This window comes from Mucilaginibacter sp. Mucisp73 (assembly GCF_059491465.1).
This window is the reverse complement of the sequence record NZ_CP168507.1, coordinates 230,686-461,371: the sequence shown is the minus strand read 5'-3', so window position 1 is coordinate 461,371 and position 230,686 is coordinate 230,686. Positions and strand designations below refer to the sequence as shown.

218 protein-coding genes, 1 tRNA gene and 2 pseudogenes (2 of these 221 running past the window's edge) are annotated in these 230,686 nt (G+C 43.2%); 93 read left to right on the top strand and 128 right to left on the bottom strand.

The window, feature by feature from the left end; genetic code table 11:
* The 4 genes from ACEN82_RS02020 to hemH all read left to right on the top strand — a co-directional run.
* A protein-coding gene (locus ACEN82_RS02020) for a carotenoid biosynthesis protein (protein WP_413322770.1) crosses the window boundary here: on the top strand, positions 1-214 show its 3' portion. The gene continues 464 nt to the left of window position 1, outside the view; the window shows 214 of its 678 coding nt (coding positions 465-678); its start codon lies off the left edge, out of view; its stop codon occupies positions 212-214.
* A 93-nt stretch (positions 215-307) separates the two neighbouring features.
* Positions 308-1,159, top strand: coding sequence for a 4-hydroxy-3-methylbut-2-enyl diphosphate reductase (locus ACEN82_RS02015; RefSeq protein ID WP_413322771.1), 852 nt, complete (start codon positions 308-310; stop codon positions 1,157-1,159).
* A gap of 28 nt (positions 1,160-1,187) precedes the next feature.
* Entirely contained in the window at positions 1,188-1,874 is a 687-nt protein-coding gene (locus tag ACEN82_RS02010) for a fatty acid desaturase (RefSeq protein WP_413322772.1), read from the top strand.
* 259 nt (positions 1,875-2,133) lie between these two features.
* Positions 2,134-3,153, top strand: coding sequence for a ferrochelatase (gene hemH, locus ACEN82_RS02005; RefSeq protein ID WP_413322773.1), 1,020 nt, complete (start codon positions 2,134-2,136; stop codon positions 3,151-3,153).
* A gap of 125 nt (positions 3,154-3,278) precedes the next feature.
* Here the strand turns inward: hemH and ACEN82_RS02000 are convergent, their stop codons facing one another.
* From ACEN82_RS02000 to ACEN82_RS01935, 14 genes are all read right to left on the bottom strand, one after another.
* Positions 3,279-3,470, bottom strand: coding sequence for a cold-shock protein (locus tag ACEN82_RS02000; protein ID WP_091220527.1), 192 nt, complete (start codon positions 3,468-3,470; stop codon positions 3,279-3,281).
* A 165-nt stretch (positions 3,471-3,635) separates the two neighbouring features.
* The gene (locus tag ACEN82_RS01995; protein WP_413322774.1) at positions 3,636-5,573 is read right to left on the bottom strand and encodes an alpha-amylase family glycosyl hydrolase; all 1,938 of its coding nucleotides are present in this window, start codon (positions 5,571-5,573) and stop codon (positions 3,636-3,638) included.
* A 210-nt stretch (positions 5,574-5,783) separates the two neighbouring features.
* Positions 5,784-6,761, bottom strand: coding sequence for a glycoside hydrolase family 43 protein (locus tag ACEN82_RS01990; protein ID WP_413322775.1), 978 nt, complete (start codon positions 6,759-6,761; stop codon positions 5,784-5,786).
* A gap of 236 nt (positions 6,762-6,997) precedes the next feature.
* Positions 6,998-8,002: an arabinan endo-1,5-alpha-L-arabinosidase gene (locus ACEN82_RS01985; protein ID WP_413322776.1), complete on the bottom strand. Its 1,005-nt coding sequence runs from the start codon at positions 8,000-8,002 to the stop codon at positions 6,998-7,000.
* A 3-nt stretch (positions 8,003-8,005) separates the two neighbouring features.
* Positions 8,006-9,973: an alpha-L-arabinofuranosidase family protein gene (locus ACEN82_RS01980; RefSeq protein WP_413322777.1), complete on the bottom strand. Its 1,968-nt coding sequence runs from the start codon at positions 9,971-9,973 to the stop codon at positions 8,006-8,008.
* A 7-nt stretch (positions 9,974-9,980) separates the two neighbouring features.
* Positions 9,981-11,153: an aldose epimerase family protein gene (locus tag ACEN82_RS01975; RefSeq protein ID WP_413322778.1), complete on the bottom strand. Its 1,173-nt coding sequence runs from the start codon at positions 11,151-11,153 to the stop codon at positions 9,981-9,983.
* Between the two features lie 211 nt (positions 11,154-11,364).
* Positions 11,365-12,024, bottom strand: a complete 660-nt coding sequence (gene fsa / locus ACEN82_RS01970; protein WP_090528887.1) for a fructose-6-phosphate aldolase — start codon at positions 12,022-12,024, stop codon at positions 11,365-11,367.
* A 17-nt stretch (positions 12,025-12,041) separates the two neighbouring features.
* Positions 12,042-13,742 (bottom strand): sodium:solute symporter family transporter, encoded by a 1,701-nt coding sequence (locus ACEN82_RS01965; protein WP_090528891.1) that lies wholly within the window; start codon positions 13,740-13,742, stop codon positions 12,042-12,044.
* 434 nt (positions 13,743-14,176) lie between these two features.
* The gene (gene araA, locus ACEN82_RS01960; protein WP_413321676.1) at positions 14,177-15,667 is read right to left on the bottom strand and encodes an L-arabinose isomerase; all 1,491 of its coding nucleotides are present in this window, start codon (positions 15,665-15,667) and stop codon (positions 14,177-14,179) included.
* Positions 15,668-15,713: 46 nt separating this feature from the next.
* Positions 15,714-17,222, bottom strand: coding sequence for a glycoside hydrolase family 27 protein (locus tag ACEN82_RS01955; RefSeq protein ID WP_413321677.1), 1,509 nt, complete (start codon positions 17,220-17,222; stop codon positions 15,714-15,716).
* A gap of 2 nt (positions 17,223-17,224) precedes the next feature.
* Positions 17,225-17,923 (bottom strand): L-ribulose-5-phosphate 4-epimerase, encoded by a 699-nt coding sequence (locus ACEN82_RS01950; protein WP_090528897.1) that lies wholly within the window; start codon positions 17,921-17,923, stop codon positions 17,225-17,227.
* Between the two features lie 7 nt (positions 17,924-17,930).
* On the bottom strand, positions 17,931-19,637 hold the full coding sequence (locus ACEN82_RS01945; RefSeq protein ID WP_413321678.1) for a ribulokinase: 1,707 nt from the start codon (positions 19,635-19,637) through the stop codon (positions 17,931-17,933).
* Between the two features lie 426 nt (positions 19,638-20,063).
* Positions 20,064-20,855: an alpha/beta hydrolase gene (locus tag ACEN82_RS01940; RefSeq protein WP_413321679.1), complete on the bottom strand. Its 792-nt coding sequence runs from the start codon at positions 20,853-20,855 to the stop codon at positions 20,064-20,066.
* Positions 20,856-21,027: 172 nt separating this feature from the next.
* The gene (locus tag ACEN82_RS01935; protein ID WP_413321680.1) at positions 21,028-21,702 is read right to left on the bottom strand and encodes an NAD-dependent epimerase/dehydratase family protein; all 675 of its coding nucleotides are present in this window, start codon (positions 21,700-21,702) and stop codon (positions 21,028-21,030) included.
* Between the two features lie 142 nt (positions 21,703-21,844).
* On the opposite strand from ACEN82_RS01935, the gene ACEN82_RS01930 reads away from it, so the two are divergent.
* The gene (locus tag ACEN82_RS01930; RefSeq protein ID WP_413321681.1) at positions 21,845-24,355 is read left to right on the top strand and encodes an AsmA family protein; all 2,511 of its coding nucleotides are present in this window, start codon (positions 21,845-21,847) and stop codon (positions 24,353-24,355) included.
* A 335-nt stretch (positions 24,356-24,690) separates the two neighbouring features.
* The gene (locus ACEN82_RS01925) at positions 24,691-25,551 is read left to right on the top strand and encodes a sigma-70 family RNA polymerase sigma factor (protein WP_090528912.1); all 861 of its coding nucleotides are present in this window, start codon (positions 24,691-24,693) and stop codon (positions 25,549-25,551) included.
* 209 nt (positions 25,552-25,760) lie between these two features.
* Here ACEN82_RS01925 and ACEN82_RS01920 read toward each other — a convergent pair whose 3' ends face one another.
* Together ACEN82_RS01920 and carA are read right to left on the bottom strand one after the other, a co-directional pair.
* Positions 25,761-26,258, bottom strand: a complete 498-nt coding sequence (locus ACEN82_RS01920; RefSeq protein WP_413321682.1) for a helix-hairpin-helix domain-containing protein — start codon at positions 26,256-26,258, stop codon at positions 25,761-25,763.
* Between the two features lie 123 nt (positions 26,259-26,381).
* Positions 26,382-27,482, bottom strand: a complete 1,101-nt coding sequence (gene carA / locus ACEN82_RS01915) for a glutamine-hydrolyzing carbamoyl-phosphate synthase small subunit (protein WP_413321683.1) — start codon at positions 27,480-27,482, stop codon at positions 26,382-26,384.
* Positions 27,483-27,830: 348 nt separating this feature from the next.
* Here carA and panB point away from each other — a divergent pair, with 348 nt between their 5' ends.
* Together panB and ACEN82_RS01905 are read left to right on the top strand one after the other, a co-directional pair.
* Positions 27,831-28,646, top strand: coding sequence for a 3-methyl-2-oxobutanoate hydroxymethyltransferase (gene panB / locus ACEN82_RS01910; protein ID WP_413321684.1), 816 nt, complete (start codon positions 27,831-27,833; stop codon positions 28,644-28,646).
* A 60-nt stretch (positions 28,647-28,706) separates the two neighbouring features.
* Positions 28,707-29,453: an RluA family pseudouridine synthase gene (locus tag ACEN82_RS01905; protein ID WP_413321685.1), complete on the top strand. Its 747-nt coding sequence runs from the start codon at positions 28,707-28,709 to the stop codon at positions 29,451-29,453.
* A gap of 25 nt (positions 29,454-29,478) precedes the next feature.
* On the opposite strand, the gene yiaK is transcribed toward ACEN82_RS01905, so the two are convergent.
* The gene (gene yiaK / locus ACEN82_RS01900; protein ID WP_413321686.1) at positions 29,479-30,462 is read right to left on the bottom strand and encodes a 3-dehydro-L-gulonate 2-dehydrogenase; all 984 of its coding nucleotides are present in this window, start codon (positions 30,460-30,462) and stop codon (positions 29,479-29,481) included.
* A gap of 89 nt (positions 30,463-30,551) precedes the next feature.
* Between yiaK and ACEN82_RS01895 the strand changes: the two genes are divergently transcribed.
* The 9 genes from ACEN82_RS01895 to rodA all read left to right on the top strand — a co-directional run bounded on the left by ACEN82_RS01895 (position 30,552) and on the right by rodA (position 39,946).
* Complete coding sequence (locus ACEN82_RS01895) at positions 30,552-31,058, top strand: lipocalin family protein (protein WP_413321687.1); 507 nt, start codon at positions 30,552-30,554, stop codon at positions 31,056-31,058.
* Between the two features lie 108 nt (positions 31,059-31,166).
* Positions 31,167-31,745, top strand: a complete 579-nt coding sequence (gene purN, locus ACEN82_RS01890) for a phosphoribosylglycinamide formyltransferase (protein ID WP_090528933.1) — start codon at positions 31,167-31,169, stop codon at positions 31,743-31,745.
* A 156-nt stretch (positions 31,746-31,901) separates the two neighbouring features.
* Positions 31,902-32,210: a four helix bundle protein gene (locus ACEN82_RS01885; RefSeq protein WP_413321718.1), complete on the top strand. Its 309-nt coding sequence runs from the start codon at positions 31,902-31,904 to the stop codon at positions 32,208-32,210.
* A gap of 150 nt (positions 32,211-32,360) precedes the next feature.
* Entirely contained in the window at positions 32,361-33,887 is a 1,527-nt protein-coding gene (purH, locus tag ACEN82_RS01880) for a bifunctional phosphoribosylaminoimidazolecarboxamide formyltransferase/IMP cyclohydrolase (RefSeq protein WP_413321688.1), read from the top strand.
* A 273-nt stretch (positions 33,888-34,160) separates the two neighbouring features.
* Positions 34,161-35,183: a rod shape-determining protein gene (locus ACEN82_RS01875; protein ID WP_090528947.1), complete on the top strand. Its 1,023-nt coding sequence runs from the start codon at positions 34,161-34,163 to the stop codon at positions 35,181-35,183.
* 126 nt (positions 35,184-35,309) lie between these two features.
* Positions 35,310-36,143 carry a rod shape-determining protein MreC gene (mreC, locus tag ACEN82_RS01870; RefSeq protein WP_413321689.1) on the top strand — a complete coding sequence of 278 codons (834 nt, stop codon included), beginning with the start codon at positions 35,310-35,312 and terminating at the stop codon, positions 36,141-36,143.
* The gene (locus tag ACEN82_RS01865) at positions 36,136-36,654 is read left to right on the top strand and encodes a rod shape-determining protein MreD (RefSeq protein WP_090528953.1); all 519 of its coding nucleotides are present in this window, start codon (positions 36,136-36,138) and stop codon (positions 36,652-36,654) included. The genes mreC and ACEN82_RS01865 overlap by 8 nt, the downstream gene beginning before the upstream one ends.
* Complete coding sequence (gene mrdA / locus ACEN82_RS01860; RefSeq protein WP_413321690.1) at positions 36,651-38,684, top strand: penicillin-binding protein 2; 2,034 nt, start codon at positions 36,651-36,653, stop codon at positions 38,682-38,684. The genes ACEN82_RS01865 and mrdA overlap by 4 nt, the downstream gene beginning before the upstream one ends.
* The gene (gene rodA, locus ACEN82_RS01855; protein WP_112652734.1) at positions 38,681-39,946 is read left to right on the top strand and encodes a rod shape-determining protein RodA; all 1,266 of its coding nucleotides are present in this window, start codon (positions 38,681-38,683) and stop codon (positions 39,944-39,946) included. Before mrdA ends, rodA begins: the two co-directional genes overlap by 4 nt.
* Before the next feature lie 87 nt (positions 39,947-40,033).
* On the opposite strand, the gene ACEN82_RS01850 is transcribed toward rodA, so the two are convergent.
* Positions 40,034-41,107 carry a DUF8457 domain-containing protein gene (locus ACEN82_RS01850; RefSeq protein WP_413321691.1) on the bottom strand — a complete coding sequence of 358 codons (1,074 nt, stop codon included), beginning with the start codon at positions 41,105-41,107 and terminating at the stop codon, positions 40,034-40,036.
* A 73-nt stretch (positions 41,108-41,180) separates the two neighbouring features.
* On the opposite strand from ACEN82_RS01850, the gene ACEN82_RS01845 reads away from it, so the two are divergent.
* Both ACEN82_RS01845 and ACEN82_RS01840 read left to right on the top strand, forming a co-directional pair.
* Complete coding sequence (locus ACEN82_RS01845) at positions 41,181-41,762, top strand: thymidine kinase (RefSeq protein WP_090528965.1); 582 nt, start codon at positions 41,181-41,183, stop codon at positions 41,760-41,762.
* Between the two features lie 132 nt (positions 41,763-41,894).
* The gene (locus ACEN82_RS01840; protein WP_090528968.1) at positions 41,895-42,263 is read left to right on the top strand and encodes a response regulator; all 369 of its coding nucleotides are present in this window, start codon (positions 41,895-41,897) and stop codon (positions 42,261-42,263) included.
* A gap of 158 nt (positions 42,264-42,421) precedes the next feature.
* Here the strand turns inward: ACEN82_RS01840 and ACEN82_RS01835 are convergent, their stop codons facing one another.
* Together ACEN82_RS01835 and ACEN82_RS01830 are read right to left on the bottom strand one after the other, a co-directional pair.
* Positions 42,422-44,605, bottom strand: coding sequence for a TonB-dependent receptor family protein (locus tag ACEN82_RS01835; RefSeq protein ID WP_413321692.1), 2,184 nt, complete (start codon positions 44,603-44,605; stop codon positions 42,422-42,424).
* A gap of 138 nt (positions 44,606-44,743) precedes the next feature.
* On the bottom strand, positions 44,744-45,298 hold the full coding sequence (locus ACEN82_RS01830) for a hypothetical protein (RefSeq protein WP_413321693.1): 555 nt from the start codon (positions 45,296-45,298) through the stop codon (positions 44,744-44,746).
* A gap of 316 nt (positions 45,299-45,614) precedes the next feature.
* On the opposite strand from ACEN82_RS01830, the gene ACEN82_RS01825 reads away from it, so the two are divergent.
* From ACEN82_RS01825 to ACEN82_RS01815, 3 genes are all read left to right on the top strand, one after another.
* Positions 45,615-45,941: a DUF6686 family protein gene (locus tag ACEN82_RS01825; protein WP_090528970.1), complete on the top strand. Its 327-nt coding sequence runs from the start codon at positions 45,615-45,617 to the stop codon at positions 45,939-45,941.
* 168 nt (positions 45,942-46,109) lie between these two features.
* Positions 46,110-46,958 carry a helix-turn-helix domain-containing protein gene (locus tag ACEN82_RS01820; protein WP_413321694.1) on the top strand — a complete coding sequence of 283 codons (849 nt, stop codon included), beginning with the start codon at positions 46,110-46,112 and terminating at the stop codon, positions 46,956-46,958.
* A gap of 76 nt (positions 46,959-47,034) precedes the next feature.
* A complete protein-coding gene (locus ACEN82_RS01815; protein WP_373612659.1) occupies positions 47,035-47,748 on the top strand; it encodes an SIP domain-containing protein in 714 nt (237 codons plus the stop codon).
* A 299-nt stretch (positions 47,749-48,047) separates the two neighbouring features.
* Here ACEN82_RS01815 and ACEN82_RS01810 read toward each other — a convergent pair whose 3' ends face one another.
* A complete protein-coding gene (locus tag ACEN82_RS01810) occupies positions 48,048-49,616 on the bottom strand; it encodes a hypothetical protein (RefSeq protein WP_413321695.1) in 1,569 nt (522 codons plus the stop codon).
* A gap of 478 nt (positions 49,617-50,094) precedes the next feature.
* Here ACEN82_RS01810 and ACEN82_RS01805 point away from each other — a divergent pair, with 478 nt between their 5' ends.
* From ACEN82_RS01805 to ACEN82_RS01770, 8 genes are all read left to right on the top strand, one after another.
* Complete coding sequence (locus ACEN82_RS01805) at positions 50,095-50,304, top strand: hypervirulence associated TUDOR domain-containing protein (RefSeq protein ID WP_413321696.1); 210 nt, start codon at positions 50,095-50,097, stop codon at positions 50,302-50,304.
* 569 nt (positions 50,305-50,873) lie between these two features.
* On the top strand, positions 50,874-51,638 hold the full coding sequence (locus ACEN82_RS01800) for an ABC transporter ATP-binding protein (RefSeq protein ID WP_091165640.1): 765 nt from the start codon (positions 50,874-50,876) through the stop codon (positions 51,636-51,638).
* Between the two features lie 141 nt (positions 51,639-51,779).
* On the top strand, positions 51,780-52,904 hold the full coding sequence (locus tag ACEN82_RS01795; RefSeq protein ID WP_413321697.1) for an ABC transporter permease: 1,125 nt from the start codon (positions 51,780-51,782) through the stop codon (positions 52,902-52,904).
* 234 nt (positions 52,905-53,138) lie between these two features.
* Positions 53,139-53,876 carry a DUF2490 domain-containing protein gene (locus ACEN82_RS01790; RefSeq protein ID WP_413321698.1) on the top strand — a complete coding sequence of 246 codons (738 nt, stop codon included), beginning with the start codon at positions 53,139-53,141 and terminating at the stop codon, positions 53,874-53,876.
* A gap of 406 nt (positions 53,877-54,282) precedes the next feature.
* The gene (eno, locus tag ACEN82_RS01785) at positions 54,283-55,578 is read left to right on the top strand and encodes a phosphopyruvate hydratase (protein WP_090528991.1); all 1,296 of its coding nucleotides are present in this window, start codon (positions 54,283-54,285) and stop codon (positions 55,576-55,578) included.
* Between the two features lie 830 nt (positions 55,579-56,408).
* The gene (lspA, locus tag ACEN82_RS01780) at positions 56,409-56,945 is read left to right on the top strand and encodes a signal peptidase II (RefSeq protein WP_413321699.1); all 537 of its coding nucleotides are present in this window, start codon (positions 56,409-56,411) and stop codon (positions 56,943-56,945) included.
* Positions 56,946-57,097: 152 nt separating this feature from the next.
* The gene (locus ACEN82_RS01775; RefSeq protein WP_413321700.1) at positions 57,098-58,468 is read left to right on the top strand and encodes a DEAD/DEAH box helicase; all 1,371 of its coding nucleotides are present in this window, start codon (positions 57,098-57,100) and stop codon (positions 58,466-58,468) included.
* Between the two features lie 209 nt (positions 58,469-58,677).
* Positions 58,678-59,001, top strand: a complete 324-nt coding sequence (locus ACEN82_RS01770; RefSeq protein WP_413321701.1) for an FtsB family cell division protein — start codon at positions 58,678-58,680, stop codon at positions 58,999-59,001.
* A gap of 65 nt (positions 59,002-59,066) precedes the next feature.
* Here the strand turns inward: ACEN82_RS01770 and ACEN82_RS01765 are convergent, their stop codons facing one another.
* The 10 genes from ACEN82_RS01765 to ACEN82_RS01720 form a co-directional block, all read right to left on the bottom strand.
* Positions 59,067-59,489, bottom strand: a complete 423-nt coding sequence (locus ACEN82_RS01765; RefSeq protein ID WP_413321702.1) for an endonuclease domain-containing protein — start codon at positions 59,487-59,489, stop codon at positions 59,067-59,069.
* Positions 59,490-59,705: 216 nt separating this feature from the next.
* Positions 59,706-61,787 carry a vWA domain-containing protein gene (locus tag ACEN82_RS01760; RefSeq protein WP_413321703.1) on the bottom strand — a complete coding sequence of 694 codons (2,082 nt, stop codon included), beginning with the start codon at positions 61,785-61,787 and terminating at the stop codon, positions 59,706-59,708.
* Positions 61,788-61,969: 182 nt separating this feature from the next.
* Positions 61,970-62,713, bottom strand: coding sequence for a 3-oxoacyl-[acyl-carrier-protein] reductase (gene fabG / locus ACEN82_RS01755; RefSeq protein WP_413321704.1), 744 nt, complete (start codon positions 62,711-62,713; stop codon positions 61,970-61,972).
* Positions 62,714-62,860: 147 nt separating this feature from the next.
* Positions 62,861-63,388 carry a hypothetical protein gene (locus ACEN82_RS01750; RefSeq protein ID WP_112657904.1) on the bottom strand — a complete coding sequence of 176 codons (528 nt, stop codon included), beginning with the start codon at positions 63,386-63,388 and terminating at the stop codon, positions 62,861-62,863.
* Between the two features lie 257 nt (positions 63,389-63,645).
* A complete protein-coding gene (locus ACEN82_RS01745) occupies positions 63,646-66,003 on the bottom strand; it encodes a TonB-dependent receptor (protein ID WP_413321705.1) in 2,358 nt (785 codons plus the stop codon).
* A gap of 349 nt (positions 66,004-66,352) precedes the next feature.
* A complete protein-coding gene (gene ahcY / locus ACEN82_RS01740; protein ID WP_413321706.1) occupies positions 66,353-67,669 on the bottom strand; it encodes an adenosylhomocysteinase in 1,317 nt (438 codons plus the stop codon).
* Between the two features lie 118 nt (positions 67,670-67,787).
* On the bottom strand, positions 67,788-68,246 hold the full coding sequence (locus ACEN82_RS01735; protein ID WP_176627972.1) for a PIN domain-containing protein: 459 nt from the start codon (positions 68,244-68,246) through the stop codon (positions 67,788-67,790).
* Positions 68,239-68,472 carry a UPF0175 family protein gene (locus ACEN82_RS01730; RefSeq protein WP_090529023.1) on the bottom strand — a complete coding sequence of 78 codons (234 nt, stop codon included), beginning with the start codon at positions 68,470-68,472 and terminating at the stop codon, positions 68,239-68,241. The genes ACEN82_RS01735 and ACEN82_RS01730 overlap by 8 nt, the downstream gene beginning before the upstream one ends.
* 44 nt (positions 68,473-68,516) lie before the next feature.
* Entirely contained in the window at positions 68,517-68,900 is a 384-nt protein-coding gene (locus ACEN82_RS01725) for a bactofilin family protein (protein ID WP_090529026.1), read from the bottom strand.
* Positions 68,901-69,015: 115 nt separating this feature from the next.
* On the bottom strand, positions 69,016-69,882 hold the full coding sequence (locus ACEN82_RS01720) for a peptidoglycan DD-metalloendopeptidase family protein (protein ID WP_413321707.1): 867 nt from the start codon (positions 69,880-69,882) through the stop codon (positions 69,016-69,018).
* Between the two features lie 200 nt (positions 69,883-70,082).
* Between ACEN82_RS01720 and ACEN82_RS01715 the strand changes: the two genes are divergently transcribed.
* Entirely contained in the window at positions 70,083-70,493 is a 411-nt protein-coding gene (locus tag ACEN82_RS01715) for a BrxA/BrxB family bacilliredoxin (RefSeq protein ID WP_090529680.1), read from the top strand.
* Between the two features lie 138 nt (positions 70,494-70,631).
* Here the strand turns inward: ACEN82_RS01715 and ACEN82_RS01710 are convergent, their stop codons facing one another.
* Positions 70,632-71,189, bottom strand: coding sequence for a hypothetical protein (locus ACEN82_RS01710; protein WP_413321708.1), 558 nt, complete (start codon positions 71,187-71,189; stop codon positions 70,632-70,634).
* 78 nt (positions 71,190-71,267) lie between these two features.
* Here ACEN82_RS01710 and purD point away from each other — a divergent pair.
* A pseudogene (gene purD, locus ACEN82_RS01705) lies at positions 71,268-72,542 on the top strand (phosphoribosylamine--glycine ligase).
* Between the two features lie 278 nt (positions 72,543-72,820).
* Here the strand turns inward: purD and ispG are convergent.
* Positions 72,821-74,890, bottom strand: coding sequence for a (E)-4-hydroxy-3-methylbut-2-enyl-diphosphate synthase (ispG, locus tag ACEN82_RS01700; RefSeq protein ID WP_413321710.1), 2,070 nt, complete (start codon positions 74,888-74,890; stop codon positions 72,821-72,823).
* 136 nt (positions 74,891-75,026) lie between these two features.
* On the opposite strand from ispG, the gene ACEN82_RS01695 reads away from it, so the two are divergent.
* The gene (locus tag ACEN82_RS01695) at positions 75,027-75,239 is read left to right on the top strand and encodes a hypothetical protein (RefSeq protein WP_413321711.1); all 213 of its coding nucleotides are present in this window, start codon (positions 75,027-75,029) and stop codon (positions 75,237-75,239) included.
* On the opposite strand, the gene ACEN82_RS01690 is transcribed toward ACEN82_RS01695, so the two are convergent.
* The 4 genes from ACEN82_RS01690 to ACEN82_RS01675 all read right to left on the bottom strand — a co-directional run bounded on the left by ACEN82_RS01690 (position 75,234) and on the right by ACEN82_RS01675 (position 78,187).
* Positions 75,234-75,431 carry a DUF2683 family protein gene (locus ACEN82_RS01690; protein WP_413321712.1) on the bottom strand — a complete coding sequence of 66 codons (198 nt, stop codon included), beginning with the start codon at positions 75,429-75,431 and terminating at the stop codon, positions 75,234-75,236. The two genes, ACEN82_RS01695 and ACEN82_RS01690, sit on opposite strands and share 6 nt — an antisense overlap.
* Positions 75,432-75,479: 48 nt before the next feature.
* Positions 75,480-76,091, bottom strand: a complete 612-nt coding sequence (locus ACEN82_RS01685) for an RDD family protein (RefSeq protein ID WP_413321713.1) — start codon at positions 76,089-76,091, stop codon at positions 75,480-75,482.
* A gap of 182 nt (positions 76,092-76,273) precedes the next feature.
* Positions 76,274-77,278 carry an MBL fold metallo-hydrolase gene (locus tag ACEN82_RS01680; RefSeq protein ID WP_413321714.1) on the bottom strand — a complete coding sequence of 335 codons (1,005 nt, stop codon included), beginning with the start codon at positions 77,276-77,278 and terminating at the stop codon, positions 76,274-76,276.
* Positions 77,279-77,356: 78 nt separating this feature from the next.
* On the bottom strand, positions 77,357-78,187 hold the full coding sequence (locus tag ACEN82_RS01675) for an alpha/beta hydrolase family protein (protein ID WP_413321715.1): 831 nt from the start codon (positions 78,185-78,187) through the stop codon (positions 77,357-77,359).
* A gap of 167 nt (positions 78,188-78,354) precedes the next feature.
* On the opposite strand from ACEN82_RS01675, the gene ACEN82_RS01670 reads away from it, so the two are divergent.
* The 4 genes from ACEN82_RS01670 to ACEN82_RS01655 all read left to right on the top strand — a co-directional run bounded on the left by ACEN82_RS01670 (position 78,355) and on the right by ACEN82_RS01655 (position 81,422).
* Positions 78,355-79,170, top strand: a complete 816-nt coding sequence (locus ACEN82_RS01670; protein WP_413321716.1) for a DUF6597 domain-containing transcriptional factor — start codon at positions 78,355-78,357, stop codon at positions 79,168-79,170.
* A 79-nt stretch (positions 79,171-79,249) separates the two neighbouring features.
* Positions 79,250-79,720 carry a YybH family protein gene (locus ACEN82_RS01665; RefSeq protein WP_413321717.1) on the top strand — a complete coding sequence of 157 codons (471 nt, stop codon included), beginning with the start codon at positions 79,250-79,252 and terminating at the stop codon, positions 79,718-79,720.
* Positions 79,721-80,068: 348 nt separating this feature from the next.
* Positions 80,069-80,620, top strand: coding sequence for an IS110 family transposase (locus ACEN82_RS01660; RefSeq protein ID WP_495644063.1), 552 nt, complete (start codon positions 80,069-80,071; stop codon positions 80,618-80,620).
* Positions 80,583-81,422 (top strand): transposase, encoded by an 840-nt coding sequence (locus ACEN82_RS01655; RefSeq protein WP_495644062.1) that lies wholly within the window; start codon positions 80,583-80,585, stop codon positions 81,420-81,422. The genes ACEN82_RS01660 and ACEN82_RS01655 overlap by 38 nt, the downstream gene beginning before the upstream one ends.
* 132 nt (positions 81,423-81,554) lie before the next feature.
* Here the strand turns inward: ACEN82_RS01655 and ACEN82_RS01650 are convergent, their stop codons facing one another.
* Together ACEN82_RS01650 and ACEN82_RS01645 are read right to left on the bottom strand one after the other, a co-directional pair.
* Positions 81,555-83,081 carry a carbon-nitrogen hydrolase family protein gene (locus ACEN82_RS01650; protein WP_091165564.1) on the bottom strand — a complete coding sequence of 509 codons (1,527 nt, stop codon included), beginning with the start codon at positions 83,079-83,081 and terminating at the stop codon, positions 81,555-81,557.
* 44 nt (positions 83,082-83,125) lie between these two features.
* The gene (locus ACEN82_RS01645; protein ID WP_413323175.1) at positions 83,126-83,512 is read right to left on the bottom strand and encodes a DoxX family protein; all 387 of its coding nucleotides are present in this window, start codon (positions 83,510-83,512) and stop codon (positions 83,126-83,128) included.
* Positions 83,513-83,680: 168 nt separating this feature from the next.
* Here ACEN82_RS01645 and hemA point away from each other — a divergent pair, with 168 nt between their 5' ends.
* Entirely contained in the window at positions 83,681-84,907 is a 1,227-nt protein-coding gene (gene hemA / locus ACEN82_RS01640) for a glutamyl-tRNA reductase (protein ID WP_413323176.1), read from the top strand.
* 414 nt (positions 84,908-85,321) lie between these two features.
* Here the strand turns inward: hemA and ACEN82_RS01635 are convergent, their stop codons facing one another.
* Together ACEN82_RS01635 and ACEN82_RS01630 are read right to left on the bottom strand one after the other, a co-directional pair.
* Positions 85,322-86,041 (bottom strand): LytR/AlgR family response regulator transcription factor, encoded by a 720-nt coding sequence (locus ACEN82_RS01635; RefSeq protein ID WP_413323177.1) that lies wholly within the window; start codon positions 86,039-86,041, stop codon positions 85,322-85,324.
* Positions 86,042-86,053: 12 nt separating this feature from the next.
* Complete coding sequence (locus ACEN82_RS01630) at positions 86,054-87,115, bottom strand: sensor histidine kinase (RefSeq protein WP_413322927.1); 1,062 nt, start codon at positions 87,113-87,115, stop codon at positions 86,054-86,056.
* Between the two features lie 214 nt (positions 87,116-87,329).
* Between ACEN82_RS01630 and ACEN82_RS01625 the strand changes: the two genes are divergently transcribed.
* Positions 87,330-87,776 (top strand): hypothetical protein, encoded by a 447-nt coding sequence (locus ACEN82_RS01625; protein ID WP_413322928.1) that lies wholly within the window; start codon positions 87,330-87,332, stop codon positions 87,774-87,776.
* A 141-nt stretch (positions 87,777-87,917) separates the two neighbouring features.
* Here ACEN82_RS01625 and ACEN82_RS01620 read toward each other — a convergent pair whose 3' ends face one another.
* A complete protein-coding gene (locus tag ACEN82_RS01620) occupies positions 87,918-91,574 on the bottom strand; it encodes an ABC transporter permease (protein ID WP_413322929.1) in 3,657 nt (1,218 codons plus the stop codon).
* Between the two features lie 743 nt (positions 91,575-92,317).
* On the opposite strand from ACEN82_RS01620, the gene hemC reads away from it, so the two are divergent.
* The 8 genes from hemC to hemJ all read left to right on the top strand — a co-directional run bounded on the left by hemC (position 92,318) and on the right by hemJ (position 100,715).
* A complete protein-coding gene (hemC, locus tag ACEN82_RS01615) occupies positions 92,318-93,892 on the top strand; it encodes a hydroxymethylbilane synthase (protein WP_413322930.1) in 1,575 nt (524 codons plus the stop codon).
* Between the two features lie 129 nt (positions 93,893-94,021).
* The gene (gene hemB / locus ACEN82_RS01610; protein WP_121233467.1) at positions 94,022-94,993 is read left to right on the top strand and encodes a porphobilinogen synthase; all 972 of its coding nucleotides are present in this window, start codon (positions 94,022-94,024) and stop codon (positions 94,991-94,993) included.
* Between the two features lie 254 nt (positions 94,994-95,247).
* A complete protein-coding gene (gene hemL, locus ACEN82_RS01605) occupies positions 95,248-96,615 on the top strand; it encodes a glutamate-1-semialdehyde 2,1-aminomutase (protein ID WP_413322931.1) in 1,368 nt (455 codons plus the stop codon).
* Positions 96,616-96,703: 88 nt separating this feature from the next.
* Positions 96,704-97,579, top strand: coding sequence for a sensor histidine kinase (locus tag ACEN82_RS01600; protein ID WP_090529091.1), 876 nt, complete (start codon positions 96,704-96,706; stop codon positions 97,577-97,579).
* A gap of 18 nt (positions 97,580-97,597) precedes the next feature.
* Positions 97,598-98,305, top strand: a complete 708-nt coding sequence (locus tag ACEN82_RS01595; RefSeq protein WP_090529686.1) for a response regulator transcription factor — start codon at positions 97,598-97,600, stop codon at positions 98,303-98,305.
* Entirely contained in the window at positions 98,305-98,835 is a 531-nt protein-coding gene (locus tag ACEN82_RS01590) for a hypothetical protein (RefSeq protein WP_413322932.1), read from the top strand. Before ACEN82_RS01595 ends, ACEN82_RS01590 begins: the two co-directional genes overlap by 1 nt.
* Positions 98,836-99,043: 208 nt before the next feature.
* Positions 99,044-100,069: a uroporphyrinogen decarboxylase gene (gene hemE, locus ACEN82_RS01585; protein WP_413322933.1), complete on the top strand. Its 1,026-nt coding sequence runs from the start codon at positions 99,044-99,046 to the stop codon at positions 100,067-100,069.
* A gap of 112 nt (positions 100,070-100,181) precedes the next feature.
* On the top strand, positions 100,182-100,715 hold the full coding sequence (gene hemJ / locus ACEN82_RS01580; protein ID WP_188833395.1) for a protoporphyrinogen oxidase HemJ: 534 nt from the start codon (positions 100,182-100,184) through the stop codon (positions 100,713-100,715).
* A 17-nt stretch (positions 100,716-100,732) separates the two neighbouring features.
* On the opposite strand, the gene ACEN82_RS01575 is transcribed toward hemJ, so the two are convergent.
* Positions 100,733-101,035, bottom strand: coding sequence for a hypothetical protein (locus tag ACEN82_RS01575; protein ID WP_413322934.1), 303 nt, complete (start codon positions 101,033-101,035; stop codon positions 100,733-100,735).
* A 141-nt stretch (positions 101,036-101,176) separates the two neighbouring features.
* Here ACEN82_RS01575 and ACEN82_RS01570 point away from each other — a divergent pair, with 141 nt between their 5' ends.
* The 4 genes from ACEN82_RS01570 (at position 101,177) to ACEN82_RS01555 (ending at position 104,623) form a co-directional block, all read left to right on the top strand.
* On the top strand, positions 101,177-101,746 hold the full coding sequence (locus ACEN82_RS01570) for an RNA polymerase sigma factor (protein WP_090529690.1): 570 nt from the start codon (positions 101,177-101,179) through the stop codon (positions 101,744-101,746).
* Positions 101,730-102,524, top strand: a complete 795-nt coding sequence (locus ACEN82_RS01565) for a hypothetical protein (protein WP_413322935.1) — start codon at positions 101,730-101,732, stop codon at positions 102,522-102,524. The genes ACEN82_RS01570 and ACEN82_RS01565 overlap by 17 nt, the downstream gene beginning before the upstream one ends.
* 35 nt (positions 102,525-102,559) lie before the next feature.
* Positions 102,560-103,390: an outer membrane beta-barrel protein gene (locus ACEN82_RS01560; RefSeq protein ID WP_413322936.1), complete on the top strand. Its 831-nt coding sequence runs from the start codon at positions 102,560-102,562 to the stop codon at positions 103,388-103,390.
* Between the two features lie 234 nt (positions 103,391-103,624).
* Complete coding sequence (locus tag ACEN82_RS01555) at positions 103,625-104,623, top strand: ABC transporter ATP-binding protein (protein WP_413322937.1); 999 nt, start codon at positions 103,625-103,627, stop codon at positions 104,621-104,623.
* Positions 104,624-105,040: 417 nt separating this feature from the next.
* On the opposite strand, the gene ACEN82_RS01550 is transcribed toward ACEN82_RS01555, so the two are convergent.
* Complete coding sequence (locus ACEN82_RS01550; protein ID WP_495644061.1) at positions 105,041-105,352, bottom strand: hypothetical protein; 312 nt, start codon at positions 105,350-105,352, stop codon at positions 105,041-105,043.
* Between the two features lie 236 nt (positions 105,353-105,588).
* Between ACEN82_RS01550 and ACEN82_RS01545 the strand changes: the two genes are divergently transcribed.
* Both ACEN82_RS01545 and ACEN82_RS01540 read left to right on the top strand, forming a co-directional pair.
* Positions 105,589-106,704 carry a sensor histidine kinase gene (locus tag ACEN82_RS01545; RefSeq protein WP_413321922.1) on the top strand — a complete coding sequence of 372 codons (1,116 nt, stop codon included), beginning with the start codon at positions 105,589-105,591 and terminating at the stop codon, positions 106,702-106,704.
* Positions 106,701-107,435 carry a LytR/AlgR family response regulator transcription factor gene (locus ACEN82_RS01540; RefSeq protein WP_413321923.1) on the top strand — a complete coding sequence of 245 codons (735 nt, stop codon included), beginning with the start codon at positions 106,701-106,703 and terminating at the stop codon, positions 107,433-107,435. The genes ACEN82_RS01545 and ACEN82_RS01540 overlap by 4 nt, the downstream gene beginning before the upstream one ends.
* A gap of 320 nt (positions 107,436-107,755) precedes the next feature.
* Here the strand turns inward: ACEN82_RS01540 and ACEN82_RS01535 are convergent, their stop codons facing one another.
* From ACEN82_RS01535 to ACEN82_RS01525, 3 genes are all read right to left on the bottom strand, one after another.
* A complete protein-coding gene (locus tag ACEN82_RS01535; protein ID WP_413321924.1) occupies positions 107,756-109,165 on the bottom strand; it encodes an ATP-dependent DNA helicase in 1,410 nt (469 codons plus the stop codon).
* Between the two features lie 12 nt (positions 109,166-109,177).
* Positions 109,178-109,495 (bottom strand): NIPSNAP family protein, encoded by a 318-nt coding sequence (locus tag ACEN82_RS01530; protein WP_373612634.1) that lies wholly within the window; start codon positions 109,493-109,495, stop codon positions 109,178-109,180.
* Positions 109,496-109,713: 218 nt separating this feature from the next.
* Positions 109,714-111,705, bottom strand: coding sequence for a M1 family metallopeptidase (locus ACEN82_RS01525; protein WP_413321925.1), 1,992 nt, complete (start codon positions 111,703-111,705; stop codon positions 109,714-109,716).
* Positions 111,706-111,895: 190 nt separating this feature from the next.
* On the opposite strand from ACEN82_RS01525, the gene ACEN82_RS01520 reads away from it, so the two are divergent.
* The gene (locus ACEN82_RS01520) at positions 111,896-112,123 is read left to right on the top strand and encodes a hypothetical protein (protein WP_413321926.1); all 228 of its coding nucleotides are present in this window, start codon (positions 111,896-111,898) and stop codon (positions 112,121-112,123) included.
* Complete coding sequence (locus ACEN82_RS01515; protein ID WP_413321927.1) at positions 112,110-112,382, top strand: hypothetical protein; 273 nt, start codon at positions 112,110-112,112, stop codon at positions 112,380-112,382. Before ACEN82_RS01520 ends, ACEN82_RS01515 begins: the two co-directional genes overlap by 14 nt.
* 42 nt (positions 112,383-112,424) lie before the next feature.
* On the opposite strand, the gene ACEN82_RS01510 is transcribed toward ACEN82_RS01515, so the two are convergent.
* The 7 genes from ACEN82_RS01510 to ACEN82_RS01480 form a co-directional block, all read right to left on the bottom strand.
* Positions 112,425-112,775 carry a Spx/MgsR family RNA polymerase-binding regulatory protein gene (locus ACEN82_RS01510; RefSeq protein ID WP_110585677.1) on the bottom strand — a complete coding sequence of 117 codons (351 nt, stop codon included), beginning with the start codon at positions 112,773-112,775 and terminating at the stop codon, positions 112,425-112,427.
* A 134-nt stretch (positions 112,776-112,909) separates the two neighbouring features.
* On the bottom strand, positions 112,910-115,381 hold the full coding sequence (locus ACEN82_RS01505) for a TonB-dependent receptor (protein WP_413321928.1): 2,472 nt from the start codon (positions 115,379-115,381) through the stop codon (positions 112,910-112,912).
* A gap of 115 nt (positions 115,382-115,496) precedes the next feature.
* Entirely contained in the window at positions 115,497-117,953 is a 2,457-nt protein-coding gene (locus tag ACEN82_RS01500; protein ID WP_413321929.1) for a TonB-dependent receptor, read from the bottom strand.
* Positions 117,954-118,057: 104 nt separating this feature from the next.
* Entirely contained in the window at positions 118,058-118,618 is a 561-nt protein-coding gene (gene pth / locus ACEN82_RS01495) for an aminoacyl-tRNA hydrolase (RefSeq protein WP_413321930.1), read from the bottom strand.
* A 150-nt stretch (positions 118,619-118,768) separates the two neighbouring features.
* Positions 118,769-119,353 carry a 50S ribosomal protein L25/general stress protein Ctc gene (locus tag ACEN82_RS01490; protein WP_090529154.1) on the bottom strand — a complete coding sequence of 195 codons (585 nt, stop codon included), beginning with the start codon at positions 119,351-119,353 and terminating at the stop codon, positions 118,769-118,771.
* 130 nt (positions 119,354-119,483) lie between these two features.
* On the bottom strand, positions 119,484-120,428 hold the full coding sequence (locus tag ACEN82_RS01485; protein WP_091166935.1) for a ribose-phosphate pyrophosphokinase: 945 nt from the start codon (positions 120,426-120,428) through the stop codon (positions 119,484-119,486).
* A 153-nt stretch (positions 120,429-120,581) separates the two neighbouring features.
* Positions 120,582-120,652 (bottom strand) — tRNA-Gln (locus tag ACEN82_RS01480).
* 213 nt (positions 120,653-120,865) lie between these two features.
* Between ACEN82_RS01480 and ACEN82_RS01475 the strand changes: the two genes are divergently transcribed.
* Entirely contained in the window at positions 120,866-124,003 is a 3,138-nt protein-coding gene (locus tag ACEN82_RS01475; protein WP_413321931.1) for a glycosyltransferase family 117 protein, read from the top strand.
* 100 nt (positions 124,004-124,103) lie between these two features.
* Here the strand turns inward: ACEN82_RS01475 and ACEN82_RS01470 are convergent, their stop codons facing one another.
* Positions 124,104-125,021: a hypothetical protein gene (locus ACEN82_RS01470; RefSeq protein ID WP_413321932.1), complete on the bottom strand. Its 918-nt coding sequence runs from the start codon at positions 125,019-125,021 to the stop codon at positions 124,104-124,106.
* A 311-nt stretch (positions 125,022-125,332) separates the two neighbouring features.
* Between ACEN82_RS01470 and ACEN82_RS01465 the strand changes: the two genes are divergently transcribed.
* The 3 genes from ACEN82_RS01465 (at position 125,333) to ACEN82_RS01455 (ending at position 127,953) form a co-directional block, all read left to right on the top strand.
* Positions 125,333-126,016 (top strand): response regulator transcription factor, encoded by a 684-nt coding sequence (locus ACEN82_RS01465; RefSeq protein ID WP_413321933.1) that lies wholly within the window; start codon positions 125,333-125,335, stop codon positions 126,014-126,016.
* Positions 126,013-127,380, top strand: coding sequence for a HAMP domain-containing sensor histidine kinase (locus tag ACEN82_RS01460; RefSeq protein WP_090529171.1), 1,368 nt, complete (start codon positions 126,013-126,015; stop codon positions 127,378-127,380). Before ACEN82_RS01465 ends, ACEN82_RS01460 begins: the two co-directional genes overlap by 4 nt.
* A 204-nt stretch (positions 127,381-127,584) precedes the next feature.
* Complete coding sequence (locus ACEN82_RS01455) at positions 127,585-127,953, top strand: hypothetical protein (protein ID WP_413321934.1); 369 nt, start codon at positions 127,585-127,587, stop codon at positions 127,951-127,953.
* Between the two features lie 16 nt (positions 127,954-127,969).
* On the opposite strand, the gene ACEN82_RS01450 is transcribed toward ACEN82_RS01455, so the two are convergent.
* Positions 127,970-129,070, bottom strand: coding sequence for an acyltransferase family protein (locus tag ACEN82_RS01450; RefSeq protein WP_413321935.1), 1,101 nt, complete (start codon positions 129,068-129,070; stop codon positions 127,970-127,972).
* Between the two features lie 134 nt (positions 129,071-129,204).
* Positions 129,205-131,289, bottom strand: a complete 2,085-nt coding sequence (locus ACEN82_RS01445) for a beta-galactosidase (protein WP_413321936.1) — start codon at positions 131,287-131,289, stop codon at positions 129,205-129,207.
* A gap of 186 nt (positions 131,290-131,475) precedes the next feature.
* Here ACEN82_RS01445 and ACEN82_RS01440 point away from each other — a divergent pair, with 186 nt between their 5' ends.
* The 4 genes from ACEN82_RS01440 to ACEN82_RS01425 all read left to right on the top strand — a co-directional run bounded on the left by ACEN82_RS01440 (position 131,476) and on the right by ACEN82_RS01425 (position 135,507).
* Positions 131,476-133,230 (top strand): family 43 glycosylhydrolase, encoded by a 1,755-nt coding sequence (locus ACEN82_RS01440; RefSeq protein ID WP_413321937.1) that lies wholly within the window; start codon positions 131,476-131,478, stop codon positions 133,228-133,230.
* A gap of 276 nt (positions 133,231-133,506) precedes the next feature.
* On the top strand, positions 133,507-134,010 hold the full coding sequence (locus tag ACEN82_RS01435; RefSeq protein WP_413321938.1) for a hypothetical protein: 504 nt from the start codon (positions 133,507-133,509) through the stop codon (positions 134,008-134,010).
* Between the two features lie 47 nt (positions 134,011-134,057).
* Positions 134,058-135,011 (top strand): acetyl-CoA carboxylase carboxyltransferase subunit alpha, encoded by a 954-nt coding sequence (locus ACEN82_RS01430; protein ID WP_090529188.1) that lies wholly within the window; start codon positions 134,058-134,060, stop codon positions 135,009-135,011.
* Between the two features lie 292 nt (positions 135,012-135,303).
* Positions 135,304-135,507 carry a DNA-directed RNA polymerase subunit alpha C-terminal domain-containing protein gene (locus tag ACEN82_RS01425; protein ID WP_188833408.1) on the top strand — a complete coding sequence of 68 codons (204 nt, stop codon included), beginning with the start codon at positions 135,304-135,306 and terminating at the stop codon, positions 135,505-135,507.
* Between the two features lie 42 nt (positions 135,508-135,549).
* Here the strand turns inward: ACEN82_RS01425 and ACEN82_RS01420 are convergent, their stop codons facing one another.
* The 4 genes from ACEN82_RS01420 to dnaK form a co-directional block, all read right to left on the bottom strand.
* The gene (locus tag ACEN82_RS01420) at positions 135,550-136,479 is read right to left on the bottom strand and encodes a bestrophin family protein (protein WP_090529196.1); all 930 of its coding nucleotides are present in this window, start codon (positions 136,477-136,479) and stop codon (positions 135,550-135,552) included.
* A gap of 31 nt (positions 136,480-136,510) precedes the next feature.
* Positions 136,511-137,002, bottom strand: a complete 492-nt coding sequence (locus ACEN82_RS01415; RefSeq protein ID WP_413321939.1) for a hypothetical protein — start codon at positions 137,000-137,002, stop codon at positions 136,511-136,513.
* Positions 137,003-137,340: 338 nt separating this feature from the next.
* Entirely contained in the window at positions 137,341-140,145 is a 2,805-nt protein-coding gene (leuS, locus tag ACEN82_RS01410; protein ID WP_413321940.1) for a leucine--tRNA ligase, read from the bottom strand.
* Between the two features lie 426 nt (positions 140,146-140,571).
* Entirely contained in the window at positions 140,572-142,473 is a 1,902-nt protein-coding gene (dnaK, locus tag ACEN82_RS01405) for a molecular chaperone DnaK (RefSeq protein WP_413321941.1), read from the bottom strand.
* Positions 142,474-142,720: 247 nt separating this feature from the next.
* On the opposite strand from dnaK, the gene ACEN82_RS01400 reads away from it, so the two are divergent.
* From ACEN82_RS01400 to ACEN82_RS01385, 4 genes and pseudogenes are all read left to right on the top strand, one after another.
* Positions 142,721-143,011 (top strand): hypothetical protein, encoded by a 291-nt coding sequence (locus tag ACEN82_RS01400; protein ID WP_413321942.1) that lies wholly within the window; start codon positions 142,721-142,723, stop codon positions 143,009-143,011.
* A gap of 96 nt (positions 143,012-143,107) precedes the next feature.
* Positions 143,108-143,314, top strand: coding sequence for a DUF2683 family protein (locus ACEN82_RS01395; RefSeq protein ID WP_413321943.1), 207 nt, complete (start codon positions 143,108-143,110; stop codon positions 143,312-143,314).
* Between the two features lie 34 nt (positions 143,315-143,348).
* Positions 143,349-143,558 (top strand): annotated as a pseudogene (locus tag ACEN82_RS01390) (Txe/YoeB family addiction module toxin); the annotation flags it as partial.
* A 375-nt stretch (positions 143,559-143,933) separates the two neighbouring features.
* Positions 143,934-144,428: a GNAT family N-acetyltransferase gene (locus ACEN82_RS01385; RefSeq protein WP_413321944.1), complete on the top strand. Its 495-nt coding sequence runs from the start codon at positions 143,934-143,936 to the stop codon at positions 144,426-144,428.
* Positions 144,429-144,539: 111 nt separating this feature from the next.
* Here the strand turns inward: ACEN82_RS01385 and rplQ are convergent, their stop codons facing one another.
* From rplQ to ACEN82_RS01220, 33 genes are all read right to left on the bottom strand, one after another.
* Positions 144,540-145,091 (bottom strand): 50S ribosomal protein L17, encoded by a 552-nt coding sequence (rplQ, locus tag ACEN82_RS01380; protein ID WP_274990024.1) that lies wholly within the window; start codon positions 145,089-145,091, stop codon positions 144,540-144,542.
* Between the two features lie 159 nt (positions 145,092-145,250).
* A complete protein-coding gene (locus ACEN82_RS01375; RefSeq protein ID WP_090529218.1) occupies positions 145,251-146,243 on the bottom strand; it encodes a DNA-directed RNA polymerase subunit alpha in 993 nt (330 codons plus the stop codon).
* A gap of 178 nt (positions 146,244-146,421) precedes the next feature.
* The gene (gene rpsD / locus ACEN82_RS01370; RefSeq protein WP_090529221.1) at positions 146,422-147,030 is read right to left on the bottom strand and encodes a 30S ribosomal protein S4; all 609 of its coding nucleotides are present in this window, start codon (positions 147,028-147,030) and stop codon (positions 146,422-146,424) included.
* A gap of 67 nt (positions 147,031-147,097) precedes the next feature.
* On the bottom strand, positions 147,098-147,487 hold the full coding sequence (gene rpsK / locus ACEN82_RS01365; RefSeq protein ID WP_090529224.1) for a 30S ribosomal protein S11: 390 nt from the start codon (positions 147,485-147,487) through the stop codon (positions 147,098-147,100).
* Positions 147,488-147,629: 142 nt separating this feature from the next.
* Complete coding sequence (gene rpsM / locus ACEN82_RS01360; RefSeq protein ID WP_090529226.1) at positions 147,630-148,007, bottom strand: 30S ribosomal protein S13; 378 nt, start codon at positions 148,005-148,007, stop codon at positions 147,630-147,632.
* Between the two features lie 90 nt (positions 148,008-148,097).
* Positions 148,098-148,214 (bottom strand): type B 50S ribosomal protein L36, encoded by a 117-nt coding sequence (gene ykgO / locus ACEN82_RS01355; protein ID WP_022833269.1) that lies wholly within the window; start codon positions 148,212-148,214, stop codon positions 148,098-148,100.
* Between the two features lie 4 nt (positions 148,215-148,218).
* Positions 148,219-148,437: a translation initiation factor IF-1 gene (infA, locus tag ACEN82_RS01350; RefSeq protein ID WP_022833270.1), complete on the bottom strand. Its 219-nt coding sequence runs from the start codon at positions 148,435-148,437 to the stop codon at positions 148,219-148,221.
* Positions 148,438-148,501: 64 nt separating this feature from the next.
* Positions 148,502-149,293, bottom strand: coding sequence for a type I methionyl aminopeptidase (gene map / locus ACEN82_RS01345; protein ID WP_091165403.1), 792 nt, complete (start codon positions 149,291-149,293; stop codon positions 148,502-148,504).
* Between the two features lie 6 nt (positions 149,294-149,299).
* Positions 149,300-150,643, bottom strand: a complete 1,344-nt coding sequence (secY, locus tag ACEN82_RS01340; protein ID WP_090529231.1) for a preprotein translocase subunit SecY — start codon at positions 150,641-150,643, stop codon at positions 149,300-149,302.
* A gap of 5 nt (positions 150,644-150,648) precedes the next feature.
* Entirely contained in the window at positions 150,649-151,095 is a 447-nt protein-coding gene (gene rplO, locus ACEN82_RS01335; RefSeq protein WP_090529235.1) for a 50S ribosomal protein L15, read from the bottom strand.
* Between the two features lie 4 nt (positions 151,096-151,099).
* Positions 151,100-151,279, bottom strand: a complete 180-nt coding sequence (rpmD, locus tag ACEN82_RS01330) for a 50S ribosomal protein L30 (RefSeq protein WP_022833274.1) — start codon at positions 151,277-151,279, stop codon at positions 151,100-151,102.
* A gap of 6 nt (positions 151,280-151,285) precedes the next feature.
* Positions 151,286-151,804 carry a 30S ribosomal protein S5 gene (gene rpsE, locus ACEN82_RS01325; RefSeq protein ID WP_090529238.1) on the bottom strand — a complete coding sequence of 173 codons (519 nt, stop codon included), beginning with the start codon at positions 151,802-151,804 and terminating at the stop codon, positions 151,286-151,288.
* Between the two features lie 12 nt (positions 151,805-151,816).
* Entirely contained in the window at positions 151,817-152,167 is a 351-nt protein-coding gene (rplR, locus tag ACEN82_RS01320; protein ID WP_090529241.1) for a 50S ribosomal protein L18, read from the bottom strand.
* A 5-nt stretch (positions 152,168-152,172) separates the two neighbouring features.
* Positions 152,173-152,730: a 50S ribosomal protein L6 gene (gene rplF, locus ACEN82_RS01315; protein ID WP_090529244.1), complete on the bottom strand. Its 558-nt coding sequence runs from the start codon at positions 152,728-152,730 to the stop codon at positions 152,173-152,175.
* A 17-nt stretch (positions 152,731-152,747) separates the two neighbouring features.
* Entirely contained in the window at positions 152,748-153,146 is a 399-nt protein-coding gene (gene rpsH, locus ACEN82_RS01310; RefSeq protein ID WP_090529247.1) for a 30S ribosomal protein S8, read from the bottom strand.
* Between the two features lie 148 nt (positions 153,147-153,294).
* Entirely contained in the window at positions 153,295-153,564 is a 270-nt protein-coding gene (rpsN, locus tag ACEN82_RS01305; RefSeq protein WP_090529250.1) for a 30S ribosomal protein S14, read from the bottom strand.
* Positions 153,557-154,120 (bottom strand): 50S ribosomal protein L5, encoded by a 564-nt coding sequence (rplE, locus tag ACEN82_RS01300; RefSeq protein ID WP_090529254.1) that lies wholly within the window; start codon positions 154,118-154,120, stop codon positions 153,557-153,559. Before rplE ends, rpsN begins: the two co-directional genes overlap by 8 nt.
* Entirely contained in the window at positions 154,120-154,449 is a 330-nt protein-coding gene (rplX, locus tag ACEN82_RS01295; protein WP_090529257.1) for a 50S ribosomal protein L24, read from the bottom strand. The genes rplE and rplX overlap by 1 nt, the downstream gene beginning before the upstream one ends.
* Before the next feature lies 1 nt (position 154,450).
* Entirely contained in the window at positions 154,451-154,819 is a 369-nt protein-coding gene (gene rplN, locus ACEN82_RS01290; RefSeq protein WP_090529260.1) for a 50S ribosomal protein L14, read from the bottom strand.
* Between the two features lies 1 nt (position 154,820).
* Entirely contained in the window at positions 154,821-155,075 is a 255-nt protein-coding gene (gene rpsQ, locus ACEN82_RS01285; protein WP_413321945.1) for a 30S ribosomal protein S17, read from the bottom strand.
* Positions 155,076-155,095: 20 nt separating this feature from the next.
* On the bottom strand, positions 155,096-155,305 hold the full coding sequence (rpmC, locus tag ACEN82_RS01280; RefSeq protein WP_413321946.1) for a 50S ribosomal protein L29: 210 nt from the start codon (positions 155,303-155,305) through the stop codon (positions 155,096-155,098).
* Positions 155,306-155,429: 124 nt separating this feature from the next.
* On the bottom strand, positions 155,430-155,852 hold the full coding sequence (gene rplP / locus ACEN82_RS01275; RefSeq protein ID WP_090529269.1) for a 50S ribosomal protein L16: 423 nt from the start codon (positions 155,850-155,852) through the stop codon (positions 155,430-155,432).
* A gap of 50 nt (positions 155,853-155,902) precedes the next feature.
* Positions 155,903-156,775, bottom strand: a complete 873-nt coding sequence (rpsC, locus tag ACEN82_RS01270) for a 30S ribosomal protein S3 (RefSeq protein ID WP_090529273.1) — start codon at positions 156,773-156,775, stop codon at positions 155,903-155,905.
* A gap of 6 nt (positions 156,776-156,781) precedes the next feature.
* The gene (rplV, locus tag ACEN82_RS01265; RefSeq protein ID WP_091165379.1) at positions 156,782-157,210 is read right to left on the bottom strand and encodes a 50S ribosomal protein L22; all 429 of its coding nucleotides are present in this window, start codon (positions 157,208-157,210) and stop codon (positions 156,782-156,784) included.
* Positions 157,211-157,216: 6 nt separating this feature from the next.
* The gene (gene rpsS / locus ACEN82_RS01260) at positions 157,217-157,483 is read right to left on the bottom strand and encodes a 30S ribosomal protein S19 (RefSeq protein WP_022832979.1); all 267 of its coding nucleotides are present in this window, start codon (positions 157,481-157,483) and stop codon (positions 157,217-157,219) included.
* Complete coding sequence (gene rplB, locus ACEN82_RS01255; protein WP_090529279.1) at positions 157,483-158,310, bottom strand: 50S ribosomal protein L2; 828 nt, start codon at positions 158,308-158,310, stop codon at positions 157,483-157,485. Before rplB ends, rpsS begins: the two co-directional genes overlap by 1 nt.
* A gap of 8 nt (positions 158,311-158,318) precedes the next feature.
* On the bottom strand, positions 158,319-158,609 hold the full coding sequence (rplW, locus tag ACEN82_RS01250) for a 50S ribosomal protein L23 (RefSeq protein ID WP_090529282.1): 291 nt from the start codon (positions 158,607-158,609) through the stop codon (positions 158,319-158,321).
* A 2-nt stretch (positions 158,610-158,611) separates the two neighbouring features.
* Positions 158,612-159,244, bottom strand: a complete 633-nt coding sequence (gene rplD / locus ACEN82_RS01245; RefSeq protein ID WP_090529285.1) for a 50S ribosomal protein L4 — start codon at positions 159,242-159,244, stop codon at positions 158,612-158,614.
* Position 159,245: 1 nt separating this feature from the next.
* Positions 159,246-159,863: a 50S ribosomal protein L3 gene (rplC, locus tag ACEN82_RS01240; protein WP_413321947.1), complete on the bottom strand. Its 618-nt coding sequence runs from the start codon at positions 159,861-159,863 to the stop codon at positions 159,246-159,248.
* A 368-nt stretch (positions 159,864-160,231) separates the two neighbouring features.
* Positions 160,232-160,555 carry a type II toxin-antitoxin system RelE/ParE family toxin gene (locus tag ACEN82_RS01235; protein ID WP_413321948.1) on the bottom strand — a complete coding sequence of 108 codons (324 nt, stop codon included), beginning with the start codon at positions 160,553-160,555 and terminating at the stop codon, positions 160,232-160,234.
* Positions 160,545-160,775, bottom strand: a complete 231-nt coding sequence (locus ACEN82_RS01230) for a hypothetical protein (RefSeq protein WP_091165371.1) — start codon at positions 160,773-160,775, stop codon at positions 160,545-160,547. Before ACEN82_RS01230 ends, ACEN82_RS01235 begins: the two co-directional genes overlap by 11 nt.
* Positions 160,776-160,936: 161 nt before the next feature.
* Positions 160,937-162,400: a hypothetical protein gene (locus tag ACEN82_RS01225; protein ID WP_413321949.1), complete on the bottom strand. Its 1,464-nt coding sequence runs from the start codon at positions 162,398-162,400 to the stop codon at positions 160,937-160,939.
* 116 nt (positions 162,401-162,516) lie between these two features.
* On the bottom strand, positions 162,517-164,229 hold the full coding sequence (locus ACEN82_RS01220; RefSeq protein ID WP_413321950.1) for a hypothetical protein: 1,713 nt from the start codon (positions 164,227-164,229) through the stop codon (positions 162,517-162,519).
* A gap of 538 nt (positions 164,230-164,767) precedes the next feature.
* On the opposite strand from ACEN82_RS01220, the gene ACEN82_RS01215 reads away from it, so the two are divergent.
* Positions 164,768-165,808 carry an IS110 family RNA-guided transposase gene (locus ACEN82_RS01215; RefSeq protein ID WP_413323217.1) on the top strand — a complete coding sequence of 347 codons (1,041 nt, stop codon included), beginning with the start codon at positions 164,768-164,770 and terminating at the stop codon, positions 165,806-165,808.
* 493 nt (positions 165,809-166,301) lie between these two features.
* Here ACEN82_RS01215 and ACEN82_RS01210 read toward each other — a convergent pair whose 3' ends face one another.
* The 3 genes from ACEN82_RS01210 to ACEN82_RS01200 form a co-directional block, all read right to left on the bottom strand.
* Positions 166,302-166,721: an OsmC family protein gene (locus ACEN82_RS01210; protein ID WP_413319411.1), complete on the bottom strand. Its 420-nt coding sequence runs from the start codon at positions 166,719-166,721 to the stop codon at positions 166,302-166,304.
* A gap of 203 nt (positions 166,722-166,924) precedes the next feature.
* Entirely contained in the window at positions 166,925-168,103 is a 1,179-nt protein-coding gene (locus ACEN82_RS01205; protein ID WP_413319413.1) for a hypothetical protein, read from the bottom strand.
* 364 nt (positions 168,104-168,467) lie between these two features.
* Entirely contained in the window at positions 168,468-168,923 is a 456-nt protein-coding gene (locus ACEN82_RS01200; RefSeq protein ID WP_413319415.1) for a winged helix-turn-helix transcriptional regulator, read from the bottom strand.
* A gap of 195 nt (positions 168,924-169,118) precedes the next feature.
* Here ACEN82_RS01200 and ACEN82_RS01195 point away from each other — a divergent pair, with 195 nt between their 5' ends.
* Together ACEN82_RS01195 and ACEN82_RS01190 are read left to right on the top strand one after the other, a co-directional pair.
* Entirely contained in the window at positions 169,119-169,841 is a 723-nt protein-coding gene (locus ACEN82_RS01195) for a hypothetical protein (RefSeq protein WP_495644060.1), read from the top strand.
* Between the two features lie 446 nt (positions 169,842-170,287).
* Complete coding sequence (locus ACEN82_RS01190) at positions 170,288-170,755, top strand: SRPBCC family protein (protein ID WP_112653523.1); 468 nt, start codon at positions 170,288-170,290, stop codon at positions 170,753-170,755.
* Between the two features lie 98 nt (positions 170,756-170,853).
* Here the strand turns inward: ACEN82_RS01190 and ACEN82_RS01185 are convergent, their stop codons facing one another.
* Both ACEN82_RS01185 and ACEN82_RS01180 read right to left on the bottom strand, forming a co-directional pair.
* Positions 170,854-171,648: an ATP-grasp domain-containing protein gene (locus ACEN82_RS01185; protein ID WP_413319419.1), complete on the bottom strand. Its 795-nt coding sequence runs from the start codon at positions 171,646-171,648 to the stop codon at positions 170,854-170,856.
* 90 nt (positions 171,649-171,738) lie between these two features.
* The gene (locus ACEN82_RS01180; RefSeq protein WP_413319421.1) at positions 171,739-173,013 is read right to left on the bottom strand and encodes an IPT/TIG domain-containing protein; all 1,275 of its coding nucleotides are present in this window, start codon (positions 173,011-173,013) and stop codon (positions 171,739-171,741) included.
* A 333-nt stretch (positions 173,014-173,346) separates the two neighbouring features.
* Here ACEN82_RS01180 and ACEN82_RS01175 point away from each other — a divergent pair, with 333 nt between their 5' ends.
* Together ACEN82_RS01175 and ACEN82_RS01170 are read left to right on the top strand one after the other, a co-directional pair.
* Positions 173,347-173,904: a hypothetical protein gene (locus tag ACEN82_RS01175; RefSeq protein ID WP_413319423.1), complete on the top strand. Its 558-nt coding sequence runs from the start codon at positions 173,347-173,349 to the stop codon at positions 173,902-173,904.
* A gap of 27 nt (positions 173,905-173,931) precedes the next feature.
* Positions 173,932-174,342: a hypothetical protein gene (locus ACEN82_RS01170; protein WP_413319425.1), complete on the top strand. Its 411-nt coding sequence runs from the start codon at positions 173,932-173,934 to the stop codon at positions 174,340-174,342.
* Positions 174,343-174,615: 273 nt separating this feature from the next.
* Here ACEN82_RS01170 and ACEN82_RS01165 read toward each other — a convergent pair whose 3' ends face one another.
* Positions 174,616-175,875, bottom strand: a complete 1,260-nt coding sequence (locus ACEN82_RS01165; RefSeq protein WP_091165348.1) for a prephenate dehydrogenase — start codon at positions 175,873-175,875, stop codon at positions 174,616-174,618.
* 130 nt (positions 175,876-176,005) lie between these two features.
* Here ACEN82_RS01165 and ACEN82_RS01160 point away from each other — a divergent pair, with 130 nt between their 5' ends.
* Entirely contained in the window at positions 176,006-176,752 is a 747-nt protein-coding gene (locus tag ACEN82_RS01160; protein WP_413319427.1) for a hypothetical protein, read from the top strand.
* Positions 176,753-176,923: 171 nt separating this feature from the next.
* Positions 176,924-177,547, top strand: a complete 624-nt coding sequence (locus ACEN82_RS01155; protein WP_413319429.1) for an NUDIX hydrolase — start codon at positions 176,924-176,926, stop codon at positions 177,545-177,547.
* 68 nt (positions 177,548-177,615) lie between these two features.
* Here ACEN82_RS01155 and ACEN82_RS01150 read toward each other — a convergent pair whose 3' ends face one another.
* The 4 genes from ACEN82_RS01150 to ACEN82_RS01135 all read right to left on the bottom strand — a co-directional run bounded on the left by ACEN82_RS01150 (position 177,616) and on the right by ACEN82_RS01135 (position 180,835).
* Positions 177,616-178,299, bottom strand: coding sequence for a carboxypeptidase-like regulatory domain-containing protein (locus ACEN82_RS01150; protein WP_413319431.1), 684 nt, complete (start codon positions 178,297-178,299; stop codon positions 177,616-177,618).
* Positions 178,300-178,509: 210 nt separating this feature from the next.
* A complete protein-coding gene (locus ACEN82_RS01145; protein WP_413319433.1) occupies positions 178,510-179,493 on the bottom strand; it encodes a toast rack family protein in 984 nt (327 codons plus the stop codon).
* 4 nt (positions 179,494-179,497) lie between these two features.
* Positions 179,498-180,097, bottom strand: coding sequence for a PspC domain-containing protein (locus tag ACEN82_RS01140; protein WP_413319435.1), 600 nt, complete (start codon positions 180,095-180,097; stop codon positions 179,498-179,500).
* A gap of 33 nt (positions 180,098-180,130) precedes the next feature.
* Entirely contained in the window at positions 180,131-180,835 is a 705-nt protein-coding gene (locus tag ACEN82_RS01135) for an SDR family oxidoreductase (protein WP_176627918.1), read from the bottom strand.
* A 167-nt stretch (positions 180,836-181,002) separates the two neighbouring features.
* On the opposite strand from ACEN82_RS01135, the gene ACEN82_RS01130 reads away from it, so the two are divergent.
* The 5 genes from ACEN82_RS01130 (at position 181,003) to ACEN82_RS01110 (ending at position 185,932) form a co-directional block, all read left to right on the top strand.
* Positions 181,003-181,734 carry an MlaE family ABC transporter permease gene (locus ACEN82_RS01130; RefSeq protein ID WP_090529338.1) on the top strand — a complete coding sequence of 244 codons (732 nt, stop codon included), beginning with the start codon at positions 181,003-181,005 and terminating at the stop codon, positions 181,732-181,734.
* Positions 181,731-182,483, top strand: a complete 753-nt coding sequence (locus ACEN82_RS01125; protein WP_373612606.1) for an ABC transporter ATP-binding protein — start codon at positions 181,731-181,733, stop codon at positions 182,481-182,483. Before ACEN82_RS01130 ends, ACEN82_RS01125 begins: the two co-directional genes overlap by 4 nt.
* Positions 182,484-182,615: 132 nt before the next feature.
* Positions 182,616-183,506: a class I SAM-dependent methyltransferase gene (locus ACEN82_RS01120; protein ID WP_413319438.1), complete on the top strand. Its 891-nt coding sequence runs from the start codon at positions 182,616-182,618 to the stop codon at positions 183,504-183,506.
* Between the two features lie 120 nt (positions 183,507-183,626).
* Entirely contained in the window at positions 183,627-184,700 is a 1,074-nt protein-coding gene (locus ACEN82_RS01115; RefSeq protein ID WP_413319440.1) for a DUF4148 domain-containing protein, read from the top strand.
* Positions 184,701-184,966: 266 nt separating this feature from the next.
* A complete protein-coding gene (locus ACEN82_RS01110; protein ID WP_495644059.1) occupies positions 184,967-185,932 on the top strand; it encodes a Gfo/Idh/MocA family protein in 966 nt (321 codons plus the stop codon).
* A 172-nt stretch (positions 185,933-186,104) separates the two neighbouring features.
* Here the strand turns inward: ACEN82_RS01110 and ACEN82_RS01105 are convergent, their stop codons facing one another.
* The 7 genes from ACEN82_RS01105 to ACEN82_RS01075 form a co-directional block, all read right to left on the bottom strand.
* Entirely contained in the window at positions 186,105-186,950 is an 846-nt protein-coding gene (locus ACEN82_RS01105) for a metallophosphoesterase family protein (RefSeq protein WP_413319444.1), read from the bottom strand.
* A gap of 287 nt (positions 186,951-187,237) precedes the next feature.
* Positions 187,238-187,612: a cupin domain-containing protein gene (locus ACEN82_RS01100; RefSeq protein WP_413319446.1), complete on the bottom strand. Its 375-nt coding sequence runs from the start codon at positions 187,610-187,612 to the stop codon at positions 187,238-187,240.
* Between the two features lie 372 nt (positions 187,613-187,984).
* On the bottom strand, positions 187,985-188,806 hold the full coding sequence (locus ACEN82_RS01095; RefSeq protein ID WP_413319448.1) for a glycerophosphodiester phosphodiesterase: 822 nt from the start codon (positions 188,804-188,806) through the stop codon (positions 187,985-187,987).
* Between the two features lie 6 nt (positions 188,807-188,812).
* The gene (locus tag ACEN82_RS01090) at positions 188,813-189,910 is read right to left on the bottom strand and encodes an alkaline phosphatase family protein (protein WP_413319450.1); all 1,098 of its coding nucleotides are present in this window, start codon (positions 189,908-189,910) and stop codon (positions 188,813-188,815) included.
* 65 nt (positions 189,911-189,975) lie between these two features.
* A complete protein-coding gene (locus ACEN82_RS01085; RefSeq protein ID WP_176627910.1) occupies positions 189,976-191,586 on the bottom strand; it encodes a SusD/RagB family nutrient-binding outer membrane lipoprotein in 1,611 nt (536 codons plus the stop codon).
* 17 nt (positions 191,587-191,603) lie between these two features.
* The gene (locus tag ACEN82_RS01080) at positions 191,604-194,900 is read right to left on the bottom strand and encodes a SusC/RagA family TonB-linked outer membrane protein (protein ID WP_413319453.1); all 3,297 of its coding nucleotides are present in this window, start codon (positions 194,898-194,900) and stop codon (positions 191,604-191,606) included.
* A 177-nt stretch (positions 194,901-195,077) separates the two neighbouring features.
* Positions 195,078-195,662: a phosphonate degradation HD-domain oxygenase gene (locus tag ACEN82_RS01075; RefSeq protein WP_413319455.1), complete on the bottom strand. Its 585-nt coding sequence runs from the start codon at positions 195,660-195,662 to the stop codon at positions 195,078-195,080.
* A gap of 298 nt (positions 195,663-195,960) precedes the next feature.
* Between ACEN82_RS01075 and ACEN82_RS01070 the strand changes: the two genes are divergently transcribed.
* Positions 195,961-196,539 carry a helix-turn-helix domain-containing protein gene (locus ACEN82_RS01070; RefSeq protein ID WP_413319457.1) on the top strand — a complete coding sequence of 193 codons (579 nt, stop codon included), beginning with the start codon at positions 195,961-195,963 and terminating at the stop codon, positions 196,537-196,539.
* An 85-nt stretch (positions 196,540-196,624) separates the two neighbouring features.
* Here the strand turns inward: ACEN82_RS01070 and ACEN82_RS01065 are convergent, their stop codons facing one another.
* Both ACEN82_RS01065 and ACEN82_RS01060 read right to left on the bottom strand, forming a co-directional pair.
* The gene (locus ACEN82_RS01065; RefSeq protein ID WP_413319459.1) at positions 196,625-197,380 is read right to left on the bottom strand and encodes a helix-turn-helix domain-containing protein; all 756 of its coding nucleotides are present in this window, start codon (positions 197,378-197,380) and stop codon (positions 196,625-196,627) included.
* A 102-nt stretch (positions 197,381-197,482) separates the two neighbouring features.
* Positions 197,483-198,454 (bottom strand): aldo/keto reductase, encoded by a 972-nt coding sequence (locus ACEN82_RS01060; protein ID WP_413319461.1) that lies wholly within the window; start codon positions 198,452-198,454, stop codon positions 197,483-197,485.
* A gap of 233 nt (positions 198,455-198,687) precedes the next feature.
* On the opposite strand from ACEN82_RS01060, the gene ACEN82_RS01055 reads away from it, so the two are divergent.
* The 6 genes from ACEN82_RS01055 to ACEN82_RS01030 all read left to right on the top strand — a co-directional run bounded on the left by ACEN82_RS01055 (position 198,688) and on the right by ACEN82_RS01030 (position 207,141).
* Positions 198,688-199,374: an HAD hydrolase-like protein gene (locus tag ACEN82_RS01055; protein WP_413319463.1), complete on the top strand. Its 687-nt coding sequence runs from the start codon at positions 198,688-198,690 to the stop codon at positions 199,372-199,374.
* Between the two features lie 4 nt (positions 199,375-199,378).
* On the top strand, positions 199,379-200,719 hold the full coding sequence (locus tag ACEN82_RS01050; RefSeq protein ID WP_413319465.1) for a DUF5690 family protein: 1,341 nt from the start codon (positions 199,379-199,381) through the stop codon (positions 200,717-200,719).
* A gap of 51 nt (positions 200,720-200,770) precedes the next feature.
* A complete protein-coding gene (locus ACEN82_RS01045; protein WP_413319467.1) occupies positions 200,771-201,943 on the top strand; it encodes a TIGR03364 family FAD-dependent oxidoreductase in 1,173 nt (390 codons plus the stop codon).
* A 198-nt stretch (positions 201,944-202,141) separates the two neighbouring features.
* On the top strand, positions 202,142-204,697 hold the full coding sequence (locus ACEN82_RS01040; RefSeq protein WP_413319469.1) for a phosphocholine-specific phospholipase C: 2,556 nt from the start codon (positions 202,142-202,144) through the stop codon (positions 204,695-204,697).
* 302 nt (positions 204,698-204,999) lie between these two features.
* Positions 205,000-205,953 carry a bifunctional helix-turn-helix transcriptional regulator/GNAT family N-acetyltransferase gene (locus ACEN82_RS01035; RefSeq protein WP_413319471.1) on the top strand — a complete coding sequence of 318 codons (954 nt, stop codon included), beginning with the start codon at positions 205,000-205,002 and terminating at the stop codon, positions 205,951-205,953.
* Between the two features lie 180 nt (positions 205,954-206,133).
* Complete coding sequence (locus ACEN82_RS01030; RefSeq protein WP_413319473.1) at positions 206,134-207,141, top strand: hypothetical protein; 1,008 nt, start codon at positions 206,134-206,136, stop codon at positions 207,139-207,141.
* A 172-nt stretch (positions 207,142-207,313) separates the two neighbouring features.
* On the opposite strand, the gene msrA is transcribed toward ACEN82_RS01030, so the two are convergent.
* Together msrA and msrB are read right to left on the bottom strand one after the other, a co-directional pair.
* Positions 207,314-207,982, bottom strand: coding sequence for a peptide-methionine (S)-S-oxide reductase MsrA (msrA, locus tag ACEN82_RS01025; protein WP_413319475.1), 669 nt, complete (start codon positions 207,980-207,982; stop codon positions 207,314-207,316).
* Positions 207,983-208,007: 25 nt separating this feature from the next.
* Positions 208,008-208,502 carry a peptide-methionine (R)-S-oxide reductase MsrB gene (gene msrB / locus ACEN82_RS01020; protein ID WP_413319477.1) on the bottom strand — a complete coding sequence of 165 codons (495 nt, stop codon included), beginning with the start codon at positions 208,500-208,502 and terminating at the stop codon, positions 208,008-208,010.
* 361 nt (positions 208,503-208,863) lie between these two features.
* On the opposite strand from msrB, the gene ACEN82_RS01015 reads away from it, so the two are divergent.
* Positions 208,864-209,460 (top strand): sigma-70 family RNA polymerase sigma factor, encoded by a 597-nt coding sequence (locus ACEN82_RS01015; protein WP_413319479.1) that lies wholly within the window; start codon positions 208,864-208,866, stop codon positions 209,458-209,460.
* Positions 209,461-209,471: 11 nt separating this feature from the next.
* Positions 209,472-209,744, top strand: a complete 273-nt coding sequence (locus ACEN82_RS01010; RefSeq protein ID WP_413319481.1) for a hypothetical protein — start codon at positions 209,472-209,474, stop codon at positions 209,742-209,744.
* Between the two features lie 88 nt (positions 209,745-209,832).
* On the opposite strand, the gene ACEN82_RS01005 is transcribed toward ACEN82_RS01010, so the two are convergent.
* Positions 209,833-210,129, bottom strand: a complete 297-nt coding sequence (locus ACEN82_RS01005) for a winged helix-turn-helix transcriptional regulator (RefSeq protein ID WP_413319483.1) — start codon at positions 210,127-210,129, stop codon at positions 209,833-209,835.
* Between the two features lie 216 nt (positions 210,130-210,345).
* Between ACEN82_RS01005 and ACEN82_RS01000 the strand changes: the two genes are divergently transcribed.
* The 4 genes from ACEN82_RS01000 to ACEN82_RS00985 all read left to right on the top strand — a co-directional run bounded on the left by ACEN82_RS01000 (position 210,346) and on the right by ACEN82_RS00985 (position 214,295).
* Positions 210,346-211,146, top strand: a complete 801-nt coding sequence (locus ACEN82_RS01000) for an SDR family oxidoreductase (RefSeq protein ID WP_413319485.1) — start codon at positions 210,346-210,348, stop codon at positions 211,144-211,146.
* A gap of 201 nt (positions 211,147-211,347) precedes the next feature.
* Positions 211,348-212,064 carry a DUF4397 domain-containing protein gene (locus ACEN82_RS00995; RefSeq protein ID WP_413319487.1) on the top strand — a complete coding sequence of 239 codons (717 nt, stop codon included), beginning with the start codon at positions 211,348-211,350 and terminating at the stop codon, positions 212,062-212,064.
* Positions 212,065-212,207: 143 nt separating this feature from the next.
* Positions 212,208-213,026 (top strand): cytidylyltransferase domain-containing protein, encoded by an 819-nt coding sequence (locus ACEN82_RS00990; RefSeq protein ID WP_495644058.1) that lies wholly within the window; start codon positions 212,208-212,210, stop codon positions 213,024-213,026.
* Between the two features lie 186 nt (positions 213,027-213,212).
* The gene (locus ACEN82_RS00985; RefSeq protein ID WP_413319491.1) at positions 213,213-214,295 is read left to right on the top strand and encodes an Ldh family oxidoreductase; all 1,083 of its coding nucleotides are present in this window, start codon (positions 213,213-213,215) and stop codon (positions 214,293-214,295) included.
* Between the two features lie 178 nt (positions 214,296-214,473).
* On the opposite strand, the gene lepB (ACEN82_RS00980) is transcribed toward ACEN82_RS00985, so the two are convergent.
* The 7 genes from lepB (ACEN82_RS00980) to ACEN82_RS00950 all read right to left on the bottom strand — a co-directional run bounded on the left by lepB (ACEN82_RS00980) (position 214,474) and on the right by ACEN82_RS00950 (position 221,969).
* Complete coding sequence (gene lepB / locus ACEN82_RS00980) at positions 214,474-215,952, bottom strand: signal peptidase I (RefSeq protein WP_413319493.1); 1,479 nt, start codon at positions 215,950-215,952, stop codon at positions 214,474-214,476.
* 22 nt (positions 215,953-215,974) lie between these two features.
* A complete protein-coding gene (gene lepB, locus ACEN82_RS00975; RefSeq protein WP_413319495.1) occupies positions 215,975-217,114 on the bottom strand; it encodes a signal peptidase I in 1,140 nt (379 codons plus the stop codon).
* Positions 217,115-217,313: 199 nt separating this feature from the next.
* Positions 217,314-218,768, bottom strand: a complete 1,455-nt coding sequence (gene lepB / locus ACEN82_RS00970) for a signal peptidase I (protein WP_413319497.1) — start codon at positions 218,766-218,768, stop codon at positions 217,314-217,316.
* 16 nt (positions 218,769-218,784) lie between these two features.
* Entirely contained in the window at positions 218,785-219,534 is a 750-nt protein-coding gene (gene dapB / locus ACEN82_RS00965) for a 4-hydroxy-tetrahydrodipicolinate reductase (protein WP_090529435.1), read from the bottom strand.
* A 23-nt stretch (positions 219,535-219,557) separates the two neighbouring features.
* Positions 219,558-220,235 carry a DUF5683 domain-containing protein gene (locus ACEN82_RS00960; protein WP_413319499.1) on the bottom strand — a complete coding sequence of 226 codons (678 nt, stop codon included), beginning with the start codon at positions 220,233-220,235 and terminating at the stop codon, positions 219,558-219,560.
* Between the two features lie 15 nt (positions 220,236-220,250).
* Entirely contained in the window at positions 220,251-221,162 is a 912-nt protein-coding gene (locus ACEN82_RS00955) for a ParB/RepB/Spo0J family partition protein (protein ID WP_091165240.1), read from the bottom strand.
* 3 nt (positions 221,163-221,165) lie between these two features.
* Entirely contained in the window at positions 221,166-221,969 is an 804-nt protein-coding gene (locus ACEN82_RS00950; RefSeq protein ID WP_090529444.1) for a ParA family protein, read from the bottom strand.
* Positions 221,970-222,268: 299 nt separating this feature from the next.
* Here ACEN82_RS00950 and ACEN82_RS00945 point away from each other — a divergent pair, with 299 nt between their 5' ends.
* A complete protein-coding gene (locus ACEN82_RS00945; RefSeq protein WP_413319502.1) occupies positions 222,269-222,790 on the top strand; it encodes an NADPH-dependent FMN reductase in 522 nt (173 codons plus the stop codon).
* A 157-nt stretch (positions 222,791-222,947) separates the two neighbouring features.
* On the opposite strand, the gene ACEN82_RS00940 is transcribed toward ACEN82_RS00945, so the two are convergent.
* From ACEN82_RS00940 to secA, 5 genes are all read right to left on the bottom strand, one after another.
* Positions 222,948-224,846: a T9SS type B sorting domain-containing protein gene (locus ACEN82_RS00940; protein ID WP_413319504.1), complete on the bottom strand. Its 1,899-nt coding sequence runs from the start codon at positions 224,844-224,846 to the stop codon at positions 222,948-222,950.
* A 382-nt stretch (positions 224,847-225,228) separates the two neighbouring features.
* Entirely contained in the window at positions 225,229-226,155 is a 927-nt protein-coding gene (locus ACEN82_RS00935) for a hypothetical protein (protein WP_413319506.1), read from the bottom strand.
* Positions 226,156-226,377: 222 nt separating this feature from the next.
* The gene (locus ACEN82_RS00930; protein WP_090529452.1) at positions 226,378-227,568 is read right to left on the bottom strand and encodes a M20 metallopeptidase family protein; all 1,191 of its coding nucleotides are present in this window, start codon (positions 227,566-227,568) and stop codon (positions 226,378-226,380) included.
* On the bottom strand, positions 227,561-228,025 hold the full coding sequence (locus tag ACEN82_RS00925; protein WP_413319508.1) for an SPOR domain-containing protein: 465 nt from the start codon (positions 228,023-228,025) through the stop codon (positions 227,561-227,563). Before ACEN82_RS00925 ends, ACEN82_RS00930 begins: the two co-directional genes overlap by 8 nt.
* Before the next feature lie 128 nt (positions 228,026-228,153).
* A protein-coding gene (gene secA / locus ACEN82_RS00920; RefSeq protein WP_413319510.1) for a preprotein translocase subunit SecA crosses the window boundary here: on the bottom strand, positions 228,154-230,686 show its 3' portion. Its footprint extends 779 nt past the window's final position; the window shows 2,533 of its 3,312 coding nt (coding positions 780-3,312); the start codon falls outside the window, past its right edge; it ends in the stop codon at positions 228,154-228,156.

Genomic DNA, 230,686 nt, shown 5'->3' with positions numbered 1-230,686 from the left:
CGATGTGCTGATTGAGCCTATTGCCATACATTTTGATTACTGGCATTGGCTGGATACCGGCGTTCCGTTTAAAAACTATGTTTGCTGGTTTGTGCTGAGTGCATTGCTGCTTTTTATATTTGAGCAGTTTAAATTTAAACGGCAAAGCATTGTTGGCCCAACACTACTAATTGCGCAGTTTTTATTTTTTGCTGTTTTGAATTTGGTGTATTGAGTTAAGGGATCAACTATTTAGTGATATAATAATCATCAAAATCAACGCAATCATTACAATCAACGGTTATTTTTGCCGTAAATTTGCAGCACCATGGGAGATTATCAGTTAAAGGTTACTATTGACCAGGATTCGGGCTTTTGCTTTGGGGTGGTTTATGCCATTGATATGGCCGAAGAGATTTTAGAAGAGGATGGCTACCTGTACTGCCTTGGCGATATTGTGCATAATGACGAAGAGGTTGAACGCCTTAAAGCAAAAGGCCTGCTCATCATTGAGCACGGCCAGCTTAAAGATCTACATAATGAAAAGGTGCTCATCCGTGCCCATGGCGAAGCTCCCGACACCTACCGTACGGCTTTAGAGAATAACATCACCCTTATTGATGCCTCATGCCCGGTAGTGCTTAAACTGCAAAACCGCATCAAAACCTCATACGACTCGAACGAGAAGATCCTGATTTTTGGCAAGCACGGTCATGCAGAAGTAGTTGGCCTGCAGGGACAAACCAATAATGAGGCGATAGTTTTCCAGGATATTGCCGAGCTTGACAATGTAGAACTGCCGCACAACATTACGCTGTATAGCCAAACCACCAAGAGTATGGATAAATTCTACTCGGTGAAAGACGAGCTTATTTCACGCGGCTACGCCCTTAAGGCTAATGATACTATTTGCCGCCAGGTAAGTAACCGGGATAAAGACCTGCCCAAATTTGCAACGCGCTTTGATAAGATTGTTTTTGTATCGGGCAAAAAATCATCAAACGGTAAGGTGTTGTATGAAGTATGCCGCAAGCACAATCCCAATACTTACTTCATATCCTCAACCGACGAGCTGGATAAAAACATGTTTGCGCCAAATGATACCATTGGTATTGCCGGTGCAACATCAACCCCCATGTGGCTGATGCAGAAAGTAAAAGCCGCTATAGAAAGCTTTTAACAGCACGCTTTTTGCTGTAATAGGTAACATGCAAAAAAGTCCCTCAAATATTGGTTTATTTGTGGCCGCGCTGGTAATTGGCTGCTGGGCAACAAGCATTACATTACTGATGCGGTGGCATTTCAGCTTCGGCAATCCTCTTGTTTATGTACTGATGCTGGTGCAAATGCACCTTTATACCGGGCTGTTCATCACAGCACATGATGCTATGCATGGTACAGTTTCGCCTGATAAGGGCTTAAATAACTTTGTGGGTTACCTCAGCACGTTCCTATATGCCTCGTTCTGGTACCCGCAATTGTACACCAAACACCACAGGCACCATAGCCACGTACATACCCATGAAGATCCGGATTATCATCAGGGCAGCTTTTTTGCATGGTATGTACAATTTATCCGCAATTACCTGTCCATATGGCAAATTGTGGTGATGGCTGTTGTATTTAATATCCTGAAGATCTGGATCCCACAGCCAAACCTGATTATGTTTTGGGTTGTACCATCATTGCTGAGCACATTACAGTTATTTTACTTCGGTACATATCAGCCCCATAAAGGCGAACACGATAACCGGCACTTTGCCCGAAGCCAGCGCCGTAATCATTTGGCTGCATTTTTTAGCTGCTATTTTTTTGGCTATCATTATGAGCACCATGAATCGCCGGGTGTACCGTGGTGGAGGCTGTGGAAAGTTGTTAAATCCAACCCGCGTTAGGGATCGGAGCGGATACCGGCCTGTGACTAATGCCCGTGCAGTATGAGCGTAGAGCCCGGCCGCAGGCAACGCCCTAATCATATAAAAATGCTGATACGCTAAATTCCTTATCAACATATCTCCTTAAAAACAAATAACACAATTCCTAAATTCAATTTCTACTTTCAAACATTCACTTATCTTACACCTCATTTATTTGTAAATTGTGACCACCGTCATAACTTACGGGGCATTTTTTGCTATTTTTGCGCCTACAGTTATGGCTAAAAAAGGAATTTTACTGGTTAACCTGGGCACCCCGGATAGCCCCAGCACAGCAGATGTAAAGCGTTATTTGAATGAGTTTTTGATGGATCCGCGGGTTATTGATATCGGGGCCATTTCACGTACCCTTTTAGTTAAAGGCCTTATTGTTCCGTTCAGGGCGCCTAAATCGGCCAAGTTGTACCAGGCCATCTGGGATCCTAAAACAGGCTCACCGCTGTTACACTACAGCATTTTACAACAGCAGGCCTTGCAACAGCGCCTTGGCGATGGCTATATGGTTGAGTTGGCTATGCGTTACCAAAACCCTTCTATCGAATCGGCTTTGGAGAAACTGAAGGCAGCCCTTGTTGAAAGTATCCAGGTAATCCCTTTGTTTCCGCAATATGCTTCGGCCAGTACCGGATCTGTTTATGAAAAGGTAATGGATATTGTTGGAAAATGGCCAACATCGCCGAATATCAGCTTCATCAACTCGTTTCATGATAACGAGCTCATGATTGAAACTTTTGCCGATAACGCTCAAAAATACAACCCGGATACCTACGATCACATTTTATTTAGCTTTCACGGACTGCCGCAAAGGCAGCTGATTAAAGCCGACCATACGCATAACCACTGCCTTAAATCTACAGGTTGCTGTGAAACGCTTACCGATGCCAACCGCTTTTGTTATTCGGCACAATCGCACCATACAGCGAAACTGATAGCTGAAAAAATGGGCATTCCGAAAGAGAAATATACCATCTGCTTTCAATCGCGCCTGGGCAACGATCCATGGGTGCAGCCTTACACCAGCGAAATCGTAGCTAAGCTGGCCAGCGAAGGTAAAAAGCGCCTCCTGGTATTTTGCCCCGCCTTTGTAGCCGACTGCCTTGAAACCGTATATGAAGTAACTACCGAATACGGTGACGAGTTTAGAGCGCTTGGCGGTGAGCATGTGCAACTGGTTGAGAGTTTGAATGATGCCCCTAAGTTTATAGATGCTTTAGTGCAGATGGTAAACCCATCTTAAGCGTACTTCGGGTCGAAAGATAACCATAGCCTAACGGAATGCATGCGTTAGGCTTTTTTATTGCATAAAAAAAGCATCTGCCCATTGCTGAACAGATGCCGTACGATTTTTATATAATTAATAGTTTAAGCTACTTTTACATTCACCGCATTTGGGCCTTTACGGCCTTGCTCTACATCGTAGGTAACGCTATCGTTTTCACGGATAGTGTCAACCAAACCTGATACGTGTACAAAAACTTCAGCACCACCATCTGTTGGTGTAATAAATCCGAAGCCTTTAGTTTCATTAAAGAATTTTACTGTTCCTTGCATTATATTTTTATTTAAGCCACAAAGGTAATATTAATAATCAATAAATTATTAAAAATAAGGACATTACACTTTTATAGTTTCCACAAGCATAATTGTAAGTTTAAAAACATCGCCTAAAAACAATGTTTCACTATATCCGGAGGCCTTAATACTTAGCATTTTAGCTGCTTACTGCTGCAATGCCACACTGCTGTAAACATGATATTCGCCGGGTTGCAGCGTCATGGAATATGGCAATGATGTTACATTAATACTGGTTTTGCGAATGTTATCGTACCACGTTCCGGTAGCCGGGAAGCTGATATTGCCGGTTTGCTGCACCACATCAAAATTACCAACCACCTCAACGTTCGCGCTGGCATCTTTTAACTGTATAGTTTTAATAGGGCCGGCAAGGTCATAAGTATAATTAGTTGACGCAAATACAGCGTTCTTTTCCTTCATCTTAATCATCTTTGCATAAACGCCATATAAATGCCTCCTGTTAGGATCGGTATTATAGTTCCAGTAGATGGGTTTATTGCTTGTACGGCCCCCCTGGTTAATACTTACATCGTAGCCGAGCTCACCAAACTGCCACAGCATTTTAGGCCCCGGAACCGAGAACAGGAACGCGGCTGCCATTTCTTCGCGCGCCAACCCTGTGTTTTTATCTTTTACATTGTAGCTGCCAACGGCATTACCATAACTTTCGTTTTTAAACTGCAGGCGTTCTTCATCATGGCTTTCAAAGTAACCTACCAGGTTATACGGCTGCGTAAACGTATGCTGATCATAAAACAAACCCTGAAAATTGGAGTTGGTTAGCCAGCCCATAGTAGCTTCATTGGCATTATAGTTCAGGTTGTTCCAAAGCATCATGCCTTCGCCGGCCAGTTCTTTTTCTTCCTGGTTAGCCGCAAAATGCTCCAGTATTACGTAGAAATTATTATTATCGATGCTTTTGATGTAGTTGTTATAATCTTTCCAGATGGCTACACGACTGGCATCATATTGGCTCCATGCGTTCACGGCTGCATCAGACGTGCCATAGTTAACCTGGGTAAAACCTTTTGAAAGGTCGAAGCGGAAACCATCGATCTTGTACTCCGTCATCCAGAATTTGAGCACATTTTTTACAAAATATTTAGTGTCGGCGCTTTCATGGTTAAACTGGTAACCTACATTGTAAGGATGCGTTGGATCCACATTATACCAGGGATTGTTGGCCGCAGGTTTACCTGCTGTTGTATTAAAATACATCTGTACCATTGGCGATTGGCCAAAGGAATGATTAAGCACCATATCCTGGATTACCGCTATACCCCGCGAGTGGCACTCATCAATAAAAGCTTTCAAGGCGTTTTTGGTGCCGTAGTATTTATCAGGCGCAAAATAAAAAGACGGATTATACCCCCATGAAAGATTACCTTCAAACTCATTAAAAGGCATCAGTTCAATAGCATTAACACCCAGGTTGGAGAGATACTTCAGCGTATCTGTGAGGGTTTGATAGTTATGGGCATCAATAAAATCACGAACCAATAATTCATAAATAACCAGGTTCTTTTTATCGGGGCGGGTAAAGTTGTTATTTTTCCAGGTATAAGCTGGTTGGTTGGCCTGAAAAACGCTTACATTACCGGTAGTTTTCCCGGTTGGATACTTTTTTAAGTTGGGATAGGTATCTGCAGAAATGTATGAATCGTTATCAGGATCAAGCACCTTTTCGGTATATGGATCAGCTACTTTCAATGATTTATCAATATAAAACTGGTAACCATATTCAGTAGCGGGGTCGATGTTATCAATTTGCAGCCACCAGCGCTTACCATCGGGTGTGTTGTTCATCACGGCTTTGGTGTCATTCACATCCCAACCGTTAAAATCACCTATTACTGATACGGATTTTTTGCCCGGCGCATACAGGTTAAAAATCACCGATTTACCCGAATTGATAAAGGTAACACCATCTTTTGCCCCTGCCGGTAATGCCTTTCCGGTGTTCACCACTGTATAACCGGGAACGTTCCCGGAATTGCCCGGCAAGACTTCTTTCTTTTTGCATGAAGTAAAACCGGCCAATAAAAGTCCGGCAATTAATAAGTAAACATTTTTAATGATCATATTTTGTTATAATTGGTTCCTTACCAAAGCAATCATAGCCAATTGGTTACAGGCCATATCGCTTCAGCAACGCAATATCAGTAAAATAATTGGTAAAATTACTTTTCATTAAATTATGTATTTATCAACCTGAATAATTCGCCCTTTGGACTATCATGTAAGGAAAACATTAAAGCCCTCCCTACCGAGGGAAGGCTTGAGTGGGAATAATTATTTAGCTGGCTTAACCCCTTCGCTGGTCATTACCACCCGCTTAATGCTGCCATCTTTATTGTAGTACAAATAATCGATACAAACCGAGCGGTGAAAACTACCGGCATCTGGTACCAGCGCGCCATTATGATATATAAAATACCATTTGCCTTTAAACTCTATTATAGCCTGATGATTGGTATTTGAGTTGCCGGCAATTTCATTGATGATGCCTTTATATTCCCACGGACCATTAATATTCCTGCTCATCGCATACGCTATTTTTTCGGGGAACTCATAAGCATAAGATAAATAATACCAGCCATTACGCTCGTGGATCCACGGCGCTTCGGTATAATGCGGCAGTGTGATGGTTTTAATCTCGCCGTCAAACTCGGTCATGTTACTTTTTAATTTAGCATAATAGCAAATGCCGTTACCCCAAAACAGGTAGGCTTGTCCGTCTTTGTCAATAATAACCGTCGGGTCAATATCATCCCATGAATGCTTTACGGCTTTAGTCATATCATTGGTAACCAAAGCGCTGCCACGGGCATCCTTAAACGGCCCCAGCGGACTATCAGACACCGCTACACCGATAGCTTTACCATGGATAGTACCATGTTCAACAGCCACATACCAGTAAAACTTGCCATTCCGTTCTATCACCTGCGAAGCCCATGCATCATCCTTAGCCCATTTAAACTCCTTAACATTCATAGGCGAAGGATGCTCTGTCCAGTTCACCATATCGGTTGTAGTGAAGCAGGTCCAGTCGTGCATAGTATAGCCGTTATGACCGGGAGCAGCTTCATCATGTCCGGTGTACAGGTATACCTTATCCTTATAAACCATAGCCGCCGGATCGGCGGTATACTTGTGCCTGATGATGGGATTGCCATCCGAATGGAAAGTGGTATCGCGGGTTGTGGCATTGGCGTATGTCAGGCTGCCAAATGCCAGGCCTAATGCGATCAGGTATTGTGATATTTTCATATTAGTCAATTTTAAATCATGGGCATTAAGCCTACGAGTCTTTTCAATTCCCTCCCTCGGGAGGGGTGCGATTGGTGAGTGTGGTAGCTGGGAGGGGTTTGTACGCTTTACCATGGAATTTGCGCGGCGAAAAAACCCCTCCCTACACCCTCCCAAGGGAGGGAATCGCACTTCCCGGCCCTCTTATTTCTATTCTTCCCCCGTCCCGTGTCCTCACGGGTAACATCATCCAGAAGTTATTTCCCTATCACCGGCCATCCATCAACCCAATCCAGCTTCTCCACCCTCAATTTCGAAATCCCTCTATCCGCTGCATCATAGCCATGGAAAATGATGTAATCCGCGCCGTCAAAGGTGCTTACACCGTTATGTCCAACACCGTACCAATCCTTATCGCCGGCCAGCAGGATACTGCCGCCGCCTTTGTTCATGGCTATGCCTTCTTTATCCAGGTATGGCCCTTTCAGTGTTTTTGAACGCCCGATAATCATTTTGTAAGTGCTCTTCGGCCCTTTACAGCAATAATCTATTGAGGCAAATAGGTAGAAATATTTATCGTGCTTAAATATAAAGGGCGCTTCAATGGCATTGCCTCCTGCATCAACAGGGTTCCCGTCAACAGCGGGTAGATTTTCCGTTGCTATTTTTCGGCGTGTTGCAATGGTTGGAATGTTATCAATATTTTCCGCAACGCTTAACCTGTCTTTATTCAGCTTCACCAGTTTTAATCCATCCCAAAACGACCCGAAAATTAAATACGGCGTACCATCTTTATCCGTAATTAAATTAGGGTCGATGGCATTCCAGTTGGTTTTGCCTGGCATGGATTGAATTACCTTTCCATGATCAACCCATTTATATGCAGGATCATTGGTATGTAACGTTGTATTGGTTGCTACACCTATGGCCGAAGTGTTTTTGCCAAAGGCCGATACAGAATAAAACAAGTAATACAGCCCATTGTAAAACGAAATATCCGGGGCCCAGATATGGCCTTTAAAACCAGGAATAGCGTCAAGAGCCCATTGCGGAGGTGCAGCAAATACCGGTTTCTCGGCCTTCCAGTGTATCCTATCTGCCGACGACCACATGGCGATACCGTTACCCGTACAAAAGATATAATATGTACTATCCTGCCGGATCATTACCGGGTCATGTACCGATATATCAGTCCTTAGTTCCTGAGCATTACTGAAAATGCCCGGGAACAATAAGGATATGATCAGTAGGATCTTTTTCAACGTTTATTTGTTTCTAAGCCTGATTACTTTAAACGAGTAAGGCTCAACCGCCAGCTTCAGGGTATTGCCCGAAATATTAATCTTGCTTTCAACAGGGCTAACTGCCGTTGGTGCGGTCAATGAATTTTCAGCGTCCTTGTCATCGGCTTTTAGTGTAGTAACCGTGGCCTGTTTTTGATAACCTTTTGAGCCGGTAATCTTAAAGCTTACATTTTGTGCCGAAGTGCTGGTATTCACAAATTTGATCACCAGTTCATTGGTATTCTTATCTAAACTGGCAGTAGCATAGCTATCATTTTGGCCGGCTACGACTTCGTTATTTAAGGTAAGCGGCACTACATCTGTTCCTTTATTAATGGAAAACAGTTGCTGCACATAATAATTTGGCGTAGCATAACTTTTCAGGTTATCAAACCAGATGAGGTTTGGTGTCCACTGCCAGCCTTCCACATGAGCGAAAAGCGGGGCGTATGAAGCCATGTTCACTACATCGGCATTACGCTCCAAACCGGTCATGAAGGCGGCTTCTGACAATGCACACTCCCAATTGTTTTTGTTATCGGGGTTTACTGTTGATTTGCTTTGCGCGGCATACTCACCGGCGAAGATCTTAGGACCTTTACGGTCGTAGTTATCATAACGACGGGCATTATCCCTGAACCATTTTGCGGGCGCATAATAATGCTCATCCAAAATATCGGCACCTAAACCGCGGAATGTTTTATTTAACAGGTCAAACTCTTTACCATCAGGCGATGGGCCTAAAGCCGATACGATTTTGATATCCGGGTATTTAGTTTTGATAGCTTTAGTGAAAATTTTCCAGCGATCGATATATTGCGGGCCCCATTGCTCGTTACCTACACCTATCATTTTTAAATTAAACGGTGCCGGGTGACCGAGATCGGTACGCAGCTTGCCCCATTTGGTACTGACATCGCCATTGGCAAACTCAATCAGGTCGAGCGCGTCCTGCACATAAGGATCAAGCTTATCCAAAGGTACCAGCTCACCGGTGTTGAATTCGCAGGCCATACCGCAATTCAGGATAGGCAGCGGCGAAGCGCCAATATCCTCGGCAGTCATGAAATACTCCATAAAGCCCAAACCGAAAGTTTGGTAATAATCAGGCGTTGGACGGTGCTTAAATTCGGTATTCCAGCGGTTGATGATGTTCTCGCGTTTATCAACCGGGCCGATGGTTTTTTTCCATTGATAACGATTGTTCAGCTCACGTCCTTCAACAATACATCCACCGGGAAAGCGTAAAAAGCCGGGTTTAAGATCTGCCAGTCGCTGTACCAAATCGGCACGTAAACCACCCGGACGGTTTTTCCAGGTATGTTCAGGGAACATAGAAATCATATCCAGATCAATAACACCCTTGCCGCTCATCCAAACATATAGCTGTGCTTTTGGCGTTGTAGCGCTCGATTTAAACTTTACGCCGTAGCGGCTCCACTCTTTATCAGTTGGTGTAAGCTCGGCTTTACCTATAATGTCACCATTATCGCCATGCAGCTCTATGTTCAGTTTTACATTGGTATCGCCATCTTGTTTGGCCATTACCGAAAAGCTGTATTCCTCGCCTTCCTTAACACCCATCCCGCGGAAACCCTCGTTAGAGAAACCATAGAAACCCGCATCACTTGTGATGTAGCTTTTTATAAAGTGGGCATTCTCCGGGCGTTCGACAGCACGGTTTATTACTTCAGTACGACCGTCACCTCCATCCTTTTTCTGCTCTTTCCATCCCATTAAAGGCATGTTAAACTCAAACGAACGGTTTTTTACCAACTCGGCATAAACACCGCCATCGGCAGCAAGGTTAATATCCTCAAAAAATATCCCATACATGGTAGGCTGAATGTGTGCCTTCACCTTATCAGCCGCTATAGTATATTGCGTTTGCGCATACACCGCGGTAAAAGTACCGGCAGCACACAGCATTAAAAAAGCTCTTTTTAACATCGCTTATTTATTTGGAGAATTTGTAAATGGTGACCGTATGGTAAGTTTGCCCTGGCTTTAACACGGTTGAAGCAAACGCCGGCTGGTTTGGGGCATCAGGAAAATGCTGGGTTTCCAAACAAAACGCCGACCGGTGCGGGTAAGCTTTGCCGCCTTTTCCATCTTTAGTTTCGCCGGTTAAAAAGTTGCCTGAGTAAAATTGTAGTCCGGGCTCTTCGGTAAATACTTCCAAAGTGATACCGGTTACCGTACTTTTTACTGTAGCAACAGGGGTAGTAAGATCATGTTTGTTCAAAACAAAATTATGGTCATAGCCTTTACCGTTTTTCAATTGCTCGTCGGCCACATCAATGTCTTTACCAATGGTTTTTGATGTAGTAAAATCAAACGGAGTACCTTTAACAGGCTGCAGTTTTCCGGTTGGGATAAGCGTGGTATCCACAGGCAAAAAAGCGTCGGCATTTATTTGCAGTACGTTATCAGTAATGGTTGGATTACCGGCGCCATTGAGGTTAAAATAAGCGTGATTGGTTAAGTTAACAATGGTAGTTTTATCGGTAGTAGCTTTGTATTCTATTTTAAGCGCATTATCATCACCCAAAGTATAAACCACTGTTGCAGTTAAATTGCCCGGATAACCGCCTTCGCCATCCTTTGAAACATAGGTAAGTTCCAGTTGTGATGCGCTCAGTTGTTTAGCCGCAAAAACTTTTCCGTAAAAGCCGTTAAAACCGCCATGCAGGGTATTTACGCCATCGTTAATATCCAACTGGTAAGCTTTGCCATCAAGAGTAAATTTACCTTTTGCAATGCGGTTACCATAGCGGCCTATAATGGCGCCGAAATACGGCTCCTTTGGTTTTTGATAGCTTTTCAATGAATCGTAACCTAAAATAACATCGGTAGCTTTACCGTCTTTATCAGGTACCAGTAAGCTTACCAGCCTGCCGCCATAATTGGTAACGGCCACTGTTGCACCGCTGTTATTTTTCAGGGTAAAGAGTTTAACTTTTTGCCCCTGTACATCGGCCTCAAAATTAGCCGAATCGGGTATTGACTGGGTAGTTACCGAGGTCGAATCTTTCACGGTTGAATCAGTTGCTTTTGGATTACCGTTACAAGCCGCAAAAAGCGCTGCCGAACAGCTTAACATCATTAATAAATTCTTGTTATTCTTCATAATTTGAGGTTGTTAGCTTGCTTTTTAAAGCATTTGCCGTTTAACTATTATAATTTCCGGAACAAATAAATTGGTTTAACTAATGGTTTGGGAATCAGTGAGACCAATGTATAAAAATTAATTTATAATTGTTAAAAAAACACTTAAAATATTTAATTTAAAAAAGCCCGCCTCGCGCGGGACTTTCTTATTCAAAAATCAAATATTTCAACTAAACACCTGCAGCCTTGGCATGGTCGGCCAGGAACTGCGCAAGTCCGTTATCTGTAAGCGGATGTTTTAGCAAAGCGGTAATAGCACTCAGCGGACCGGTTATCACATCCGCACCCAGCTTAGCGCAGTTAACGATGTGCATAGCATGGCGTACCGAAGCTGCCAGGATCTGTGTTTCATAACCGTAGTTATCGTAAATCAGCCTGATATCTTCAATCAGTTGTAAACCATCTGTTGAGATATCATCTAAACGACCAATAAACGGTGATACGTAAGTAGCACCAGCCTTAGCCGCCAAAAGGGCTTGACCTGCCGAAAACACCAGCGTACAATTGGTTTTAATTCCTTTTTGCTTAAAATACTTTAAAGCTTTTACGCCATCTTTTATCATGGGCAGCTTTACCACAATCCGCTCGTGAAGAGCTGCCAGCGCTTCGCCTTCGGCAACCATCTCGTCAAAAGTGGTCGATATTACTTCGGCGCTCACATCGCCATCGGTAATTTCGCAAATGGCTTTGTAGTGGTTAATGATATTTTCATGGCCGGTAATACCTTCTTTAGCCATCAAAGATGGGTTGGTGGTAACGCCGTCTAATACGCCCAGGTCGTGGGCTTCTTTAATTTGTGCCAGGTTGGCTGTGTCAATAAAAAACTTCATTTTATAAATTATTGTACTTACCAGAATTTAGCATAAAGCATGGTAAGCAGGATAAGTGTAACTACAATTAATGCCATGGTTGATTTCTCAACCTTGAACATACTACGCGGAATTTCAAATGCTTTCGGATTAACTTTCGGTCCGGCAAGGCTTATGGCCACCATCACAATAATGGTAAACATGAAAGATAGCCCCATACAAATCAGGAACGGAATCTCATAGCCGCCTTTTCCATTAGGGAAAGCTGTATAAAGCAGGGTTTCGTTACCAAACAATTTTGGTGCATAGTTATTGAACAATACCGACATGCCAAAGCCTGTCAAAATACCTGCAATAGCGGCTGCGCCTGTGGTACGTTTCCAGAAGAAACCTAAAATAAAAATGGCGAAGATCCCCGGGCTGATAAAGCCGGTGTATTTCTGGATAAAGGTGAAGCCGCCTTCGCCGCCTATGCCTAAAAGATCTTTCCAGGTAAGCATGATAGAGAACACTAATGCAGCCAAAATAGTAAGCCTGCCTACATTAACCATACTTTTTTCACTGGCCTCTTTACTGATGTGTTTTTTGTAAATATCAAGCGTAAAAATAGTACTGATACTGTTAGCCTTACCCGCAAGCGAAGCCACAATAGCAGCCGTCAAAGCCGCAACAGAAAGACCTTTCAAACCGGTTGGCAAAAAGCCCAATATAGCCGAGTAAGCATTATCTGAATTAAAGTGACCACCCGATGCCATTTCTTGTTGCAAGCCACCGTTTTTGTACAATACGTAAGCAGCAATACCCGGTAATACCACTATAACAGGCATAGCCAGTTTCATTAAACCTGCAAAAAGGATCCCTGTACGGGCAGTTTTCAGGTTAGCACCCAAAGCCCTTTGTGTGATGTATTGGTTACAGCCCCAGTAGTTCAGGTTCACTATCCACTGACCGGCAAAATACATAGCAATACCAGGCAGCGCAAGGTATTTGTTGATCTCTGCCTGCGGAGCGCCCGGTTTAGGTTTAGCCATCATCATTTTAAAGTGATCTGGTGCATCGCTCATCATTTTATTTAGACCCGCCATGGCGTCTTTGCCCAAACCAAAATGCTCGCTAACCAAAGTAAGCGCTATATAAGTGGTAGCCAAACCGCCAACAACCAGCACCAATACCTGTATAACATCGGTAAAACCGATCACCTTCATACCGCCAAGGGTAATGAACAAGGCAAAAATGGACAGCGCGATAATGATCTCGTGCAGGTATCCGCCACCCATTAAGTTGTTAATGGCCAATGCACCCAGGTAAAGTATAGAAGTTAGGTTAACTAACACATACAACAATAGCCAGAAAATGGCCATGATAAAACTTACCGTTTCATTATACCGCGTATGCAGAAATTGCGGCATGGTGAAAATCTTATTTTTGAGGTATACCGGTATAAACCATACAGCCACAATGATCAGCGCTATGGCAGCAACCCATTCGTAAGCTGCAACGGCCAAACCCACGGCAAAACCCTGTCCGCTGGTGCCTATAAATTGCTCGGCAGATATATTCGACGCGATTAGCGAAGCACCAATGGCCCACCATGTAAGCGACCCCTCGGCCAGGAAAAAGTCGTGACTATCAGATACGCCTTTGATCTTTTTACGGCTGTATACCCAGTACCCGTAGCTCGTAACTACAATAAAATAGATTACGAAGATCACGTAATCGATAGTGGAAAATTTGTTCATTATTTGGTTTAAATTAGTTGCCCCTCCCAACCCTCCCCTTAAGGGTGAGGGCTTTTTAAAGCATTGGTTAAGTTTATACTCTTCTCATTTTTTTTGAACCTGAATTTGCCGAATTAAAGGATTAACAGAATGCTAATCTAATTCGACAAATTCTTTAATTCCAAGAATTCGAGTTCAGACTACTCCGAAATCCCACATCCGAAATCTCAAATTCACATGGCGTTGCCTGCGGCCGGGCTATCCGCTCATACTGCACAGGCCTTAGCCACGTGGCCGGTATCCGCTTCTATCCCTAACGCGAAACAGCGCAGAACTTAAGACTTACGAAGTTTTAAAAACTTCGTAAGTCTTTAAAAAAAACGCCGCCGCTCGGCGACCATCTTATATTTTTTTTCAAGTCTCCCCTTCTGGGGGAGATTTAGAGGGGGCTGGGGCTATTTATACGCCGCGTCATTCCACCTGATCTCGTTCCTGAACTGATCAAGCTTGGTGTCTTTGCCTATACGCAAAAACTCAATACCAGCCATATCAGCGAAATCATTGATCAACTCGGCCGACAGGTTTTGGCTGTATGCGGTGTGGTGTGCACCACCGGCATAGATCCAGGCTGCGCAACCGGTTTTCATATCGGGCAGTGGTTTCCAAAGCACCCTTGCAACTGGCAATTTCGGTAGATCTTCAACCGGCTCGATGGCTTCAACCTCGTTAACAATTAAACGGAAACGGTTGCCCATATCCACAATTGAAGCATTGAGCGCAGCACCGCCGGCTACATTAAATACCAAACGTGCGGGATCGGCCTTGCCACCAATACCTAAGGCATGTACTTCTAATGCTGCTTTACCATTAGCTAAGCTGCTGTCAACCTCGAGCATGTGTGAGCCTAAAACCAAGGCATTGTTCGGATCGAAGTGATAAGTATAATCTTCCATGAAAGCGTTGCCGCCTGGTAAACCAGCACCCATTACTTTGAATGCACGTACCAGGGCAGCGGTTTTCCAGTCGCCTTCGCCTGCAAAACCGTAGCCATCGGCCATTAAGCGCTGTGAGGCAATACCCGGTAACTGGATCATGCCGTGCAGGTCTTCAAATGTATCGCTGAAACCTTTGTAGCCGCCGTCCTGTAAAAACTTACGTAAGCCAAGTTCAATTTTGGCAGCGTCATAAACCGACTGATACCTTGCACCGCCTTGCTTAAGGTCATCGGCCATAGTATAAGTAGCTTCATACTCATCGGTAAGGGCTTTAACCTCAGCATCGCTGATGCTGTCAACTACAGCTACTAAATCACCAATACCATAAGTATTTACAGCGAAACCAAATTTCAATTCGGCCTCAACTTTATCGCCATCGGTAACAGCAACAAAACGCATGTTATCACCAAAGCGAACAAATTTAGCGCCTTGCCAGTCGTACCAGCCTGCTGCCGCACGGCTCCAGCTTTCAATGTCTTTTAACACTTCGCTATCCTGCCAGTGGCCAACAACCACTTTACGGTTCAAGCGCATGCGTGATACCATGAAACCAAACTCTCTGTCGCCGTGGGCGCTCTGGTTCAGGTTCATAAAATCCATATCAATTGAGCTCCAAGGAATATCACGGTTGTATTGCGTATGCAGGTGCAGCATCGGTTTTTTAAGGATGCTTAAGCCCCTGATCCACATTTTAGCAGGCGAAAAAGTATGCATCCAAGCAATAACACCGATACAGTTTTCGGCAACGTTAGCCTGCTGTAAGGTGTTGTAGATTTCTTCGGTTGATTTAACAACTGGTTTGTATACCACACGCACTGGGATATTGGCAGCACCGTCAATACCTTTAGCAATTTCCTGCGAGTGCTCGGCAACTTTTTTCAGTGTTTCTTCTCCGTATAAATTCTGGCTCCCGGTTATGAACCATACTTCAAATGTTTTCAGATCGATCATTATAATTAATTATTGATTTAGCGAATGAGTGATTTAGTGAATTGGTTTAGTTTTTTGGCGACAGCCTGAATAATGCCGCACCGTGTTTGTTTATTTTTTGCTGGTAGCCTGAGCTATACTGTCCAACATCCTGCTTTTTCCACAAGTCACGTACGGTTACTTTGCCTTTCAGGCCCAGTTCCTTGAAATTGAGGGATACAGATTTGTCATCATCGCCAATATTGAAAAAGGCGGCATAAATATCCTTGCTGCCGGGGATCTGCGAATACCAGATCATGGCGCCATCTTTTTTGTATAACTGCTTAGGATTCGATCCTTTTTGATTTACTGCAATTACTTCATCATTGGTAAAAAGTTTCAGCTCAAAATCGCGGTTTTCGGGCATGTTGCCACCTATCATCAGCGGCGAACGGAAGATGCTCCAGAAGGTCATGTGGGTATATTCCTCGTCCTCGGTAAAGCGGCTGAAGCGCTCCTGTCCTACCGGGCCGCGTTTACTTAGCTTACCGATCTGGATCATATCACAATCGGGCCAGTGACCGGGGCCGCTTACACCTTCCCAGCTTTTAGCATATTCAAACATATGAAGGATCTCTTTCCAGTTATCCCAAAAGTCATCAGCCATGCGCCACATATTGGCATATTTGGTAGCATGAGCCGCTTGCGTAACCGGGGTTTCACCGGGCGATAAGCTTAATACCACCGGCCTGCCGCATTGTTGGATCGCCTTTTGGTAACCTTCAACCTCGGCATTACTGTACGGGCGCGAAAGGTCATCTACCTTAATAAAATCAACTCCCCACGAAGCATAAAGCTCCAGCAGCGAGTTCAGGTATTCCTGGGCGCCGGGCTTTTTCATATCCAGCCCGTACATGTGGTTCATCCAAGGGCATTTTGAGTTGGTATCGGCCACCATATCGGCAGTAATGCCATTGGTGCCTTTAACCGGCGATTTTGACCAAACCGCTTGCCTCGGAATACCGCGCATTACGTGGATACCGAATTTTAAGCCTTTGCTGTGAATATAATCGCCCAGCGGTTTAAAGCCGTTACCACCAAAAGCCGAAGGGAATTTAGTAGGCTGCGGCGTAAGGCGGCCCCATTTATCCATAGTTAACCATGGAACATATGAACCATCCTGTAAACGTAATTGGAAAGGGTTACCTATATTGCTACCCGGAGGGTTATCGTACGACCATAAAAAGTCGACTACCACATACTCCCAGCCATGTTGTTTCAGATGCTCTGCCATGTAATCGGCATTGGCCTTAACTTCATCTTCATGTACTGCCGAACCAAAACAGTTATAACTGTTCCAGCCCATTGGCGGTGTAGCTGCCACCTGTGCCGATAAACGGGTGCCCAAAAACAGGCAAATCAGCATAAGAAAAGCAAATTTTAAAAAACGGGGACCGTGCGATTCCCCTCTTGAGAGGGGGGTAGGGGTGTGTTCATCGCTTTTGTTATTCCGGGCGCATAACACACCCCTGCTCCCGCTCTTATCCATCGCGCCCCCTCTCAAGAGGGGGGCTAAAAACGTTTTTATCTTTCTCATGCTTATTGTCCGTAGTAAGAATCAGGTCCGTGTTTACGTTCGTAATGCTTTTTAATTAGTGCATCCTTTAAGCGGGGGGCACTTTTATCAATTTGTTCGGTAAGGTAGGCCATTTGGGCTACAGCTTCCAGCACAGCGCTGTTGTAAACCGCTTTTTCGGCAGTTTTACCCCAGGTAAACGGGGCATGGTTGCCCACCAGCACCATTTCAACCTCTTTATAATCCAGGCCTTTTTCTTCAAAGCATTCCATGATCTGGAAACCGGTTTGATACTCGTAGTTACCTTTAATCATTTCGTCATTCATGGGTGGGGCGCAAGGGATATCAACCGTTAAATGATCGGCATGGGTAGTACCGAAGATTGGAATATCCCGCTGCGATTGTGCCCAGGCTGTTCCGTAGGTGGAGTGCGTATGCACAATACCGTTGATGCCTTCCCAGTGTTTATAAAGCACAGCGTGTGTTTTGGTGTCACTTGACGGGCGAAGGTCACCTTCAACGGTGTTACCATCAAAGTCAACGATTACCATTTTCTCCGGCGACAAATCCTCGTAAGGTACACCGCTTGGTTTTATCGCAAATACACCTAATTCCCTGTCGGCGGCGCTTACGTTGCCAAAAGTGAACAGTACCAGGCCCAGTTTGGGCAACTGCATATTGGCATTATAGGCACTAAGCCTTATATGATCATATTTACTCATGTCTTTATTAAGCGTTTTGCAGTTCAGGATTATTTTTCAAAGCAACTTCGGCAGCTACAAACTTGCCCAATATGCTGTATTGGTTATAGCGTTGCTGATAAACTTCTTTTAGCGCGATGTTTGGCTCATAAACCACGTCAAAGCCGCGGCCCATGGCCGTCATAGCTTCTTCAATAGTTGGGTAGATACCGGCAACTACCGCAGCAAACATCGCAGCGCCCAAAGCACAGGTATGTTTAAACTGGTGAATGCGGATAGGCATACCCAAAACATCGGCCATCATTTGCATCACGAAAGGTGACTTTTTAGCTACCCCGCCGATACCGATGATCCCTTTAACCGGGATACCCTCGCTGATAAAACGATCAACAATACTTTTAGCGCCAAAGCAGGTAGCCTCGGCCAGCGCACGGAATACCCGTGGTGCATCGCTGCCTAAACCCAAACCGGTAATAGCTCCTTTTAATTCCTGGTTGGCATCCGGTGTACGACGTCCATTAAACCAATCAATAGCCTGCTCATTGCTTTCTTCGATGGGTAACAATGCTGCCTGCCTGCTCAATTCAGGGATGATCATTTCTGAAATTTCTTCCTTCAACGCTTCGGCAGTGGCCGCGTCAATTACCTGCGACTGTGAAAGCAGGTTATTCAATGGCCATGCCAGGATATTCTTAAACCAGGCATAAGTATCGCCAAAAGCTGATTGACCCGCCTCTAAACCGGTCATACCCGGAATAACCGAGCCATTTACCTGTCCGCAGATACCGCGTACCAGTTTGCCTTCCATCTCTGATGTTGGGGCAACCAGGATATCGCAGGTTGATGTGCCCATTACCTTGCTCAGGTGATAAGGCTCAATCTGGCCGCCAACAGCGCCCATGTGCGCGTCAAAAGCGCCGGTACCTACAATCACATCGGTTGAGAGTCCCAATATCTCCGCCCACTCCGCGCTGAGGTTTCCGGCTGCTTCATCGGCCGTGTATGTATCTTCATATAATTTATCCCTGAAACCGGCCAGCACCGGATCAAGGGAAACAAAAAATTCTTCGGGAGGCAGGCCATTAAATTCTTCGGCCCAAAGGGCTTTATGCCCCGCAGAACAACGGCCCCGTTTGATAGCTTTAACATCCGTACCGCCGGTTAACAGGAAGGGGACCCAGTCGCAATGCTCAACCCATGAGGCAGCAGCATCACGTACACTTTTATCAACCCTTAGTACATGCAGCAGTTTAGCCCAAAACCACTCTGACGAGTAGATACCGCCAACATATTTCAAATAATTGGTATCAAATTTTGCAGCATGCTCATTGATCTGTGCTGCTTCTTTAACCGAAGTATGATCCTTCCACAACACAAACATGGCATTGGGGTTACTTTCAAAACCTGGAGTTAAGGCAAGCGGTGTTCCTGTAGCATCAACCGCAACGGGGGTTGAGCCGGTGGTATCAACAGAAATACCTTTTATATTTTTTGCAATAGCCTCGCCGCCGGCCTGTGCAATACAATCTTTAATGGTGGCTTTAAGTCCGTCGATATAATCCTGCGGATGCTGGCGGAACTGGTTTTCGGCAGGTACGCAATACTTGCCATCGCGCCAGCGGGGATAATTAAATACTGATGAAGCTATTTCTTCTCCGTTGGCCGCGTTCACTATCACGGAGCGCACGGAATCAGACCCGTAATCAACCCCGATCACTAATTGGTTATTGCTCATATAAAGATTTATAATTATTGTCGAAATAACACTTAATTTTTGACAAAGAAAAATTTTATTTAAAATTTTATTCAGATAAAATGCATTATTTACTTAAAGGAACCTTTTGGCCTGTAAAAAAGTCATTACATAGTTCAAGCGCCTGTTAAAAAAATTACCGGTACGTCTATTCAGCCAGGTAATAATTAGTGTTGTTTTAACAATATAAAATAAGCTTTGCACAACGGATTGGCTGTTTTGGGGTGGTAAAACGTTTAATTTGCTCATAAAATATATAGCATTGCCGTTGCTAAAAACGGGGCCGGCGCACTGGGAAAATCAAATAACATCTTTGCCCTGTGACAACACTTTTCCGGCAAACCAATAAAAAAGCGGAACAGTCAATCACGACCAATTCCGCTTAAAACTGTAACAAAAACTATCTGATTATTTAACGCCATTTGCCGCGTCGATGATGACTTTGGCAACGGCCTCAGGCTGCGAAATGAAAATCACGTGGCTGCCTTTTACCTCTGTTACTTTTGCACCGGCACGTTTGTACATCGTGCGCTCAACGTCGGGCACAATGCTTTTATCTTCGGTGGCCACTATAGCATAGCTTGGTTTGGTTTTCCATGCAGCTTCGGCAACAGGCGTAACAAAACATTGAACCGAAGTTGGCCCCTGCGATGCAAACATGAAGTCGGCTTCAGCTTTACTTAGGTCGCCGGCAAAACCGCCATGAAATTTGGCTTTATCATAGTAAACAAAACCTTTATCATCCGGCGGCAAAATACCGTTTTCGGGAGCCGGAGGAGCCGACTGTACCCATTTTATCGTATTTTCCCCTTTATCGGGCATAAACGCGGCTATATAAACTAACGCTACTACTTTTGAATTATTCCCGGCTTCGGTAATTACCGTACCGCCATAAGAGTGGCCTACCAATACCGTAGGGCCATCCTGTTTATCCAGGATCCGGTTGGCGGCGTCAACGTCGTCCTTTAAAGAAGTAAGCGGATTTTGCACCACGGTAACATTATAACCTTTTTTTGTAAGGATATTGTACACGGCCTTAAAGCCCGAGCCATCGGCAAAGGCGCCATGCACTAATACAATGTTTTTAACAGGCTGTGCCTGGGCAGCGGCCTTAAAAGTAAAGGCAAACAAGCTGCCTAATAAGATAGTCGCCGCAATTAAATGTGCTTTTAAGCGGCCTTTCATGAATTTTGTGTTCATTTTTTACTGGAGTTTAAGTTTCATAAATAATACTGTTGACAGCACCATTTCAAAGCTTGCTCCAAAAACACAAAATACTATTAATCAATTCATTAATTAAAATACAGCTACCCAACATTTACGATATATCGGGTTTTACACGATAGCCTTCTCCATATATCATTACCCACTGTTAGCTATTCGCCATGGCAACAATATCTTTTCCATCTAATATCCAGCGACCAGCACCGCGGTTTACCGTATTGATCATGGCTTTGCCAACTTCCTCCAGCGTAATAAAACCCTTTGGGTAAATAAGGCGGCCTATGGGGTACATCCAACTAATGTATTTATAAAATGGCAGGATATTTTTTGCCCCCTTAAAGCTTTTCATAAATCCCGGCCTGAAGTTGAATACCTGTTTGAAGGGCAGCTTCATCAAATCATTTTCGGTTTTGCCTTTTACCCGGGCCCACATACTGCGGCCTTTTTCTGTACTGTCTGTACCGGCACCAGATACATAACAAAAGGTCATATCCGGATTAATTCGGCTCAAAATTTCGGCCACGTGCATGGTTAGCAGGTAAGTTACTTTATAATAAGCTTCTTCGCTCATCCCTACCGACGAAACGCCTAAACAAAAAAAGCAGGCATTGTAACCTTCTAACTGATCCTGAATGGGTGTAAGGTTAAAAAAATCAGTATGTATAATTTCCTTTAGTTTAGGATGTGTTACACCGCAGGGTTTACGGTTAATAACTAATACTGCTTCAACCTTATCGCTCAATAAGCATTGGTGCAATACACCCTCGCCTACCATGCCGGTAGCACCCGTGACAATTACTTTTATTTTATTAGCTGTTTCCATGATACTGATGTAGCCGATTATACCTTTAAAATATTGTATCTTATAGCAGATTTATTTACCTATTCCTATACCGTATGTTAATTATATGTTACAATACAAACAATTATATGACCATAACGCTTTAACAATAAATTAGTTGAAGATGCCGAAATGGTTAAAGATAACCTTAAAGATCGCCGGAGCGCTTGTTGGTTTAATTATAATTATGTTTATTGCCCTTACTGTTTATGTTAATAATAATAAACAGAAGGTGCTTGCTATGATCACCACCGAGCTTAATAAAAACCTGAACGGCACGCTAACCATCGGCACTATTGATCCAACATTATTTAAAGGTTTTCCGGGGGTGTCTGTCGAGCTGAAAGATGTAGTACTGAAAGATAACCGCTGGGCGCAACATCATCATACATTGCTTACCGCCAAAGACCTTGAAGTATCCGTAAATGCCTCGGCCCTTTTAAAGGGCGAAGTGGTGATCAATAAAATAGATATCAGCAATGCCGATATCGACCTGTTTACCGATAGTACCGGCTACAGCAATACATCGATATTTAAAACAAAACCTAAAGTTGAAAAAGACCCAAAAGAGAAACAAACCAGCTCTTCCACACAAATTGGCAGGTTTTCGTTGAACAAGGTAAACTTTGTTGTTGACGACCGTCATGCTTACAAACTGTTCAAATTTGCAGTTAACGATATTCAGGGCCGGATGGAGTATCCTGCCAAAGGATGGAACGCCGATATCGACCTGAATACGATAGCAAACAGCTTTTCCTTCAATACCAAAAAGGGAAGCTTTATGAAAAACAGGCTTTTAAAGGGGCATTTTGATATCAGTTATGATTATGCATCGCAGGTTATTAACCTTGCCCCCAATACATTAAACATTGGCGATAACCCATTTACCGTGGGTGCACAGTTTAATCTTAAATCGCCCGAAACTGATTTCACCATTAACCTGAAAGCGGATGAAATTTTATGGAACGATGCTGCTAACCTACTGGCTGCCAACATCACCAAAAGCCTCAAAATGTTTGATCTGAAAAAGCCAATTGATGTTACCTGCGATTTGAAAGGAAGTTTTGGCGGCGGCGGCGATCCGTTGATTTACGTTACGGCCAAGGTTAAAAACAATGTGTTAACTACCCGGGGCGGCACTGTTGAAGATTGTAGTTTTAATGGCGTATTCAGTAATAACTACATCAATGGCAAAGGTTTAAATGACGATAACTCGGTTATAAAGCTTTATCATTTTAACGGCAGCTATAAGAATATTCCATTTACTATTGATACCGCATTTATCAACAACCTGAATACACCGGTGGCTACCGGGATTTTCAGATCGCGCTTTCCCGTTACCAAACTTAACCCGGTTATTGGCGATGAAAGCCTGAAATTTACCAAAGGCATTGTTGATTTAAAACTTGCTTATAAAGCCGATATTGTAAATTTTAAATTCACCAAACCCTTCGTTACCGGTAATGTAGATATTAAAAATGCGGATGTAAATTACCTCCCTCGTGGGCTCGTATTCAAAAACAACTCCATTGCCTTAAAATTTACCGATAAAGATCTTTATATAAATAATATCCGCCTGCAAAATGGCAGTAGCGTAGTGTACATGCAGGGTAAGGTGAGCAATTTCCTCAACCTGTATTATACCGATCCACAAAAGATTTTGATTGTATGGCAGATCACCAGTCCACAGATACATCTTGGCGAGTTTTTAGGCTTCCTGAACAACCGCGGATACGAAAGCAGTAAAAGCACCGGAGGAGCGGGCAAAAGGATGTCTAATGCCAAAATTACCAATCAACTTAATACCGCCTTTGATAAAGGGCAGGCCGAACTTCATCTGCGCTTAGCCAAAGTATATTATAAAAAGTTTTTGGCGACAGGCGTTAACGCCGATATCCTTTTAGCCGACAACACCATGAAAATGCGCAATGTAAGCCTTAAAAGCTCGGGAGGATCATTGAGTTTAAGCGGCCTGGTGCTGCAGGGGCCAACCAATAATTTTGCCATTAGCACAACTATTAACCACGTAAATACTAATACTTTCTTTGCATCGTTTAACAACTTCGGCCTCAAGGATTTTACCAGCGATAACTTGCGGGGTTTTCTATCGGCAAGGGTTGATATTAAAGGCGGAATCAAAAACACCGGCGACCTGGTACCGAAATCAATAAAAGGATTTGCACAGGTTAATTTAACAGATGGTGCATTGGTAAACTTTGCGCCCATAAAAAGCGTAGGCAAATTTGCCTTCCCTTTTCGCGACCTGGATAATATAACTTTTGGTGATTTAAAAGCCCGGTTTGATCTTGATGGTGATAAAATAAAAATTGCGCCCATGCAAATTAACTCGAGCGTACTCAACATGGATGTGGAAGGTACCTATTCGCTATCGCAGGGTACTAACATAGCCCTTGATGTACCCTTGCGCAACCCGAAGAATGACAGCAAAATAGCAGATGAAACCGAACGTAATAAAAAACGTATGAAAGGCATTGTTTTACACATACTTGCCACCGATGGCGATGAAGGTAAAATAAAAATTAAGTGGAACAAAAACCATAAAAAAACAAAAGCAGATGATGATGAGCAGAAGACAGATGACACCCAACAAGCGCCTGAACCTAAACAAGATTAGCTTAATTGCATACAATCGTTACTTTAGCCGTTGTTTCATGGTGTTTAAATGACACTATAATAGCAAATAAATGTTTATCTTTGTGCTGTTCATTATAGGGTAATATGTTGATTAAACATTTATTGGTTAGCACATTATTTTAAAACTTTTAAACCGCTCGTTCCTTACAGCAATAATATCAGAAGAAAACCCTCGTTTTAAATATTAAATACTTATCCCGGGTTCACAAATAAAGAAGGAAGCAAAGTTTAATGTAGTCTGTTTTAACTCCGGTTGTTTAACCCGGCACATGTATCTTATTGAACCGTTTTTAGCTTAATAATCTGTATTAAAAAATGAGACAACTTAAAATATCCCAATCAATCACTAACCGCGAATCGGCATCGCTCGAAAAATACCTGCATGATATTGGCAAGGTAGATTTGATCACAGCTGAGGAGGAAGTGATCCTGGCGCAAAAGATCCGTGAGGGCGACCAGGTAGCGTTAGAACGTTTGACAAAAACAAACCTTCGCTTTGTGGTATCGGTTGCTAAGCAGTACCAAAACCAGGGCCTTACCCTGGGCGACTTAATAAACGAAGGAAACCTTGGTTTAATTAAAGCGGCAAAACGCTTTGACGAAACCAAAGGCTTTAAATTTATTTCATATGCCGTATGGTGGATCCGTCAGTCAATCCTGTCGGCCATTGCCGAGCAATCGCGTATTGTGCGTTTACCATTGAACCAAATTGGTTCATTGAGCAAAATACACAAAGCAGCTTCAAAACTGGAGCAGGAATTTGAAAGACAGCCAACACCCGAAGAACTTGCAGACAACCTGGAAATTTCGGTTGATAAAATTGCCGATTCGATGAATAACGCCGGCAGGCAGATTTCAATGGACGCGCCTTTTATTCAGGGTGAAGAAAACACCTTACTTGACGTATTGGCCAGCTCTGATGCTGCCACCGATACAGAAGTAATGGCCGATTCATTATCGCAGGAAATTAAACGCTCGTTAGGCATCCTTGCCGAACGTGACCGTGAAGTGTTAATGTTATTCTTTGGCCTTGGTGGTCACGCTCCTCACTCATTAGAGGAAATAGGTGAAAAATTTGATTTAACCCGCGAGCGCGTTCGCCAGTTGAAAGACAAGGCTTTGATGCGTTTACGCCACAATTCAAAATCAAACCTGTTGCAATCATACTTAAACTAATCCAGGAATATCCGCCTGAGTTTTTATAAAAAAAACGCGAATGAAATTTCATTCGCGTTTTTTTGTGGGCTGATGTTTTTTTAATTCCCTCCCCCGGGAGGGGTGGTGGAATGTGTAATGACAGGGAGCGGTTTATACAACATTGCCCAATTGAAGAAACCCCTCCCTACACCCTCCCAAGGGAGGGAATCGCACAATCCCGTACTTTTTTATTTACTCCCCACAAACTCTTTCCCCTTACGATATTGCGGCAACTCGTACCACGCCTTTGCAGGTCGGCTTGCAGGGAAGCCATGCTCGGCCCGGTAAGCCTTACGCTCGGCGGTAAAATGCCACCAGCTTTTTCCGGTGTCGCCATGCTTAATATAGTGTGATAATAATCGGTATGAATCCTCCACACATGGATCGGCCCAGGCGCCTACGTGGCGTTCAAATGCATTAAAAAGTTCAACTGGGTCTTTGCCTTTTAATTGTTCTAAAGAATAATAGCCTTGCTGTATCAGCTCAGTCGCAAAATTGATCCCTAATGATGGGATACTTTGAAATTCAATCAATGCATTTATCTCCCTGGCGCGTTCGGCATCTGCATTTAATATCATTGCAACTTCATCCGGGGCGAAGGTAACGAGATCGGCAATCTTGGTTTTTTGAGCCCGGAGAATAGCTTTTTCTTCTGCTGTAAGGAGCAGATTAATGGATTTCTTCATAATTCAGGCGGATATAACAACTAATTTAGAAAGGAATTATGAAAAATAAAAAAGCCTTCCAAACTAAATTGAAAGGCTTTCGAACATCCGCACATTTAAAATCTGTACAGGTGCGATCAAAATTTATTTCATCAATTTGATAAAGTCATCAAACAAATACCTTGAATCATGCGGACCAGGTGAAGACTCAGGGTGATATTGCACCGAGAAGGCTTTTTTTCCTTTTACGCGAATGCCTTCGATGGATTGGTCGTTCAGGTTAACGTGGGTGATCTCTACCTTATCCGAAGCGCGTACAGCTTCCGGTACTACACCAAAACCGTGGTTTTGTGAAGTAACCTCGCAATGGTTAATGATGATGTTTTTTACCGGGTGGTTTAAACCACGGTGACCGTTAAACATTTTTTGAGTTGGGATATCGTTAGCCAAAGCCAGCAACTGGTGGCCTAAGCAAATCCCAAACATCGGCTTATCAGCAGCTAAAATTTCCTTTACAGTTTCAACTGCGTAAGGCATAGCAGCGGGGTCGCCGGGGCCATTTGAGATGAAGTAACCTGTTGGAGCAAAATCTTTTTCCATTTCGGCGTAGGTTGTTTTTGCCGGGAACACTTTGGCATAAACCTCGCGCGAATCAAAATTGCGAAGGATGTTTTTCTTTACACCAAGATCAAGTACCGCTACACGGTAAGGAGCATCTTCGCTGCCAAAAGTATAAGTTTCGGTAGTTGATACCTGGGATGAAAGCTCCAGGCCATCCATCGAAGGTACCAGGTCAAGCTTTGCTTTCAACTCATCCAGGTCTAATATTTCTGATGAAATGATGGCATTCATAGCGCCTTTATCACGAATGTGGCGAACAAGCTGACGGGTATCTATATCAGATATACCAACTATGTTTTGCTCCTGGAAATAATCCTGTATCGATTCATCGGCCTGTTTACGGCTGTAGGCAATGTTATAATTTTTGCAAACCAGGCCTGCAATCTGGATCCTGCCCGATTCCACCTCTTCATTAGCAATACCGTAGTTACCAATGTGCGCATTGGTGGTTACCATAATTTGCCCAAAGTATGAAGGGTCGGTAAAAATTTCCTGGTAGCCGGTCATGCCGGTATTAAAACAAATCTCGCCGGTGGTAGTACCCATTTTGCCAGCAGCTTTACCGTAAAAAACGGTGCCGTCGGCAAGCAGCAATATAGCCGGTAATTTGGTGAAATAATTCATCGCTTAAAAAAATTGAAAGGGTTAAATGATCGGATCGCCTGGTTCAAAGCCCCGTGAAAACTGATAGAAATATTGAAGTAAGGAACTTCCGGATTCACGGCGCAAAAGTAGAAAATAATTTCGGTATTCGGATGTGAGATTTCCGATTTATTTTGATTTAGGATTTCGAATGTGGGATTTCGGATTTATTAGTAATGAATACGCTCCCTGCCAATCAAAATAACAAATCAAAAATAGAAAAATCCGAAATCGAAATTCCGAAATCCGAAATCAAAAAATCACCTTCGAAATCAAAATTCCGAAATCCGAAATCATGCTTACCTTTGCACTGCGATAACACATTTATCAATGTCTGTAAATAAAGAAATAAAGCGTATCACCACCAATACCATCCAGGAGATGAAGGTTCGTGGCGAAAAGATCTCTATGCTTACCGCATATGACTATTCGATGGCTACCATAGTCGACGATGCCGGGACTGATATCATCCTTGTTGGTGATTCGGCCTCCAATGTGATGGCGGGTCACGAAACTACGCTGCCTATAACGCTCGACCAGATGATCTATCATGCATCATCTGTGGTACGTGCGGCTAAACGCGCATTGGTGGTTATCGATCTGCCTTTTGGATCATACCAGGGCAACTCCAAGGAAGCGCTGAACTCAGCTATCCGCATTATGAAGGAAGCCGGGGCACACGCCGTTAAAATTGAAGGCGGCGTTGAAATAGCCGAATCAGTTAGCCGGATCTTAACCGCCGGCATCCCGGTAATGGGGCACCTTGGCCTTACACCGCAATCCATATATAAATTTGGAACGTACACCGTACGCGCCAAACATGAAGCCGAGGCACAAAAACTGCGTGATGATGCCCTTAAACTCCAGGAACTTGGCTGCTTTGGTATTGTATTGGAAAAAATCCCGGCCAAACTGGCGCAGGAAGTATCTGAAAGCCTGCAAATCCCTACAATAGGTATCGGCGCCGGTCAGCATTGCGACGGCCAGGTACTGGTGATCCATGATATGCTGGGGATTAACAAAGGTTTTAAACCCCGCTTTTTACGCCAGTATTCCAACCTGTATGATATCATGCACGACGCGATTAAAAATTACAATACCGACGTAAAAAGTAACAGTTTCCCTAACGAAAAGGAACAGTATTAATTAGCCTATAGTTGATAGTTCATAGATCATAGTAAAAATGATGGCCATGAACTATTAACCATGAACCATGAACTAACACAAATGGCCCGTCCTGAATTTAATTATAGCAATGCCGATATTACCGATAAGGATGTTCTTTATGAGGACAACCACCTTATTGCCATAAATAAACGCGCGGGAGACATTGTACAGGTTGATGAAACCGGTGATGAGCCCTTGGATGAAAAAGTAAAAAAATACATCGCCAAAAAATACAGCAAGCCTAACGGCGCTTTTTTAGGCGTGGTACACCGGCTGGACAGACCGGTAAGCGGCGTGATCCTGTTTGCCAAAACCAGTAAAGCGCTCGACCGCATCAACAAAATGTTTAAAGCCCGCGAAATGCATAAAACCTATTATGCAGTAGTGCGCAAAAAACCATTTCCCGAAGAAGGCACCCTGGTACATTGGCTGGTAAAAAACTCGCAAAAAAATGTAACCAAAGCCCATGACCGCGAAGTACAGGGCAGCTTACGCTCGGAGCTGAGCTATAAATTGGTGGGCGAGCTAAACGGATACTATTTAATTGAGGTTGACCCGATAACCGGTCGCCCGCACCAGATCAGGGTACAGCTTTCAACCCTCGGCTGCCCCATTGTAGGCGATAATAAATATGGCTATCCCCGCGGCAGCCTGCGTAAAAGCATTTGCCTGCATGCACGCAAGCTTACGTTTGTACACCCGGTAAAAAACGAACCGGTTGCTATTATCGCTCCCGTACCGCGCGATGGCTTTTGGGAAAAATTTGAGGGAGTGATGGTAGGGTAAATTTGTCAGTAGTCAATCCATCGGCTCACATATTCAATACCCTTTCCCAGATCTCCTCATTAACAGGTATCCCATCCCGTAAATTCCGCTCTCTTGTTTTGAGCATATTTTCGCCAGGGTATGAAACCTGTTCACCATCAACAGGATTGCTGCTTTTGGTGTAATCCAGGATTTCATTTATCAAACGCTCATTTTGCTCAGTGTCTGTCTTTAGGCAGATAAATACCTGCGATACGCCCCACTCCTTTTCGTGTTCGCTGATTTTTGAGGTAGATTTTCCGCCACTTAATAGTGTCGCCAGCAGATCAAGCATCAGCGATAAACCCGACCCTTTCCAAAAACCAATAGGCAGCATCCGTTTTGACTGCAAAATGGCATCGGCATCTGTACTTAAATTCCCTTCATGATCATAGCCGCCGGGCAGCGGCAAAGGTTTATTTTGCGATTTGCTCTCCATCAGCTTACCTACCGAGTATTGTGAAATAGCCATGTCCAGCAGGATATGCCCACCCTTACGCGGCACTGCAATAACCAAAGGATTATTACCAAGCCGCGGGTTGAGCCCACCCCAGGGCGGCAGATTGGCAATGGTGTTTGTAAAACAGATGCCTATAAATCCGGCATCAGCCGCCTGTAAGCCATAAGTGCCGCCACGCATCCAGTGATTGGTATTTTTGATAGCAACACAGCCAATGCCGTACTCACCGGCCAGTTCAACAGCCCGGCTCATGCACCTGTTTGCGTTTAACATACCAAGACCAAAATTACCGTTCCATTGCTCAATTGCACCCAGATTGTTTACCATTACAGCTTCCGCATCCGGTTTAAACAAGCCTTCCTTTACAGTTTGTACAAAAGCAGGAAACCGGTTAAGGCCATGACTGTAAACACCATCCCTGCTGTTGGCGGCAAAAATGGCGGCGCATTGCCGGGCTTTTGCAAGCGGCAGATCAATACTTAATAGTACTCTTTCAAATTCGGCTTCAAGTTTTTGGTATGGAACGCGCATTGGTTTTGAAATAAATTTAATTTATAGCGTTTATTACAGTATACTGATGCAAGGTAATCAACCATATTTTATAATTTTGCCTTTAATAAATGAAAAGAACTCCGCTGTTGTTTTTCCTGTTCTTAGTAAGCATTGCGCTGATTGTTAATTCATGCAAGAAAGATAACTTTAGCCACATTCCTGCCTTAATGGCGGGAAAATGGCAACTCGCCTCTATAACAGTTACCAATTATGTTGGCGATGCGCAAATTTCGTTGGATACCTTAAATCAAACCTGCAACGTTATCCAAAACTTCACTTTCAAGGCAGATAACTCATGCAATTACACCAATTTTCAATGTAGCGCTGATTCGACAGTGGGCCGTTGGTCGCTTTCGGACAATAAATTATATTTAATTTCAGATATTGTTTGTAAAGATACCACCAAATCTTCGGGCGGTACCTCAAAGCCATTTGCAAACAGTAAAATAGTTACCCTGGGTAATTATTCGCTGGTATTAGAAACAGGGGATGTTGAACCAAACTATTCGGCAACAAAAAAACGACGCATTATGCGTTACGGGTTTATCAGGCAAAAAGTAACTGCCACCCAATAGTTTTAATATTTTTAATTGTAAAATGGTTTTAATAGTTTCAATGCCAAGTAAACAGTCAGCCCCGATGAAACTATTGTAGCTTCATCTTCGTTGAAAAACAAATTATCGATGAAAAAAAGAATTGCCATTTTCGCTTCAGGTTCCGGCTCAAACGCCCAAAAGTTAATGGAGCATTTTAAACGCAATGCCGATGCCGAAGTTGTGCTGATACTTACCAATAATCCTCAAGCTTACGTTTTGCAGCGTGCTGATAACTTTGAAGTACCCTCGCATATTTTCAGTCGCCATGAGTTTTATGAAACCGACGGTGTTATCCGCCTGCTTAAAAATTTACAGGTTGATCTGATTGTACTTGCCGGTTTTTTATGGCTTGTGCCCCAATCATTGTTAAAAGCATTCCCCAATAAGATTATTAATCTGCATCCTGCCCTGTTACCCAAATATGGCGGCAAAGGCATGTACGGCGATAACGTACACCGCAAAATATTAGAAGATAAAGAAGAGGAAAGCGGCATCACCATTCACTTCGTTAACGAAAACTTTGACGAAGGCGAGATCATCCACCAGTCGAAATTTAAAATTGAACCGGGCGATACGCTTGAGATCGTAAAATTTAAAGGCCAGCAGTTAGAGCATAATCATTTCCCGAAAGTTGTTGAGGCGCTGTTGAAAAAGATGAAAAGCTGATTTTGATCTATAGAGATTAGAGGTTGGAGGTTAGAGATTAGGTCTTTCTTGAGGGTTAAAAAGTTTTTTTACATATATTTAAGTTCTACGATTAAATTAATGGGAGCTTTTACAGATTTAGAGGTTTGGAAAAAGGCCCGTTTATTATGAAATAACATCACAGAATTAGTTAAGGCGTTTCCCGCCGAGGAAAAATATCGTTTAACTGACCAAATCATCCGCTCATCCCGTTCTATCGGAAATAATATTGCTGAGGGTCATGGTAGATTTCATTATTTAGATGCATCCAAATTCCTGGTAAATGCACGAGGCTCTGCTGCTGAAACCATCGATCATTTGATCATCGCCTTTGATAATAACCTCATAGATCAGCAAACAATGGACAATCTTAGAAAAGACTGCGAAGAATGTATGCGAATGATTAATGGCTATATTTCCTATCTAAAGAAGCAACTTGAGAATTAACATAGCTAAAATTGTCTTTTTTCAAACAGCGTATTCTCAAATCTCTAACCTCCAATATCTTCTAAAAACAACGATTAAAAAAAACTAATCTCTAACCTCAAATCTCTAATCACTAATCACTACCTTTGCGGCTCAAAAAACAGTGTGTACATGAGCCAGTCAGTTCAAATAAAAAATGCTTTAATTTCTGTTTATTACAAAGATAATTTAGAGCCCATCATTCATGAGTTAAACCGCCTTGGTGTAAATATCTATTCAACCGGAGGTACCGAAACTTTTATCCGCAATTTAGGTGTAAATGTGATCCCGGTTGAGGACCTTACTTCTTACCCTTCAATCCTTGGTGGCCGTGTTAAAACCCTGCACCCTAAGGTTTTCGGTGGCATTTTGGCCCGCAGGAGTTTTGATGGAGATAAACAGCAATTAGAGCAATATGAAATTCCTGAAATTGATTTGGTAATTGTTGACCTGTACCCGTTCGAGGAAACCGTACAATCAGGTGCCGGTGCCGAAGATGTGATCGAAAAGATCGATATCGGTGGGATCTCTTTGATCCGTGCAGCTGCAAAAAACTTTAAAGATGTAGTAATCGTGGCTTCAAAAGATGACTACGCCGACCTGGAAAATATCCTGAAAACACAGGATGGTACTACCACAATTGATCAGCGCCGTTCATTCGCTCAAAAAGCATTCAACATATCGTCAAACTACGATACACATATTTTCAACTACTTTAACGAGGCTGAACCACTCCCCGTATTTAAACAAAGCATCCAAACCAGCCAGGTTTTACGTTACGGCGAAAACCCTCACCAAAAAGGAACTTTTTATGGTAACCTTGATGCCATGTTCAACAAACTGAACGGCAAAGAACTTTCATACAACAACCTGGTTGATGTTGATGCTGCCGTTGCTATTATTGACGAGTTTACCGAGCCTACTATCGCTATCCTTAAGCATACCAATGCCTGCGGCGTAGCTTCACGTTCATTTATTAAAGAAGCATGGATCGATGCTTTAGCCTGCGACCCCGTATCGGCTTTTGGCGGTGTAATTATTGCCAATGCCGAGATCGATGCTGAAACTGCTACCGAGATCGACAAGATATTTTATGAAGTACTGATCGCTCCGGCATTTACAGACGAAGCAGTGCAGATCCTATCAGGCAAAAAGAACCGCATCCTGTTGGTTCGCCAGCCGGTTGAGTTGCCTGTTAAGCATTTCAAAACTTTATTGAATGGCGTTATCGAGCAGGATAAAGACGCTGTTATTGAAGGTCCGGCCCAAATGACTACTGTTACTGAAAAAGCACCGACTGAAGCCGAATTGAAAGACTTGTTCTTCGCTAACAAAATTGTAAAACATACCAAATCGAACACCATTGTATTTGCTAAAAATAACCAGCTAATGGCAAGTGGTGTGGGTCAAACCTCAAGGGTTGACGCACTTAGGCAAGCGGTGATCAAAGCACAAAGCTTTGGCTTCGACCTGAACGGTGCGGTAATGGCGTCCGACGCTTTCTTCCCCTTCCCTGATTGTGCCGAATTGGCTGCCGAAGCTGGGATCACTGCCATTTTACAACCGGGCGGATCAATTAATGACAAGCTTTCGGTTGCCATGTGCAATGAAAAAGGTTTGGCTATGGTTACTACCGGCGTACGTCACTTTAAACACTAACATTTAAGGTTGACCGGGTTGATTTGGTGAGTAGTTTATTAGGTTAAAAACGTTTGATTGAAGAGTAGAGATTGATTTGGTGAAAAGGAAAAATGTTTTTAACCTGTTTTAACTTAATTTACCTGTAAATCCGGTCAACCATCTAATAAATAAGCTCTATCAACCCAACCCCAACACAATAAATGTGATTTTTTAACGCTTAAGTTTGCAAAATGCTAATTTATTTAAGCGTATTTTTATAAACTTTGCATAACATACTGAAAGAAATACCAGATGGGTTTATTTAACTTTTTTACACAAGAAATTGCTATCGATTTAGGTACAGCAAATACCCTCATTATACATAACGACAAAGTTGTTGTTGACGAACCCTCGATCGTGGCGTTCGACAGAACAACCAATAAAGTGATCGCTATCGGGCGCCAGGCCATGCAAATGGAAGGTAAAACGCACGATAATATCCGTACCGTGCGCCCGCTTAAAGATGGTGTAATTGCCGACTTTAACGCTGCCGAGCACATGATCCGCGGGATGATCAAAATGATTAACCAGGGCAAGGGATGGTTCTTCCCATCATTGCGTATGGTGATCTGTATCCCATCGGGTATTACCGAGGTAGAGAAACGTGCCGTGCGCGACTCGGCCGAGATTGCCGGCGCTAAAGAGGTTTACCTCATCCACGAGCCAATGGCTGCCGCTGTAGGTATCGGCATCGACGTGGAAGAGCCTATGGGCAACATGATCATCGATATTGGTGGTGGTACTACCGAAATTGCCGTTATCGCTTTATCAGGTATTGTTTGCGACCAGTCAATCCGTGTTGCAGGAGACAACTTTGATTCGGACATTGTACAATACATTCGTCGCCAGCATAACATCATGATTGGTGACCGTACTGCCGAAAAAATTAAAATTGAGGTTGGCGCCGCGCTTCCTGAACTAAGCGAGCCACCGGGTGATTTTGCCGTACAAGGCCGTGACCTGATGACCGGTGTTCCAAAACAAATTATGGTATCATATACCGAGATTGCGCATTGCCTTGATAAATCAATTTCAAAAATTGAGGAAGCGATATTAAAAGCGTTGGAAATTACCCCTCCCGAGCTTTCGGCCGATATTTATCAAACCGGTATCTACTTAACCGGTGGGGGTGCTTTATTGCGCGGTTTGGATAAGCGTGTGGCTGCCAAAACCAAACTACCCGTTCACGTTGCCGAAGACCCTCTTCGCGCCGTAGTACGCGGAACCGGCACCGCCCTTAAAAACATTGGCAATTTTAAATTTTTAATGCAGTAACTGAGTTAGTGATTAGAGGTTAGGGATTGGAGATTAGTTATTATTAAAATACTTATCTCCGATTCCTAATTTCTAATTTTGCTATAGACAACTAATCTCTGATCTCCAATTAACTAATCTCCAACAATGCGTAACCTTTGGATATTTATAACTAAGTATAACGCGTTTTTTTTATTCCTGATTTTTGAGATTAGCTCGCTGCTTATATATATCAAATACAACTCGTTTCAAAAAGCGTCTTTTATTAACTCAACCAATAAGGTAACCGGTACCTTATACAGCCAGGTTGACGCCCTAAAAGAATACCTGTCATTAAAAGAAACCAACGATAGCCTTGCCCGCGAAAATGCCAAACTTCGCGGCCAGCTCAAAGCTTCTATGTATGTTGATACTGTTGAAAAACACAAGGTTAATGATACCGTTTACAAACAACAATATACTTATATTGTAGCCAAGGTAATCAATAATTCATTCAATAAACGCAGCAACTATATTACTATTAACCGGGGCAGCGGGGACGGGATCCAAAAAGATATGGGTGTAATAACAGGGGCAGGCGTTGTGGGCCAGGTTATTGCCGTAACCGAGCATTTAGCTATTATTCAATCGGTTTTGCATAAAAACACGCGGTTTAGCGCTATGCTTGCAGGTACTAAAGATATAGGCTCGTTTGTATGGGGCAATGACATTGATCCGCACAAGGGTGTATTGATAGATATCCAGAATAATGCCCAGCCCAAAATTGGCGATACGGTGGTTACCTCGGGCTACTCGCTTTTCCCAACCGGTATACCGTTTGGCAAAGTTACCAACCTGCATGCCAAAGGCGGCGGTTTACTCATCAACGTTGAGGTAGCCTTAGCTGTTGATTTTACAAAGCTTCAATACGTTTACGTGGTAAATAACAAATTTGCCGGTGAACAAACGGTACTGGAGGCCGTACAAAACAAAAATGAGTAGAACTATCCTTGTTAACCTTGTTAGGTTTATAGTTTTGGTTTTTATGCAGGTTTTCCTGTTAAAAAACATAACGTTTTATAATCTTGCCACCCCTTATTTCTATATCCTTTTCATTTTGTTGCTTCCCTTTGAAGTACCTAATCCACTGCTGTTTGTACTCTCGTTCCTGACAGGCCTCACTATTGATGCATTTTATGATACACCGGGGCTTCATGCTGCGGCCTGCGTTGTGCTGGCATTGGTACGTGTACTTTTCATCAGCATCACGGTACAAAAGGATGGCTTTGATAACGAGCCCGAACCTACTTTGAGTATCATGGGTTTCAGGTGGTTTTTTACTTATGTGTTGATACTTACTTTATTCCACCACTTTTTCCTGCTTAATTTAGAGGTTTTTAGTTTTTCTGAAATACAATACACACTAAGCCGTGTTGTTTTGAGTTCATTGTTTACCGTATTTTTAATACTAATTTCGGGCCTGCTATTTTTCAGAAGGAAAGAACGTAAATGAATAAGTTTTTTGAACGCCGCTACGTTGTTACCGGTATTTTTATAGCTATCATATTAGCCCTGCTGGGAAGGCTGTACTATATCCAGATAGTTGATGATAAGTACGAGATCTATGCCAACAGTAACGTAAGGCGTACTACCATACTTTACCCTGCCCGCGGGCCTATACTCGATCGCAACGGGAAAATCCTTGTTCAAAACGAACCCATTTATGATGTTACCGTTAACCCCAAGGAAGTAAAACCTTTTGATACCATGTTATTTTGCAAAATGATAGGTATCGACAAAGAGGGTTTCGACAAACGCTTTACCAAGGCTAAAAAACAATCCCCCAATACAGCATCCGTATTTGAAAAACAACTTTCTGTTCAGTTGTATGCTTCATTGCAGGAAAAGCTGTTTGAGTTTCCGGGCTTCGCTATAGTGCCCCGCACCATACGCACCTACCCCGACTCGGTAGCGGCACAGTTTTTAGGTTTTATTGGCGAGGTTACCGACAGAGATATCAAACGCTCAAACGGATATTACCGCCTTGGCGATTATATCGGCGTTACCGGCGTTGAAAAGGCATACGAAAATGTGCTGCGCGGTCAACGCGGCGTACAGGTACAAATGGTTGATTCGCACGGTGTACCCAAGGGTTCATTTGCCAATGGCGCGCTTGATACCGTACCCCGTTCGGGCGAACGTCTGACCTCGTCGTTAGATGTTGACCTGCAAAGGCTTGGTGAAAAACTGATGCAAAACAAGCTGGGCAGTATTGTGGCCATAGAGCCATCATCGGGCGAGATCTTATGTTATGTGAGCAGTCCTACTTACGATCCTAACCTGATGGTGGGCCGTCAGCGAGGCAACAACCTCGCCAAAATGTACAATAACCCATATAAGCCATTTTTCATCAGGCCTATCCAGGCACAATACCCACCGGGATCATCGTTTAAACCATTAAGCGCGCTTATTGCTTTACAGGAAGGCATTATTAATCCAAGTGAAACCTACTATTGCACCGGGCACTACCGGGCAGGCAATAGGTTGGTTCCGTGTAATAAAGGCGAGGCACATGGTTCGGTAAACATGAGCCGGGCGGTAGCCGAATCGTGTAATGGTTATTTTTCGATGGTATTTCAGCGTATTGTTGACCGATACGGCGTGAAACGGACTGAAGCTAATTTTGCAGCATGGCGGGCTAATGTGATGAAATTTGGCCTCGGTGCCAGATTAGATCTTGACATGCCCGCCGAAAGCCGGGGCAACGTACCCACACCTTTGCATTACGACAACGTTTATCGTAAAGGCGGTTGGCGTTCAAGCACCATCATTTCATTGGCCATTGGCCAGGGCGAGTTATTGGCAACCCCTTTGCAAATGGCTAACCTGGAGTGTACTATTGCCAATCGCGGGTTTTACTATAAGCCCCACCTTATCAAGGCAATCGGTACTAAAAACGTAATTAAAAAAGAATACGTTGAAAAAAACTATGTTGGGATAGATTCGGGATATTTTGAGCCTGTTATTAACGGAATGCAGGCGGTGGTTGAAAACGGTACAGCCCGCAGGTCAAAAATACCTGATATTATTATGTGCGGTAAAACTGGCACCGCGCAAAATCCGCATGGCGAGGATAACTCAGTATTTGTAGCTTTCGCCCCACGCGATAATCCTAAGATAGCGATTGCTGTTGTAGTTGAAAACTCGGGCGAGGGTGCGCATTGGGCCGCTCCTATTGCAAGTTTCATAGTTGAAAAATATCTAAAAGGTAAGATCAGCCCGCGCGAATCGGGAATTACAGTTGATTATTATGCAAATGCAAACCGCCTGCCCGATCTTAGTCTCTATGCTCAAGACCTGCAAAAAGAACGCAGGCGTGACAGTATCAGGGCGGCAAAGGTTGATTCCATCAAAAAGTTCAAAGCTGATTCAATAAAAAAATTCAAGGCCGATTCGATAAAAAAAGAAAGGCGCGAATCAGCTTATAACAATAAACCGGCGAACTGGATTAAATCATTAACGGGCGGGAGGGCAAGATCATGAGCACTCAGCAGCGGAGTTTCTTCTTCAATGTAGATTGGCTTACAGTTTTTTTGTACCTGGTACTTTGCACCATTGGCTGGTTCAATATTCATGCTGCAGTTTTTGACGTCAATCACCCCAGCATAGTTGATGCCTCAACAAACTACGGTAAGCAGTTCATCTTTATTTGCGTATCTGTAGTGATTGGTATTGTTATCCTGCTGCTCGAAAGTCGGTTCATTGCAGCCTTAGCCCCCGCATTTTACGTGGTGATTGTGCTGTTATTGATACTGGTGCTGGTGATAGGCCGAAACGTAGGTGGTAACCAAGCCTGGATTAACATGGGCGGCGGTTTCCGGCTGCAGCCTTCGGAGTTTGCCAAGTTTGCAACCTGTTTATTGCTTGCGCGATATTTAAGCGGCACCAACATCCGGGTTACCGAACCCAAATCATTTTTAACGGCCGCCGTGATTATCGGGTTCCCGATGTTGCTGATCATGCTGCAGCCCGATACCGGTTCGACACTGGTATTTTGCTCTTTGATATTTGTTTTATACCGCGAAGGGCTTTCTCCTTATTTCCTGGTGATAGCGGGGTTGTTCATTACCCTTTTCGTTACGTCGCTATTATACAATCCGCTGTATATTATCCTGATCCTGGCTGTAATAACCGCTTTCATTATCTTTTTATTTAAGCGTAACAGGCAGCTCATCAAAACCGTGATCATCGGCCTTGCAATTTCGATAGCGTTTATATTTAGTGTAAAGTTTATTTATACCCACGTTTTAAAGAAACATCAAACAGAGCGTATTAACATACTACTGGGTATCACCACCGATTTAAAGGGAAAAGGTTATAATGTAAACCAGTCGAAAATAGCTATAGGCTCCGGAAAAATGTGGGGTAAAGGCTATTTACATGGTACACAAACCCAATACTCATTTGTACCCGAGCAAAGTACCGACTTTATTTTCTGCACCGTCGGCGAAGAATGGGGCTTTGCAGGCTCATTAACGGTAATAAGCCTTTTCATGTTCCTGATATTACGGGTAATTCTCATTGCCGAACGGCAGCGATCGCCCTTTACGCGTATTTACGGTTACGGTGTAGCTTCAGTGCTGTTTTTTCACGTAGTGATCAATATCGGTATGACCATTGGCGTAGTGCCCGTTATTGGGATCCCTTTACCGTTCATCAGCTATGGAGGCTCTTCATTACTAAGTTTTACCATGCTCCTGTTCACGCTTATCAAACTCGATTCAAACAGGAAATCGAATGTTTGATAATTTTAGTCAGAAGTCAGTAAGTCAGAAAGTTGGGGTACCTCTAAAATCGTCTTCACCATGAACCATCAACTATGAACTAAACCGCTACGAAGCAGGATATCTCCGTCGTAACAAAGCGTAAAACTTATCGGCTGTTGATGCTTTACTTTCCCAGTTATTTTTAACTACGTAGTTTGTTTTCAGGAAACGTTCGGCTTCTTCAAAGGTGTTAAAACGGTTTACTATCTCAATAGCTTCACTATAGGCCAGGCTGTAACCATTAAACAGATCTTTTATATAAAGCAGCTTATCATTCAGGTTTATGGCCGATTTAAGATCGGTAACCGGCAGCTCGGCAGTGGTGCTTGCCGCGTTGTTAGCTTTCTCGGCTTTTTGGGCCATGATCCTTTGATTAAAGGTGAGTACCTGCTGGTTGTTGCTTGTATCTGTTGAAGGAGCTGTAGCAACAACAGGCTCCGCTGCGGGTTTTACGGGCTCAATTACCGGTACGGGCTTTGGCTGTTCGGCCATGGGTACTATCTCAACCGGCTTTTCAGGAAGTTCACCAATCAGCTCTTCCTGCTCAAACCTGTCAGCTTCATCATCCCAGGTATCAGCCTCGTTTAAATTTAGTTCAAAGCTGCTTCCTTCAGGAATTTCCTGTTGAAATGAATAAGTATCTGTATCTTTTTCGGCAGCGATATTTATTTGCGGTTCGGGTGTTTCCTTTATTTCGGGCGCGGGGTTGATCACTTCTATTTTTACCGGGTTAAACGGCACCGGAGCTGGTGGTTCAGCATCGCTGGTAAGTTCTATCTTATTAACCGGCACAGGGACGTGCTGTTGTACTACCGGCTCAAAAAAGCGCTGCTCATGCAAAGCTTCTTCCTTTGCAGGCGGAGGCGTTACCGGCACCGGAGCAGGAGGTAATACCAGGGTCACCGGTGTATGTTCTTCAACTGCCGGCTGGTTTTTTTCTGCAAGCAGTGCAGGAGCCGCCGCGCGCTCGTTGATGCGGCGCAGTATTTCGGCATGATCTTTTAAAAAATGGGCATTGGCTACAAAAAGTTCTAATTCAAGCTCGTTAAGTTCGCTGGGATCAGCTGCAAGGTAGTCGTATTGATCATTAAGCTCTTTTAAAATCCCACCTATCTTTTTAAATACATCCATTTGCTTCATGGCCTCAATGTTAGGAAAATGCTTACCAAAAATAGGATTAAATTCTGATATTTGCCGACTATAAAAGTCATAAATGGTATATCACGAAGAGGTTTTCAGGCGTAAAAGCGAAGTAGGCGGCAGTATTGAGGTTATCTGCGGATCAATGTTCTCGGGCAAAACCGAAGAGCTGATCAGGAGGCTTAACCGTGCCCGCATTGCCAAGCTTAAGGTTGAGATTTTTAGCCCTAAAGCCGATACCCGTTATGGCGAGGATGCCATCATTTCGCACAATGCCAGCAAAATAACTTCTACCCCGGTTGATAGCGCTTCGGCTATCTTACTGCTGGCCAGCGATGCCCATGTAATAGGTGTTGATGAAGCACAATTTTTTGACGACGAACTCCCCGAGGTATGTACCGTACTGGCCAACCGCGGCGTACGCGTAATTGTAGCCGGTTTAGATATGGATTTTAAGGGCCGTCCATTTGGTTCTATGCCCAACATTATGGCCATTGCCGAATCGGTAACCAAGCTGCAGGCCGTTTGCGTAAGGTGCGGCAACCCGGCCCAATACTCGTACCGCCTGGTACATGATAATTCAAAAATATTATTAGGCGAGAAGGAAAGCTATGAGCCCCGCTGCCGGGCATGCTATAATACCGTTGCGGGTTAACATTTAATTAAATAATATATTTTTTATTTAATACTATAACTAAAACAAATACCGGGTATTTGTTTGTTATGTACTTAAACACAGCAGCTTCAAAAAGAAGCTGCTTTAATAAAGTATAAAGCAATCAAGTTTATGGCCAAAAAGGTTTTAGTTATAGAGGACGATAAAGATATCCGCGATACCGTGGTATATGTATTGGAGGAAGAAGGTTACGAAGTAGTACAATCCGACAATGCCCGAATCCTGCGTACCCTGACTACTATTAACCCCGACCTTATTTTGCTTGATAACTGGCTTACCGATTGGAGCAGTGACGCCAACGGGCAGCAGCTAAGTAAAAGCATAAAAGACAATCCGGCTACCAGCCACATCCCCGTGATCATTATTTCGGCCGTGAGCAATATCAAAGAAATTGCCAAAGCCGGTAACGCCGATGGGTACCTGGCCAAGCCATTTGATCTGACATCTCTTTCAGAGATCGTAAAAAAGCATATCAAGTAAGCAATCCTTATCAGTATAAATAAAACGGCCCTCCATTAATTTGAAGGGCCGTTTTGTTAGGCCTCACCTAAATCCGCTCCAAAAGAAGAGGACTTTTGAAGAAATGCCGTTGAACACTTTAAGCATTCCCCCTCTCTTGAGAGGTTTTGGAGCCGGGGCTATATTTTCACGCCAAACCCAATATTAAACGTACGCCCGTCGGCCGGTAAAATGCCCGGTCCGGGGTACATGTTAATACGGCGTGTAAAATATTTAGCGTTAAATAAGTTGTTCACACTGGCTGTGAGATGGTAGTTTTTTAGAAAACCATAATTGAAAGCCCAGTCGAACAAATGATACGCGGGCACTATGCCGGTAGCGCCTGTGGCATTAAAAGTAGTATTATTGGCATCACTAAAGCTTTTCCCTACATAGCTGTATTGCAGTGTGCTGCTTACATGGCCGCTTAAAAATGTTAAACCTGCACGGTCTATCCAATCGGGAGTGCCTTCCAGGTTGTTATCCTTCAAACTTACATTTTTACCATTTTGATTGATAGAACCACTGGTGTAACGACCATGCGTGTACGATAGCGAGTTGAACAAACGGAGATCACTCACCGAAGATTTATCAAACGAACGGATCAGCGAAACTTCGGTAAAGGCCTCAATACCTTTAGCCACGCCATTACCAATGTTGGTCATGTAAAGATGGGCTACGTTATTGGCATCAGTTTGGGTCAATGTACCTGCCCTGTTTCCGTAGTAAACATAAAAAGCATTAACATCAAAACTAAATACTGTGCTGATATGGCCGCGGTAACCCAGGTCGGCATCATAACCTTTGCTATCCTTGATGTTCGGATCAATAATTGTCAACTGATCTGCCGGGGTAACGGCGGCATAAATATAAGGGCGGTAAGCCTGTGCAATATTACCGTAAAGCTGGTTTCCGCCGGCAAACTGGTATTGCAAACCAGTACCAAACAGCGGAAAGTTGCGATTATCCTTATAGGTTACAGGCACCGCACGGTTTACAATAACACCCGAAGTAGTGGTATTGATCTGCTCAAAACGCACACCGGGGGTAACTGTAAATGCCTGCGTTACCTGGAACATATTTTCGGCAAAGGCTGCATAGTTTAAGGTATGCAATCTCAGGTCGATGCCATAATCTTTAACCAGGCGCAGGTCAAAATCAGCTGCTGCCGTGCCTGTGCCTTTTTGTTTACGTTTGGTAGTTTCTTCAAAATACCTTATACCTGCGGTAAACGAGCTGCTGAGATTACCGAGTTTGTACGTATGCAGCAAGCGGGCTTCGGTAGTGAAACCGGCATAATAATCACGGTCGACCTGGCGCGGATTAAATGTTTTCAAACTTGTATTAACTGTATCAGGTATATTGGCCGTGTTAATGAACTGCACACTATTGCGCTGACCAAACAGTACATGCGAGGTAACTTCCAGCCTGGTATTTTTATCAAACCGGTAATTGAACAACAATGCCGGGATATTGATTTCAGGATTAAAAAAATTACGCGCACGGGTCGACTGACGATTGTTTGCTTCAAATTGTGCGTCGGTTAAACCACCGGCTATTTGCTGCCTGTAGTCCGATCGTGAAAACTGGAAAGCGATGCTACCCTGATCATTAAACTGGTATTTGAGGCTGGCGTAGTAAGCGCGGGAGTTAAAAGCGGCATCAGGCCGCCAGCCATCGCCGGTGCGGACGCTGTAAAAAGCATAATAACTAACCTTGCCCGCTTTGCCGCCAATGGCGTTATACGAATTGAAAAACCTGTTTGAGCCGGCCGATTGTTCGCTTTCAAAACCCAGCACCTTAGTGCTGTCGCCTTCTTTAAGTTTAAAGTTAACCATGCCGCCAAACTGGCTGCCAAATTGTAATGCCGCCGAACCTCGCACTATCTGAATTTCGCTTACCGCCTGGAATGGCACATTGTAATGATTTTCGGGATAGCCAAACATATCCGAGTTGGTGTTATAGCCATTTTGCCTGATGTTGGTTTCGATAGAGCGGTGGGTGTCCGTACCCCGGGTACCGATATTGAGCTGTAAACCAGCACCGTCCATCTCCCAGATATTAACGCCGGGAACTTTTGCAAAGGTCATACGGGCATTATTATTAGCCAAGTTTGCTTTTCCGGCGTCAAGAAAAATATCAAAGGTTTTTTTCCCGGCAAAAATGTTGGTACCGGATACATTGGGCAAATGTTTTGGCCTGCTTTCTTTAATAATAACACTGTCAAGTTGCAGGGTATCTTTAACGCTTTTATGCTGTGCCCGGGCAAAGCCCGCGCAACACATAAATAGCACGGGTATTGAGATTTTATAAAGGGGATTCATTTATTCAAATAAAAAGATTTTGGGGGATGCTGCTCAGGCACAATAATGATGAACGGGCAATGCATACGCGCAGCGTATTGCAGGCATAGCAATACAAGTCATCAAGATTGAGGGAACAAGTTAATTACCGGATATAATTTAGGCAAGCGCCATTTCCGGAGGCCGGCCACCGACAGATACAACAGTGTCAGGTATACTGATATAGATAAATGTGCCGGGAGGCTGAACAGGCTCTGCCGGTTTTATAAAAGCGTATGAAATTTCAGGGTAATTATACTTAGCGTCGCTACCCAATTTTTTTTCTGACGATTCATGTGTGCGTTTGCTGATAGACTTACTAAATAACTTTTTAGCGCAGATCACATTTTCATTCAGCAACCTGGTAGTTTCATAGTTGGGGATGCACTGCACGTACAGCGTATCGCGGGTAACCCTTAGTTTTACATAGTTATACGAAACACCATCCAACTGTAACTGCCCCGAAACATTCACATAGCTGTCCCAATCATGTATAAAGGGCAGGTTTTGGCCAATCTTAATTTCAATGAGATCGCGCGAATCATATTTACCCCTGGCAATTTGCCGGGCAATTACTTTGTTTGATCTGTTAAAAAAATACTGATTAAGCGCCATGTACCCCAGCAAATTGAGCATATGGGTAACTAACATTACAATGGCAAAGGTCTTTTTCAATCAATAATCAGTCTAAACAACAGCAATGCTACACAAATTTTAGGGATATAACAGGTCATATATTAAAAAAATAAACTCAAAGTAATTAATTCTGAATGCTTTTTGGAGTTTTCTTTATTTTTATTTGGATTTATTCTAAATAACATATTTCTTTGTTGTTGTTAATACACTTGCGCAACACAGAAGCCGCAAGCCCATTAACAATTATTTGATTATTAATGCTTAAAATATAAAGTCCTGTTCTGTAGTTTAATTGTTTATATCAAACATTTAATCAGCAGAGCAGGCACCAATTCATTTTTAATTACCGGAATTTATGTGCGATGCTAAAATACTCAGCCAAAAGGGAACATCGGTAGTAAGCCGTTGCTCCGAATGCCAATGCCTATTTATATGGCACCATAACCTGATCCTTAGCTTTACACCCGATCAATTTATCCAGTTTAAAAATTTCGCTATCGATCTTGATTTCGGTGATCATTCTTTCCCATTTCCCGACGGACAGGAGCGCGTGGTGATGCGTACGCCGGTCAATGATATCCAGCTTACCTTTACTGTTGATGAATGGGAAGATTTTCATGTTGCTATGGATGAAGCTATTTACATGCAGGAGATTTATGCACTGGTTGATGGCGGTAAATAAATCCCCGAATTATTGTAATTATATAGCTGAAAGCAGAATGCACAAAGCCAAAAGTTATTTTAGCTGAATAAATTAACAGATTCTACATAAAATAAATTCCTTAGCCTGGAGAAAATGTACCTCCCGGTTAAAGATTGCGTTACCATAATACAATAACTACCCTGCAAAATGAAAGATATCCCTGTACACCAACTACATGAACGAACAAATTCGGGATTTGAAATCAGGCACTTTGAAAGCGGCGAAGATTCAAAAAAAGTGCCGATGGGCGCCCATCGCGACGATCACTACCTGTTTTTTTTGATTGAAAACGGATCAGCATCGCTGATGATAGATTTTAACGAAGTTCATTTTTGCGAAAACACATTTTATTATATTCTGCCGGGACAGGTACATCACCGGATAAATAATGCACTTGCCGGTGGCTGGTATGTAGCCATCGATTCACAGCATATTCCGGCCGACTTCCGCAATATTTTTGAAAACCAGCTTTTTTTGCAACAGCCTTATCAGCTCAACGATATTGAATTAAAGCAATACCAGCAGCTCCTTTGCCTGTTGCGCGAAAAAAATAGTGAGGATGATAACAGCGCTTTCTTTCTACCTGTTTTGCAATCGCTCATACAATCATTTACCGGCATGGCAGCGGCCACTTTCAGTAATGTTTATACGCCCGAAAAGCAGCTTTCAAGGCCGGCACAAATTTCACATCAGTTTAAAAAGTTGTTGTTGAGGCATGTGCGTACAATTAAAGGCCCTTCGGCATATGCGGGTATGCTTAATGTTTCCGAATCATATCTTAACGAGGTTTTAAAGAAAACCACCGGTTTCCCGGTAAGTTACTGGATAACTCAGGAAGTGATGCTGGAAGCAAAAAGATTACTGTATTACAGCGGCCTCAACGTAAAGGAGATTGCGCATGCACTGGGCTATGATGACCATACCTATTTTTCCCGGCTGTTTAAAAAATCGGCCTGCATCACCCCACTTGAGTTCAGGGACAAGCACCGTAAATAATCCAATATTTACCCCGAAATTACTATTTCAGGAGGCTAAAATTCAATGTTTCTTTGTAGTATCAAAACACTACACCATGGAAACATCCACTCTTCATAAATTAAAAAGAAAGGCTGGCAGCTTGTTTGAAAACCAACTTTTACAAAGCGGCAGGGTGCTTGAAGTAAGGCACTGGGAGCCGTCGACCATGATTGAGATCGACTTGCATTTACCACAGGCCGATATGCAAAACTGGCACGAAATACCCTACATAAAAATAAAAGTTGATAACCTTACCTACCGCGATTATACCCCTGCCGGCTGGGATGCCGAAACCAGCACCTGCACCCTGTATATTGATGCAGCTCATAGCGGCCCCGGCAGTAAATGGGCTAAACAACTTCAAAAAAACGATACCGTACGCTATTTAAAAATCCGTTCTACCCGGCACGCACCGGCCGGCACCCCGGCCATAATAGGCCTTGGCGATGAAAGCAGCATGGGGCATATGCTGGCCTTACAGCAAATGGTATTACCCGCAACGCGTTTTTCGGGCGCTATAGTTATGGCTGACGAAAATCACAGGGGCTTATTTGGCGAGTATTTCAAATCGCCGTTAAAGCCTATTGAGCGTAATGATGTGTACGGCCACCACAGCCTCATCCAGTGGGTAATGGAACAACAGTATAACCTTGAACACTCAGTATTTTACATTGCCGGCAACCATACCATGGTAGGCGAATTACGCAAATTGTTAAAACTGCAGGGGTACCCGTCAAGCCAGATCAGGATACAGGGTTTTTGGTCGTAGAAGCTTGTTTAAAAGTGCTTCTCCCTTACCGGAAACTCGTTCACCGACATTTTATGCCGTTTCACCTAAAATAACTGTTCAACAATGAGCTAACGGTACATCTTTGCGGCAAATAACATTATCATGAAAACATTTTACAATCCACTTATAGCTGTTATGATCTCCCTGCAGGAGCATACGGTAACCGTTACCCAGGCGTTGGCTAACCTGATCAGTTAATATATTCATCTGCCTATGAAAAACAAAGCCGCTTTGCAGTTAAGGCAAGGCGGCTTTGTTATTTAATAGCTGTTATTGCTTTAAGGTTGCAGCCAAACCACCTTTACTCCTTTATCGCCATGTTGATTTTCAAGCTTTAAGGTTGCATAAACATTGTTTTTACGGTCATAATCGGATATGGAAAACAAACCCAGGTCATGATCACGTTTACCTGCAGGGTTACCAAAAACATAGTCGCGTTTCAAGATAGGATCAGGCCCCTTGAGCGGGTAATAGAACCCATCACTACCGCTAACACCTTTTATGGTTACCAAACCACCTTTTTCCTGGGCATCGTTATTACGTTCAGTATCATTAAATAAAACAAAACTTTTGGGGCCGGCACTCAGAAAAGCGAACGATTTAAACTGGTTACCACCCGAAAGGCGTTGCGCAGTACCTTCACGCAGCGATTGATAAAAAGGATTTAAATAAACATTAAGCAAATCATGACTCTTGCGTATAAGATAATCATTAATAAATTCGCCGGTTTTGCTGTAATTAACCACGGCAATATCGCCAAGCGTTGTTGCAACATACCTGCCCGATGTTACCGTCATTTCTTCAGATACAATTGAAAATGTCCCGTCATTATTGAGGTACAGGTTTTGCGGCAATCCCCTAAAACCTTTTTTTGAATACTGATCAAGTCTTGGCGATGGGGAGATCAGATCAGCCCGGTTAATCTTCTTTTCAAATGGGTTCACGAACGACAGGATGGGAGTATATCCCCTGTCACCTTTCTTTTCTTTAACCAGCGCAACCAATATTAACGATTTTATAGCAGGGCTGTAACGTGTTATTCCCTCGTAAACAATCAGATCTTTTGAAAACCCTAATTCGGTAAAACTAACCGCTTTGGCTCCCTTATCAAGATTAGCCAGGATCAATTCACTCTCCTTGCCGCCGCTGCTTTTAGTATTGTAGCCATAAGCCAGCACACAAACTTTATCGCTGCCGATAACTGCCATATCTACGTAACGCATGTATTTATATTTTTCTTCAGGCGATGCATAATAAGCTCTGTTAGTTTCCTTGTTATCAGCACCATAGCTTACAATTTCAATACGTTTGCTCCGTTCAGATTCAAAGCTATTGAACATCACCACAGCGTAATTATCACTATCGGGATCTTTACGCACAAAAAAATGGGGCTCAGGTACATCGCCGAAGGCCATAGCGTAGCCTCCAAAAAAACTTACATGAGCAAGTTCGCCTATTTTCTGATCATCCTTTAAATTACCTGTTTTACCATCAATAACAAGGCGATATAACATAGGCGTACGCGAATCAACCTCGCTGATCATCAAAACAGCATTACCTGCTAATTCAAAAGCTGCTTCGATGTTGCCATAGTCGAGTTTACCATACGATGGATCAATGTGCGTTACAGCAGTTTCCTGGTGGGCAGCATTGTACATCCGGATGTTTATCCCCTTTTTATAAGTAATATGGATAAACATGGTGTTACCGTTTTTAAGCTGGAGAATTTTGGCAAAACCTTCTTCGGGTTCTTCAAAGGTGGCACCTTCGGCAATGGGTTTAAATTGTGCTTTTACAATGATGCTGTATAACAGCATTAATACGACTAACAGAGCAGTCCTTTTCATTCAGTGATAATTAATTAGGTGATAAATCGAATAGTTTAAGGAATAAAGGTAACAAAATGATTGATTCACCAAAAGGCATGCCCCATCAGAATTTTTTATACAGAATACGAGGTTATCCTCATTACGCCGCCCAGCTATTCCCGGAAATTCTACCGACGACACCTCCGTTTCACCGGCCTTTCTCCGATATTTTACCCCCGTTTACCGGAAGTTGGAGTGGCTTTACCTAATTAAACTAACGGCAGGGTGCCTTTTGTGTGCAATTTTGGATCACTAAACAACAACAAATAATGCCATGAAAACTTTACTTGCAATTCAATTGATCCATTTAGTTATGAAAGCCGCGGAACATGCCGTTGTTATCGTTCACTCTATCGGTCATTTAATAAAATAATATCCCGGCACCCCGAGGGGTGGTTATTTCATCTTTGATAAATCAATAACCCAAAACGCATGTTACCTTAAAAAGGTACAGCGTATGAAAAAAGGAGATGAAGTAACCTGGAAATGGGGAAAATCCCAGGCTGAAGGCCATATCGTTAAAAAGCATGATAAGCCGGTAAGCAAAACTATAAAAGGCGCAAAAGTTAAACGCAACGCCAGCAAACAAGATCCGGCTTATGAAATTGAACAGAAAAACGGCAGCAAAGTGCTGAAATCTGAAAGCGAAATAAGCAAGAAACGTTAAACCTTTGCACATGAAATTAAAAGCCTGAATGATAAGCATTCGGGCTTTTTTGCTTAATACTTCTACGCAACCTATATTAAATTATAAAAAACGTCATTGCGAGGAACGAAGCAATCCCCTACTTACAGAGAGGCTATTTAAACTTGCCATATATAGTCATCTTACGCTTGTTTGTAACGAGCGCTTAATATGGTTTGGCGATTGTATCGCCTTTGCGTTATAAACGCAAACCCGAGTTACGCACTCGTTACAAACCACAGGTGTTGGGAAGATTAAAGTTGCTTCGAAAACAAATAAAAACCATATCATTGCGAGCGTAGCGTGGCAATCTCGTAGCCAATGCATGTCCGATTTACATAGCTACGAGATTGCTTCGTCGTTCCTCCTCGCAATGACATAGCTTTTTACACTAATACTCCCTGTAATCCATCGTCTTCCCAACATCCATGGTTACAAACAAGCGTGAGATGACAATGACGTTTCTTAAAAAGCTCTGCTTTCACCGTAAAAATTGCGCACTTCACCGAAAAACTCATGGTTATTTCATGAATGTGATGCATTTTTACCCTATGACAAAACAACCTATCATCACTGTAAACAACCTGGTAAAAAACTATGGCGATTTTGCAGCCGTTAAAGGCATTAGTTTTGAAGTTTATGAAGGCGAGATCTTCGGCCTGCTTGGCCCCAACGGTGCCGGTAAAACAACTACTCTCGAAATCATTGAAACCCTTCGTGATAAAACGTCGGGCAGCATCATTGTTGATGGCTTCGACATTGAAACCGACGCTGATAGCATCAAAAAACGTATAGGCGTACAGTTACAAGCCGCCGGTTATTACCCCAACCTCAACTTGTCGGAGTTGATCGTACTGTTTTCGGGCCTGTACGGTATCGACAAAACACCGATGGAAATGCTGGAAAAAGTTGCCCTTACCGATAAGGCTAAGGCTAAATATAAAGACCTTTCCGGGGGGCAAAAACAGCGTTTTTCTATTGCCACTACATTAATCAATAACCCAAGGATCATATTTTTAGATGAGCCCACAACCGGCCTCGACCCGCAGGCCCGCCGTAACCTTTGGGATTTGATCCGCGAGATCCGCGACCAGGGAACCACTGTAGTGATTACTACCCACTATATGGATGAAGCCGAAGTACTATGCGACCGTGTTGCCTTTGTCGACGGCGGCTACATCATTGGCATTGATACCCCCGACCATTTTATCGACGAGCTTGTAGCCACAGGCTTTGAACGCAAAAAGCAGGTAAAACTGGCCAACCTGGAGGATGTATTCATTAATTTAACCGGCAAGGAATGGCGGGAAGGATAACCCCCCAGCCCCCTGAAGGGGGAGCCAGTATGCAGTTTTGAGTTTGCAGTTAGCACTCTAAAATGCTCCATGCCCCAATGACGCTGACAGGCAAAATGACTCAATGACCTAATGACGCCTAATGGCAAATGACATAAAAGGATGAATAAACAGTACAGCAATACAAAAGCAACCCTGGCCATTGCCAAAGCCAGTTTCCGGTCGATATTACGCAGCCCTTCGGCGGTGGTGTTTACGCTGGCTTTCCCATTAATATTTATCATTGTTTTTGCCAATATTGGGGGTGGCGGTATGTCGATAGATGTGGGCGTAGCCAAAGGCAGCGATACATCCGCCAATAACCCGGTTTACACTGCGCTTAAAAAAAACAAGATCATGCACCTTATCCATGATCAAACGGCTGATGAAATGAGCAAAAACCTGGCAAAAGGTAACCTTGATGCAATACTTGATCTTAAACCCTTTGCTCCCCCTGCTTCGATGACCGTTCATGTACAGTACAGCCAGGCATCGGGCGATAAAGGAAGTGTATTAAAATCAGCCCTGAACAACATTTTTTATCGTATCCAGTCGGAAGAATTGAAGCGCATTCAGTCGTACACCACAGTTAAAGTCCCCAACCTGATCGACCTGAAAGAAGAAACCATAAGCGGCCGCCCATATAAATACATCGATTTTATTTTACCCGGCCAACTGGGCTTTTCGCTGCTGAGCAGTGGTGTTTTTGGTACAGCCTTCGTATTTCTGAGCTTACGGTTAACATTGGTTATCAAACGTTTTTTTGCTACTCCGGTTAAACGTTACAGCATTGTTTTGGGCGAGGCTATTGCGAGGCTTGCTTTTTCGTTATTAGGCTCGTTGTTCATCATATTGGTTGGGCATTACATGTTTGGTTTTACGCTGATCCACGGTGTAACAACTGTATTAAATATGCTGGTACTTTCGGCCATCGGGTTGATCATTTTCATGGGATTCGGCTTTACTGTATCTGGCATCGCCAAAAACGAAAGTTCGGTGCCACCGCTTTCCAATATTATCACGCTGCCGCAGTTCCTGCTTTCGGGTACTTTTTTTTCAATCACCGCCTTTCCAAACTGGCTGCAATATATCAGCAAGGTATTACCGCTAACCCATTTAAACGATGCTATGCGTAAAGTGGCTTTTGAGGGCGCGGGCTTAGGTGATGTTACACACCAGTTACTGATTCTTTTTGCCTGGTTTATCGGGATCTATGCGGTGGCCGTAAAAACTTTTAAGTGGGAATAGCGGGAAAGATGCAGGAATTTAAGATTTCCGAATAACCGCGCTTGACGCCTTTTTGCTTCGTGCTACCCCAAATTTTAAAATCCAGACTTACGAAGTTTTAGAAACTTCGTAAGTCTCAACCATATTACCAACAGAATCCAAACCCAAATACTTAACATTATATTAACATTAACGGTGTTAATATTAACACTAAGATAACATTTAGGAAATATATTTGCAGAAATAATCTCTGCAATGACAATCAAGCCCGTCAATTCCATCGCTTTAGTGCTCTTTTTATTAACTATATGTTCAATTACTGTTAAGGCGCAAGATTCAAAAGTAGGCACCTGGGGCATAGTAACCGTAGTTTTGCCGGGCGATAGTTCCCACAAATGGGGTGGTTACACCGAGTTTCAAACCCGTACCAATAATGTATTCAGCCAGTTTCAGTATTACGAGGTAAAGGCTGGTGTAAGTTATGATATAGACAGAAACTTTACCGCGCTTTTAGGTACCGGCCGCTACACTACTTTTGATTATATGGATATTGGTAAAGGCCCTACAACTACCGAAACCCGTTTTTGGGAACAGATCACAAGCAACCAGTTCCTGTACCGCATAAAATTGGAACACCGCTACCGGGTAGAGCAGCGCTGGGTTAACAGCGATTACCGTAACCGTTTCCGTTACAGGCTAAATGTGTTTGTTCCTTTAAATAGCACCAAAATTGAAGCCAAAACCTGGTTCATTTCTGTTTTCGACGAAGTATTCCTTAATAACAAGGTACCTAACTTTGAACGTAATCGGATATCGGCCGCAGTAGGTTATCAGTTTGATAAATCATGGATCTTACAGGCTGGCTGGATCAACCAATATAATTATTCGGCTGCCGCTAAAAGCGATAAGGACAATATCATGCTCATCCTGATGTACCGCATCCAGCGCAAAAATGCCGTGCAGCGTGAGCATGTACCTACTACGAGCGATTAATCACCGTTGAGTGGGGATGATTACGTTGATTTTATTTCTGGGATTACACTGATTCTTTTTCTGATTACGCCGGTTTTTTTTAAACTGAATTAAAAAACCTTCCCCTCGTTGCCCTGTCTCCACGGCAACCAAATTTCAAACCTTACATGTTGCCGTGCAGACACGGCAACCGGGGAAGCAAGGAAAGAAAAATCCCATAAATTATAAAAATCCACCCAAATCCCGGTTCAGGCATCCGTTTTCATGAAAAAACCACTCATTCTATATTAATTACATGTTAAATCGCATCATTAATTGCCTATAATCGTTACAAATACAAAATTTCAATTGCGTTTTCCTTATTTAGGCATTAACTTAGCCGCCGTTATTAATAGTATTCATTCAAACCACACTCTGACAATTCACTATGAGCATAATAATTGATGTGCATGCCCGCCAGATCTTAGATTCGCGCGGTAACCCTACTATTGAGGTAGAAGTTTTAACCGAGAACGGCGCATTTGGTCGCGCTGCTGTACCTTCAGGTGCATCAACCGGCGTTCACGAAGCTGTTGAGCTTCGCGATAACGACAAATCAAAATACATGGGCAAAGGCGTTTTAAAAGCCGTTGAAAATGTAAACGAAGTTTTGGCTCCTGAATTAAAAGGTATCGATGTGTTTGAACAAAATGCTATCGACGCTTTAATGATTGAAATTGACGGTACCGAAAACAAAGGTAAAATTGGTGCCAACGCTATATTAGGTGTTTCATTAGCCGTAGCTAAAGCTGCTGCCCAGGAAAGCCGCCAGCCTTTATACCGCTACATTGGTGGTGTAAACGCTAACACGCTGCCAATACCTATGATGAACATCGTTAACGGTGGTTCACACTCTGATGCCCCTATCGCTTTCCAGGAATTTATGATCATGCCGGTTGGCGCTCCTTCATTCTCTGAGGCTTTACGTTGGGGTACCGAAGTATTCCACAACCTAAAAAAAATCCTTCACGATCGCGGTTTGTCAACTGCAGTAGGTGATGAAGGTGGTTTTGCTCCAACTTTTGAAGGCACTGAAGATGGTGTTGAAACCATTTTGAAAGCTATTGAAAAAGCAGGGTACAAAGCTGGTGAAGATATCTTCATCGCTTTTGACTGTGCTGCATCTGAATTTTACAAAGACGGCAAATACGACTATACTAAATTTGAAGGCGAAAAAGGTGCTATCCGCACCAGCGCTGAGCAAGCTGATTACCTTGCCGAATTAGTAGCTAAATACCCTGTTATTTCTATCGAAGACGGTATGGCCGAAGACGATTGGGAAGGTTGGAAAATCCTGACCGACAAAATCGGTAAAAAAGTACAGTTAGTAGGTGACGATTTGTTTGTAACCAACACTAAACGTTTACAAAGAGGTGTTAGCGAAGGTATTGCTAACTCAATCCTGGTAAAAGTAAACCAAATTGGTTCATTAACCGAAACTATCAATGCGGTTACTTTAGCTCAAACCAACGGCTTCACCTCAGTAATGAGCCACCGCTCTGGCGAAACTGAAGATTCGACCATTGCTGACCTTGCTGTTGCATTAAATTGCGGCCAGATCAAAACCGGTTCGGCTTCACGTTCAGACAGGATTGCTAAATACAACCAGTTGTTACGTATCGAAGAAGAATTAGGCGCTAACGCTAAATTCATCGGTAAAGATTTCAAATACTTTAAAAAGTAATTTTTTGATACTAATATGGAAGGCCATCTGTGTAAAACGGATGGCCTTTTTTATTTTTCAAAGGTCATGCTGACTGTTTAAATCCGGCAGCCTCTGAAGGGGAAATAACAAAAGAGGGCCTGTCAGTCTGAGCCTGTCGAAGACTCGTGCGGAGAGGCCTGCCCGCCATACTTCGACGAGCTACCCATGACAAGATAAAAAATGTGGTTTTTCGCAGCAGATCAGCTTCGGGTGAAAACGAGCAGAACGATGCTGGGCGGTGCGGCTGCAGGGGCATAGCAAGTTTTTGCAGAAGCGGAGGCATTGCGTGCGAATCGGGGCAAAATAATTGCAGCCCGTGGTTCTGTTCGTTTTGCAGGGTGAAGGCCGCGCCGAGGGCTATGGGGTCAGGTTGTGCGCAAAGAAGCCTCTCTGCTGCAAGCCTTTTTGGTTACTTTTGTGGCGACAAAAGTAACTGGCCCCGCGCGGCCAGGAGCGCGACGATGTAAGTCAAATACTAATGAAGCCCGTTACCAGCCTGTCGGGGATTGCTTCATTCCTTACAGCAATGACGTGACGCAGATGTCATTTCACCTTCAGAGGCCACGGATTTAAACACTCAGTATGACACCCGTTTGAAGTTGTCATGGGTAACTTGTTTCAGCACCCCATAAAAAAGGTAGCCGACTTGCTTAGCATGTGGCTTAGCGCGTGAGGTGTTGAAACAAGTAATCAACATGACGATATTTTAATTTCTTCTATAAGAGATTTTTATACCTTTGCCTCCTGCAACTAAAGCCATATAATTAAACTAAGGCAACCACGTTATAATAACTTGTTAAAATAAACTAATGAACAAAAAAGGGATTTTGAGGATATTGGGTATAGTGCTGGTATTAGTTTTAAGCATCGGACTTGACAGGGTTACTAAAATTTACGTTAGGGAGCATATTCACATCAGCGATAACATTTTTGTTATCAAAAACTTTTTCACCATTCTGCATGCCGAAAACACGGGAGCTTTTTTAAGTCTTGGCGATTCGCTGCAAAACCCATGGAAATTCATCCTGCTATCGTTGCTACCTTTACTGGCCCTTGCCTTTGGCGTTTTTTATGTCATGTTAAAACCATCAATAGGTAAATTAACCACCACAGGCATCGTTTTGGTCATTGCCGGTGGTGCAAGTAATTTATACGACAGGATGCTATACGGTAGTGTAACTGACTTCATGCACATGAACTTCGGAATCTTCCAAACAGGCGTATTTAATGTGGCCGACGTATCCATTATGATAGGTATGGGCTTAATCCTGTTGGAATCATGGCAAAAAGACCGTAAGGCCAAAAAGGAACAAGGAACTCCTGATACCGAAACGCTGGCAGCCTAATTCGGTGCAGCTTTTGCTCTTAAAATTTTCTTAACAATAAAAAGCGTATCTTTGCAGCTAATTACCCGTTCGCTTACGGTTTTGAGCCCAGCAAACTCTTCAGATCCGCTTATGCTTTCGCGTTAGCACATTATATATTACAAACAATCAGAATGTCATTCGAAAATTTAAATTTAATTGAGCCAATCCTCAAGGCTTTAAAAACAGAGGGATATACCACACCTACTCCAATACAGGCACAAGCCATCCCTATTATATTACAACACCAGGATTTATTGGGCTGTGCCCAAACAGGCACCGGCAAAACCGCCGCTTTTGCTATCCCGACCCTGCAGTTATTACACCAGGACAGGATAGCCCACAAAGAGCAAAAAACTATTAAGGCATTGGTTTTAACCCCAACCCGCGAGCTTGCCCTTCAAATTGGCGAAAGTTTTACCAATTATGGCAAACATACCGGCCTTAAAAACCTGGTTATATTTGGTGGTGTATCACAAAACCCGCAGGTTGATGCTTTGCGCCGCGGTGTTGATATTTTAGTGGCAACCCCGGGCCGTTTACTTGATTTAATGAACCAGCGTTATGTTCACCTGGAGCATGTTAAATTCCTGATACTGGATGAAGCCGACCGTATGTTAGATATGGGCTTTGTTAACGATGTTAAAAAGATCATAGCTAAAGTACCGGCAAAAAGGCAAACCCTGTTCTTTTCGGCCACTATGCCAAAAGAAATCCAGAGCCTGGCAGATAGTATCCTGAATAATCCCGAAAAGGTTGAAGTTACCCCGGTTTCATCAACTGCGGATACCATTCAGCAAGCAGTTTATTATGTGGATAAGGGAGATAAAAAATCATTGCTGATCCACATCCTGAAAGATAAGGACATTAAAACCGTTTTGGTATTTACCCGTACCAAACATGGGGCAGATAAAGTGGTTAAAGACCTGAACCGTGTAGGTATCACTGCCGAAGCTATCCACGGCAATAAATCACAAAATGCAAGGCAGCGTGCTTTAACTAACTTTAAAAACCGCACAACCCGAGTATTAATAGCTACAGATATCGCGGCCCGTGGTATTGATATTGATGACCTTACCCATGTTATCAACTATGAGTTGCCAAACGTACCCGAAACCTATGTACACCGTATTGGCCGTACAGGCCGGGCCGGTGCCAATGGCATAGCATTTTCATTTTGCGATGCTGAAGAGCTGGAATTTTTGAAAGATATCCACAAGTTGATAGCCAAACAGATTCCGATTGAGGAAGGTCATCCGTACCCGCTTAGTCCGGCAGCTATGGCAGCTAAAATAAACGAGGCGCCTAAAAAAGGTGGCTCAGGCGGTGGTCAACGCAGTGGTGGTAGTCGCGGCGGTAACCGCAGATCAGGAGGCAGCGGTGGCGGTAATAGCCGTTCGGCTGGCAATAATCGTTCAGGCGGTAACAGAAGATCTGGGGGTAACCGTTCAGAAGCCGGTAAACCCGGCGGCAAAAGCGGCATGAGTGGGGCCAGGAAAGGATAATTGGAGAATAGTTGATTAGGTGAATGCTTGTTTTAATTGCACACAAAAACCGCTCGCCTAATCAACCCAATAACTACTCACTGCAAAGGCAACCACTCACTTAATCAACTCAATCAACCACTCACAGCAAAACCCATCACCACAAAAATTTCCCTGTTAATAAGTTAATAAGCATATTTGTAACGGTCGAAAAAATTAAATAGCTTTAAATGAAAATTATCCAGCCGGTATCAATGAAACGCCTTATAGATCTTTTCAAGAATAAGTTTTTCCTGGTTACCATTGCTTTTGTGGTGTGGATGATATTTTTTGACAGGAACGATCTTTTTTCGCAATACCAATACCACCAGCAGGTTAAAAAACTAAGGCTCGAGCGCGATTTCTACAAAGCCCAAACCGACCAGGTGACCAAGGAGCTTAAAGAATTGACCACCAACCCCCAGCAAATGGAGAAATTTGCCCGCGAAAAGTACCTCATGAAAAAAGCCAATGAGGATGTTTACGTGGTGGTGCCGGAAAGTAAGGAGAAGTAAAGTGTAGTAAAGCTGGGGCCCGTGCGATTACCTCCCCTGGGAGGGTGCGGGGAGGGGTTTCTACGCTATTCCAACAATGTTCTGTCAAAATCTTTCGGCAGTTCAATCAAAGAGTCGTCTTTCACAATCTCAATTATCATCCCTTCAATAGCCCGTAATACATTAGGCAGATCATCTTTTACATCCGCCTCGGCGAACCTTAAAAATTTAACACCGAAGCTTTCTAATTTCGCTTGCCTGACATCATCCTTAATCAAAACATCTTCATAATTATGATACCGCCCATCTACTTCAATTGCCAGCATTAGTTCCTTGCAATAAAAGTCGACTATATAATTATCCATACAACGCTGACGATCAAAGTCGAAACCCAGTAGCTTATTTTCCTTTAATTCATTCCACAGGAGAACCTCGCCAAAAGTCATCTCTTTACGAAGCTTTCGCGCTATGGCTTTAAGCTTAGGGTTATAGGGAATGATTTTAATCATTTTTTGTTTTTTACTCGGAAATTTTAATTCCCTCCCTTGGGAGGGGTGCGGTGGGATTGCGCATTGGCAGGGAGGGGTTATACGCTATTCCAAACGGGTAAGTATATCGATGAAACCCCTCCCTACACCCTCCCAAGGGAGGGAATCGCACGGGTCCCCGCTTTTTTTCCTTCCCTTTCCTGCCTCTTATATCTTACCGTCTTGACTCTATCTCCTCTAAACTTCTCCTTCCCGCTTCCTCAAAAACCACTCAGTTGATAACAGCAGCAGGATCAATACAAACAGCCATTTCAGATCTATCAAATCGCTGTAATGCTTATCTTCATAAACCACCGTTTTGATATTCTCATTTTTGCGGATCAGGTCGGCAAGCTGGCTTAGCTGCGATGGTTTGATCATTTGCCCGCCGCTTTGTTTGGCCAGGGTATTAAGCAAGGTATGATTAGCAGCGCTTTGACGGGTTTCGAGGTTAAGTGGTTTTATGGTGAATTGCCCGGTAGCTTTAAACTCCTGTTTGCCGTTTTGGGTTGATGCGTTGTAGGTGTATTCGCCTATGGGGAGGGTGCCTGCATCAAGTTGATAGCTTTGCCCGGTACGTGTAAACAGGAAGCTATAGTTTTTTCCGGCCGTGCTTTTCAGCTCTATCTTTACATCAGAGGTATTGATCAACTCAAGGGCTTCATTATATAATTCGGCATTAAGGATCACGTTTTCCCCTTCATCAAATACATTATGGGCCGGATAAACACGAAAACGCTGACGGTTTGCATTGGCAGTTAAATACTGTACAGTTTGGCTCAGCAATTCGTCAATAGCGTTGCGGTTACCATAGTTTTGATATTCGGCCAGTTGCCAGCGCCACAGACCTTCACCGGTTAATACGGCGATACGCCGGCCGGCCTCATCGCCAAAGGCCAGTAAAGGATAGGTAGTAGCTACAGTCCCAATCTTTTGTTTCAATAAAACTGAAGCACCGGTAGCGGTTCCGTAACTGCCGAACGGCGCTACTAATGGCGGAAAGGCGGCAATCTTTTTTCGCGCTGAATCTGAGAGGGTGAAAGCCGTAAAATCATTGGTTGGCAGGGGCATCACTTCCTGCGTTTCAGCACGGCCTGCGCTTATGCGTACCGTGTTTTGCTCGCTGTTAACGGCCTGCAGGTTACTTTGTGAACCAATGATATACCAAACCGGTGTTTTGCTCTTAGCAATAAAACTTTTTACCGGCGGGTATTCGCCTGCCGAAAGCTGGTACAGGACCACCAGGCTATAATCTGCCGGTTTAATGCTTGAAGCATCAGCAAGCGAACTTGCCTTTACCTCAAAGTTCTTATTGGTTTCGATAGCCTGTTTAATCACCGTTAAATCGGGATGCGGACCGTTGTATAACAGCAGCACCTTTTGCCGGGCATCAAGCACCTCCACATAAATAGTTTCGGTATTGTTTTGGATGGACAGCTCGTTCTTAACAGGAGCAATGCTGATAGTATATTTTCTGATGCCTTTTTTAGCAGCGTTCAGCTTTATGGGGACGATCTTTTTAAAATCGTTTGCGGTTACCGCAATGCTTTGGGCGTACACCTGTTTACCATCTTCGGTAACCGACAGGTTCGTGTTTTCGCCCTTGCTTTGGTAAGCCGTGGCAAGCACTTCTATCACAAAATCGTTCCCTAAAAAGGCCGTTTTGTTATAATTCACGTTGCCGATGAGCAGGTCGCGCTTGGCCGTGGTATCGCCAAGGGCTATGGTGTAGATGCTGGTTTTGATATTCCTGGCCTCATACTGCGGATCATTACCCTGGTTGTATAAACCGTCAGTTGCCAATATCAGCGCACCGATGTTTTGATTAGTGAACCTGTCGTTAAGTTGGTGCAACGCACCTGCTATATCGGTTTGCTTACCATTAAATTTTTTTGAAAGACCGGGACGCAGGGCTTTGTCAAAATTAAACTCCTGCACATCATACTTGTCGCCAAGTTCCTGTTTTAGTTTAGCCAGATCATCGACAAAGGCAGATGGTTTAAAACCAGCCGGTTTAAAGGTGTTAACAGACGACGAATTATCCTGGACGATAAGCACCAAAGGCTTTTGCGGCTCATATTTCACCGTTTTTACCAGGGGAGATATGAGCAGCACCGTTATAAAAAACACAGTTGCCGCCCGGATAGCGGCAAGCACATAGCGTAAGTTTTTACCAAGATCAACCGGCTTGCGGTACATGAGCCAGGCATATGCCAAACCAAGCAATAAGCCGGCAGGCAACCACCATCCCGAAACAGAACCCCAAGTAAGTGAAAACATTTGTAGCTATAGTATCATCAGGGCGCAGATCATCCGGCCCAATAAACATTAACTGCAAAATGCGAAATTATTGTGAAAGGAGGGGAATAAGTTTTAAACCTCACCCAACCCTCTCCAAAGGAGAGGGCTTAAAAGCTTTTTCATGTCTCCCCTTTTGGGGGAGATTTAGAGGGGGTGCATTCTTACAACATACCACCATCAACAGGGATAACCTGTCCGGTGATGTAAGCGGCCATATCAGATGCAAGGAATACACAGGCATTAGCTACGTCCTCAGTTTCACCGGCACGTTTAAGCGGAATACCTGCTGCCCAGCCTTCCACAACTTTAGGATCAAGCACATCAGTCATTTCGGTACGGATAAAACCCGGTGCAACAACGTTGGTACGGATGTTACGTGAGCCCAGCTCTTTAGCTACTGATTTAGAGAAACCAATGATCCCTGCTTTTGAGGCAGCATAGTTGGCCTGACCGGCATTGCCCTGCACACCAACAACCGAGCTCATGTTAATGAATACACCTTTACGGTTTTTCATCATGATTTTTGAGGCAGCCTTGGTAACATTAAATATCGATTTCAGGTTTACGTCAAGCACTTCGTCCCAGTTCTCCTCGGTCATACGCATCAGCAAACCATCTTTAGTGATCCCTGCGTTGTTGACAACAATATCAAGGGTGCCGAAATCAGCAACAATATCGGTAATCAGTTTATCAGCTTCGTCAAATTTGGAAGCATCAGAACGGTAACCTTTTACTTTAGTGCCGAAGCTTTGCAGCTCCTGCTCAAGGGCCTGGCCTTTTTCAACAGACGACAAATAAGTGAAAGCTACATTAGCGCCGTGCTCGGCAAATTTTTCGGCAATCTTGCGGCCTATTCCTTTTGACGCGCCGGTAACCAACGCGGTTTTTCCTTCTAATAATTTCATAATTAAAGTATATGATTTCAGGGCGGTGAAGTTAGCAGTTTTTTGTTTCTGTTCATAGTTGATAGTTGTTCATGGTTGATGGTTCATAGATCAAATGCCTATACTCAAACTATGAACCATGATCTATCAACCATGAACCCAAAAAACTTACTTCAAATACTCCGCCGGTATTGGGTTATCCTTGCGCTCGCCGTCATAAAACCAGGCGAGGATCCAGAAACGGGTCCCATCGTTAAACAGTTCAATGCTGTTGATGCCCCGTTCGGTTACAGGCCCATCAGCTGTGTTGCGCGATTCGTAGGTGCTCCATACGTGGTAAATACTGCCAAACTTTTCTACCCGCCGGGCTATCTCCCGCTCGTCAAAACCATTTTTTGACAATGATGGGTCGGCCAGTTTGTGGTATTCCTTCAGCGTCATATAGCTGAACTGCTGTTTGCCTTGTTTATCGGTATAGCCTGCACCAACATGGGCATTGGCAATATGCAGCAAGCTATCGCGCTCATAACTTACCTTTTCGCCTTTCTTAACAGTAACTACGCCATAATAGGCTTTCATGATACCGTCAAGAGTACTTACATTATCTCCGTATTTGGTAATAACCTGCGAGTGCGCAGGAAAAGTGATAGCAATGGTAATTATAGCGATAAGCAGAGGCAGGATATTCTTTTTCATGGTGATCGGAGTTTATTAACAGTCAGATTTTGATTGAATTAACGAAAAATATCCCGGATAATATAGGCCAGAATAACTGAAAGTTTTAAAATAAAAATGTCATTTCGACAGAGCGGTAGAGATCAGTGCGTCGGGGCTAAAGAGAAATCTTATACGCCTAAACCAGGTTTAAGCATGGCGTAGAAGATTTCTCCTCGCAGCCACCGCTTATGTCCTTTATGCTCGTCGAAATGACATTCTTCTATAAGAAGTTTAACTTAAAAAGTAGTATTCAGCGACACTCCATAGGTCCGCGGGTTGCCTAAGTGTGTCGCGCCGAAATCATAGGCATAATCAATGTATTTTTTGTTGACGATATTGCTTTCCCAAAAGAACAGCCCAAACCTTTTGGTGCTTACACCTACCCTCGCGTTGAACTTGCTGTAGCCTTTTTGTTCTATCTGGTTTGCCAGGTCGAAATACTGATCGCCAAGATAGCGCCATTCGCCGCGGACAATCAGCTTTGTTTTAAGCAGACCGCCCAAATCATAGCCATATTGTAGGGCCAGCATGCTGGTGATGTTAGGCGTATAAATTTGCTTGTTGCCTTTTAAATTCACTTCTTCACCATTGCTGCCAACTACTAAAGTGGTATAACGGGCGTGGGTGTAACCAAAATTGTAATCAAACTCCAGGCCCTTAATTGGGGTAGCGTTAATTTCGGCCTCGATACCTTTACTGCTTAATTTACCCGCATTTTTGGTAACGGTGATGGCATCAGGCAATACTAGGGTTGGCACCTGGGCATCGGTAACACGGGTATAAAATGCGGTTACATTTACACGCAGGCGGTTATCTAAAAAGTCGTTTTTTGATCCTACTTCAAAATTATTGCTGTACTCGGGCTTGAAAGAATAAAGCGGTGGAGACGAAGGATCAGAGCCCAACTCGGTAATGCCTCCCGCGCGGAAACCGCGGCTGTAAGTAGCAAACAGGTTATTATGTGCTGATACATGATAAGCCAGGCTAGCCTTAGGCGTAAAGGCCTTGTAATGTGCCGTTGACGACGTATCCGAACGGGTAACCACCGGCTCGCCGCCCTTTGGCAGGAACTCGCCCATTACGTTTTCTTTTTTATGCTCGTAGTCATAACGCAAACCCGCGGTGATGTCAAACTGCTCATTCACGGCATAAGTAGCCTGTCCGTAAACGGCTATGCCATAGTTCCGGTCGGTATTGGTATTGATACTGGTAAAATCAGTCATCGGCGAGCCAACAGCGCCGGCATCGTCACCAAAGTAAGTACCCTGCCTGTTTGGCGCATAGTGATAAAAGCCATAAGTACCGGCTGCCCATTTCAATTTTGAGGTTGATGATGCCGGCGATGTAAACCTGAACTCCTGGATGGTGGTTTTTACCTTGTTCCATTTGCCGCCATAATTATTTATGATAGATACGGCGTCGATAGGAGAAAAATCGCCATCGATAGGTGTGGTATAATAACGGTTGTTTACCTGGTAGGATGTTTGCGAAGTGAAATTAAAATCATTGCCGCTGTAGTTGGCCGTTAATGATGACTGGAAAGTATTATCAACCATTTTAGTCGTAGCGTTCTGGTTAACCTCAAAAGGATGGCTTAAAGCATCATCAGGCGAACCTGCTAAGGTGAATGCGCCGTTGTTGCGGTTGTTGTAGTTTTTTACATTCAGCGTAAAGGCCAGTTTGGAGGTAGCCAAAAACTTCAGGTAATAGTTACCCAAAAAATAGTGCTGTTTATCAAAATGGGTATTGTTAAATGTATTGGTATAAAAACCATTGAAACCAGAATATATACCTGCTACACCTAAATACAATTTATCTTTTACCAGAGGGGCTTTGATGCCGAGGGTATAACGTTGCTGATTATAATTACCCACGTCAACACCGGCAAAACCGCTCAGGGTGTTTGATGGCTGCCTGGTGATCACATTGATAACACCGCCGGTAGCATTACGGCCATAAAGCGTTCCCTGCGGGCCACGAAGCACTTCTATCCTATCCACATCCAGCAATTGGGGGATATAGGTATCCAGCCCGTATTGGTTTACACCATCAACATAAGTTGCAACGGCAGGGTCATATGATGTGGTAACAATACCGCGGATGCCGGTAACGGTACGGCCATCGCCGGGAGCACCTGAGTTTAAGTTAGGTACAATGGCAGTAAGATCCTTTAAATCCCAAAGCCTGTAATCCTGGATTTGTTTGGCCGAGAGCGTTGAAATACTGAATGGTACGCGTTGGGCCTGCTCTTCTGTTTTTTGCGCCGATACTGTAACCTCATCCAGCTGGTTGCTGGCATCATTCAACTGGATTGTTATTGGGCGACCGGTACCGATCATAGTTACAGGGATATTTTTAGCCGCATAGCCAATAGCGCTGATATGCAGGGTATATTTCCCGGCAGTTATACTTTTTAAAATAAATTTCCCGCTCCTGTCGGCACTGGTTTGGTAGTTGGTATTGAGCAAATACACCGTAGCACCAGCGACAGGCTGGTTCTCGCTATCGGTAACGGTGCCCGAAAAATCGCCCCTGGTTTGGCTCCGGGCCGATAGTGCAATAACAACAAATAATAAAGTAAATAATTTATGCATAAAATAGGTATAAATGTGTACATATCACACATTGTAATCGATTGTCAATATTAGCAAATGACAAACAATTAACAGTTACGGACACATAAATATTACTTAATTATGTAAAAAATATATTGTGTAATTGTAGTTACGCTCGCGCGGTTATTCAAGTGTAAAATCACGTCTCAACCGCGACTTCTAAAACGGCTGATTATATTATGCCCGGGATAGTTCATCGGGCTTAATTCATGGAAAGCATCAAATCATATAAATCAAAAAAGGCCGCATCACAATTTGTGATACAGCCTCTCATATTTTCAAAGCAAAAACCTTTCAGCTTCGCCTTTATGCTTTAACCTTAAAAAGATTAATAACGGTAATATTCCGGTTTAAACGGACCTTCAACCGTTACGCCGATATACTCAGCCTGGTCCTGGTCAAGTACTTCCAGCTCAACACCGATTTTTGCAAGGTGCAGGCGGGCTACTTTTTCGTCCAGGTGTTTTGGCAGGGTGTAAACTTTGTTTTCGTAAGCCGCGCCATTTGCCCAAAGCTCTAATTGAGCTAAAGTTTGGTTAGTGAACGAGTTACTCATTACAAAGCTTGGGTGACCGGTAGCGCAACCTAAGTTAACCAAACGGCCTTCGGCTAATATAATAACGTCTTTGCCTTCAATGGTATATTTATCAACCTGTGGCTTAATTTCCACTTTGGTATTGCCATAAGCACCGTTTAACCAGGCCATGTCAATCTCGTTATCAAAGTGACCAATGTTACAAACGATTGCTTTATCTTTCAACGCACGGAAGTGCTGCTCGCGAACAATGTTCTTGTTGCCTGTAGCAGTAACCACGATATCAGCTTCAGTGATAGCAGTGCTTAGTTTTTTAACTTCAAAACCTTCCATTGCAGCCTGTAAAGCACAGATCGGGTCGATCTCGGTAACGATAACACGTACGCCGGAATTGCGTAAAGAATCGGCCGAACCTTTACCAACATCGCCATAACCGCAAACAACGGCCACTTTACCGGCCATCATCACGTCGGTAGCGCGACGGATAGCGTCAACCAATGATTCGCGGCAACCGTATTTGTTATCAAATTTTGATTTGGTAACCGAATCGTTAACGTTAATAGCAGGCATTGGCAGGGTTCCTGCTTTCATGCGCTCATATAAACGGTGTACGCCGGTTGTAGTTTCTTCTGATAAACCTTTGATAGCAGCAACCAGCTCAGGGTATTTATCCAATACCATGTTGGTTAAATCACCGCCATCATCAAGGATCATGTTAAGCGGCTGGCGCTCTTCGCCAAAAAATAAAGTTTGTTCAATGCACCAGTCAAATTCTTCGGCATTCATGCCTTTCCAGGCGTAAACAGAAATACCGGCGGCAGCAATAGCAGCAGCAGCATGATCCTGGGTTGAGAATATATTACATGATGACCAGGTAACTTCGGCACCAAGGGCAATCAGGGTTTCAATTAAAACAGCGGTTTGGATGGTCATGTGCAAACAACCGGCAATCCTTGCGCCTTTAAGCGGCTGGCTTGGTCCGTACTCTTTACGTAAAGCCATTAAGCCGGGCATCTCAGCCTCAGCCAGTTCAATTTCCTTCCGGCCCCACTCTGCCAGCGACAGATCTTTTACTTTGTATTTAACGAATGCAGTTTCTACTGATGACATATCGATTTTATTTTGAGAGTGCAAAGTTAACTGATATCCTTGTGAAAATGAAATGTTTGGTTCACGCGCTTCGAGGATGTTCGATAAATGAGCCTGCGGCTTAAAAAGCTAACTGATATTAATTTTCCAAGTCCTTCAATATCCGTTCTAACAATAACGGGTCAATTCGAAAATTGGTTGACTTAATCAATTCAAAATAGGGCCTCAATGACGGAATTTTATTTTGTTGTTTAGCTGCGATCAAAACACCCAGGGTACCTGTGAATTTGATATTAAGCTGACTTGCGAGTCGCCTGCCTTTAAAATCATCTACGATAAGTAAAGTATCCGGTATTTCTTGTGCTAAAGCTATAGCGCTTGCTTCCCCTATATCAACCTGCAAACAGTAAACAGCAATTAATTGCGAATTTCTTACAGTCATTACCTGTATCCATTCGGGTAAGGGCTTTTTAAATTCAGCTGCAACTTCAGGCGTGGTTATGATATGATTATAAACGGATTGGAGAATATGCAGCGCCTGGATATTATCTAATAAAATCAAACAACTGGTATCGGTGATAACGGCGTATTCAACCATTGATCCGGGCTACATCCGCCAATATATCTTCGTAGTTGTATTGTATATAGTTAACGTTAAATTCAGCTAATACTGCCGGAAAATCAACCTTCTCCATTCCACACATTTCAGCAGCCTGCCCTAACGATAATTTACCAGCTTCATATAACTTGGCGGCAAGAAAACGCACAGTTTCATCATGCTCTTTTTCAAGCGCATCAGGCACATTTAATGTCATCGTAGTCATAATATAAAGATACGTATTTCTGTATCAAAACAAAAACAAGGGGCTTATGCCTGTAACTGCTTTTGCACCTCTCCCTGCTGCATAGTCAGGTTACCATTGTAAACCCCGCCATTTTCAACGGCCAGGTTCTGTGTTTTGATGTCGCCGGTTATGCGGCCTGTAGCTTTTATTTCAAGCGAGGAGGTATTAATATCGCCCCTTACGGTGCCATAAACAAAGATCTCTTTAGTACTTATATTTCCCTTAACCTCCCCTTTTTCGCCCAGGATCAGGCCCTCATCAACCATTACATCGCCATTAACCAGTCCATCGATCCGTACAAAAGCCGGGGCTTTCAGGTTACCTTCTAATACACTGCCTTCGCTAATGAGGGTCGAGATTGCCTGTAAATCAAGCGCAACCTTATCTTTTTTAGAAAAAATAGCCATGTTTTTGTGAGTTAAAGTCATAAGTCTATAGTCATAAGTCTGAAGGCAAAAAATACACTGACCAACTATCCACTCCCGACTTAATACTTTGAACTTAAGACTTCGTACTTAGAACTTATTTATTCAGGGTTAAAAAATTTACCGGGTTAACCGGCTTCCCGTTTTTACGTACTTCATAGTGCAGGTGTGTACCTGTGGAGTGCCCGGTTGAACCTACCTTGCCTATGTTATCACCAACCGTAACCTGCTGCCCTACCTTCACTTCAATTTTCGAAAGATGGCCGTACAAGGTTTCCAGGTTGTTAATATGCTGAATCCTGACACATTTACCATAACCACCGGCCCATCCCGCAAATACAATTTTGCCGCTGGCCGTGCATTTTACCGCATCGCCGCGGTTACCTTTAAAATCAATACCGGGGTGAAACTCGGCATGCTCCGAATCAAAAGGATCGCTCCTATAACCAAAAAATGAGGTAAACGAGCTGATCCTCGGATAGCCCATAGGGGTAAATGCAATAGTGCTTGTTAAATGTTTAAGGTAATCGTCATACAGGCTGTAAGCTTCGCTATCTGGTAGTTTTACCCCTTCCCTGTTGCCATCGCCGCCGGTACCCTTTACAGTAAACCCTTTAAGGCCGCGCCTTTTTAAATACTCATTTATAGTTTTAAGTTTAACCTCGATAGATTGAATGTACGACTGGGCAGTACCCTGCGTATTTACCTCTGCTTTAACAACCGGCATGGTGCCTTTAAGTTTAGCTATCTGCGCCTGTAACTGCTGGTTTTCGGCTTCCTGTTCAGCGCTTTTATGATGCAGGTAAAACACCAAACCACCAAGTACGGCAAAAACAGCAGCTATGCTCCACGCGTAGTGCTTAAGCCTGTTAAGGTGCTTGGTTTTTATTTGTAATGATTTTGTATGCTGTTGATTTTTGTTGATGATAACAACAGTGCTAATATCAGGTGTTTTAAGTTTCATCAAATTCAAAATAATTAGGGATATGCAAGTTAAAAATTACTGTTAATAAAACAATATTAAATGTATGTAAACAGGTTATCAATGAAGTAGCCTTCTACGCTAATCGTCAACCAATTGTTATTATTGAGTTTTTATAAACGTAAACCAAGTATCATTTCTTATTTTTGTAACACTGATTTTATTGTAAAGCAAAAAAAATGATGTATCCGGAATATTTAGTAGCCCCGATGCGGGAAGATCTGACCAGGGTTGGTTTTGAAGAATTAAAAGATGCCGATGCTGTAAAAAACGCTATTGAAAGCGAAGGTACAGTATTTGTAATGGTTAACTCGGTATGTGGCTGTGCTGCGGCAAACGCACGCCCGGCTGCTAAAATTGCCGCCGCAAACGGCAAACATCCTGATAAACTGGTAACCGTTTTTGCAGGCATGGAAAAAGAAGCTGTTGATACCGCGCGTAACTATATGCTGCCTTATCCGCCATCATCACCTGCTATGGCGCTGTTTAAAGATGGTAAACTGGTACATATGATTGAGCGCTACCAGATAGAAGGCCGCCCGGCACAAATGATTGCCGATAACCTGATTGACGCGTTTGAACAATACTGCTAATTGAGCTGAAGGCCGAAGGCTTAAGCAGAAAGCTAAAACATAAAAAGAGCTGAGGGAAAATCCTTCAGCTCTTTTTGTTTTGTTCAAAATCCGAAATCGAAAATTCGATATCCGAAATCAAATTGATGTCGTTCTGCTTTATTTATCGTCGTCGTTTTTGTCCTCATCCTCTTCATCATCGTCAAAATCATCGAAGCCGCCCATGTCTTCGTCATCCTCATTAAATTCGCCAAAAAAGCGGTCTTCATCAAACATCAGCTCTTCCATCTTTTCCTGTTCGGGCGTACTGGTGTCAAAGCGGATGGCCCAATTGTCGGGGATATCATAGCTTTTATCAAATCCCCTGATCCATTCTACAAAAACCAGTCGAAACTCCTCTACTTTTTCCCTCATCAACTGTACATAGTCCTCTTCATTAATTTTCACCATTGATGCAAAAGATACGGCATTAAACATATCCTGCACCGCAAGTTTAATGAGCACAGCATTTTGCATCCGCAGCGAATACAGGCTGCCACCTTCGGCGCCGGCAATTTTTGCCTGGATCAGAGCGGCATTACTGCACATCTGTATGGCCAGATGTTCTTTCATGCTGTCTTCCTTTAATGATTCGGCAATTACATCCGCCAGGTCAAATAATTCCTGCGATTTTTGGTATACCGGGAGCTTTTCAAACTTTTCGAGTCTACGGGCCATGGGGTAAATTTACTACTTATAACACAAGTAGCCTCATATATAGTATTAAAGGCTTATTAAAAAAACTATCTTTGCCGCATGAACATTCTGATCCTTGGTTCGGGCGGAAGGGAAAGTGCCTTCGCCTGGAAAGTAGCCCAAAGCCCTAAGTGCGAAAAGCTTTTTATTGCTCCCGGCAATGCCGGTACTACCCAGTACGGTACAAACGTAAATATTAAGGTTACTGATTTTGAAGGCATTAAAGCACTTGTTTTAAAAGAGGATATCAACCTGGTATTGGTTGGCCCCGAAGAGCCGCTGGTAAAAGGCGTTCATGATTTTTTCCTGGCCGATGAACAATTGAAAAACATCCCGGTTGTTGGCCCTCAGCAGGAAGGCGCACAGCTGGAAGGCAGTAAAGATTTTTCCAAGCAGTTTATGGAGAGACATAACATCCCTACTGCTGCTTACAGAACTTTCACCAAAGATACCCTGCAGGATGGCCTAACCTATTTGGCTACTGCCGGTTTACCTGTGGTATTGAAAGCCGACGGACTTGCAGCGGGCAAAGGCGTATTGATCTGCCTTACTTTAGAGGAAGCGCAAACCGAACTTACCGCTATGCTGGCCGATGCCAAATTTGGCGAAGCAAGCTCACGCGTGGTTGTTGAGCAATTTTTAACAGGCATTGAGCTCTCAGTTTTTGTGATGACCGATGGTAACAGCTATAAAATTTTACCCGAGGCTAAAGATTATAAACGTATTGGCGAAGGGGATACCGGCTTAAATACCGGAGGCATGGGCTCTATCTCTCCCGTTCCGTTTGCCGACGCTGCTTACATGAAAAAGGTAGAGGAGCGCGTGATCATCCCTACCATTGAAGGTTTGAAGAAAGATGGCATCCCTTATAAAGGCTTCATTTTTATTGGCCTGATGAACAGCAATGGTGAACCCTGGGTTATTGAATACAACTGCCGTATGGGCGACCCGGAAACCGAGAGCGTAATGCGCCGTATCGATTCGGACTTTGTTGATTTGCTGTTAGGTGTTGCCGAAGGGAACCTGAACGAAAAAGAGATCATCATTAGCCCTAAAACAGCTGCCACCGTAGTAATGGTTGCAGGCGGTTATCCCGGCTAATACCTGAAAAACAAGGTGATCACCGGCACTGAAAACGTGCGCGACTCGATCGTGTTCCACGCGGGTACCGCTATGGATGGCAATGATGTAATAACTACCGGCGGCCGTGTATTAGCTATTACCACTGTACAGGATAATATGTTCAGCGCCCTGCAACAGGCGACTGCTGATGCAAGCCGGATTTATTATGATGGCATGTACTTTAGGAAAGATATAGGCTTTGACCTTCTTTAATTTAATAGGTCATTAGTCATTAAGTCATTTTTCTTTGCAACTCGAAAACTTTCCGTTCCCTCAGGGTCTCTCATAGAGGACCCTGAGGTTCGCGCGTTCTAAGCCACCTGCCAGGACGACCTTCATAGCGCAATGGGTCATTGGGTCATTTTTTTGCTTACTACTCGAAAAACTTACGAAGTTTTTGAAACTTCGTAAGTTTGTTATCCCACGAAAGACAGCTACTCTGTACAGTTCGCGATTGCTTCGTACCTCGCAATGACGTGGTGAAAAAGGAATTACTCCTGCACCGCATCAATCCAATTGCCGTCGCCTCTAATAATATTGATGAGCTCATCAAGCGCATTGGCCGAACTGATGTTTTTCTTTATCGCTTCTTTACCACGGTAAAGGGTAATTTTATCAGTACCAGAGCCTACGTAACCGTAATCGGCATCAGCCATTTCACCGGGACCATTTACAATACAGCCCATGATGCCAATCTTTAACCCTTTAAGGTGACTGGTACGACTGCGGATCATTTGGGTAGTAACCATCAGATCGAACAGGGTACGCCCACAGCTTGGGCAGGAGATATATTCCGTTTTAGAAATCCTTGACCGGGTAGCCTGCAAAATACCAAAAGAAGTAGAAGTAATTACCCCGGTAGGCAATTCAGGCGCATCAATCCAGATGCCATCGCCAAAACCATCAACTAATAAAGCGCCGAGGTCAGTAGAGGCGTAGAGTTGGAGCTTAGTTTGTCCATGGTCCATGGACCATGGACTATGGACTTTCTCACTTTCGGACTTCCCGACTTCCGGACTTTCGGACTCAAACAAATAGCTTCTCTTCACAATCACCGGTACATCCAAACCCAACTCTTCCATTTTAAAGAAGAAAGAACGCTGCTCGGCCATGCCATGTAAAGCCTCTGTTTCGAGTACAAACACCAGCGACTTATCCAGCTGGATAGATCCGAAATCTTCCGAATCAATATCAGCAGGTTTCAAACGCACCAGGTTTAGTTTTGATGAACGATCGACATCGCCAATATATTCCCGCAAAGTAAATACCGGGTGACAGTTGGTTTTATCGGCCAATTTAAGCCAGGTGTTATAATTATAAAGCTGTTTTAAGTTACCCGGCAAGGTAAATGAGGGCAATTCATCAGCGAAATAAACAAAATCAACCGATTGCTCGGCCATGTTATATTTATCCAGCAGCGGCGAGTACAGGTAGCCGGCTTCGTTCAGCACTGCCGGATCTTTCAGGTTCTTTTTAGATAAATCGACAACAACCCGCGGCACCAAATGTCCGCCTATAAAAGCGTTGGCCTCGTAGGTTTCGCGTTTTTTATATTCGTAGGGGTTGTGTTTTGAAGGTAAAAGGTCAAAGGTTAAAGGCGAAAGGTTTTTATCTTCCGTAGCTACCTTTCGCCTTTCACCTTTCGCCTTTTCCCTCATGGTGTAACGTCGAACCAGCTCAATAGCAATCGGGGCTTCCGCCTCCGGTTCTTCGGTGAGGGACACGCGCACGGTGTCACCGAGGCCGTCTTCTAATAAAGTGCCAATGCCTACGGCAGATTTGATGCGACCGTCCTCACCATCACCGGCTTCGGTTACGCCAAGGTGCAGCGGATAATTCATTCCTTCGGCAACCATGGTTTCAACCAACAGGCGGTAAGCTTGTACCATTACCTGTGGATTGCTCGATTTCATGGAGATCACGAGGTTATAAAAATTCAACTGCTCGCACATCCGCATAAATTCCATGGCCGATTCAACCATGCCCTGCGGGGTATCGCCGTAGCGGCTCATGATCCTGTCGCTCAGCGAACCATGATTGGTGCCGATGCGCATGGCGGTGCCATACTCCTTACATACTTTTACAAGCGGCGTAAATTTCTGAAAGATGCGTTCCAGTTCGCCCTGGTATTCCAGGTCAGTATAATCTATCTGGTCGAATTTCTTCTTATCGGCGTAGTTGCCGGGGTTTACGCGTACTTTTTCAACTATACGGGCAGCTACCTCGGCAGCATTTGGAGTAAAGTGGATATCAGCAACCAAAGGCACCGTGTAGCCACGGGCGCGAAGCTGCTTTTTTATTTCAGCCAGGTTTTGAGCTTCTTTGATGCTGGGGGCTGTGATGCGCACGTATTCGCAACCAGCATCAACCATGCGGATGGATTGCTCAACCGTACCAATGGTATCCATGGTATCGGTAGTGGTCATGCTTTGGATCCGGATTGGATTATTCCCGCCCATAGGCACGTCGCCAATATTAACCTCGCGGGTAATAAAGCGTGAATATTCGGTTAACGAATTACAATAACGACCGGGCAGCACTTTAACAGCATCAGTATTCATCAATGATGGAAATTAGATCACAAAAATACGAAAGTTGTTTGATGGGAGGAAGTTGTAATGTTTAAAGGCTGTAATGTTTGGGTTAGCGACAAATTCACTTGTTATCAAATCAAAGAATATTCACTAAATTTGATAAATGGCAACTCAATTCATCACCAATCAAAAAGGCAAAAAGACCGCTGTAATTATTCCTATAAGTGAATATGAGGATTTACTACATCAGCACCATGTTAATTTGGAATTGACTGATGAGTATAAAAAAATGATAGACGGAATGCTTGATGAGGAAACAAAAGGCAAAGCCCAATATGTTTCTTTTGAGCACGTTAAGAATCGGTTTATATCATAAATTATTTAAGTCTATTATACGAGTTTCTCCATTCCTTGCTTCTTCCTGACTTTCTTTAATTTTCGCCACAAAGTCTGCGTTATAAATAACTTCGTTTTTACGGTCAACTGCCAAAAGCTTTCCAATTAGCTTTTCTAAGTCAACCTCATCCCCGAACGATTTGAGCGCTTCAAGCACTGTCGTCTTTTTCATCTGATTTAAATTATATAGCTAATATACAGAATTCTGTAAACAAAACACTCACACCAACCTATCCTTAATCACCAGTGTCCCCGCAATCATATCATGTAAACATTGCTGCTGTTTATTAAAAAATGCCATCAGATAACCGATAAAAAAGGTTAATACCGAAAATATTTTAGCCAGGTTACGACCAACTGCTTTGCCAACACTGATGCGGTTGCCGTCCAGATCTACTACTTTTATTTTAAGCATTTGCTTACCATAAGTAGCTTGTTTTATGGAACTTTCCATCACCACATGATAAATAAATTTACCAATGGGGGTAAAAGCAACGATGCCAATAGAGGTATAGATGCGGGCCTGCTTATCTGTAATAAACAGGAATACAGCCATAGCTGCAAGTAGCACAAATACGCCAAACACGATAAACCAGTCAAGCGCCGAAGCCAGCCAGCGCTGGTCAAAACTGCCGTAGTATTGCATGAGTAGTTTAGGCCGGGCAAAGCCGAACAGCTCCCGCAGTTCGGCAATTTCCTGGGCTTCCTTGTAATCCACCATATCATCCGTTTTAACAAAATCGCCGGGTTTGATGCCACGGGTTTTGAGCTCGGGAACGGTAAAAGGGCCTTCGGGTTTACCGTTGATAACTAATATGTAGGATTGGGACATGGGTACAAACTTGCTGTTTTAATGTTAGAAAGTTGAAAGGTTGGAAAGTTACAAACACAACTCCGAATCACAATTATTTCAACCTTGCAATTCATTGGGGCAAGCGAGGGAAAGTCTCCCCTCTCAGGGGGAGATTATTCACGATGTTATTTCTGTTTTTGAGTTCATGAAGGCTTCGCCGTTTAGAGGGGGCTCAAATATTCCTTCCACCAATCAGAATTATAGGCACCTTTTACTTCGGTTGGTTCGCCGGGCTTGGGTACAAATAGATCGATGTGTTTTTGTTTTGCCATCGGGATTAACCATTCAACAGGTTCATACCAGGCATGCGGAGCCAGGTTAAACGTACCGTAATGGATCGGCATCATCAGTTTGCCTTTCAGATCAAGATGCGCATTTGAAGCATTATCCGGCCCCATATGAATATCCGGCCAAAATTTTCCGTAGGCCCCTATCTCCAGCATGGTTAAATCAAACGGACCAAAAGCCTTCCCTATCGCTTTAAATTCGGGCGAGTAACCCGAATCAGCACCAAAATATATATTATGCTGCGGACCTTTGATCACGAATGATGACCAAAGTGTTTCATTCCGTCCGGTAATTCCCCTGCCCGAAAAATGGCGTGAGGGTGTTGCCGTAAGTACAATTTCATTGCCAATCATGGCGCTATCGCCCCAATCCATTTCCGTGATAAAGTTGGCAGCCATTCCCCAGCGGGTTAAATATTGCGCTACTCCTATCGAACAGAAAAAAGGGATGTTCTTATCCGCAAAAAACTTAATGGTAGCCTTATCCAGATGGTCGTAATGATCGTGCGACTGGATCACGGCATCCAGCGGAGGCAGATCATCCAAAGCTATCGGCGGCTGAAAAAAACGCTTCGGCCCAAATGATTGCGAAAACGAAACCCTCTCGCTCCAAACCGGGTCGGTAAGGATGCGTTTGCCATCAATTTCAATCAGGATGCTGGAATGACCAACCCAGGTAATGCGCAAACCCGATGCTGGCGGAGTACCGTAAACCGATAGATCTGTTTTAAAAGGGCCTAAAGTTTTCTTAGGCGTATTTTCGGCCTTGTTGTTCATGTACTCCCTTAAAATGGGAATCATTTTACCAAAGCCGGCTTCATCGGTAGGTATGGTATTGAGATATTTTCGTCCTTTTTTTCGCGATGCGGGTAAACTCATAACAGCAATTATAGTACTAATATCAGGTATGATATAACTAACGTAAAAAAGTTACGATTGGTTGAAACAGCTCAACCTTTATTTACTTAAGAATGATATTGCCGTATTACAAAACTCAACAAGCGGGGCCGGCAAAGCGTCGCCGGTAAAAGGATGTTCGCCGCCAAAAGTATGATCTGCGCCTTTTTGCACTACATATTCTGCTGCCGGATTAGCTTCATGCAATTGCAGGGAATGGCTTACAGGTACCGTAGGATCGGCATCACCATGAACGATGAGCCATGGCTGTTTTATTAAACCTGCCTGCCTGATGATATCCATCCTGAGCGGGTGACTGTCCAGGTCATCAAGCAAGGTTGATTTAACAGGCATTTGCTGCCCGGTACGTTTATTTTCAAAGTAAAAAACGCTCTGCAAACGCCATTGCTGTTCTATTTGCTTAGGCCACAGGTTGCGGAAACCGGATATCGAGGCCATAGTTACCAGCTTTTTAATCCGGCTATCTTCAACAGTTTTGATAATGCTTACGCCTCCGCCCATGCTGTGCCCAATGAGGTATACACCATTAGTCATAGGCATACTTGCCCCGCTACATGCAAAATCAATGATGGTATCCAAATCTTCCAGTTCAATAGAGACGGTATTATCGGCAAAGGCCGTCAGATCAGCAAAATCTAAGGGATTGGCGGGCGTTGTGCCATTATGCGAGAAGTTAAATTTCAGGAAACGAAAACCCTTTTCGGCAAAGTACCGGGCTAACAGATCATGCGAGCCCCAATCTTTAAACCCTTTAAAGCCATGCGCAAAAACTACCAGCGGCGTATTTTTAAAAACATCTTCGTAGGTAACATCGATAAGCATTGGCCGCCCTTTAGCGCCGGGAAGGGTAAAATTATCTTTCCTGATCATGGAGGCTAATTTAGTATTAAAGGCCGAAAATATTATTGAAATAAATCAGTGCAACTGAGCCGAAGCCTTATTTTCCCTTCAGGCTTTTCGCAGATTTTATTTAAACCTGAAAAGCAAAATCATCAAAACAGTTATATTAAATTTGAATATATCAGATTGCAGTCAATATGCGCTATACCGAATATCGTCCTAACGGCATACTAAAAGATTTCATACAATGTTATTTTGTGTGCGAAACAGATATTCCTGTTATGACTGATGACAAGGTGTTTGCTACCGGCGCTATTGAGATCTTATTCAACCTGGGAGCGGATGGCCCTCAGCAAATAAAAAATGGAGACCTGGTAACCAGCCCCGACATTCAATTGTGGGGACAAACTATACAGCCATTTACTTTTACCTCTTACGGTAGGCACTGTATGTTTGGGATCCGCTTTTTCACCCATACCGCTGCCTGCTTTTTTAATGAGCAGATAGAAGAATTTAATGACCGGGTCATTGATTTCACAGAGCTGGGGGGAAAGGAAGCTGCTTTGTTACATTTGAGATTAATGGAGGCCAAAACGCCGGACCTGAGAATAGATTTAGTGGAAGAATTTCTGATGAAAAGGTTGTTAGCATCAGGGCCTAAATTCAGCAGGCTAAAGCTGGTTAACAACATCATGCTTGACTTAAGCCGAGCGGATTTTCTGGAGAATATCAATACAGTGGCAGCTAAATACGGTCTTTCCTCCCGGTACCTTCAGAAAATATTTTTAAACTATTCCGGGCTGAGCCCGAACTTGTACACTAAAATAGCACGGTTTCAAAAAAGCCTTTACCGGGTTGCCGAAAACAAACTATCGCTCACCTCTATCGCTTATGAGTGCGGGTACTTTGATCAGTCGCATTTTATAAAGGATTTTAAATTCTTTACCGGGTCGCCCCCTTCCCGGTTTTCGCCCGAAAGCTCAACCGATTTTTCTGCCGCGCTCAATAATTAAGCTGTTCCGATTTTTACAATTTTGGTCCATTTTAAGGATATAGTTTCGCTTTAGTTATTCATTCAATATTTAAAGGATCATGAAACAAAAAACCTTAACTGCAGCAATTATATGCCTGTGTCTTTTCTTAACGTACAAAAGCGGCATCGCCCAGGCAAATAATCCCGGCTTACAGCAGATCAAAAGCTCAATTCAAAAAATAAATACACTTTATTATGAGCTGTTTGCAAAAAGTGACGCCTCAATCATAAACTTGTATACTGATGATGCCATATTATTGGCGCCAAATATGCTGCCTGTCAATGGCAAAAAGGCACTGAAAAAGGATTTCGAGGATACCTTTGTTGCAGGAAAAGTGAAAGGGGTTAAATTCCAAACGGGCAATATCTATGGCGATGGTAAAGCGTACATTACCGAAGAAGGCACCTGGCAGGTTTTTGACCCAAATGGTAAAGTTCTTGATGATGGGAAGTATTTAAAATTGTGGAAACTCACGAAAGCCGGCTGGAAAATATTCAGGGATTCATTCAACAGCAACCACAAAATTTGATACAAGCGGTAACATCATAATTCCCCGTCCCTCAGGGTCCTCTGCGAGAGACCCTGAGGGGACGATATTTAACAAAAAAGCGTCATTGCGAGTAACCATCAGGGAAGCCCTGAAAAAAAATGAAATGACATGCATTGCAATGAGAAGTAAGATATTTGTCTTGAACATCGGGCAAACTACACACCCCGTATAACCCTTGGGGCCTTTAAGAGCCCGCTTGCGAGTTTGGGACTGTCGCTTTTTGCAAAAAACATTATAGGGAACCACCAGTTCTGACCAACTGGTGGTTTACCGCGCTTTTAAGCTTAGACTTTTTAAAGCGGCAGAGTTTGCCCTGTTTTTAAAAATATGGGCAAAGCTAAACAAAACAAAAAGAAGAAGGGGGCAGGAACTCCTGCAGGTTCAAAAAAGATGGAACGATTTGGGATTCTTTACCCCAGATCAGCCGGTATCGATGTAGGGAGTATGCTCATGGTCGTATCTTACACTGATTCCAGGGATCAGATCCACCTGAAACAGTTTGACAGTTTTACCTCCAGTCTTAATAAACTGGCCGACTTGTTACAGGGGGAAAAGGTGGAGATCGTAACGATGGAATCAACCGCCAACTATTGGATGCCCCTGCATAGTATCCTTGAGTCCCGGGGCATAAAGGTGGTGATGATCAACCCAAGCCATTATCGGAATGTATCGGCACGAAAAACGGATATTAATGATGCGCAGTGGTTACATAAGCTGCTTACCCATGGCCTTTTACGCGAATCACATATTGCGCCGGCCTTTTACCAGGACCTGCGGCAATCAGATCTGCCAGGACCAGAAAAGCGATACACTCAACCGTATCCAAAACACCCTGACCAAAATGAATATCAAGTTCCAGCACCTGATCAGCGATATTGAAGGTGTATGCGGCATGAAGCTTTTGCGGATGATCTGCTCAGGGATCTCAGATTCCGAAAAACTGCTTTGTAGCATCGATCATAAACGGCTAAAAGCAAGTCAGCAGGAATTGCTCCATTCTCTTGAAGGAGACTACCGGGACAGCCGGATCAATACACTCAGGGGCAGCCTAAAGGCATACGACTTTTTTAAAGAGCAGATGCTTTATTATGAGCAGCACATCGAACAAACGCTTAAACTATTGGCACCGGAGATAAAAAGCTCAAAGAAGCAGAGCATGGTCCGCAAGAATCAATATCATATCAACTTAAAAGATTACCTAATAGCCATATTAGGCGTAGACCTGACAGCAGTGGAAGGCCTGGATGAGATCGGCCTGCTAACGATACTGGCAGTAACAGGGCCCGATATGAGCAAATGGCCTACCGCAGGCCATTTTACAAGCTGGTTAAACCTGTCACCCCGTCCTAAAATAACAGGAGGCAAGCTGGTAGGCTATGAAAAACGGATCACACACAACCCGGCTACCCAGGCTTTCAGGCTTGCGGCAAACTGCCTATGGCAAAGCAAGGGCCCGTTAGGACAGCAATACCGAAAATTAGCTGCAACCAAAGGAAAGGCTAAAGCTATTAAAGCAGTGGCCAGGAAAATAGCCGTGATATTCTATAATATGATACTCAAACAACAGGCTTACGATAGCAGTAAAGTTCAGCAGGATATCGAATTACAAAAGGCAAGAAAGATCAGCCGTCTGCAAAAAGAAGCTCAAAAACTTGGTCTTACTCTCCAAAATGCAGCTTGATTATGAATGTCTTACAGGCACGTCATTATAAGGTACGAAGCAATCCCGAACTATACAGAGCGAACCTGCCAATAGGGGATTGCTTCGTACCTCGCAATGACGCTTCTTATTATACTTTTTAAAACTATTCCCCTACACCCTCTTCCCATTAAAAGTAATGTTATACAAATCTGTGCGCCTGTCTTTAATATTCTGCACGCTGCCATACTCATGCAGCTCATCCAGCAATGAAAGGTCAACATCGGCAATAACAATCATTTCGGTGTTAGGCGTAGCTTCAGATTGGATCCCGTTAGTCGGAAAGCCAAAATCTGAAGGTGTAAACACCGCCGATTGTGCATAGCTGATACCCATATTATTTACATTAGGCAGGTTACCAACGCAGCCGGCGATAGCCACATAGCATTCGTTTTCAACGGCGCGTGCCTGGGCGCAAAATTTAACCCGGTTATAGCCATTCTGGGTGTCGGTAAGGAAGGGAACAAACAAGATCTGCATATCCTGACCGGCCAAAATGCGTGACAGTTCCGGAAACTCTACATCATAACAAATCAGGATGCCAACTTTGCCGCAATCGGTATCAAAAACTTTCACCTCATCGCCGCCGCGCATTCCCCATGAGCTAATCTCGGCCGGGGTTGGGTGAATTTTATATACCTCCTCCATACTGCCGTTACGCCTGAACAGGTAGGACACATTATACAGCGATTCCTCAAAAATATAAGGCATACTGCCTGCTATAATGTTCACATTATAGGAAACCGCAAGTTTTGAAAATTCCTCAATAATGGGCTGGGTATATTTAGCCAGTTCACGCATGGCCTTGGCCGAATCCATGTGGTTATAATCGGCCATGAGCGGTGTATTGAACAGCTCGGGGAACAGGATAAAATCGGCCTGGTAATCGCTCACCGCATCAACAAAATATTCGGCGTGTTTCATCAGTTCGCTGATGTTACTGTACGAACGCATCTGCCATTGTACCAACCCAATACGTACTACTGTTTTATGATTGATAACATCACTTACTTCCTCGTAATACACGTTGTTCCACTCAATAAGTGTAGCAAAACCTTTTGAGCGGCTATCCTCGGGCAGGTAATTCCGCAACACCTTGCGCACGTGAAAATCGTTAGATAACTGGAACGATAAAGTAGGGTCGTAGATCTCCTTATATTTTACTTTATCAATATACTGACGGGGGGTAAGCTCGTTCTGAAATTTCTGATAATTGGGGATACGCCCGCCGGCAATAATACTTTTCAGGTTCAGTTTTTCGCAAAGGGCCTTGCGGGCATCGTACAACCTCCGTGCAAGTCGCAAGCCGCGATATTTAGGATGGATAAACACATCAATACCGTACAGTACATCCCCTTTGTCATTATGGGTTTTAAAGGTACTGTCGCCGGTAATTTGCTTGTAGGTGTGATTGTCGCCAAATTTTTGGTAATCGACTATAATAGCCAGTGCACAGCCAACAACCGTATCGTTAACGGTAATGCAGATCTGCCCTTCGGGGAATATTTTGATGAGCCGACGGATTGAATTGGCATCCCAATAGTCCTCGTCCATATCCATATAGGCCGATTTCATTGACTTTTTTAGCTCCTGGTAGTCCTGTACTTCCAGGTTGCGCATTTCAATACTTTGCAGATCCATATTTTTATTTTGCTTCGATAGCAACAGCCAAACGCTGTTTTGGTTTAAGCTTTTTTAGTATCGGTTGTATGCCACCAGGCCCAGTAGATCAGCACAAACTGCAGGAATAGGCGCAGCCATGCTAAAAAAGGTGTAACCGTTATGGAATTTAACTTCATTGGCGCTTTAAATGCCATGCTCACGTGGATCTGCAAAAAGGCAATCAACATTAAAACAATTCCCCAGGCAGCCCAGTACCGTGTTTTAGTTGGTATAAGTAACAAACCTAATGAAATTTCGGCAATCCCGGCAAGGAGGTTAACAGTCTCAGGGTAAAGCAGGTTATTGGGCATTACGGCATAATAGAAGTCAGGATCACGGAAGTGATTGAGGCCTGCAAGCACGTAAAACGCCACGAGTATCACCAGGCTTATTTTTTTATACTTATCCATGTTTTAATTTACAAATATTTTGTGATACGTATTGTAAAACAGTTTAAATACTGCAAAACAAGCCGTTTTTGCAATTTATAACCATTCCAAATAAGCCTGTTTGACAAAGTGTTGACATTGGATGTGCCGAATAGTGATACTTTTGTTCGGTCAAATTTTAAAACTGCTTTGAAGTATCTAAAGGTAATAGCTTTTACGCACAAACAGATTGAACTGAAGGAATTGGGTAGATTGGTGGTTTGCCAGGAAAATCTGACAGATAAACTTGCACAGGTTAAAAAGCAGTTCAATATCCCGGAGATCTTCTACCTGGCTACCTGTAACCGTGTGGAATTTGTAATGACAACCCCACAATCTGTTGACAAAGATTTTGCCAAAAAATTCATAGAAGCCTTTAACACAGAGCTTTGCCATGATTCACTGAGTACTTTTATGGATAGCGCGTCTATTTATGAAGACCAGGAAGCCATGGTGCACCTATTGCGCACTTCATGTTCGCTGGAGAGTTTGATCGTAGGCGAAAAGGAAATCCTGGCCCAGTTACGCAAAGCATATGAACATTGCAAAGAGGCCGGCCTAACCGGCGATGCCATGCGCATGATCATGAACTGCGTGGTAAAAACAGCCAAGGAAGTTTATACGCATACCAACATCTCCAAAAACCCAATCTCGGTAGTATCGCTGGCTTACCGCAAGCTTAAAGACCTTAATCTTTGTTCAAATGCCCGTGTATTGATCATCGGCGCAGGCGAAACTAACCGTAACATTTCCAAATATCTTCAAAAACATAAATTTTCAAACTTCGCGGTATTTAACCGTACCGTGGCCAATGCCAAAAAATTAGCTGCCGATTTGGGCGGTGAAGCGTTTGACCTCGAAGCTTTGAAAACCTATAAAAAAGGTTTTGATGCCATTATCACCTGCACATCGGCAGTTGAGCCAATCATCACCACCGAAATTTACCAATCGCTGCTCAACGGCGAAACCGGCAGGAAAACCATTGTCGATCTTGCCATCCCTAACGATACCGCTCCCGAAGTACTGGAGCAATTCCCGGTTAACTTTATCGAAGTGCACTCGCTTAACGAAGTTGCCAAAAAGAACCTGCAGGAACGTTACCACGAACTGGTACACGCCGAAGCTATCATTGAGCAAAACATTGCCGAATTTGTACAGCAGCTTAAACAGCGCCGTATTGAAGTAGCTATGCGCCAGGTACCTGAAAAAATCAAAGAGATCCGCAATACCGCCATTAACTCCGTTTTTGCAGATGAAGTACAGGGCCTGGATGAGCAATCGCGCGAGATCCTGGAAAAGGTGATCAACTACATGGAGAAAAAATATATCAGCGTACCCATGGTTATGGCGAAAGATATATTGATCAATGAAAACTAAAACCGTCTGAATCAGAATTTGCAGAATTTGAGGATTGACAAAATGCTTGCTTTTGTCTGAACTCAAATTTATGGAATTAAAGAATTACCAGAATATTTTCTGATACTGATCTCCTATAGCTACAACTACTGGTCGAAGTTTCCCGTTCCCTCAGGGTCTCTATCCCTGGTCGAAGTTTAGCGATAGCGTAACTTCGTCCTAAAATGAGTTAAGCTTTCGGCTTAACCTATATTGCCTCGCCGTTGTTGGTGTTGTCACCAACAACTCCTTACCCGGCGACTGCCTATCCCATAAGTAACGAAAGATTTCGGTAATTTACAAGAACCTATGGTTAGGAAAGGTTGTTGGTGACAACACCAACAACGGCACGGGTATTTTCTGATACTTTTTATCTCTGGTCGAAATTCTGTCTTATCATCCCCTTAACACCTGCTCCAAATCGTCCTTAAAACTCCTCCCTATCGGGATTTCATGCCCATTCAAAGTAATCCTGTTACTCTCCAAACGCGTTATCTTATTAACAGATATAATAAAGGATTTATGTACCCGCACAAAACGTTTCTGCGGAAAAATATCCAGCATAGCTTTAATGGAACCCTTTAACAGGATCTTTTCTTTGCTTGTATAAATGATAGCATAATCTTTTAAGCCCTGGATGTGCGTAACCTCATTAAAGTAAAGCTTAATGCGCTGTACACCGCTTTTAACAAAAACAAAATCGATGCTTTCACTCGCCGGCAGGTCATCTGCATGATCATACTGTGCTTTCAGGGCCAGGAACTCCCTTATCTTGTCAATGGCCTGTTCGAAACGCTTAAATGATATCGGTTTCAGCAAAAAATCAATTACGCCCAGTTCATAGCCTTCAAAGGCATAGTTGCGGTAGGCTGTGGTAAAAACAGTCAGTGGGGGTTCTGGCAGTAATTTCAGAAATTGGATCCCTGTCATTTCCGGCATCTCTATATCCAGCAGCAATACATCAGCGTGGTGATCTTTTAAATGATGTAAAGCATCGGCCGCATTGCTGAACAAAAACACCGAATGCACATGATCAATCCTTTTCAGGTAACCATCCAATATTTCAAGCGCGAGTGGCTCATCATCTACTACCACAAATTTCAGCATCGCTTCCATATTAATCCGTCCTTATAACTCAATCAGCAGTTTAACCCAAAAAGCATCTTTTCTATCTTCCAGTTGCAGTGTATACCTGGCCGGATAAAGCAAGTTGAGGCGCTTTCGCAAATTGTCGAGCCCTATCCCTCCCTTACTATTATTAACTACCGATACTGGTTTGGCATTTTCAATAATTACCTCCAGCGTTGGCTGCTCCAGGCTGATATTCACCTTTAGCCAGCCGCTTTTAGTTTGCCTGCCCAGTCCGTGTTTAAAAGCATTTTCAACCAGGGGCAGCAACAGCAGCGGGGCAATTTCATGTCCGCTCAAGTCCGCGTTAATATTCAGGTCAATGGCAGCCTCGCCGCTAAACCTCAGCCGTTCCAGCTCCATATAGTTATTGAGATAGCTGATCTCTTTTTCCAATGGCACTTTTTCGCCGGTACTATCATACAGCATATATTCCATCATTTCTGATAGCTTCAGTACCACATCCGGTGCGAGTTCTGATTTTTTAAGCGTTAGTGCGTAGAGGTTATTCAGGACATTAAACAGAAAATGCGGGTTTACCTGTGCACGCAGAAAATTAACTTCGGCGTTCAGCTTTTCTACGGTGATTTTCTGAATGACTAACTGCTGCCCATACCAGTCCATACTTAATTTGAGCGCCAGCATCAACCCCAGGTACCACAACGTGCTAAAAAAGTTGTAGGATAATGACTCCAGCAGGTTACTGTTGCGCATGGGGCCTACTACGTAGCCATACAGGTAAAAATCAAACAGGCTTTGAGCGGCCAAATACCCAATTACCGACAAGGTAATTGCTGTAAAATAACCAAGGTACCGCTTCTTTAACAGGTACCGCGGCAAAAAATATTGCAGGTTAAGATAGGCTATAATGATAAGCAGCACAATGCGACCGGCCACGCAGGCTACAAAGTAAGGCATGCTGGCTTTATATATGAGATACCTTTTCTCATAAATGAAAAAGCCGGTGATCAGTACCCAGTAAGCACTATGCATCAGGGCATGCCTTAAGGTAGTACTGCGTTTTAAAAACGGCAGCGAGATTGGTTTATCCAGCGCATCCATTTTAGTGTTTCGTTATCATTAAGTATAAAAGAAACCAAAAGCATCCGGCCTGCAAAATTATATCGACAAACTGCACAAATAGTAGAGGAAGGTAAGGATAAAAAAGCTGATATCTATTATTCCGGTTGTTGGTCTACTAATTTTCTGCCTGATTTTCAATCCGTTTAATATTGCACTAACAAACAACCGAAGATTTCATTTAAAACTTATGATCATGAAACACATCAAATTCCATCATGCGTTTATAGGATTATTTACGCTGATCACCCTAAGCTTCACCGCATTGGGTTTCACCAACAAATTCGGGCTGGATGGTTACGAGATCTATCTAAACAACAAGCTTATCCTAAAGCAATATGTGAACCAGCCGGTAAGTTTAAGGGTGCTGAAACTGGATAAAGCAAATGAAGGCGACGAGCTGCGCATTAAGTATACCCACTGCCGGATGAAAGGCCCGGGCACCGGCCGCAGCCTTACCCTACAGGATGAAAAAGGAAACACACTGAAGAAATGGGCTTTTGCTGATGCCTCGGATTTTGCTATGACAGTGCCGGTGAAAGAACTCTTACAGTTGGAAAAGAAAAACAGTAATCATGAACTCAGCTTGCATTATGCTTCACACGAGCTGCCTAATGGTGAAATGCTGGCCATGCTGCGGTAAGACGATTGTGAGAAACAAACACCTGTTCCCATCAGGGTCTGACCCTGAGGCTCGCTGAAACATCGAATCAGCATGGTGTATACATCAGGGTCCTCTACGAGAGACCCTGATGAGAAGGTAGTCTCACAATAATCTTCCTGATCATTCTGTCCTCAAACTTTTTACAGGGTTCGCCAGCGCGGCTTTTAACGCTTTGTAACCTACCGTGAACCAGCCTATCAATAACGAAGTTGTAATGGCTGCCATAAAAACCCATAAGCCCGGCGAAATACGATAGGCGAAAGTTTGCAGCCATCCGTTCATCAGGTACCAGGCAAGGGGCGCGCCAATCATAAATGCCACCACGATAAGAGCTAAAAATTCCTTTGAAAACAGGTACACAATGCTGCTTACTGATGCGCCTAAAATCTTTCGGATCCCTACCTCTCTTGTGCGCTGTACCGCCATAAACGATACCAGGCCGTATAAGCCAAGGCAGGAGATAAAAATGGCGATGAGCGCAAATACTTTATAGATCAGTTCGAGCTGGTTTTCCTGTTCGTAAAATTTGGCAATGCTATCGTCAACAAAAAAGCCGGTGTAGGCATATTCGGGATATTTCTTTTCCCAGGCACTTTGCACCAATGCTGCCGTTTTTGCAAGTCTCCGGCTTTCAATTTTTACCGCTATTTGCTGTTCCGATTGTTTTGAGGGGAACATCACCAGCGGTTTAACTTCCTCGCGCATGGAGTTTGTTTTAAAGTCGGCAACAACACCTGCTATGGGCAGGTTTCCGTAACTATCAAAGGTAAGGGTTTTGCCCAAAGCATCATTTGCACGTTTAATACCCAATTTGCGTATAAAAGTTTCATTAACCACCAGTTCGCGCGCGGTATCGCTGGGTTCATAGCTTTTGCCTGCTATAAACCTGAGGCCAAAAGTTTTAAAGTAATCGGCGTCGACAACTTTCATGAAAATATCAAAGCCAGGATCTTTATCTGAATGATTGAAGTAGAAATTGCTTGAATTATTATGCGATGACGATGGCGCGTCGGCCGAAAAACTGGCTGCCTTTACACCCTGCAAGGTAAGCACCTGCTGTTTAAAGCTGTTCATTCGTGATAAACCGATGCTATCGGCAGGGCATGGTATGGCCAATACGGCTTCTTTATTAAACCCGAGGTCGGCATTGTTTACAAAATCCATTTGTTTAACGGCGATAGCTGTTCCGATAATCAGCAACTGTGAAATGGTAAACTGGGTAACTACCAGCACACGGCGGAGCGATATACCACCAACAGCTGCCGAATTAATCTTATTTTTCAACGCCTCAACAGGTTTAAATCCCGATACGATAATTGCCGGATATACTCCTGAAAGCAGTATCACTGCAACTATTACACAGGCCAGGCAAAGCAATATGCCGGGATTGAACAAACCAATGGTATCCGGAACGCTGGCGATATGTTTGAGTAACGGTAAAGCTATTTCGGCTATGCAAATTGCAAGGCCGGCCGAAATTAGTACGATAATGGCCGTTTCGCAAATTACCAGGCCTACCAATTGCCCGCGGCTGCTGCCCAGCACTTTGCGGATGCCTACCTCTTTGGAACGGCCAACGGATTGCGCGGTTGAAAGGTTAATGAAATTGATGGATGCCATAACGATGATCAGCACCGCGATAAGCGACAAGGTACGCAGCGTGGACTTGCCGGTTACATGATCGCCCAGCGTGCCGCCAAAACTGGCGTCAAAATGGATTGCCGATAAGGGCTGCGCTACAGCATATCTTTTCCTGGCAGCGCGTTTACTATCACTATTAAATTGTTTTTCGGAAAAACTAAGCATTTGACTTTCGATGCTGCTTTGCAATACATTTGCAGGAAATTTTATATATACCTGGCAATCGCTACTGGTTTCATCCCAGGTATATGCGTAATGGTAGCTTTTGGGGTTCTTCTTCCAGGTGATGTACGAAATCAACACTTTAAACGGCAGGTCGGTATTTGGAGGTAAATCCTGTATCACACCAGCAACCTTCAGCGTTAGCAGGTTGTCCATCCTCAGTGTTTTTCCTACGGCCAACTGCCAGTTACCAAAATATTTTATGGCACTGCTTTTATCAATCACCACCATATTAGGCTCTTTTATAGCTGATGCACTACCGGCAAGCCAGGTTGCTGAAAAAATATCGAAAAGCTGAGGTTCGGCAAACATTATGCCGGTGTTCTCAACAAACTTTTTATCGCCGGCGGCGTTCCCGTTAGCCGCCGGGGCTACGATCTGGCTGCCATAAATGGCATTGATACCTGCAATGGTAGCCTGTGGGAAATAAAGACGAAAAGCATCTACAGCGGGTGTTGAGATCCCGGCACTATACCTGATATTGCCTTCCCTGTCTTTTTTGGTAACGATGCGATAAGTGCTTTTATAACCGGGTTGATAGGTATCAAAGCTCAACTCATATTGAACAACTACAAATATCAGCAGGCAGGCCGCAATGCCCACCGCCAGCCCGGCTACATTAATGGCCGAGTAACTTTTGTGACGGGTGATATTACGCCACGCGATCTTAAAATAATTTTTGAACATATAGTTGCGGTTTAATTTCCGGGAAGGCCACATAATTGTGGTTTCATGCTTCGAAATTACCCCTGCAAACTGGATGTGTCGTCTTAAGTTATAACTTGGGAACTCTTTTTGGGCCACGTTTTTATATTCCGCCGGACTTTTACCTGTCATTTGTTTAAAAATGCGGTTAAAGGAGGATTTTGAATTAAACCCCGACTCCAGTGCTATGCCAAGCAGGGTTATATGGCCAAAAGCGGGGTCCCGCATTCTCCGGATCACTTCCGCAACGCGGTATTCATTGATAAAATCGTTAAAGTTTTTCTTGAGTGCTACATTGATGATCCGGGATAGCTCATGAACGGTGAGGCCCAATTTTTCGGCAAGCGAAGTCAAATTCAGTTCGGCATCCTGGTAATACCGGTTAGTCTCCATAGCCTTCCTGAGCCAGGTTCCCTTTTGCCTGAGATCCGCCGAAACCGGTGCTTTCAAAACCGGGGAGGCCTGCTCGGTAACCGAGGCTCCCGGTTTTGAATGAACTGTTGTCGCTATCCAAATCATCATTCCCGCTAACAGCAAATACAAGGGATAGTACACGTGGGTTCCTAACCAGTGGAAATAAAAAAAATCTGCAACGGCATATGGCAGCCATAATAACCATAAAAAACCAAAGGCTTTGATTAACCGCGCCAGCCAGCGCATTTGGTTGCGGTAGCGGTCATTTACGTGATTGAATTTCAACTGTTGATAATAGCTTTCAATCAGCCTGAAAGAAATATACAAATAGGCAACTACAGAAATGAATACTGCCATATTCAGTACCAGACCCGTTTGCTGAAAGACAGGTGTGTGGTAAGTTGCCACGCCGGTGCTGATGCTTTGCCCAATCTCCAATACAAAAATGCCCTGTTGCAGCAACAAGGGGATGAAGTGCGGCAGATCCGTACCACGTAATTTATATCCCGGCCGGGTTATCTTAAGTACATAAAAATAAATGAACGGACCCAGTGCCAGCGAAAATTGAAGCGGCAGCCGGCTCCAATGCGGGAAGTAAGTACCCAGCCCAATGCTTTCTCCCAACACCCGGGCCATCCATAAAACAATGGTCAGCATTGCTAAGGCAAGCAAGCGGTTTGCACTCCGATTAATATTTTTGGTAAACCATAACAGCAGGCTAAAAGTAAGCCCGATAAATATCGTTGCCAAAAAAGCAAGGTCGTAAGGGGTGATATGGAAAATGTATGCGGTCAAGTTGCACTATTGCTTCAAAGGTTATTCCATCTTTATAACTTATTGAAATATAGTGATTACATTTTCATAAAACACAACTATTGTAATGAAAGCGGACGTTGGGTTGTACGGATTTGAACCGTTGTATTTGAAATCGGCCGGCAATAGCCCGTGACGAAGCGTAGCTTCTTCATATACAGAGAACGCACAAACTAAGCATTCCTGCTTTAACCAATGGTGGCAGTACTTTGTCACCAACCAATTCAAACAGCTGCGCCGATTTAAAAAACTCTCAAAAACGATAAAAATCAACTCAAAAAATCAGCTCCTATATTCAACAATCATGAAACACCAAATAAACACGCCTTAAAGTTTTAAGTGTTGATTATCAGTAATTTATCAATGTTTCGCATAAAAATATAAAATACTGATTATCAAGCGATAATGCCATTAATACGTTTTCACCGTTTCACTCTTAAAAAATGGAACATAGCTATTTTTAAAGAAAAGAGGCGGCGGAGTTTTTTCATTTTTTTTGGAATCAAAGAATTGGGACACCCGCTTTGTTACAAAGTTACGTCCGCTGCTGCAAGGCTGTGCGCTGTGGCAAATATGTTAAGTATGTGATATGTGGGGGAAATTTGTTCAACTATCTAAACCCACACATTACAGTCATTTTGTTGCAATTAACAATAATTCATTAAGTTGTTGTACCTTATCATCGGCATAAAAAATTAAATTTGCAGCTGCAAACATTCATTCTTTTGGACAGAAAACTGATTATAGGAACCCGTGGCAGTGAATTGGCTTTATGGCAGGCCAATTTCGTTAAAGACAGCCTTGCTGCCATTAACATTACCGCCGAGTTAAAGATCATTAAAACCCAGGGCGACCGGATCTTGAACCTCAGTTTTGACAAACTGGAGGGTAAAGGCTTTTTTACCAAAGAATTAGAAGAAGAGTTAATAGCCGGCACTATTGATATTGCCGTGCATTCACATAAGGACCTGCCTACCGAAAATCCTCCGGGACTCATCATCGCAGCAGTTTCAGAACGGGAAGACCCGGCTGAACTGTTGTTGATCCTGAAAGACTGTGTCGATGTTCATCAAAAGCTATCTGTTAAATATGGTGCTATTGTTGGCACCTCGTCAAACCGGCGCAAAGCCCAGCTCCTGGCCCACCGTCCCGATCTTGAAATTGAAGAACTTCGCGGTAACGTGCCTACCCGTATTGGTAAGCTGCACGATGAAAAATATGATGCCATTATGCTGGCTAAAGCCGGTGTTACCCGTTTAGGCCTCGACCTGAGCGAGTTTCATGTGGAAGAGATAACCCCGGTTGAACTGATCCCGGCCCCGGCACAGGGCGCGCTGGCTATCCAGATCCGTGAAACTGATCATGAGCTTTTTGAAGCACTACAGGCATTACACCATACTGATGTGGCCGAAGAGCTGGCTGTTGAACGTACCGTATTGAAATTATTTGGTGGCGGCTGCCACCTGCCTTTAGGCTGCTACTGCCGCAAGGAAGATGGCCTTTTCCAGGTGTTTACCTCTAAAGCTAACGAAGGCGATGAGTTTCCGGACAGGTTGTTTTTAGAAGCGCCAACTACCGAAGGTTTGGCCGAAAAGGTAGTAGCCAAGTTTGCAAAAGACCGTAAGCACCCGTCAAGTGTATTTATTTCGCGCGAGCTTGGTGAACAAAGCTATTTCCGCAAAGCGCTTGAAAAACATGGCATTGCAATAGAAGACCGTTCGCTCATCCGTACGGTGCCCGTGATCACCCGCTTTGACTCGTATATATTGAAAAATATCGACTGGGTATTCTTCTCCAGCAAAAACGCTGTTGAATACTTTTTCCAGTTGAACCCACAGTTCCCTAAAAAGGTAAAATTTGGGGTAATGGGTAGCGGCAGCGAAGAAATGCTGCGCCGCAAAGGTCACTTTACCGACTATGTTGGCGAAGGTACAGATACCGCCGAGGTAGCCGAAGAATTTGCCAAACTGGCAAACGGAAAAATAGTGCTGTTTCCGGGAGCTGAAAGTCCGATGAGGAGTATCCAGCAAGGCTTATCTGCCGATACCAAAATCATCGACCTGCCGGTTTACGAAACCGTTTTGGAAGAAGACGTAGAAGCCAGCGGCGCCGATGTGTTGGTGTTTACCAGTCCATCTAACGTGGAAGCCTACTTTGCCGATAATCTGCTCGACCCATACCAAAAGGTAGTGGCCATAGGTAAATCAACCGGCAAAAAATTTGACGAAATGGGTGTAAAATACACGCTCCCCTACTCGCCCGACGAAGTTGGGCTGGCAGAGGCAGTGTTTGGATTATAGGTTAGTTCATAGTTGATGGTTCATAGATCATAGCTATCTGTAAATCGTCAATGTGAGCTATAAACAATAATTGGCAATAGTTGCTGGAATTACCATGAACCATCAACTATGAACCATGAACTAAAAGTTATGTTACAACGACCAAGAAGGAACCGCAAAAGTGAAGTGATCCGCCAGATGGTGCAGGAAACGCATGTTAGCGCTGCTAACCTGATTTTCCCGCTATTTATCATCGACGGCGTAAACCAGAAAAGTGAAGTGGCATCGATGCCGGGCATCTTCCGTTATTCTATCGATAACCTGCTGCGCGAAATTGAAAGCTGCCTTAAACTGGGCCTTAATTCTTTCGACCTGTTCCCTAATATTGCCGAAGAGCTGAAGGACAAATTTGCTACGGAAAGCTACCGCGACGAGAGTTTGTATCTGCGCGCTATCCGGGAGGTAAAAAAGAACTTCCCTGAAGCCTGCGTTATAACCGACGTTGCCATGGACCCCTACAGCAGTGATGGCCATGATGGTATTGTAGAAAATGGCGTGATCCTCAACGATGAAACGCTTGATGTTTTGGGTAAAATGGCTTTGGCACATGCACAGTCAGGCGCCGATATCATTGCCCCTTCGGATATGATGGACGGTCGCGTGGGTTACATCCGCAATGTATTGGACGATAATGGTTTTACCAATGTGTCTATCATGTCGTACTCGGCTAAATATGCGAGTGCATTTTATGGCCCGTTCAGGGATGCATTGAACTCGGCACCTAAGTTCGGCGATAAAAAAACTTACCAGATGAACCCCGCCAACCAGCGCGAAGCCTTGATTGAGGCCGAACTGGATGAACTGGAAGGCGCCGACTTTTTGATGGTAAAACCGGCCCTGCCCTATCTTGACGTTATTAAACTGATAAAAGATAATACCGAATTGCCTGTTGCGGCCTACAACGTAAGCGGCGAATATGCCATGATCAAAGCTGCTATACAACGTGGTTGGCTAAACGAGCAGCGTGCCATCACCGAGGTGCTTACCAGTATCCGCCGTGCCGGTGCAACTGCTATTTTAACCTACCATGCCAAAGAGGTTTTGGAGAATAAGTGGCTGTAGGTTTTGAGGTGAAAGGGAAAAGGTTAAAGGCGAAAGGTAGAGGCTAAGCACTATCACCACCACCGTCATGCCGAATCTATTTCGGCATCCCTCAGGACAGGTAGCCGCTTTGCTTAGCATGATTGCTTAGCGAGTGGGGTGCTGAAACAAGTTCAGCATGACTGTGATTTTAATTATTTAAGAAAGGCCTTAGGCCCTATAACTTGATAACAGCTTTAAGCCTTTGGCTTTCTGCTTTAAGCTTATAAATAAAAATGTTCGATTCAATAAAAAAGATGTTTTCTGCAGAGGATGAACCGGTAAATACTACGGGCAAGCCCGATATCAGTCGCGAAAAATCGGCTGAACTTTATGCTAAGGCGCAAACGTATTTTCCGGGTGGGGTTAACTCACCGGTAAGGGCTTTCAAGTCTGTTTATGGCACGCCGCTGTTTATTCAAAAGGGCGATGGGAGCCATATCTGGGATGCCGACGGTAACGAATTTATCGATTACTGCTGCTCATGGGGACCACTTATTCTGGGACATAACAATGCTAAAGTAAGGGAAAAAGTTACCGAGGTAATGCAAAACGGTATGAGCTTTGGCGCACCTACCGCATTGGAAAATGAACTGGCAGAACTGATCCTGAAAAACAACAAGTTTATTGAAAAGATCCGTTTTGTAAGCTCAGGCACCGAAGCCGTAATGTCGGCCATCAGGTTAGCAAGGGGTTATACCAACCGCGATAAGATCCTGAAATTTGAAGGCTGCTATCACGGGCATGCTGATGCTTTATTGGTAAAAGCTGGTTCGGGTCTGGTTACCTTTGGTGAGACTTCATCGGCCGGCGTGCCTAAATCAGTCGCTGATGAAACCATAGTAGTAGCACTTAACGATAAGGAAGCATTAGCTAAAGCTTTTGAAGAATTTAAAGACCAGATTGCCGCGGTAATCATTGAGCCGGTACCGGCAAATAACGGTTTGCTGCTACAGGAAAAAGAATACCTGCAATACCTGCGCGACATCTGTACGCAAAACGGCACCATGCTGATATTTGATGAGGTGATCTCCGGTTTCCGCGTTGGCTTTGAAGGTGCTGCCGGTTATTACCAAATCAAACCAGATATCATCACTTACGGTAAAATTATCGGTGGCGGTATGCCGGTTGGCGCTTATGGATCATCGGCAGCAATCATGAGCAATATCTCGCCGGAAGGTTCGGTTTACCAGGCGGGTACCTTATCAGGCAACCCGGTTGCTATGGGTGCCGGTATCGCCCAGCTTAGTGAGCTTTTACGCATGGGCTTTTACCGCGACCTGAACAATAAAACAGAGGAGTTCGTAGAAGCCATTCAGCGTTTTGCTACCGCCCGCAATTATAAGTTTAAGGTGTTTGGCATAGGCTCCATATTTTGGTTTGCTTTTACAGATAAAGAGTATATTCGTAAAGCCGAAGATATTGATTCGTCAAGCATGGAAAAATTCAAAAAGTTCCACCGCGAATTGTTAAACAGGGGCATTTATTTAGGCCCGTCGGGGTATGAGGTTGGCTTTATATCATCAGCCCATACCAAAACAGACCTGGAGAAAACAAAACGTGCTATATTTGATAGTTTGGATTTAGTATTTAACGGTAAATAACCCCACCCAACCCTCCCCAAAGGGGGAGGACTAAAAAAAATAAAGTCTTGAAGTCTCCTCCTTTGGAGAAGATTTAGAGGAGGTTGATATGAAAAAGTCATTTGTTATTTTTTACGCGCTCATCACCTATGCCGTTGCCGAACTGGTATGGTGGGGCTATATGCTGGTTACGCTGCAACCGCGCCGTACCGGTATGATCCTGGGCGAAGGGGCCATGTTTGTGGCCGTATTTTTAATTGGCGCCATTAACCTGCACCGCTCGTTTAATAAAGAACGGAGGTTACAGGAGCAGAAAAAGAACTTCCTGCTTTCGGTAACGCATGAATTGAAATCGCCTCTGGCATCAATCAAGATCCTGCTGCAAACTATTCAGAAACGTCACCTCACCAAAGAACAGCTTCTTGATTTTATTGAAAAATCGTTAAATGATGTAGAGCGACTGGACGATATGGTTGAGAATATGCTGCTTGCATCTAAGATCGAAAACCGCTCATATAGTTTCCCTAAGGCCAGCTTTAACCTTTCGGTTTTGGTTGACAGCATTGTTAACCGTCTGCAGATCTCCAAATGCGATTGCAACCAGCAGATCATAGAAGCCGAGATTGAGCCTAAGGTGGAGATTGTGGGCGATAAATTTGCCCTGACATCGGTAGTAACCAATTTAATAGAAAACGCCGTAAAATATTCAAGCCCCTGCTCATCGGTTGGGGTAAAGCTGTTTTCGAAAGATGATAAAGTTTATTTGCAGGTATCTGATCATGGTATCGGCATAGCCGACGAGGAGAAAACCCGGATTTTCGACCGTTTTTACCGCGTAGGCAGTGAAGAAACCCGTAACACAAAGGGCACCGGACTGGGCCTTTATATTGTTAAGGAGGTGTTGGATAAACACCAGGCCAGCATCAGGGTTAAAGATAACCGCCCTGCTGGTAGTATTTTTGAAGTTACATTTGGACTAACCTAAATTAAGACAATGAATAATATGCCAAACAAAAAAAGGATTTTATTGGCCGAAGACGAAGAGCATTTGTTAGAAGCAATTAAGCTTAACCTTGAGCTGGAAGGCTATAAGGTAACTCCGGCTAAAAACGGCAAAAAAGCTTTACAGCTATTTAAGGAAGAACGTTTTAACCTGGTGATACTGGACGTAATGATGCCCGAAATTGACGGCTTTGTTGTCGCCGAAACCATCAGGCTTGAAAATACCGAAGTACCTATCATGTTCCTTACGGCTAAAAACACCAATGAGGACAAGATTTCGGGCTTAAAAAAAGGTGCTGATGATTATCTTACCAAACCGTTTAACCTCGAGGAGCTTATTTTAAGGGTGAACAACCTGGTAAAACGCAGCTTAAAAGGCGAAGACCTGAAAGAGTTTAACAGCTATAAAATAGGTGATAAAACCATCCATTTTAACTCATTTGAGCTGGTTAATGAAGATGGCTCCATTACCGCCCTTACCAAAAAGGAAACCATGCTGCTTAAATTGTTGATTGAGCGCCGTAATGACGCCGTATCGCGCGAGCAGATCCTGGAAACCGTTTGGAATTATGACGTTTATCCGTCAACCCGTACTATCGACAACTTTATCCTAACCTTCCGTAAGTACTTTGAACCAGATCCTAAAAACCCGGTTTATTTCCACTCCATTCGTGGTGTTGGGTATAAATTTACCGATAACCAGCATTAATGTTCAGTAACAGGACACGTATATTCATTGCGTTTATATTTCTGCTGTCGTTAGGTATATTGGTATACTTTCATATTTATGAACTTGCGGCAGTTGCAGCTATGATGATCATCCTGCTTATCTGGGATTATTTCAGGCAGGGTACGTTGGTTGTAGCATCCAAACATTTTCATGTAAAGGATTATGATAAAACTGCTGCCTCATTAAACGAGATCATGAAACCCGAATGGCTCAGCAAAAACCGCCGGGGATATTATGAGTTTATATACGGCGGTTTATGCCTGCAAAGGCAGGATTTTGAAGGGGCAGAAATGCACTATGAAATAGCGGCACAATACCCCTTGCGTTCGGTTAACGACCACGTAGCCGCTTTGGTTAGTGTGGCCAATATCAGCATCAGGCGCGGTAATTTTGAAAAAGCCCAGGCCTATCTGCAATTAACTGAAAAACATAAAGAAAAAATAACTGCCAAAATGAGGGAAGTGATAAGCCGACTTCAGCAGGAGCTTCAGAAAGAATCAAGACAGTAAGAAACGAGAATCAAGACTATAAGAGTCGAGATACAAGAAATAAGATAAAGAGACGGGAGGAAAGAGTAAGGAGGCAAGACGAAAAGAGCTATCAGGCGAGAAAATAAGAAAAAAAGAGACCGGTTCTCTTCTTGATTCTTTTTTTCTTGCATCTTGACTCTTGGTTTCTTGCATCTTGACTCTTGATTTCTTGCTTCTAACATAAAATATGAGAGATTCGTTATTAATAAAAGCGGCATTTTCGGAGCAAACAGAACGCCCGCCGGTTTGGATGATGAGACAGGCAGGCCGCTTTATGAAAGAGTATTGGGACATTAAAAATAAATACTCGTTCCTTGAAATGTGTAAAACACCGGAGATAGCTGCCGATGTTACCATGCTACCGGTTGATCTGTTAGGGATTGACGGTGCGATTTTATTTTCAGATATCCTGGTAACGGGTGAAGCCATGGGCGGCGACCTAAGTTTCAACGCAGGTGTTGGTCCGCTGTTTGCCAATCCCGTACGTACACAAGCCGATATCGATAACCTGCAAACTGATGTTATTGATAAGCTGCAATATGTTGCCGATGCTATTAAGGTGATTCAACAGCGCCTTGGCGGCCGTATTCCGCTGATAGGTTTTGCCGGTGCACCGTTTACCGTAATGAGCTATCTGGTCGAAGGCGGATCATCAAAAGATTTTAAACTTACCAAACTGATGCTGCACAATGAGCCTGAAATGGCCCATCAGTTGTTATCAAAAATAGCTGCCGTGACGGCCGACTACCTCAACATGCAGATTGCTGCGGGCGTAAATGCTGTACAGATCTTTGACAGTTGGGCGCAGGCTTTGGCGTGGGATGACTATAAAGAATTTAGCCACCGTTACATTGCCGAGATCATCAGCAAACTAAACCGTAAAGATATCCCGGTGATCTCCTTCTGTAAAGGCAGCTCGGTTTTTGCACCGCTGATGGCAGAGGCTAAGCCGGATGTTATTTCTATCGATTGGAATGTTGATCTGTTAGATATCAAAAAACGTTTACCGGCAGGTATTGCAGTACAGGGTAACCTTGATCCGCATATCCTTTATGCCGATAAAAAAGTAATTAAAGAACGCATCTATCGCCTGTTCGACCGGATGAAAGGCGAAAACGGCTTCATCTTTAACCTGGGTCACGGCATTATGCCTGATATCCCGTTTGATAATGTGAAGTACGCGGTAGAGGTGATAAAAGAATACAGAAATTAATAATAAAGCCAACATGTCATTGCGAGCGATAGCGTGGCAATCCCGAACTATGCAAGTCGCTCTGTAAAGTTCGCGATTGTTTCGTTCCTCGCAATGACATGTATTAATTGACATGTACGATTACGTAAAAGCTATACATATCATTTTTGTGGTCTGCTGGATGGCGGGGTTATTTTATAGCGTACGTTTATTTATTTATCATACCGAAGCCCAGGATAAGCCCGAGCCGGATCGTACTATATTGTCTAAACAATTCGAAATCATTGAACGCAAGTTGTGGAATATCATAACTATCCCCTCAATGTACCTTACTATAGCAGCGGGCGCAACGATGCTTATCCTCAAGCCAATTTGGCTTCAATTTGGATGGATGCATATCAAGCTGACTTTTGTTGTGGCTTTAGTGATCTATCATTTCATCTGCCAAAATAAAATAAAACAGATGCGTAACGGTGTGTTCAAATGGACATCCATTCAACTACGTTTGTGGAATGAAGTTGCTACCATTTTTCTGTTCGCCATTGTTTTTCTTGTGGTGCTTAAGAGCGCTTTGAATTGGATCTTTGGTGTTGTTGGCTTGGTATCGCTGGCTGTGATATTAATGATAGCGGTGAAGATTTATAAAAGATATCGGGAGAAGAAATAATCAGCTGATTTTAATATTTATCTAAAAGCCTCATCGTCAAGTTCTATTTTCCCCTCCAGTTCAAGCAACTTCTTTTGATTTTCTAAAATCGCAGATATATCTAATTCATGATCTCCCCTTTGAGCTCTTTGCCATTCTACCGGATCCCCAAATGAAGATTCAGAAGCAGCCCTGAAATTCAAAATCCGCTCTTTGAGCGCTTCGCGGCTTATACTCTCAGTTTCTGCACTTTTTTCTTCTACAATAACATTAAGCTCTTTAGCCAAAGCGATTATCTTCGCGATGGTTTGCTTGTTATCCGATTTTAGGATTAATTCCATGATTTTATCTATTGGCGCTTCTCAAAAGCTGTAAACCGAAGTTACAACAAATCATCATCATTCATCTTCTTAAACTATTCATCAAAATATTTACATCCCCATGCAACCATTTGCATCACTCTACCATCTTACTTATAAATGATGTTTTTGGAACCTAAATATACCATTCACCAACTGATAGACCGCTGCCGGGCCGGCGAGCGGAAGGCGCAGGAACTGCTTTATAAACAGTTTGCCTCAAAAATGCTGGGGGTGTGTATGCGCTATGCCACCGACCGCATGGAGGCCGAAGACATGTTGCAGAATGGTTTTATAAGGGTCTTCCACAAAATGGATGATTACCGGGGCGATGGTTCATTTGAGGGCTGGGTTAGGCGCATCATGGTTCACAGTTCAATTGAATACTATCGCAAACATCATAAAATGATGCAGGTAATAGATATTGATGAGGCAGGGCATGAACCTTCTGTTAATCCCCTGGCGGCGGCCAACCTGGATGCAAAAGTGCTGATGGGCATGATACAGCAGCTGGCACCAGGATACCGGATAGTATTTAACCTTTACGCGCTTGAAGGCTATTCGCACAAAGAGATAGCGGAGATTGTGGGCATTACCGAGGGTGCCTCTAAATCGCAGTTATCAAGGGCTCGTACAATATTGAAAGAACAAATTGCTAAAATGGAGGGCAAAAGTTATGGATATGCAGGATAAGGAACTGGACAGGCTGTTTCAACAAAAGCTTGATGACCTGGAGATACAACCGTCGGCCCATGTATGGCAGGGCATCAACGCCGAATTAAACGCCGGCAGGCGTAAAGGAATATTATTGCCTTTGCTAAGCGCAGCAGCAGGTGTTATATTACTGATCACCGCAGGTATCCTGTTTATCCCTAAACAAAGAGTTAAACATAATGACCATCCAACAGAAATAGTTAAAACCCACCACCCGGTAAAACAACCCGTTGCAGTTACAGTTGAGCCTGTGGTACCTCCAACCCCAGCGCAAAACAAAGTACCCGCAAATCCGGTTATAGCACCTGTTAATACTATAGCGCAACTTAATAAAACCCAAATAAAAAGCAATTTGACACCATCTGTATCGCAGCCGGTAAATCCTATCCCCTCACCTGTAACCGCCCATACAGATGAACCATTATTAGCAAATGCGCCTGCCGCAGATTATCCTGTTGTTAACGCCGCCGCCCCGGATACAGCAGCCAGGATCAGCCCGAAATCAACCATCATTGCCAGCGACAACACACAGCCGGTATTGATAGCCCAGGTACCGCCGCATGCCGTTCCTGCTACAGCAAAATCTGTAAAAAGGCACCGCATCCGCAGCCTTGGCGATGTTTTTAACGTGGTGATAGCCGCTGTTGATAAACGTAAAGACAAAGTAATTGAATTCAGTAATACCGATGAAGACGACGCTACCATTACAGGCCTGAACCTGGGCTTTATTAAAGTTAAAAAAGAGAAAGACAAATAATATTTTAGCGAACGAATAGATATATACCACAACATATGAAACGCCTTATTTTCACCATCACAATATGCCTTGCCGTGAGTTTTGCTTTTGCTCAAAGCACACCTGCCGATTCTGCACAAAACACCACCGATACCACTACGCATAAAAAGCATGTTAAAGTAAAACTTGGCTTTGGCGATGACGTAACCCAGGTTAACATTAATAATGATGAGCCTGATACTACCTACCATGCCCACAAGGCACCTGGATTTTCCTTTGGGGTAACCTTTTCAAGGATCGACCTTGGTTTTGCTACGCTGATTGACAATGGCAGTTTTACCCTATCTGACAAAAACAAATTTTTAAGTTACCGCCAGTGGAAAACAAGCAACTTTGGTTTTGATGTACTGCAATTTGGTTACCGGTTTAACAGTGCTTTCAAAATTTATGTATCCGGCGGTTTCGACTGGACCCATATCCGCTTACGTAATGATATCACCATACAGCGTAACGCGCCGGTGCTCACCTACGTTCAGGACAGTATCCATTTCAGCAAAAACCGTTTTTCATCAACCTACCTTCGCATACCGCTATCGTTCTATTACCGCAGCCATGAAGATGACCGGGGGAATTATTTCAGGTTAGTTGCCGGTCCGGAGATTGGCATCTTGCTTAACGGCCGCGTAAAACAAATCAGCGAGGAAAATGGCAAGCAAAAATTCAATGACGACTATCATTTTGCCAAACTGCGCAAAGGCGTATTCGTACGCATGGGTTACGGCATTATGGGCTTATACGCCAAGTATTACTTTAACGACATGTTTGAAAACAGCCCGGATCAAGAAGGCTTGAGAAACTTCTCGTTTGGATTGACTTTTGGCTTCTGACCGCTGATTTAGGTGATTACGTTGATTTCGCTGATTATTTTTGATTGTAAATGATTAAGATGATTTGATAATCTTCAAGCGAACTCTCATCTCGAAAATGATCGGTGAAATCAATAAAATCTATGTAATCCCCAAAAAATCGGTGTAATCATAAAAGCAATCGGTGTAATCCCAGAAAAAGAAATCAACGCAATCAGCGTAATCATAACCATCAACGGTTTATCTTTGCCCCTGATGTCAGAGATTCCTTTTTTGCAGGCAGTTGCCATAAGTAAAATATACCCGGGAAAGCAGCAGGCCGGTGTAAAAAAAACCGGGCTCATTATTGAGCCGGGCAAAATCACCGCCATTATTGGCGAAAGCGGCAGTGGTAAAAGTACTTTACTGAGATTGCTATATGGCTTGCTCTCGCCCGATGAGGGCGCTGTTTACTTTAAGGGCGAACGCATTTGGGGGCCCGAAGAAAAGCTGATCCCCGGTCATGATGCCATGAAAATGGTAACCCAGCATACCGATGATCTTAACCTATTTGCCAAAGTTTGGGATAACGTGGCGGCTATGCTGCCGGCAACAGATCTCAAAGCCAAACAGGAGAAAACTGAAAGGGTGCTCAAACAGCTCAATATGTTCAACATGGCTGATAAGCGTGTGGCCGACCTAAGCGGCGGCGAAAAGCAACGCGTAGCCATTGCCCGCGCCATCGTTACTCATCCCCAGGTATTATTGCTCGATGAACCTTTTAACCAGGTTGATACTTCGTTCAGGGAAGGCCTACAGCATGATATCAGGCAGATAGTTAAAGAAACCGGATTAACGGTGATCATGGTATCCCATGACCCGGCCGAAGTACTATCGATGGCAGATGAGCTCATTGTTATAAACAAAGGAGAAATTGTTGAGCATGGCAACCCCAAGGCGTTATACAAACATCCAAAATTTCTTTACACAGCTCAATTACTTACCAACTGCAACATACTAACCGCTCATGAGGCCCGTTTTTGCGGCATTGACATAACCAAAGAATATGCGGTTGTTTATCCCGAGCAGATCAAAATTAAGTTAATAGCAGCTACCAGGAGCTGGGTTGTTAAGCAGGTGTTATTTAAAGGTTTTTATGAGGATTTGATCCTTAGGCATGAAGATATTACCCTACGGGTTTTGAGCGAGGAAACCGGAAAGTATGCCGAGGGAGATTTGGTAGCAGTACGGGTTGAGAAGTATTTGGAGTATTAATCCTACGATTAGGCTTACAAGGCAAGCAAGATATTTAGTTGTAGTTAACTGATATCGGCCCGCTCATTCGCCGCGGGTTGGCTTTGTTCTTTTTCTTGATAAAAAGAACCAAAAATCAAGTCAGCAGATAGGCTTCTTTGCGCTCAAGGCATTTGCCCTGCAAACCGGGTATAACCACGGGCTGCAATTATTTTGCCGTGCTTCGCTCGCTCGTTGTCCCCGTTTCTGCAAAAACTTTCTATGCCCCTACAGCAGCACAGGCCGGCATTGTTCTGCCCGGTTTCGCCCGAAGCTTACCTGCTGACGGGGAACTGAAGACACAAGACGGTTAGATTTAAGAAAAAAGGATTCAAAAAATAAACCGGAGCCATACCTCGCGTTGGCAACCGGTTTTTAAACGTATATTTAAAAAAGATCTTAATGCCTTAAATCAAGGCTCAGCATTACCAGGTTTTTACTTTCAACATAGGCAGTGCGCTCGTTCAACCTGTCAAGGACCTGATCAAGCGCCAGGCGGGTCTTTTTCTTTTTAATGTTGAGTTTGCTGTAAACTGTTTCCTCGTATATCAGCTTATTGTTATCGTTATAAAACTTAATGGTTTGCACGCGGGGCAAATTAATGTTGTGTTCAACTACCCAAAAACCGTGTACGTTTGTTATTTTATTTTGAGCCTGCACCGCAACTGCTGCAAATGCCAGGATACAAACTGTGATAATTAACTTTTTCATGGTGTTATTTTTAATATAAACTAAAATTAAGGGCTCGTAAAATGGCATGAAAATAGCATAGGCACACAACCCGCCAGTTACGATTAACCGCATTTTCATACGACAAATAAACATCCAACCTAAAAAACGTACCGAAGCAGCCTTACTCCAGGTAGTTCGTCATCAAATGATTGCAGTTTGTCGCACTTTTATCCTAAAAGCCGCCCAATTAAACTGTTTTACAGTAAATTAGCTATATGAATACCGGCTTCGATCTCCTGCTCAATAATATAAAGCTGCCGCGCTTTTGGCAGCACGTGATATTTTGGGTAATTGTATCGTTTTTTATCACCACGCTTTATTCGTTCCAGACCAATTTTTGGGTATCCTTACGCAATAACCTTTTGTACATGCCCATACAAATAGCTTATTACTATGCCATTGCTTACTGGCTGGTGCCCAAATACGTTTTTGAAAAACGATATGTGATGTTTTTCATGATGCTGGTACCGCTTGTTTTTGCATGTATGTTTATCAGCCGTACCATCGGAATCCTTTTTGTTGCGCCCTACCTGATCAGGGTGATGCACGTAACAGATGCCGGTTATATCGCCTCAACCCAACGTCCGTTTTTTGAGCAATTAACAGATGGGCAAAGCCTGGTAAATTCATTTAAAGGGACTAACCTGTTTACCGGGTTTGTACTTGCTATTAAACTTTTTAAAATGTGGTATGAGCGCAAGCAGGCGGCATTAGAAGCCGAACTCAACGCGTTGAAAGCCCAGGTACATCCGCATTTTTTATTTAATACACTTAATAACCTTTATTCGTTAAGTCTTAATAATTCGCCCAAATCGCCGCAGGCTATAATTGGCCTGTCGGACCTGCTGCGCTATATGCTCTATGAATGCTCAGATAATGAAGTGCTTTTGGAGAAGGAAGTATTTATGATGCAGCAATATGTAAAGCTCGAAAAACTTCGCTATGAAGACCGCATCGACATTAACTTTACCATTACCGGTAATTTGAAAGATAAAACTATAGCCCCGCTGCTCATTTTACCTTTTATCGAAAATGCTTTTAAACACGGCACCAGCGAGCAGGTAGGCGCTACCTGGATCAATATTGATATAAGTGTTACACTAAACCACTTCAAGTTAAAAGTAGCCAACAGCAAGCCCGAACATACCGTTGAAGAAGGCTATACGCCGGGGCATATCGGGCTAAAGAACGTAACCAAAAGGCTCAACCTGCTGTACCCTCATACCTCACGGCTGAAGATCGTGAACGAAGAAGATACCTTTTTTGTAGCGCTTGATCTCGACCTGAAAATCATAAAACAATCTGCTGCACAACAAATGGTAACCGCATGAAAATCCGCACACTTATAGTCGACGATGAGCCACATGCCATTGAGGTATTGAAAAACTATCTTGCGCGCTTCAGCGAGATGGAGGTTACCGCCACCTGTAATGACGGCATTGAAGCGTTTCGCCTGCTGCAACAAAAACCTATCGATTTGATGTTCCTGGATATTCAGATGCCGGGAATAAAAGGTACCGATCTGCTGAAAAGCCTCAAGAACCCGCCTAAAGTAATTTTCACCACCGCCTACAGCGAATACGCTCTTGATGGTTTTGAGCTCAACGCGGTTGATTACCTTTTAAAGCCTATCTCTTTTGAGCGTTTCCTGCGGGCGGTCGACAAGATTTATCAGCTAAACGAGCATAAGGGCAAACTCCTGATTACCCATGAAGAGCCTGTAAGTGATACGCATACGTTCATTTATCTTAAAGTAGACCGCAAAACAATTAAGGTTAATATCAATGATATTTTATGGATAGAAAGCCTGCGCGATTATGTTAAAGTAGTGGCCGTAAATAACCAGGTCCACATTACCAGGCAAAAGATCAGCCTGCTCGAAGAAATGCTTCCTGAGAACAGGTTTGTACGCATCCACCGGTCGTTTATAGTTGCCTTAAACAAAATAGATTCTTTTTATGCCCATAGCATGGATGTTGCCGGGCATGAGCTGCCTATCGGCCGCAACTATAAGCAGGATGTACAGAAAAAGCTGAAGAGTGAACGGTTGCAGATGGGGTGAAGTGTCTTAAAATTCTATTAATAATAAAAGCGTCATTGCCAGGTACGAAGACAACCGACCGCAGGGAGCTCATGATTGTAAATCATTGATTATTAAGTGTATTTTTCTTGATGGATTTTATAACATGGGCATTGCCTGCGGCCCGGGCTTTCCGTTGCAAGTCCTCGCCTTTCCCGCCCGCAACCCCTTTACGCGCTCCGGGCTTTACACTGCAATCCCTAATGCGGCCCGCGCGCAACACCGTTAAAATATATTTTACATGTCATTACATTTTTTTTAGGGTTTCCCTAATGGATACTCGCAATAACTTTTTTTTAAACTCACGCAACCCACCAGTCATTTACCAAATTCAATTCATCTTTTGCACGGGTAACGGCAGTGTACCACCATTTGCAAAGTTCATAGTATGGTGAACCGTACATGCTTTTATCTAAAAAGAGGTAAACATTGTTCCACTCGCCACCCTGGGCTTTATGACAGGTTACGGCATAGCCGTACGAAACTTTAAGGCAGTTGAGATAAGGGTCTTCGCGCATGGCTTCCCTATACTGTTCACTTTTTTGAGAAATGCCTTTTGCCTTCATCTGGTCATTAAAATCGATGATCAGCGCTTTGGATTGATCGTTAGTGAGATTTCCCTTTAAGCTTTCAAGCGCATCTAAAGAAAGCAGCATCTTAAACTCCTTCCCCGAAGCCAGCGCGGTAACCAACACTTTTTGAAATTTCATGCCCAGCTTTTGTTCGGTTTCTTCAAGCTCATTTACAATTACAAAATCGCCGTTGGTGAGTGGTACCGAATAATTATTTTGTGTTACCAGCAGCACATCGCCTACCTGCAGGGGCACATATCCCGAACCAAAAAGTTCGCGTCGCATATCCCGGTTTATCATTTGAACTTTTTTATTGCTGCGTGCTATAGCCAGGCAGCTATTGGGGCCGGCCGCCTTATAATTTGCCGCGTACAGGTTAAACATAACATCGTCTGTAGCGTGAAGTTTTACATTGTTGAGGTTTGATGCCGGGATCTTTGGAAATTTGATGCGCTCCCGGCTTTCGCTCATCGTGCGGATAGCCGCCGCCAAAACCAGAATATCGTTGTCATCTTTATTACGCTCTATTTTTGAGAGTTTAACAGATACCGGGAAACGCTGATTTTTGGCCAGCCAGTCTGTATCAAGCGCTGGGCTAAAGCTTTGCCCGACGGGGGGCAACTGACAGGGATCGCCAACAAAAATGATCTTGCTCTTGTTAGCTACCTGGAAAAAATCCTGCAACAGGATTCCCGAGCCAAAAACCGCGAAGCCATTGCCCTCAGTCAACGTGCCTGAAAGCATCGAAGCCTCATCAACAATATAAATGGTGGTTTCAGCATCGGCAGTGCGGGTTGAAAACTGCATGGTCATTTGTCCGGCCATACGTGGCGCCGAACTTTCGGCCAGTGTTTCCTCGTCAAGGCCGTCTATTTTATCAAAATTATATAATTCGCCATGAACTGTTGACGCGGAGAAACCAGTTTTGCCCCTTAAAACTGTAGCAGCTCTGCCCGTTGCCGCCAGCATGCAAAACTTCTTTTCCTTTTCTTTAAGCCATTGCGCAATGTGCTGCATCAAAAAGGTTTTACCGGTACCAGCATATCCTTTCAGCACAAAAACATCGGCAGCCGGATGGTCAAGAAATTTTTGGATTGCCTTAAAGGCTGCCTTTTGATCTGTATTTAAATTAATCGGCACAGGAATCCTTCTTTAATTAACCGGCACGAAACCGGCAAACATATCCCGGGCCTCTTTCAAAGTACTCAACGGCACATAATCACAAACCTCAGCGTATTCGCTCCACATTTGCTGCACTGCTTTATTATGATGGGCATTTGCAATAGCCTCGGCACTCAACCATTCAAAAACTTCAATGACGGTGCCATCGGCAGCTTCCATAATGATGGATTTGCGGTCGGTCACCAGTCCTTCCTGTTTCAGGCGCGGTATATGCGTTTTCATTAGTTGTTTCAATGCCTCCTCCTTGCCTGGTTTAGGTTTATAGGCAACAATTACAATCTGTCCCATGGGTTTCAGTTTATTAATATGCAATTTACAAAAAACTGCAGAGGCTATATGACTGAAAAACAAGTTTAAAACTGGTCGTTCCTGAGTATGGTGTTTAGCATTGTAAGCAGGGGCACTTATCGCTATTGGAGACCAGGCAAGGGACGCTTAATGCAAAAACGGCGACAAGATATCTTGTCGCCGTTCACTGATCTCCCCTTCAGGAGAGATTTATAAGATTATTTTTTCCAAACGTTATTTTCGGGATTGTAATCCGGTAATACTTTATCAGGATCGTAAGTAACCGATTCAATTTCTTCAGTTGATGGATATTTAAATGTCCATGACGCATAACGCTCCCAAATTTCAACCGGCAGTTTTACGCGGTCAACTTTACCACCTTTGGTTTTAACTTCCAGGATAACCGGCATTGCCATTTTACCCAGGTTATCTAAAGTGATCAGCGAGCCTTTGGTTGGATCGTTATCAACATATTTTACATCGCTTACAGCAACATCCAAACGCCAGTCGTTCAGGAACCAGCCTCTCCAAAACCATTGCAGGTTTTCGCCGCTTGCATTTTCCATCGTGCGGAAAAAGTCGTCGGGAGTTGGGTGTTTAAATGCCCAGCGGTTAATGTAGGTTTTAAAGGCGAAATCAAAACGCTCAGGACCTAAGATCTGCTCGCGCAGCAATACTAAACCGGCACTTGGTTTTGAATAAAGCAGGGTGCCGGTATTTTTTTCTTTAAGGTTGGCCGGCTGGCTCATAACAGGCTCAAGGTCGGGCCTGGTAAAGAAAGCACCGATAGTGTGCATATCCGGCACGCGGGTGCTTTTGTATTCGCCGTTATTAAAGTTAGCTGTCGATAGCGTATTGATGAACGTATTAAAACCCTCGTCCATCCAGCCGTACATGCGCTCGTTTGAGCCTACGATCATCGGGAACCAGGTATGCCCAAATTCATGATCGTTTACACCCCAAAGGCTTGCTTTTTTGGCTTTAGCTCCGCAGAAAACAATGCCTGGATATTCCATACCACCTACTATACCGGCAACAGCAGTAGCAGCAGGGTAAGGGAACTCAAACCATTTTGATGAGTTATACTCAATAGATTTTTTAACATACTCTGTTGAACGGCCCCAGGCATCGTTGCCATCACTTTCAACCGGGTAGGCAGATATGGCAGTTGATTTTTTACCGCTTGGCAGGTCCATCTTGGCAGCATCGATAATAAATGCTGCAGATGAAGCCCATGAAGCATCACGGGCATTCTTGATCTTAAAGTGCCAGGTTAACTGGGTTTTACCGGCAGGGCGCGATTTTGGATCGGTAACCTCAGCAGCCGAACGGATGATCACTGTGCTTTCGCTTTTTTCGGCAGCTGCCCAGCGTTTCAATTGCTCAGGGGTATATACATCCTGTGGGTTCAATAATTCGCCGGATGCTACTACGATATGGTTTGCCGGAGCGGTGATGCTCAGGTCAAAATCACCATATTCCAGGTAAAACTCGCCCGGGCCGCTATACGGCAGGGTGTTCCAGCCCATTACGTCGTCATACACACATACACGCGGGTACCATTGTGCAATAGTATAAACTTTACCATTTTTGGTTTGCAGGTAGCCCATACGGTCTGACCCATAGTTTGGCGACACAAATGAGTATTCAATTTTCAATTTAGCCTGACCGCCGTTGGCGGCAATTTCTTTCGGAAGGAAAACCTGCATCCTGGTATCGGTGATCAGGAATTTAACGTCAACATATTCGCCTTTCAAGCCGGCAACTTTTACCGACTTAATTTTATAACCAGCATCAAATGCTTCGCCACGGCCCCAGTTACGGCTACCCGCTGGCGGAACGATAGCTGTGCCTCTTGAATCGAGCTTAAAAAGGTTCTGATCAAGCTGCATCCACATAAAGCCCAATGTTTGCGGACTGTTATTGGTATACGTTAAAACTTCCGAACCGGTAATTTCATTGGTTTGATCGTTCAGTTTGGCAGCCAACTGATAGTCGGCACGGTTTTGCCAGTATTTATATCCCGGCTCACCGCTTGCCGCCCGGAACTCAGTACCATTCTTAGTGTAAAACCCGGGACCGAAAGTTTCGTGATAATCGTAAACAGAACCGGCGGGGAGTGTGGTGGTAGGCGCTGGCTGCTGGGCATAACTCATCCCTGCGGCCAACATAAAGGCAAGGCTGCAACCTGCCATCAGTTTTAGTTTCATGTTCAGTCAAATAAATTGCGTAAAGGAACAAGTATACTACAAATTAGCCAGATGCAAAAGGTTGGTAAAACGATTGTTACCGATTTATTAAGGAATTGATTTCGTGCTTAGAGGCTATATATCAGAGGGGATTTAAGTAAGAATTAAAGACAGATATTTATAAACTAAATTTTCTTTCGTAAATTTGAATATGACCACGCTAACTGTGAACATACCCAACGAAAGCGATTTACCTGTATTGCAGGAAATATTAAATCGGTTTGGGTTAACATATACAATCGACGCAGAGAATGAGTTCCCTTTTTCAAAAAAAGATATTGAAGGCTTACTCAAATCAAAAAGGGACTTTTTAGAAGGAAAAACAACCGCCCGAAATTGGGATGATATAGAAGAAGACCTGAACAGTGCCTACAATTAAACTTTTAAGGAGGGCCGAGCTTGAACTTACTGATGCTTGCGACTGGTATGAAGAACAACAAAAAGGCCTATCCAAACATCTTAGAAAAGAGCTTAAGGGCGTTTTAGGTATTATAAAACTCCATCCCGAACTGTATTCAAGAAGATATGATACAGATCTTTGCTTCGCCCCGCTGCAGAAATTCCCATACGTAATCGATGCAGCTTTTGTCGTTTCGATTTTTCATACCAAACGCAACCCAAACGAGTTTGAAAGCTAATTAAAACTTACGAGGCCTTAGGCTTCGTAAGTCCTAAAATCCTTACTTCCCCAAAAAATGATCGGCATAAACCTTTTCATCAAAACCGAAGAAAAGGAAACCATTATCCTCAATAACCGGGCGTTTGATCATACTGGTTTTTTGCTGCAATAATTGTAGCGCGTCGGTATTGGTTTTGATGCTTTCTTTAACCGCGGGGTCAAGCTGTTTCCAGGTAAGGCCCTGTTTGTTCAAAAATCTTTCATAACCTGCTTTGGTGTCCCATTCCTGCAGTTTTTCGGTACTTACTCCAAGCTTTTTAAAATCCTGAAAATCGTAAGCTACTTTATTTTCTTTAAGCCAGTCGAGGGCTTTTTTTACTGTATTGCAATTGGTTATTCCGTAAACTTTCATGTGGTAAATTTACAGTTTTCGATATTTCTTAAAGAGCTATGATTGTCTCCAATCTGTTTCTTTTTACAATGGGGACGAGGTAAAACAAAAAGAGGCGCAATAATGCGCCTCTCCTAACAAATATCTATCAGCAATTAACCATTGCCGCCGCCATTGCTTTTTCCTCCGCCTTTGGTATCATCGTTATTAATGCCACGCTGGTTCTTTTTGATATCGCCATTAAGTTTACCAAACTTAAAGTTTAACCTCACGGCAAAATTCCTGTAGCGGTTATGATACAACGATTCCTGGTCAAAGTCAACCGTGTGCGTAGTTGACCTGAAGGTGCGGTACTTGCTGTATGGGTTGTTGGCTACCGCAGATATGGTCAGCTTTTTATTCAGGAATTCTTTAGAGAGTACGTAAGAGTTAAAAATAAAATTGCTCGATTTACCTTGTAAGGTAACATCACCGCTAAAGAAACCGGCATCAAGCCCTAAACGGTAGCCACCATCAAACTTGTAACCAATATTGGCAAAAGCGTTGCCCGTGTAACCGTCATTTTTATAAAACTGGCCGTTATAAGTTCCCTTTAACCACACGTGCGAAATTTGCCCGTTGATATTAACCGTAAACTTTTTAGTAATAGAATAATTGGTATTAAGGTTTAACCCTAACGAACGATTGCTGCCCAAATTTTGGTAAGTAGTAAACGTAACCGTATCAATATGATCACCCATGTTGTTTTGAATCAGGCTGGTTACGTTTTGGATAGCATTATTGGAGAACGCATAGCTCAAACCAACATTGATTGATCCTTTTGAGAAATTACTATAGTTCAACTCAAAAGTATTGTTCAGCTCGGGTTTCAGATCGGGATTACCGGTACTGATGAATTTAGGGTTCGATTTATCAATAAATGGATTTAACTGGTAAATGCCCGGCCTTTGAATGCGCTGGGTAAAGCCCAAACTGATGCTGCTGCTTTTCATAGAGCGCTGAACAGATACCGATGGAATAAAGTTATTATAGCTTTTATCAAGCGGCGTACCTGTAAACACAGCATTTACCTGGGTATGCTCTAAACGCAAGCCCGCCTTGCCTGTCCATTTATCCATTTTTAACTGGTATGAGTTATAAGCACTATACACATCCTGATGGTAATCAAACGCGCCAGTTTGTCCTGCATTTACATTATATACCGAGCTGGTTGAATCTTTATCCTCGCGCCTGTAATCGCTGAAATTATTCCGCAATATCACTTTACCGCCAGCCTCAATACTGATCTTTTTTAACGGATAGGCATAGTCTAACTGGAAGGTATGCTCACGGTTACCGGCATTATTATATTGCCTGAAATCGGGCTGAAGTGCATTGTAATAATTAACCCTGTCCGAAAACTGGTTATCAGTGAAATTTTTGCTCGGCCCATAGCTGTATTTGTAGGATAATGTTAGCAATTCATCTTTATGCCCTTTAAACCCTAACTGATAGTTGACAGACGCATCAAGTCCCTGATCATGATTATAGCTATTGCTCAACAGGTTATAGCCTTGGGTCAAATCGCCGGCGGCGTTTGTCTGGGCTGATCGCTGTGATCCGTCCTGATTAAATTCGCCGTGAAAAAATTCAAATGAACCGGTAAGCAGGTTCAAGGTGTCAATCTCATAGCTTAGCTCGGCATTGGCGTAACGATACTTGCCGCCAAATGAGTTACTTCCGGTTTGTAATATCTCTGATTCAGGATTAAAAAATGTTTGTTTTGTAGTTGAGGTATTGGTGTTGCGCTTCTGATTACCAAAACCCGCATACCCCGAAACCCCGAACTTGCCTTGTTTGGCTGTCATGTTCAGGTTATACCCCGGCCCCCAAACACTGTTATAGCGCATGTTGACACTGCCATTATAGCCCTGATCCGCGTTCTTTTTAGTGATGATGTTAATTATACCTGCCAAGCCCTCCGCATCATATTTTGCAGGCGGCGTAGTGATCACCTCAATCTTTTCGATGTTGGTAGCCGGCATTGCTTTTAACACGTCTGATGGGTTTTTAGCCATCAACGCCGATTCTTTTCCGTTGATCAGGATCTTGTATTTGCCGCTGCCTTTTAACTTGATGTTATCATCGCCGTCCACAGCTAAAAGCGGCACTTTACGCATCATATCCAATGCAGATACCGCTTTACTTTCCGGATCGGCGGTAACATCATAACTGAGGCGGTCAACCTCCTGTTTCATTACAGGCTTTACAGCGGTAATGGTTACCTCGTTCAACTGTTTGCTTGAAGGGGCTACCAGGATCCGCCCGGCATCAAACGTTTTACCATCCATTTTTACAGGGAGCACTTTGGTTGCATATCCTACTGAAGCTACTACCAACTGATAGGTTTTACCTTCGGGAGCTTTCAACTCAAAGCTGCCGTCATCTTTGGCAAGCGTACTTTTTACCGGAGTTTTGGTAGCGGCATCCTGTAGCGCGACAGTGCCATACCCCAATGGCTTGTTGGTTGCCGAATCGATCACGGTACCTTTAACGGTTATATTTTGAACAGGAACCGGTGCGGCAGCCTGGGCCATAGCCATGCCCGTGACAAAACAGCATAGCACTGTTAGTAGAAATTGTTTCATAATTGCGATTTTGGTCATAAGACGTTTAAGATACCCGGGCGTGACACCAAAAAGTATGCGTTTAACACTTTTTAACGTTTGCCACTGCCAGGTAACGGATTAGTTACTCAAGTTGTTAATTGCGGCTTCCGCTGCTGGTATCATCATTGTTAATACCACGTTGATTTTTCTTTATGCTGCTGTTAAGCCTGCCGAACTTGTAGCTCAGGCTCACGTTAATAGTGCGGTAAAAGTTGTTGTTAGCTGTGTAAGTTTCAAAGCCATCACCTTTGGTATAAAAGTCGAGCTTGTTGAATTTTTTGAAAGGATTGTTAACATTTACTGATAGTGTGGCCTTTTCCTTAAACATGGTTTTGGTACCGCTGATGGAGCTGAAGAAAAAATAATTATCCTTTCCCTGCAGCAATACATAACGGCTGTCATACCCAATGTTTAAACCGGCGCGGTAGCCGCCATCAAATTTGTAGCTGGTATAAGTAAAAATGTGTCCCTGGTTACCACTGTTGCTGAAAAGCGAGCCGTTGTAATAGCCCTTCAGCCAAACAAACAGTAATTCGGCATTTATATTCACGTTCAGTTTTTTGGTGATTGGATAATTCACATTCAAATCAAAACCCCAGTTTTTGTTCGAGCCCACGTTAGCGTAAGTGGTAGTAGTAACTCCTGCTGTATCAACCGAGGCTAAATTTTGCACCGTGTTATTGGCAAACGAGTAATTGGTGCTCAGGTTAATGGAGCCTTTGGCAAAGTTGCTGTAACCTAATTCAAAATTATTGGTTACCGCGGCCCTCAGGTTAGGATTACCAACGTTACGGTATTGCGGGTTGGATTGATCAGTATATGGGTTAAGCTGGTAAATACCGGGGCGTTGGATGCGTTGGGTAAAACCAAGTGTGAGACTGCTGCTTTTCAGGCTCCGTTGTACCGATACCGAGGGCACAAAATTATCATAGTTTTGGTTAACGGTTGGTTTCCCTACCGCGAAATCGGCGTTAACCGTGGTATGTTCCAACCGCATACCGCCTTTAAAAGCCCATTTGGTTAGCTTAACCGAATAAGAGTTGTACACACCGTAAATATTTTGTTTATAGGTAAAATTATTCACCTGCGCTGTATCGGCGTGATACTCATTATCCACGTCACTTTTTACATCAGTATTAAACTGGCTATAGTTATTACGCAGGGTTGCTTTACCACCGGCCTCAACAGTAAGAATTTTAGAAGGTTGGATATAATCTAACTGAAAAGCATGCTGCTTTGAACCTGAGTTATTGTATTGCCTGTAATCTTTAGGGACACCTTCGCCGCTAAAGTCATTACCTTTTGTGGCTTCGCTGGTTTGAAGATTGTTATTATAATTGTATTTGTAGGATATGGTAAGCAGCTGCTCCTTGTTTTTTTTAAAGCCTAACTGGTAATTCAACCCCACATCCGATCCTTTAAATTCGCCTGTGCCATTGTTAAACAAACGGTAAAATTGCGTAACAGCATCGGCGCTATCGCGTTGGGTAGTAACCTGATAATTATGCTGATTGCTTTTGCCATGATAAAAATCAAACATGCCGGTAATCAGGTTCAGGGTATCTACCTCATAACTTAACTCACCGCTGCCATACAGGTTTTTGCCAGTGTTGCCCCTTGTACCTGTTTGACTAAGTGTTGACTGCGGATCGGTTGACTGTGGCTTAAAAAAAGTGGTCATGTTCTCGAACGATGACGTACGCAAGGGCCTGTAGTTATAACCGGCATAGCCGCTAAAACCAAACTTCCCTTGCTTCAAGGTAAGGTTAACATTGCCCCGTTCACCATAAACACTATTGTACCCCGTATTGATACTTACGTTATACCCTTGGTCCGCATTTTTTTTGGTGATGATATTGATGATCCCCGCAAGGCCTTCGGCATCATATTTTGCGGGCGGCGTGGTGATTACTTCTATCTTTTCGATATTGGCAGCGGGCATGGATTTCAGCACATCCGATGGGTTCTTGGCCATCATGGCCGATTCTTTTCCATTGATCAGGATCTTGTAATTATCATTACCCCGTAGCTTGATAGCGTCGTTGCCATCAACAGATAACAAAGGTACTTTCCGGATCATATCCAGCGCGGTGATAGACTTACTTTCCGGGTCGGCGGTTACATCATAGCTCAGGCGGTCGACCTCCTGTTTCATTACCGGCCTTACCGCGGTAACGGTAACTTCTTTCAATTGTTTGCTCGATGCCGAAAGCAGGATCCGGCCTGCATTAAATGTATTATTTGTAAGTTTTACCGGGATAGTTTTGGTGGCGTAACCAATAAAAACAGCAACTAACTGGTAAGTTTTACCTTCGGGTGTTTTTAGTTCAAAACTGCCATCGTCTTTAGCCAGCGTGCTTTTTACCGGCGCTTTGGTGGCGGCATCCTGGAGCGCAACAGTAACATATCCCATAGGTTTGTTATTAGCCGAATCAATGATAATACCTTTTACAGTAATATTAGGAACTGCCGGAGCGACGGGAGCTTTTGTTTGAGCAAATAAGAAGGTAGAAAAGCAACAGCAAAGTACCGTTAGCAGGATTTGTTTCATAAGGTTATTTAGGTTTACAAGACGTAAGTACATACCCGTGCGTTACAACACGAATTACGATTTGAACGGAATTTTAACTAAAATATTAGTTTGTAACGACGTTGTTACTTATTATAACGAGTCATGGTAAGTTCGGTTCCAATAGTTGCAAAACTCTTCACCATCTCTATCGAACGATCGATCAGTGCAGGCAGTTCGGGCTGTTCGTCTTTATCAAACGGGCTCAGCACAAAATCAACCTGGCGGCCTTTGGGGTAATTATCACCAATGCCAAAACGCAGGCGTGCGTAGTTATTGTTGCCAAGCACCTCTTCAATATTTTTAAGGCCGTTATGCCCGGCGGCACTGCCTTTGGGTTTTAAGCGTAAGGTACCCAGCGGCAGGGCAAGGTCATCCACGATAACTAAAACATTCCCCACCGGAATTTTCAGGTCTTTCATCCAGTAGCTCAGGGCTTTTCCGCTCAGGTTCATATAGGTAGTAGGTTTAATGAGGCAAAGCGTACGGCTTTTGAACGATATCTCGGTATAATAAGCTAAGCGTGAGTTTTGAAACCTCGCTCCCTCTTGCCTGGCCAGTTCATCCAACACCATAAAACCTATATTATGCCGTGTATCTGCATACTCCGGACCAATATTTCCTAAACCTACAATTAAATATTTCATGCCCCCTGGCCCCCTAAAGGGGGAATTTTTGATTAGCTTAAACTTTTATGCGAAGATATTATTTATTGCTCAAACAAAAACAGCGATAGAAATTACTCTACCGCTGTTTTTAATTTCACCTCCTGCTCCCCCTTCAGGGGGTTAGGGGGCTTATTTTTTACCTTGAGCTGCTTCCTGCTCTGCCTGACGTAATGCACGTGAGGTAGTTACAGAAACAATGGTATCTTCTTTAGCGTTGGTGATCACTAAGTTATCTAATTTAATATCAGATACTTTTACTGATTTACCAACCTCAAGAGATTCAATGCTTACTTCAATAGCATCAAGATGATCTTTAGGAAGCGCTTTGATACGCAGTTTCCTTAATTTTTGAACCAGCTTACCACCTACTTTAACACCTGGAGAAGTACCGGTTAATTTTACCGGGATCTCGATGGTGATAGGTTTTTTCTCATCTAACAATAAAAAGTCAATGTGAGTGATTTTTTCAGTTAATGGGTGGAACTGGATGTCCTGGATGATAGCTTGTGATTTAACACCGGCAATTTCCAGATCGATGAAATGAACAACCGGAGTGTAAACAACGGCCCTCAAATCAGCTGCGGACACAGAAAAGTGGGTCTGGGTAGCACCACCATAAAGAACTGCAGGCACCTGGCCATTGTAACGCAGCTCTTTTGCGTCTCTTTTCCCTACGTTCTCTCTTAGAGAACCGCTAATAGCAATTGATTTCATTTTTATTTATTTGTTTATTTATTTAAACCTCACCCAACCCTCTCCAAAGGAGAGGGCTACATAAGGATATTTTAATTCTACTTTAACCTTTTCAAGTCCTCTCCTTTGGAGAGGATTTAGGAGAGGTTTCTTAATCCACCTTAAACAAGGTACTAATCGAACCGTGTTCGTTTACATTGCTTATCGCTTTTGCAAACAGTTCGGCGGTTGAAAGCACCCTTATTTTAGGGCTGCTTTGTTTAAGCGGGATTGTATCTGTAACTATCAGTTCAGTCAATGCCGAGTTTTCGATAGTTTCATAAGCCTTACCTGATAATACAGGGTGTGTACAAACCGCGCGTACGCTGCGTGCACCACGCTCCATGATCAGTCCGGCTGCTTTTGCCAATGTACCCGCGGTATCGCAAATGTCATCAATCAGTACTATGTCCTGGTCGGTAACATCACCTATCAGCGTCATGGCTTCAATTTCGTTGGCACGTTTACGGCGTTTATCGCAAATTACCACTTCGGCATTAAAGAACTTGGCAAAGCTCCGGGCCCTGTATGAACCACCCATATCAGGCGATGCGATGGTAAGGTGACCTAAACCAAGGCTTTTGATATAAGGTACAAAAATGATAGAAGCATCCAGGTGATCAACCGGAACATCAAAAAATCCCTGGATCTGCGCTGCGTGCAAATCCATGGTCATGATGCGGTTAATACCGGCTGCAACTAACAAGTTGGCCACCAGTTTTGCACCAATGGCAACACGGGGCTTATCTTTCCTGTCCTGACGGGCCAAACCAAAATAAGGTATAACGGCGTTTACATAATGTGCTGAAGCGCGGCGGGCGGCATCAATCATCATGAGTAACTCCATTAAATTATCGGTAGGCTGGTGGGTAGACTGGATCAGGAAAACATCGCATCCCCTTACAGATTCGTTAAAATGCGGCTGGTATTCGCCATCGCTAAAACGCGATATCACAACTTCACCTAACTCACGACCATAAGCATCAGCTATAAGATGCGCAAGCTCCTGCGAACCTGATCCTGAAAATAATTTAACCGGGTTAAATTGTAAGGGCATTTTGATTTTGAATTTGGGATGTTCGATTTCGGATTTACCTGTCCTTCACCGTTGATCTTTTACAAATACAACCGTTATAAAACACAATTCGGATTTCAAGTTTTCCAATCAGAATAAATCCGAAATTGAAAATCCGAAATCCGAATTTTATTGTTGCCCGACCAGGATTCGAACCTAGACAAACGGTACCAAAAACCGTCGTACTACCATTATACTATCAGGCAATCTCCTTTGGTTTGTTTTACTCCCCGAAAAGGAATGCAAATATAGCGCGAATATTTGATTCTCAAAATAGAATTTTAAAAAAGTTTATTATCAACTCAAACACAGTAAAATAAAATACAAATGCGCCTCAAAACGCCTCTTTTAATGGCAACATCCCAATAGTTTTATTATTTTCGGCTGCTTTAAACCTGTTTTTTAGATAGCATCCGAACATGAATTACAAAAAACTCGACAATATATTTGGCTGGGTGGCCTTTATCATTGCCACGGTAACTTACATTTTAACCCTTGAGCCATCATCAAGCTTTTGGGATTGCGGCGAATTTATAGCCTGTATTTACCGATTACAGGTAGCCCACCAGCCCGGCGCCCCCCTGTTTACCATCATTGGCAAAGTATTTACCCTGCTATCCATGGGCGATAATACCAAAGTAGCTTATTGGGCCAACATGGCATCGGCCCTGGCCAGCGGTGCCACCATCATGTTCCTGTTTTGGACCATTACCGCCCTTGCCAAAAAACTGTTGGTTAAAACACAGGAACAGCTTAATGTTACCAATCTCATCCTGATCATAGGTTCGGGCCTTGTGGGCGCATTAGCCTATGCGTGGTCGGATACCTTTTGGTTTTCGGCTGTAGAATCGGAAGTTTACGCACAATCATCACTTTGTACCGCTGTAGTATTTTGGGCGATATTAAAGTGGGACGCTCATGCCGATGAGCCTCATGCCGACAGATGGATAGTTTTTATCGCCTATGTAATGGGCCTTTCCATCGGTATTCACTTATTAAATTTACTGGTGATCCCGGCTATCGGTTTGGTGATCTATTTCCGCAGGGTAAAAAATGTTACTACAAAGGGAACGTTGCTTACCTTTTTGGCAAGCGTGGTGGCCCTGGCCTTTGTACTTTGGGGAGTGATACAATACACCGTAAAAGGCGCGGCTTTTTCCGACCTGCTTTTTGTAAACACCCTGGGCATGGGTTTTGGCAGCGGGGCAATAGTGTTTTTTGTACTGCTCATTATTACCATTGTTGCAGGCATTTACTATACTATAAATCCTGTTAAACCTGCTATTATTTTAGCGGCCGTATGCTTTGTACTGATATTAGGCATAAGCGGTGGTATTATAGGTCTTATAGTAAGCGGAGCAGTTTTAGCCTTGTTAGAGTATGTAGTAAAGATCCGCGAAAAACGCTTCGCGCTCAACAGCTTTTTGATCTGCCTGCTGTTTATCCTGTTTGGCTACAGCTCATTTGTAATGATTGTGGTACGTGCAAAAGCTAATCCTAACCTGAACAACAGCGATCCGGAAAATGCCTTTGCCTTAAACAGTTACCTTAACCGCGACCAATACGGCGATACCCCGTTATTATACGGGCAGTTTTTTGATTCGGAAGCTACGGCTCAAACCGAAGGCGCTAATATTTACCGCCGCGGGGCAACCAAATACGAGGTTGCCGGTAAAAAATTGAATACCGTTTATGACCGTAATACCATATTCCCGCGCATGTTTAGCGATAAGCCTGGTCACCCGGAGTTTTACCGTGAGTGGACTGGTCTCGGTGAAAGCGAACACCCAACCTTTGGTTCAAACATTAGCTTTTTTGCAAAATGGCAGATCAACCAAATGTATACGCGCTATTTCCTGTGGAACTTTGCAGGCCGCGCCAATGACCTCGATGGTCAAAGCTTAAATTCAGGCGCCGATGGCGAATGGATAAGCGGATGGAATTTCAGTAAACCCCTGCCCTATTCGGTTACCCAAAGCAAAAGCTATAACCGCCTGTTCTTTTTACCGCTTATCATTGGCTTGTTTGGTGCTGTATTTCATTTTGCGCGCAACCAGCGCGAAGCCGGGGTTGTTGCTATCCTGTTTGTTTGTACCGGTTTAGCCATTGTACTTTACCTTAACCAGGACCCGCTGCAGCCCCGCGAACGTGACTATGCTTATGCAGGCTCCTTTTATGCCTTTGCCATATGGATAGGTTTGGGCGTGATAGGCATTGCCGATGTGTTAAGCAAAAAGCTGAATGCAAAGGTTAGCGCCATTATCTCTACAGTGGTTTGTTTACTGGCCGCTCCTTTATTAATGGCCAACCAGGAATGGGACGATCATGACCGTTCAACCAAGCTTACCCCGCATGATATGGCTTATAACTACCTGAACTCATGCGCACCAAATGCCATTTTGTTTACTTATGGCGATAATGATACTTACCCGCTCTGGTACATCCAGGAAGTTGAAAACGTGCGCCCCGATGTGCGTATCGTGAACCTAAGCCTACTGGGTACCGACTGGTACATCCGCGGAATGAAAAACAAGATGAACGAATCGGAACCATTGCCGATCAGTATGCCGAATGATAAATTTAAACCGGGCGTACGTGATGTGATCTATTTTAGCGATCAGAAAATTGCGGGGGCTACCGAGCTGAAAGATGTTTTCGATTTCATTACCTCTGATAAAAAAGAAGCCATGGTTGAGTATAACAACGGAGACGTTGCCAATTACCTGCCAACCAATAAATTCAAATTGACAGTTAACCCCGACGAGGTAATTAAAACCGGCACTGTACCAACTGCCGATAAAGATAAAATAGCCCCGGAAATGGACTGGACATTTAACGGTCGTTACGTTACCAAGGATGTACTGGCGATGATGGATATCCTGAGCCATAACAACTGGAAGCGACCGATTTATTTTTCGGTTACCGTACCTAACAGTAATATGATCGGTTTGGACAAATACATGTACAACGAGGGCTTCGCTTACCGTTTACTGCCGTTAAAACCGGATACAGCCGTTGGGCCGCTTGAGGCCAGCAACATCGGTAAAATGTACGAAAATATGATGACCAAATACAAATGGGGCAATATGAAAAACGCCAGCTATCTTGATCACGAATCAATGACCATGTTTTACCCACTCATTACCAGGCTTTACTCAACCCTGGCCGATGATTTGGCCAAAGCAGGTAAACCTGATTCGGCCCGTAAGGTGCTAAAAAAATATGATGAGGTAATGCCAACCACTATTAACTCGTTAGAAATAGCGGTACGTAAATATTATATGATCGAGAACGCCTACCGCTTAAACGACATTCAATTAGGCAATAAACTGGCTAACCTGGTTGACGATTATGTAAATAATCAACTTGATTACAGCTACGCCCTATTCCAAAAAGGTGAAACCAACCTCGAAAATCGTGATCTGCAATATTCAATGCAGATTTTAGGGGGGCTGGTTGAGTTTAGCAAGCAATACAAGCAGCCGCAATTGTTTAATAAGTTCAGCGCACAGCTGAGTGGATTTGAAAAGAAATTTGGGGTGACAGGGAAAAAATAAGTTAACCCTTGATATTTGTAAATGCCCGCCGTTGAGCGGGCATTTTTTGTTTTGGTAAATAGCTGGCCGAAATTGCGCTGTCGCTAAACTTCGACCAGTTTTAGTGATTATAATAATTTTTGACTTTGTTTAAATAATCCAATAACCACGGCCTTTGTTTTTTATCCGCTAATACAGCCTTTAACAATTTATAATGTGAATTAATGAAAAGATAGTCGTTATCAGTAAGGTAGTATGACAGTATTTGGGCTTTGTTTAGCTTAGATTGCTGATATTGCCCGCGCAGCGTTTTCGAGCTTTCATCCCATCTATATTCAATACTGGTTGAATCATTCAAAAATATTGGCCCATAATTAAAATAAACATCGTTATTGTCATTATAAAACTGTTGGTGATAAACCATTTTTATAGTCAGCGGATTGGTTTGCTGAATTTTGGATTCGAGCCACAAAATCCGAAATTCCCAAAATGCCTGGGCATTACAACTTTCAGGTTCGTTTAATACCGGAATTAGTTTATCATCATCATACTTATAAAAAAAGTAATTGTTCCACCAAATACCGGAACCATTATCAAATTCAGATAATTGATAAACGATAGCTTCGCCGTCTGTATTTTTAAAATATTCTAAATCTTCATCATCTCGGCCATAACCATCTTGTTTGGCAATAATTTTATCTCCTTTAAAAAAATACAACTCAGAGCCGGAACAATGTCTTACATCGCCAATTCTAATTGCAAACTCGTCAAACTTATTTTTATCCCGGTCAAACGGATAGTATTGCAAATAAACATTCCCTTTTTTAACAGAATCAAGCAAGCCCTTGGCTGTGCAGGTACTATCAGTTTTTAATTCGCCAAATATTTTTCTTGCAGCATGTACTTCTATCATTTCCATGCGTGTAGCGCGCTTTAATAACGCAAAATCTGCTGGCTGCAATTTCCTATTTGCAGGTTTTATTAGATTTCTATAAACAGAATCGGCAACAAAAGCAGCTTTATCGGCAAGTGGCTGCACAGGTAGCTTACCCAAACTGTCAAAAAAAGCAACAAGTTGTGGTTCTGTATATTTGATCTCTACATATTCTTTTGCTTTTGGCTTAACCGCTTTTTTAAGATGCTTTTTATTTATTGGCTTGCTTTCATGATGGCAGCCCAATACGCCTAAAATAAGTATAAGGCAGGCTGCATTGAAGATGATTTTGGAAGGATTAGGCATAACCGGGCTTACAATTAATAACGCTTTAATTTAACGATATTTCTGTGGAGTTTAACTAAAACATCACCGTTATTTATTGTTTATACTAAGCGTAATATATATTTGCCACAATGAAGATCCTGCTCATAGAAGATGAACCCAAACTGGTATCCATCATCCAGCGCGACCTTACTACCGAAGGTCACGAGATAAGTGTTGCCCTTGATGGTACAACCGGACTGGACATGGCCATGAAGATGGATTTTCAACTCATTATACTGGATATCATGTTGCCCGGCATTAACGGCATTGAGGTTTGCCGCCGCTTGCGGCAGGCCAGCCAGAACGCAGCCATATTAATGCTTACGGCACTCGGAACTACCGAAAACGTAGTTGTAGGCCTCGACAGTGGTGCTGATGATTACATGGTTAAACCCTTTAGCCTGGCCGAACTCAACGCCCGCATTCGGACATTGGCCCGCCGCAATGCCAATCTTGTACAGCCACCAAACGTAATCCAAATTGCTGATCTGGTAATTAACGGCGACGAAAAATCAGTTAAACGCGGTGATAAAACCATCGACCTGACAGCTACGGAATATCGCCTGCTGGAGTTTCTGGCTAAAAATAAAAACCACATGCTCAGTCGCATTGAGATATTGGAGCACGTTTGGAACATTGATTTCAATATGGGCACCAACGTGGTTGATGTATACATTAACTACCTGCGCAAAAAGGTGGATAAAGATTTTGACAACAAATTGATCCATACAGTTATTGGCATGGGCTATATTTTAAAAAATAACGCAGCATGAGCATCCAGAAAAAAGTAGCGCTGTTGTTCCTGGTGCTAACAGTGTCGGTAATATTGATATTCAGCAGCGCTATTTTTTATTTTGTACACCAGTTTACCTTTGATGATTTTTATAAACGGCTTGAGACCCGTGTAAACATCTCCTCCCAGATCCATCACCTTAATGATCGCGACAGCCTCGGCATGTACCGGGAAATACGCCAGCGCTATCTGGAACGCCTCATAGCCGAAAAGCAATACATCATTAAACCTGATATTTACACAAAAGGCAAAACAGTTAAAGGCGTTCCGCGCCAACTAATTAATAACATCATCGCCAACGGTAAATCGAGGTTTAAAGCCGATAATGTATTTTACGCCGGCAATATCTTCCACTTTCCGGAGGGGGATGCTATTATTGTGGTTTCGGCAACCAATCCATCTGGCCTTAGTGAGCTGAATGATCTTGAGCAGGTGCTGATAATCAGTTTCCTGATCTCGATATTGATCGTGTATATTATTGGTCGCCGGTTTTCATACCATACCTTTAAGCCGGTACGCAGCATCATAAAAAAGGTAAATACCATTACCGCCAGCAACCTGCATTTGCGTTTGGAGGATTACAACGGGAAAGACGAAATAGCCGAGCTTACCCAAACTTTCAACAACATGCTCGACAGGCTGGAAACAGCCTTTGAAACCCAGAACAACTTTATCAGCAACGCCTCGCACGAATTACGCACCCCCCTGGCCATCATTAAAGGCGAAGCCGAACTTTCCCTCAAAAATCTGGATCAACCAGGGGCCGACCTGCATAAAAACCTCAAAGAGATCCTAACCGGCACACAAAGCCTGCAGGATATCATTACCAGCTTATTGGGACTGGCACAAAGCGGGTTCGACGGTAAAAAACAAAACTGGGAACAAATTAGGGCCGATGAGCTGGCGTTCATGGTTAAAGAAGCTGTTGATCATATCATCCCGACAAATAACCTCAGCATTGATTTTTCATCACTGCCCGATGACGTGGATAGCCTGGTGACACAGGGCAACATCAACCTGCTCAAACTGGCCATCAGTAATATTGGTCTCAATGCCTGCAAATATTCCGAAAACAAGCCGGTAATTCTTAAGGTATATGCCGAAAATCACAGCGTCATTTTTAGTGTAAAGGATCAGGGGATAGGTATTCCCGAAAGCGATGTCCAACACATATTCGAACCATTTTTCCGTGCATCAAATACCGGGAAATACGAGGGGCACGGCGTAGGCCTCCCTCTTGCACTAAACATTGTAAGGTTGCATAAGGGCAATATCGGTATCGTTTCTAAAGAGGGCGAAGGTACCGAGATCAGGGTAATGCTGCCGGTTTATAAAACCAAATAACACGTTTTGCCACGAAACATACCCCTGAGGGTATTGTGTATTTTATAGGCCTTGCAAAGCGAATTAAGCATGGCGTAGGAGATTTCTTTTTCTCGCCAGCTCTCAACCGTTTGTTTATCATTTATTTCAACATTGTATTTATTAACATTAATCCATCACTGGCACAGCTATTGTTTTAATCAACCTGCATCAAAACTAAACACCATGAAAGCATTTAAAATAAAACTGGCCGTTATGCTACTGGGATTAACATTGGGCGCTACAGCGCCTTTGCTGGCACAATCATCCAAAGATACTTCATCATCAACTACCAAGGCTAATGGGGCAGGCGCCGGGAACGGGGCGAGCCAGGGTGCTCCGGGCACAGCTACCGTATCAGGCACCGGAACGGGCACATTGCAGGACAGTGACAAAGCCAGCGTACCCAGCGGCGATGCCGGCGTAAAGCAAAGTACCGATCAGAAAGCGGTAAACCCATCGCAGATAAGCGGTTACTGGATTTTGGGACTATTTAGCCTCATTGGCTTGATCATGCTGATCATATTGCGGAGAAAGAAGCAAGCAAATAACTAAGCATACGCGTTAACGATTATAGCAATTGTTTGCTCTCACGCTTTTTTATGATTCGGTAGCCGATTTTTTGAGCGGGCAACTCAATAAAATAATATAGAAATGAAGCAATGAATATGCAAACCACCAAGACTAATAAAAACCTTGTAGTATAATTTGCTATAGCTTCGGTTCGGCTTTGAACAGTAAAATAATTGAGCAGTTGGAAATGCTTTAGCCAATCTATCACAGCGAAATTGATTAAGTATATGCTGAAACTTATTTTACCTATATACCTTGTGACCTGGTTAACAATTATTTTAAATTCAAATTTGCTTAGGGCAAGGGCCAGCAATAAAAATGCTATTGTGCATAATAGATAATCGGGAATAATGTCTATTTGAGCATTTCGCAGCATCAGAATCAGTGCAGCGAGTAATATAACAGATGGCTTAATTTTTATTTGATAATTATCCTTGATGATAAAATAAAAGATTATACCCAGTGCAAATGCCGGTAATTGTGAGGGAAAGTAAAAGAAGAGGTAATTACTCCATAAAATTTCGTTGTGCATCAATGGATGGCGGTGCAAAATATTATCAAGAATAAAACGAAAAATAAGTGATAAAATAAAAAATACTGCGGCTTGCTGTGTGTTTTTTATTTTATGAAATAAAACGGGAACGAAGAGATAAAAAAGCATTTCAACAGCAACCGACCAGCCGCCCGGCACAGTGCTGTTGAGCCAGGTGGGATTGAAGCCGTGTAAAAAAAGTACGTTGCCAATAACATTTTCAACGGTTATACCAGGAGCATCACCTAACGAATGACGGGGGCCAAAACCATCCTGCCATAAAAAATAAATGATGGCGAGATAGTACATCGGCGCGATTCTGAAAAAGCGACGGATAAAAAAATTACCCGTAAAATGTTGCTCTGTTCCATACTTGGCATTTGCGGAAAGAAAAAGAGTAAACGCACTAATAAAAAAGAATAGCTGAACGCCGGCGCTCCCACGCACCAAAATGTTATTGAGCTGGGGTGGAATGTAACTGGCCGAGCCTGCCTGCCAGCTGTGTACCATTATAACTCCTAAAATAGCCCAGCCCCTTAAGGCGTCAATATATCTTAATTTTAGCATGCAGACTTTGTGATAAGCTGTCTTTTTATTACACGATTTTTAGGAGGCTAAAGGTGTAAAAAAGATAGCGCAATATAAAGCAAACCGCTATTAAATAATTTTTTCGTAGATGTTGTCATTTTAGACAACGATAATTAATTAACCTCAATGATCTTAACTGCCCATGGCTCCAGTTTTAAATCGCTGTTTTTGCTGACATTATCGCCTGATAACAACTCTTTGCCATTATTATAAGGATAAGTAAGATTGGTTTCTTTTGCCGAATAATTAAAATAATAATGAACCGTTTTGCCGCCCTGGTTTACACCTTGTTTGGTGATAACAGGCCAGGCTATCTGCTGATCGGTACCCCAGAGACCAACTTTTTTTACGGCATCGGCCAATAATTTGTCGGTAACGGCGCTGGTGGTTAAGCTGCCTATATATGTTGCCAGGCCCTTGCCGTAAGTGTTTTCGGTAATGGCGGCGTACTTGCCCCAAACCGGGTGATCATAGTAAGCTAATACTTTAGCGGTAGTAGGAGTAATGAGCTCCATCCAGGTATTCAGCTTTTTATCTTCGGGTTTCAGGTTCCAATCATCAGCTTTTAATGATACATTGCTGGGTTCGGTAAACTGGCTGTAGTAAATTCCGCAGGCTTCTTCAATAATTCCCGGCTGATGGGTGGTACGTACTTTCACATTTTCGTCGGCGAAACCGCTTTTGAAGGTATAAATGATATGCCCGCCGTTTTTAACATAGGTGTTTAATCGCTTTAGCAAACTATCCGGTGCCGCGTATAGCAGGGGAACTATCAGCAGTTTATAATCTTCAATATTTTTACTTGTTGGGTCAACAAAATCACACCCTACGTTCATATGGTACAGGCCATCGTAAAACTGGCGCAATACATCATTATAGCCGGTACGCACACCCCAGCCAAAGCCAAAAGCTTTAAAGCCGGTAAGGGCTTCGTTACTGAATAGGATGGCTACGTCGTTTTTCTTTTTCAGGTTGATGAGTTTGCTGCTTAACCTGTCGAAATCTTTGCCGATGGTTTTAGCCTCGTCATAAACCGGGTTGGGCTCAAAATCATGACTTAACAAACCTTTCCAGTAGGTTTCGGCCGAGTTATGGATAGAGTGCCATGGCCAGTAGCTCACCATATTTGCCCCCGATGCTAAATGACTAAAAGCCTGCAGCCTCAGCTGCCCCGGATACGGTACCCATTGCGGAAAGCCCTGCGCTTCGGTCTCAATAGTAAGGTAGTTTTTGCCTCCTTTCATTGATCGGGCCACATCGCCCCCAAAGGAAATCTCCACGCCGGTAAGCTTATCCTGGCTGGGGTGGTAAATATCAATGCCTGCAATATCCAAAGCTTTGGCTGCTGCAAAATGATCAACATCGGGCTGAATGCCGAACGAATAGCCGTGCCATTCCAGGTCGAAGTTTTGGGTGATGAACTGATCGGGACGTTTATATTCGCGCACTATGGCGGCCTGCCATGCTAAATAATCAGTAACCAGCTGCCGCTGAAATTTGGCAAACTCCGATGAAAGGCTGCCATTAATGGTATTAACCATCGACGGAAAATCGTCCCAGTTATTGATGCGGTTGCTCCAGTAATCGAGCCCGAAAATATGGTTGATGTTATCAAGTGTTTTATACTTAGCCTTCATGTAGTTAACAAACAACGCCTGCACGTTTGGTCCGGCCGTGCCGTATGATTTGGTTTCGTTATCCACCTGGTATCCTATTACCGCCTTATTGTCCTTAACGTGTTCCATGATCTTGCGGATAACACGCTCGGCATAAAAACGGTAATCTTTATTGGTGATATCCATGTTTTGCCGTGGCCCGTACTGGTTTTGGCCCGATGGGGTAATAGCTAAGATCTCGGGATGCTTTTTTACCATCCAGGTAGGCACAGCATAGGTTGGCGTACCTATAATAACATGGATCCCTGCTTTTTGCATAGCATTTAAAACCCTGTCGATATGAGTAAAATCGAAAACGCCATCCTGTGGCTCTTCCGTGCTCCAGGTCGATTCGGCAATGCGCACCACGTTAATGCCGCAGGCTTTCATCATTTGCACGTCCTTATCCAGCCTTTCATAAGGCATGTACTCGTCATAATAAGCTACGCCGTAAAGCAGCTTATCCATTTTAGGATATTGCGCGAAAGCAGATGCAATAAAAAGTAATTGCATGACGAAGAACAGCAGGGATTTCTTGTTCATAAAAGCGATATTTAGGATAACTGGCTTGTGCTGATGAAAGTACGAATTAATTGTGTTTTTAACACACAATGTTAAAATATTTTACGTTGTGAAACAGATGTAGTAGTACACAAAACTTTTATTGCTGTTTAAAAACTGATATTAGCCCCCTGTTGTAATACCATTATAACCTGTTAGTATTTCCTTATGAAAACAGTTACCAGTTATCTGCTCATCCTGATATGTTGCTGCGCAATGAGCGCCCAAGCGCAACAAAAACGCCTTACCTATTGTAACCCGCTTAACCTGGATTACGGTTATACACCCTTCGAAACTTTTGCAAGCTGGGGCAAACACCGCGCCACTGCCGATCCGACCATGACGTTGTTTAAAGGTAAGTATTATTTGTTCTCTACCAACCAGTTTGGCTACTGGTGGAGCGACGACATGCTGAACTGGAATTTTGTTTACCGCAAGTTCGTCCGTCCGTACAATGAAGTTAAAGGCGATGAACTTTGTGCTCCTGCCACGCTGGTTTTGGGCGATACCCTGCTGGTGATAGGATCAACCTATAATAAGGATTTTACCCTGTGGATGAGCACCAACCCAACGCACGACGACTGGAAAGCCGCTAAAGACTATTTTAAAGTTGGCGCCTGGGACCCGGGTATGTTTGCCGACGATGACGGCCGGGTTTATATTTACCATGGTTCCAGCAATACACTGCCGCTTTACGGGCAGGAGATTGACAGGCGCACCTTCGAACCCATCGGCCAAAAAAAAGAAATGGTTAAGCTTAACCCCGAAGAGCATGGCTGGGAACGTTTTGGTGAGCATAACGATAATGTGTTTCTGCTGCCATTTATAGAAGGTTCGTGGATGAACAAGTATAAAGGCAAATACTATTTGCAGTTCGGCGCGCCGGGTACCGAGCAAAGTGGCTATGGCGATGGTGTTTTTGTGGGCGATCATCCGCTGGGGCCTTTCACCTATCAAAAGCATAACCCTTTTTCATACAAGCCGGGAGGCTTTGCCAAAGGTGCAGGGCATGGCGCTACCTGGGCCGATAAATATGGAAATTACTGGCATATCAGCACGATGGGCATCTCGGTGAAAAACAACTTTGAGCGCCGCATTGGCTTCTGGCCTGCCGGGTTTGATAAGGATGGCGTACTGTACAGCAATACCGCTTATGGCGATTATCCGCATTATTTATCCAGCGGCCCCGAAGACCATCTGAAAAGTAATTTTACCGGCTGGATGATCCTTAATTATAATAAACCTGTAGAGGTTTCATCAACCCTGGGCGCTTATGCCGCCAATAATGCTGTTGATGAAGACATTAAAACTTATTGGAGCGCCAAAACAGCCAATAAAGGCGAATGGCTTAAAACTGATCTCGGCGGGATCAGCACTGTAAATGCCATCCAAATTAACTATGCCGATCAGGATGCCACGTTTATGGGCAAATCATTAGGTGTGTATCATCAGTATATCGTTTATTCGTCGGTTAACGGCAAAACATGGCAGCCCCTTATCGACAAAAGCAAAAACCGTAAAGATGTGCCGCACGATTATATCGAGCTTAAAAATCCTGTCAAAGCGCGTTACATAAAAATGGTTAACCTGCACATGCCTACAGGCAAATTTGCAATATCTGGCTTAAGGGTGTTTGGTAAAGGTGCAGGTGCAAAACCCGATACCGTGCAAAACCTGATTATACTGCGTGGCGACAGCGAACGCCGCAATGCCTGGCTTAAATGGAAGCCAAACGATAATGCCACCGGCTACACCATTTACTTCGGCATAGCGCCCGATAAATTGTACAACAACATGATGGTTTACGGCCATAACGAATACTATTTTAATGGGATGGATAAAAGCCTGCCATACTATTTTCAGATAGAAGCGTTTAATGAAAACGGAATTTCGGCGAGGACAAAAGTTGTGAAGGTAGAGTAGTGTTAATATTCCTTTCATTCAAAGCGTTTTATCTTACTGGAGACTTAATTATGTGTCTCTACATAAAATATTTTTAAATTTGATAAATACAGTTTGCAGGTAGACAGTTCATTGCCGTTGGTTTTAACCAACGGGATAATAGGTAGCACAAAAGGAGCTTCAGCCCAAATCGCTTACATAGTTTGGCTAAAGCCAGGAACTTTTAGCTTTTTTACCGTTGGTTAAAACCAACGGCAATGAATATTTTATTCAAACATAAGATACTAAATCGCCCTTATGCTAAAAACCATCCTCCCCCTCCTCATAACCCTAATGCTCAGCATCACTGCCAAAGCCCAGCAAGCCGACAGTACCCTGAAAAAATCGCCCATAAAAACCCTGAGCGACAAAAAGTTTACCCAACTGATTACCGGTGAGTATTTGTTTGACGATATTGAACAGGTTGCCCGGCTTAACCATTACCCCATGCCCGATGCAGCGCTGAAGTTTAAAAAAGAACTAAGCCTGAGCCCGGTTCAGCTGACCAAAATTACGGCCATTGCTGCCGAACTGCGCCGCAAACGGGTAGAGATGGGCAATTTTATAGTTACCAACGAAACCACACTTGATAAACTGATAAGAAAAGGGACGGATAATGGCAGCATTATCTTTTACGCCAACCGCTCGGGTTTGTATTACGGAGAGCTCAGGAATGCCATTTTGCAAGCCTGTTTAAGCACCGGCAATGCATTGGCCCCGCAGCAAATCACGAAGTTGGAAACACTCGCTGCTCATAATTGAAAATATCCCGTTTGATTTGCTTAATTTAGCGCCTCCAAATAAAGTGTATGAAGATTACGTTTGATTTTGAAAAACCACTGGCTGAGTTACAGCAGCAAATAGAGAAGGTAAAGCAGGTTGAGGAAAAAAACAAACTCGACATGTCGGCAACTGTTGCCGAGCTGGAAGGAAAGCTGGAAGAAGCCAAAAAAGATATATACAGCAACCTCACAGGCTGGCAAAAAGTACAAATTTCACGTCACCCCGAAAGGCCTTACACCTTGCAGTACATCGAGCTGATGTGCGATGATTTCATCGAGCTGCATGGCGACCGTACCGTAGGTGATGATAAAGCTATAATTGGTGGTTTTGGTACCTTGAATGGCCAAACAGTAATGTTTATCGGTCATCAAAAGGGCCGTAACACTAAAGAGCGCCAGTACCGTAACTTCGGCATGGCTAATCCTGAGGGCTATCGTAAAGCCTTAAGGCTGATGAAAATGGCCGAAAAATTTAACAAGCCCGTTGTTACTTTAATTGATACTCCGGGTGCTTATCCGGGTTTAGAGGCCGAAGAGCGCGGGCAAGGTGAAGCCATTGCCCGTAACCTGCTCGAAATGGCAGTGCTGAAAGTGCCGGTGATCTGTGTTATTATTGGCGAAGGCGCATCGGGCGGCGCATTGGGTATTGGTATTGGCGATAGGGTGCTGATGCTGGATAACTCATGGTATTCGGTGATCTCTCCCGAAAACTGCTCAACCATTCTTTGGAAAACCTGGGAAAATAAAGAGCGTGCCGCCGAAGTACTTAAACTAACATCGACAGAGATGTTTAAGAACAAGTTGATTGACGGGGTGATCAAAGAACCACTTGGCGGTGCCCATCAAGACCCGGTTGCTATGGCCGGTATTCTGAAAAAACAATTATTAAAAGACCTGAAAACCCTTAAAGAGCGCAATATTGATGAGCTTGTAGCCGAGCGTATTGATAAATTCTGCTCAATGGGTGTGGTTAATGAATAATATTCAATCCATTTGTTGATAGCAAGAGCTGCCCGAAAAGGCGGCTCTTGTTGTTTTACATCAACTCCATGTCATTGCGAGGAGGAACGACGAAGCAATCGCATGCTATACAGGGCCACTATGCTTCCGTGCGATTGCCGCGCTGCGCTCGCAATGACATGTTTTCTCTGTTTTATAAAGTTGCAAACGAGCGCAAGGAATAAGCTCAAGAATCCCCCCTCAATAGTCGCAAATGCCCCGCACGCAAAAGGTAGTTTGATGTTAAATTTGATCATCAATTAAACCGTTCCTCATGAAGACTGAAAAATCAGAAAGCCCATTTGGTAAATTGGGCAACCCTGCTCAGCGTGCGTTGGCTAATGCGGGCATAACATCCTTGCTTGAATTATCAAAACTTACCGAGAAAGAGTTTTTGCAGTTGCACGGTGTCGGCAAAAGTTCGGTGCCGATAGTGAAGGAGAAGATGAAAGAAGAAGGTTTAGGCTTTAGGGAATAAAATAAGTGAACCCCTGTGCCTTCCCGCACAGGGGTATAAAGCTTACAGTATATAATATACGTTTGCTTTAGCGGCAGTTGATACTGCTGCTTTTTCACTCTCATGTTTATCGTTAAGCATCTGCTTTAAATCGCGTTCAATAGTTTGCGATATGGCAGTTGTTGGGGTATCTGTCGGTTTGTTCTCAAATGGGTCTTGCAGGTGGATGGCCATTTTCTCTACCAGTAAAAATGCTGCTGCTATAGCTATGATCAAAGGCACTTCAAACATGCCGAAGAATTCGATGAGGCCAAATGGCAGCAATATGATAAACAGGTACAGGCAAAAATGAATGTATAAGCTGTAGGTAACCGGAAATACCGTGTTCTTGATCCGCTCGCATTTGCCCATAGCATCGCACAAGCGGTTAAGTGTGCCATCTATCTGCACTTGCTGATAATCATTAAGCCATCCATTTTTATAAGCCAGTTTTAGGTCAAGCCCGTGCAGTTTTAGCAAGCTGTTGGGCATGTTTGTAAAACGATGAGTGAATTTTACTTCTTCGTCAACCAGCAGGTGGCCGTTTTTAGCATATGGATCTTGCTTGCGTAATGATTGGCTTAAGCCATGGCACCATGCTATCTGCCTATAAACAAACCGTTTTTTGAAACCTTCTATTTCTTCACATGTGGCATTATCGCCATCTAAAAAAGTGATCAACTCGCGCACCAGCGATCTTGAATCGTTCACTATAGCTCCCCAAATGCTCCGGGCTTCCCACCAACGGTCGTAGGCCTGGTTTGAGCGAAATGCCAGTAACAAGGATATGATGGTAGCCAGTATGGCCGGCACAGCAATTGGGATTGAAATGCGGTATTCAGGCAAAAAACGATGGAATAAGGCTATAGCTACAGCATACACGGCAACCAGCAACAATTCATTCTTTATTTTGCCCACCACATATTTTACCGGGATATTTTCTTTTAGTAACATAGATAGTTGTTTTAAATGATTTTAGTAAATATTAAACCTCCAGCAGCTCATGTTCTGCTTCGGCATTAACTATGGTTAAAGGCTGTTTAATCTCAGCTTTAAGGGTAATTATTTTATACCCGCTCCGTTGCATCAATATGGTAGGGTCAAAACTGTTGGGTGTTAACCTTGCATAGCTGTGGTTTTCGGGCATGGCAATCAGGCCTGTCTCTTTTTCTTCGAGATAGTTTTTAAATACAGCCACCGTGTTGCCATAAAAAAAATCGGGGGTGATGTTTTCTATCCGGTCTGCATAGTCATTCTTCAGCATAGTACAACCGGCGTAAAATTCATCGCTGATGAGCTGATATTCCCTGCTTCTGCGGGATAATAATAGCAGATCGGATATAGAGTCAGACAATTGCAGGAAATGAACGAGCGATATATTGAGCTTTTGATCTGGATAGCGCTCTGCTAAAACAGGTATAATGTTTAATGATGATAAGGTGAAATCAGACGGGATGATAATGTTTAATGTTTTCATGATGATACCTTTTTTGTGTTTACTACTGTTTGTTGATACAATAGTCGGTACCGGGCATTAAAACGGTTTAAGAAAGAAATTAGAATGTGATTAGAATTTTCAGGATATCATCGATGGAGCACAGAATGATTGTGCGTTGGGGCCACAGAGAAGTCCTATATACCCTCCCAAGGGCTATACAGGGCGGATAAGATTTCCTACCCCTTCATCGCCCGTTCCCGCCTTTCGAAGTATTTCGGATTTGACATCTTTATTTCAGGCAATAAAAAAGCCCTGGCCTTGCGTTGCAAAACCAGGGTTGGAAATCCTAAAAGCCCCCCTTTAAGGAGCGGAGGGGTTTAAACTACCATATTCACAATCCTGCCTTTTACCACAATCAGTTTTTTAGGGGTTTTACCATCCAGGTATTTTTGTACATCGGCATTAGCCAAAACAAAGGCTTCTATTTCTTTAACATCAAGGCTTAACGAGATGCTTAGGTTCATTTTCATTTTACCGTTGATTGAGATTGGGTAAGCAAACTCATCTTCAACCAAATATTCCGCGTTAAATTTAGGGAATGGTGCGTATGATAAAGTACCATCAGCATTACCCAATAACGACCAAAGCTCCTCGCAAATGTGCGGCGCATAAGGCGAAAGGATGATCACCATATCCTGCAATATCGAACGGTTGTTGCATTTCAAATCGGTTAATTCATTAACAGCGATCATGAAGCTGGATACCGAAGTGTTAAACGAGAAACGCTCGATATCTTCTTCAACCTTTTTAATGATCTTATGCAATGATTTCAGCTCGGCTTTTGACGGAGCGGCATTGTTTACACCAAACTCCCATGCATCATTATGGAACAACCTCCAGAATTTACGCAGGAATTTGAAAACACCTTCAATACCATTGGTATTCCACGGTTTGCTTTGCTCCAGCGGACCTAAAAACATCTCATACATCCGCAAGGTATCGGCACCGAAACGGGTTGCTATATCATCCGGATTTACAACGTTGTAATACCGTTTTGACATTTTTTCAACTTCGACGCCACAGATATATTTGCTACCTTCAAGTATAAACTCGGCATCAGCAAATTCAGGTCGCCATTGTTTAAACTTGGCAATGTTTAATACTTCGTTTTCAACAATGTTAACATCAACGTGTATGGGCGTAGTTTTATGTTCTTTGATCAATCCGTGCGATACATAGGTGTTGGTACCTTTGCCTTCCTCGTCAATCAGCCTGTAAACAAAATTACTGCGGCCCTGGATCATGCCCTGGTTAATCAATTTTTTGAAAGGCTCTTCCTCAACAACCAGGTCAAGGTCCTTCAAAAACTTGTTCCAGAAACGGCTGTACAACAGGTGACCAGTTGCATGTTCACTGCCACCGATGTACAAATCAACGTCTTTCCAGTATTCAATAGCCTCGCGCGATGCAAACTCCTTATCGTTTTGGGCATCCATATAACGGTACCAGTACCAGCTTGAGCCAGCCCAGCCCGGCATGGTGCTTAGCTCGTAAGGCAAACCACCTTCATATTTCCAATCCTCTGCCCGACCTAACGGCGGTTCGCCGGTTTCGGTGGGGAGATATTTATCAATTTCGGGCAATAGTAATGGCAAGTGGCTTTCATTAATTAAATGAGGTAAACCCTCTTTAAAGTAAACCGGCACCGGCTCGCCCCAGTAACGTTGACGGCCGAAAATGGCGTCACGCATCCTGAAGTTAACTTTGGCTTTACCGGCATTGATCTCTTCCAGTTTGGCAACCACCGCGGCAGTTGCTTCTTTGTAAGCTAAGCCGTTGATAAAATCAGAGTTAATGTAGGTGCCTTCTTTAGTTGGGTCGGCTTCAGTTTCGATATTTTGAATATCGATGATCGGCACTATCGGCAAATTAAAATGCTTCGCGAAAAGGTAATCTCGCTGATCGCCTGATGGTACGGCCATCACCGCGCCTGTTCCGTATCCGGCCAAAACATAATCAGCGATCCAGATTGGAATTTGCTGCCCATTTAATGGGTTAAGCACATAGCTGCCGGTAAATGCGCCCGATACAGTTTTGGCATCAGCCATCCTGTCAAGCTCCGATTTCTTTTTGGTTTGAGAAATATAAGCTTCGATTTCTGCCTTTTGCTCAGGAGTAGTTAATGAAGCTACCAGTTCATGCTCAGGAGCAATTACTAAAAAAGTAACGCCAAAAATGGTATCAACCCTTGTGGTAAACACTTCGATGAAGTCGGTATCCAAAACAGCGTTATGACCTGATTTATCTATCGGGAATTTAACTGAAGCACCAGTACTTTTACCGATCCAGTTCCTTTGCATTTCTTTCAAAGGCTCGGGCCAGTCGATAGTATCAAGGCCTTGTAATAACCTTTCAGCGTATGCGGTAATGCGCATGCTCCATTGGGTCATTTTCTTTTGTTCAACGGGGTAGCCGCCACGCTCGCTAAAGCCGTCTTTTACTTCGTCGTTTGCCAATACGGTACCAAGAGCGGGGCACCAGTTTACGGTACTTTCGCGCAGGTAGGTAAGGCGGTATTTTAACAATTCGGACTGCTGTTCTTCATTGCTGAACGCTTTCCACTCATCGGCAGTAAAACTTAAAATTTCATCATCACAAACGGCATTGATACCGGCAGAGCCTTTTGTTTCAAAATGTGCAACCAGCTGATCAATTGACTGGGCTTTGTCGGCATCTTTATTATACCAGCTGTTAAACAACTGCATAAAGATCCATTGGGTCCATTTATAATAATCGGGAGAGCTGGTACGCACCTCGCGGCTCCAGTCGAACGAAAAGCCGATCTGGTCCAACTGGCGACGATAGGTTGCAATATTATCTTCGGTAGTTATAGCAGGGTGCTGACCGGTTTGTATGGCGTATTGCTCGGCCGGCAGACCAAAGCTATCATAGCCCATAGGGTGCAATACGTTAAAGCCTTTTAAACGTTTGTAGCGTGCAAAAATATCTGAAGCGATATAGCCCAGCGGGTGCCCAACGTGCAGGCCGGCCCCAGATGGGTAAGGGAACATATCCAGCACATAATATTTGGGCTTACTGCTTTTGTCTTCGGCTTTGAAGGTTTGGTTTTGAGCCCAAAACTGCTGCCATTTTTGCTCTATCTCTTTAAATTGGTAGTCCATTTTATGTTTTACGCGTATGAGGTTGCGAAATTAAGCATTTCCCTATTAGTTTAGTAGTTATTAATGGATTAGTTGACGGTTAATGGTGTCTTTTTAAACAATTTGCTATGGAGTTTAACCTATCAGGGGCTTTTGCATATTTAGGTTAACGCACAAAATTAATCAATCTAAAATTTCAACAGGATGAATCTCCGCAGTTAAAACCGCTCTTTATGTCTCGTCCTAAAAAAGTTTACAGATTTTAGTGTAGCGCTCTTAGGTATTTACAGGGCTATAAATACATAGCGCAGCTGGCCTTACGTTGCTTTATATTATGATCAGTTATGGCCCCGCAGGTCCATCCTACTCTGCAACCAGGCAATATCCCCACAAAAAAAGCCCGGGATGGAATTAACCAAACCGGGCTTTTCATTATATAAAAACTTATTATTTCACTTCTTCAAAATCAACATCTGTTACAGTGTCAGAGTTGTCTTGCGCGCCTGCACCGTTATCACCGGCACCTGGTGCGCCTTGAGCACCTTCGGCAGAAGCTTTGTACATATCTTCAGATGCAGCAGTCCAGGCAGTGTTAAGCTCGGTTTGTGCAGCTTCGATAGCGTCAAAGTTTTTAGCTGAATAAGCCTCTTTCAATTTAGCTAAACCAGCTTCGATAGGTGCTTTTTTATCAGCAGGGATCTTATCGCCGTACTCTTTCAGTTGTTTTTCAGTCGAGAAGATCAGGGCATCAGCTGCGTTCAGTTTTTCAACTTCTTCTTTTGCCTTTTTGTCAGCATCGGCATTAGCCTCAGCTTCGTCCTTCATCTTTTTGATCTCGGCATCAGTTAAACCTGAAGAAGCTTCGATACGGATTTTTTGCTCTTTACCTGTAGCTTTATCTTTGGCAGATACGTGCAGGATACCATTAGCATCAATATCGAAAGTAACTTCGATTTGTGGTACACCGCGAGGTGCTGGCGGAATGCCGTCCAGGTGGAAACGACCTATCGTACGGTTACCCGCAGCCATTGGGCGCTCACCTTGTAATATGTGGATCTCAACTGAAGGCTGGCTGTCGCTGGCGGTTGAGAATGTTTCAGATTTTTTGGTAGGGATAGTAGTGTTCGACTCAATTAATTTAGTCATTACACCACCCATGGTTTCGATACCTAATGAAAGCGGGGTAACGTCAAGCAATAACACATCCTTAACCTCACCGGTTAATACACCACCCTGGATAGCAGCACCGATAGCCACAACTTCATCAGGGTTAACACCTTTTGATGGAGCTTTACCAAAGAATTTTTGTACAGCTTCCTGGATAGCAGGGATACGGGTTGAACCACCTACCAGGATCACTTCGTCGATATCAGAAGTGCTTAAACCAGCATTTTTCAAAGCCGATTTACAAGGCTCAATAGTACGTTTGATCAGGCTATCAGCCAGTTGCTCAAATTTAGCACGGGTTAATGTTTTAACCAAGTGCTTAGGCATACCGTCAACTGCAGTAATGTATGGCAGGTTAACTTCAGTTTGAGCAGAGCTTGATAACTCAATTTTAGCTTTCTCAGCCGATTCTTTTAAACGTTGTAAAGCCATTGGGTCTTTACGCAGGTCAATGCCTTCGTCGCTTTTAAACTCGTCGGCTAACCAGTCAATAATTACCTGATCAAAGTCGTCACCACCTAAGTGAGTATCGCCATCGGTAGCTTTTACTTCAAATACACCGTCGCCTAATTCCAATACGGATACGTCATGAGTACCGCCACCGCAGTCAAACACAACTATCTTCATATCTTTATGAGCTTTATCAAAACCGTAAGCTAATGCAGCAGCAGTAGGTTCGTTAATGATACGGCGTACTTTTAAACCGGCAATTTCACCAGCTTCTTTAGTTGCCTGGCGCTGAGCGTCGTTAAAGTAAGCAGGAACGGTAATAACCGCTTCACTTACTTCGGTACCTAAGAAATCTTCAGCAGTTTTCTTCATTTTCTGAAGAATCATTGCAGAAATTTCTTGCGGGGTATATTTACGGTCGCCAATTTCAACACGAGGGGTGTTGTTGTCGCCTTTAACTACTTTATAAGGTACACGTGCCGCTTCACTTGTAACTTCACTAAACTGGTTACCCATAAAGCGTTTAATTGACGAAATGGTTTTTGTAGGGTTTGTGATAGCCTGACGTTTTGCAGGATCACCAACTTTACGTTCGCCATTATCAATAAAAGCTACTACAGACGGCGTAGTACGTTTACCCTCGCTGTTAGCTATAACAACAGGCTCGTTACCTTCCATTACAGCAACGCAGGAGTTTGTTGTTCCTAAGTCGATTCCAATTATTTTAGACATATATGATTGTTTTTTCTTTTTGATTTATTGTTTACTTACCATTGCTGTTTATCAATGCCTGTGCCAATATGCCAATGGCAGTAAAAATTGCCTGTAATTGTCAGTTCATGAACAAGGCGGCAGAATAGCTTACTTTGTGATGACAGGTTGGCAGGATCGTTTGAGGTTAAAGGCGAAAGGTTATTATTTGGTTTGCTAATTGGCAGGATATCGACTAACTTGAAACTTCGAATCACAGGTATCAATCATGAAGTACGTCAGGGAGGGCAATAATAAATTTGGAACAATATTATACACTATCGATGGCAGCTATGTGCGGAAAGGCCAGGGCCGGTTTGGCGATATTTTATATACCATAGATGGCAAAGTGGTTAAAAAAGGCCAGGGAATGTTTGGCGACGTAGTTTGTAATCTTGACGATAACCTGATCAGGAAAGGCCGCAGCCTCTTTGGCGATGTGTTGTATAATATCGACGGAAATTTCGTGCGGGAAGGCCGCAGCCGCTTTAACGATATCAAGTTTTATATTGATGAGTGAGGATAGCGTTTACATAGCAAAGTTTTATTTTATCAATTAACTTTTTATTCAACAATCACTTTCAAAATTTGTATTTAATAAAGTGTAAATTGGTATATGGAGACATTGATTGTACTGCCGAAGGATAAAGAGCAGTTAGCTGCATTAAAAGCGATTATGAAAGCTCTTAAAGTTGATTACAAAACCGAAAAAGGCGAAAAAACCTATAATAAGGATTTTGTAAATAAAATGAAGCAAAGTGAAGATGATTTAAAGGCCGGTAGAACTGCACAAATAACACCTGCCGATATATGGAACTTGTAATAACCAACACTGCTAAAGAAGATATAGATTTTTCTTAAAAAGTGGCCAGAGTTCTATAGTAAAGAAAATTGAACGTCTACTCATTGCTATAAAAGAATCACCATTTATTGGTATTGGCAAACCAGAGCCGTTAAAACATGAATATTCGGGTAAACGGTCAAGGCGAATTGATCAGCACCGCATCATCTACGAAGTGATCGGCGATAACATAATTATTTATTCCTTAAAAGGACATTACGCCTAATCATCTAATTATGTCTTTATAATTTGTCTTCATCAACAACCTACTGCCAACTGATATGGGCGTTGCCTGCGGCCGGGCTATCCGCTCGTACTACACAAGGCATTAGCCACAGGCTGGTATCCGCTCCTATCCCTAACACACTTCCCGGTTTTATAAAATGCCGTGGATTTTCAACTAAAATCCCTTATATTTATCCTAATCAAACAAACCGCCTCTGTTACTTAACAAACCAAACAGGCTTATTCTATTGCCTGGAATTGCATAACAAACAGCCTTATTTAACGGCTGTACCTTCACTTTAAAAAAGCGAACTGGTGTCTTATTGTTATTTAATTCCAACATTAAATGTATTTTATCCAATCACAACGGTTAAAAATGATACCGTTAACACACGCGCAATTATTATTGCTTAAACAAAACCGTAAGCTGCTGGAGCTATCATTAGGCTTAACTCCTTCAGCTATGCTAATCGACCCTTTATATCTCAAAGAAATTGATGATGCCTTCGATAGTTTCTGGCTGCCTAATACACTCGCCTTTCCCGATAAATACCTATGGTATACCGGCTGGGAGATCGTTCTTAAAAGCACCAATACTGTCATTGGCGGCATGGGCTTTGCCGGCTATCCTAATGATGCCGGCGAAGCGGAGATTGGTTATATGATCGACGCTAACCAACATAACAAAGGCTATGCTACAGAAGCTTTACAGTTGCTTTCGCAATGGGCATTTACGCATGAATTTGTGAAAGCTATCATAGTGCACACTTATACAGATAACCTGCCATCGCGAAGGATATTGGAAAAGTGCGGTTTCACTTTGATGAATGAAGTTGAATGCTTATTGACTTATAGCCTGAACCGCGAGTAAACAGATCAGGGAATTACCATGATTTTACCTAAAACCTCAGTCAATTACATAAAAAAACAGCCCACTCAAATGAGTGGGCCGTTTTTAGTATCCGTTAAACCGAATAATTAATTATTCGCCTTTTTCAGCGTTTTCTTCGTTTTCAGAAGGTGCAGGTGCTTCAGCAGCTGGTTCTTCTTTAACGTCTTCAACTACTACAGCTTCTTCTGCAGCTACTGGGGCAGCAGCTTTAGCTTTTGCACCAGAACCACCACGACGACGGGTTGATTTCTTAGCAGGAGCAGCAGCGTCAGCACCGTAAACAGTGTTGTAATCAACAAGCTCGATGATTGCCATTTCAGCGTTATCGCCTAAACGGTTTTCTAACTTGATGATACGGGTGTAACCACCCGGGCGGTTAGCAATTTTCTCAGCAACCTCACGGAACAAGATCGAAGTTGCATCTTTATCCTGCAGGTAGCTGAATACTGTACGACGTGAGTGCGTAGTATCGTTTTTTGACTTTGTTAAAAGTGGCTCAACATAACCGCGTAAAACTTTTGCTTTTGCTAATGTTGTAGTGATACGCTTGTGTAAAATAAGCGAAGATGCCATGTTAGCCAACATCGCTTTACGATGGGCTGTAGTACGGCCTAAGTGATTGTTTTTGTTTCCGTGTCTCATTGTTTTATATATTTCACGTGCATACCGTTGGGCGATAGGCTCAAGCCCTCGGAATTATGCTTTCGCTTAATGTTTGCAACAAGAACCAAGAGTCAAGAAATCAAGAGCCAAGATCTAAAATCTATCTTGCCTCTTGCTTCCCACAGTCTTGCTTCTCTATTATTCTTCGTCTAACTTAAATTTAGACAGGTTCATACCAAAAGATAAACCTTTTGATTTAACCAGGTCCTGGATTTCAGTTAACGATTTTTTACCAAAGTTCCTGAATTTTAACATGTCAGCAACATCGTACGATACCAGATCAGCAAGGCTGCGGATATCAGCAGCTTTAAGGCAGTTAAGGGCACGTACAGAAAGGTCAAGATCAACCAGTTCGGTTTTAAGGATCTTGCGCATGTGCAGGATCTCTTCATCCACTTCTTTGGTTTCTTCTTTAGCCTGTGCTTCAAGCATCATGTTTTCATCGCTGAACAGCATAAAGTGCTGGATCAGGATTTTAGCTGCTTCCTTCAAAGCATCTTCAGGGTGGATCGAACCGTCGGTAGCAATATCCAATACTAATTTCTCATAGTCGGTTTTTTGCTCAACACGATAGTTTTCGATGGTATATTTTACGTTTTTGATCGGTGTATAGATCGAGTCGATAGCGATCACACCTACATTAGCGTCAGGATTTTTATTTTCCTCGCTTGGTACGTAACCACGGCCCTTGCCTACAGTAAGCTCAACTTCAAGCGTTACAGCCGGGTCCATATTGCAAAGTACCAAATCAGGATTTAATACAGTAAAGTTGTTAGAGAATTTGGTGATATCTCCTGCTTTAAATGCATCCTGGCCATTTACAATAACAAATATTTTCTCGCTGTCGCCAGATTCACCTGTTTTCTTAAAACGAACTTGTTTAAGGTTCAGGATGATCTCGGTTACGTCTTCAACAACACCTTTGATGGTTGAAAATTCATGAGTTACTCCCGAAAAACGAACAGAAGTAATTGCATAACCTTCAAGTGATGAAAGTAAGATACGACGCAGAGCATTACCAATGGTTACACCAAAGCCTGGTTCTAACGGACGAAATTCAAACGTACCATCAAAATCATTTGCTTTTTGCATGATAACCTTGTCTGGTTTTTGAAATGCTAAAATTGCCATTTATATCCTTTATTTATTGTTTACTTGATAATTGATTTGAGATATGGGATTTGAGATGTGAGATTTCCTCTGCTGTTCAAACGCTTATTCAAATCTTTTGTTTGTGATTTGCATATATACGAAAACCAGAAATGAGATTTGAAAAAACTCTCAAATCTCACATCTGATATCTCATATCTTATTTAGAGTACAACTCGACGATCAGGTTTTCCTTGATGTTTTCAGGGATCTCATCGCGGTTAGGATAGTTAAGGAATTTACCTGTAAGGTTGTTCGCATCCCACTCTAACCAGCTGTATTTGTTGATTCTTCTACCGGCTACTGAAGTAGTGATAGCCTCTAATGATTTAGATTTTTCACGTACCGCAACCACGTCACCAGCCTTCAATGCATATGAAGCGATGTTTACAACAGCACCGTTAACAGTGATGTGTTTGTGGTTAACCAATTGGCGAGCTGCCGAACGTGTAGGAGCAATACCTAAACGGAAAACAGCGTTATCTAAACGTGCTTCCAGGAATTTCAACAGGTTTTCGCCTGTGATACCTTCTTTAGCAGAAGCGCGGTGAAATAAGTTTTCGAACTGACGCTCTAATACACCATAAGTGTATTTAACTTTTTGTTTCTCTTGCAACTGAGTAGAGTACTCTGATTGCTTTCCACGGCGTTTTGAAGCACCGTGCATGCCCGGAGGATAGTTTTTACGTTCTAACGCTTTGTCCGGACCGAAGATCGGCTCACGGAAACGACGGGCAATTTTGGATTTTGGTCCTGTATATCTGGCCATTTTTGTGTGTTCTTAAAGTATCATGCAGCCTGCAGCTGCCGAATCTTAGCTTTAAAAAATATGTTAATTAAACTCTTCTTCTTTTTGAAGGACGGCAACCGTTGTGTGGAAGCGGTGTAATATCTTTAATCGTAGTTACTTCGATACCTGCAGTTTGCAAAGTACGGATAGCTGACTCACGACCGGCACCTGGGCCTTTTACAAATACTTCAACTTTACGTAAGCCTAAGTCATAAGCAACTTTACCGCAATCGGCAGCAGCTTGTGAGGCAGCGTAAGGAGTATTCTTTTTTGAACCTTTGAAACCCATTTTACCAGCTGATGACCAAGAAACTGCCTGGCCGGTTTTGTTGGTAAGGGTGATGATGATGTTGTTGAAAGTAGCATTGATGTGTGCTTCGCCAACCGGCTCAACAATCACAATGCGTTTCTTGGTTACTTTTTTAGCTTTAGCCATTTTTTTAATTTTTGAATTAATGAATTACTGAATTAGCGAATAATCCGGACCCATTAATTATACTGTCAAAATGAGGTATTCCTGATGATTTAAAGGTTATCAAGCGGCAATTAACCAATCTCTAACCTCTAAGCACCAATCACTATTTAGTAGCTTTTTTCTTGTTAGCAACTGTTTTACGTTTACCTTTACGGGTACGTGAGTTGTTTTTAGTACGCTGACCACGTAATGGTAAACCTTTACGGTGACGTGTACCGCGGTAACAACCAATATCCATCAAACGCTTAATGTTAAGCTGCACTTCTGAACGTAATGCACCTTCAACCTTAATTTGGTCGTTAATAATTCCGCGTATAGAAGATAATTGCTCATCGGTCCAGTCTTGTACTTTGATATTAAAATCAATACCAGCCTCAGTCAAAATTCTTTGAGCTGTTGAGCGGCCAATACCGAAAATGTAAGTAAGTCCGATTTCTCCTCTTTTATTCTTTGGTAAATCAATACCTGATATCCTTGCCATATTTCTTGTAATTTATTGAGTTATCGAATTATTGAATTATCGAATCGCTATCATCAGTAATTCAATCATTCTCCAATTCAGTAATTGTTCTTAGCCCTGGCGTTGTTTAAACTTCGGGTTCTTCTTGTTAATAACGTAAAGTTTCCCGTTACGGCGGATGATCTTGCAATCAGCGCTGCGCTTTTTGATGGATGCTCTAACTTTCATCTTTTTATTTATATCTATAGGTTATTCTACCCTTTGTTAAATCGTATGGACTCATTTCAAGCTTCACCCTGTCGCCAGGAAGAATTTTAATGTAGTGCATACGCATTTTGCCCGATATGTGCGCTATAATCTCATGACCATTTTCAAGTTCAACTCTGAACATTGCATTTGACAATGCCTCTCTAATTGTACCGTCTTGCTCAATCGAAGATTGTTTAGCCATATTTTGTTGATTATTACTTAATTATCCGCCCTAAAACCGGGATGCAAAATTAATAAAAAATTATTTAATTATTATTTTTTTCTTTTAAAACATTTTCTACGTAATCAAACGTCGATAAAATGTCTGGAGTACCTTTTCGTACCGCTACTGTATGCTCATAATGTGCCGAAGGTTTCTTGTCAGATGTTGAAACTGTCCAGCCATCATCCCAAAACTTAACACCGGCACGGCCGGCATTGATCATGGGCTCAATGGCTATCACCATGCCTTCTTCCAGTTTGATACCGGCACCGCGTTTGCCATAGTTAGGTACTTCGGGCTTTTCGTGCAGCTTTAATCCTACACCATGGCCAACAAGTTCCTTTACTACACCAAAGCCGTTCTTTTCGGCATGCTCCTGTACCGCGTATCCGATATCACCTACCCGCATCCCTACAACCGCTTTTTCAACACCCAGCTTTAAGCATTCCTGCGTTACACGCATCAGCTTTTTAACCTGGTCGCTAACCTCGCCAATGGCAAAGGTATAAGCCGAGTCGCCGTAATATTTATTTAAAACAACGCCGCAATCAACTGATACCAGGTCGCCCTCAGTTAAAACATGCGATCCGGGGAAGCCGTGTACAACCTGGTCATTCAGGGAGATACACAGTGAATAAGGAAATCCGTGATAGTTTAAAAAGGCAGGAACACCGCCGTTGTCCCGTATAAAGGTTTCGGCAAGCTTATCCAGTTCAATTGTTTTAACACCCGGAGCAATAACCTTAGCTATCTCTCCGAGTGTTTTTGAAACAAGTAAAGAACTTTCTCTTATGAGTTCTATCTCTTCGACAGACTTATAATTGATTTTTGACATTGCTAATTAAATCGCTGTCGGACTGGTACCGGCAGCGGCAGGCATAGCTGTACGTCCCTTAATCCGTCCGGTTTTCATTAAACCATCATAATGGCGCATCAACAAGTGACTTTCTATTTGCTGTAATGTATCCAAAACAACACCCACCAGGATGATCAGCGATGTACCGCCGAAGAACCTTGCGAATACCGGAGATACACCAACCAAACTGGCCAATGCCGGGATGATTGCTATAATAGCCAGGAATACTGATCCTGGTAAAGTGATCTTTGAAATTACGCCATCAATAAACTCAGCAGTAGTACGGCCTGGTTTGATGCCCGGGATAAAGCCACCGTTCTTCTTCATATCATCGGCCATTTGGTTAGGGTTAACCGTTATAGCAGTATAGAAATAAGTGAACAAGATGATCAGGATCCCAAACAACAGGTTATGCTCCCATGAGTTATAGTTAGCTAAAGCTATTAAAATACCGTTTGATGATACGTTAGGAAAAAACTGCGATACAGTTTGCGGGATAAACATCAATGCCTGGGCAAATATGATTGGCATTACACCTGCAGCATTTACCTTTAAAGGTATATACTGGCGTACACCGCCATATTGTTTGTTACCCACAATACGTTTAGCGTATTGTACCGAAATTTTACGTGTTCCCTGTACTATCAGTATAGTAAACATTACCACACCAATAAGACCTACGATCTCCACAATGAAAGCAATTAAACCACCGGCACCGCCATTACGCGAAACGAACTCGGTAGTAAACGCCATTGGTAACTGAGCAATGATACCCACCATGATAATAAGTGAAATACCGTTACCGATACCTTTATCGGTGATCTTTTCGCCTAACCACATTACAAATAATGTACCTGCCGTTAACACAAACGTGTTAATGAAGATAAAGGTAAAAGGATCGGCAATAGTCCTTGCATCAGCAGCAACCTGCGACTTAAGGTAACCTATAGCCTGTAAAAAGGTAATACCTATTGTCAGGTAGCGGGTCCATTGGTTAAGCTTGTTGCGACCGCTTTCACCTTCTTTTTGCAATTTGGTAAAATACGGAACGGCAATACCCAGCAGTTGCACCACAATTGAAGCCGAAATGTAAGGCATAACACCTAACGCGAAAATAGAGGAACGTGAAAACGATCCTCCTGCAAACATATTCAGCAATCCTACTAATCCTTCTGCTTTTTGGGTTGATGCTACCGCGGCGTTAACGCCAGGTAAAACCACGAATGAGCCTACACGATATATTAAAAGAAATAAGAGTGTGTTAGTAATACGCACTCTCAGATCTTCGATTTTCCAGATATTGGATAATGTGGTGAAAAATTTCTTCATCGAAATTATAACTTAACTATGGTACCACCTGCAGCTTCAATAGCTTTTTGAGCTGTAGCAGTAAATGCATGTGCTTTAACTTCTAATTTGGCAGTAAGCTCACCACGGCCCAGGATCTTAACCAGGTCGTTACGTGACACCAAACCGTGCTCTTTCAAAGTATCAAAATCAACAGCAGTAAGCGAAAATTTTGTTACTAATTCCTGAAGTACGTCAAGGTTTACACCTGTGTACTCAACACGGTTAGGGTTTTTAAAGCCTACCTTAGGCACACGGCGCTGTAAAGGCATCTGACCGCCTTCAAAGCCTACCTTGGTGCTGGTACCTGAACGTGAACCGGCGCCTTTGTGGCCACGGGTTGACGTACCGCCACGGCCAGAACCTGTACCACGGCCAATTCTTTTTCTATTTTTGGTTGAACCTTCTGCAGGTTTTAAATTACTTAAATTCATGATATTAAATATTTTCAACCGCTACCAGGTGGTTCACTTTCCTAACCATCCCAACTATAGCAGGTGTAGCCTCAACTTCCACACTGTGGTTAATTTTACGCAAGCCTAAAGCCTCGATTGTTTTTTTCTGGCGTTCCGTTCTGTCGATCACGCTCTTAATCTGTGTTATTTTGATCTTAGCCATGACTGATTATCCGTTAAATACTTTACCTAAACTAATTCCGCGCTGTTGTGCTACTGTATTTGCATCACGTAACTGGGCTAATGCCGATACGGTTGCTTTTACCACGTTGTGCGGGTTTGATGAACCTTTTGATTTTGCCAATACGTTGTGTACACCTGCCGATTCTAATACGGCACGCATAGCACCACCAGCAATTACACCGGTACCGTTAGCAGCTGGTTTAATGAAAACAAAACCACCGCTAAATTTACCAATTTGCTCATGAGGTACAGTTCCGTTAATAATTGGAACTTTTACCAGGTTCTTTTTAGCATCATCAATGCCTTTAGCAATAGCTTCAGTTACCTCTTTAGCTTTACCTAAACCGTAACCTACAACACCGTTTTCATCACCTACTACCACGATAGCAGAGAAGCTGAAAGTACGGCCGCCTTTGGTTACTTTGGCAACACGCTGTATGCTTACCAAGCGGTCTTTTAATTCGATCTCGCTTGTTTTTACTCTTTTTATGTTGATTGTTGACATTTCTCTTTTCGATTAAAAGTTTAAACCACCTTCACGTGCACCTTCGGCCAATGACTTAACACGGCCATGGTACAGGTAACCGTTCCTGTCGAAAACCACATCTTTAATACCTGCAGCGATAGCTTTTGAAGCTACTAATTTACCAACAGCTACTGATTGATCTGATTTTGTACCTTCAGCGGCAAAATCTTTTGATAAAGATGATGCTGAAACTAAAGTTTTACCGGTTACATCGTCAATGATCTGCGCATAAATACCTTTATTACTTCTAAATACTGACAGGCGGGGACGTTCTGTTGACCCTGAAAGGCGTTTCCTGATGCCTTTTTTAATCCTGTCTCTTCTTGATAGTTTAGCTCCCATGACGATTATTTTTTAGATGCTGATTTACCTGCTTTTCTTCTCAAAATCTCGCCCTGGAACTTGATACCTTTACCTTTGTAAGGCTCTGGTGCGCGTAATGAACGGATTTTAGCTGCTACCTGGCCAATTAACTGTTTGTCAATTGATTCAAGGATGATGGTTGGGTTTTTACCCTTATCAGCAGTGGTTGTAACTTTAATTTCTTGAGGTAATTCAAATACATAGTGGTGAGAGAAACCCAACACTAAATCTAATGTATTACCGGTATTGGTGGCACGGTAACCTACACCCACTAATTCCTGGGTTACTTTGTAACCTTCAGTTACACCAATTACCATGTTATTTAAAAGCGCGCGGTATAAACCATGTAACGCTTTGTGACGTTTTTGATCAGACGGGCGTTGAACCAGTAACTGACCGTCTTCCTGTGCAATAGTGATATCGCTATCAATTGCCTGTTGCAACTGGCCTTTAGGACCTTTTACGGTAACAACATTATCTGCTGAAACTGTAATGGTTACTCCCTGTGGCAGTGCTATCGGTGCTTTTCCTACTCTTGACATTGCTTAAATTTCTTCTGTTAATAAACGTAGCATAAAACCTCACCACCAACATTTTGCTGACGAGCTTCTTTATCAGACATAACGCCTTTAGAAGTTGACAGGATGGCGATACCTAAACCATTTAATACACGTGGCATGTTTTCCATACCTGCATATTTCCTCAAACCTGGTTTGCTGATGCGCGAAATGCTGCGGATAGCAGAAATTTTAGTTATCGGGTGGTATTTCAAAGCAACTTTGATAGTGCCCTGAGGACCATTATCCTCAAACTTATAATTTGCAATGTAACCTTTGTCGAAAAGCACCTTAGTGATTTCCTTCTTCAGATTTGATGCAGGAATTTCAACAACCCGGTGGTTGGCTTTAATAGCATTCCTTACTCTTGTAAGATAATCTGCGATTGGATCTGTATTCATTTTATTGTGTTATGACGGTGGTTTCCTTCCGGTAACATCCCGGGCGACCTTCCATCGGTTAATTCATTCATTTTAAGCTTAATGCATAAAGCAAAAAGCCTAAAGCTTTTATGCCTTACGCTTTTCGCCTTTTGCTTTCAGCTTTTGCTTACCAGCTTGCTTTTTTTACTCCCGGGATCTTGCCTTCAAGAGCCATTTCACGGAATGTAACACGTGAAATGCCAAACTGACGCATATAACCACGAGGGCGGCCGGTTAATTTGCAACGGTTGTGCAATTTTACCGGTGATGATGCTTTTGGTAATTTATCTAAAGCAGCATAATCGCCAGCTTCTTTTAAAGCAGCTCTTTTTTCAGCGTATTTAGCTACTAATTTTGCGCGCTTTACTTCACGTGCTTTTACACCTTCTTTAGCCATTGCTATTTTGATTTTTAAATGGTAAACCAAATTGTTTCAACAACTCCAATGCTTCAACATCGTTTGTTGCGGAGGTTACAAAGGTAATATCCATACCTTGGATTTTATTGATTTTGTCAATATTTATCTCAGGGAAGATAATTTGCTCAGTAATACCTAATGTATAGTTGCCGCGGCCATCAAAACCTTTATCGTTGATGCCTTTGAAGTCACGGATACGTGGCAGGGCTACAGCGATTAAACGATCCAAAAACTCGTACATTGTGTTGTCACGCAGGGTAACACGTACGCCAACCGGCATATTTTTACGCAATTTAAAGTTTGAGATATCTTTTTTAGATTTTGAAGATACTGCTTGCTGACCAGTGATGGTAGTTAACTCGGTGATGGTGTTTTCGATCAATTTCTTGTCGGTAGTTGCACCACCTACACCCTGGTTAATGGCAATTTTCTCCAATTTAGGAACCTGCATTACGCTTTTGTACTGAAATTTATCTTTCAGTGCGGTGCGGATTTCGTCCTTGTATTTTGATTTTAATCTTGGTACGTAAGTCATTACTTAATTTCCTCCCCTGATTTTTTTGCTACCCTTACTAATTTGCCGGCGTCATTTTTTTGACGGCCAACACGGGTTGTATTACCTGTTTTAGGATCAACCAGCATTAGGTTTGAAATATGTATAGCAGCTTCTTGTTTAACAATTCCGCCGTTAGGGTTAGCAGCATTAGGTTTAGTATGTTTTGATACCATATTGGCACCTTCAACAATAGCCCTGTTCTTATCTACCAAAACCTCAACGATTTTGCCTTGTGATCCTTTTGAATCGCCGGCGATAACTTTAACCAGGTCGCCTTTACGGATCTTTAATTTTACTTTCTTTTCCATGTTACAATACCTCCGGTGCTAATGATACAATTTTCATAAATTGTTTCTCGCGCAGTTCCCTTGCAACAGGGCCAAAGATACGTGTACCTCTTGGCTCGTCCTGGTTGTTTAACAACACAGCTGCGTTATCGTCGAAACGGATATATGAACCGTCTTTTCTGCGGATCTCTTTTTTAGTACGCACAACTACGGCTTTTGATACGGTACCTTTTTTCACGTTACCTGAAGGTAAAGCGCTTTTTACGGTAACCACAATTTTATCGCCGATTGATGCATACCTTTTACCGGTACCACCCAATACACGGATCACTAAAACTTCTTTAGCGCCGCTATTGTCGGCTACTGTTAATCTTGATTCCTGTTGTACCATCTTATTTAGCCCTTTCTAAAATTTCAACTAATCGCCAGTTTTTGGTTTTGCTCAGCGGGCGGGTTTCCATGATCAATACTGTATCGCCTACGCCACAGGTATTGGTTTCATCATGAGCCTTGAATTTGGTAGTTTTCTTTACGAATTTACCATAGATAGGGTGTTTCACCTTACGCTCAACGGCCACAACAATAGATTTTTCCATCTTGTTGCTTACTACGAGGCCGGTACGTGTTTTTCTTAAATTTCTTTCCATTTTTACTAATGTTTAAAAAATTAATTCTTTTCAGAAGCGGCCGCCGCTTTACGTTTTGTTAATTCAGTATTTAACTGAGCAATTCCTTTGCGTACTTTGGTTATACGGGACGGGTTCTCAATAGCTAAAACTGCATGAGCAAATTTCAATTTGGTTAGGGTAGCCCTTTCCTCGCTGATCTTAGCAACAATCTCTTCAGTTGATAGGCCCAAAATTTCTGAGTTCTTCATTTTTCTTTGTTATTTGTTGTCTGTTGGTAAGTTTAAACGTTGTATTGTTTTTATTTGAATGGTGAAATTCGGCATCTAACTTCACAACATTAAAACTTTACAACTCTTCAACTAACTCCTCAATTTATGCTTCTACGTAATCCCTACGTACAATAAATTTAGTTTGCACCGGTAATTTCTGTGCTGCCAGGCGTAAAGCCTCTTTAGCAACTTCCAAAGGCACACCTTCGGCTTCAAAAATGATCCTTCCGGGGCGTACTACCGCAACCCAGTATTCAGGAGCACCTTTACCTTTACCCATACGTACCTCTGCAGGTTTCTTGGTTACAGGTTTGTCAGGGAATATCCTGATCCAAACCTGTCCTTCACGTTTCATAAAACGTGTTACAGCGATACGTGCAGCCTCGATCTGACGGCTGGTGATCCATGCCGCTTCGAGTGATTTAACACCAAAAGATCCGAATGAAAGTTCAGCACCACGGGTGGCTAAACCTTTCATCCTGCCTTTTTGCATCTTTCTGAACTTCGTTCTTTTTGGCTGTAGCATTTTCTTAAGCTTTTATATCGTTATTCGATATTTGTCTTGTACTTTAATTATTATCTCTTACCTGGGCCACCCGGACGGTTTCCACCTTGTCCACCCGGACGGTTTCCACCTTGTCCGCCCGGACGGTTACCACCGCCACGACGATCGCCACCTGGTTTCCTGTCGCCACGACGCTCACCGCCGCGTTCGCCGCCTCTTTCGTTACCACGGCCACCAAAGCCTGGTGCACCGCCCTCTGGCCTGCCACCTTTGCCGCTTGCGCTGCTGGTACCGCCAATGTTTGGAGAAAGATCGCGTTTGCCATAAACCTCGCCTTTGCAGATCCAAACTTTAACACCTATTTTACCATAGGTAGTTAATGCTTCTGCCAATGCGTAGTCAATGTCAGCACGGAAAGTGTGCAAAGGAATCCTGCCTTCTTTATATTGCTCGCTACGTGCCATCTCAGCGCCGCCTAAACGGCCTGAAGTCATTACCTTGATACCTTCGGCACCCATACGCATGGTTGCAGCGATTGTGGTTTTCATGGCACGACGGAAAGAGATACGTGCTTCTAATTGTTTTGCAATGCCTTCTGCTACTAATTGTGCATCAAGCTCAGGACGTTTGATCTCGAAAATGTTGATCTGAACTTCTTTTTTAGTAAGTTTTTTCAACTCTTCTTTGATCTTGTCAACTTCCTGACCGCCTTTACCGATCACAATACCCGGACGGGCAGTGTGGATAGTTACGGTAATGCGTTTTAAAGTACGCTCGATAACTACTTTAGATACACCACCTTTAGCAATACGAGCTGAAAGGTATTTGCGGATTTTTTCGTCTTCAACTAATTTATCGGAGTAGTTGTTGCCACCGAACCAGTTAGAATCCCAACCTCTGATGATTCCTAACCTGTTACCTATTGGATGTGCTTTCTGTCCCATTTCAAATTAATTGTTTTCGTTTTTACTATCCACAACAAGTGTTACGTGGTTTGAGCGTTTGCGGATACGGTATCCCCTTCCTTGCGGAGCAGGGCGTAACCTTTTTAACTGACGGCCACCGCCTACAGATACTTCCTTAACAAAAAGGTTGCTGTCTTCAACACGTTTGCCTTCGTTTTTTGCTTCCCAGTTTTTGATAGCTGATAACAAAAGTTTCTCTACACGAATAGCAGCTTCTTTGTTAGTAAATTTCAATATGTATAACGCTTTCTCAACGTTTTCACCGCGGATCAAGTCAACCACCAAACGCATTTTGCGTGGTGAAGTTGGGCAGTCCTGTAACTTAGCAACAGAAGCGCCGCCTACAAGAGCTTTCGCAGCTTCTTTTTGTTGCCTGATCAGTACAGACTTTTTAATTTTTGTTGTTGCTTCCATTGCCTGTTATTTTTTCTTTTCTGCGTGTCCGCGGAATGTACGGGTTGGGGCAAACTCTCCAAGCTTGTGTCCAACCATGTTTTCTGTTACGTACACAGGGATAAACTTGTTACCGTTGTGTACTGCGAATGTATGACCAACGAAATCAGGAGAGATCATGGAACGACGTGACCATGTTTTTACAACTGATTTTTTATTTGCATCATTCAGTACCATAACTTTCTTATCTAAGTTATGATCGATGTAAGGTCCTTTTTTTATTGAACGAGCCATTATTTCTTCCTTCTTTCAATGATGTAACGATCCGATGTTTTCTTCTTGTCACGGGTTTTGTAGCCTTTAGCCAATAAACCTTTACGTGAACGTGGGTGACCACCTGAGGCACGGCCTTCACCACCACCCATAGGGTGATCTACCGGGTTCATAGCTACACCACGTACCCTTGGCCTGCGGCCTAACCAGCGTTTGCGGCCGGCTTTACCTAACACAGCGTTTGCTCTTTCGCCATTTGAAACGGTACCGATAGTTGCCAAACAAGTTGACAGGATCATGCGGGTTTCGCCTGAAGGCAATTTGATGATAGCATATTTGCCATCACGTGCTGATAATTGAGCGTAAGTACCGGCGCTGCGGGCAATTACACCACCCTGGCCAGGGTTTAACTCAATGTTGTGAATGATCGAACCAAGAGGGATATTCTTTAATGGTAAGGTATTACCTACTTCGGGAGCTGCTGTTTCGCCTGCTGTTACAATTGTACCAACTGTTAAGCCTTCCGGAGCAATCATGTACCTTTTCTCGCCATCAGCAAAGTGTAGCAGGGCTATACGTGCCGAACGGTTAGGATCGTACTCGATAGTTGCAACTTTTGCCGGGATATCAAACTTATTACGTTTAAAATCAATTAACCTGTATGCTTGTTTATGACCACCACCTAAGTAGCGCATAGTCATTTTACCGCTGTTGTTACGACCGCCCGATCTTTTGTTTGATGCTACAACCAACGATTTTTCAGGAACGTTTGTTGTGATATCTGAATTAGATACATCAACTCTGAAGCGGGTACCCGGGGTAACCGGTTTAAATCTCTTTACTGCCATTTCTATAATTATATATTGCTGTAAAAATCAATTACTTCTCCGTCCTTTAACGTAATGATCGCTTTTTTGTAAGTAGCTGAACGGCCCTGAACGGCGCCTGCCTTAGTATTGCGAGTTTTAAGTTTGCCGACGTATTTCATGGTGTTTACCGCCGTAACGTTTACACCGTACATTGCCTCAATGGCACTCTTGATCTGAATTTTGTTAGCCCTGTGATCAACTTTGAAAGCATAACGGTTAAGCTTGTCAGTTAACTGAGTAACTTTTTCAGTAAGTAGGGGTTGTTTTAAAATTTCCATAATTACTTAGCTAATGCTTCCTCCAAAGTTTTAACAGCACCTGTAGTTAACAACAACTTGCCTGCGTTTAACACATCATAAGTGTTAAGCTGCTCAACTGAAATTACTTTGCTTTTCTTCAGGTTCCTGCTTGATAAATACACATTGTTATTTTCGGCAGATGCTACTACTAATAATGTTTTTTCATTAGTAACATTCAGATCGGCCTCCAATTTAATGTAGTTTTTAGTTTTGATGCTATCAAAGCTAAAATCCTCTAACACTAAAATATTGTTATCTTTTGCTTTGTATGATAAAGCTGATTTACGGGCCAGTGATTTAAGCTTTTTGTTTAATTTGAAGCTATAATCGCGTGGTTGCGGACCGAATACACGGCCACCACCGTTAAATAATGGTGATTTAATACCACCGGCACGGGCACCGCCTGTACCTTTTTGTTTGTATAATTTGCGGGTTGAACCTGCAATTTCATTACGCTGTTTTGATTTGTGTGTACCCTGACGCTGGTTAGCAAGAAATTGCTTAACATCAAGATAGATAGCGTGATCATTTGGCTCAATACCGAAAACCGACTCAGGAAGCTGCACCTTGGCACCTGTTTCTTTACCTGATACGTTTAATACGTTAACTTCCATCTTATTTATCCACTATTACGAATGAACCCTTAGCTCCGGGGATGGAACCTTTAACTACTAACAGATTCTGCTCCGCGAAAACCTTAACTACTTCAAGGTTTTGTATTTTAACACGGGCGTTTCCGGTTTGACCTGCCATGCGCATACCTTTAAATACACGTGATGGCCATGATGACGCACCCAAAGAACCTGGCGCACGTAAACGGTTGTGCTGACCGTGAGTTTGCATACCCACGCCGCCAAAACCATGACGTTTTACCACACCCTGAAAACCCTTACCTTTTGAGGTACCTACCACGTCAACAAAATCTCCCGCAGCAAAAATGTCGACAGTAACGGTGTCGCCTAATGCTTTTTGATCTTCGAAAGTTTTGAATTCAACCAGTTTACGCTTTGGATCGCTACCGGCTTTCTGGAAGTGTCCTTTTAGAGGGGCAGAAGTGTTTTTTTCCTTTTTGTCGCCATACGCTAACTGAACAGCAGCGTACCCGTCTGTATCCACAGACTTAACTTGTGTTACCACGCAAGGGCCAGCTTCGATTACTGTGCAGGGAATGTTTTTCCCTGTTTCGTCGAAAATGCTGGTCATTCCTACTTTTTTACCAATAATTCCTGACATTTTTTTAATTGTTTTTGTGCCCATCGAAGCAGTAGGGCTTCGTTCAAGGCATATTTCTCCCCCGAAAGGGACGGCAAAGATAGAAACTTTGTATTAATTATCAAATAGTTAGTAAGTTATTTTTTTATAATTTTTGCGTCCGCGTTTTAACATATGTTTGAAAGGTATTTGGCTAAGCATTAGCCGGTTTGATTTTTTCACTTTTCACAGCCATTTTGGGAGGTATGTTACAACATCACCCGGTTGACGGCGTAAAACTGAAGATGGGCCGGGGAAATTTTTAAAGATTGGGGGGATTGAGGGGCTATTTGCTGACAGCATGCCGACCATGGACCCTTAAGCAAAGAATTAGCATGTCAGCCTAAAAATCACAGATCTTTTATGCGGCTTATTAACTCACTATCACTTATATTATCCAGATCAGATTTATCATAGATAGATAATAAGTAAACCGTTCCATTAACAACCTGAACATAGGTAATTATTCTTGCACCGGCCGATTTTCCCTTATTTTTTGAAGTAATAGCCATCCGAATTTTATAACAGGTATTTCCTAAAGGAGTTCCTGATTTCGGATTTTCAACTAATTCGGCAATTAAAACTGTTAAATCCTTCTTTAAAGAAATGTACTTTTTAGAAAGCTTCTTAAGTTCACGGACAAACGCCGGGGTTGGCAGAATCTTAAAGCTCATTAAGTAATTCTTGTATCGTTTTTGCTTCAACTTTACCCTGCTGATGCAACCTGACAAACTTTACTGACTCTTCCAGATCGTCTAATACCTGTTTTTTCTTCTTCTCGCCTTTTGTCTCTTTGTCTTTCTTTATAGAAATAACCTTCCCTCCTAACTGCTCAACAAGGTCGGCCAGCGTTTTCCCTGCCTTTTCGGGTATTTCAATTGTTAACGTTGTCATATAACAAATTTAAACATTTATAATAACAATTGAACAGCAATGACATAACGCTCCCAATGCAGGCCTGGCCATGGAAAGCCCCCATCCGGCGCGGGCATGCAACGCCGGCAAAAGCGTGGTATACTCGCGATTTACAGTAATTCAGTTCTATTTTATCGCAACTATTTTTTTTGAACAAGTGCATTACCTTGCGCAAACAAGCTAAAGTGTACACCGCCGCGGGTTTCAAAACTGTCTTTTTTTATTAATTGCCTGCTTTTCAATAGTTCAGAAAGTTCCTGGGGTTGATCTTCAACGGAATATGTAAGTACCCACAAACGCTTAACGGCATAAGGACGCGTATTTAAAAGGCCATCCCTATAGATTACATCAAGCCGCCCATCTATAACACCTAAATCTTTATAGTATTTTACCGGTAAGCCTGTTAAGTTGCCGGTATAAAGGGCATCGCCTTTTTCAAATTTTTTATTGATGGCTTCAATCCCCCTTTTAATATCATCATGCTGCGTGTACGGTGGCTGATGTATAAATACAACCCTGGCCATTAATGCCGGAAGCAGTAAAAAGATAAAACCGATAACTTTTCCAAATCTCAAATGAGATAGCCCGGTGACTAAAAACTCATAACTGAATACGCACGTAATGACCAGGCCAGGGGTTAAGTACAAATATAAGCGGGTTTCGAACGGATATAATTTAAATCCGGATAAAACAAGATGGACGCAAACCGGCAGTAATGTTAATATCATGAGATCGTATCTTCTGTACCTAACCAACAGTACGACACCCAGGCCGAATAATGCCATAATACAACTCCCGATAAGTTGCCCGAAGTAAAAAAGAAAATAAAAAATCCCGTGAAAGCGACCTGCCATCCACCCCCAAAACGACGAATCAAGGGGCATAAAAGCACCCGCGTTTGACCAGTAACCAACCATTTTATGTTGTGTTGGATGGCTGTAGATAAACACAAAATAATATAAAGCAAAGAAAACACCCCAACATAAATTGGTGATTATAAAATGCCTGCCCAGGGGCCTATTTTCCGATCTCGATTTATAAAACAGGTAAACATCAACCGTAAGCAGGATAATTGGTGTGATGTTGGAGAGATATATGCAGATTAAGCCCAGTACCAAAAGCTTATAGTAAAACCCCTTTAATGCTTTCTCTTCAATCAACAGATAATAGAATATGGTAATTACCAGAAGATCGACAATATACTGCTTGGCCTCGCTTGAGTAATAAATTATGGTTTGATTAAAAACAACCAGGCTCAATCCTAAAATAATGCTGTAAATGCTTTTGAAAAGCCTGCTTAGTATCCGGGCAAACAGAGGCAGGAACGCCAAATAGCAGATAAGTGGAAATACCTTAAGCGCATAATCTGATCTGGGCACCAGCGATATAAATGCTTTTTGAATAAGCAGGAACAACACAGGCGCAACCCCATTGTAATCAAGAGGACGGAACAGACCAACAGCATTACGGTGTATTAAATTAAGGGTTAATACAGCTTCATCAAGCCATACGCCCCGGTCGCTTAAAAATTGAATCCCCGCTAATATTATTGCGATTATAAAAAGGGCGCATAAAACAAATCTTTGGGTTAGGTATCTGTTCACTTACATTCCGGGTTAAGGCTTTTAGATTTGAGCCTAAACTACAAAAGTATTTAGATTTTTCCCCGAAAGCTAACCAACAAAAACCGGCCCCGCACCGTGTCGCCCGGAACATTGCCCTAATTCATAACCACCGAACTTACGGGCACCTCATCAGCATGCGAAAACGAGCGCGTGAAGCCCGCCTTGTAATAAGGCAACTTTTCGGTACGGTTTTGCGCCTTTAAACTTTGGTACATGCCCAGCATCGACCAGCCGTTACCCGGGTTACGTTCCAGGTCTTCGCGGAAAACTTTTTCGGCCTGGGGGTTATAATCGGTTTTGAGCAGGTAGGCCCCCAGGAACTGCCTTGCCGGGATAGGCCACTCGGCAGGTTCCGAGTAAATCATGTTATCCTCTGTCTGCACTGCTTTTTTTAATGCCGCCATACCATCATCAAACTTATTGCGGCCAAGTAAAATAGCACCATCCAATATATTTTCGGCAACGGTGGCGCCATCCAGCGCGATATTAAAAGGAATATGCCGCTGTTTTAAAGAGGCATCATCAAGCCTACCACGCAATAAAGCAAGCTGGGCCACGGCCGAATCCTGCCCGCCCGTATACAGAAATGCCATTCCGCGGGCAAAATGGTATAACACCTGCGCATAAGCCCAGTCGCCATTGGGGCCAACGCTGTCTTTCAGCAGTTCGTGCCATTTGCCAAGGCGCATCATGGTAAATACGGGCATCATGTACAGGTATTGCGAATAAGTATCGCCTGCCGAAGGTTTTACCGCATTGCGGCAGCGTTGGGCCGCTTCCATCCCCCGCTCGTACATAGCCCCGTTAAAGGCACAAAGTGTTTCGACAGCGTAAAAATGAGAGTTTATTTTTGTGAGCTTTAAATTAGGCGCCAGGGCGGCATAAGTAACAATACATTTTGCTGCTTTTTCATTAACGTCAACACCCTGAAAATACAAACCATTGCGCTGATAAACATGACTGGCCATATGCACCATATGCCCGATACCGGGGAACAACCTTTTTAAAGCCCCTGCATTGGCCAGTGCGGCGCCGGGGTTACGCGAAGCCTCGGTTAAATGGATATAATAATGCAGCGCCGCCGGGTGCTCCGGATTGGTATTTAAAACGCCTTTACACAAGGTAACCAGTTCGGCTGTCCAGGGTTTATCGGTACCGTCGGGCGCCCAAAAATCCCAAGGGTGAATGAGCATTACCGCGTCGATATACAGCATCTTAAGGTCGGCATCGGTTGGGTAAGCCTGCATCAGTTTCTTCAGATCCTGTGCATAAGCTTCATTGTCGCTTGCGTTGGTGCCCCCCTGCGGGTAACGAAGGTTCATCGCCGCTATCAAGGCTTTTTCCTTTTCGGGGGCACTGCCGGCAACAGCGTTCATTTGTTTCAAAACAGCAGGCAAACCGGCAGGAGCAACATAAGGTCCGCCGGCGTTATAGTAAGGGCCCAGGCTTAAAGCCTGCCCCCAGTAAGTCATAGCGGCCGAGGGGTCAAAGCGCGACGCTTCTTTGAACGACGCGAATGCCTCCTTCATGTGGTAGCTGTAATACATGGTTAGGCCCTGGTTAAAATAAAACCGGGCGCTGTCATTATGGGCAGCAATGGCATAGCTGTGATGCCCCCAGCCGGGTAAGCGCTGTATAAATTTGCCGTTCCGTGCCGTATCTGCATCCTGTACTATACCCGATCCGCACATTACCGGGGTTACCGGTTTTATTTTGCCCGATACTTTAAATTTTTTTCCCTGGAACGCAAACAAATAGGTAGCGAACAACACCACAGGGAACACAAATAACAGCGATACCTTTTTCATGTTCGACTTTTTAAATGAGGACTATAATTGGCAGGTATGAAAACCTATACTAATATAAGGTATTGTGAGGAGGAATGGATGAGGAATTGGGTTGGGTAGTATATTTTGTTGAGCTAAAGGCAGACAAATGTAAATTAAGAAGAAAGGGAGAAATAGTTTTATTTAGGAGCTCAGGTTTGGATAAGATATTCTATCCTCTAATGAAAACAGATATTGGCGTTGCCTGCGACCCGGGCTTTCCGCTGCAAATCCTCGCCTTGGCCGATCATTAATGCCTGCCCAAGCTGTGGGTTTTCCGCTGCAATCCCTCCTATGTTTACATCTAATATTATTGTAATGATTTTATGAGTGAAAAGAGTGAGAGCACAGCAATCCCAAACAGCCTTGAGCATGTTGAGCGTTAGATATAGCCTCACTCCTTTACTTTTTTGAGTTTGAACAGAATGTAAGGAATACGACCAGGCAGTATATCCAGGATAACCAACAGGAGGAAAAACGAAGAAAGGTTTTCACTTATAACAGTTAAAAACTTTGATCAATGGCAAGCAGATTATTAAAACAAGTAGTAGGTATTGATGTGGCTCAAAAAGAGCTGGTGGTTTCTATCGGCAAGATGGATGAGCAGGCAGTTATAACAGTTTATGCGAACAAGATTTTTCCAAACAATGAAAAAGGATTTGCAAACCTGGAAGTATGGATAAACAAGCAAAGCATCCCCCAATATCCATTAAGATATGTAATGGAGGCCACAGGTGTATACCACGAGCGCCTTGCTTATTATCTGGCCGGCAAAGGGTATGCTGTAAGTATTGTCATGCCCAACAAGATCTCGAACTTCTTCAAGACACTGGAGATCAAAACAATTACCGATAAATCAATGTCTTTTGCCATAGCCATGTTCGGACTTGAAAAGAAACTGGATAACTGGGTACAACCCAAAAGGGTGTTCAGGACCCTGCGGCAGATAACCCGTGAAAGAGAACAACTTATTGCAGAAAGAACCATGATCAAGAACCAGCTACATGCTGAACAGTCCGAAGCTTTTCCGGGGGAAGATACTATCCGCAGAATGATGGACAGGATAAAGATGATTGGTGAACAACTTAAAGAAATACTTACTGAGATTAGAACAGCTGTAGCACAGGACAAACATTTAAAACAAACACTGGCTACCATTACCACTATTCCTGGAGTCGGCTTATTAACGGCCACTGTGATCATAGCCGAAACAAACGGCTTTGAGCTGATCAGGAGTAAAAAGCAGCTGACCAGTTACGCCGGGCTGGATGTCAGGGAAAAAGAATCCGGCTCATCCGTTAAGGGCAAACCCAAGATATCTAAAAGGGGGAACAAGCATTTACGAAAAGCCATGCACTTACCTGCATTAGCGGCCATAAGACATTCAGAAAGATATAAAGCTATATTTGTCCGGATCGTATCCCGAAATAGCGTGAAAATGAAAGCTACTGTAGCAGTACAAAGAAAATTATTGGAGATGGTATACACTATATACAAAACCAACAAACCATTCGAAAAACACTACCTTCAACAGAATGCACACATATCCGAAAATAGTTAGAGCAGTCGCTTCAATTGAAGGACTGCCCTAAACAGGCTAACATAAAGCTGCCTAAGACTCAAAAATAAAAAATAACTTTTGCATATCAACACAGAATCTAACGTGGTAGGAAGTTTGGTCCCATCGCTGCTGCAGGCGTCCTCGTTTGTAGCCCGCGTTTAGGTTCAATGTAAAGACAGGGATTGACAGGTTGCACCAGAGGTGCAAAAGGCTTGTAGAAATCAAATAAACAGTGTTTTTAGTGTGCCGGAGGTACACAACTCGGGTGTTCCGTACCTCTGGCACGGTTGTTTTCGGTATAATATATTGCTACAACCGGTTCCCCCTCTGGGAATGTTCCATAACTTAATGACATTGCCTTGCGGTAGCGGTGAAATTTATATTATTCTTAAATCGTAACCCGTGAAGGGTAATAAAAAATGACAGCATCCATCATAAAAACAAAGGACCGGCTTCACCGGTCCTCTGAATAGCATACCAAAGCAAAATTTACTTAAGCGTAAATTACATCCAGTGAAATAGGCACATTCAAAGCTTTGGAGATGATACAATTTGCTTTTGCACCTTCAGCAATTTCTTTAAACTGTTGCTCACTAAGGCCGTCAATAGCAGTGGCTTTCAGGTTTAAAGCTATAGCTGTTATACTTAATGCCTGCATATCCAGGTCAAGAATGGCATCGGTAGTCAGATCACCAGGGGTATAACCGGCCTGTGTTAATGCTGCGCTAACCGCCATGGTAAAACAACCGGCGTGGGCCGCTGCAATCAGTTCTTCAGGATTGGTACCTACGCCCTCGGCAAAACGGGTTTTGAAAGAATATTGTGTTTTATTTAATACGGTGCTTTGAGTAGTGATCTCGCCCCTACCATCCTGTAAGGTACCGTTCCAATGTGCATTTGCTGTACGTTTCATGATTTTGTTTTTTGTTGTTGTGTCTTCCGACAGAACAAAAGTACCGTTGTCAATCGCATGAAATTTTAACCTGGGTTAAAATTGGAATAGAGGATTATCAGGGGATTGTCAAGTGTTTTGAAGTGGCTTGTTGTTCAATTTATCTCACTAATCACAGGGTTGGTAACAAACCATTACCTCCGTCGAAATTCAGCTCTATAAACTCAACGCCTGTTTATCACGTCTTTCTCCCATTTTTCAAACATCCCCTCCTCAAAATTATCCAAACCTTTAATTCTGAATAACCCAAGCAGGAGTAAAAACAGCGTTGCTCCGACGGTAAATGATCCGCCAATCCATGCAAGCTTATTGCCATTCCGTTTTTCAAACGACTCGTAAACAGGCGAAAGCATTGTTTGCTCTCCTTCAGCAACATCATCGCGCGAGTTTATGGCCGCCTCGTAGTTGGATACCTCATCATCATTAGGTAAGCGGGCCAGGTATATAAATTTGTTTAACGGTTTGTATTTGAAAGCGGTGTCGCAATCTTTTGCAAACTGACTGAAATAGGAATTCTTTTCACTCGTGGATAAACTATTGCTGATAGTTTTGTGGTATTTAAAAACAAACCACGCGGCGGGCTCTATTTTGGGGATTATAGGCTTTATCTTAAATTTATAACTCCGGGTTACAACCGCTAACGCGCCGTACTTACCGGCCTCACCGTATTTAGGCATCACCATAGTAGGATTGACATAACGCATCATCATTATCGAGTCGGCAGGTAATTTTTTTAAAAATAACATATTGCGCAGCGTGTCATTGATGATCACCAGTGTTTTAGGGTTTACCCTGTTCCGCATAGCAGCTATCTTGCTGGTATCGGGAAAAACACGGTCAAAAACCGGCACCGCAGCATAAGCATCCATATTAAAATCTACGTTATTTTTACCACTAACAGAAAATATCACCTTAAAGTGGGCCATATGCTTGTTAGGATACTTCTGTTTAACGGTATAATACTTAGTCGCCGGCAAATAATGTACCTCGCTTATGCTATCCAGCCGGGTTAGCTTACCGGTAGCTGACTCCAGATAATTTTGTGCGATACAGATTGGTACAGCAAATGTAAAACCGCCTACCATTATCAAAATAGTTATTGGATCACGACTGGTTGCTTTATATGCCTTTAATTGCCTCAACTTAGGAAAAAGCAAAAGCTGTGGCAAAACAAAACCTACAATACCGGGGATAAGAAAATCGGCATCTTTATCTTTCAGCGTAAAAACATTAAACCTGATAAGCAGCAGCCAATGCAAAAAGGTATAAATAATTATGGTGCAAAGGCCTATAAAAACAAAGGGTAAAAAAATGTACTTAAACTTGGCTTTGAACTGGCGCATGTAAAGTTCAGGTTGTGATCAATAAGTTTTAAATATACTGAACGAAAAATTACGGGCAAAAAATTGTTCTGATTTATCAAACACTTGCGGTAGCGCCGCCGCGACACACTGTATCGTCCTAAAATAAGTTTACACGCTTGCGCCAGCCTAAGGATCGACTACTTTGCTTCTGCGAAGCTGGACGACGAGGTACAGGGCCGAAGCACGATCATTATTTAGGCCGGCAGGTCATCACCGTTGAGTTCGGGCTTTGGCCTTCCGTTAAAAACAGCTTGCATGCACCTGGTTCATCTAATTTAATGAAAACTGAACTGCCAATGTCAGAGCAAGGAAATTTGAAATTTCAGCACGGGATGTTTGATCATTAGGCGCTGGGAAGATCCGGTTCTATCCTTGATTCCTTCCTTTGCCCGTATATCTCGAGGTGTTTAGTCGCCAATGCCGATATAACACCTGCCTTATCGTTTTTGAGTGCCACCGTCAATTCCTTTTTGATCTCGGTATTATTTTCTGACACTCCCCAAAGGGCCATTTCCATGATGATCGGGATAAGCCCGACACCCCTCTCCGTAAGACAATAGGCCACCCTCGGCTTACCGGGAACCGGGTATTTCATAATGAATCCTTCGCTTTCCAGCATTTTTAACCGATCTGTTAACACATTGGTCGCGATACCCTCAGCTGACTGAATGAACTCTCCAAAGGTATTTTTATTGTTAAGCAGAATGTCCCGGATGATGAGCAGCGTCCATTTATCACCGAGAAAGTCAAGGCTGAAGCTGATCGGACAAGCCGAACGTTTCTTTATCTTTTTTATCATATCGTCGTAATCGTCAACAACCATTGCGCTTGCTGATCACAAGCGCAAATTTAAATATAAAACGGGCGATAAAAAAATCAACGAAGAAATTTGCACTTGCAAATAACAAGTAAATATATCTATATTTACACTTGCAAAAAGCAACTACAAATACACGTTTAGTTTCTTTAGACAAACAAAGCAAATAACTCATATATGAACGACCTCTTGAAATTTACAATCGACGCCCATGGCGGCTTAGATAACTGGAAAAAATTTAAAAACATATCCGCGCACCTTAAGATTGGCGGTGTCACCTGGGCATTTAAGCAGGTACCGGGTATAATGGATGATATTAATGTCTTGTCAAGCACAACAAAGCAACATGTTTCTTTTTATCCTTTCTTAAAAGAAGATTGGCACAATACGTTTGAAGCACATAAAGTTGCCATCATCGACGACAATGACCTATTGGTTGATCAGCTTTATTTTCCGCGAAACAGTTTTAAGGGATATGTAACAGAAACCCCCTGGTCAAAACTCCAGGTAACTTATTTTAGCGGTTACGCAATGTGGACCTATTTAAATGCGCCATTTTGCCTTGCAGAGCCTGGGTATGAGGTAAAGGAACTGGAACCATGGACTGAAAATGGTGAGGTTTTAAGACGATTGCATGTTACCTTCCCCGAAGACATTGCTACTCATGGCAGGGAACAGGTATTCTATATTGATGAAACAGGCCTTCTCAAGAGACATGATTACAATGTCGAGATCCTTAACAATGCGGCTTCCGTGCATTATGTGGCCGATTATACAGAAGTTCAAGGTATAAAGTTTCCAACAAACAGGCATGTTTACAAGCGGAATGAAGATAATACCGCTTTGGTTCCTGCCCCGCTATTCATTTCCATTGAATTAAGTGATATAAAATTGAGTTAAGCATTAACGCTTTATAACGTAAAGCCGGCATCTGCTGGCTTTGCCTTTTTGAAACGATTTTTTTCTGATCGCGCTATGTTTACCATATACGAGGCGCAATTAAGATAGCCAGCTCCCGATCCCCCTCGCTGGCGCATGTGGCCCGAATGCTATTCTACATCATCACAAAACTCACGATCTTTTATTCCGGCAAATGGTTTGAGCTTTCAGCTTAACCTGGGTGCTTATTACGCCCCATTCACGCCTGTCGCTGCCCCGCCAGGGTGTCTGTGCCAATCCCCCCGATAAAAACACGCAACACACATCGCCCTCAAAATGAAGCAATAAAAAATTTCCAGAAAAAATTGCGTAACTCAAAAGTTACCTATACATTTACGTAACTTTAAAGTTACCCATTTTAACAAGGCCTGTTAAATAATGAATTATTCAACTTAAAGATCAAAAAAATGACAACTACAGATTTCACAACAACCTTATTGGTAAACCAAAGCCCTGAAGAAGTTTTTGATGCGTTAAAAAATGTCCGGGGGTGGTGGTCAGGCTTGCATTCGGAAATATTTGAAGGCGAGTCGGAAAAACCTGGCGACGAGTTTTCATTCTTTGCCGGCGACGGGGCGCACTACACCAAACAAAAACTTGTTGAATTGGTCCCCAACAAGAAAATAGCCTGGCTGATTACCGATAGCAAGTTAACTTTTACACAAAACCAAACCGAGTGGACCGGCACCAAACTTTGCTTTGATATTTCTGCCGAGGGCGATGCGACAAAAATTGTATTCACCCACGTTGGACTGGTACCAGAATTTGAATGTTATCACGCCTGCGCACCGGCATGGACACAATACATCCAGGAGCGGTTGCTAAACTGGATAAATACAGCTACGGCAAGCAAAACAATGTCAGCGGCGCAGTAATGCGTGATTTGGTATATCTGTTTTCATATCATTGGCTCGCACATGTGGCAAGCCAATGATATATTTTTTTATACAGTGAGTAAATTTCTACTTCTGTATTATGAAACCATCCACTCACCAGCATACTCAATAAACGCTTTATTTACAAAAGGAAAAACTGTAACGTTCGGAATATGGTTAACTTCCAGCAGGTACCTTTCGCCGTTTTTACCAATAATGTAATCAACGCCCACGGTTTGGAGATTAAAGTGTTTGGCTATAGCCTTGCTATCAAGCAATAGTTCCTGATCTATCTCCATTTCCCACGAACCTTCGTTATGGATTGATTTTAGCCAAGTGTCGCCTGTAAGCCTGATCTGCCAGTTTTTATCACCCACAATCATGATGCGTACAGCTTCGCCATCAATAAATTCTTCAATAACAGATGTTTCTGTACTTGTCCATTCGCCGTTAAATTTATTTTTATCTTCACCACAATGCCATATGCCCCATTTGGCAACAACTTCTGTTTCTGAATTGTATTCCTGCTCGCCGATAACCATTCCGCGTTTGATACCCGAAAATTTCGATACCGACAAGGCCCTTACCAAGCCGGGGATGCGTTGGCGCAGATCCATCATGCCAAGCGCATTAGGCAGACATGGCCCGTTCCACATGGCCAATAGCGTAATGAAATCGAGATCATCCTTGTAAATACCATGAAATATCACTTTGTTAACGAGCAAATACTTTCCTGGTATAGATGAACTTTCAACATATAGCTGCCCCTCAATAAGTTTCACCTGGGGTACCAGGTCATAATGCACCATCAGGTAGTTAAAATTTAAACTTTGTTTAAGTGCATTTACTTCGGCTTCTTCCAGGCCAATTACCAGGATGCGTATCTTGTCCATAGCATTACTTTTGTTTATTGAATATTTACTGATCGGCCACCATTCTGGCAGAGTCATACGGCTATATAAAACCAATCGTTTCACCCCAGCCTAATTAAAGGTAACCTTGCTTATTTTGTGTACCCCGGAGTTCACTATATAAAGATTTCCGGTAGAATCAAAGGCAAGCCCCAAAGGACGATTGGTAGTGGCTGTTCCAAGAGCACCGTTAGCAATGCCATTTGTTGTATTTCCGGAAATAAGGGTTATCACCTGGCCTAATTTATTGAGCATCCTTATCCTGTAGAGATGGTTTTCAAAATCAGCATCGCTAAAAAATATATTACCTTCTGCGTCTGATACCAATGATTGAGGACCGAATATTTGTGCATTTGTTCCCTCGCCATCGGTAAGGCCAAATGCTCCATTACCTATAACAGTACTAACTTCGCCCTCGGGAGTAATTTTACGGATTCGGAAATGATCGGCATCAACTATATAAACATTACCTGCTGGATCGGCAGTTCCTCTGGTCATAACACCAAAACTCGCAGCACTTCCTTTCCCGTCAACATATCCCTGCTCCCCGGCTTTACCACCTGCAATAATTGTAGCAACTCCTGCGGGAGTGACCTTAAACACACAACCGCCACTGCTTAGATAATACAAATTCCCTGCCGCATCAATAGGCAAATCATTTGACTGAGAACCTAATTTTGCAGCGGCTCCATCACCTTCTGCTAATCCTGTACTGGTAGCACTACCAGCTAAAACAGATACATTTTTTCCAGCCGATACTTTCAATATCGTGCCTGCAACTGGTATGTATAAATTGCCCTGTACGTCGGCAGCGAAACCGGTGAAATTACTCACAGAGGTATTAGTGTAATATACCTCTTGCGCACCCGGTTTTATTTCATACACGTTAGTACCGTCGGCACCAAACATACGTCCTGTGCCATCAAACTTAATTTGATCAATATTTATCGCTCCGAGAGATGCAAAATCAGTCATTGATCCTGTTGTAACGGTAAAACCTGTAGCCGACGCCGCCTTTTTTCCGTTACTAAGTAATTCTATTTTACCGGTGACTGCCGTTGCGGGTACCGTTGCTACAATTTGAGTTGCTGTTACCGAATTAATTTTGGCGGCAACACCGTTAAACGTAACCGTGTTGTTAGCTATAGTAGTGTTAAAGTTTGTTCCTGTTATAGTTACAACGGTATTGGGTAAGCCTTTTACAGGGGCAAATGCTGTTATAGTAACCGGCATTTCGGGATTAATGGGTGGCTTGGGTTGCGATTTTGAACAGGAGATGAGCAAAATTGAAAAAACGGATATAACAACGAGGTTTAAAATTGCCTTTACAGGATAAAAATTGTGCATATATAATTTATGATTGGTTTAGGCAACAAATGTAGCTATTTATCGCCGGAAATAAGGACAGTCAGATAGGTGTCGCGCATAATTGAAATTATTAAGACTGACACCATCCTGTCAGTGTTCCACTTTAAAAGCACCAACCAGTAACGCGTTGATTATCAAAATACATCACTGGTTGAAGTTTAGCGATAGTACAAATCGTCCTAAAATAAGTTAAGCTTTCAGCTTAACCGGCCTTGCTGATCTATGTATACGACAACATTGTGAGTATCAATAACTGATCCCGATGGGAGAAGCAACATTAGTTTATTATATATTTGAGAAACAAATAACCTTATGACAATAAAGTTAAGCGACTTCTTCCCTAAGAAATCAGTAGATGAGCTGGCATTGGAACTTGACGACCCAAGATGGTCAACTTTAGAAGGCGGTTACAGAGGAACATTATATGATGCTTCAATAGCCTTGAAGAAACTTGAACTTGCAGACAATCAACAAACTGTTAACCAAATCTATCAAGAACTATGGAACGAGCTGCACCATCAGGGAGACGTTGGTTTAGCCTCATATTATTCAGTTCCTCATTTGGTCAGAATAGCTAAACAGAAACAAATTGTAGATTATAATATACTTGGGCTGGTTTCGGTGATCGAAATACAAAGGCATAAAGACAATCCACTTTTACCTAATAAATTAAAGCCAAATTATAAGAAAGCTATTGAAGATTTGGCAGAGCTTGCAAAACTTGCTATGAACCAAGATTGGGATTTAGATTTAGCAGCAACAGCATTAACAGCAATTGCATTAGCTAAAGGGCAAGTAAAATTAGCAAATGCTATTCTGAACATGGATAGTGAAGATACTATAGATGAGTTCCTCGAATCTTATAGTTAGCCATTTGCTGATATATTCCTTGATACAATGAAGAAAAAACTTTGTGGCTTAGAATTTAATATAGAGAATATAGAGCAGATCATTAACATGGGCGGCCCATGGATTTGCTCTATATACCTCGAAAACCATTTAATTTCAGACCATTGTGTTATCGACAATATTTTAGAACATCCTTCCTTTGAAAGAGTTTATTTCGTTAAATATCACCGTACCTCAAAATGGAAAGCAGATAACTTCTTTACTTTGAATTACTTTTCGGTTAATGATAATGAGATCTATCAATCAAAACGAAGATTTGAAATGCTCTATCTTAAAAAAATTTTGAATCAGGAAAGCATCGAGATATTCTATGCATTCCATGACAAAAACCAAGATAGAAGAGATGTTTTCGCAGTCTCTGAACAACAATTTGATATAATATCAGAATATTTGAAATGACCTTAGCTTTTCTGAAAGCTTACAATCAATGTCAGTGTTCAATTTTTCAAAAACAGGGTGTTCAACATTTTACGAGCCAAAATTACAACACATTGATTATCAATACCAACCTGTTCAAAACAGCGAATAGATGATTTTACGGATTTTATAAACAGCTGACTATCAGCAACAATAAAATTACAAAAAACAACAAGTGTTCACACCTTAAAAAATTGAACACCTGCCAATCAATCCCTAACCTCTAATCTCCAACCTCTAATCACTAATACCAAACTATTCCATCATCAACCTGCGGATCAGCTCCGCGCTCTGGGCTTTGCCCTCTTCAAGCCGGTGGCTAAAGAATGCCTGCGTATCGTTAAAGTGTTTCTTATAACCCTCCATATCCCCATATCCAATAATAGCCGACCATTCCCTCACCGCCGAGTGAAACTCCAGGTCGTCGCCGCGGATGGTTTTATCGTACAGCGCTGTTTCCAGTGATTCTTCCAGCAGCTCTTCATTCTTAAACAGGTATTCGGCAATACCCAAGCGCAGGCGGAAAGGCGGGGTTTGGCAAATGAGGTTATCATACGGGTTAACGCCGAGGTGGTACCAGGCATCAACCATGCTCAGGATACTGAGGTGCGAGTTGGGCTTTTGATGATCGGCATGCTGTGACAGCGAAAACTCCTTCATCACGGTATCATTAAGCATAATAGGCTTGCGGCTTTCGTGAAAAACAAAATCGCGTGCGCGATAAAGGCGTTGCTTAAATGCATCGGCCTCTTCCTTGATCATCAACTTAAACAACTCCGACTCCGATTCGGCATAGCGTTTCACCTGCTGGCGGGCATACGGGTTGAGGATGGCCAACCCCGCGTAAACGTGGGCCTTATAGCTAAAGATGCGGAGGGTGGTCAGGATCTTCACATTATCTATCCCCCCAATATATGAAGCGTTTTCCCAGGGGAAAAACCCGGCCGATTTCCAGGCGGTGCCCATGCTCTCAAAACCAACGTGGGTAACGGCCTGGGTATCGGCTACGATGCGGTCGTGCTCGTGATAGTCGGCAATTTCAACTATATTGCTGCCAATGGCCGTAAACAGGTCGTACATGCGCTGGTAGGCATCGGGTGTTGAGCGGTGGGGGATCAGGATGAGGGTTTGCCCGGCGGGTTCAAACCCCGGGCCGTGCATGCCATGAAAAGTAACTATCTGGGCATCGGCAGGCAAGTGCTTTTCAAAGGTGGCAATCTCCGGGGACTTGACCGAAGTTTGCCCGGCCACTATAGCGCCGTACTTGGTTGAAGGGCCATACTCTGCAACCACACGCTCCATGCTATCGGCCTCAACCGAATAGATAATCAGGTCGTTGATGCGGGCAACATCGCTGCCGTGATCCATTACGGTGATGCCGTGGGGCGTAAGCTCTTCTTCAAGCTTTTCACGGTTGGCAGGCAGGTCGCAGCCCGAAACGGTGTAACCGGCCTTTGCGAAAGCCTTTGCGTAAAGGCGGCCCATATCACCTAACCCAATAATACCTATATTCATGCCGCTAATATAACTATGAGTAGGTTAATTACGTACGAAAGCTTATTTTAGCCTCAAAAACGCAGGGTGCATATAATAAAAACCGTAAACATCCTGTTTTGTTAATAGCATATACCTAATTTTACATTTGATGAACAAGCATTTACTACTTACGATAACGGTTTTAATAGCGATGATAACGGGCAGTGTTGCGGCAACTTTTGCACAGGACAGCACCAGGAAAAAAGCCGCTGCCTTAAAGCCCAATGCTATTCCGCCCATTGTAAGATCGAGCCCGGCAGCGCTTAAAAATCCGGCTGTAACGTCGCAACAACCGGCTAAATCTGCTTATACCCTGCCCAAAATCAGTGCTGCTGCCGATTCGGCCCTTCAAAAAGATAAAAGCCTTAATGGCCAGTACAAATACCTGCTCAGCAAACTATACCACTATCAGCAGCCGCTGGTTGCCGCCCTGTGGAAAAACATGAAGGATACCCTGAACACCGAGCGCCGCCAGCTTAAAGAGGCCCGGGCTAAACTTGCCGAACAGGGTAAAAATGTCGAGACGCTTAAAGCAGACGCTAATACTAAGGAACAGGCACTAAACGAATCAAATGCCAAGCGCGATGAAATTAGCCTGTTGGGGATCCCGTTCACCAAAGCGACTTACAACCTGGTAATGTGGGGACTGGTTATTGTTTTTGGTGTAGTTGCTGTTATTGTGATAGCCCGCTCAGGCGCACACAGCCGCGAAGCCAAATACCGCATTAAGCTATACGAAGAGCTTGATGAGGAATACAAAGCCTTCAAAGCCAAAGCCAACGAAAAGGAAAAGAAACTTGCCCGCGAACTCCAAACCGAACGCAATAAGCTTGACGAACTGTTAGGCAGAGGGTAATCTCTTTGATTTCGGAATTGGGATTTTCGATTTCGGATTTTCTATCGACAACTGAACATTTATTGATTTTATTTGTCATCTTGAGTGATAGCGAAAGATCTTCTTCACTTTGCATAACTGCTATACAGGACGAAGAAGATGCTTCACCATGCCAAAATATCAACACCTACTATGCCCAAGACCAATCTCCTCTCTCTTATAACCCAACTACGCTCCATTGCCGATACCGGCCTGCTTTATGCCAAAAATGAATATGACATTGAACGCTACCAGGAGCTGCGGCACCTGAGCACGCAAATGTTTGATGAGGTAAGCGGTTATGGTGCCGCAACCATCAACCTGTTATTTCCGCAGGCCAGAGATTACCCTACTGCCAAAGTTGATTTACGTGGCATCCTGCTTTCGCCGGATAACAAGGTCCTGCTGGCCCGCGAAAGCGGGGATGGCAAATGGTCGTTACCCGGTGGATGGGGCGATATAGGCTATACACCTAAGGAAACCATTGTAAAGGAGTTTTGGGAGGAAACCGGTCTGCAGGTTACCGCCGACAGGCTGCTGGCCGTATTTGATAAAAAAATGCACCCGCACCCGCCACAGCCTTTTTATGTGTATAAAATGGTTTTCTACTGTAAAGCCATAACCACAGAAATTAATAAAGGCTTTGATGTGCTGGATGTGCAGTATTTTGACATCAACAATCTGCCCCTACTATCGGAAGACCGGATCCTGAAAAGCCAAATCGAACTCCTCTATCAAAAGATCATTACTAACGATATCAGCGTTTGGGCAGATTGATTAATGCTAACTGCGCCAACTCATATCTAACCCAAACTGCTACTGCAACTGTCGCTGCTACTAAAAAACTACTCTTTCAAATCAGGCAGCGTACGTTTATCAGCCGGTAGTGCCAGATACTTCTTGTACGAATCATTGATATAAACCGCCAGCGACGGACCACTGTTACTTTTGATGAACGCGTATGACGGCCTGTAAAGCGTCATGAAATTTTCAAGCTCCCGGCCACGCAACGGAATAATGCTTTGCACGTAGTTCATGGTAAACACTTCGTCTACATGGCGCTCTTCTTCTTCGTGCTTAAAGTATTTTTTTAAACGACGGGCGTCTTTTGCTTCCTTGCTAAACCATGAGGTTGGGGACAGGGGATAAATTTTACTCCGGGTGTATACCTCGGGATATTCTTTATGAGCATCAAAAGTTTCGCGTTTGGCGTTGATGTTAACCTGCTTTAAAGCTATGGTTTGAGCAACCAATTCTATTTTTTTGTTGGTAAAATCGGTAACATATAAGGTATCCGATACATAACCCGGAGAACTGAAAATAAGTGTATGCCCTGTTTCGGTACGGATACTGAAATTACCTTTGCTATCGGTAATGGTCATCTGCCGGTTCTGGTTATCGCGCACAAAAACACCCCCCATTTTATTGTTTTTACCAAACTCAAAAACAGTGCCTTTTACAACGGTTTGGGCATTTACGGTGCACGCTAAAAACAGTAATGCGGATAATGCAAGGTATCGGTATTTCATAGTAGATTATTTGTGCTGTAAATTAAACTTATTTTTTGTACCAAAGGTTTTCAATTTAACACTTTTTAACCCCACCCTTGTCTTAAATGACAAAACCCTGAACCAGCATTACAATATGGTGCAAAAAAAACGCTCCATCAAATTGATGGAGCGGATGGCAAGTCATTATTGTTGTATTATGTCCCGGTATCGTTTTACTCAGGATTTAGGTTAATATCGGTTAACTTTAAAATCAGAGATCCCACCACTCATATGGATCAGGATCCTGTTTTTTGCGGCATCAAAGCCATCGGTTTCGTAGTCGTTATCACTCTTTTTACTAAAGCCCTCAAACTCGTTTGATGAGAGGCCGGTATTGGAGGTGATACGGCATGCAGCGCCCTTTGGTACCCTTATAGTAACCTCCGACGCGCCGGTTGAAACCTCTATATTAGTATTGACAAGAGGGGCTCCAAGCTTAACATCAAACGAGGCTGCACCGCCCTTTAAAGATAAGCTTTTTATTTTAAATTTTGAAAGATCAAAATTTAAATCTGTTGCACCTGTAGTTACGTCAATATCCCAAACCGGATTGGTGTTTAATTTGATGTCGGCCTTATTGTTTTTGCGGTCGTCGGAGTCAAAATGAAAACCTTTATTATTTTTCAAATTAAGGTTAAGCACATATACCGAATCATCCTTACTATGGTTAAAGGTATACTTACCGTAAAGTTCCTGCGTTTGGGCATTGAACAAATCGGCAGTGCTGTCGATTAAATTATATATGGTACCGCCGCCGCTGATGTTAAGGCGGGCATGTTTAATATCCGCAGTATACTCCTGTTTAAAAGTTTTATCGCCGCCTATTTTAACCACGCCCTGATCGGTGTTGGTAGTATCGCTGTCGTCGTCGTCATTATTATTATAATCATCGCTGTGGAAGGTCCATGCATTTGGCCAAAAATGGTAGCGTTTGCCAAAGTTGCCAAATACCAGCAATGCAAAGCAGCCTACTACAACCGCCAGCTTCAGGATAGTTGCTAATGGCGACCGGTTGCCTGCAAATACCAGGCTGATACCCCCCATTATTAAAAATATAGGCCATAGATACAGGAGGTTCATCCAGTCGAAATTTATTACGTGGAAGTTATCCAGCAGGAATACCACTCCCAACAATACCAGGATCGCGCCCGGAACAAGTTTATCGCTTCTCATAATATTATATAGTTGGAGGTGTATCTTTTGTTTCTGTTTCGTCTTTAGCAGGTTCGGCTTCCGGAGCGTCTGTTACCTCGTTAGCATGCCAGTTTTGTTTTTCCCATGGCTGTTTTTTTACTCCTGAAATTATCAGGGCAATACCGGCGCCTACCAGCATTACGGGCCAAAGGCTTTCAAAATCCCAGTCGGGCATCAGGTCAAGCTCGTTAAGCAGAAATATCGACCCCAAAAAGATCATCGCCACGCCAAATATTAACCCAACTGTTGAAGCCTGCTTTTTAGGAGGATTTACAAATGGCGGAGGATTAAAAGGCCGGCCGGCAAATTTCGGGTCGTAAAATGGCCCTGATTGTGGAGCACCTGTAAACGGGTTATCCTGCGGAGGTACCCTGTAATCAACGCCGGGGGTAAAGTCAAAGCCTTTCTTGGGCAATACTATCCATAGTACTATATATATAGGTAAGCTAAAGCCTTTTAAAATAAGGGTTACCAAAAATATCGCCCTGATAACTGCCACATCCGTGCCAAAGTGCTCGGCAAGGCCCGCGCAAACACCGCCTATTACCTTTCGGTGTTCATCGCGATGAAGTTTCTTTTCCATAATTTATGTTCGTTTATGTTTTAAGTTGATTTATCATAACTGGCCCGGCGCAGGTTTGATGATGATTTCGTCGACATTGGCGCCGGGGCTCATCCTGTAAATATTGATGATTGCCGATGCTATGTCTTCGGGCAGCACCATGGTATTTGGGTCAACCACCGCGCCTTTCCATGAATCCGTTAACGTTGATCCCGGAATTACGGCGGTAACTTTTACACCATGCTCCTGCATCTCGAGCCTCATTACTCTTGTTAGACCTAACAACGCATACTTTGTTACACTGTAACTACCCGCTTGTGGCACCGGGTTTATAGCGGCTACCGAACATATATTAAAAAAGTGGCCTTTATGCGCCTTTGCCATGGTTTTACCAAAATAACGGTACAACTCATAGGCCGGCATCAGGTTGGTATTCATCTGTACCTGAAGGGTATCCTCGTTATCATCCAATATACTTGCGGGGATGAACGTGCCCAGGTTATTTACTACAACATCAATAAAACCAAATTCTGCTTCTGCTGCAGCTGCAAATTTCAGCAGTTCGGCTTTATTACTGCCATCGGCCTTCATAGCAAAAACCTTTACCCCGGCATCAAATTGTTCAAGCTCATCTTTAAAATTCAATAATTCCTGCTCGTTCCGCGAACAAATTGCCACGTTTAATCCTTCATTAGCAAAAGCAATTGCAATTGAGCGGCCCATGCCTTTAGTTGAACCGGTGATGAGTACGTTTTTCATATTGTTTAAATTAATTTTTATAGTTAGTGAAGCTTTATGCCCGCAATTTACGTAAGCAGAGTAATTGAAACGCTTATAAAATTGAATTTAAATGACTGGTTTTAACACCTGACCATTTAGGCTTAAAGGTAAAAAGCGTATTTTTAACCGATTTTTTATGCATCTACATGTTTCATAGCTTAGGAAAATATATACTCTTACTGCGTTTAAGTTTCAGGAAACCCGAAAAATTCAGTGTATACTGGGCCGAGATCATGCGTGAAATGGTTTCGGTGGGTATTGGCTCTTTAGGCATTGTTGCTATTATTTCGCTTTTTATTGGCGCGGTAGCTACCATCCAAACGGCTTTCCAGCTTATCAGCGATTTTATCCCCAAAACAGTGGTAGGCGGTATTACCCGCGATTCAACTATCTTGGAGTTTAGCCCAACCATATCGGCACTGGTATTGGCCGGCCGTGTAGGCTCGGCCATGGCATCGCAAATTGGCACAATGCGCGTTACCGAACAGATAGATGCCCTGGAGATTATGGGTGTAAACGCCCCTGGTTATTTGATATCGCCTAAAATCATTTCCGGTGTTACCATGATCCCCTTACTGGTTATTGTTTCTGTAGGTTTAGGATTAACCGGCGGCTATATTGCCTGCTGGGCATCTAATGATGTATCAACCAACGATTATTTGAGAGGCCTGACCGACGGATTTAACCCGGTTATTGTCACCGTTTGCGCCGTTAAAGCGATATCGTTTGGCTTCGTAATTACCTCCATATGTTCATACCAGGGCTTTTATGTTAACGGCGGATCACTTGAGGTTGGCCAATCTGCAACACGCGGGGTGGTGTGGAGTTGTATCATGATCCTGTTTTGTGACCTTATCATTTCACGCCTGTTACTATGATCGAAATACAAGACGTATATAAAACCTTCGGCGAAAACGAAGTACTGAAGGGCATCACTGCAATTTTCCATCCCGGAAAAAACAACCTGATCATCGGTGGGTCTGGTTCTGGTAAAACCACCTTGCTTAAATGCATTGTTGGGCTGCATGAACCTACTAAGGGCGATGTGATTTTTGATGGTGAGAATTTTACCAATATGAATTTTGAGCAACGCGTGCCTATCCGTACTCAAATAGGGATGCTTTTTCAGAACTCGGCCCTTTTTGACTCCATGACGGTTGAGCAAAACATTATGTTTCCGCTTAACCTGTTCACCGATCAATCAAAAAGCGAAAAACTTGACCGCGCCAACTTTTGTCTCGAAAGGGTTAACCTTGCCGGCAAAAACAAATTATATCCATCCGAACTATCAGGAGGTATGAAAAAACGTGTGGGTATTGCCCGCGCCATTTCCATGCAACCTAAATATTTGTTTGTTGACGAACCTAACTCGGGCCTTGATCCGGTAACATCTATCCTGATAGATGAACTGATTGCCGAACTTACAGCAGAGTACAGCATTACTACCGTAGTGGTAACCCACGATATGAACTCGGTAATGGGGATTGGCGATCACATCATTTTTCTTCACCAGGGTAAAAAATGGTGGGAAGGATCGAATAAGGAGATAGCCAAAACCGACAACAAAGAGCTCAACGAATTTGTATTTGCCAGTCCGTTTATGCGGGCAGCGAAGGCTACTTTGTAATTGGCAGTTTTCAGTGGCAGTAAACAGTGTGTGCAGAGTTATCTGCATGTATTTTTATAATAACTATATTTGCAACCAATTTATTGACTGGGGCATGCAAACTGCCAACAGCATACTGCAAACTGAATAAGAATGATCCAATTACTTACCCCAACGCACTGGAAAGATTACGAACTGATTGATTGCGGCGACTTTGAAAAGCTGGAACGTTTTGGGAATATCATACTCATCCGCCCCGAACCGCAGGCGGTTTGGAACAAAACCCTGCCCGCTTCAGAGTGGCAGCGTTTGCACCATATTAAATTTAAAGGCCGTTCGGCAACATCGGGCGAGTGGTTGAAAAAAGATCCTAAAACTCCCGACCGTTGGCATATCGAATATAAAAACAAGGAAGCCGCCATTAAATTCAGGCTGGGCCTTACCTCGTTTAAACATGTTGGTATCTTCCCGGAACAGGCTGTAAACTGGGATTACATTAGCCAAAACGTTAAACGCTTCAAAACGCCAGATCCTAAAGTACTTAACCTGTTTGCCTATACCGGTGGTGCTTCATTAATTGCCCGCGCCGCAGGTGCCGATACCACTCACGTTGACTCCATTAAACAAGTAGTTACCTGGGCCAATGAAAACCAGGAAATTTCAGGACTTAAAGATATACGCTGGGTTGTTGAGGATGCCCTGAAGTTTGTTAAACGCGAATTGAAACGCGGTAAAAAATACAATGGCATCATTCTCGATCCGCCAGCTTACGGCAATGGGCCAAACGGCGAAAAATGGAAACTGGAAGATAATATCACCGAAATGATGTGTGATGTAACCCAACTGCTCGACCCTGAAGAGCACTTCCTGATCCTGAATACTTACTCCCTTGGATTTTCATCTGTAATAGTTGAAAACCTCATTAAAAGCTCGTTCCCGCAGGTGCAAAACCTCGAAATTGGCGAGCTTTACCTGCAGGCCACAGCCGGGTCAAAACTACCTTTAGGGGTTTTTGGAAAGTTTCATAAAATTAAAAGTAATTAATTTCCAATATCTATCTTTGGCGGCGACCAAACCAACACAATTGCTGCTTTATAAGTAGCTGGAAATTAAATTAATTAAACACGCCTTACATACACCTGCATTATATTGAAAGTTAAAACAATGAAATTAAAAACGCTTGTACTATCCGCTACATTTGTGGCATCGGCAGCTTTGCTTTTAAACAGCTGCTCACAAAACGGCAGCAATGCCAAAACCGACGGTAAAAAAACCGCAGCTGCAGTTAAAGGTGATTCGGCCCAGGCTGAAACAGCAGATACCTTAAGCGTTAAAAAATCCACCTACCCTCCTATTGATAAAAAACTGTACGATTCGTTGATGAAATTCAACGCGCATGGTGATACTACAGGCAGGTGGCCAGTAAAAAATACGCCTTATCCAATTGGTGGAGCTATTTTACCATTCAAACGTGTAGTTGCTTATTACGGTAACCTATACTCAAAAAGAATGGGCATTTTGGGCGAATTACCGCCAAACGAAATGCTTGCCAAATTAAAAGGCGAAGTAAAACACTGGGAAAAGGCAGATCCTAAAACTCCTGTTCAACCTGCGTTGCATTACATTGCCGTTGTAGCCCAGGGCGATGGCGGTAAAGACGGCAAGTTCCGTTACCGTATGCCGTTTAAACAAATTGACAGTGTATTGGTGTTGGCTAAAAAAGCCCATGCTATTGTATTTTTAGATGTACAGGTAGCTTTAAGCAACATCCGCGCAGAATTACCACTACTTGAAAAATACCTGGAATTGCCACAAGTACATTTTGGTATGGACCCTGAATTTTCAATGAAAGACGGAACTCACCCAGGTAAAAAGATTGGCACTTATGATGCCGATGACATCAACTACGTATCAGACTATCTTGCCAAAATTGTTAAGAAAAATGGCTTGCCGCCAAAAATCCTGATAGTTCACCGCTTTACTAAAAAGATGGTAACCAATTACAAGAGCATCAAATTGCACCCGGAAATTCAACTGGTAATGAACATGGATGGCTGGGGCGAACCTGATCTGAAAACCGGCACTTACCGCTACTTTATTAACCAGGAGCCGGTACAATTTACAGGCTTTAAATTGTTCTATAAAAACGATATCAAAAAACCGCCTCACCACATGTTAACTCCTGAGGAGGTTTTATCAAGATACAAACCATACCCGATTTATATCCAGTATCAATAAGTCGGAAGTCTTAAGCCGGAAAGTCCTGAGTAGGTAATAAAACGTTATTTTCTCAGGACTTTTGTTTTTAAAGCTATATTTTCGACGACAAGCAAAAAGGCGTCATTGCGAGGAACGAAGCAATCGCGAACTATACAGGGCGGCTCTGCCAGGAGGGGATTATTAATAACTATAATTTGTTTTCTATAGGTATTAATGAGCTCCCTTCGGTCGGTTGTCTTCGTTCCTCGCAATGACGATCGTAAATGAACTCAACAGAGATACTTATGATAAAATGGGGCATTATTGGATGCGGGCGTATTGCACACAGATTTATGCAGGGTTTCGCAGTTGTTGATGGCGTTGAACTTGCAGCATCCTATTCGCGCAGGCCTGAAACTGTTGACGCTTTTGTTGCGCAATATGGCGGTATTGCTTGCCGAAGTATTGACGAATTGCTTGCGAGCGATATTGACGCTGTTTATATAGCTACCTTGCCCGACAGCCATGCCGCCTATAGCATTGCCGCGCTTAAAGCAGGTAAACATGTGCTTTGCGAAAAACCGGTTACCGTAAACCTTGCCGAGTTGGATAATGTACTTGCCGTTGCCAAACATACCGGCTTGCTTTTTATGGAAGGAATGAAACCGCCCTTCTACCCTTTATACAGTAAATTAAAAGAATATATTGCTGATGACCCTATAGGTCCTGTTGGCTATATACGCGCCGGATCGGCCGTGGCCGATTGTCCGCCCGATCATCCAAATTACAATCTTGAACTTGTCGGTGGTAGCCTCATGGGGATTGCCATTTACGAAGCCTTTTTGGCACTCGACTGGCTCGGCCCCATGCAGGACATCCAAACCATGGGCAGGTTTGGTGAAACCGGGATTGATATGTTTGCTATATTCCAGACCCTGCATCAAAATGGGTACGCGCAATTGTATTGTGGTTTTGATATGCATGGCAAAGGAGATGCACTGATAGTAGGAACATTAGGACACATCACCATCCACAAAAACTGGTGGAACCCGGCAAAGGCCACTATTAGTTATCTTGATGGCCGCACGATAGAACTGGATGAACCATTTGCTGGCGGAGGGCTTAATTATGAAATCATCCATTTTTGTGAACTTATAAAACAAGGCAAAACCGAAAGCTTGGTACTGCCTCATGATCTATCCAGGCAGATGATTGCCATGATAGATCAGGCAAGGGAGCAAATAGGGTTAAAGTATCCGGTGGAAAAGTAGAATCTATAATAAACTTTGCTGGCGCAAGTTTTGTGCGATAGCCTGAGCACGGCTAACTTGTGCCTTCTACGTCATGCAAAGGGACAAAGCAGGAAAAGCACAAGTCAGCCACCCACATACCCGGGCTCAAGACTTTCGCTAAAAATACTCCATAATAAATCCGAAATTCTATTTACAGTTTAGCTGAGTTTAGCACCGGGTTCTGGCTTGCGTTTACCTGGTAGGTGTAGATAGCATTTTGCTCATCAACTTCAACTATGCGATAGCCTTTGTAGTCAGTACCCCAGTCGCCGCCTATATGCGAATCAAAAAAATGTGGGAGTTTATCGGTATAACGTACGCCGTCTAACAAATGATCATGCCCATGAAAAACAGCTTTAACGTTGGGATAAGCATGCAGCAATTGGATAGTTTCAGGGCAATCGACAAATACATCATTCTTAACCCATTTGGTAGGCGGGATGTGCAGTATCACAAAAACTATCTTTTTATCTGCAAGTTTGTCTAATGAAGCTTTCAGAAAAGCATTATTGGGGCATGTATAAACGCCTTTTGTATCAGCGGTGTGAGCCAGTACAAAACCTATATCGCCAAACTCTACCGTGTATTTATCCTCATAACCAAAGGCATTCTTCCAAACTGTGGCATCCGCAAAATCATGATTGCCGGGGATGGTATGGTAGGGGACATTTAATTTATCAAGGTATTTTGTTTTGATCTCCGGGAGCAGGTCCGGGCGATTGTGTACCAGGTCGCCGTTAACAATCACAAGATCGAGATGGTTTTTGCTATGATCTTCGTTAAGCCATTTAACCATGTTGCCGGTGTGCAACGTAAAATCCGTTTTCGGCTGTCCATAATGAATGTCAGAGGCTAAAGCAAACCTTAATTTTAGTTTGGCTTTGGTGGCACGGCTATACCGGTTATTTTCAGTGGCAAAACTATTGACAGCAGGTAAAAGACTTAAAGCGGCTACACCAGTTAAGGCAGTGCCAAAAAATTCGCGGCGCGAGGTCATAGGTAATTATTTTATGACAAAGGTAGGCTTGTGGTGTTAAATGAAAGTTAAAAAAACACCTAATTTGACTTGTCCTGATATAAACCGTATGAAGCTTACTCCAGTTTTAACGGCGGACCCACTATTTGCATATCATGGTCGTTAAAAATTTTGGCGAGTTCCTGTTTTGTTGGTTCATGATCCAATGCTTGCATTGTTACAAAAAAATCTTCAAGCTTACCAGCAGGTTGAAACGTAACCGTCATTTTTCCTTTTTCAGATACTTGTGTCCATGCATGTGGTACATTTCAGGGTAAAAAAACACTATCGCCTGTACTCAAATGGAACTTATCTTCACCAACCTGGAAGTAGTAGGCGCCATCTAAAACATAAAATATCTCGTCTTGCAAGGGATGCACATGCAATGGAGTACCGCGGCCCTGCGATAAACTTGTTTGTTCAAAAATAGCCAGGTCGCCGTCGGTATCACTGCCAGATACTTTCACATCCATTATATTTGAATTGACCCCTTTTAATTTAATATGCCCATGTATACGGCCCTCTCCCGCACTTATTTTAAATCCTTTGTTTACCCGCATAAATCTCTTTACATCTATAGAAAAGGATGTTAAAGGCATTGCAGCACAAGCTAAAATGGCAGTAATGAAATTATTTCTTTTCATGGCAAAGCGGTTTTACATTGGTTTATAAAAAGAAACCCGTTAATATCTTACCTCATTGATATAAAAGTAGTTATAATTATTCAGTTACGCTAATCCTACGTATTCTTACGTAATCGGGGTACCGTTTTAGTTGATATATATATATTCCGAGGGCTTTAATATTGTCTGCAACCTTTACTGGTTAGATGGGCATACCGAAAGGCCGCGGCGCGAGGTCATATGATATTATTTCATTTGCAAACGTTGCTCTGTGATGGTAAATGACAATTAAGAAACTATCTGAATCAGAATTTTCAGAATGCTTGAATTTTCAGAATTAAACACATCACATTCCGAACATTCTTAAATTCTGAAAATTCTGATTCAGACAATTTACCTCAACCCCTTTTCTTTTAAAAACTTCACCAAAGCGGCAGGATGGTCTGTTTGTAAACCTTTTAAACCTGCTGCAAGGGCTTTGTTCCAATCCGCAGGGCCTTCACCTACACTTTGGATATCAGGCCAAACCGAGATGTGGTATTCTCCGGCCAAGGCAACCATATCAGCAGTGTATTGGTTATAAGATCCGTCAAGAATATCGGGGTGATACTGATCAATGAAGCTTTTCATGCCGGCAGTATTTTTAACACTATCGGGCAGGCTCAGCATCAGCGGCATTTTGGGGGCAGCTTTTCGCCAGCCTGTAAACTGAGCCGCGCTGTTGATATAAACCAACACCTGTTTTTCCATGCCATATTCTTTGATCGTTTGGTAAGCCTGTTCGGGGTCTGCAGCCTTAAAATCAAGGTAGATCCCTATCCGGTTTTTACACAATTGCAGGATCTGCTTAAAGGTTGGGATCCGGAATGCCTGTTTACTTGCTGTATCTTTGCTTTTTACCTTTAACTGCAGCAACTCGGCCAGCGTAAAATCCTTCAGTTGGCCTTTGCCATCAGTCATGCGGTTAATGCTGCCATCATGCATGCTTACCAGCTCGCCATCTTTGGTGGTACGCAGGTCTATCTCTACATAATCCGCCTCATTTTTTATTGCCTCCTTATACGCTTCAAGCGTGTTCTCCGGATAAATGACGTGATCGCCGCGGTGGGCAGCGACTATAAACTTATGCCTTGAAACAGGAGCCGGGTTGGCCTGCCACCCATCACCGGGTAGCAGCCATAGTAAACCCAAAATTGTTAATAGTTGAAAACGCATCGTTATTTATTTTTTACCTGTAACACTACTTATCGCATCCCCCACCTCATGACCTGCCGCGGCTTTAAAATTAAAGCCCAATAAATTGGCTATGGTTTGAGCCAGCTGCTTATGATAAGTTGTTTCACCTTGTTTCATTTCGCCCGAGGCAGGCGTATCCGGACCGATAACTGCAAACCAGGTTTGCTCTGAATGCAACACGTCCGACCCATGGTCATGCCATTTCTTCATCGGCTCATCTCCCCTGCCGTGGTCGCAGGTAATGATCAGGGTAGTTTTGTTTTTATAAGCAGGCTCTGACTGGATATAATCCCAAAGTTGTTTTATAAAGCCATCTTCCTGTTTAATACGGTCAAGGTAAAACTTATAATTGCCTGCATGGGCCATATCATCCGGTTCATCAAACGATACATATAAAGCACGCGGCTTGTATTGCATCATGTAATTTTTGGCAAACTCAAATGTCAGGAAGTCGATGCGGGTTGAATCGCTGATATAACGCGGTGCTTCCAATTGCAGTTCATTCAAGTATTTCAGGTGGTCGTTCATACCAGGAACATCCAGAGGCATAAAACCGGCGTTAACTAAAATACCGGCACGTTTCGGGCTTAAGATCTGCGAAAAACGTTCCCACGATGCAAATGCGGCTACCTTGTTTTCAAAACCTTTTTGCTTATTCAGAAATTCAAGCAGGTTCATGTTGGGGTTATAGATCCCATCGTTGGTATTCATGCGCTTATCCGGGAACCCAGTAAATATTTCATTATATCCGGGGTATGAAAAATGATAGGGGTTGGCTACTTCATCTTTACTCCCCAGATCGCGGTTTCCGTAAAGCTGACCTTTTTCAACCAAAGTACTCCAAAAGAAGGGCATCAGCAGTTTACGACGGTCAGCGGGTGCGTCGGCCCAGAAATTTTTACGCACCTCATTTTTATCATGCGTATCATTTGAATTGATGATGGCCGAATCGGCACCACGGAAAACCTCCTGCCAGCGTAAACCATCGATGGTGACAATAACTACATTCTGAGTTTTGCGCGTTTGTGCAAAGAGGAGGGTAAAAGATGCTGAAAACAGCATCACTAAGATCAGCTTTTTCATAGGTTGTGTTTAATCAATAAAGGCCCCAAACTAAGGGGCCTTTATATAGTGTTATTTACGGTTTGCTATTTAAGCAACCACATGATGCCATTGATATCATCACTGCCGCCAAACTGGCTTGTTAATGCCGCTTTGTAATTTGTAGCGTTAACAGTACGCTCTGACTGCGGATATTCAAAACGTGTAGGGATACGGCTGCTATTACCCGTACCCGGCCCGGTAGTGAATGCAGGTACACCTGTACGACGATAAGTGAAATATGACTCAAGGCCTGAGTGACGGAACAACGCGAGATATTTTTGCTGTAATATTTGTGTAAGGCCTGTTGCACCATCGGCATACTTCACAGCCGGTTGTGCATAGTAAGTTGTCCAGTTAACAGTAACCGGGAACACATCATAGCTCGACTGATCGGCTGGACCTTTGGTTGCGCCCGGTCTGTAAAAGTATGCCGAAAATATACTTGAACCGGCAACTGTTGGGATACCATAATACTGGTACGATGCCTGGATACCATTAATATAATAGGTTTCGGCATTGCCTGTTGCCCAGCCGCGGTTAATACCTTCGGCAATATTGAACATCAATTCAGGGTAGCCTATCTGGATACTTGGCTCGCCTATATAAGTTGAATAAAAGTGTTTACGGTTAATGAACGAGTAGCGCTGTAAGGTTGCATTGTTATACATCACACCAAGGTCAAGACCCGGATCGGCACCTACAAATGAATCAAAACTTGTTGGGCTTTGTTTCAGCGTATCAACCAAATAACGTGAAGGCTCTGCAGTTACAAAAACCCTTGGATCTTTAAATTTAGTAAGCAAACCGATATAAGTTGCCGATGAGTTTTGCCTTGATCCGTTTTGACCAAAGTTATCCGGGTTTTGAGGATAGTAGTTACTCGGCGCTACAAATTTATATTGCAGGTTATCGTCATTGCTGGTCATCAGCGGGTATTTAGTTGGATTACCAACAATAGCCGCAAATTGTGCTTTTACATCAATATCAGCTGTTTTTTTACTTAATGCAAGCAATAACCTGATGTGGAAACTGTTTACAGTTTTTTGCCACTTTGTAAGATCATTACCAAAGTAGATATCGTTTGACAAAGCGGCACCAACCCCTGTACCGCCCGAATTTGGATCGGCAATCAGTTTGGTTAAGTCGGCATTAGCGGCTTCAAGCCATGCTAAACATTGTACCATTACATCTTTCTGCGCATCATATTTGGGAGTAAGGTTATCCAGGCCTTTCAACGCATCGGTCATTGGGATATCACCTTCTTCGAGGCTCATTTTGCTGAAGAAGTAAGCCCTGAAAAATTTACCCATAGCTTCGTACGGGTTAACGGCAGCGCCACCGGTTGCTGCAGCACGCTGCTCCATTACTACTACGTTTTTTAACGTGTTGTAATAGTTATCGCCACCGTCGGCAAAGGCATCATAACGGTTATTGCCATAATAATCGTAGTTATAAAGGTAATATTGCGAATAGATCTCATTGCTTGATTGTGGCAAATCAGCCATCTTATTAAGGATCCCGTTGAATAATAATGATGCCGGCACAACGCTTGGCACATTATTATTTTTGGTAAGGTCCTCAAAACTTTTCTTACATCCGGTTACTGTTAGCAAAGCAAACGCCGGCAGTATTAAAATTCTAAATATCTTTTTCATAATCGTCGTATGTTTTATTAGAATGATACATTTAAGTTAAAACCATAGCTACGTACTGTAGGCGACTGCAATACAGTTGAAGAAGTAGCATAGTTATACTGATCTAAATCCACATCCTTGAAGCGTTTGTCTCCGTAGAAGTATAGCAGGTTACGGCCATAAACCGATACCGATGCTTTTTTGATGAATGATTTATCAAGCCATGCTTTAGGGAAATCATAACCAAGGGTTACTTCACGAAGTTTTGAGAAGGTTTTGCTCATCAGGTTTGACTCGTCGACATTGTAATATTTACTTACATAATCCTGCACAAATACTGTTTTGCCGTTAGGAGCGTATTGCAAAGCACCGTAGTTAATAATTTTACCTGTGGCCGGGTCATAGTTAATAGCGGCACCATTTGACACGGTTACGCCTTCGCCTACATAACTGCCGTTATAACCCTTTTTACCAAAGTTTTGCCAGTCTTTATAACGGGCGTCACCCAAAGCACCTGTAGCGGTTTCAATGTTTGCACCACCACGCATGGTTTTATTGTGCATGTAATCGATGATCACACCACCAACCGAACCGTCAAACTGGAAACCCATATTGAAGTTTTTGTAACGCAGTTTGTTACTGAAGCTCCATGAGTATTTGGCATTTTCGTTGCCTAAATATTGCGGAACTGGCAATGCTAATGGTTTACCGGCAGCATCATTGATGATTTGACCCTGAGGAGTTCTTGCAAAAGCGGTACCATATAGTTTATCGGTACGGTCGCCTTTTTTGAAGAATGTTTTATAAGCGTCCTGACCCGGAGGCAACTCTTCATAAACGTCTTTAAAGGTAGCTACGTTAACTAAAACATTCCAGCTAAAACCGCCAAGATTTTTGATAGGGGTGCCTTCTAATGAAAACTCATAACCGGTTTTCCTGGTTTTTAAAGCGTTAAGATATAAAGTGGTGTAACCAGTAGCCGTTGAAATTGAGTTAGCTAAAATTTGCGGACCGTCAATATATTGGAAAGTAGTAGCCGATAAACCTAAACGATTTTGTAAGAATTTGATATCGAAACCTTCTTCGTAGTTAACGCGAGTTGAAGTTTTGATATTTGGCTGATACAAAAAGTCAGATGCAGAAGCTGCCGGTTGGCTGTTATAGGGTTTACTGGTTAAGTAGAACGGGTTAAGCTGATAACTTGGGCCGTTATAAGGCGAGTTATAAGTACTGCCGTAACCAAGCGGATTTAAGAATAACGGGTTTGAATTTGGATTGCTGGTAGTTGTTGAACCGCCATAAACCGAAATAGCGTTAAATGGGGCAGGGCCAATTGTTGAACTTGAAGCATCGGCTTTTACCGTTGAATAAGATGCCCTTGCTTTTAAGAATGAGATAACCTCGGGCAGTTTAACGTAATCAGAGATCACTGTAGCTGCCGATACACTTGGATAGTAATAAGTAGTTACGTTTTGAAAAGCCGACGATTTATCAATACGGCCGGTGCTTGATAAGGTAGCATATTTACCAAATGTAGCGTCAATTGAGTAGTAACCGCTTAACACACGTTCGGCTGATGAGAAGTTGGTTGACTGTACAGCGTTTTTTGAGTTACTGAAAGCGTAAACTTCCGGCACGTTCAAATAATCTGTTGATGTCCAGCTGGAGTTGTAGTTGAAGCTACGCAGGTTTGAACCAACTAAACCTGATAAGTTCACGAAGTTTTTGATCGTGTAGTTGTAGTTAACAAATAACTCGGTGTTGTTATCAAACAGGTTACGACGGTCTTCGCGGTAATCGCCCTGGTTACCTTCACGGCCATAAGGGTGGGCCGAAAATGGAAGGTCTTCAGTACGAAGGATGTTATACGTATCAATTTGTGAACGTAAAGTAACGTTTAAATTATCGTTGATTTTGAAGTTACCTGACAAGTAACCGTAAACGTCGTTTTTGTAATGGCCGCGGGTCCATTTTTGAGTTAACAGGTAAGGGTTATGGTAACGGGTGTACTCGGCAAATACCGATTGTACGCCTTCTTTACCTGGCTGCCAAATAGCTTTGATATCCGGTGCGTTGATATTCCAGTCGGCACCTGTCCATACAGCAATATTATAGATAATACTGTTAGGGCCGTATTGCACATCTGGAAAGTTATCAGTTGATTGCCTGTTAAAATCAACGTTCGCTTCAAATTTCCAACGCTTTGTAGGAGTGAACTGAGCGTAAAAGTTAGCATTGGCTATATCAAGGTATTGAGAAGGGATATAGCTTGTCTGGTGCTGTTGTGAAACTGAAAAACGGGTTACATAAGTATCACCAACCGAACCTAATGATATGTTATTGTTGGTTTGGTAACCGGTTTTCAAAAAGTTTTTCAGGTTGTCTTTACCACGTGCAACCCATGGAGTACCCTGGCGCACGCCGTTAACAACCGGGCTGTCATATTGCGGGATTAACTGACCTGCAAAGTAAGGGCCCCAAACGTCGTAATCGCTGTCCACACCACCTGGTGCACCACCTTTACCATCAACAAAGGTATAAAAAGTGTTTTCACCCGGACCAAACAAGCTTTGGGTACGAGGGAAAGCAAGGAAGCCCGTATTCATTACCGTACTGCTGTTAACATCAACTGTCAAGCCTTTTTTGTTTTTCTCGCCTTTCTTAGTGGTAATTAAAATCGCACCGTTTTGTGCACGGCTACCATATAGTGCGGCTGCAGAAGGACCTTTTAACACTGTATAGGTCTCGATATCATCAGGGCTGATGTTATAGGTATCAGTATTAATAGGAAAACCGTCAACAACATATAATGTAACCGAGTTACCCCTGATCAATACAGATGGGTTACCCAAAAGTTCGGCCGAAGGGCCTACTGATAAACCGGCCACTTTACCTGTTAAACCTGTGATAGGGTTAGGGTCGCGGGCCATGGTAACATCGGCACCGTTTACTGATTGGGTTGAGTAACCGATACGCCTGGTTTCTTTCTTTACACCAAGGGCTGTCACAACAACCTCATTTAAAGCTTTGCTATCGCCAATCATAGTTACGTTTATGGTTGTTTTGTTATCAACTACAACGTAAACCGGCGCGTAACCTACAAATGAGTAAATGAGTGTTTGACCGGCAGTTGCCGTAATACTGTAACGGCCATCAATATCGGTAACAGTGCCTTTATTTTGTTCTTTAATTCTTACGCTTACGCCCGGCAGGGGCAAGTGTTTGTCATCGGTAACAGTACCGCTTATTTTGGTTTGTCCGAATAAAATAGATGGAGCTACGCAAAATAACAAAACCGTTATTACGGTTTTTAATCTCTGGTAAATCTTGTTCATCTGCTAAAGTTTAAGGGTGAAATAGTTAAATTTTTCATACAGCAATACTAAACTTTGTTTATTATTAGTAAACCAATTTAGTATTAAGCTATACTTAACTTGATGTTCACCCTGTGTTAAGCAGGTGATTTTTATAACAGGCAGATTATAAATTAATCACAAAAACTTAATATGATATTATTCATTTACCACTTGCAGGTGCGCAAGTGCCATCGCTTTTAAATGATCAAGGTTATTTACGGGTACATGCATTTCCTTGGCCATGTCGTCCCAGTAGCGCAGTCTGATGATAAGCTCGGCATCCTGGTTCAATTCAAATTCTGCGGCTTCGGCCGCAGTCATCACGCCTCCCTGAAATTCGAGGGTGGCTTTACTGGCATCCGACAGGCGATTATAGTATTCGGGATATTTATAAGTAAGATATCTTTTGGCAATTACATGGCCCTGCACCAGGTTGGCAACCCGTTCAGAAAACCCACGCTCCAACAGGTAATCGGCACCCAGGCGCTCATGGTCAATATTGCCCATGCCATCCATACTTCCTGCTTCTTCAGCATCAGCACAAAGATGTCCTATATCATGAAAAAACGCGGCAAGTACAACCTCATCGTCATAGCCCTCAGCCTCCGCAAGCGAAGCTGCCTGCGACATATGCTCCAGTTGAGAAACAGGCTCCCCTATATAATCGGCATCGCCAAATTTCTCGTATAAAGAAAACACTTCATCAACCACAGCTTTCGGATTATATTGAGATGGTGCCATGCAATTAAAATTTTTAGGTGCAAATAAACAGCATGCAGGTTAGGTAATTATTAAATATTCATGAAATATATCAATCAGAACCCATATTTAACATTAAATTTTAATACAACAGGGCCGCTTATCTTGTTAAAGATAGGCAATTTCAAAACGCACGTATTGTTATTGAAACTTAACTAATACAACAATATTATATAAATATCCGTTAACATTTACACTATACTGTTCAAAGCGTAACAAAAAAATCATTTTGGATAAATAGCCTGATTAATTACTTTGCGCACCAAATAACCTGCTATAGATGGAAGAAGACATACTGATACAGATCAGTAACCGGATAAAAGAACGCCGCCGGGAAAAAAATATAACCGTACAGGAACTTGCCATAAGGGCCAACGTAAGCAAAGGCCTGATATCCCAAATTGAAAACAGCCGTACCATTCCATCGCTTATCGTACTGATAGATATTATTAAAGCACTGGAGATAGATTTGAACGAGTTTTTTAAAGATATGCGTTCAAAAAGCGATCATCTCCCAGTTTTAGTAAAGCGCAAACACGAATACGATCATTTTGAAAAAGAACATGCCGATGGTTTTCATTATCAGCGCATCTTTACACAATCAATAAGTCAAAGTACTGTTGATATCGTCATATTGGAGCTTGAGCCCGATGCCTTTCGCCCGCTTGTGGAAACCGAAGCATTTGAATATAAGTATATCCTATCCGGCCAGGTTGCCTACCGGTTTGATGACGACACCATAACCCTTAACCAGGGCGATAGTATGCTTTTTGATGGCCGGATCCCCCATACCCCAAAAAACATGGGGAGTACCACGGCCAGCATGCTGGTGGTATACTTTTTTGAAGAGAAGAAGTAGTTTAGTGAATGGTTGATTGGGTTGATTAAGTGAGTGGTGAATTGGATATAGAATAATACACTTTTATCAACAGAAAAAACTCCGGTTAGTGCGTCCACTCGGTAGGTGCTTTGCCAAATTCTTTTTTAAACGAATGGGAAAAATGGGCCAGGCTTTCAAATCCTAAATCGAGGTAAATTTCAGATGGTTTACGGTTTTTGTTTTCGATGAGGTGGCGCGCCTCCTCAAGCCGCCTGGTTTGCAGCCAATGCCGGGGTGAAGTATCAAAAGTTTTTTGGAAATCGCGTTTAAATCCTGCAAGGCTCCGACCGGTAAGTTGCGCGAATTTCTCGACAGGTACGTTAAAATGAAAATTGCTGAGCATAAATTTTTCCAGGTCGATTTTATGAGGCTCCGAAAAATCGAACAGGAAATCTTTAAGCTCGGGCATAGTATGTAGTAATAAGTGTACGGCTTCCCTTACTTTCAGCATGCCCAGTTGTTTGGTTATTTTTTCGTTGGGATGGTGCACATAAGGAATCACAGATTGAAAAAAGCCCCGCAGAAATTCACTTTCGGGTATTTTGATATTGGGCTGACCGGTGTATTTCCGTCCCGGCTCTATCTGTTCTTCCAGGGCAAGCTGCCGCAGCATATCTTCTTTCAGGCAAATGATGATAGTTTGATAGTCACCGCCATCAACGGGCATTTTGACGAGTTCGCCCAATTGATTTTTACGGATCAGCATCATTTCGCCGCCCTTCATCGAAATTTTTTGATTTGCGGTTTCGATGCTGAATTGCCCTGAAACCTGTAATACCAGGGTGCTATGCTCAAAAAAACCTACCTTTTCCTTTCTCATCCTCGAGAAAAAAGAATAAAAGATTACGCCTGGAATTATTTCGGTTGGATTGGTCACTATGTAAATATATAAAATAGGAGGGGCTTATGCAGCCCCGTCCATTTATCGTTGCAGGTATGTACCACCTAATATTGCCCCCTGGGCAAAAGCGGTATTAAGTGTATTCATTTCATCGGCACTAAATTCAATTTGCATCGCTTGTATATTTTCCGGCAGGCGCGATCTGCGGCTCATGCTTACCAGCGGCATAATGTTATCGCCCTGGGCGTTTACCCATGCAATGGCAAGTTGGGTAGGTGTGTAGCCTTTGTCGCCGGCCATTTGTTTTAACACTTCAACCTTTTCAAGGTTTTTCACCAGGTTTTCTCCCTGGAAACGCGAAAAGTGATTATGATAGCTATCTGCCGGAAGCGGCGCTTTCATATCGCCCGTAAGTAAACCTTCGGCAGTATTGGCAAATGCTACTACGCCAATGCCCAGTTCTTTAGCAGTAGGCAGCAGATCGTTTTCAATTTGCCTATCGGCTAATGAGTAGCCAATTTCCAGCGCGGTTACCGGGTGTATGCTGTTGGCTTTGCGTAACTGATCGGCTGTAATCTCAGAAACACCAAGGTGGCGTACTTTTCCTTCTTTGATCAGGTCGGCAACGGTACCTATTACATCCTCTACCGGTACGCTGTTATCCAGGCGGCAAGGCTGATACAGGTCGATAGTGTCGATACCCAATCGCACTAACGAATAATTAATGAAGTTTTTAATGGCTATAGGGCGAAGGTCTAAGCCAAGCCATTGACCATTATAAAAAATAGCGCCAAATTTTACGCTGATAAACGCGTCGTCCCTGCGGCCTTTAATGGCCTTGCCTACCAATAGCTCATTATGACCGGCGCCATAAAAATCGCCGGTGTTTAAAAAGTTGATGCCACTATCTAAAGCTGCCTGTATGGTAGCGATACTTTCATTTTCATCATTGGCCTTGCTGCCCCAAACTGATGACATGCGCATACAGCCCAGGCCCAGTTTTGAAACCAGCGGGCCATTTTTGCCCAAATTTATTTTCGTTATATTTCCCATAGTTGATATTTAATTTAAAACAAAGATCAGGTATCTTGTTCATGGGTAAATTTCTTGCACGGCTCAATTTACTTGTCTGTGTGGCTCAAATTTTTACGATAACTCTTTGTAAAACTCGCACACAAACTATGGGAACAAAATCGACCATTTACCACCTTAACCAAACCTTAACACTAACTTAGTTTAATTTTAATAAAATAAGTTTAGTATTGCTAAACATTATAAATGTTGTTATGAGTATAAAATTAGTGGTATTTGACATAGCCGGCACCACGGTTAAAGACGATCATGAAGTTAGCAAAGCTTTCAGGGCTGCCATGCAAAAGTCCGGTTATGAAGTTGGACTGGAAAAAATAGATCCGCTGATGGGGTATGAAAAAACCCTCGCTATCCGCAAAATGCTTACTGAACACGAGACTGATCAATCAGTTATTACGGACGAGCTGGTAACCACTATCCACAAAGAATTTGTGCAGCAAATGATTAACTTTTACCAGTTTGAGCCGGGTATTGAGCCGTTGCCAAACGTAGAGGAAACATTTGCTAAACTGCATGAGCAGGGCGTAAAAGTTGGTATCAATACCGGCTTCTCGCGCGATATTGCCGATACTATTGTAAACCGCCTGCAATGGCACGAGAAAGGGCTGATCGATTACGTTGTTGGATCGGACGAAGTTGAACTTGGTCGCCCGCACCCCTTTATGATCCAAAAAATGATGCTTGAGGCCGGCATAACTGATGCTTTGGAAGTTGCTAAAGTGGGGGATACCGAGGTTGATGTGCGCGAAGGGCAAAACACCGGCTGCAAATACGCTATAGGTGTAACTACTGGCATTTTTACGCGTGCCGAGTTGGAAACCTACAATCCTACCCATATTATTGACGATATTGCACAAGTAGTTGAGATCATAAACCAATAGTATAATGAGGCTGATTGAAAGTTTACGTGCAAAAGTAGCCCAATTGCCTTATGCACTGATTTCAGTTTTGGCAGCGGTTTCAGCCTTCGGAACGTATACATCCATGTATGCCTTTCGTAAGGCATTTGCAGCGGCAACTTTCACAGGTCATGAGTATTTTCATGTTGATTATAAAGTTTGGCTGGTTATAGCTCAGGTTATAGGCTATATGAGCAGCAAATTTTACGGCATAAAATTTATAGCCGAAGTTAACAGCAAAACCCGCGCCCGTTATATTTTAACCCTTATCGGGATTGCCTGGGCGGCGCTGCTGGCCTTTGCTTTTGTACCGGCCCCATGGAATATCGTGTTTCTTTTTATCAACGGTTTCCCGCTGGGGCTTATCTGGGGATTGGTTTTTGGTTACCTGGAAGGCCGCCGCTCAACCGAGTTCATGGCATCGGCATTGTCCATCAGTCTCATCTTTGCCTCCGGCTTTGTAAAAACAACAGGGCGTACACTTATAAGCAGTTTTCATGTAAATGAATATTACATGCCGTTTTTAACAGGTGCTGTATTTGCATTGCCGCTGCTGTTTTTTGTAGGTTGTATGGAGCTTATCCCCGCCCCTACCGCCGAAGACAAATGTTTACGCTCCGAGCGCACGCCAATGAATGCCGCCGAGCGTAAACAATTCGTTATCCGTTTTTTACCGGGTATTATCCTTACCCTGATTGTTTATGTACTGCTTACTATTATGCGCGATGTGCGCGATAATTTTGAGGTGGAGATCTGGGCAAGCCTGGGCATTAAGGATGCCAGCATTTTTACTACTACGGATATTAAAATTTCGCTGGTGGTATTAGTAGCAATGAGTTTACTGATCCTTGTACGGAAAAATCTTCGTGCATTCAGCATCATCCATTTAATGATCATTGCAGGTTGTGTACTGGTGGGAATATCCACTGTAATGTTTACTCTTAAAATGATAAGTCCCACCCTTTGGATGACTTTAGTAGGCCTTGGCCTTTACATGGGGTACGTACCTTATAACGCCATATTTTTTGAACGGATGATAGCATCCTTTCACTATAAAAGCAATGTTGGCTTTATCATGTACATTGCCGATTCGATGGGATACCTGGGCAGTGTGAGCGTTTTATTGGTAAAGGAACTTGGCCGCCCGTCTATAAGCTGGGGAACGTTTTTTCAGGAAGGTGTAATGACAGTGGCTTTAGTAGGTGGTATTTGCGGAGCGTTATCGCTTATCTACTTTTTACAGAGCGCAGCCCGCGATAAAAAAAAGATAATTGCGGATGAAACTGATGGGCAAATAAATTTTCAAGCCATAAGTCCGCAGTCATAAGTCTGAAGTCAAAAAATGACCAATGGCTCAATGACCTAAAGAAATAATATAATGAGCGAAAATAACAATATAAAAAACACCCCCTTCAGGGGGCGGGGGGGGCGAGCAATAATCATAGGCGCAGGCATAGTAGGTTTAGCTACTGCCCGCGCTTTGGCCATTCGTGGTTATAAGGTAATCGTATTTGAGCGCAATGAACGGGCAGTAGGTGCTTCTATCCGCAATTTTGGTATGGTGTGGCCTATAGGCCAGGCTACCGGTCCGATGTTTGAACGCGCCATGCTATCAAAAAGCATCTGGAAAACAGTTTGTACCGAAGCTAACATCTGGCATAATGAGGTTGGTTCATTACACCTTGCTTACCATGATGATGAGCTGCAGGTTATTGAAGAGTATGTAGATGTAAACAAGCAATACCGTGATTGCGCTGTGCTAACTCCAGGCGAAGCTGTTTCAAAATCGCCGGCAATCAATACCGATGGCTTGAAAGGCGCCCTGTGGAGTGGCGAGGAAATGATTGTTGAATCACGCGTAGCCATCGGGCAGGTGGCGGCTTACCTCGCCGAAAAATTCGGTGTCGAATTTCACTGGAACACCGCTATCAGTCGCATTGAACATCCAAAGGTAAGTTCGGGCAACCAAAGCTGGGAAGCCGACGAGATCTATGTATGCAGCGGCGCCGATTTTGAAACTTTATATCCGGAACTATTCGCACAAACGCAGATTACCAAATGCAAGCTGCAGATGATGCGTTTAGTTACCCAGCCTGATGAATGGCGCATAGGTCCGTCGCTATGTGGTGGCTTGTCTATGATCCATTACCCGGGTTTCCAGGCGGCAGCTTCATTGCCTGCTTTGCGCAAACGCTATGAAGAACAGTATGCTACCCACCTGAAATGGGGCATCCACGTAATGGTATCCCAAAATGGCAGCGGCGAGCTTACCATCGGCGATTCGCACGAATATGGTTTGGTTCATGATCCCTTCGATAAAGAATTTATTAATAATTTGATAATTGAGTACTTACATACATTCGCCAATTTTAAAGATTGGAAAATGCTGCAGTCATGGCACGGCATCTACCCCAAAATGACCAACGGCGCGTACGAGCTTATCGTTGACATTGAGCCTGGGGTAACCCTTATCAATGGCCTCGGCGGTAACGGCATGACACTATCATTTGGCCTATGCGAGCAGGAGATTGCCAGGCGGAAGGATAATTAGCATTTTTAGCCCATAGTCCATGGTCGATAGTCCATGGATTGAAAAAACTGCATATCTTGGTTTTTCAATAAGCCAATCATAGCTTATTGGCTATAACTATTGACAAAAACAATAACCAGGTCTATGAACTTTCGACCATAGACTAAAAACAAAAAACCATGGTCTATGGACTATCGACCATGGACTAAAAATAAAACTATGTCTGATTCAAGGAGAGATTTTCTTAAAAAAGCAGCCTTATTAACCGGAGCAGCCAGTCTGGCAAGCGTTTTACCCCAATCTATTCAAAAAGCAATGGCCATTAACCCGGCGCCAGGCAGTACTTACCTGGATGCCGAGCACATTGTGATCCTGATGCAGGAAAACCGCTCGTTTGATCATACTTACGGGATGCTGAAGGGGGTACGTGGTTATAATGACCCACGCGCTATTGACCTGCCGAACAAAAACAAGGTTTGGCTGCAATCGAACAAAAAAGGCGAAACATATGCCCCTTTCCACCTTGATATCAAGAATACCAAAGCAACCTGGATGAGCTCGTTGCCGCATTCATGGAGCAACCAGGTTAATGCCCGTAACGACGGCAAATTTGACCAATGGCTTAACGTTAAACGTAATGGTATTAAGGAATATTCCAACATGCCTTTAACTATGGGTTTCCACAATCGCGAGGATATCCCGTTTTACTATGCCCTGGCCGATGCCTTTACCGTTTGCGATCAGAACTTTTGCTCATCCCTGACAGGTACAAATCCAAACAGGCTATATTTCTGGAGCGGTACTATCCGTGCCGAGCAGCATGAAAATTCACTTGCACACGTTTGGAATGACGATATGGATTATGGCACCCTCAACTGGGCTACCTTCCCCGAGCGTTTGGAAGATCATAATATATCATGGAAACATTACCAGAACGAAATTGCCATTGATACCGGTTTAGAGGGTGAAGAAGATCCATGGTTATCAAACTTCCAGGATAATCCACTGGAATTTTTTGGCCAGTACAACATTAAACTTTACGATAAGCACATCGCCCATTTGCAAAAAAGATCAACAGCTTTACCTGATGAGATAACTGCCCTTGAAAAACAAATTGCTGCTTTGCCTGCCGGCGATGCACATATAGATCATTTACAAAAGCAGCTTAAACAAAAACAGCGCGACCTGGAGAATACCAAAAAGGACATGGCAAGCCTCGACCCTAACAAGTTTGCAAGCCTGTCGCAGCGCGAAAAAAACCTTCACCAGAAAGGTTTCGTAACCAATACCAATGATCCGCACTATCGTACTTTAAGTCCGCTGAAATATAATGACGAAGGCACCGAGCGCGAAGTTTTAGTACCTAAAGGAGATGTATTACACCAGTTCCGTGCCGATGTAAAAGGAGGTCAATTACCTACCGTAAGCTGGCTATCGGCGCCCGAGCATTTTTCTGACCATCCGAGCTCGGCCTGGTACGGTGCATGGTACGTATCTGAAGTGCTGGACATCCTTACCCAAAATCCCGAAGTTTGGAAAAAGACTGTTTTCATTTTAGCTTATGATGAAAATGATGGCTACTTTGACCACATCCCTCCTTTCACCGCGCCTAATCCGCATAAACCGGGGACCGGCAAGGTATCAGCAGGTATCGACCCAAGCGTTGAATTCGTTACTTTAGAACAGGAAAAAGCGCGCAATAACTTCCCGGAAGTATTTGATCGTGAAAGCCCGATCGGTTTAGGCTTCCGTGTGCCGTTGGTAATTGCTTCACCATGGAGCCGCGGCGGCTGGGTAAATTCAGAAGTGTTTGACCATACTTCAACCCTGCAATTTTTAGAGAACTTTTTAAGCCACAAAACCGGTAAAAAAGTAACCGAACCTAATATCAGCCAATGGCGCCGTACAGTTTGCGGTGATCTTTCGAGCGTTTTCCGCCCATATAATGGCGAGAAGATCGAGAACCCGGAATTTGTTGCAAGGGAAGCATTTTGGGAGAGTATCCACAAAGCACAGTTCAAAAAGCTGCCTTCAGATTATAAGCTGCTTACCGCCGATGAAATTGCGCAGATCAATAAAGATCCGCATTCATCACTGTACATGCCCCAGCAGGAAAAAGGCATTAAACCTTCATCGGCACTGCCCTACCAGCTTTATGCCGATGGTAAATTAAGCGCTGATAAAAAATCATTCGAGATCAAATTTACTGCGAGTAACAAAGCATTTGGCTCTAAAGCATTAGGTTCGCCATTTAACGTATATGCTCCCGGCAAATATGCTACGATGAATGATCCGCAGAAAATGGAAGACCTGCGTACCTGGGCCTATACCGTTAAAGCCGGTGATACCCTGGCAGATGTATGGCCGCTGCATGAATTTGAAAACAGCGAATATCATTTACGCACCTATGGCCCTAACGGCTTTTTCCGTGAGTACCGGGGTAATACTGCCGATCCGCTGGTTGATGTTGTTTGCGAATACGAACAGGTTGCCGGTAAGTTAACAGGTAATATCTCCCTGAAAATAACAAATCATACAAGTAAGGCCCAAACTATTACGGTAACAGATCATGGATATAAAACCGGCGATCACAAAGTTGCTGTAAAAGCAGGTGCCAGCACAACAATCGCTTTAAATTTAAGTAAAACCCATAGCTGGTATGATTTCAGCACCAAGGTTGACGGGTTTGGCAACTTTACAAAACGCTTTGCAGGCCGTGTGGAAACAGGAAAACCGGGCTTCAGCGATCCATTAATGGGTAAAGCATTAGCATAATATTTAAACTTACTAAAATGCAAAAAATGTAGAGGCGCATAATTGCGTCTCCCGGAGGACAAGTCGATTTAAAAGTGCCCCAATCGCCGTAAATTGCAAGCGGAAGAGGCAATTATGCGTCTCTACATTCGAAAAAAATTTAAACAATCTTTCAGAAACGGTTCAGATAAAACTTCTTTTAATCGCCAGTAGCTCCGGTTTTATGAATTGCCGATGACATTGATTTTGTAACCCACTATTGCACTTTTTAAAATAACACCATACATTTGTGTAATCAGTTACATAATTAATTACTTATTAATATGGAGTTTTTTAATAAAGTAGGTAAGATGGCCATAGGTAGCAGGTTGAGGATGCTAACCGAAGCTATCAGCGAAGACGCGGCACGCATTTACAAGTTATATGATATCGATTTTCAGCCTAAATGGTTCCCGGTTTTTTATGTATTGCAGGATGGCGGCGAATTTACAATTACCTCAATAGCCAGGGAGATTGGTCACTCCCACCCTTCTGTAAGTAAGATCATTGCCGAAATGGTGAAGAACGGTTTTGTTATTGAGAAAAAGGATAAGGCTGATGGCAGGCGCAACATGGTAAGCCTGTCGGCTAAAGGGATTGAGGTTGGAAAAAAAATCCAGGACCAGTATGCAGATGTGACTAATGCCGTTGAAGAACTTTTAGCCCAGGCGAATCATGACCTATGGAAGGCTATTGAAGAATGGGAATACCTGCTGGAACAAAAATCATTGTTGCGCCGGGTACAGGCACGTCAAAAAATAAGGGAGAGCAATAAAGTACACATCGTGCCTTATGAACCTAAATACGCCCGGGCTTTTAAAGCATTGAATGAAGAATGGATCTCCAAATACTTCGTAATGGAAGAGGCCGATTATAAGGCCCTTGATAACGCCGACAGTTACATTATTAACAACGGCGGCCATATCCTGGTCGCGCTTTATAATAACGAACCCGTTGGTGTATGTGCCCTACTGAAAATGGACGATCCTGATTATGACTATGAGCTTGCTAAAATGGCCGTTTCGCCAAAGGCGCAGGGAAAAAATATAGGCTTTTTGCTCGGACAGGCTATTATCGAAAAGGCCAAAGCCCTTGGCAGCCATAAACTTTACCTGGAGAGTAACACCATTTTAAAGCCGGCCATCAGCCTGTATCATAAATTGGGCTTTGTTAAGGTAGCAGGCAGGCCTTCACCATACGAACGTGCTAATATCCAAATGGAGCTTGAGTTGAAATAAATAGCCAGTTAACGGGTTTATTGCTTCCATCAATAGATATATTAACTATTACATAACAATTGTGAATAAATTCAAAAAACAGTTTATAGTATTTTTTGTTTCTTGCAATTGAAACTTAAACACTATATCTATATGAAACATAAAAAACTCCTGCTCCCTACACTAATATACCTATTATCTTTGAAAAACTTCAAAAAACATCTTATCATTTGTCTGGGTATCTGCCTATTTTGCAGCACTGCTGTAAAAGCCCAGTTTGGCGGTTTTGGGAAAGCCATATTGGATAAAGGAGCCGATATGGTATCGGGCGGCAGCCTTAATAAATTGCTGAAACAGCCACAGGCCATTACCACCAGTTTTAATGACGTTAACAAGGCAGGCTCCAAACCACCATCGTTTATGGAAGGGCAGGTAGCCGAGCCTTTATACCTTTTGCCCAAAGCACCCGGGGGTGGTTTTAAGCTTTGCGCCGGTTTTTATGAAATGACCAGCAAAAGCTATTGTCTGCATGCTGGTACCCGTGGCCCCAGTACAGGCGATGGGTATATGCTTGCCCCGGTGCTTGGGCCAAAGCGCGATGTGGTGATACTGATATTAAAACATGCTGAAACTCATCCCGAAGTTGACCAGCATAGCATCCAGATATTATTATGGTCGATTATTGCACGCACCAGGTTTGTTGATATGGGGTCCGATATTAAGCTTACCGCGACCAGGCTGCTATCAGCTAATGAACTGTTAATGCTGGAAGGCGGTGCGCTGGGTGTATTGCCCGCCAGTGTAATGGATAAAGCCAAAAGCCAATTGCCGCCTGCGGTTCAAAGTGTTTTTGAGGCTGAAAACAACATCCGCCGATTAGCTGCCTCTGGTAATTCATCTTACGAAGAGATGGAAAAGTATGCCATGTTAGCCGGTTTGGCTCCGGCGCCTGATCCGGCGGTACCGTCAGGCATATGGTCATTACACCCTGATGGATATTACATCCGGTTTTATCCGCATAGCTATTCAAAAACCACTGTACAGATCTACGTGCCGAAAGAACTCCTCAGCACAAAACCCGGTTTGGTTTACGACGGGCCTAATGGCATTGCCTGTCCGGCCAATGTAGGTTCGCAGCGCCTGGCTCAAACCAATGAACCGCTAAATCCTGATTATAATCAAAAATTAAAAACGATCTGTAATCAATAGATAGGGGAAAGGTTAAAGGGAAAAGGCGAAAGGTTTTGTTACTTTTCGCCTTTTTTTTGCTGGTGACCAATGCTTTATTCTTAAACAACCGGCGGATGAAAAGACTTCCCTGATGGTTACCCGCAATAACGTGGTGTAGAGACAACCAAACAGTTAAATACAACATTCCCCCTTAATTCAGATCTTTATGCTGAAACTCCGGCTTCAGCAGGCTGTTCATTGCTTTACGCAGTTTCAGTACTTTAGGCACCGAAACATGAGCGATATAGAGGCTATTCATATGCTGCCTGTAATACCCCTGGTGATAATTTTCGGCCGGATATAATACTTTAAACGGAACAACCTGTGTAACAATAGGGCTGCTGTAATGATGTGTAGCGTTAACTTTAGCTATTACGCTTTCCAAAGTTTTCTTTTCTTCAGGTGTCCGGTAAAATGCTACCGAGCGGTAATCGTCGCCTACATCAGGACCCTGCCTGTCTACAGTGGTTGGGTCGTGTGCATAAAAGAAAGCTTCGGCTAAAGCAGCGTAACTTATTTCGGCCGGGTTATAGTAAACCTGTACAGATTCGGCATGACCGGTATTTTTACCGCAAACATCCTCGTACGATGGATTTTTAGTTGTGCCGCCGGCATACCCGGCTACTACTTTATTAACACCCTTCAATTCATACAAACCTTCCGAAAGACTCCAGAAACAACCACCGGCAAAAGTGGCAACCTTTTCGCCCGCCTTTGGGGCAGGCAGGCTTGCAAAACCGTTTCCGCCGGTCTGCGCATCGGCACAGCCAAACAATATCAGCAGGCCAAGCAGGCATATATTTAACTTTTTTGTTAACATGATATTTTTAATTTAAATAGTTTAATTATTTAGCCGGAATAAACTTAAAAGCATATGAGTCCATGCAATAGCGCTTGCCCGTAGGTGCAGGCCCATCATCAAAAACATGGCCGAGGTGCAAACCGGTGCTGGCTTCAACTACCTCTTCGCGCACCATCCCATATGATGTATCCTTTACAATTTTGATCGCTTTTGGATCAATTGGTTTAAAAAAACTGGGCCAGCCTGTACCGGATTCAAACTTGGCATCCGAACTAAATAATGGTTTCCCGGTAGCAGCGCTTACGTATATCCCTTTTTCATGGTTATTCCAGTAAGGATTGTGGTAAGGCTGCTCCGTTCCTTTATTCACCAATATTTCATAGGCTTCCGGCGTTAATACCTGTTTCCAGTAACTGGCGGGTTTGGCCTGGGGATAGGTTTTGGTGTCAACAGTTCTATCGCCATGCGGAGTGCTTTGACTGCACGCGTTAAGGGCCAATAATATAAATGGTATAATAAACAAATTTATCTTTTTCATACCCTCTTTGTCGTAGATATACGAAGAACCTTACAGGCAGGTGAAAGTTATTCAGTCATTTAATTGTCTGAATTTATTATAGATAGCGCTGCCCTAAACTGCGTATTAAATACCTTACGTAAAAACACGTCATATAACTCTTTTTATTGTAGATCGGCTATCCTTATTTGCAACCCGGGAGAACGCGCATAGTCCATTGTTACCTTTCAACAATAACTCCAATAGCCGCCAAATTTTCGGTCCGGAAAAAATAAAAAACCTCGTAAGGATTCCCTCCCCTACCCGACTAATGCACAAATCAAAACATCAATTTAACATGGGCTATAAACTTTTACACAAACCATTACCACCAAATTGAGTTATGCAAACCCAAAACAGCACCAATCTTAACCATGATAACAGCACCGCCCCCCGTGTTTGGGTAGCACGACATGCCGACTATCTTTACAGCTATGCCCTTGCCCGCGTTAACGACGGCGAGTTAGCCCGCGATCTTGTACAGGAAATCTTTTTAGCTGCGCTCGAACGTTTAAAAAAATTTGAGGGTAAAAGCACCGAACGCACATGGCTTACTGCCATACTGAAAAACAAGATTGTTGATATTTACCGCAAAAAAGCATCCGCTTTTATTAAAGAACCTGCGGTAACATTCGCCGAATATGAAACAGACGACTTTTTTGAACCTGATGCCCATAACTGGAAACCAGATCACCGCCCCGCAGAATTTGGTATTGAGCAAACCGACCACCTTGAAAGCAAAGAATTTGAGCTGATACTGCAACGATGTTTAAAAAAAATGCCATCGCTCTGGCTCTCGGTTTTTACGATGAAACACCTCGATGCTGAGCCCGCCGATACCATCTGCAACCACCTTAGAATATCACCTTCCCACTTTTGGGTAATTATTCACCGCGCCAAATTAAGCCTGAGAGAGTGCCTTCAAAAAAACTGGATTTAAACTAATGGATTATGGACGAATTAACTAAAATAGCCTATAACTGCAAAAAGGCTACTTACCTGATTGAAAAACAGGAAATAGGAAAGATCTCCCTGCGCGAAAAACTGGAATTAAAGATCCGCCTGGCGGGATGCCACGTTTGCAGGGTATTTCAGCAACAAAGTACCGCTATTAACCGCATGATCAAAAATATGTTCCATCAGCCTGTTGCCGAAAACATCAAGCTTGATGACAAATTCAAGGATGAACTACAGCACCTGATTGATAAACAACTGGAAAAGTAAGCGCTATAGATAAAATTATACTTAATAATCCGCTTTATAACAATGCCATAAAAGCAGGTATCAACAATAAGGGCTCGCTTTTCAACTGCTATGCATCGGGCAATATCAATCGCTTTTTGATCACCCTCCTCAGGTGCCCGCTGTGAGTATCTCCCCACCGGCCAAGCTCATTGATGATGGGCATTATTGATTTCCCTAAATCCGTTAAGTAATATTCTACTTTAGGCGGCTGCTGGTTGTATACCGTTTTCGCTACGAGTTCGTCATCCTCCAGTTGATTTAGCTGGATATTCAAAACCCTGCGGATGCTTCCGGGATATTTTTTTGCAGTTGCCCGGGCCTGCTGATCCCTTGCGATATATAATACAACAAATGGATTTTCCACTTGCCAAATACAACCTCGCGTATAAGGTCAAGCCCGCACCCTTCCTGTATAGGTAATTTTCTTTCGTACATAATATTCCGGTTTCGGTATTATTCAAACTGCAAATTTCGGCAACCACAGGGATAAATTTATCCGTATTGAATCATTTTTCCGTACTTGATCCGCCACGCTCACTTCACCAATTTTGCATTATCATACAAACATAAATCACATAAAATGATTGCAAAAGCAAATTTCAATATCGACCCGAACGAATTTAACGGCAAAAAGATCCTGGTTACAGCCGGAACAAAAGGCGCAGGCAAAGCTATTTTTGAGCGCCTGCTTAAAGGTGGAGCCAGCATTGTAACCACAGCCCGTACCCAGCCAACAGATATTAACCCTAAACATTTTATCCAAGCCGACCTTAGCACCAAAGCAGGTACTGATATAGCGATTAAAGAAACCCTTGAACGCCTGGGAGGTATAGACATCCTGATCAACAACCTTGGAGGTTCTGAATCGCCGGCAGGCGGAGTTATGGTGCTAAGCGATGAAGACTGGGAAGCAGCCTTGCAAACCAATTTATTGGCAGCCGTTAGGTTAGACAGAGGATTACTGCCAACCATGCTTAATCAAAAACAAGGGGTGATAGTCCACATTTCGTCCATACAGCGTAAAATGCCACTTTTCGAGGCAACACTACCATACGCAGCAGCAAAAGCAGCCCTGAGTAATTATAGCAAAGGCATTTCAAAGGAGCTTGCACCCAGAGGCGTACGGGTTAATTCGGTAGCGCCGGGTTTTATCAATACCGGCGGGGCACAGAGTATGATTGACAACCTGGCCTCGCAAAACGGCGGAGACAAAGAAGCAGCACTAAAAATCATTATGGATTCGTTAGGGGGCATCCCCATGGGCCGCCCGGCAGAACCTGAAGAAGTTGCCGAACTGGTAGCCTTCCTGGTATCAGACCGTGCTGCTTATTTAAACGGAAGCGAATTTACTATAGATGGAGGCACTATTCCCGTTGTATAATCCATTAACTTATTTACAATAGCGGATAAAAATTATCCGCTATTTTTTTACAATTGAAACCCCTATCCCTTGCATACTAAAACCTAAGCTCAAACGTATTTATGCTAATCACACCGGGGTTAAAATTTTTAATCCAAAGTAGCGTAATGCCTGCTGGTTACGTAAAGTTAAAATATCAGTTTACTACCAATATTTTATTTTATGAAAACAGTTCAGCAAAAATTAACAAGGCGGGCAGGCATTATCGGGATGGTGTGTTTGCTGGCAGCAACACTCAGCTCGTGTTTAAAAGATCACAACAACTACGTTCAGCCGCCGGTGGCACTTGTTTCAGTCATCAATGCCTCACCCGATTCTGATCCGGTTGATTTTTATCTTGAGCCCAACAGGGCGAACAATTTTCCAATTCGTTACGGTCATGGTATAGATTATATTAATGCCTACCCAGGTAAAAGAACAGCAACCTTTTATGTTTCGGGCACCAAGCAAAAAGTTGCAGACGATACCATCACCCTCGTAGCTAAAAAACTTTACTCGGTATACCTTGCCAACACAGCAGGTAAACGCGATGTAATTTTTGTTGCCGATTCTATCGTTCAGCCGGCCGCCGGGATGGCCAGTATCCGTTTGGCAAACCTCAGCGCCGATGCCGGTACGGTTGACCTGGTTACTTCAAAAGGTTCGGTTTTGGCATCAAACAAAGCTTACAAACAAGTATCTGATTTTGTGACTATTAAAGGCAATGTTACCTACACGCTTAACATTCGTCAAAAAGGCACTACTACGGTATTAGCCAGCCTTACTAACGTTAACCTTCGGGCGGGTTCTGTATATACCGTGTGGCTGCAGGGTATTAAAGCAGCAACCGACGATAAAAAACTAAGTGCAGATATTCAAACCAACGTTTACTATTATTAAATAACCTATACCTGTGTTGTAAGGCCCGGCCATTGCGCCGGGTTTTATTTTTTGTAGATCAACCTACAGGTTAACAATTTCATAATATAAACTTCGCCATATTTAAACCTTACCATTATACATTTAACCCGGTTAATGTTTTTTTGATAAACCTCAAATTTCCGGAAAAGATGGATGAGCGTGTAGTGATCATTGTGCCGGCCCGCATGGCATCAAGTCGTTTATATGGCAAAGTAATGCTGCCTATATTGGGTAAAAGTTTATTGGCCCGCATGGTTGAGCGGTTGGATATGATCCAGCACCAGGCCAGCATTGTCATTGCCACCTCGGAAGGTATTGAAGACGATGTTATAGCAAGAGAGGCCGAAAACCTTAACATTCCCTGCTATCGCGGCAGCCTTGGCAACTTGTTGGACAGGCATTACCAGGCGGCCAAATTTTTCAACGCCGATGTAGTGGTAAAAATCCCTTCCGACTGCCCGCTGATCGATCCGCGGATCATTGATAAAGTACTTGAATATTTTTTCAGCAACAGGCAAAAGTTTGATTATGTAAGCAACCTGTACCCGGCCACCTATCCCGATGGCAACGATGTAGAGGTAATGACCATGGCCTGCCTCAAACAAGCCTGGGAAAATGCCGGTCGCCCTCATGATCTGGAGCATACCTCGCCCTACATCTATGAAAATCCGCTTATTTTTAACATCGGCAACGTAACCTGGGAAACCGGCCTGGATTATTCCATGTCGCACCGTTTTGCACTCGACCACCCCGAAGATTTTTATTTTATCGAGCGCGTATTTAAAGAGCTGTACCCGGTTTGCAACCGTTTTTCATGCCAGGATATCCTTAACCTGCTGAAACTAAAACCCGAGATCTACGAAATAAACGCCCGCTATAACAGCACCAACTGGTACAACAAACACCTGAGCGAAGTAAAGCCCGAGTTTGCGATGGCTTGAGGGTAGAGATTAGAGGTTGGTGATTGGAGATTAGTCCAGGCTACCCGCTGCTATCTAATGCAAATTTAACGTCAGAAATATGCCGGCGTTAATTGATATCAGGCAATCCTCAAATCAAGTATATCAAGGTACCTTATCAGCGAAATCAACGTAATCATTTTAAAAATCAACGGTTATCTTTGCCGTATGCTGATATCGCCATCCACTCTACGCGCATTTACCGAAAATATATTCAAAGCTATTGGCTGCAGCCATGAACATGCGGTTTTAGCAGCCGACGTGTTGCTTAAATCAGATCTCCGTGGTATCGACTCGCATGGCGTAGCCCGCCTGAGCGGTTATGTACGCCTGTGGGAAAAGAAACGCATTAATCCTACGCCCAACATCCGGATAGTGCATGAAACGCCAACAACAGCCACGGTAGATGGCGATGCAGGCCTTGGTTTAGTAGTAGCTCCGTTTGCCATGGAGGTAGCCATTAAAAAAGCTGAGCTATACGGATCGGGTTGGGTATCAGTACGTAACTCCAACCATTTTGGTATTGCTGGTTATCATGCGTTAATGGCTGTGGAGAAAAATATGATCGGCTTTGCCATGACCAATGCCAGTCCACTGGTTGCTCCTACCTTTTCTAATGAACGGCTTTTAGGTACCAACCCAATGTGTTATGCTTTTCCGGCAGGAAAATATCCCCCGGTAATTGTTGATATGGCAACTTCAGCAGCAGCCAATGGAAAACTGGAAATAGCTCAGCGCTTAGGCAAGCAGGTTCCCGAAGGCTGGATCCAGGATAAAGAAGGCAACTATACTACCGATCCGCATGCGCTAAAGACCGGCGGCTCTCTCCTACCCCTCGGCAGCGACCGCGACCATGGCAGTCATAAAGGTTTTGGTTTGAGTGCTACCGTTGATATTTTATCCGCAGTATTATCAGGCGCTAATTACGGCCCCTGGGTACCGCCCTTTGTAGCTTTTCTTGATCCGCCGAATGATCCCGTTGGCGCAGGTATAGGGCATTTCTTAGGCGCAATGCGCGTGGATGGCTTCCGGCCGATAGATGAGTTTAAAGATCATTTAGATAACTGGATAGAACGATTTAAATCTTCAACCACGGTTGATCCGTCACAAAAGGTCATTATCCCTGGTGAACCGGAACTTGAAGCAGAAGCCGACAGGATGGCAAACGGCATTCCTTTGGTTGATGCGGTTGTAGATGATTTGAATAAACTGGCAGAGCGGTTTGAAATCTCAAAACTGCCGCGGGTTTAGCGCAGCGTAACCCGTGGTAACCATAAAGTATGGTTTCAGCTTACAGAGCTTCAGCTGAAAGCTTACTAAACCACGGGCTAAAAGCCCGCGGCAGTGATTTTCATAAAGTGAAAAGCCTGTTTTGCTAAGCAAAACAGGCTTTTCACTTTATTAGTTCCCCCTTCAGGGGGTTAGGGGGCTAATGGATCAGATTAAACAGCCTGCTCCAGCGGATCTTGTGGATGAACGATGCATTGTCGTCAACACTCATCCAAATGAACAGTGCTTTACCCACAATATGATCTTCAGGAACAAAGCCCCAAAAACGTGAATCTTCTGAGTTATGACGGTTATCGCCCATCATAAAATAGTAGTTGAGTTTAAAGGTGTAACTATCGGCTTTTTTGCCATTGATCAGGATGTCTTTACCGCTCACTTCAACCTTGTTACCTTCATATACGGCTATCGCACGACCGTAGATCGGGAAGGTTAAACTATCCAGCTTTACTGTCCAGCCCTTTTTAGGTACAATGACAGGCCCGAAATTGTCTACATTCCATTTATAGTCAGGAGTGTTAGCTCCTATTTTGTAGTTGGAGAAAATGGCAGGGTAAACCGGGTTCATCGGATCAGACGCCCCCGGCGGAGTTAGCCGCGGAGTAACTGACTTGATGTTTGAATATCCCCTCAGTGCCTTTGCCGATTCCTCGGTGGTATTGGTAATAAACTCAGTATTATTTACCGATGAAATATCCGACAAATGCAAATCTGTTGCTATCTGCGGGTTAAGCTCATTTCCATCTGTTTTAACATCATAGGTTATCTCGCCTTTTGGTGGTGTAACAGCAGCTTTCCCATTTATAAATACCTGGGCCTTAACTACACTCAGCGTATCGCCCGGGGTACCCTGACAGCGTTTGATATAGTTTTCGCGTTTATCAACCGGCCTGAAATAAGGCGAATCGGCATCCATAGGATAATTGAACACTACCACATCACCTTTTTTAATATCACTTAAACCCGGCAGACGATAGTACGGCAGTTCGATACCATCCCAATAGGCTTTGGTATTGATAAGCGGCATGGTATGGTGTGCGAAAGGGAATGCAACAGGCGTCATGGGTAAACGCGCTCCATAGTTCACTTTGCTTACAAACAGGTAATCGCCAATAAGCAATGAACTCTCCATGGAAGCACTGGGGATCACATAAGCCTCGATAAACAGCGTACGGATCAGTGTGGCAGCAATTACTGCAAAAATGATGGCATCAGCCCACTCACGTGCCTGGGTTTTCTTAAGGGCAATCTTATACTTAGTCCTGAACTCGGGGCTCGCCGACTGGCCTAAATATTTGGTATCCTTATCACCGCCCCATTTAGGGAAATATATAAACGGAAGGGTCACACCCTGCACATGTTCAACAAAAGTGAACTTTCCGTACGATTTTAAAAAATCAACAATCAAGCCCAGTGCTATCAAAAAGTTTAAGCCTGGTATTAGCAGCATAATAAACCACCACGCCGGCCTACCAGTTAACTTAATGATGATGAAAAAGTTGTAGAGTGGCACAATGCCTTCCCAGCCTGGCCGCCCTGCCTTTTCAAACAGTTTCCATAAACCTGCAAATGGCAGTACTATAAAAAGAACAAATACTATTATTAATCCTATTCCGTTCACTTTGGTGTTTTTATATTTTCAATTAATGTATGCCCCTGAACAACCTGTTCCACCTTATCTTATTAAAGAAGCTGGCTGTACTGTCAATACTCATCCAGGTAAATAAAGCTTTGCCCACTACGTGATCTTCCGGAACAAAACCCCAAAAGCGCGAATCTTCCGAATTATGACGATTATCCCCCATCATAAAATAGTAGTTAAGCTTAAAGGTATAAGTATCGGCTTTTTTTCCGTTAATCATGATATCCTTACCCACAACATTTACTTTATTATTTTCATAAATCTCAATAGCGCGGCCATAAACCGGAAAAGTCAGGCTATCCAATTTAACTGTCCAGCCTTTTTTAGGGATAATGATTGGGCCGTAGTTGTCAACATTCCATTTAAAGTCAGGAAAATTAGGTGTGATCTTATAACGCGGGTACTTGGCAGGGTAAACCGGGTTCAGCGGGTCGCTGGTGCCTCTTAGTGTTACCGCAGGTACTACTGATTTTACATTTGAATAAGTTTTCAAAGTAGCTGCCGATTCCTTAGACATCATCATTTCATAACGGTTGCCGGTATTGCCCCTGATATCTATCTTAAGCTCATTCAAAATAGCCGGGTTAAATTCCTGCCCATTGGTTTCAACAAAATAACCTTCCTTTCCCCTTTCCGGATTTGGAGCGGCTTTACCGTTAATATAAACCTGCGCGTTAACTACGCTTAAGGTATCCCCGGGAGTACCCTGGCAGCGTTTGATAATGTTTTCGCGCTTATCCACCGGCCTGAAATAAGGAGAATCGGCCTCTATCGGCGCGTTAAAAACCACGATATCCTGCTTTTTTATATCACTTAAACCCGGCAAGCGATAATAAGGCAATTTTACTCCGCCCCAGTAAGCTTGAGTCCCCCAGGGAGTAGTATGGTGCATAAACGGAAACGAAACAGGCGTTATTGGCATCCTTGCGCCATAGTTAACCTTGCTTACAAACAGGTAGTCGCCAATTAAAAGTGAGTTTTCCATCGAGCCGCTGGGGATAACGTAGGCTTCGATAAACAGCGTACGGATAAGGGTGGCGGCTATTACTGCAAATATGATAGCATCGCCCCATTCACGAAGCGCACTTTTTTTCTTTTTTACTTTAGTTGAATCTTTCTTTTTCCAGAATTTCCAGTTCATATGATGTATCGAATGTGCAAATTTCAGATGTGCAAATGTGCAGATTTTTTAATGTTTATATTTTATGTATAAGATATATGTTACACGTTATATGTTACGCTCCCTCATATTAATTATAGATTCCTATTATTAGGGCACAAATTGATAATTATTTAATCTCTCATCTGCACATCCTGAATTTGCACCTCTGCATATTTCTCTAATTAATCCTTCTAAATACCCTGTCCCATCTTATTTTACAAAATGAAGGCGAATTGGCATCCCAGCTCATCCATACCAATACGGCTTTACCTACAATATGGTCTTCGGGCACAAAGCCCCAAAAACGCGAATCTTCGGAGTTATGCCGGTTATCGCCCATCATCCAATAGTAATTCATTTTAAAGGTATAACTATCGGCCTTGCTCCCATTAATAAAAACTCCGTTCCCTTTAACCTGCACTTTATTATTTTCATACACCTCAATGGCCCGGCGATAAAAAGGCATGGTCATGCTATCCAGCTTTACCGTCCAGCCTCTTCGCGGAATAATAATTGGCCCCAGGTTATCCTCGTTCCACCTGAAGCGCGGATCATGCGGAAAAACCTCATGATCATACACCCCTCTTAACTTAATATCGGGCTTCACCGCCTCGATATAGGGATACGTTTTTAGCTTTTCAGCCGATTGTGCAGTCATATTCGTTGTAAAATCAACCGAGGTAAACTGTTGAATATCCGACAGATGAAGGTTATATCGCGTATGGGGGCCAAAACCTCCTCCCGAACCATTTGTACGTACCCGGTATTCCATTTCCCCGTTGGGTGGGGCGGCTATCAAACGGTTATTTACGTATACCTGGCCGTACTCCAGCTTTATGGTATCGCCGGGCGTGCCTTGGCACCGTTTGATATAATTTTCCTGCTTATCTACAGGGCGGTAAAACGGCGAATCGGCATCCATTGGATAGTTAAACACTACTGCATCACCCTTTTTTACTTCGGTGAAACCCGGCAGCCGATAGTAGGGCAGCTTAATACCATCCCAATAGGCTTTAGTACCGGTAAGCGGCATCGTGTGGTGTGCAAATGGAAATGCTACGGGGGTAATGGGCAGGCGGGCACCATAATTGATCTTGCTCACAAATAAAAAATCGCCTACCATTAGTGAGCTCTCCATAGATGACGAAGGAATGGTGAAAGCCTCGAGGAAAAGCCCGCGAATAACTGTTGCCGCTATTATAGCGAAAAGGATAGCTTCCGTCCATTCCCTTAGTGGGGATTTATCAAGGTCACGGTATTTTTCCCTGAAATCGTCACTTGCCGACGGGCCAACATAACGGGTGTTTTTATCAAAGCCCCACTTAGGGATAAAAATAAAAGGCAACAGCACCGACATGGTGATTTGCCCTATGCCCACCTTGCCAAACGATTTAATAAAATCAATGAGGATACCGATACTTATAATAAAGTTTATGCCCGGTATTAAAAGCAGTAAAAGCAGCCACAACGGTCGCTGGCTTAACTTGAGCATAATATAAAGATGGTAAACCGGGATCAGCGCTTCCCACCCCCGGCGACCAGCTTTTTCAAAAAGTTTCCAGTATCCGGCCAGTATTAAAATCAATAGCGGGCCTGTAATGATATAAAACCCTATATAGCCCGCTATTGCCATTTATATTAAAAAGCTATTAGCTATTAAAATCAAACATGGCTTCAACAGAGTAAAAACCCTTTTTATCGTGCAGCCACTCGGCAGCCAGTACGGCGCCTAAAGCAAACCCATTACGGTTATGGGCAGTATGCTTAAATTCGATGCTATCCACTTCCGAATCATAAATAACGGTATGAGTACCCGGCACACTGTCTATCCTTAATGATTCTATAAGTAATTGGTTAGGAGCAACATTCGCATCGTCATCGCTGTCGTCGGTAGTTAATACATTAATCCACTCATTTTTGGTATCGGTGTTGTTAATGATGCCTTCGGCGATGGTTATGGCAGTACCGCTTGGCGAGTCCATTTTTTGGGTATGATGGATCTCTTCAACCTGTACTTCGTAATAAGGGTACTTGTTCATGACTTTAGCCAACAGCTTATTCACGTAAAAAAACACGTTAACGCCAACGCTGAAGTTTGAAGCCCACAATAATGATTTATTCCCCTCAATACATTGCTGTTTTACTTCCGGTAATTTCTCGTACCAACCTGTAGTACCAATAACAACAGGTACATTGGCATTAAAGCAATGCTCGATATTTGATAATACGGATGCCGGGGTAGTAAATTCAATTACCACATCTGCTTTTTGCAGGTTTTCGGGTGTAAGGTCATGAAGGGTTTCATGATCAATGGTAAGTACAATTTCATGCTTGCGGCTAAGGGCTATCTTTTCAATGATTTTGCCCATTTTTCCGTAGCCAAGTAACGCTATCTTCATTTCAGGTATTATGGTTTTCCTTATTAAAACGTAAAGGTAACTTTTATACCCGGAATATAAGCATTATTAGCACCCTGCGCATAAACCGGCTGATTAATTATACCCGGGGCTACTTTGAACGACAAATTATTATCCACCGTGTATGAGTGGATGAACTTGGCATCGATATAAGCATCAATAGCCTGAATACCCCATACAGCTAAAAAGCCCAGTATGCTCAAATCACGGTTACGCCTTGAATTTTCACGGGCATCGCTCAAGTTGGCATCAGGCACGTCTTTATAAAGGTTATATTCTGTATAGTAAGGGTCGCCGGGATTAGGAGGAGTACCCTGGCGGTATCTTGATAATGTTAAATATTCTTTGTAATAATGCTGATTATATATAATGGCCGAGGTTAGCAAACCTAAACCTCCGTAAATTAACGGCACTTTCCACCATCTGTGGTTGTAAACCTGACCCCAACCAGGTATCATCAATGAATGCATTACTGCTTTATGCGGGATATGGGTACTATCGGGATGATAGATCTTTTCTTTGGCAGGATCAATTTTGGGAGCAAATGAGCCTGACGGGGTTTTAACAGGATGCTTTACTTTCAGCGTATCACTTTTTTTACTCCCCGTACTATCAACTACCTGAGCCTGTGCGGCAGAAATAAAAAAAGCCGATACAACTAAAAAAAACAGGAATTTATACATTTTTTAAATTAACAATTACCAATCAAGCATTTCAAGGATGCGGCCAAGGTCATCTTCCGAAAGGAAAGGGATCTCGATAACACCGCTTCCACGGCTACCAACTTTTAGTTTTACCCTTGTACTAAATTTTGAAGCCAGGTCATCCTGGATCTTCTGCAACTGATATGATACCGGCTCGGGCTGTTTGCCTTCCTTTTTTACCGGCGACTTTTGCATCTCTCTTACCAGTTCTTCAACCTTACGAACGGATAAACCTTCCTTTATGATATGCTGATGTATAAATAATTGTTTGGCAGGATCGGTTAGCGTTAAAATAGCTTTGGCATGCCCCATTGAAAGCTCGCCATCACGAATGGAGGCCTGGATAACCGGCGGCAACCTTAACAAACGAAGGTAGTTGGTCACCGTTGAGCGGTTTTTGCTTACTCTATCGCCCAGTTCTTCCTGCTTCAGGTTACATTCTTCAATCATGCGCTGAAAACTCAGGGCAACCTCAATTGCATTCAGGTTTTCGCGCTGAATGTTCTCGATAAGTGCCATCTCCAGCATTTGCTGATCATTGGCGGTGCGCACATAAGCCGGGATCTGGGTTAGGCCGGCCAGCTTTGATGCCCGAAAACGACGCTCGCCTGATATCAGCTGATATTTATGTGCCCCAATTTTCCTGAGCGTTATCGGCTGAATTAAACCCTGCAGCTTGATCGATTCTGAAAGCTCGGCCAGTGCCTGCTCATCAAAATCGGTACGGGGCTGAAACGGGTTAACCTCAATTTCGGCCAGTTTTATTTCATTAACCGAGCCAAGGTCATTTACCTCGGCAGGGCTTGCTGTTTCTCTACTTCTGTTTTGGTATGGTTGTACGTTAGGCGTGTCGTTTAATAGCGCACTCAGTCCCTTTCCCAGGGCATTTCTCTTTTCACCACTCATTTACTATACTGTTGCTGTAGCTGTTGCCTGTTCACCCTTAACCAACCCGTTTTTTTCCAGAATTTCGCGGGCAAGGTTTAAATAATTTATTGCACCCTTACAGGTAGCATCATGCATAATTACCGATACGCCAAAGCTCGGGGCCTCGCTTAAACGGGTATTACGCTGTATAATGGTATCAAAAACCATGTCTTCAAAATGGGTCCTAACTTCATCAACCACCTGATTGCTCAAACGCAAACGCACATCGTACATGGTTAACAAAATACCTTCAATCTCCAGTTGCGGGTTAAGGCGCGATTGAACTATTTTAATGGTATTTAACAATTTGCCCAAACCTTCCAACGCGAAATACTCGCACTGTACCGGTACAATTACCGAATCGGCAGCGGTTAAAGCGTTAATGGTGATCAAACCTAATGACGGCGAACAATCGATAATAATAAAATCATATTCATCCCTCACTTTTTCAAATACCTGTTTCATTTTAAACTCGCGGCCGGTTAAATTGATCATTTCAATTTCGGCACCTACCAGGTCAATATGTGCGGGTAATAAATCAAGATTAGGAGTTTCAGTTTTCTGAATGGCCTCATGAGGATCAACCTCATTGATGATACATTCGTAAATACTGTTTTTTATATTGCGGGGATCGAAACCGATGCCCGAAGTTGAATTAGCCTGCGGGTCGGCGTCAACCAACAAGGTTTTATAATCTAATACAGCTAAACTTGCAGCCAGATTTATAGATGATGTAGTTTTCCCTACGCCGCCTTTCTGGTTGGCTAAAGCAATAATTTTACTCATTCTATAGTTTAAAAAAATTTATAGTTCTGTGATTTATAACAACGTTAAATAGAAACAGAAATTTCTACTTTCGTAAAGTTTTTATCCGGTGATAAAGATACGGAATTAAATAATGTAGAATTCCACAGCTTTTGCCTATTTACAAACAATATTGATCAAATTAGTGAATTATCAGTGCGGCAATTAATAAATATTATTACTTAACCATATTTATTACTAAAGCATTCATTAACAAAATATTAAAAATTATTCAGCAACGATATTACTAATCAGATCAGTCAGCAATTTACTAATAATAAATGATAACCATAATATCGTCAACCAACAGACTGGGAAGCTCAACGCTCAAACTTGCTAAGGTTTATCAGCAAAAACTGCAGGAAAAGGGTGTTGAAGCAGGCATCTTGTCACTTGCACAGCTGCCCCCAAACATTATTGAAACCGACCTCTACAACAAACGCAGCGCAGCATTTGAGCCTATTCAACAAATAGTTACCAATACGGATAAATTCATATTCCTTATCCCCGAATATAACGGCAGCTTTCCGGGTGTACTTAAGGTTTTCATTGATGCGTGTAGCTTCCCCGAAAGTTTTTATGATAAAAAAGCGGCGCTGGTAGGCTTATCATCGGGCAAATATGGTAATATCCGCGGGGTTGACCATTTTACCGGCGTTTGCCATTACCTGCACCTCAACATTATGGCGCTTAAATTACACATAGCGGCCATACACAAAGAGTTTGATGAAGAAGGGAACTTATTTAAGCCCGATACCATAAAATTTGTAAACGAGCAGATAGAAAAGATCATTAAGTTTTGATTTTAGCTTGAACTACCTGTTGGATTGTTTCGGGCACAAGTATCGCAGTTAATGATAACAGGAAAAGAAGCAATTATAATTAGCTTCAGTGTAACTTAGGCCTATAATATAATTAATTTGCTTTAGGGTTTGCGCATTCTGCTTTTAACTTTATAAATCAGCGCACAATAAGCACCCACCCCGACAATAATGGTGCATTGTTTTTAAGATCGATTACATAGTAATAAGTACCTGGAGGCAAAACATGTCCTTTATAGGCACCATTCCAGGGTTTATCGTAACCTGTTGAGGTATATACTTTTTGCCCGCTGCGGCTAAAGACATTCATGGTGTTTTTGGGATAGGTTGATAAAGCTTCGATATCCCAGTAATCATTTAAACCATCTCCATTGGGCGAAAACGTTGATGGGATAACGATTTTTTTATAAACCCGCACAAAAACTGAGGCATTAACATATCCGCAACCAATACCTGATGAGGCTTTCAGGGTATAAGTAACATCATCGGTAGGGCTGGCGACAGGATTCAGTTTGGTAGGATCGTCGAGTCCACCCGCGGGGCTCCATAAATAAGTATCGGCATATTTTGCCTCGGCATCCAATACTACCGATTGCCCTTCAAAGATTTTTTTCTGCGGACTTATACTTGCTTCGGGAGTGGGCATAACTGTTACAGTTACTGTTTGGGTTGCAGTACAATCCCCATTGCTTGTCACTGTTACTGTATAAGTGGTTGTTTCGGTTGGCATGGCAGTAGGGTTTGCCGCAGTTGGATCAGACAATCCTGTAACCGGCGACCAGCTATAGCTTTTGGCATTAGGCGTAGTTTCATTGAGAATGATTAGGTCGCCCTTACAAATTGGAGCTGGGGTTAGAACAGGTATAACGGGTTTTAAGTTAACAGTTACTGTAACTTTATCTGATAAAGTAGGACAATCACCAGCCGAGAACACAGTAACCTGATAATCGCCATTAGCAGCAACAGTGGCATTGTCAATTACCAGAGGATTTTGAGCTTTATTATTAGCGGTAACGCCCGGCCCGGTCCATTCATACCTGATTGCTCCCGGCGTTGCCGTAAGTATAAGCGCATCCCCCTCGCACACCGGCGCAGCGGTTATAACAGGTTTGTCCAGGTAATCGTTAACCGTTACAGTCCGCACATCCGAATAAACACGACAAGTTGACGAATTAATATTATCCCCCTCGGCAGCAGCCATCCTATACTGATAAATGCCCACCGGTTTATCTGAACCAAACTGAAATGAATAGCTGAGATTTGTCGCTCCGGGTATATTTGTCCAGCTACCGCCACCATCAGTACTGCTTTGCCATTGTACTTTAGGGTTGCTATAGCCGTTATTCAGATCGGCAATAAGTTTATAGTTTTGCACCTGCCCCTTGCAGACATTTTGCGGTTCGGTGTTGTCAACATTTGTAAATCCAACTTTAATGTTAGGTCCGCAAGCCCTGAATTCAATATCATCAAGCAATAAGTCATTTCCATAGCCCCCCGGGCCATTATTGCTAATTTCCAATACAATTTTTGTAACACCTGCACCTGTTGAAAATGGCACACTATATTTAACCCATTCCGGATTTGCGGTAGGTTGTATGGTGTTTGTATCATACTCCGCTAAAACTGTTCCGTCGGTTTTTTTTATGGTAAACAATAAATCGGGCTGCACGGTATTTGCATTACTTGATGAAAGCTTGAATAAATTAAGTACATATGCCGAGAACTCATAGGTTGTATTTTCGCAAAGGTTAAGATCTTTTGTTTCGGTAAAGAAAATGCTTGGCGCGTATGACGCGTTTACGAGCATCATGTATCCGCCGGCGTTGCCTGTATGGTCATGATTTACCGTATGCCAGGTATCATGACAGCCGGTTTGGCTGCTTACAATGGAATATTGACCGTCGTTGGCGCAGTCTGGGACGTAGGTCATGCTCGTAATGTCCGACGATAAAGGGCCTCCAATAGTATTAACTCCCGATCCGAAATCAAGTTTTACTACCGGGTCGCCGTAACTACCATTACAAATAGCCGTTTTCACTTTATCTTTTGGAAAAGTAAAAGCAAACAAGATCAATAGAAATAATTTAATGAAATTAAAAGGCATTAACCGGTTGAAGGATATAAACATCGAACCATCAAAAATATATTTTTTTGGTTACCCCGGCGTATAAAAGCAATTAAATCATGAATATATTAATCACTGCAAAACAGCCACTTATCCTAAACAATCTTTATTCACCAAAAGTTAACTATTAGTATACAAAAGCCTGATAATATGAAAAACAAGCTAATCATATTTCTTTGTGTTGCAGATGTCATGCTTATGGTCTGCAAGCACAAAAAAGGCTGTTACGCCCGGCTCCGGTTGAGCGCTGGCTAAGGGCTTTTTCTTAATGCCCCTTTCAGGTGGTTAAGAGTTTCTACTCTTTCTCATAATCCTTATGTACAATCAAGAAACTCGCACGCTCTTCCTTATGAAAAGGAATATTCCAATTACCCTGGTAGGTAATTTTTGCAGGTAGCGTTTCGCCCTGGAAATTATTAAGCTCGATGTTCATCTGCACATTAAAATCAAAGAACATGTTGCTGAATTTCATATCGATATACCGGCCAAGGATCTGAAAGGTACGCTCATCAAAAATGGTGGTCATTTCCTTGATCATGGTATCGCTGTCGGATGTGCTCGGCTTGCACCTCACCTTAAAGCGGTAAACAGGGATGGTGTCGAGGTATTTACCACGCGCAAATTCGTAATAATAATACTGGCGCATATCGTCAGAGAAAATTTCCGTCTTGCTGCTGATGAAGGGGATCCCGCTTACCTTACGGCCCGGCGTAAAGATCAGCGTTTTGAGTTTGCTTTTGTATGATTCATTTTTACCTCCCGAACCCGGCAGGGCATCCCCCTTGGTAAAATCGGAATTATACGCGTTCATGAAAATAAAATCGAACATCTCAACCGTATACAACTGGTACTTGCCGTTCTTTTTGTAAACGTCACCGCTGTCCTTTTTAGCAACGTATTCTATTTTATGTTTACCGGCTGCGTTGCTGTGGAGTATTTTACGGTAGATCCGCCCGTTTACCCGGTTCTTGCTGTCGTAAGTAAAAATTCGGTTTTCAGCAGTAAAGCCAAAGCCTTTCATATTCTGGAAGGCCTTATAAAAACCGGTATCGGCCAATACGGCATCTATGAAATCCTGCGCATTGAGTTTATGTGAGCGGATATCAACCAATGAATCGATAACAATAGTACGGATAGTATCAGGGTTAAAGCGATTGATTTGCTGAGCTTTGGTGAAAAGGCTTGCGCCTATAAGGATAAGCAGTAGGAATAGTTTCTTCATTAAACAATCAACTTATTGTGTAGATACGCGTCGGATGGCGAATCATGGAGACATCGGCGGTAAATGGGAAGGCCTGTCAGTCTGAGCCTGTCGAAGACTCGCGCGGAGAGGCCAACCCACCATGCTTCGACTTGCTACCCATGACACCCTTTTTTATAGTTATAAAAATTGATTTCCGTGACTAAAACTAATCTCTAATCACCAACCTCTAATCTCTTGAAATTAGTTACCTAACTGTTTAACCGCCAAATAAGCCATCAAACCGGTACTTATTTTAAATGCATCTTCTTCCACGTCAAAAGTAGGTGTGTGCACAGATGAAGTTATTCCCCGGGCTTCGTTACGGGTACCGAGGCGGTAGAAACAGCTGCTGGCAGCCTGCGAGTAATAAGCAAAATCTTCGGCAGCCATCCAAATATCCAAGTCGAGCACATTTTCTTTCCCCAGGTAAGCTTCGGCATGGCCGCGGGTGGCATGGGTTAATTTTTCTTCGTTAATCAGGAACGGATAACCACGCATGATATTAAAATCGCAGCTTCCGCCCATGCTTTCGGCAATGCCTTCGGCCATTTTCTTCATGCGTTTGTGAGCTTCTTCGCGCCATTTCTCATCCATGGTGCGGAAAGTACCTTCCAGGTAAACCTCGTTCGGGATCACGTTGGTAGCTCCATTGGCTATCACCTTGCCAAATGATAATACCGAAGGGCTTTTAGGATCGGCAAAACGGCTCACCACCTGCTGTAGCGCGGTTAATATATGTGCAGTAATGATAACCGGATCGATATTTTGCTGCGGCTGAGCACCGTGACCGCCTTTACCTTTAACAGTAACATAAAGTTCATCAGTTGAGGCCATATATTTACCTGCACGAAAACCTACTTTACCGGCATCAATCAAAGGCATTACATGCTGGCCCAATACGGCAGCCGGTTTTGGGTTTTCCAAAACGCCCTCCTTAATCATGAGGCTGGCACCGCCGGGCAGTTTCTCTTCGGCCGGTTGAAAGATTAGTTTAACGGTGCCTGCAAACTGACTTTTCAATTCGGTTAATATTTTAGCTGTACCTAATAATGATGATGTGTGCGCATCGTGGCCGCAGGCATGCATCACGCCCGGGTTTTGCGATTTATACGGAACATCATTGGCTTCCAATATCGGAAGCGCATCCATATCGGCACGCAATGCAACCACATTGCCGGCGTCCGACGGTTTTTCGCCTTTAATGAGGGCTACCAAACCTGTATCAGCCATCTTATGGTATTCCAGGCCAAGCTCTTCAAGCTTGTTGGCTACAAAAACCGAGGTTTGCAATTCATGAAATGAAAGCTCCGGGTTGGCATGCAGGTGACGGCGGTTAGCCACTACCTCATTGAATATTTTTGCGGATAATTCCTGTATTTGCTCTTTAATCATTATTAGGATCCGTTTTAGGAAGATTTATTTTTTCGGAAATGATGAATATGCTCGAAAACGACGAGCGCAGCTCCTGTACCAGTTTTTCGGCTTCAAGCCGGGTACGGAAATCGCCTGCCTTTACCTTAAAGTTGGGCTCGCGGTAACTGATGTAAGTACGCAGTTCGGGATACTGCTGCTGCAACCGATTTTGCGCGTTGTAGGCATCCTTGCGGTTTGAGTCACTGAAGAACTGTACGCGGTAACCATAGGATGAATAACCGGCGGCATCGGTACCTGCTGTACTGTTCAGCGTAAATCTTTTAGCTATCAGGCTGTCAACCAGCGGATCTTTGATCACTTCAACCTTGCCGCGCGTTTGGGCAAAGGTTTGGGTTGACGCAAGGAATAATAAAACAAAAAAGCAGTATCTGATAACGGCTGGTTTAGCTTGATGATCAAATACTGCTTTTTTCATTCTTTTTATTTTTTAATAAATGTTGTCATGCCGAACTTGTTTCGGCCCCCCACGAGCATGGTTGGCATCATGCTGGCAACTTATCCTATGGGATCCCGAAACAAGTTCGGGATGACATTTTCAAAGGCTTAATTCTGCCCTACACCGTGGCAGTTTTTGTATTTTTTACCGCTACCGCAAGGGCAAGGGTCATTACGGCCAATTTTATTTTCAACCCTTACCGGGGTGATCTTTTGCGGCTCCTGCGGAAAATCATCCATCGGCACACCGTTGCTTTCGTTTACAACTTCAGCCTTGGTGGTTTTCATTTTGCGCAGGTCCATTTTTGGTTCGGGCTTTGCTTCCCTTACCTCTTCGGCCTGTTGCTGAACCGGGATGCCACCGCGGAACAGGAAGCTTACAATTTCCTTATTCACATTGGCCAGCATGCCGCGGAATAATTCAAAGGCCTCAAACTTGTAAACCAACAGTGGGTCCTTTTGTTCGTAAACCGCGTTTTGTACCGATTGTTTTAACTCGTCCATTTCGCGCAGGTGCTCTTTCCAGGCATCGTCGATCAGGTACAGGGTAACGTTTTTCTCGAAAGATTTAAATACCTCGTGACCGTGGTTTTCAACTGCTTTTTTAAGTGGAACAGCCACCTGAATACCGTGGATCCCGTCGCTGAACGGAACAACAATGTTTTCAACATACTGGCCGCGGGTTTCATAAACGTCTTTAATAACCGGGTAAGCCTGTTGTGCAACTGCTTCCTGTTTACGTTTATAAAAATCCATTACCGTTTGGAAGGTCAGATCAGTTAACGCCGGAATTGTTTTTGCAGTAAATTCCTCAGCGCTAAGCTCAATATCAACCGAGAACAAACGGATCACTTCTAAGGTAAAGCCTTCGTAGTTGGCACTTTCTTTATATTCGGTAACAATGTCCTCAACCACATCAAAAATGGTGTTGCTCAGGTCAACATCCAAACGCTCACCAAATAGGGCGTTTTTACGTTTGGTGTAGATCACCGTACGCTGTGAGTTCATCACGTCGTCATATTCCAGCAAACGTTTACGAATGCCGAAGTTATTCTCTTCCACTTTTTTCTGTGCACGCTCAATTGATTTGGAGATCATGGAGTGTTGGATCACTTCTCCTTCTTCAATACCCATACGTACCATTAAGCTTGAGATCCGCTCTGATCCGAATAAACGCATCAGGTTATCCTCTAACGATACGAAGAACTGTGAAGAGCCCGGGTCACCCTGACGACCAGAACGACCGCGCAACTGCCTGTCAACACGGCGCGATTCGTGACGCTCGGTACCCACAATGGCTAAACCACCGGCTTCTTTAACACCAGGGCCCAATTTAATATCCGTACCACGACCAGCCATGTTGGTAGCAATAGTCACAGTGCCGGCTTTACCAGCTTCGGCCACAATATCGGCCTCTTTCTGGTGCATTTTGGCATTCAGTACGTTATGTTTGATACCGCGCAGTTTAAGCATACGGCTCAATAACTCCGAGATCTCAACCGACGTTGTACCAACCAGTACCGGGCGACCAGCCTGAGTAAGACTAACAATTTCCTCGGCCACCGCATTGTATTTTTCACGTACAGTACGGTAAACAAGGTCTTGCTTGTCATCACGGGTAATTGGGGTGTTGGTTGGTATTTCAACCACATCCAGTTTGTAGATCTCCCAAAACTCGCCTGCTTCGGTAACCGCAGTACCGGTCATACCGCAAAGCTTATGGTACATCCTGAAGTAGTTTTGCAGGGTAATGGTTGCAAAAGTTTGGGTAGCATCCTCAACTTTTACGTTTTCCTTAGCCTCAATAGCCTGGTGTAAGCCATCAGAGTAACGGCGGCCGTCCAATACACGACCGGTTTGCTCGTCAACTATCTTTACCTTGCCTTCGTCAAGAATGTATTCGGTATCTTTTTCAAAAAGGGTATAAGCTTTCAGTAACTGGTTAACCGAATGGATACGTTCAGATTTGATCGAGAAATCGCGCATCAATTCGTCTTTACGGGCAATCTTTTCTTCAGCGCTTAAGGATGATTTTTCGATCTCGGCAATTTCGGTACCTACGTCAGGCATCACAAAAAAGTGAGGATCTTCGCCGGATGCGGTGATCAGTTCAATACCTTTTTCAGAAAGTTCAACCTGGTTGTTCTTTTCATCAATAACGAAGAATAATTCAGAGTCAACTTTTGGCATTTCTTTTCCCTGATCCTGCATATAGTGATTTTCTACTTTTTGCAGGATGGTACGGTTACCACCTTCGCTCAAAAATTTGATTAATGCTTTGCTTTTTGGCAAACCACGGAAGGCACGTAACAAGGCTAAGCCACCACCATCAACATCAGTATTACCATCGTTAATCGCTTTCTTAGCTTCGTTCAATACGCTGTTAACATAGTTTTTCTGCGCATTTACCAGGCGCTCAATACGTGGCTTCAACTCGTAAAACTCATGCTCATCACCACGTGGTATAGGGCCTGATATAATTAAAGGTGTACGGGCATCGTCAATTAAAACGGAGTCAACCTCATCCACCATGGCATAGTGCAATTTGCGTTGTACCAGCTCTTCCGGGCTGCGTGTCATATTGTCACGCAGGTAATCGAAACCAAATTCGTTGTTGGTACCAAAAGTAATATCGGCCAAA

What these genes read in the sequence shown, in the direction of transcription:
- ACEN82_RS02015 (WP_413322771.1), top strand. Translation starts at nt 308, where the DNA reads ATGGGAGATTATCAGTTAAAGGTTACTATTGACCAGGATTCGGGCTTT.
- ACEN82_RS02010 (WP_413322772.1), top strand. Translation starts at nt 1,188, where the DNA reads ATGCAAAAAAGTCCCTCAAATATTGGTTTATTTGTGGCCGCGCTGGTA.
- hemH (WP_413322773.1), top strand. Translation starts at nt 2,134, where the DNA reads ATGGCTAAAAAAGGAATTTTACTGGTTAACCTGGGCACCCCGGATAGC.
- ACEN82_RS01995 (WP_413322774.1), bottom strand. Translation starts at nt 5,573, where the DNA reads ATGATCATTAAAAATGTTTACTTATTAATTGCCGGACTTTTATTGGCC.
- ACEN82_RS01990 (WP_413322775.1), bottom strand. Translation starts at nt 6,761, where the DNA reads ATGAAAATATCACAATACCTGATCGCATTAGGCCTGGCATTTGGCAGC.
- ACEN82_RS01980 (WP_413322777.1), bottom strand. Translation starts at nt 9,973, where the DNA reads ATGTTAAAAAGAGCTTTTTTAATGCTGTGTGCTGCCGGTACTTTTACC.
- ACEN82_RS01975 (WP_413322778.1), bottom strand. Translation starts at nt 11,153, where the DNA reads ATGAAGAATAACAAGAATTTATTAATGATGTTAAGCTGTTCGGCAGCG.
- fsa (WP_090528887.1), bottom strand. Translation starts at nt 12,024, where the DNA reads ATGAAGTTTTTTATTGACACAGCCAACCTGGCACAAATTAAAGAAGCC.
- ACEN82_RS01965 (WP_090528891.1), bottom strand. Translation starts at nt 13,742, where the DNA reads ATGAACAAATTTTCCACTATCGATTACGTGATCTTCGTAATCTATTTT.
- araA (WP_413321676.1), bottom strand. Translation starts at nt 15,667, where the DNA reads ATGATCGATCTGAAAACATTTGAAGTATGGTTCATAACCGGGAGCCAG.
- ACEN82_RS01955 (WP_413321677.1), bottom strand. Translation starts at nt 17,222, where the DNA reads ATGAGAAAGATAAAAACGTTTTTAGCCCCCCTCTTGAGAGGGGGCGCG.
- ACEN82_RS01950 (WP_090528897.1), bottom strand. Translation starts at nt 17,923, where the DNA reads ATGAGTAAATATGATCATATAAGGCTTAGTGCCTATAATGCCAATATG.
- ACEN82_RS01945 (WP_413321678.1), bottom strand. Translation starts at nt 19,637, where the DNA reads ATGAGCAATAACCAATTAGTGATCGGGGTTGATTACGGGTCTGATTCC.
- ACEN82_RS01940 (WP_413321679.1), bottom strand. Translation starts at nt 20,855, where the DNA reads ATGAACACAAAATTCATGAAAGGCCGCTTAAAAGCACATTTAATTGCG.
- ACEN82_RS01935 (WP_413321680.1), bottom strand. Translation starts at nt 21,702, where the DNA reads ATGGAAACAGCTAATAAAATAAAAGTAATTGTCACGGGTGCTACCGGC.
- ACEN82_RS01930 (WP_413321681.1), top strand. Translation starts at nt 21,845, where the DNA reads ATGCCGAAATGGTTAAAGATAACCTTAAAGATCGCCGGAGCGCTTGTT.
- ACEN82_RS01925 (WP_090528912.1), top strand. Translation starts at nt 24,691, where the DNA reads ATGAGACAACTTAAAATATCCCAATCAATCACTAACCGCGAATCGGCA.
- ACEN82_RS01920 (WP_413321682.1), bottom strand. Translation starts at nt 26,258, where the DNA reads ATGAAGAAATCCATTAATCTGCTCCTTACAGCAGAAGAAAAAGCTATT.
- carA (WP_413321683.1), bottom strand. Translation starts at nt 27,482, where the DNA reads ATGAATTATTTCACCAAATTACCGGCTATATTGCTGCTTGCCGACGGC.
- panB (WP_413321684.1), top strand. Translation starts at nt 27,831, where the DNA reads ATGTCTGTAAATAAAGAAATAAAGCGTATCACCACCAATACCATCCAG.
- ACEN82_RS01905 (WP_413321685.1), top strand. Translation starts at nt 28,707, where the DNA reads ATGAACCATGAACTAACACAAATGGCCCGTCCTGAATTTAATTATAGC.
- yiaK (WP_413321686.1), bottom strand. Translation starts at nt 30,462, where the DNA reads ATGCGCGTTCCATACCAAAAACTTGAAGCCGAATTTGAAAGAGTACTA.
- ACEN82_RS01895 (WP_413321687.1), top strand. Translation starts at nt 30,552, where the DNA reads ATGAAAAGAACTCCGCTGTTGTTTTTCCTGTTCTTAGTAAGCATTGCG.
- purN (WP_090528933.1), top strand. Translation starts at nt 31,167, where the DNA reads ATGAAAAAAAGAATTGCCATTTTCGCTTCAGGTTCCGGCTCAAACGCC.
- purH (WP_413321688.1), top strand. Translation starts at nt 32,361, where the DNA reads ATGAGCCAGTCAGTTCAAATAAAAAATGCTTTAATTTCTGTTTATTAC.
- ACEN82_RS01875 (WP_090528947.1), top strand. Translation starts at nt 34,161, where the DNA reads ATGGGTTTATTTAACTTTTTTACACAAGAAATTGCTATCGATTTAGGT.
- mreC (WP_413321689.1), top strand. Translation starts at nt 35,310, where the DNA reads ATGCGTAACCTTTGGATATTTATAACTAAGTATAACGCGTTTTTTTTA.
- ACEN82_RS01865 (WP_090528953.1), top strand. Translation starts at nt 36,136, where the DNA reads ATGAGTAGAACTATCCTTGTTAACCTTGTTAGGTTTATAGTTTTGGTT.
- mrdA (WP_413321690.1), top strand. Translation starts at nt 36,651, where the DNA reads ATGAATAAGTTTTTTGAACGCCGCTACGTTGTTACCGGTATTTTTATA.
- rodA (WP_112652734.1), top strand. Translation starts at nt 38,681, where the DNA reads ATGAGCACTCAGCAGCGGAGTTTCTTCTTCAATGTAGATTGGCTTACA.
- ACEN82_RS01850 (WP_413321691.1), bottom strand. Translation starts at nt 41,107, where the DNA reads ATGAAGCAAATGGATGTATTTAAAAAGATAGGTGGGATTTTAAAAGAG.
- ACEN82_RS01845 (WP_090528965.1), top strand. Translation starts at nt 41,181, where the DNA reads ATGGTATATCACGAAGAGGTTTTCAGGCGTAAAAGCGAAGTAGGCGGC.
- ACEN82_RS01840 (WP_090528968.1), top strand. Translation starts at nt 41,895, where the DNA reads ATGGCCAAAAAGGTTTTAGTTATAGAGGACGATAAAGATATCCGCGAT.
- ACEN82_RS01835 (WP_413321692.1), bottom strand. Translation starts at nt 44,605, where the DNA reads ATGAATCCCCTTTATAAAATCTCAATACCCGTGCTATTTATGTGTTGC.
- ACEN82_RS01825 (WP_090528970.1), top strand. Translation starts at nt 45,615, where the DNA reads ATGTGCGATGCTAAAATACTCAGCCAAAAGGGAACATCGGTAGTAAGC.
- ACEN82_RS01820 (WP_413321694.1), top strand. Translation starts at nt 46,110, where the DNA reads ATGAAAGATATCCCTGTACACCAACTACATGAACGAACAAATTCGGGA.
- ACEN82_RS01815 (WP_373612659.1), top strand. Translation starts at nt 47,035, where the DNA reads ATGGAAACATCCACTCTTCATAAATTAAAAAGAAAGGCTGGCAGCTTG.
- ACEN82_RS01810 (WP_413321695.1), bottom strand. Translation starts at nt 49,616, where the DNA reads ATGAAAAGGACTGCTCTGTTAGTCGTATTAATGCTGTTATACAGCATC.
- ACEN82_RS01805 (WP_413321696.1), top strand. Translation starts at nt 50,095, where the DNA reads ATGAAAAAAGGAGATGAAGTAACCTGGAAATGGGGAAAATCCCAGGCT.
- ACEN82_RS01800 (WP_091165640.1), top strand. Translation starts at nt 50,874, where the DNA reads ATGACAAAACAACCTATCATCACTGTAAACAACCTGGTAAAAAACTAT.
- ACEN82_RS01795 (WP_413321697.1), top strand. Translation starts at nt 51,780, where the DNA reads ATGAATAAACAGTACAGCAATACAAAAGCAACCCTGGCCATTGCCAAA.
- ACEN82_RS01790 (WP_413321698.1), top strand. Translation starts at nt 53,139, where the DNA reads ATGACAATCAAGCCCGTCAATTCCATCGCTTTAGTGCTCTTTTTATTA.
- eno (WP_090528991.1), top strand. Translation starts at nt 54,283, where the DNA reads ATGAGCATAATAATTGATGTGCATGCCCGCCAGATCTTAGATTCGCGC.
- lspA (WP_413321699.1), top strand. Translation starts at nt 56,409, where the DNA reads ATGAACAAAAAAGGGATTTTGAGGATATTGGGTATAGTGCTGGTATTA.
- ACEN82_RS01775 (WP_413321700.1), top strand. Translation starts at nt 57,098, where the DNA reads ATGTCATTCGAAAATTTAAATTTAATTGAGCCAATCCTCAAGGCTTTA.
- ACEN82_RS01770 (WP_413321701.1), top strand. Translation starts at nt 58,678, where the DNA reads ATGAAAATTATCCAGCCGGTATCAATGAAACGCCTTATAGATCTTTTC.
- ACEN82_RS01765 (WP_413321702.1), bottom strand. Translation starts at nt 59,489, where the DNA reads ATGATTAAAATCATTCCCTATAACCCTAAGCTTAAAGCCATAGCGCGA.
- ACEN82_RS01760 (WP_413321703.1), bottom strand. Translation starts at nt 61,787, where the DNA reads ATGTTTTCACTTACTTGGGGTTCTGTTTCGGGATGGTGGTTGCCTGCC.
- fabG (WP_413321704.1), bottom strand. Translation starts at nt 62,713, where the DNA reads ATGAAATTATTAGAAGGAAAAACCGCGTTGGTTACCGGCGCGTCAAAA.
- ACEN82_RS01750 (WP_112657904.1), bottom strand. Translation starts at nt 63,388, where the DNA reads ATGAAAAAGAATATCCTGCCTCTGCTTATCGCTATAATTACCATTGCT.
- ACEN82_RS01745 (WP_413321705.1), bottom strand. Translation starts at nt 66,003, where the DNA reads ATGCATAAATTATTTACTTTATTATTTGTTGTTATTGCACTATCGGCC.
- ahcY (WP_413321706.1), bottom strand. Translation starts at nt 67,669, where the DNA reads ATGTCATCAGTAGAAACTGCATTCGTTAAATACAAAGTAAAAGATCTG.
- ACEN82_RS01735 (WP_176627972.1), bottom strand. Translation starts at nt 68,246, where the DNA reads ATGGTTGAATACGCCGTTATCACCGATACCAGTTGTTTGATTTTATTA.
- ACEN82_RS01730 (WP_090529023.1), bottom strand. Translation starts at nt 68,472, where the DNA reads ATGACTACGATGACATTAAATGTGCCTGATGCGCTTGAAAAAGAGCAT.
- ACEN82_RS01725 (WP_090529026.1), bottom strand. Translation starts at nt 68,900, where the DNA reads ATGGCTATTTTTTCTAAAAAAGATAAGGTTGCGCTTGATTTACAGGCA.
- ACEN82_RS01720 (WP_413321707.1), bottom strand. Translation starts at nt 69,882, where the DNA reads ATGAAACTTAAAACACCTGATATTAGCACTGTTGTTATCATCAACAAA.
- ACEN82_RS01715 (WP_090529680.1), top strand. Translation starts at nt 70,083, where the DNA reads ATGTATCCGGAATATTTAGTAGCCCCGATGCGGGAAGATCTGACCAGG.
- ACEN82_RS01710 (WP_413321708.1), bottom strand. Translation starts at nt 71,189, where the DNA reads ATGGCCCGTAGACTCGAAAAGTTTGAAAAGCTCCCGGTATACCAAAAA.
- ispG (WP_413321710.1), bottom strand. Translation starts at nt 74,890, where the DNA reads ATGAATACTGATGCTGTTAAAGTGCTGCCCGGTCGTTATTGTAATTCG.
- ACEN82_RS01695 (WP_413321711.1), top strand. Translation starts at nt 75,027, where the DNA reads ATGGCAACTCAATTCATCACCAATCAAAAAGGCAAAAAGACCGCTGTA.
- ACEN82_RS01690 (WP_413321712.1), bottom strand. Translation starts at nt 75,431, where the DNA reads ATGAAAAAGACGACAGTGCTTGAAGCGCTCAAATCGTTCGGGGATGAG.
- ACEN82_RS01685 (WP_413321713.1), bottom strand. Translation starts at nt 76,091, where the DNA reads ATGTCCCAATCCTACATATTAGTTATCAACGGTAAACCCGAAGGCCCT.
- ACEN82_RS01680 (WP_413321714.1), bottom strand. Translation starts at nt 77,278, where the DNA reads ATGAGTTTACCCGCATCGCGAAAAAAAGGACGAAAATATCTCAATACC.
- ACEN82_RS01675 (WP_413321715.1), bottom strand. Translation starts at nt 78,187, where the DNA reads ATGATCAGGAAAGATAATTTTACCCTTCCCGGCGCTAAAGGGCGGCCA.
- ACEN82_RS01670 (WP_413321716.1), top strand. Translation starts at nt 78,355, where the DNA reads ATGCGCTATACCGAATATCGTCCTAACGGCATACTAAAAGATTTCATA.
- ACEN82_RS01665 (WP_413321717.1), top strand. Translation starts at nt 79,250, where the DNA reads ATGAAACAAAAAACCTTAACTGCAGCAATTATATGCCTGTGTCTTTTC.
- ACEN82_RS01660 (WP_495644063.1), top strand. Translation starts at nt 80,069, where the DNA reads ATGGGCAAAGCTAAACAAAACAAAAAGAAGAAGGGGGCAGGAACTCCT.
- ACEN82_RS01655 (WP_495644062.1), top strand. Translation starts at nt 80,583, where the DNA reads ATGAATATCAAGTTCCAGCACCTGATCAGCGATATTGAAGGTGTATGC.
- ACEN82_RS01650 (WP_091165564.1), bottom strand. Translation starts at nt 83,081, where the DNA reads ATGGATCTGCAAAGTATTGAAATGCGCAACCTGGAAGTACAGGACTAC.
- ACEN82_RS01645 (WP_413323175.1), bottom strand. Translation starts at nt 83,512, where the DNA reads ATGGATAAGTATAAAAAAATAAGCCTGGTGATACTCGTGGCGTTTTAC.
- ACEN82_RS01635 (WP_413323177.1), bottom strand. Translation starts at nt 86,041, where the DNA reads ATGGAAGCGATGCTGAAATTTGTGGTAGTAGATGATGAGCCACTCGCG.
- ACEN82_RS01630 (WP_413322927.1), bottom strand. Translation starts at nt 87,115, where the DNA reads ATGGATGCGCTGGATAAACCAATCTCGCTGCCGTTTTTAAAACGCAGT.
- ACEN82_RS01625 (WP_413322928.1), top strand. Translation starts at nt 87,330, where the DNA reads ATGAAACACATCAAATTCCATCATGCGTTTATAGGATTATTTACGCTG.
- hemB (WP_121233467.1), top strand. Translation starts at nt 94,022, where the DNA reads ATGTTACAACGACCAAGAAGGAACCGCAAAAGTGAAGTGATCCGCCAG.
- hemL (WP_413322931.1), top strand. Translation starts at nt 95,248, where the DNA reads ATGTTCGATTCAATAAAAAAGATGTTTTCTGCAGAGGATGAACCGGTA.
- ACEN82_RS01600 (WP_090529091.1), top strand. Translation starts at nt 96,704, where the DNA reads ATGAAAAAGTCATTTGTTATTTTTTACGCGCTCATCACCTATGCCGTT.
- ACEN82_RS01595 (WP_090529686.1), top strand. Translation starts at nt 97,598, where the DNA reads ATGCCAAACAAAAAAAGGATTTTATTGGCCGAAGACGAAGAGCATTTG.
- ACEN82_RS01590 (WP_413322932.1), top strand. Translation starts at nt 98,305, where the DNA reads ATGTTCAGTAACAGGACACGTATATTCATTGCGTTTATATTTCTGCTG.
- hemE (WP_413322933.1), top strand. Translation starts at nt 99,044, where the DNA reads ATGAGAGATTCGTTATTAATAAAAGCGGCATTTTCGGAGCAAACAGAA.
- hemJ (WP_188833395.1), top strand. Translation starts at nt 100,182, where the DNA reads ATGTACGATTACGTAAAAGCTATACATATCATTTTTGTGGTCTGCTGG.
- ACEN82_RS01575 (WP_413322934.1), bottom strand. Translation starts at nt 101,035, where the DNA reads ATGGAATTAATCCTAAAATCGGATAACAAGCAAACCATCGCGAAGATA.
- ACEN82_RS01570 (WP_090529690.1), top strand. Translation starts at nt 101,177, where the DNA reads ATGTTTTTGGAACCTAAATATACCATTCACCAACTGATAGACCGCTGC.
- ACEN82_RS01565 (WP_413322935.1), top strand. Translation starts at nt 101,730, where the DNA reads ATGGATATGCAGGATAAGGAACTGGACAGGCTGTTTCAACAAAAGCTT.
- ACEN82_RS01560 (WP_413322936.1), top strand. Translation starts at nt 102,560, where the DNA reads ATGAAACGCCTTATTTTCACCATCACAATATGCCTTGCCGTGAGTTTT.
- ACEN82_RS01555 (WP_413322937.1), top strand. Translation starts at nt 103,625, where the DNA reads ATGTCAGAGATTCCTTTTTTGCAGGCAGTTGCCATAAGTAAAATATAC.
- ACEN82_RS01550 (WP_495644061.1), bottom strand. Translation starts at nt 105,352, where the DNA reads ATGAAAAAGTTAATTATCACAGTTTGTATCCTGGCATTTGCAGCAGTT.
- ACEN82_RS01545 (WP_413321922.1), top strand. Translation starts at nt 105,589, where the DNA reads ATGAATACCGGCTTCGATCTCCTGCTCAATAATATAAAGCTGCCGCGC.
- ACEN82_RS01540 (WP_413321923.1), top strand. Translation starts at nt 106,701, where the DNA reads ATGAAAATCCGCACACTTATAGTCGACGATGAGCCACATGCCATTGAG.
- ACEN82_RS01530 (WP_373612634.1), bottom strand. Translation starts at nt 109,495, where the DNA reads ATGGGACAGATTGTAATTGTTGCCTATAAACCTAAACCAGGCAAGGAG.
- ACEN82_RS01525 (WP_413321925.1), bottom strand. Translation starts at nt 111,705, where the DNA reads ATGAAACTAAAACTGATGGCAGGTTGCAGCCTTGCCTTTATGTTGGCC.
- ACEN82_RS01520 (WP_413321926.1), top strand. Translation starts at nt 111,896, where the DNA reads ATGACCACGCTAACTGTGAACATACCCAACGAAAGCGATTTACCTGTA.
- ACEN82_RS01510 (WP_110585677.1), bottom strand. Translation starts at nt 112,775, where the DNA reads ATGAAAGTTTACGGAATAACCAATTGCAATACAGTAAAAAAAGCCCTC.
- ACEN82_RS01505 (WP_413321928.1), bottom strand. Translation starts at nt 115,381, where the DNA reads ATGAAACAATTTCTACTAACAGTGCTATGCTGTTTTGTCACGGGCATG.
- ACEN82_RS01500 (WP_413321929.1), bottom strand. Translation starts at nt 117,953, where the DNA reads ATGAAACAAATCCTGCTAACGGTACTTTGCTGTTGCTTTTCTACCTTC.
- pth (WP_413321930.1), bottom strand. Translation starts at nt 118,618, where the DNA reads ATGAAATATTTAATTGTAGGTTTAGGAAATATTGGTCCGGAGTATGCA.
- ACEN82_RS01490 (WP_090529154.1), bottom strand. Translation starts at nt 119,353, where the DNA reads ATGAAATCAATTGCTATTAGCGGTTCTCTAAGAGAGAACGTAGGGAAA.
- ACEN82_RS01485 (WP_091166935.1), bottom strand. Translation starts at nt 120,428, where the DNA reads ATGCCCTTACAATTTAACCCGGTTAAATTATTTTCAGGATCAGGTTCG.
- ACEN82_RS01475 (WP_413321931.1), top strand. Translation starts at nt 120,866, where the DNA reads ATGAATTACAAAAAACTCGACAATATATTTGGCTGGGTGGCCTTTATC.
- ACEN82_RS01465 (WP_413321933.1), top strand. Translation starts at nt 125,333, where the DNA reads ATGAAGATCCTGCTCATAGAAGATGAACCCAAACTGGTATCCATCATC.
- ACEN82_RS01460 (WP_090529171.1), top strand. Translation starts at nt 126,013, where the DNA reads ATGAGCATCCAGAAAAAAGTAGCGCTGTTGTTCCTGGTGCTAACAGTG.
- ACEN82_RS01455 (WP_413321934.1), top strand. Translation starts at nt 127,585, where the DNA reads ATGAAAGCATTTAAAATAAAACTGGCCGTTATGCTACTGGGATTAACA.
- ACEN82_RS01450 (WP_413321935.1), bottom strand. Translation starts at nt 129,070, where the DNA reads ATGCTAAAATTAAGATATATTGACGCCTTAAGGGGCTGGGCTATTTTA.
- ACEN82_RS01445 (WP_413321936.1), bottom strand. Translation starts at nt 131,289, where the DNA reads ATGAACAAGAAATCCCTGCTGTTCTTCGTCATGCAATTACTTTTTATT.
- ACEN82_RS01440 (WP_413321937.1), top strand. Translation starts at nt 131,476, where the DNA reads ATGAAAACAGTTACCAGTTATCTGCTCATCCTGATATGTTGCTGCGCA.
- ACEN82_RS01435 (WP_413321938.1), top strand. Translation starts at nt 133,507, where the DNA reads ATGCTAAAAACCATCCTCCCCCTCCTCATAACCCTAATGCTCAGCATC.
- ACEN82_RS01430 (WP_090529188.1), top strand. Translation starts at nt 134,058, where the DNA reads ATGAAGATTACGTTTGATTTTGAAAAACCACTGGCTGAGTTACAGCAG.
- ACEN82_RS01425 (WP_188833408.1), top strand. Translation starts at nt 135,304, where the DNA reads ATGAAGACTGAAAAATCAGAAAGCCCATTTGGTAAATTGGGCAACCCT.
- ACEN82_RS01420 (WP_090529196.1), bottom strand. Translation starts at nt 136,479, where the DNA reads ATGTTACTAAAAGAAAATATCCCGGTAAAATATGTGGTGGGCAAAATA.
- ACEN82_RS01415 (WP_413321939.1), bottom strand. Translation starts at nt 137,002, where the DNA reads ATGAAAACATTAAACATTATCATCCCGTCTGATTTCACCTTATCATCA.
- leuS (WP_413321940.1), bottom strand. Translation starts at nt 140,145, where the DNA reads ATGGACTACCAATTTAAAGAGATAGAGCAAAAATGGCAGCAGTTTTGG.
- dnaK (WP_413321941.1), bottom strand. Translation starts at nt 142,473, where the DNA reads ATGTCTAAAATAATTGGAATCGACTTAGGAACAACAAACTCCTGCGTT.
- ACEN82_RS01400 (WP_413321942.1), top strand. Translation starts at nt 142,721, where the DNA reads ATGAAGTACGTCAGGGAGGGCAATAATAAATTTGGAACAATATTATAC.
- ACEN82_RS01395 (WP_413321943.1), top strand. Translation starts at nt 143,108, where the DNA reads ATGGAGACATTGATTGTACTGCCGAAGGATAAAGAGCAGTTAGCTGCA.
- ACEN82_RS01385 (WP_413321944.1), top strand. Translation starts at nt 143,934, where the DNA reads ATGATACCGTTAACACACGCGCAATTATTATTGCTTAAACAAAACCGT.
- rplQ (WP_274990024.1), bottom strand. Translation starts at nt 145,091, where the DNA reads ATGAGACACGGAAACAAAAACAATCACTTAGGCCGTACTACAGCCCAT.
- ACEN82_RS01375 (WP_090529218.1), bottom strand. Translation starts at nt 146,243, where the DNA reads ATGGCAATTTTAGCATTTCAAAAACCAGACAAGGTTATCATGCAAAAA.
- rpsD (WP_090529221.1), bottom strand. Translation starts at nt 147,030, where the DNA reads ATGGCCAGATATACAGGACCAAAATCCAAAATTGCCCGTCGTTTCCGT.
- rpsK (WP_090529224.1), bottom strand. Translation starts at nt 147,487, where the DNA reads ATGGCTAAAGCTAAAAAAGTAACCAAGAAACGCATTGTGATTGTTGAG.
- rpsM (WP_090529226.1), bottom strand. Translation starts at nt 148,007, where the DNA reads ATGGCAAGGATATCAGGTATTGATTTACCAAAGAATAAAAGAGGAGAA.
- ykgO (WP_022833269.1), bottom strand. Translation starts at nt 148,214, where the DNA reads ATGAAAGTTAGAGCATCCATCAAAAAGCGCAGCGCTGATTGCAAGATC.
- infA (WP_022833270.1), bottom strand. Translation starts at nt 148,437, where the DNA reads ATGGCTAAACAATCTTCGATTGAGCAAGACGGTACAATTAGAGAGGCA.
- map (WP_091165403.1), bottom strand. Translation starts at nt 149,293, where the DNA reads ATGTCAAAAATCAATTATAAGTCTGTCGAAGAGATAGAACTCATAAGA.
- secY (WP_090529231.1), bottom strand. Translation starts at nt 150,643, where the DNA reads ATGAAGAAATTTTTCACCACATTATCCAATATCTGGAAAATCGAAGAT.
- rplO (WP_090529235.1), bottom strand. Translation starts at nt 151,095, where the DNA reads ATGAATTTAAGTAATTTAAAACCTGCAGAAGGTTCAACCAAAAATAGA.
- rpmD (WP_022833274.1), bottom strand. Translation starts at nt 151,279, where the DNA reads ATGGCTAAGATCAAAATAACACAGATTAAGAGCGTGATCGACAGAACG.
- rpsE (WP_090529238.1), bottom strand. Translation starts at nt 151,804, where the DNA reads ATGTCAACAATCAACATAAAAAGAGTAAAAACAAGCGAGATCGAATTA.
- rplR (WP_090529241.1), bottom strand. Translation starts at nt 152,167, where the DNA reads ATGGGAGCTAAACTATCAAGAAGAGACAGGATTAAAAAAGGCATCAGG.
- rplF (WP_090529244.1), bottom strand. Translation starts at nt 152,730, where the DNA reads ATGTCAAGAGTAGGAAAAGCACCGATAGCACTGCCACAGGGAGTAACC.
- rpsH (WP_090529247.1), bottom strand. Translation starts at nt 153,146, where the DNA reads ATGAATACAGATCCAATCGCAGATTATCTTACAAGAGTAAGGAATGCT.
- rpsN (WP_090529250.1), bottom strand. Translation starts at nt 153,564, where the DNA reads ATGGCTAAAGAAGGTGTAAAAGCACGTGAAGTAAAGCGCGCAAAATTA.
- rplE (WP_090529254.1), bottom strand. Translation starts at nt 154,120, where the DNA reads ATGACTTACGTACCAAGATTAAAATCAAAATACAAGGACGAAATCCGC.
- rplX (WP_090529257.1), bottom strand. Translation starts at nt 154,449, where the DNA reads ATGGAAAAGAAAGTAAAATTAAAGATCCGTAAAGGCGACCTGGTTAAA.
- rplN (WP_090529260.1), bottom strand. Translation starts at nt 154,819, where the DNA reads ATGGTACAACAGGAATCAAGATTAACAGTAGCCGACAATAGCGGCGCT.
- rpsQ (WP_413321945.1), bottom strand. Translation starts at nt 155,075, where the DNA reads ATGGAAAGAAATTTAAGAAAAACACGTACCGGCCTCGTAGTAAGCAAC.
- rpmC (WP_413321946.1), bottom strand. Translation starts at nt 155,305, where the DNA reads ATGAAGAACTCAGAAATTTTGGGCCTATCAACTGAAGAGATTGTTGCT.
- rplP (WP_090529269.1), bottom strand. Translation starts at nt 155,852, where the DNA reads ATGCTACAGCCAAAAAGAACGAAGTTCAGAAAGATGCAAAAAGGCAGG.
- rpsC (WP_090529273.1), bottom strand. Translation starts at nt 156,775, where the DNA reads ATGGGACAGAAAGCACATCCAATAGGTAACAGGTTAGGAATCATCAGA.
- rplV (WP_091165379.1), bottom strand. Translation starts at nt 157,210, where the DNA reads ATGGAAGCAACAACAAAAATTAAAAAGTCTGTACTGATCAGGCAACAA.
- rpsS (WP_022832979.1), bottom strand. Translation starts at nt 157,483, where the DNA reads ATGGCTCGTTCAATAAAAAAAGGACCTTACATCGATCATAACTTAGAT.
- rplB (WP_090529279.1), bottom strand. Translation starts at nt 158,310, where the DNA reads ATGGCAGTAAAGAGATTTAAACCGGTTACCCCGGGTACCCGCTTCAGA.
- rplW (WP_090529282.1), bottom strand. Translation starts at nt 158,609, where the DNA reads ATGGAAATTTTAAAACAACCCCTACTTACTGAAAAAGTTACTCAGTTA.
- rplD (WP_090529285.1), bottom strand. Translation starts at nt 159,244, where the DNA reads ATGGAAGTTAACGTATTAAACGTATCAGGTAAAGAAACAGGTGCCAAG.
- rplC (WP_413321947.1), bottom strand. Translation starts at nt 159,863, where the DNA reads ATGTCAGGAATTATTGGTAAAAAAGTAGGAATGACCAGCATTTTCGAC.
- ACEN82_RS01235 (WP_413321948.1), bottom strand. Translation starts at nt 160,555, where the DNA reads ATGAGCTTTAAGATTCTGCCAACCCCGGCGTTTGTCCGTGAACTTAAG.
- ACEN82_RS01230 (WP_091165371.1), bottom strand. Translation starts at nt 160,775, where the DNA reads ATGACAACGTTAACAATTGAAATACCCGAAAAGGCAGGGAAAACGCTG.
- ACEN82_RS01220 (WP_413321950.1), bottom strand. Translation starts at nt 164,229, where the DNA reads ATGAAAAAGGTATCGCTGTTATTTGTGTTCCCTGTGGTGTTGTTCGCT.
- ACEN82_RS01215 (WP_413323217.1), top strand. Translation starts at nt 164,768, where the DNA reads ATGGCAAGCAGATTATTAAAACAAGTAGTAGGTATTGATGTGGCTCAA.
- ACEN82_RS01210 (WP_413319411.1), bottom strand. Translation starts at nt 166,721, where the DNA reads ATGAAACGTACAGCAAATGCACATTGGAACGGTACCTTACAGGATGGT.
- ACEN82_RS01205 (WP_413319413.1), bottom strand. Translation starts at nt 168,103, where the DNA reads ATGCGCCAGTTCAAAGCCAAGTTTAAGTACATTTTTTTACCCTTTGTT.
- ACEN82_RS01200 (WP_413319415.1), bottom strand. Translation starts at nt 168,923, where the DNA reads ATGATAAAAAAGATAAAGAAACGTTCGGCTTGTCCGATCAGCTTCAGC.
- ACEN82_RS01195 (WP_495644060.1), top strand. Translation starts at nt 169,119, where the DNA reads ATGAACGACCTCTTGAAATTTACAATCGACGCCCATGGCGGCTTAGAT.
- ACEN82_RS01190 (WP_112653523.1), top strand. Translation starts at nt 170,288, where the DNA reads ATGACAACTACAGATTTCACAACAACCTTATTGGTAAACCAAAGCCCT.
- ACEN82_RS01185 (WP_413319419.1), bottom strand. Translation starts at nt 171,648, where the DNA reads ATGGACAAGATACGCATCCTGGTAATTGGCCTGGAAGAAGCCGAAGTA.
- ACEN82_RS01180 (WP_413319421.1), bottom strand. Translation starts at nt 173,013, where the DNA reads ATGCACAATTTTTATCCTGTAAAGGCAATTTTAAACCTCGTTGTTATA.
- ACEN82_RS01175 (WP_413319423.1), top strand. Translation starts at nt 173,347, where the DNA reads ATGACAATAAAGTTAAGCGACTTCTTCCCTAAGAAATCAGTAGATGAG.
- ACEN82_RS01170 (WP_413319425.1), top strand. Translation starts at nt 173,932, where the DNA reads ATGAAGAAAAAACTTTGTGGCTTAGAATTTAATATAGAGAATATAGAG.
- ACEN82_RS01165 (WP_091165348.1), bottom strand. Translation starts at nt 175,875, where the DNA reads ATGAATATAGGTATTATTGGGTTAGGTGATATGGGCCGCCTTTACGCA.
- ACEN82_RS01160 (WP_413319427.1), top strand. Translation starts at nt 176,006, where the DNA reads ATGAACAAGCATTTACTACTTACGATAACGGTTTTAATAGCGATGATA.
- ACEN82_RS01155 (WP_413319429.1), top strand. Translation starts at nt 176,924, where the DNA reads ATGCCCAAGACCAATCTCCTCTCTCTTATAACCCAACTACGCTCCATT.
- ACEN82_RS01150 (WP_413319431.1), bottom strand. Translation starts at nt 178,299, where the DNA reads ATGAAATACCGATACCTTGCATTATCCGCATTACTGTTTTTAGCGTGC.
- ACEN82_RS01145 (WP_413319433.1), bottom strand. Translation starts at nt 179,493, where the DNA reads ATGAGAAGCGATAAACTTGTTCCGGGCGCGATCCTGGTATTGTTGGGA.
- ACEN82_RS01140 (WP_413319435.1), bottom strand. Translation starts at nt 180,097, where the DNA reads ATGGAAAAGAAACTTCATCGCGATGAACACCGAAAGGTAATAGGCGGT.
- ACEN82_RS01135 (WP_176627918.1), bottom strand. Translation starts at nt 180,835, where the DNA reads ATGAAAAACGTACTCATCACCGGTTCAACTAAAGGCATGGGCCGCTCA.
- ACEN82_RS01130 (WP_090529338.1), top strand. Translation starts at nt 181,003, where the DNA reads ATGTTTCATAGCTTAGGAAAATATATACTCTTACTGCGTTTAAGTTTC.
- ACEN82_RS01125 (WP_373612606.1), top strand. Translation starts at nt 181,731, where the DNA reads ATGATCGAAATACAAGACGTATATAAAACCTTCGGCGAAAACGAAGTA.
- ACEN82_RS01120 (WP_413319438.1), top strand. Translation starts at nt 182,616, where the DNA reads ATGATCCAATTACTTACCCCAACGCACTGGAAAGATTACGAACTGATT.
- ACEN82_RS01115 (WP_413319440.1), top strand. Translation starts at nt 183,627, where the DNA reads ATGAAATTAAAAACGCTTGTACTATCCGCTACATTTGTGGCATCGGCA.
- ACEN82_RS01110 (WP_495644059.1), top strand. Translation starts at nt 184,967, where the DNA reads ATGATAAAATGGGGCATTATTGGATGCGGGCGTATTGCACACAGATTT.
- ACEN82_RS01105 (WP_413319444.1), bottom strand. Translation starts at nt 186,950, where the DNA reads ATGACCTCGCGCCGCGAATTTTTTGGCACTGCCTTAACTGGTGTAGCC.
- ACEN82_RS01100 (WP_413319446.1), bottom strand. Translation starts at nt 187,612, where the DNA reads ATGAAAAGAAATAATTTCATTACTGCCATTTTAGCTTGTGCTGCAATG.
- ACEN82_RS01095 (WP_413319448.1), bottom strand. Translation starts at nt 188,806, where the DNA reads ATGCGTTTTCAACTATTAACAATTTTGGGTTTACTATGGCTGCTACCC.
- ACEN82_RS01090 (WP_413319450.1), bottom strand. Translation starts at nt 189,910, where the DNA reads ATGAAAAAGCTGATCTTAGTGATGCTGTTTTCAGCATCTTTTACCCTC.
- ACEN82_RS01085 (WP_176627910.1), bottom strand. Translation starts at nt 191,586, where the DNA reads ATGAAAAAGATATTTAGAATTTTAATACTGCCGGCGTTTGCTTTGCTA.
- ACEN82_RS01080 (WP_413319453.1), bottom strand. Translation starts at nt 194,900, where the DNA reads ATGAACAAGATTTACCAGAGATTAAAAACCGTAATAACGGTTTTGTTA.
- ACEN82_RS01075 (WP_413319455.1), bottom strand. Translation starts at nt 195,662, where the DNA reads ATGGCACCATCTCAATATAATCCGAAAGCTGTGGTTGATGAAGTGTTT.
- ACEN82_RS01070 (WP_413319457.1), top strand. Translation starts at nt 195,961, where the DNA reads ATGGAAGAAGACATACTGATACAGATCAGTAACCGGATAAAAGAACGC.
- ACEN82_RS01065 (WP_413319459.1), bottom strand. Translation starts at nt 197,380, where the DNA reads ATGAGAAAGGAAAAGGTAGGTTTTTTTGAGCATAGCACCCTGGTATTA.
- ACEN82_RS01060 (WP_413319461.1), bottom strand. Translation starts at nt 198,454, where the DNA reads ATGGGAAATATAACGAAAATAAATTTGGGCAAAAATGGCCCGCTGGTT.
- ACEN82_RS01055 (WP_413319463.1), top strand. Translation starts at nt 198,688, where the DNA reads ATGAGTATAAAATTAGTGGTATTTGACATAGCCGGCACCACGGTTAAA.
- ACEN82_RS01050 (WP_413319465.1), top strand. Translation starts at nt 199,379, where the DNA reads ATGAGGCTGATTGAAAGTTTACGTGCAAAAGTAGCCCAATTGCCTTAT.
- ACEN82_RS01045 (WP_413319467.1), top strand. Translation starts at nt 200,771, where the DNA reads ATGAGCGAAAATAACAATATAAAAAACACCCCCTTCAGGGGGCGGGGG.
- ACEN82_RS01040 (WP_413319469.1), top strand. Translation starts at nt 202,142, where the DNA reads ATGTCTGATTCAAGGAGAGATTTTCTTAAAAAAGCAGCCTTATTAACC.
- ACEN82_RS01035 (WP_413319471.1), top strand. Translation starts at nt 205,000, where the DNA reads ATGGAGTTTTTTAATAAAGTAGGTAAGATGGCCATAGGTAGCAGGTTG.
- msrA (WP_413319475.1), bottom strand. Translation starts at nt 207,982, where the DNA reads ATGTTAACAAAAAAGTTAAATATATGCCTGCTTGGCCTGCTGATATTG.
- msrB (WP_413319477.1), bottom strand. Translation starts at nt 208,502, where the DNA reads ATGAAAAAGATAAATTTGTTTATTATACCATTTATATTATTGGCCCTT.
- ACEN82_RS01015 (WP_413319479.1), top strand. Translation starts at nt 208,864, where the DNA reads ATGCAAACCCAAAACAGCACCAATCTTAACCATGATAACAGCACCGCC.
- ACEN82_RS01010 (WP_413319481.1), top strand. Translation starts at nt 209,472, where the DNA reads ATGGACGAATTAACTAAAATAGCCTATAACTGCAAAAAGGCTACTTAC.
- ACEN82_RS01000 (WP_413319485.1), top strand. Translation starts at nt 210,346, where the DNA reads ATGATTGCAAAAGCAAATTTCAATATCGACCCGAACGAATTTAACGGC.
- ACEN82_RS00995 (WP_413319487.1), top strand. Translation starts at nt 211,348, where the DNA reads ATGAAAACAGTTCAGCAAAAATTAACAAGGCGGGCAGGCATTATCGGG.
- ACEN82_RS00985 (WP_413319491.1), top strand. Translation starts at nt 213,213, where the DNA reads ATGCTGATATCGCCATCCACTCTACGCGCATTTACCGAAAATATATTC.
- lepB (WP_413319495.1), bottom strand. Translation starts at nt 217,114, where the DNA reads ATGAACTGGAAATTCTGGAAAAAGAAAGATTCAACTAAAGTAAAAAAG.
- lepB (WP_413319497.1), bottom strand. Translation starts at nt 218,768, where the DNA reads ATGGCAATAGCGGGCTATATAGGGTTTTATATCATTACAGGCCCGCTA.
- dapB (WP_090529435.1), bottom strand. Translation starts at nt 219,534, where the DNA reads ATGAAGATAGCGTTACTTGGCTACGGAAAAATGGGCAAAATCATTGAA.
- ACEN82_RS00960 (WP_413319499.1), bottom strand. Translation starts at nt 220,235, where the DNA reads ATGTATAAATTCCTGTTTTTTTTAGTTGTATCGGCTTTTTTTATTTCT.
- ACEN82_RS00955 (WP_091165240.1), bottom strand. Translation starts at nt 221,162, where the DNA reads ATGAGTGGTGAAAAGAGAAATGCCCTGGGAAAGGGACTGAGTGCGCTA.
- ACEN82_RS00950 (WP_090529444.1), bottom strand. Translation starts at nt 221,969, where the DNA reads ATGAGTAAAATTATTGCTTTAGCCAACCAGAAAGGCGGCGTAGGGAAA.
- ACEN82_RS00945 (WP_413319502.1), top strand. Translation starts at nt 222,269, where the DNA reads ATGATAACCATAATATCGTCAACCAACAGACTGGGAAGCTCAACGCTC.
- ACEN82_RS00935 (WP_413319506.1), bottom strand. Translation starts at nt 226,155, where the DNA reads ATGAAGAAACTATTCCTACTGCTTATCCTTATAGGCGCAAGCCTTTTC.
- ACEN82_RS00930 (WP_090529452.1), bottom strand. Translation starts at nt 227,568, where the DNA reads ATGATTAAAGAGCAAATACAGGAATTATCCGCAAAAATATTCAATGAG.
- ACEN82_RS00925 (WP_413319508.1), bottom strand. Translation starts at nt 228,025, where the DNA reads ATGAAAAAAGCAGTATTTGATCATCAAGCTAAACCAGCCGTTATCAGA.